The sequence below is a fragment of the Kluyvera sp. NPDC087067 genome (assembly GCF_044745165.1).
Lineage (GTDB): Bacteria > Pseudomonadota > Gammaproteobacteria > Enterobacterales > Enterobacteriaceae > Kluyvera.
Genome location: NZ_JBIUZS010000002.1, coordinates 576715 through 743540, shown reverse-complemented (window position 1 = coordinate 743540; position 166826 = coordinate 576715). Strand labels below are relative to the sequence as shown.

The following is a 166826-nucleotide window of genomic DNA, read 5'->3' as shown; positions in this document are numbered from 1 at the left end:
GACTATGACGTTGATAGGCTGGGTGTGTAAGCGTAGCGATACGTTGAGCTAACCAGTACTAATGAACCGTGAGGCTTAACCTTACAACGCCAAAGATGTTTTGGTGAGAGAGATGATTTTCAGCCTGAACCAGATTAAATCAGAACGCAGAAGCGGTCTGATAAACAGAATTTGCCTGGCGGCAGTAGCGCGGTGGTCCCACCTGACCCCATGCCGAACTCAGAAGTGAAACGCCGTAGCGCCGATGGTAGTGTGGGGTCTCCCCATGCGAGAGTAGGGAACTGCCAGGCATCAAATTAGAAGTATGGCACTCGACCTTCGAGGCAGGTCACTACTCGACAGAGAGTAGGACAAAAGCGAAAGCTTTTGAACGTTGCGAAGCAACGGCCCGAAGGGTGAATCACTTGTGATTCATAAACTGCCAGGCATCAAATTAAGTGTGCTGATATGGCTCAGTTGGTAGAGCGCACCCTTGGTAAGGGTGAGGTCCCCAGTTCGACTCTGGGTATCAGCACCAGTTTTTAGGTTAAAGTTCGGCGCTAGTAAAAGAATTTGTCTGGCGGCAACAGCGCGGTGGTCCCACCTGACCCCATGCCGAACTCAGAAGTGAAACGCCGTAGCGCCGATGGTAGTGTGGGGTCTCCCCATGCGAGAGTAGGGAACTGCCAGACATCAATTAAAACAAAAGGCCCAGTCGAAAGACTGGGCCTTTTGTTTATCTATCGTTTGATAAAAAACAAGGCCCATCCTCACGGTTGGGCCTTTTTGTATCCGCAGAACTTAACAATATGAATTTATAACGATTATGGTTAAGTGTGCTCGCCTGATTAATATTACCGCTGAGTTTAAACCGTCTCTTCGTCTATTTAGCTCATGATGAGTAGCACACATAAAATAGATCAGCATTGGCTATCTATCTATTAAGATGAGTTATTTTGGAAGTGACAAAAGAAGGGGAATGCTGAGGTGATTCGGTATCATCATCCTGCGCTTATCCAGCGTCGATAAGCTGATAAGCGCAGGTGAAGTCATGCCAGCCATTTCTGACTACGGCATTATTTAGTGAGAGCTACAATCCCAAGCGTCAGCCCCGCCAACGCTGCTGCGCCGCCAGCAATGGCACCAGCTGTCTCCCAGTTATCCTGCGTTGTTCCTTTCATACAGGTATTGGTATGAACCAGGCGCCCCTGATCGTCGTAAACAGGTACACAAGGTGAATCATGCGCACAGCCGGCCAGTAAGGTTGCCAGCAGGGTCACCAGAATGAATTTTTTCATGATGTTTGCCTCTAAAGGATCCGTTTCAATACGCCATAAATATGCCGCATTTCGGAATGGCTTATTTTATCACCTCAGATACGGCCTCTAGATAGGGGAAATAATCTCAATTTATGTGTTTCGTAAATATAATGGAGAAGAAACCGTTAAATTAATTAGATTATGTAGAAATGATGTAGAGGAAAATACTGTTCATCAGTTTCACCCGGCGAAATAGGCGGCGACATACCGCAACTTATTGAAAGGGAGCCCGTTGGTGAGTCAGTTTTTCAGACACAAAAAAGGCGCCCGAAGGCGCCTTAGTCGATAGGATCGGACGTTATTCTTTATGTTTCGTAAAACGGCGTCTGACGACGACGAAGAACACAGGGACAAAGAAGATTGCCAGCAGGGTCGCTGTCAGCATCCCACCCATGACGCCGGTACCGACCGCATTCTGCGCGCCACTACCTGCTCCACGGCTGATAACCAGCGGCATAACCCCGAGAATAAAGGCCAGAGAAGTCATCAGGATAGGGCGCAGACGCATACGTGAAGCCTCAAGCGTTGCCTCAATAATGCCTTTTCCTTCTTTATCCATCAGGTCTTTAGCGAACTCGACTATCAGGATGGCGTTCTTAGCCGACAAACCAATCGTCGTAAGCAGGCCTACCTGGAAGTAAACGTCATTATTCATCCCACGCAGTGACGCTGCCAGCAACGCACCCACAACACCCAGCGGTACAACCAGCATGACGGAGAATGGAATAGACCAGCTCTCGTAGAGCGCAGCAAGGCACAGGAAAACGACAATTAATGAGATCGCGTACAGTGCCGGAGCCTGGTTACCGGATAAACGTTCCTGATAGGACATTCCGGTCCAATCAAAACCAATCCCTGCCGGTAACTTAGTGGCTAACTGCTCCATCAATGCCATGGCTTCACCGGTACTTTTACCTGGAGCAGCCTCGCCGAGGATCTCCATAGACGGCAGCCCGTTGTAGCGTTCGAGACGCGGAGAACCATAGACCCAGTGAGAAGTTACGAAGGCTGAGAACGGCACCATCTCACCGTTAGCGCTGCGAACATACATGTTGTTGACATCGCCTGGAAGCATACGGAACTTCGCATCCGCCTGAAGGTATACCTTCTTCACACGACCATTGTCGATAAAGTCGTTAACGTAATAACCCCCGAGCGCCGCTGAGATTGTCTCATTGATATCAGACAGCGAAACGCCCAGCGCCTGTGCTTTTTCCTGATCAACATCGAGTTTGAATTGCGCGGTATCCTCGAGTCCGTTCGGACGGACACGCACCAGCTGATCCGGGTGCTGATGCACCATCCCCAGCAGCTGATTACGCGCCTGGGTGAGTGCGGTATGTCCAAGGTTGCCCTGGTCAATCAGCTCAAAGTCGAAACCGGTCGCCGTACCCAGTTCGATAATCGCCGGCATGTTGAATGGGAAAACCATGGCGTCTTTAATCTGGCTAAATGCCATCGTAGCGCGCTTGATGATTGACTCTGCGCCATTCTCTTCACCGCTACGTTTATCCCAGGGTTTCAGACTCACGAACGCCATGCCGGAGTTCTGGCCCTGACCACTGAAGCTAAAACCGTTAACAGTAAAGACGCTCTCAACGTTGGCCTTTTCGTTATTCAGATAGTAGTGGGTCACGCTATCCAGGACTTTTTGCGTGCGCTCTTGCGTTGCGCCAGCAGGCAACTGAACCATCGTCAGGAATACGCCCTGATCTTCATCCGGCAGGAATGAGGTCGGCAGACGCATAAACAGCACCGCCATACCCAGCACGATCAGCACATAGATAAGCAGATAGCGCCCAGTGCCGCGCAGAATACCGCTCACGCTATTGGTATAATGGTTAACGCTGATATCAAATTTAGTGTTGAACCAGCCGAAAAAGCCCTTCTTCTCATAGTGATCGGCGCTAGCGGGTTTGAGCAACGTCGCGCACAGTGCCGGCGTCAGGATCAATGCAACCAGAACCGATAGCGCCATTGCTGACACGATAGTGATTGAGAACTGGCGATAGATGGCGCCGGTGGAACCACCGAAGAAAGCCATTGGCACAAATACCGCCGACAGCACCATCGCAATACCGACCAGCGCGCCCTGGATTTGCGACATCGATTTTTCCGTCGCCACAATGGGTGAGAGTTTCTCCTCAACCATCACTCGCTCGACGTTTTCCACCACCACAATGGCATCATCAACCAGCAGCCCTATCGCAAGCACCATACCGAACATGGTTAAGGTGTTTATCGAGTAGCCGAAAATCGCCAGAACCGCGAAGGTGCCCAGCAGTACCACCGGAACGGCAATCGTTGGGATAAGGGTTGCGCGGATGTTCTGCAAAAATAGATACATGACGAGGAAGACGAGGATAATCGCTTCAAACAGCGTCTTAACCACTTCATGGATCGAGAGGGTTACAAATGGCGTGGTGTCATACGGATACACCACTTTCATGCCTTGCGGGAAATACGGCTGCAGTTCTGCCAGCTTGGCTTTAATCGCATTTGCCGTATCCAGCGCGTTCGCGCCAGTCGCCAGCTTAATACCGAGACCGGAAGCCGGTTTCCCGTTGATACGCGCGACAACGTTGTAGTTCTCGCCGCCCAGCTCAATGCGCGCCACGTCGCTTAAATGCACGACGGAGCCATCGGCATTCACGCGCAGCGTGACTTTGCCAAACTCTACCGGATCTTTCAGGCGCGTCTGCGCAATGATTGAGGCGTTAAGCTGCTGACCTTTTACCGCAGGCGTTCCGCCCAGTTGCCCGGCGGCAATCTGGTCGTTCTGCACCTTTAGCTGATTAATGATATCAACCGGCGTCAGGCTATATTTATTCAGTAAGTTACCATCGAGCCAGATACGCATCGCATACTGGGCCCCGAACAGCTGTACATCGCCTACGCCGTTAAGACGGCTGATAGGGTCTTTCACGTTAGAGGCGATATAGTCGGAGATATCGTCCTGAACGGTATTAGGGTTGTCGGAGATAAAGCCCGCCACCATCAGGAAGCTGCTACTCGACTTCTCGACGCTAATCCCCTGTTGCTGCACTTCCTGCGGTAGCAAGGGCGTTGCCAGCTGTAGCTTGTTTTGTACCTGAACCTGAGCGATATCGGGATCCGTTCCCGACTGGAAGGTCAGGGTAATCGTCACCGATCCCGCAGAGTCGCTGGTAGAGGACATATACATCAGGTTATCGATACCGTTCATGTTCTGTTCGATAACCTGGGTGACGGTATCTTGCACCGTTTGTGCATCAGCGCCCGGATAGGTCGCGGAGATGGCGACCGCTGGCGGTGCTATCGTTGGGTATTGGGCGATAGGCAGCTGCAAAATCGCCAGACCACCTGCAATCATCATGATGATTGCCAGCACCCACGCGAATACCGGTCGATGGATAAAAAACTTAGACATGGGATCGGTACCTTATTGCGCGGCCGGAACCGCGGTATCTTCTTCAGCTTTCACGGTTGCGCCTGGACGCACCTTTTGCAGCCCGCTGACAATAACTTTATCGCCGGATTTCAAGCCGCTGGTAATCAACCACTGATCTCCAATGGCCTGAGAGGCAACGACATTGCGCGTTTCGACCTGATTTTTATCGTTCACCAACAGGACCGTCGCATCACCTCGCGGCGTGCGGGTGACCCCCTGCTGTGGCACCAGCATCGCGTTCGGGTTTACGCCTTCATCAATACGCGCACGAACGAACATGCCCGGTAGCAGGATGTGCTGTGGGTTAGGGAAAATAGCCCGGAGCGTAATTGAACCGGTGCTTTCATCAACGGTGACATCAGAGAATTGCAGCGTGCCTTTCAACGAGTAAGCCTGACCATTTTCCATCAGCAACTGCACGCTTTTTGCTTCCCCGCCTTGTTCAAGGCTTTCTTGTTTCAGACGCATAAAATCCGTGCTGGATTGCGTGACATCGACATAGATAGGGTCCAGCTGTTGTACGGTCGCCAGAGCGTCAGACTGCCCATTTGTGACCAGTGCCCCTTCGGTCACGCTGGACTTACCGATACGACCGGTGATAGGTGAGGTCACCTTGGTATAGGCCAGATTAATTCGGGCGCTCTCAACGGCTGCTTTGGCGGCCATTACGTCGGCATCGGCCTGACGGGCGGTGGCGACAGCCTGATCATAATCTTGCTGACTGATATATTTTGTTCCCAGCAGTGGGACGTAGCGTTTCACCGTCAGATGGGCGATAGCGGCGGCGGCCTGTGCTTTTGACTCGTCACCTTTCGCGCTGTCATAAGCGGCCTGATAGGTGGCAGGATCGATTTGATAAAGCGAATCTCCAGCCTGTACGTCGCTGCCTTCAGTAAAGTGGCGTTTAAGGATGATTCCGCTCACCTGAGGACGGACTTCAGCGACGCGAAACGCGGAGGTTCGGCCCGGTAATTCTGTGGTTATGGAGAGGGGCGCATTGTTTACAACATGCACGGTGACCTGAGGCGTTGGCGCATGCGCTTGTTGATCTGCAGAATTATCGCAACCGCTGAGTAAAATGGCGGAGACAATTAGGCTGGATAAAAGTGTAACCCTGGCATGACTCGTCATTGCTATTCCTTATAGATTGATAGCCAGATTTGACTACAAATCTGTCAAAGAAAGGATGAATAAAAAACAGTCCGTTATCCTACAAATAAATACAGAATGATGTAAGGGATAGTTATTTTGTGATGTTCAACAAAGGCACGGAAACACAAAGATATCAGGCTTGGCGTATAGGGTAGGGGAATATATATTTATCTCATGAATGTTATTAGCTAAAAGCATCACCAATATTTATTTGTTCATTTTTAGACGATATCAAACTTTTTGTTAAGCATTCGAATTTGGTTGAGTGATAAGTTTATTTTAGTTGATCATCCTAATCGCCGATCCTTTTGCGGCAAGTGACATTTCCATGGCAAGAAGAACAAAAGATGATGCGCTCAAGACGCGCCAGCTGCTGCTGGACGCAGCCATTGAGCAATTTGCACTGCGCGGTGTCAGCAGCACCACATTGACCGATATTGCAGATGCCGCCGGGGTCACTCGCGGTGCGATTTATTGGCATTTTGCCAGCAAGAGTGAATTATTTAATGCGATATGGCAGGAACAGCAACCGCTGCGAGACTTAATTCTTCATAAATTGAAACAAATAGAGACGGCGAATCCGCTATTGAATTTGAGGAATAAATTTATTATCGGTTTGCAATATATTGCAGAAACGCCGAAGCAGCGCGCATTAATGCAAATACTGTATCACAAATGTGAATTTTGCAGTGATATGATGTCGGAGTCTGAAATCAGGGCGAAAATTGGCTTTAGCTATGATTATATGAGAACCGTTTTGCAGAATTGTGTGAGTAACAAGATATTACCTCACGATACAAACGTTGAGATTATTTTGATTATATTACACAGTGCATTCAGCGGTATTATCAAAAACTGGTTAATGAGCCCTCAGCAGTTCGATCTCTATCAACAGGCCCCGCTGCTGGTTGATAATTTGATGACCACGATCTGCTCTCAACCTCTGTGGATGTCACGGCCAACGCTCGCCGCAAATCTGTAGCTCCCACCTCAGGCAAGGACGCTTGAAGATCGTTCATCTACCTAATCTGGCACTGTTTTCTGGCCACCACATCTGTCATCTTGTCTATTACTTATCACGCTCATAATGAGGGTTTTATGAATGACATTTTTTGCCAGATTGGCGATTTTCAGGTAACCGCACTCAGCGACGGCAGCATGAACGCCAGTCTGACTTTACTCTCGGGTATTGATGTGACTGATGCGGGTGAGATTCAGCAACGTGCTGGGGTTGCTGAACCTGATAGCCTGCATATCTTTGGCTACCTGATTCGCGGCGGCGGACACACTATTCTGGTCGATTCTGGAACGGGCGGCTTCAATAATATTGGCGGCCAGCTGCAAACTCGTCTGCTTGAAAACGGTGTCAGGCCTGAAGCTGTGGATACGATATTGCTGACCCATGCTCATCCCGATCATATTGGTGGTTTGCTCGACGAGCAGGGGAATGCGATATACCCGAATGCTCGTCTATACCTGCATCCTCTGGAGCTTGAATACTGGCAGGATGACAACCTGATGGCACAGGCCAATGAGAGGCAGCAGCGTAATTTCGAACGTGCGTGCCGTACGTTTTCGGTTTACCGCGAGAGCCTCCATCTCCTGAATGAACATCCTATCGTGGAAGGCATTCGTGCTATCCCGTTGCCCGGACATACACCGGGGCATACCGGGTTCAGGGTTGACGCTATGCCATCGAGCCTGATCATCTGGGGAGACATTGTGCACTTCCCCTTTATCCAGACGGCACGACCGGATGTCACGATTGCCTTTGATATTGATCCCATTCAGGCAAAGGCTTCTCGAAAACTGATACTCGCGCAGTGCGCTGCGGAAGGGATGCTGGTGGCGGGAATGCATTTTGCGGGAACGGGGTTTGCACGGGTGTACCCTGCTGGTAGCGGTTACCGGATCGTCTATGCACAGGCGTAAAAAAGACAATAAAAAAGGCGCTTCCCCATGCCGAGTAGCGCCTTCTTAAACAACAAGTAACTGATTAGTATCAGTTCATGCCGTATTTTTTCAGTTTTTTACGCAGAGTTCCACGGTTGATGCCCATCATCAGGGCAGCGCGGGTCTGGTTACCACGGGTGTATTGCATCACCATGTCCAACAGGGGCTGTTCTACTTCAGCCAGTACCAGCTCATAGAGGTCACTCACATCCTGACCATTCAGTTGAGCAAAATAGTTCTTCAGTGCCTGTTTAACCGAGTCACGCAGGGGCTTTTGAGTCACCTGGTCCTGAGAGTTAACGGTAGAAACGGTCAGTACGTCAGAATTTACGCGTTGTTCGAACATAGTTCTGTCAGCTCTTTATTTCTAATTACGCAAAATTTTCGAAGTATGCCTCCAACGCCGCCAGCTGTTCGCCGGCATCTTCAATGGCGTTGAATGTGCGCCGAAACTGGTCATCTGGAGCGTGTTCCTGGAGATACCAGGATACGTGTTTACGCGCAATTCGGTACCCTTTAGCCTGACCATAAAAGTCATGCAGTTCCCGAATATGCGAACAAAGCAAGCGCTTCACCTCTGCCAGAGGCAGTGGAGGCAGCAGCTCCCCAGTGTCCAGATAGTGCTGGATTTCCCGAAAGATCCAGGGTCTTCCCTGAGCCGCACGTCCTATCATCAGGGCATCAGCCCCCGTATAGTCCAGTACAGCCCTGGCTTTAAGCGGGTCAGTAATGTCACCATTCGCGATAATCGGAATGGAAACGTTCTGCTTAACTACCCGAATGCTGTCGTACTCAGCTTCTCCGTTAAACAAGCAGGCGCGTGTGCGTCCGTGAATAGTCAGAGCTTGAATGCCACAGTCTTCAGCCAGTTTGGCAATTTCTACACAGTTACGGTGCTCTGGAGCCCAGCCAGTACGAATCTTGAGAGTAACAGGAACGTCCACTGCCTTAACAACCGCATTCAGGATAGCCTTCACCTGATCCGGATATTGCAGTAGGGCTGAGCCTGCAAGCTTGCGATTCACCTTTTTAGCCGGACAGCCCATATTGATATCAATAATTTGGGCGCCGCTTTCCACATTAATGCGGGCGGCTCCGGCCATTTCTTCAGGATCGCTACCGGCAATTTGCACGGTACGAATACCTGGTTCATCCACATGCACCATACGTAAACGAGATTTGTCACTTTCCCAAACCTGAGGGTTGGATGACATCATCTCGGAAACGGTCAAACCTGCTCCCATCTCGTAGCACAGCGTCCTGAATGGTCTGTCAGTGATGCCAGCCATAGGTGCTGCGATCAGGCGATTTCTAAGCTGGTATTGTCCAATGCGCATGAGTTAAGAAATGACCATACTGTGACTGCAAGGCGGCGTATATTACGCATTTTTCGCACGAGATGAAAGGCCAAACTTTGAGCAATCTCCTGCGGTGGATCAAAGAATTGCTGTTGAAGTGAGCAGGTTTAAATAATTCGCTTTTTAAATCATTGGATTATGAAAATGTGTCGATTTTATCTACACATATAATTTTGCGTAACTTCTCATTTTTTCTTCAGCAGAGGTCAGCAAAGCAAGATAATCTGCTGAATTAATCAGCAAATTATCGTAGCTTACTGTGACGATGCTCTCATTTCAGAACATGATCGTGAAGGCCTATTCGACGACGACCCGACCGTTAAGAGGCTGTACAGGACGATTATTATCGTGATGCATGGTATGAGTGAATTTTTGTAGCTGCGCCTCGGAAAGCGTCAGAGGATGCTTCAACACAATCCAGGTAACTCCCTCGGAGCAAGGTGGGGTCGTCAAAGAGCCGCTGAAACGCCAGAAAGTCTTATCGCCAGGAAGCAGGGCGTTGAGATCCATTTGGGTATCCAGTTTCGCATCCTGGTCAGCTTTTTCTGGCATCGTCGCCCACAGCTTATTTAATTCCGCGTTCTCTGCGCCCTTATCAAACATCACTGCCACAACGGCAGTAGCACCGCTGGCGTCTTTGTGGACCAGGTGCATCTCCATCGCATAATGCTTGCCATGAATGGTGTTTTCGCTTGGCGCGTGGAAATGGAACTGCTGGAGTGTGAACGGCTTACCGTCAAGGGTAATGGTATCCGCGGTGGCGGTTTTCAGGCCCGCCTGAACGGTATGGCCATTATTAATGAGCGTCACCGGCCCATCGCTATAATGCACTTCCAGCGGCGACAGATGCGCATTCAGCGTCGTCTCAATATTAATTGGCGATTGATTCATGCCGGTCTGGCAGATTTTATTCTCTTCACTGAGTGCACCCCAGTGTTCAGGCGCGCCTTCCCCTTCGTAGCTCCAGTGTGATGCAAAAGACGTAACGGGAATCATGCTCAATGCGAGCAGTGCAGCCTTGCCGAAAGTTGTTTTCATTTAATTCGTCCAGTGAATATAAAATAAATATTTATTAGTAACTTAACTGCGTTACAGGATTATTTTATCTCACAACGACGAGGGCGGTTTGTACATAAAACGGGGAAAATCGTGGCCTCCAGAGAGGCCACGGGGGGATTATTTCTTACGTCCAGTAATTCGGCACCACTCCTCTTTTTCAACCACAGGATCGAGGTCGAAAAGATCGGCATAGGCTTCGCATACGCTTTCGGCCTGGCTTGCCAGGATACCCGAAAGGCCCAGCAGACCGCCTGTAACCGGCAACACGCTGATTAAAGGAGCCAGCTCGCGCAGAGGGCCTGCCAGAATGTTTGCGACCACGACATCGGCTTTCATGGCCTCTGGCTGATCGTGCGGCAGATAAAGTTCCAGACGTTCAGAAACGCCGTTGCGCTGCGCGTTATCGCGGCTGGCCTGAATAGCCTGAGGATCGATATCGATCCCGATTGCTTTTGCCGCACCCAGCTTCAGCGCCGCGATCGCCAGGATCCCAGAGCCGCAGCCAAAATCGATGACCGTCTTGCCCTCTAAATCCAGTCCGTCCAGCCACTGTAAGCACAGAGACGTCGTTGGGTGGGTGCCGGTACCAAATGCCAGACCCGGGTCAAGCATCACGTTCACGGCGTTAGCATCCGGCACGTCGCGCCAGCTTGGGCAAATCCACAAACGCTCGCCGAAACGCATCGGGTGGAAGTTGTCCATCCACTCGCGTTCCCAATCTTTATCTTCGAGTTGTTCGATTTTATGCGCAAAGCCCGCGCCCAACAGTGGATGCTGCTCCAGAAGGGCAACCACCTCTTTCATGTCGGTTTCTGCGTCGAACAGGCCGATAACGTCGGTATCACCCCACAGGCGAGTCTCGCCCGGCAGCGGCTCAAAAACCGGCGTGTCATGCGTATCCTGGAAGGTGATGGAGACCGAACCGGCTTCCATCAGCGCATCGCTAAGATCTTCGGCATTCGCGCCGGTAGTATTCAGTTTTAGTTGGATCCACGGCATGGCAAACTCTTTATTTATCAGTAGAAATTACGGCTGCTTGCGGCACCGGCTGACCAAAACGGTTCCCGACCACAAACGCCAGTAAACTTAGCAGTAACGAAGGCACAATCGGATGGAAGCCCAGATACTGAATATTGAATGTGGCAAGCACGGCATACAGCACGCCACCGACGATCATCGCGCTCAGCGCTCCGGCTGCGTTCGCTCGCTCCCAGTAAAGGCCGAGCACCAGCGGCCAGAGAAATACCGCTTCCAGGCCGCCAAAAGCGAGCAGGTTTAGCCAGATAATCATCTCAGGTGGACGCCATGCAGCGAGCATCATCAGTATACCGAGCACCAGTGTAGTCCAGGTGGAGATGCGCTTAATACGGTGCTCATGACGAATTTTAGTCGGGCTCGCGCTGAGCCACAGATCTTTAATGATGGTGGCTGACGCCTGCAACAGGTGGGCGTTCACGTTCGACATAATAGCGGCCATCGGCGCGGCAAGGAATAGACCGGCTGCCCACGGCGGCAATACCTGTACCATCAGCGTGGGGATAACCAGATCCGGCACGGTCAGGTGCGGTAGCACGGCGCGGCCCAGCGCGCCCGCCAGGTGCATACCCAGCATCAGCAGCGCCACAACGATAGTGCCGATGATAATCCCACGATGCACCGCCTTGCTGTCTTTATAAGAGATGCAGCGAACGGCAGTGTGCGGCAAGCCGATGACCCCGAAGCAGACCAGAACCCAGAACGAGGTCATAAAGGTCGGCGTCAGGATATCGTCAGCGCCGTGTGGAGAGACCAATTGTGGGTTGATTTGCTCCAGCGTATTCACCGCGTTATGCAGGCCGCCTGCGGCATGAACCACGCCAACCAGCAGCACAATAGTGCCAATCAGCATCACCATACCCTGCATGGTGTCGTTCAGGACGCTGGCGCGGAAGCCACCAAAGGCGGTGTACAGCGCAATGGTAATGCCGAAGATCAGCAGGCCATTCTCATATTTAATGCCTGCCGCGGTCTCCAGCAGACGCGCGCCGCCGATAAACTGCACCGCAATCGCGCCCACGAAAGCGACTAACAGGCTGATACTGGCAATCCACACCACCGCGCGGTTCTGGTAACGCGCCTGCAGCATGTCGTTGAGGGTGATAGCGTTATAGCGGCGTGCCAGGATGGCGAACTTCTTGCCGAGCACACCGAGCGACAGCCAGATAGTCGGTACCTGAATCAGCGCCAGCAGCACCCAGCCCAGCCCGTATTTATAGGCGGCGCCCGGCCCGCCGATAAACGAACTGGCGCTGATGTAGGTGGTGGTGAGCGTCATGGCCAGCACGAAGCCTCCCATTGAGCGGCTACCGAGGAAATACTCGCTGAGGAATGAGCCAGTGCTGCGTTTACGCATGGCGTAGAGCGAAAGACCGAACACCACGAACAGGTAAAGCACCAGAACGACGATAATCTCAGTTTGCATCTTTATCCTCCAGCGGGATGTCGCGGAAGACAAAGCGGACCATCAGCCAGCACAGCACAATGAAAACCAGCGGCATCAGCATACAGGCCATCTCAAACCAGTGCGGCAGACCGGTAATACCCTGCGTGGAATCTGGTAAGTAAGCACACGCTAACCACGCAGCAAGATAGAGAAGGGTTAGCCACAGCGCCCAGCGCGCCTCTTTATGGGCCTGAACAAAACGCTTGTCCATTTTTTGTCCCTTGTGGATGAAGAAAGCGGGGATTGTACCGCAAGGAAAAGATGAGGGCAGAGAAAAAGAAAAAAGGCCGGAAAATCCGGCCTTTTGCGGCGAAAACAGGATTATTTTTCCTGTAATCCGAGTTTTTTCTCCAGATAGTGGATATTCGTTCCACCATGCTGGAAGTGCTCGTCGCTCATAATGCGCATTTGCAGGTCAACGTTGGTTTTGATGCCATCGATGATCAGTTCCTGCAACGCATTCTTCATGCGAGAAATCGCGATATCACGGGTTTCACCGTAGCAGATGAGTTTGCCGATCATTGAGTCATAGTACGGTGGTACGGTGTAGCCAGCGTAAATATGTGATTCCCAACGAACGCCAAAGCCGCCCGGTGCGTGGAAACGGGTGATCTTGCCCGGACTCGGCAGGAAGGTGTTCGGATCTTCGGCGTTAATACGGCACTCTACCGCATGACCGCGAACCTGAACTTCTTCTTGCTTGATAGACAGCGGCTGACCGGCAGCAATACGCAGCTGCTCTTTAATCAGGTCAACGCCGGTGATCATCTCGGTAACCGGGTGCTCTACCTGGATACGGGTGTTCATTTCAATGAAATAGAACTCGCCGTTTTCGAACAGGAACTCGAAAGTCCCTGCGCCACGGTAGCCGATATCCACACACGCTTTCGCGCAACGTTCGCCGATATAGCGACGCAGTTCCGGCGTGATGCCCGGTGCTGGTGCTTCTTCAACGACTTTCTGGTGACGACGCTGCATAGAGCAGTCGCGCTCAGCCAGATAGATAGCGTTACCTTGACCGTCGGCCAGTACCTGAATCTCGATATGACGAGGATTTTCCAGGTATTTTTCCATGTAGACCATATCGTTGCTGAAAGCGGCTTTCGCTTCTGCTTTGGTCATGGAAATAGACTGTGCCAGGTCTGCATCATTGCGTACAACGCGCATACCACGACCGCCGCCGCCGCCGGACGCTTTGATGATAACCGGGTAGCCGATGCGTTTGGCATGGGCGCGGTTAGCGTCCATATCGTCGCCCAGCGGGCCGTCAGAGCCTGGAACGGTTGGTACGCCAGCTTTCTTCATTGCGGTGATTGCAGACACTTTATCGCCCATCAGGCGAATGGTCTCTGCTTTCGGGCCGATAAAGATAAAGCCAGAACGTTCAACCTGCTCGGCAAAGTTGGCGTTCTCAGAGAGGAAGCCATAGCCTGGGTGAATCGCTACTGCCCCGGTGATCTCAGCCGCGCTGATGATGGCCGGAATGTTCAGGTAGCTTTTTACGGACTGAGCAGGGCCAATACAAACCGTCTCATCCGCCAGTAATACGTGTTTTAAATCGCGATCCGCAGTGGAGTGCACAGCGACGGTCTTAATGCCCAATTCTTTACAGGCACGAAGAATACGCAGCGCGATCTCGCCACGGTTAGCGATGACAATTTTATCCAGCATCTTCGCCTCGTTACTCGATGACGACCAGAGGCTCGTCAAATTCAACTGGTTGACCGCTTTCGACCAGGATTGCTTTCACAGTCCCTGATTTGTCAGCTTCAATCTGGTTCATCATTTTCATCGCTTCAACGATGCACAGGGTGTCGCCCACGTTAACTTTCTGACCAACTTCCACGAATGCTTTAGCATCCGGGCCTGGAGTGCGATAGAAAGTACCAACCATCGGGGAACGTACGATGTGACCACTGATTTCAGCTTTAGCTGGAGCTTCAGCTGCAGCTGGTGCTGCCGCAACAGGCGCTTGTGCTTGCGCTTGCATAACAGGTGCTGCGTAAGCCTGCTGCATCACTGGATAACCGGTGCCTGGGGCTGAGCGGCTGATGCGCACAGACTCTTCACCTTCAGAAATTTCCAGTTCGTTGATGCCAGACTCTTCGACCAGCTCGATCAGTTTTTTAATCTTACGAATATCCATGAGTGGGTTCCGTACTCTTTGTTTAGTGTGATTGTGACAGGCGTTTGACCGCCGTCTGTAAAGCGTATGAATAGCCGTCAGCCCCAAGTCCGCAGATAACGCCCGAGGCGATATCAGACAGATACGAGTGATGGCGGAATGGTTCGCGCGCATGTACGTTGCTTAAGTGAATCTCGATAAACGGGATACTCACTGCCAGCAACGCATCGCGAATGGCAACGCTCGTGTGCGTAAATGCGGCCGGATTAATCAGGATATAGTCAATGTTGTCTTTAGCCTGATGAATACGGTCGATAAGGACGTACTCGGCGTTAGATTGCAGACTGTCGAGCGTGACGTTAAGCGTTTCGGCTTCCGCATTCAAGCGGCTAACGATCTGGGAAAGCGTCAGCGTGCCATACTTCTCTGGCTCACGGGTGCCTAACATGTTCAGGTTCGGGCCGTTTAAAAGCAAAATGCGAAACTTGTCAGTCATTGTGCTGCTATCTCCTGCTATTCTCGGGTAAAAAACAAAATATACCTTCGATGCGCGATTGTCACCCTTTCAGAGGCCTAAAAACCCCTTCAGGAAAACCAAGGTCGCACATTATAACTATTTCGTAGCATTTGGCAGCTAAATACTGGTCTTATCAGGGAAGATTATCAACCGCATTCGTGTAAAGAGCGTCGAACGTTAAAAGAATTGCGGTAAACCGCACACATCGTGACGCTATCGCCACCATTGGCGGAACTTCTTATAACGGCACAGCAGCAGGGCGATGGCAACGCCGGCGTATATCAACGGTTGAGGCGAAATAATCTTCACTGACCACAGATAATGAATCGGCGCGAGGATCGCGACAAGATAGACGAAGTTATGCAAAAGCTGCCAGCGCCGCCCTAATTTTCGTTGCATTGCCTGCGTTGAAGTTACCGCCAGTGCGAGCAAAATCAGCCAGCAGGCCAGCCCCAGAAGCAAATAGGGACGAGTGACGATCTCCTGACCTAATAGCGATAGATTCTGAATGCCCAGCTCCAGCACGCTATAGCTTGTCAGATGGATAGACGCCCACGCAAAGCACCACAGCCCAAGCAATCGGCGGGTGCGCATCAACAACGGTTGTTTAGCGTAGCGCGCCAGTGGCGAAATTAACAAGGTTGCCAGCAGAAATTTCAGAGCCATCCTACCGGTAAAGTGCTGGATATCTTTGACCGGATCGGCGCTCAATTGCCCCTGAGACACGGCCCAGAAAAGCCAGAACAGGGGTAAAAATCCGGCAAGGTGCAGCACGACCTTAAGCCAGGTCACCTGCTTAACTGATAACCGCATTAGAAATTCTCCCGTAAATTCATGCCGCGATACAACGACGCCACCTCATCGGCATAGCCGTTAAACAGCAAGGTCGGCTGGCGCTGAACGTCCAGAATGCCGCCTGAGCCGATAAAACGTTCGGTTGCCTGTGACCAGCGCGGATGATCGACGTGCGGGTTTACGTTGGCATAAAAACCATATTCATTCGGCGCGGCGAGGTTCCACGTCGAGTCCGGGCGTTCACGGGTGAGCGTAATGCTGACGATGGATTTAATGCCCTTAAAGCCATACTTCCACGGTACGGTCAGGCGAATTGGCGCGCCATTTTGCGGCGGCAGCGCTTTGCCATAGACGCCCACGGTAAGTAACGTCAGCGGATTCATCGCCTCATCCAGACGCAATCCTTCTATATAAGGATAGGCAAGCCCGCCGCCAATAAAGCGATCCTTCTGGCCGGGCATGTGCTCCGGTGAATACAGGGTTTTAAAGGCGACGTATTTGGCATTGCTGGTGGGTTCCACGGCGGCCAGCAGTTTATGCAGCGGGAAGCCAATCCACGGCACCACCATCGACCACGCCTCGACGCAGCGCATGCGATAAATGCGTTCTTCCAGCGGGAAGCGTTTTGTCAGGTCGTCGTGATCGAGCGTCAGAGGTTTGGCGACTTCTCCCCCGATAGTTAACTTCCATGGATCCGTTGGCAAACTGCCGGCGTTGGCCGCAGGGTCGGCTTTATCGAGACCAAATTCATAGAAGTTGTTGTAGCCCGTAACTTTATTTTCCGGCGTCAAGGCGAGCTTACTCTGCCATTGCGCGGGTTTATCAAAGGTCAGCGCTGGGCCAGACGGTGCGGGTGGTCGGTCGTTACCTTTGAACCAATCGGTCAGGCTTGAGGCATGAAGCGGGAGTGAGGCGGCGGCCGTGCCAATGCCTAACATCTTCAGGACCTGGCGGCGCTTTAGCATAAACACAGACTCGGCGGTGACGTCTGATTCGGTTAATTTTTTAGGGGTCATAGTGCTCTCCGTCAGGCTTTTTTTTAAGCATGACGGAGGCAAACTATTATTGCGAATATATCACGAAAAATTGCAGATTAAGCGATTTTGACCAGCGTACGGCCCTGGATCTGATTGTTGATAATTTTGTCGGCGAAGGCGGGCGCCTGCTCAAGACTAATCTCCGTTGCGCTCTGGGCGAAGAACGATTCAGGCAGGTCGTTCACTAAACGCTGCCAGGCTTTCTCACGACGCGCCGCAGGTGTCATGACCGAGTCAACGCCCTGTAGACGAACATTACGCAGGATAAATGGCATGACGGTGGTTGGCAGGGCAAAGCCGCCAGCTAAACCACAGGCAGCCACGCAGCCACCGTAGTTCATCTGCGCCAGCACCTTGGCTAACACTTTATCGCCCACGGTATCTACGGCACCGGCCCAAATCTGTTTTTCCAGCGGGCGAGTTTCGGCAAACTCGGCGCGGTCAAGAATACGGTTTGCGCCAAGAGCACGCAGATAGTCATGCGTACTTTCACGGCCAGATACGGCGGCGACCTGATAACCTAGCTTGTGCAGCAATGCGATAGCGGTGCTGCCCACGCCACCGCTGGCGCCGGTGACCACAATTTCACCATCTTCAGGACGAACGCCGGCATCTTCCAGCGCCATCACGCACAGCATGGCGGTAAAACCAGCTGTACCGATAATCATCGCCTTACGTCCATCTAAACCCGCCGGTAGCGGCACCAGCCAGTCACCGTTCACGCGTGCACGGCTGGACAGGCCGCCCCAATGGTTTTCGCCCACGCCCCAGCCGGTTAACAGCACCTGCTGGCCTGGCGCGTAACGCGCGTCGTCGCTGGCGTACACTGTCCCGGCGAAATCGATCCCCGGAACCATTGGGAAATTGCGGATGATTTTGCCCTTGCCGGTGATAGCCAGCGCATCTTTATAGTTCAGGCTAGACCACTGTACATCGACGGTGACATTACCCTGCGGAAGCAGGCTATCATCAACGGCCTGCACTGCGGCGATGGTTTTGCCATCCTGCTGTTCTAAAATGAGTGCCTGCATAATCCTTCCTTACATGAACTGATAGTGAAAAAATCTACCGGGACTATACTCGTTTATCATCATTTGATGGCGATTTGGCGCAATAAATTGCCAGATCTGTCAGGTTTGGTAGTATGCCCCCCTGGTAAGATATGTTAGTGCTTACTTCTTGTAAGACACGGACGCTGGCTCCCGATATTTGATCGGGTACGATAAACCTACGGAGTTAACTCAGGGATGCGATTAACGACGAAGTTCTCAGCTTTTTTCACGCTTTTAACCGGGCTCACCATATTTGTAACGTTAATCGGTTCCTCACTGAGTTTTTATAACGGCATACAATACAAGATAGCGAATCGCGTACAGGCCGTTGCCACCGTGCTGGATAACCGCTTACTCAACACCCCGTTCGATAAGCTGGATAATCAGCTCGATGAGATCATGGTGTCCCTCGACATCGTGCGCATCGACTTTACGATTGACGGTAAGACGCTCTTTCACCATTCGCGCAGCAGCAGTTATCTGCCGATGGGCAGTCATTATCAGTTTCGCGAAATGGACGTCCCCTCGATTAAGCATCCTGGCATGATGATTCATCTGGTCTACCAGGATCCGATGGCAAACTACTTCCGCTCGCTAATGACCACCGCCCCGCTGACCGGGACAATTGTCTTTATGGTGCTGGTGGTGTTTATCGCCGTGCGCTGGCTACGTCGACAGCTGGCGGGGGAAGAGTTACTGGAACTGCGCGCGATTCGAATTTTAAACGGCGAGCGCGGCGCGAAGGCCAAAGGCAATATCCACGAATGGCCAACCCGTACCAGCAGTGCGCTGGATATGCTGCTTTCTGAAGTCCAGTTTGCCGGTGAACAGCGAAGCCGCCTCGATACGCTTATTCGCGCTTATGCTGCACAGGATTCCAAAACGGGGCTCAGCAATCGCCTGTTCTTTGATAACCAGCTCGCCACGTTGCTAGACGATCAGGAAAATGTCGGTTCACACGGGATTGTGATGATGATCCGCCTGCCCGATTTCGACTTCCTGCGCGACAACTGGGGACGCGCGGCGGCGGAAGAACATGTCTTTACGCTCATTAATCTGCTCTCTACCTTTATTATGCGCTACCCGGGTGCGCTGCTGGCGCGCTATCGCCGCAGTGACTTTACCGTTTTACTGCCGCACCGTACCTTAAAAGAGGCGGATAGCATCGCCGGGCAGTTGCTGAAAGCCATTGATGGATTGCCGCTGACGAAAATCCTCGACCGTGACGACATGATGCACATCGGCATCTGTGCCTGGCGCGGCGGGCAGACGACCGAGCAGGTGATGGAACATGCCGAAGCGGCCGTGCGCAACGCGGTGCTTCAGGGCAGCAACAGTTGGGCAATCTACGACGATTCGCTGCCGGAAAAAGGTCGCGGTAATGTGCGCTGGCGTACCTTAATTGAGCAAATGCTAAGCCGTGGCGGCCCGCGTATCTATCAAAAACCGGCGGTAACGCTTGAAGGCAATGTGCATCACCGTGAGCTCATGTGCCGTATTTTTGATGGTAAAGAAGAGGTCATTGCTGCGGAATATCTGCCGATGGTGCTGGAGTTTGGCCTGGGTGAAGAATATGACCGTCAGCAGATTAGCCGCTTGATTCCTTTCCTGGGATTCTGGCCGCAGGAAAATCTGGCGATTCAGGTAACGGTGGAGTCGTTAATCCGCCCTCGTTTTCAGCGCTGGCTACGTGATACTTTAATGCAGTGCGAAAAATCGCAACGTCGACGGATTATTTTTGAACTTGCAGAGGTAGATGTCTGTCAACATATCACTCGGTTGCAGCCGGTCGTGCGTTTAATCCATGCATTAGGCGTTCGGGTTGCCGTAACTCAGGCTGGTCTGGCCTTAGTCAGTACCAGTTGGATTAAGCAGCTCGAGATTGAATTGATCAAGATCGATCCCGTGCTGGTGCGAAATATTGAAAAACGAAGTCAAAACCAACTGTTGGTACAAAGTCTGGTGGAAGCGTGTAAAGGAACATCGATACAGGTTTTCGCGGCGGGTGTCCGCAGTCGGGGTGAGTGGCAGGTGCTGACCGAATGCGGAGTTTTCGGCGGTCAGGGTGATTTTTTTGCCGCCTCACAGCCGCTTGACTCAAATGTGAAAAAATATTCGCAAAGATATTCGGTTTGACCTGCTGTTTAACGTGTTTATCACGTAGAATGACGCGCGCGGTTTTTTCTGGGAGTGTGCATGTCTGCTCGCCGGTAAAACAACGCATCACGCATGTGACGACCTTTGACAGGTACAAATCCAGGAAGGAGCGGCAGTGAGTCTCCCTGCACTGAAGGAGTCAGGTTGGATTTGTAACAAAGGTAACGAACTGCACTAATTTTCACCGTTGCAGATGATTTTTGCGCCTTGTCGCTGCTACGTGTGGTTGGTAAAGTAAGCGGATTTTATTTTTCCGCCCCAGCTTTCAGGATTATCCCTTAGTATGTTGAAAAAATTTCGTGGCATGTTTTCCAATGACCTGTCCATTGACCTGGGTACCGCGAATACCCTGATTTACGTAAAAGGACAAGGCATCGTATTGAATGAGCCTTCCGTTGTCGCCATTCGTCAGGACCGTGCCGGTTCCCCGAAAAGCGTGGCTGCCGTTGGTCATGACGCAAAACAGATGCTGGGTCGTACGCCGGGCAACATCGCGGCAATTCGTCCGATGAAAGACGGCGTTATCGCTGACTTCTTCGTTACTGAAAAAATGCTCCAGCACTTCATTAAACAGGTTCACAGCAACAGCTTTATGCGCCCAAGTCCGCGCGTACTGGTGTGTGTGCCGGTTGGCGCAACTCAGGTTGAACGTCGTGCGATTCGTGAATCCGCTCAGGGTGCCGGCGCGCGTGAAGTGTTCCTGATTGAAGAGCCAATGGCGGCGGCAATCGGTGCGGGTCTGCCGGTTTCTGAAGCAACCGGTTCTATGGTTGTGGATATCGGTGGCGGTACTACCGAGGTTGCTGTTATCTCCCTGAACGGCGTGGTGTACTCCTCTTCCGTGCGTATCGGCGGCGACCGTTTCGACGAAGCCATCATTAATTATGTGCGTCGTAACTACGGTTCCCTTATCGGTGAAGCGACCGCAGAACGTATCAAACACGAAATCGGCTCTGCTTACCCGGGCGATGAAGTGCGTGAAATCGAAGTGCGTGGCCGTAACCTGGCTGAAGGCGTTCCGCGCGGCTTTACGCTGAACTCCAACGAAATCCTCGAAGCGCTGCAAGAGCCGCTGACCGGTATCGTTAGCGCGGTTATGGTTGCACTGGAACAGTGTCCACCAGAGCTGGCTTCAGATATCTCCGAGCGCGGTATGGTGCTGACCGGCGGCGGTGCGCTGCTGCGTAACCTTGACCGTCTGTTGATGGAAGAAACCGGTATTCCAGTTGTTGTTGCTGAAGATCCGCTGACCTGCGTAGCGCGTGGCGGCGGCAAGGCGCTGGAAATGATCGACATGCACGGCGGCGACTTGTTTAGCGAAGAGTAGTCAGCATGAAGTTCAGGGTAGCCAATGGGCTACCCTTAATTTCACTGACACGAGAATACGCATAGCCTATGAAGCCCATTTTTAGCCGTGGCCCGTCGCTACAGATTCGCCTTATCCTGGCGGTGCTGGTGGCGCTGGGTGTCATTATCGCCGACAGCCGTCTGGGTATGTTCAGTCAAATACGAACGTACATGGATACTGCCGTCAGTCCTTTCTACTTTGTCTCTAACGGTCCTCGTGAACTGCTGGATAGCGTTTCTCAAACGCTGGCTTCACGCGATCAGCTTGAACTTGAAAACCGCGCATTACGTCAGGAACTGTTATTAAAAAACAGCGACCTGCTGATGCTGGGTCAATACAAACAGGAAAATGCCCGTCTACGTGAGCTGTTAGGTTCACCGCTGCGCCAGGATGAACAAAAAATGGTGACGCAGGTGATCTCAACGGTTAACGATCCTTATAGCGATCAGATGGTTATCGATAAGGGTAGCGTAAACGGTGTCTATGAAGGTCAGCCGGTTATCAGTGACAAAGGCGTTGTCGGCCAGGTTGTTGCTGTGGCGAAACTGACCAGCCGGGTGCTGCTGATTTGCGATGCCACCCATGCGTTACCGATTCAGGTTTTGCGTAACGATATCCGCGTTATTGCTGCTGGCAACGGCTGTACTGACGACCTGCAACTGGAACATTTGCCGGCCAATACCGACATTCGCGTCGGTGACGTTCTGGTGACGTCGGGCTTAGGCGGACGCTTCCCGGAAGGCTATCCGGTCGGCGTGGTTTCTTCCGTTAAGCTCGACACGCAGCGCGCGTACACGGTGATTCAGGCGCGTCCTACGGCGGGTCTGCAACGCCTGCGCTATCTGTTGCTATTGTGGGGAGCAGACCGTAACGGCTCTAACCCAATGACGCCGGAAGAGGTGCACCGCGTGGCCAACGAGCGCCTGATGCAGATGATGCCTCAGGTTCTGCCATCGCCTGAAACAATGGGGCCGCAACTTCCCGCCCCGGCGACGGGTATCACCACGCCGCCTGCGGTAACCACGCCACCCCCTCCAGCAAGGGGGCAATAGTGGCAAGTTATCGTAGCCAGGGACGCTGGGTCATCTGGCTCTCGTTCCTCATTGCACTGCTGCTACAAGTCATGCCCTGGCCGGACAACCTGACGGTTTTCCGGCCAAATTGGGTTCTGCTCATTCTGCTTTACTGGTCGCTTGCCCTGCCGCATCGGGTGAATGTCGGTACAGGCTTCGTGATGGGTGCCATACTGGACTTAATCAGCGGTTCAACGCTTGGTGTTCGTGCGCTATCGTTAAGCATTGTCGCCTATCTGGTGGCGCTCAAATATCAGCTGTTCCGTAACCTGGCGCTCTGGCAACAGGCGCTGGTCGTCATGCTGCTTTCTCTTGCCACGGATATTATTGTTTTCTGGTCAGAGTTTTTAGTGATCAACGTCTCTTTCCGACCGGAAGTGTTCTGGAGTAGTGTAGTTAACGGCGTGCTCTGGCCGTGGATCTTTCTTCTGATGCGTAAAGTTCGCCAGCAATTTGCCGTTCAATAAGGTCGTTATGGTATCTCTCTATCTTGCTTCTGGTTCCCCACGTCGCCAGGAACTTCTCACACAGCTTGGTATTTCGTTTGAGAAAGTCGTTCCCGGTATTGAAGAGCTGCGCCGTCCTGATGAGTCGGCGCAACATTATGTGGCGCGCCTGGCGCGAGAGAAGGCCCAGGCGGGCGTGGCGTTAACTCGCGACGATCTCCCTGTTCTGGGAGCGGATACCATTGTTATCCTTAACGGTGAAGTGCTGGAGAAACCGCGTGATGCTGCTCATGCAGCGGTCATGCTGCGAATGCTTTCAGGGAAAACCCACCAGGTGATGACCGCCGTCGCGCTGGCGGATAGCCAGCATACGCTCGACTGTCTGGTGGTGACCGAAGTCACTTTCCGGGCGCTGTCTGATGATGACATCGCAGACTATGTGGCGAGCGGCGAACCTTTAGATAAAGCAGGTGCATACGGTATTCAAGGGCTGGGTGGCTGTTTCGTCAGGAAGATAAATGGCAGCTATCACGCCGTAGTCGGCTTACCGCTGGTGGAAACGTATGAGTTGCTGAGTAACTTTAACTCGCTACGTGATAAAAGGGATAAACATGACGGCTGAACTATTAGTGAACGTGACGCCATCGGAAACGCGAGTTGCGTATATCGATGGCGGCATTTTGCAGGAAATTCATATTGAACGAGAGGCGCGACGTGGAATAGTAGGCAATATCTACAAAGGTCGCGTCAGTCGGGTTTTACCGGGTATGCAGGCGGCCTTTGTAGATATTGGTCTCGATAAGGCAGCATTCCTCCACGCTTCCGATATCATGCCGCATACCGAATGTGTTGCCGGTGAAGAGCAAAAGCAGTTCACCGTTCGCGATATCTCCGAATTAGTTCGTCAGGGCCAGGATCTGATGGTGCAGGTGGTTAAAGATCCGCTGGGCACAAAAGGCGCGCGCCTGACGACCGACATCACCTTGCCATCCCGCTATCTGGTCTTTATGCCCGGCGCTTCGCACGTCGGTGTTTCCCAGCGCATTGAAAGCGAAGTTGAGCGCGATCGCCTGAAAAAGGTGGTGGCCGACTACTGCGATGAGCAGGGTGGATTTATTATTCGCACCGCCGCGGAAGGGGTGTGCGAAGAGGATTTAGCCTCGGATGCCGCCTACCTGAAACGGGTCTGGACGAAAGTGATGGAGCGTAAAAAACGCCCGCAGACGCGCTATCAGATGTACGGTGAACTGGCGCTGGCGCAGCGTGTGCTGCGCGACTTTGCTGATGCGCAGCTGGATAAAATTCGCGTTGATTCCCGTTTAACCTACGAAGCGTTAATGGAATTCACGGCTGAATATATGCCTGAAATGACCAGTAAGCTTGAGCACTATAGCGGTCGCCAGCCTATTTTCGATCTCTTCGATGTTGAGAATGAAATCCAGCGTGCGCTGGAGCGTAAAGTTGAACTTAAGTCAGGCGGCTATCTGGTTATCGACCAGACCGAAGCCATGACCACCGTGGACATCAATACCGGCGCTTTCGTCGGCCATCGTAATCTTGATGACACCATTTTTAACACCAACATTGAAGCCACCCAGGCGATCGCCCGTCAGCTTCGCTTGCGGAATCTCGGCGGTATTATCATCATCGACTTTATCGATATGAATAACGAAGATCACCGCCGCCGGGTGCTGCACTCTTTAGAGCAGGCGCTCAGCAAAGACCGGGTAAAAACCAGCGTCAATGGCTTCTCGCCGCTGGGCCTGGTGGAGATGACCCGTAAACGTACGCGTGAAAGCGTTGAACATGTGCTGTGTAATGAGTGTCCAACCTGTCACGGCCGGGGCACGGTAAAAACCGTTGAGACGGTGTGCTACGAAATCATGCGTGAAATCGTTCGTGTTCATCATGCCTATGATTCCGATCGCTTCCTGGTCTATGCTTCTCCTTCGGTAGCCGAAACGCTGAAGGGCGAAGAGTCCCATGCGCTTGCGGAAGTGGAAATTTTTGTCGGCAAGCAGGTTAAAGTCCAGATTGAACCGCTCTATAACCCGGAGCAGTTCGACGTGGTAATGATGTAATTACGCAGCCTGCTGCAACCCAAGGAGAGATGCGTGAGGCGATTGCCGGGGATTTTACTGCTCACTGTAGCCACACTGATTGTGATTATCGCGCTGCTGGTGAGTGGCCTGCGACTCGCCTTGCCGCATCTGGACACCTGGCGCCCGGCGTTACTGCAAAAAATCGAGGCGGCAACGGGGTTACCCATCTCCGCTTCACAGATAAATGCCAGCTGGCAGACCTTTGGCCCGACGCTGGATGTGCGCGACATTAAAGCCGGTCTGGCTGACGGCGGCAATCTGTCCATCAAACGCGCCTCTATGGCGCTGGATGTCTGGCAAAGCCTCCTGCATATGCGCTGGCAGTTCCGGGAGCTGACTTTCTGGCAACTGCAAATCCACACCAACACCCCGCTGCAAAAAAATGACGGTGGCGAAAGTCTGAAAAGCGATCGCGTGGCCGACCTCTTCCTGCGTCAGTTTGACCATTTCACCCTGCGTGATAGCCACTTAAGCTTCCTGACGCTCTCCGGCCAGCGTGCCGAGCTGGCTGTGCCACAGTTAACCTGGTTAAACGGTAAAAATCGTCACCGCGCCGAGGGCGAACTCAGTCTTTCCAGCCTGACCGGTCAGCACGGGGTAATGAAAGTGCGCATGGATATGCGCGATGAAAATGGCCTGCTGAACAAGGGGCGTCTCTGGCTGCAAGCGGACGATATTGACGTTAAGCCGTGGTTGGGACGCTGGATGCAGGACAACATTGCCCTGACCCGCGCGCGCTTTAGCCTCGAAGGTTGGGCATCGCTGGATAACGGTGAAATCTCTGCTGGTGACGTGTGGCTGAAGAAAGGCGGCGCGAGCTGGCAGGGCAATGAGCAGGAACATCGTCTGACGGTCGATAACCTGACGGCGCATCTTTCGCGTGAGAAAGAGGGATGGGAATTTCGTATTCCCGACACCCGGATCACCATCGACGATACGCCCTGGCCACGAGGCGCACTGGCGCTGGCGTGGATCCCTTCGCAGGAAGTCGGCGGGCCGAATCATAAACGTAGCGATGAGCTGCGCATACGCGCAAGCCACCTGTCGCTTGCTGGCTTAAACGGTCTGCTGCCCATTGCTGAGAACTTGTCGCCAGAGTTGGCCGATATCTGGCGCACCGCCCAGCCCAACGGCATGGTGGATACGCTAGCTATCGATATTCCCCTTCAGGAGGCGGAAAAAACGCGCTTTAACGCGACGTGGAAAGATCTGGCCTGGAAGCAGTGGAAGCTGTTGCCGGGGGCTGAACATGTCTCCGGGCGTGTCGCGGGTAGCGCCGAAAACGGTTCTTTGCAGGTGACGATGCAAAACGCCCTGATGCCGTACGAGCGCGTGTTCCGCGCGCCGCTGGAGATTGCCGACGGCACGGCGACGCTCAATTGGGTCAATAACGACAAAGGTTTTATGCTCGACGGCCGCAACATTGACGTGCAGGCGACCGGCGTGCGCGCTGCGGGCGGTTTCCGCTATCTGCAACCGAAGGATGACCAGCCGTGGCTGGGGATCCTTGCTGGCATTAGCACCAACGATGGCGGTCAGGCCTGGCGATACTTCCCTGAAAATTTAATGGGTAAAGCGCTGGTGGACTACCTGAGCGGAGCGATACAGGCCGGTAAGGCGGAGAACGCGACGCTGGTGTATGGCGGCAATCCACATCTGTTCCCGTACCCGCACAATGAGGGGCAGTTCCAGGTTTATGTTCCGCTAAAAGACGCGACTTTTGCCTTCCAGCCTGATTGGCCCGCGTTAACGCATCAGGATATCGAGCTTAACTTTATCAATGCCGGGCTGTGGATGAAGGCGGATAAAGCCACCCTCGGTGGCGTGACCGCCAGTAACCTTGATGCCGCTATTCCCGATTACGCCAAAGAGAAGCTGCTGATAAGCGCAGACATCAATGGTCCGGGGAAGGCGGTTGGCCCGTATTTTAAAGAGACACCGCTTAGCAAGTCGTTAGGCGCCACGCTTGATGAGCTCCAGCTTGATGGCGACGTGAGCGCTCGCTTACATCTGGATATTCCGCTGGACGGTGAGCTGGTCAAGGCGACCGGTGATGTAACGCTTAATAATAACAGCCTGTTTATCAAGCCGTTGGACAGTACCCTGCACAATCTTAGCGGTCGGTTTAGCTTTGACAATGGCAACCTGACCAGCGAGCCGCTGACCGCCACCTGGTTTAACCAGCCGCTTAACGTCAACTTCAACACCACGGAAGGCGCGAAAGCCTATCAGGTGGGCGTAGACATGCAGGCGGACTGGCAGCCTGCGCGCACCGGCGTCCTGCCAAAACCTTTTGCGGAGGCGCTAAAAGGCAATGTGCCGTGGAAAGGCAATGTCGCCATTGAACTGCCTTATAACGGCAATACAACTTATAAAGTTGGCATTACCGGTGATCTGAAGAATGTGAGCAGTCACTTACCTTCTCCAGCAGACAAAGCCGCCGGGCAGCCGTTGCCGCTGAAAATTAACGTTGACGGCAACCTGCGCAGCTTCACTCTGACCGGCAATGTCGGTTCAACGAATCATCTCAACAGCCGCTGGTTGCTGGGTAATAAGCTGAAGCTGGAGAACGCTATCTGGGCATCGGATAGCCGAAGTATTCCACCGTTGCCGTCAACGCCGGGCGTGGAGCTGAACCTGCCGCCGATGGATGGCGCGCAGTGGCTAGCATTGTTCCAGAAGGGGGCGGCGGATAGCGTCAGTACCGCTGCCGCTTTCCCGCAAAATATCACCCTGCGCACGCCATCGTTGACCTTTGCCGGACAGCAATGGAATAACCTGAGCCTGGTATCGCAGCCGACGGCTGGCGGCACGCGCATTGAAGCACAAGGGCGCGAAATCAACGGCAGCCTGATAATGAAAAACGCCCAGCCATGGCAGGCGGCGGTGCGTTATCTCTACTATAACCCGTCGGTAAACCCGATAGCAGCTCCGACAACGGTGGCAGCAAATAGCCAGCCGGTAAGCAATCCAATTGATTTCCACGGCTGGCCGGATCTCCAGTTGCGCTGCGCGGAATGTTGGCTGTGGGGACAAAAATATGGTCGAATTGACGGCGATTTCAGCATCAAAGGCGACTCCTTATCGCTGGAAAATGGCCTGATCGACACCGGTTTTGGTCGGCTGACTGCGGATGGCGTGTGGGTTAACTCACCAGCGGGTCAACGGACGTCGTTGAAAGGGAAAATTCACGGGAACAATATTGACGATGCAGTGAGTTTCTTTGGTGTTTCTACCCCGATTCGCGATTCTTCCGTTGATGTGGACTACGATTTACATTGGCGGGATAAACCGTGGCAGCCAGACGTTGCCTCGCTAAACGGCATTCTGAAAGCGCATGTTGGTAAAGGGGAATTTACCGACATTTCAACCGGACATGCTGGGCAGTTGCTGCGCCTGTTGAGCGTCGATGCGCTGCTGCGTAAGCTGCGCTTCGACTTTAGCGATACCTTCAGTGAAGGCTTCTATTTTGACTCCATTCGCAGCACCGCGTGGATCAAAGACGGCGTGCTGAATACTGACGACACGCTGGTAGACGGCCTGGAAGCGGATATTGCGATGAAAGGCTCGGTCAACCTGGTACGTCGTGAACTGAATATGGAAGCCATCGTAGCGCCTGAAATCTCGGCCACCGTGGGTGTCGCCACTGCTTTTGTGGTGAACCCGATTATCGGCGCGGCGGTCTTTGCGGCCACCAAGGTGCTCGGCCCGCTGTGGAATAAGGTCTCGATTCTGCGCTATCGCATCACCGGCCCGATTGATAAGCCGCAAATTAACGAAGTGCTGCGCCAGCCGCGCAGCAATGAAAAAAAGCCATGATTTGACGCAAGCCTTGAATTGCCTCAATCTCATAACACTATACACAAAATCATTCAAGTTGCCTCAAGGCGGCAAGGGAGTGACAAATTCGTCAGGAACGAATTTGACCAGCCAAAGGCTGGCCTCTGGTGAGGGACAGGGATGTCCCTCATTAATCCCCTGGAGCGTACATAAGTACGTGACTGGGGTGAATGAGCGCGGCCAACGCAGAAGCAACTTGAATGATGAAGTGTATAACACCCGGAATACAGGCCTGAATGCGCCATACGCGCGGGCATCAACGAGTAGCGAAATAATGAGTTTAAATCTGGTAAGTGAACAATTGCTGGCGGCGAATGGCCTGAATCATCAGAGCCTTTTTGCCATTCTTGGTCAACTCACGGAGCGCCGTCTTGACTATGGCGATCTCTATTTTCAGTCCAGCTATCACGAATCCTGGGTTTTAGAAGACCGCATCATTAAAGATGGTTCTTACAATATCGACCAGGGCGTCGGAGTGCGGGCGGTGAGCGGTGAAAAAACCGGTTTTGCCTACGCCGATCAGATTAGCCTGCTGGCGCTGGAGCAAAGCGCTCAGGCCGCGCGTACGATTGTGCGTGATACCGGCAATGGCAAAGTGCAGACGCTTGGCGCGGTAGAATATTCTCCGCTGTACACCACGCTCGACCCGCTGCAGAGCATGAGCCGCGAAGAGAAGCTGGATATCCTGCGTCGCGTCGATAAAGTGGCCCGCGCCGAAGACAAGCGAGTGCAGGAAGTGACCGCCAGCCTCACCGGCGTGTATGAGATGATCCTGGTTGCCGCCACGGACGGTACGCTGGCGGCGGATGTACGCCCGCTGGTACGCCTGTCGGTAAGCGTGCAGGTGGAAGACGACGGCAAACGTGAGCGCGGCGCGAGCGGCGGCGGCGGTCGTTTTGGTTACGACTATTTCCTCGCAGACCTCAACGGTGAAGTGCGTGCCGATGCCTGGGCCAAAGAGGCCGTGCGCATGGCGCTGGTTAACCTGTCGGCGGTCGCCGCTCCTGCCGGAACGCTACCGGTCGTGTTGGGGGCTGGCTGGCCGGGCGTGCTGCTGCACGAAGCCGTAGGTCATGGCCTGGAAGGCGACTTTAACCGTCGCGGTACGTCGGTGTTCAGCGGACAGATGGGCCAGTTGGTGGCTTCGGAACTGTGTACTATCGTTGATGATGGCACCATGGCCAACCGTCGTGGCTCCGTGGCGATTGACGATGAAGGTACGCCGGGCCAGCACAATACCCTTATTGAAAACGGTATCCTCAAAGGTTACATGCAGGACAAACTCAACGCGCGTCTGATGGGCGTTGCGCCAACCGGTAACGGTCGTCGTGAGTCCTACGCGCACCTGCCGATGCCGCGTATGACCAACACCTATATGCTGGCGGGTAAATCCACGCCGCAGGAAATTATCGAATCCGTGGAGTACGGCTTGTATGCGCCAAACTTTGGCGGCGGCCAGGTGGATATCACCTCCGGTAAGTTTGTCTTCTCTACCTCAGAAGCCTACCTGATTGAAAACGGTAAAGTTACCAAACCGGTGAAAGGCGCGACGTTGATTGGTTCCGGTATCGAAACCATGCAGCAAGTTTCGATGGTCGGTAATGATCTGAAGCTGGATAACGGCGTGGGCGTGTGCGGCAAAGAAGGTCAAAGCCTGCCGGTTGGCGTGGGTCAGCCAACGTTGAAAGTGGATAATTTGACGGTGGGCGGCACGGCCTGACCTGAATAGTTTTGAAAATGAATGGCGCACCTCTAAAAGGTGCGCCATTTTTTTATCGTGAATGGTCCAAAGGGATCTCAGGATCGGGCTCGTGAGTGATGCGGTTACGCAAGTCACGTCGAATAATTTCAATAGACCAGAACCAAATCAGGTGACCCACGATTTCTGATACGTGTTCGTACCATGGCAGTTCAAAGAGCGGTGGCGTCAGGCCCATCAGAGGGAACGAGATCATATGGACAAAAAGTTGAGCTAAAGCACCGGCGAGCAAGCCTTGCCAGAGTTTTATTTTAGGGAAAACTTCGGCCACTACACAATAGCCTACTGCGAACACGATTGAGAAAATAATATGTGTTACGCCAACCCAGTTAAATATATGCCCTGCAAATGTATATACTGCCGCATTAGGATCAACGATACCCATCCAATCGCGAAGAAATACATAAGGTGGGTTGAGGAAATTACGTGAGCAATCAATTTGTCCCGCTGCGCGAATTAATTGTTCTGGCGCGCATGCTCCGCTGAATAAATCGGTTGGGCTACGAGGGGGTAACGGAACTTCTGCTCCCCATTTCACAAATGCGGAGACAATCCCTGCGATGAGCCCAATGAATGCGGCGAGCCCATAGCGCCTGCGTGAAGGTGGTGTTAGTTCGAATAAATTCATACTGTGTCCTTGTTGAAAAGTGGCCTAAAAATACCTTTATTATTTCTATTTTTAATAAAAACTCAGTGTCGTCAGACAACGTTGACGATAGGCCTGGAATGACAACTCTGTCAATCCGCTAAACATGATAGGCTTCCCGAATTACCGTGGTGGTCATTCGGGAGATATTCATGCAGGATATAAGAACTGAGTTAATTAATTTTGCGAGGACGTGATTTAAATTACGACTTTCCTCGCCCTCTCATTTCCTGAAACAACGCCGCCACTTCGACAAAATATTCAGTGAGATAGTTAATACAGACCTGTACCTTCAGCGGGAGTTTGTCCTTTTCGGTATATAACGCATAAACCGGACGCGGATCGGATTGGTAACGCGGCAGCAAAATCTCCACTTCTCCCCGGTTGATCTCGTCAATCGCCCACATCAGCGGCACGTAGGCAAGCCCGGCACCGGCGGAAAGCCAACGGGTGAGCGTCATCGGATCGTTAGTCACAAAACGTCCTTGTGGAATGAGACGCGTGGAGATCCCCTCAGGCGCAATCAGTTCAAACTCGTTATCCGGGCGCACGCTGTATTCCAGCCACGAGTGATTGGCTAAGTCGGCCGGTTTTTCAGGGATCCCTGCATGCTGTAAATAACTTTTGGCCGCGCAGACGACCATCGGCATTGCGCCCAGACGGCGGGAGAAAAGGCTGGAATCCTGCAATGCACCGACGCGGATCACCACGTCCAGACCGTCGGCGATAAGATCCGGCGCGGGGATCCCGGTGACCAGATTGACCGACAGCCCCGGATATTTTTTCAACATATCGGCGGTGATCCTGGCGAGGACATTTTGTGCCATAGTTGAAGAACATCCCACGCGCAGCGTACCGATAGGGGTGTTATTAAAGGCGTAAAGTTGTTCATGCACTTCCTGTGCTTCGAACAGCATGCGGCGGCAGCCCTGGTAGTAAATTTTACCGGCTTCCGTCAGGCCAATGCTGCGGGTACTGCGGTTAAGCAGTTTTACCTGGAGCTCATCTTCCAGTTTAGAGACAGTCTGGCTGATGGATGAAACGCTCATTTGTAGCTGTCGTGCCGCGGCGGTAAAGGAGCCTTGCTCAACAACTTTGGCAAACACCGACATCCGTTTTAATCGTTCCATTGTTCACTCTGGCTTAAAAGTGATTTGCATCACACTATGTAGATAAGGCGATAACAGTTACGCTAAAATACTGTTAGTCACATAACTAAATTTCTAATCTCACCTGCACGCTAGTCTAGTAAGGTCAACATGAGCCTGTTTCCCGTGATCGTAATTTTCGGTCTCTCTTTTCCACCCATATTTTTTGAGCTGCTGTTATCGCTCGCTCTTTTTTGGTTGGTGCGTCGAGTGCTGACGCCAACGGGGATCTATGATTTTGTCTGGCATCCCGCGTTGTTCAACACCGCACTGTATTGCTGCCTGTTTTATTTGATATCACGTTTGTTCGTTTGAGGTAGATGTGAAAACACTAACAAGAAATATCTCCCGTACTGCTATTACGGTGATTCTGGTCGTTCTGGCGTTCATCGCTATTTTCCGCGCCTGGGTCTATTACACCGAATCTCCCTGGACGCGCGATGCTCGCTTTAGCGCTGATGTCGTGGCCATTGCCCCGGATGTCTCGGGCCTGATTAGCCAGGTACACGTCAAGGATAACCAACTGGTCACGAAAAATCAGGTTCTGTTTGTGATAGACCAGCCGCGTTATCAAAAAGCGCTCGCTCAGGCTGAAGCCGATGTATCGTACTACCAGGCGCTGGCAGAAGAGAAAAACCGTGAAGCCGGACGTCGTAACAAGCTGGGCATTAGCGCCATGTCCCGCGAAGAAATCGATCAGTCTAACAACGTGCTACAAACCGTTTTGCATCAGCTCGCGAAAGCTCAGGCAACGCGCGATCTCGCGCGCCTCGACCTCGAACGTACGACGATTCGTGCTCCTGCCGACGGCTGGGTCACCAACCTGAACGTCTACACCGGCGAATTTATTAATCGTGGGTCAACGGCGGTGGCGCTGGTTAAACAGCACTCTTTCTACGTGATGGCCTACCTGGAAGAGACCAAACTTGAAGGCGTACGTCCAGGCTACCGCGCGGAAGTGACGCCGCTTGGCAGCAATCATGTGATTAAAGGCACCGTCGATAGCGTTGCGGCAGGCGTGACCAATGCCAGCAGCAGCGTCGACAGTAAAGGCATGGCGACCATTGACTCTAACCTTGAGTGGGTTCGCCTGGCCCAACGTGTACCGGTACGCATTCGTCTGGATCGGGAGCCTGGCAACCTGTGGCCTGCGGGCACGACCGCCACAGTGGTTATCACCGGTGAAAAAGACCGTGACGCCAGCCAGATGAGCTTCTTCCAGAAGCTGGCGCTGCGCCTGCGTGAATTCGGTTAATCATCATGGGCATTTTCAGTATTGCCAACCAGCATATCCGCTTTGCCGTCAAACTGGCTTGCGCGGTGGTGCTGGCGCTGTTTGTCGGCTTCCATTTTCAGCTTGAAACGCCCCGCTGGGCGGTGCTGACCGCTGCAATCGTCGCTGCTGGCCCGGCATTTGCGGCGGGTGGGGAACCTTACGCTGGGGCGATCCGCTACCGCGGGATGCTGCGCATTGTCGGGACGTTTATCGGCTGTATCGCTGCGCTGGTCATCATCATCACCATGATCCGAGCGCCGCTGTTGATGCTGCTGGTTTGTAGCATTTGGGCCGGATTTTGTACCTGGGTCTCCTCGCTGGTACGGGTTGAGAACTCCTATGCGTGGGGGCTCTCCGGCTACACAGCGCTGATTATCGTCATTACCATTCAGGCTGAACCGCTCCTAACGCCGCAATTTGCCGTGGAGCGATGCAGTGAGATTGTGCTCGGGATCATCTGTGCGATCGTCGCCGATCTGCTGTTTTCACCGCGATCGATTAAAAAAGAGATCGACAACGAACTCGATACGATGCTCATCGATCAATATCGTTTAATGCAGCTGTGCGTACAACATGGCGATAGCGATGAGATGGACAAAGCCTGGCACGCGCTGGTTCGCCGTGCGACAGCGCTGGAAGGAATGCGCAGCAACCTGAAAATGGAATCTTCACGCTGGGCGCGCGCCAATCGTCGCCTGAAGGCGCTCAATACCGTGTCGTTGACCATGGTGACCCAGGCGTGTGAAACCTACATTATGCAGAATACTCGCCCGGAACTGGTGACGGACGCCTACCGCGAACTGTTCGAAGAGCCGGTCGAAACGGTGCAGGATGTGCATCGCCAGCTCAAACGTATGCGACGCGTTCTGGCGTGGACGGGCGAGCATGATACGCCCGTCACTATCTATAGCTGGGTAGGGGCCGCTACGCGCTATCTGTTGCTTAAACGCGGTGTGATTGGCAATACCAAAATCAGCGCCCGTGAAGAAGAGATTCTGCAAAGCGAAGTCGTTGTGCGTCCCGATTCCGCCGAGCGGCATCATGCGATGATTAACTTCTGGCGCACCACGCTTTCCTGCGCGCTTGGCATCTTATTCTGGCTGTGGACCGGCTGGACATCCGGTAGCGGCGCCATGGTGATGATCGCCGTGGTAACGTCACTGGCAATGCGCCTGCCGAATCCACGCATGGTGGCGATAGACTTTATCTACGGCACTATCGCGGCGCTGCCACTCGGTGCGCTCTATTTCCTGATAATCATTCCTGCTACCCAGCAAAGTATGCTGCTGCTTTGCATAAGCCTTGCGGTCATGTGCTTCTTTATCGGTATCGAAGTGCAAAAACGCCGACTGGGTTCAATGGGGGCATTGGCCAGTACCATTAACATCCTGGTACTGGATAATCCGATGACCTTTCACTTTAGCCAGTTCCTGGATAGCGCGTTAGGGCAGATAGTGGGCTGTTTCATGGCGTTTATCGTCATTCTGCTTATCCGCGATAACTCACGGCTGCGCACGGGGCGCGTACTCCTGAACCAGTTTGTGTTGGCTGCGGTATCGGCAATGACCACCAATATGGCGCGTCGTAAAGAGAATCATCTCCCTGGACTCTATCAGCAGCTCTTTTTGCTGTTGAACAAGTTCCCCGGCGATATCGCCAAGTTCCGTCTGGCGCTGACCCTGATTATTGCGCACCAACGTCTGCGCGATGCGCCAATACCGGTGAATGACGATCTCTCAGCATTCCACCGCCAGCTGCGCCGCACCGCAGACCGGGTGATCTCTGCCAGCAACGACAACAAACGTCGCTACTACTTTACCCGCTTACTGGGCGAGTTAGAGGTGTATCAGCAGAAACTGCGTACCTGGGATGCGCCCGCGCAAGTCACCGAGCCGGTTGAACGGCTGGTACTCATGCTGCACAAATACCAGAGTGCGCTCACTATTAATTAAGTTTTTATCCCTCATGTAGCCCGGCCAAGCGAAGCGCCGCCGGGTTAGCCACCCTATATCCCCGATGTAAATTTCACTTTCAGCATTCTGGAAACTGTCCCCCCACAAGCGATGGCTATACTTAAACGGAGACACTTTTCAGGAGGATGTAATGACAACGCTTGCACTGCAGGACAACGATCTTTTTCAGACCGGTTATCTGGTTAATGGTGAATGGCGCAAGCTTGATACCACCTTTGACGTCCTCAACCCGGCAACGGGCGAGCTGGTCGCCAAAGTCGCGAAAGCCGGTACAAAAGAGACTGAAGACGCGATAGCCGCAGCCGCTAAGGCCTTTCCATTGTGGCGAGCAAAGACCGCAAAGGCGCGCTCTGAACTGCTTTATCGCTGGTATCAGCTGATTATCGACAATAAAAGCTGGCTGGCGCGGCTGATGACCCTGGAGCAGGGGAAACCGCTGAAAGAGGCGGAAGGGGAAGTCGAGTACGCGGCGAGTTTTATCCAGTGGTTTGCAGAGCAAGGCAAACGGGCGAACGGTGAAATCATCCCGCCGGTTAAACCGGGTTCACGCATTCTGGCCACCCGCGAACCTATTGGCGTTGTGGCGGCGATTACCCCCTGGAATTTCCCGATGGCGATGCTGGCCCGCAAGCTTGGCCCGGCATTGGCCGCCGGCTGCACCGGGGTGATTAAACCCGCCAATAACACGCCATTATGCGCATTCGCGCTCCTCGCGCTGGCGAAAAAAGCCGGGATCCCCGATGGCGTGTTGAATGCGGTCGCCGGGAATACCGCAGAAATCAGCGATGCCATCATGGCGAGCCACGAGGTGCGCAAAATCTCCTTCACCGGTTCAACCTCGGTGGGCAAAACGCTGGTACGCAATGCCGCAGAAACCATGAAGAAAGTCTCCATGGAACTTGGCGGTAACGCGCCGTATATCGTCTTTGAGGACGCGGATATTGATGCCGCCGTGCAGGGTGCCATTGCCAATAAATTCCGTAATGCCGGGCAGGTGTGCGTCAGCGTGAACCGTTTTTACATCCACGATAGTGTTTATCAACGCTTTGTCAGCCAACTGGCGAACGCCGTGAAGGCGCTGAAAGTGGGGAACGGGCTTGATGAAGGGGTTGTTGTTGGGCCGCTTATTGAAGCATCGGCGGTAAAAAAAGTGCGTGAACACGTAGAAGATGCGATTGCAAAAGGCGCCGAAATCCTCGCCGGTGGTGAGCCGCATCATCTGGGCGGTAACTTCTGGCAACCGACGGTGCTGGGGGAGTGTCATGAGCAGATGCAACTGGCGCAGGAAGAGACGTTCGGCCCGTTAGCTGCCTGCTTCCGCTTTAGCGATGAAGAGGATGTTATTCAACGCGCGAATAATACTCCCTATGGCCTGGCCGCTTACTTTTACACGCAAAATCTGTCCCGCGTCTTCCGGGTCTCACAGGCCTTAGAAAGCGGCATGATCGGTATTAATGAGTGTGCGGTATCGACAGAGCTTGGGCCGTTTGGTGGCGTTAAAGAGTCGGGGCTGGGACGTGAAGGTTCGGTTCTGGGATTGGAAGAGTACCTTGAGGTCAAAACGTTACACATTGGGGGGTTATAGACACATGGGATTGGATGAGGGCGTGGAGATGAAAATCTATACTTTTGATTTTGACGAGATAGAGGATCAGGGCGATTTTTACCGTGAGTTTGCCCGACTCTTTGCCCTCGACGGCGAGCCGATCCGCGATCTGGATGCGCTGTGGGAAGCGGTGATTAGCCCAGAGATGCCGCTTCCTCTGGAGATTGAATTCATTCATCTCGATGATAAGCAGCGTCGACGCTATGGCGCGTTGATCTTGTTGTTTGATGAAGCGGAAGAAGAGCGGGAAGGGATGCTGCGTTTTAACATTCGGCGCGGATAAAAAAAGCCCTCGCAAAAGGGCGAGGGCAAGTCGTCGGTCAAGACGACGAGGGTTTATTTGTACAGCTCTGCGGTCGCGTGCCAGCTATCGCCGGTACGTGCTTCAATAATACGGTAGCTGCTAGCGCCTTGTTTTTCAGCTTTTGCGGCTAACTCGCTACGCATGTCCATTGGTGCACTCCCAACCTGTGACAGAGAGATGGTGCCCATGGATTGCAGATTCTGTGCCTGGTCGGCGTTAATTTGTTGTGCGGCGGCGTTTGCGCCGAAAGAGAGTACGGATGCCAGACCAAGGGATGCGATGATAATTGCGCTTTTCATACTATTTACTCCTCACCTTATTATGCAGCGGTGAGAGGACGTTCTTTCTGATTCCTGAACCGCTGTAGATATTTTATTTGCTGATAATTAAAGCGTTATTTCACGAGAGCTTATTTATACAGCTCAGCGGTTGCGTGCCAATGAGAACCGGTACGCGCTTCAATAATGCGATAAGAAGATGCCCCTTCTTCCTGTGCTTTTTTGTTCAGCATTTGGTGCATATCCATCGGGGTGGAACCTACGGAGCCGATGGAAACGGTGCCAAGGGATTCACGCGATTGGGCCTGCTCGCTATTGATAGAATCAGCGGCGAATGCGCCAAAAGAGAGAACGGAAAGGATGCTTAGGGCTGCAACGGTTGTTTTGATTTTCATGATTCTTACCTCGTCGAATTTTTTTGGAAGGTCTTTATTCTGTGACCCTCATCACGAAATTAAGTATACACTAATCACATGAAATATTAATACCCGACTAATGGTTTCGCGTGTAATTACTTGTCAGAATCCGTCATTTTTAGAACTTTTATGTATAAAAAAAGGCATAATCTGGCAAAGTTAAACGTCAATAATGCGTAAAATCAAAAAGATAGGATAATTTGATATTTTGTGCGCTTAAGGCGGGATATATTCACTGTGTATATGTATTGAGGCGGTAAATCGCACTAAATGCTAACGAAACGGCAGTGGAAGATAGGGGAGTTGGGCGGGGAGAAGCCGCTCCTCTGGACATCCAGAGGAGGCAGCAGAGAGCCTTACAGTTCCTGTTCGAACAGGATCTGGATAGCCTCAAAGAGTTCTTTAACGCTAAAGCCTCTGGCGGGAGTGGTGAAAATCGTGTCATCGCCGGCAATACTGCCGAGAATGCCTTCAGCCTTACCCAGTGAGTCCAGCAGACGTGCGATTAGCTGTGCCGCGCCGGGGCTGGTATGGATGACAACCACGGAGTCGTTGTAATCAATATCCAGCACCAGATTTTTAAGCGGGCTGGTGGTGGTCGGTACGCCAAGCTCGGCTGGCAGACAGTAAACCATCTCCATTTTGGCATTGCGCGTACGCACGGCGCCAAACTTAGTCAGCATGCGCGAGACTTTGGATTGGTTAATATTATCGAAGCCCTCTTCCTGTAAGGCCTGAACAATTTCGCCCTGAGAGCTAAATTTTTCTTCCTTCAGAAGGGCTTTAAAGGCTTTAACTAATTCTTCTTGTTTGGTTGAACTTCGCATAAGTCACCCGAGTATGGTGGTGAAATTAACATTATTATGCATATAGGTGAATTTTTATGCAAAACAATTTGCCCCAAGAGGCTAAATAAAAAACAGAAAGGCAGGATTTTAGCAAATATTAGCCCTAAGAAACATGCTTATGTCACGGGACGCAAATAAGTTAAAAGTAAATGAATTGTTATTAAATTGCTGTTGTTTTACGCAACATGCTGCGTATATTGTAATCGATAGTTGATGAAAATTTGGTTTCGTAGACAGGCCTTTTTCTGGAAGTCATGCGATGACGCCAACAATGCTGTTGGATAACCCGCATTCTGTAAGCAATTATATTGTAATTATTTACCTCGTGAATTAAGGTCGCCGCAACGGAGTAACAACAGGTCTCTCCTGCGTTGGTTATGCGGTCCACAGCAGGTCGTTACCTGAATGTCATTAACCATAATAAGGAGTTTAGGATGAAAGTCGCAGTCCTTGGTGCCGCCGGCGGAATCGGTCAGGCGCTTGCCCTACTACTAAAGACCCAACTTCCTTCAGGTTCAGAACTCTCATTGTATGATATCGCCCCCGTCACGCCTGGTGTCGCGGTCGATCTCAGTCATATTCCTACTGATGTTAAAATCAAAGGTTTCTCGGGTGAAGATGCGACGCCAGCGCTCGTTGGGGCTGATGTGGTCCTGATCTCCGCGGGTGTTGCCCGTAAACCCGGTATGGATCGCTCCGATCTGTTTAACGTTAACGCCGGGATTGTGAAAAACCTGGTACAACAAATTGCCAAAACCGCGCCAAAAGCCTGCATTGGTATTATTACCAATCCGGTCAACACCACGGTGGCCATTGCCGCTGAAGTGCTGAAAAAGGCGGGCGTGTACGATAAGAACAAACTGTTCGGCGTCACGACGCTGGATATCATCCGCTCTAACACCTTCGTGGCGGAGCTGAAAGGCAAAAACTGTGGCGATGTTGAAGTGCCGGTGATTGGCGGCCACTCTGGCGTGACCATCCTGCCTTTATTGTCACAGATCCCAGGCATTAGCTTCTCCGAACAGGAAGTGAATGACTTAACCAAACGCATCCAGAACGCGGGCACCGAAGTGGTGGAAGCGAAAGCGGGTGGCGGATCCGCAACGCTCTCGATGGGACAAGCGGCAGCGCGTTTCGGCTTGTCGCTGGTTCGTGCTCTACAGGGCGAAAAGGGCGTGGTGGAATGTGCTTATGTTGAAGGCGACGGCGAATACGCGCGTTTCTTCTCACAGCCGCTGCTGCTGGGTAAAAACGGGATTGAAGAACGCCGCGCAATCGGCAAACTGAGCGCCTACGAACAGCAGGCGCTGGAAGGGATGCTGGAGACGCTGCGAAAAGATATTCAGCTGGGTGAAGAGTTCATCAATAAATAAGACGCAAGGTCTTACTGTCACAAAGGGGCCGTATGGCCCCTTTGCTTTTAGTCCATTAGTCTGATGCCGGATATTCCTGAATCGTCACCTGCATCGTCAATTTCTTATCATCCCGCATCACGACAACCGGAATGACCGAACCTGGGCGAATCTCTGCCACCTGATCCATTGTCTCCAGCGCAGACACCGCCTGCTTACCGTTCACCGAGATAATCACGTCGTTGTTCTGGATACCGGCCTGGGCTGCCGGGCCATTCGGTGAGACATCGTTGACCACGATCCCTTGAATCGGGTCGATGCTGCTGCCCTGCGCGTGCAGAGGCGCAATTTCACGTCCGCTGATGCCGATAAAGCCACGGATTACCCGACCATCGCGAATCAGCTTGTCCATGATCTTGGTTGCCAGCTGGAATGGGATGGCGAAGCTGAGCCCTTCCGGCGTCTCACCGTCATTGCTCTTATCAAAGGAGAGGGTGTTAATGCCCATCAGCTCGCCCAGCGAGTTGACTAACGCACCACCCGAGTTACCGTGGTTAATCGATGCGTCGGTTTGCAGGAAGTTCTGCCGACCGCTTGGGTTCAGGCCAATACGACCGGTGGCGCTGATAATCCCCTGGGTGATGGTCTGTCCGAGGTTGTATGGGTTACCAATCGCCAGGACCACATCTCCAATATGGGGAACGCGTGCTGGATTAATCGGAATCACCGGCAGGCCACCGGTGGCGTTGATCTTGAGTACCGCCAGATCGGTCAGGCTATCGGAGCCCACCAATAGCGCTTCAAACACGCGGCCATCCTGCAGGGCGACAATGATTTGATCGGCATTGTTGATCACGTGCTTATTGGTAATGATGTAGCCGCGTTCATCCATAATCACCCCGGAGCCGAGCGTTTTTATCTCCAGTTGATTGTTGGTGCTGTTGTTGACGCTGCGATTATAGACGTTGACCACCGCAGGCGCGGCGCGGCGCACCGCAGGGTTATAGCTCGCCGGCGTTTCATCCGTGCTGCTAAAGTGCGGGGTGGATAATGGGTTCCACTGGCGCAAAGAGGGGACGGTGGCAATCAGTATGCCGCCGACCAATAAACCGAGTGCGACCGAACGTAAGAGCTTTACAAGCATGATACCGGCATCGTTGATAAGGAAACTGAGACGAAGCATACCACGAGTTAACCGGACATACATTCCATGCTATGTCCGGTTTTACATGGATTATCGCATAAGCAGATAGATGCTCTCAGTTCCGCGTAGAACGTTCACGGCAATCACGGCTGGCTTGGCTTCCAGCACTTTGCGCAGTTCGGCGATAGACTGCGTTGGCTGGCGGTTAATGCCGATAATGACATCATCCTTATGCAGACCAACCTGGGCGGCAGGACTGCCTTTCTCGATATCGGAAATGACCACCCCTTTAGTCCCATTTTTCGCCTGCCCATCGCTCAGTTGAGCGCCTTCCAGCGCGGGAATAATCAGTTGGGCGCTGGCGGTGGCTGAGGTGCTCTTGTCGAGCGTCACTTCCACTTCCATCGGCTTACCGTTACGCAGCAGACCCAGTTTGACCTTGGATCCCGGCTCGGTGGTGGCAATACGGGAGCGTAGTTCGGCAAAGCTGTTGAGAGGTTTACCGTTCAGGCTGGTAATGACGTCGCCGGATTTTATCCCCGCTTTCGCTGAACCTGACCCCGGCAACACTTCACTGATAAATGCGCCGCGCTGCACGTCGAGATTAAAGGCTTTCGCAATATCCGCCGTCATCTCCATACCGCGAATACCCAGCAGGCCGCGTTTGATTTCACCAAACTGAATCAGCTGCTGCGCCAGGGTTTGCGCCATATTGCTTGGTATAGCAAAGCCTATCCCTACGCTGCCACCGCCGGGAGCCAGAATGGCGGTATTGATGCCAATCAGTTCACCGTTGAGGTTAAGCAGCGCGCCGCCGGAGTTGCCGCGGTTGATGGCGGCGTCGGTCTGAATAAAGTTTTCCAGCCCTTCCAGATTCAGGCCGCTGCGCCCCAGCGCCGAAACAATCCCTGACGTTACCGTCTGCCCAAGGCCAAAGGGGTTACCGACGGCGACGGCGAAATCACCGACGCGCAGCTTGTCAGAGTCGGCAATGGCGATCTGCGTTAAATGGCTGGCTTTTTGAATTTGCAGCAGGGCGATATCGCTCTGATCGTCACTGCCGATGAGCTTGGCATCGAACTCGCGCCCATCGTTAAGCTGGATGCTAATCTTCTGCGCATCGCTGACGACGTGGTTGTTGGTCAGCACATAGCCTTTTATGGCATCGATGATCACCCCGGAACCCAGCCCTTCAAATTTCTGTGAAGGATCGTTTGTGGCATTGCCACCCTCGTCGCCAAAGAATTTCTTTAGCTCCTCTGGCACTTGCTGATTGACCGGCGCGGTTCCCTCAACTTTTACGCTCACCACCGCAGGCAGAACTTTTTCCAGCATTGGCGCAAGGCTCGGCAGGCTCCCCTGGCCGGGCACCTGCGTGGGTAATGACGCCAACGCTGGCGCAGGTACAGCAAGAGAGAGTCCGATGCTTAACGCTAACGCACTTAACAGTAATGTCGATTTGCTCATTGATGCTGGCCCTCATGACCCAGAAGATAAGGACAATGCTTCCCAAAAAGGCTGATGTTATTGAATTAAATATAGTCGGCGTGTACAGAAGACGACGGGCGCATATCATGCGCCCGTGAAAAATAACCAAAAATGCAGATTAATCGCGTTTGGCACCGCTTCTCAGCAGGCCAGAAGCGCCTTCTGAGTAGTCGCGTGGCATCTGAACCGGCGCCTGGTCATTCCCGGCTTCGGACTCCGCCAGACGGTTGCGGAACGGGTTGGCTTCAGGCGACATCCCCGGCAGCAAGTTGCTGGAGCTTTTCGCCATGTGCTGGTAAATCTGGCGGTAGTCATCGGCCATGTTATCGAGTAATTCTGCGCTGCGTGCAAAATGGCTGACCAACTCTTCGCGATACTCTTCCAGCTCAGCTTTGTTTTTTTCCAGTTCGTACTGCAAGGCCTGTTGCTGGCGTAATTTGCGATTACCAAAACGCATGGCCACGGCACCGATGATGATACCGACAACTAACCCAATTAGCGCGTATTCCCAGGTCATGAACATCTCCCATTGTTTTGTTGTTCCGTAGGGTAGTGGCGACTTCGGCAACTCCATGCCTGCACCCGATAGTGCCACTATAACCGCTAATCCCGTAGAAGTGGAATCCTGACGCATCATCGCGTAGTGTAGAACGGACTTTTTTTAGTCAATCGTGAAGTAAGACATACCGGTTTTCAAAGGAATAACAATTAGATCATGCAAAGCCTGTCCCCCACATCGCGCTATCTTCAGGCCCTCGAACAGGGCAGCCACCAACCTGATGATGTCCAGCGTGAGGCGGTAAGCCGCCTCGATGCCATTTACCAGGAACTTCAAACAAAAACAACGCCTCCCGCTTCTGGTGGAGGGCTAAAAGCGCGCTTTGGTAAACTGCTGGGTAAGAAAGAGCCCGAAACATCGACCGCCGTACGCGGACTTTATATGTGGGGAGGCGTCGGGCGCGGCAAAACCTGGCTGATGGATATGTTTTATCAAAGCCTGCCGGGTACGCGTAAACAGCGTCTGCATTTCCATCGTTTTATGCTGCGGGTGCATGAAGAGTTAGCCGCGTTACAGGGGCACAGCAACCCGCTGGAAATCGTTGCCGAACGCTTTAAAGCCGAGACGGACGTTCTGTGTTTCGACGAATTTTTTGTCTCCGATATCACTGACGCCATGCTGCTTGGCGGTTTAATGAAAGCGTTATTTGCCCGCGGTATTACGCTTGTAGCAACGTCGAATATCCCGCCGGATGAACTTTATCGCAACGGTCTGCAGCGCGCGCGTTTCATACCTGCTATCGAAGCGATTAAAGAACACTGTGACGTCATGAATGTTGATGCGGGTATCGACTACCGCTTGCGTACGCTCACTCAGGCGCATTTGTGGCTGTCGCCGCTCAATAGCGAGACGCGCCAGCAGATGGATAAACTATGGCAGGCACTGGCGGGCACATCGCAGCACAACGCCAGTACGCTGGAAATTAACCATCGTCCGCTGCCCACGCTCGGCGTTGAGAATCAAACGCTGGCGGTTTCCTTTACTACGCTCTGCGTTGATGCGCGTAGCCAGCATGACTATATCGCGCTCTCGCGCCTGTTCCATACGGTGATGCTGTTTGATGTTCCGGTGATGACGCCTTTGCTTGAGAGTGAAGCACGACGCTTTATCGCGTTGGTAGATGAATTCTATGAGCGCCACGTCAAGCTGGTGGTGAGTGCGGAAGTTGAGCTGTACAACATCTATCAAGGCGAACGGCTGAAGTTTGAGTTCCAGCGCTGCTTGTCGCGTTTGCAGGAGATGCAGAGCGAAGAGTATCTCAAGCGTCCGCATATGCCTTAATAAGTAGCCCGGGCAAGGCGTTCACGCCGCCCTCGGGGAAACACTCTGCAGCCATTCCGTCATCACTTCGCTCAACCGGGTTGCATGGGCAAACAAAACCCATCGCAAATCACATAAAGGGGTCGATCTTTGACCCCGACTTCTCTATACTCTTGCGACCCCACGTTACGAGAGAGTTTTTTTCCCAAAACTTTCTATGTGCTGGCATAGGCTATTCGAAGGGGTAGGTTTGCCGGACTTTGTCGTGTGAGCCTCAACTGACTAAACGTTTGGGTGTTCACCAACGTGTAACTAATTTATTTGGGTAAGCTTTTAATGAAAACTTTTACAGCTAAACCAGAAACCGTAAAACGCGACTGGTATGTTGTCGACGCGACCGGTAAAACTCTGGGCCGTCTGGCTTCCGAACTGGCTCTGCGCCTGCGCGGTAAGCATAAAGCGGAATACACTCCGCACGTAGATACTGGTGATTACATCATCGTTCTGAACGCTGATAAAGTTGCTGTAACCGGCAACAAGCGTACTGACAAAGTGTACTATCGTCACACTGGCTACGTCGGTGGTCTTAAAGAAGCGACCTTTGAAGAGATGATTGCTCGCCATCCTGAGCGTGTGATTGAAATCGCGGTTAAAGGCATGCTGCCAAAAGGCCCGCTGGGTCGTGCAATGTACCGTAAACTGAAAGTTTACGCGGGCAATGAGCACAACCACGCGGCACAGCAACCGCAAGTTCTTGACATCTAATCGGGATTATAGGCAATGGCTGAAAATCAATACTACGGCACTGGTCGCCGCAAAAGTTCTGCAGCTCGCGTTTTCATCAAACCGGGCAGCGGTAAAATCGTAATCAACCAACGTTCTCTGGAACAGTACTTCGGTCGTGAAACTGCCCGCATGGTAGTTCGTCAGCCGCTGGAACTGGTCGACATGGTTGAGAAACTGGATCTGTACATCACTGTTAAAGGTGGTGGTATCTCTGGTCAGGCTGGTGCGATCCGTCACGGTATCACCCGCGCTCTGATGGAGTACGACGAATCCCTGCGTGGCGAACTGCGTAAAGCTGGCTTCGTTACCCGTGATGCTCGTCAGGTTGAACGTAAGAAAGTCGGTCTGCGTAAAGCACGTCGTCGTCCACAGTTCTCCAAACGTTAATTGCTTTCTGCTTACGCAGACAACAATTTGCGAAAAAACCCGCTTCGGCGGGTTTTTTTATGCCCGCAGAATGGGGCGAAACAGTTCTTTTTCGGCTTTTCCAGAATCGCCTCACCACAAGTCATTCAAAATCTGGTAGACTATCATCCAATTTTCTGCCCAATTGCGCGCGATTGTTCATTTTTTGTTGAGTTTATGAACGAGAATGCCGTCTAACGTGCAGAGGCTTATCATCTGGCTGGCCGCCGTTGTGGCTGGTAGCAGTACAAATTCTGATTACACCTGGAGGTTTTCATGGCTGTCGCTGCCAACAAACGTTCGGTAATGACGCTGTTTTCTGGTCCTACTGACATCTATAGCCATCAGGTCCGCATTGTGCTGGCCGAGAAAGGTGTTAGTTTTGAAATCGAACTCGTGGAAAAGGACAATCCACCGCAGGATCTGATTGACCTCAACCCGAATCAAAGCGTTCCGACACTGGTCGATCGCGAGCTGACCCTTTGGGAATCTCGCATCATTATGGAATATCTGGATGAGCGTTTCCCTCATCCGCCGCTGATGCCGGTTTATCCGGTTGCACGTGGTGAAAGCCGCCTGTACATGCACCGTATCGAAAAAGACTGGTACTCACTGATGCATACGGTGATGACGGGTTCTGCCGCTCAGGCCGATGCTGCACGTAAGCAGCTGCGCGAAGAGCTGCTGGCGATTGCGCCAGTCTTCACTCAGAAGCCGTTCTTCCTGAGCGATGAGTTCAGCATCGTTGACTGCTACCTGGCTCCACTGCTGTGGCGTCTGCCGGTCATGGGTATTGAGCTGGTTGGCGCTGGCGCTAAAGAGCTGAAAGGTTATATGACCCGCGTCTTCGAGCGTGATTCATTCCTCGCGTCCTTAACGGAACCTGAGCGCGAAATGCGCCTTGGCCGGGGTTAATTCCATGGACGTTTCACAGCTTTCTCCGCGTCGTCCGTATCTGCTTCGTGCGTTTTATGAGTGGCTGCTGGATAACCAACTGACGCCACACCTGGTGGTTGACGTCATGCAGCCAGGCATAAACGTACCGATGGAGTACGCACGTGATGGCCAGATCGTGTTGAACATCGCGCCACGCGCGGTAGGCAACCTCGAACTGTCCAACGAAGAGGTGCGCTTTAATGCCCGCTTCGGCGGCGTACCGCGTCAGGTTTCGGTCCCACTGGCTGCCGTGCTGGCTATCTATGCACGTGAGAACGGTGCTGGAACCATGTTTGAAGCAGAAGCAGCCTACGATGAAGATGCTGCAGGCTTCAACGATGATGCTGTGGAAGAGAGTGGTAACGAAACGGTGATGTCTATCATTGATGGTGATAAGCCTGATAGCGATGACGATACCGATCCAGACGACACTCCGCCACCGCCACGCGGTGGTCGCCCGGCGCTACGCGTAGTGAAATAACAACAGGCCCCATGGGGCCTGTTTTGTTTTATAGGGATTAACGCGGTACGCGCGCTTTTCTTCTCAGGCCACTCGTCACCTATCTCCGTTAATTCGCTTTATGAGCTTCAAGCAGGGTTTGCGAGCGAATGAGCTCATCCGCCAGCAGCTTCTCGTCAGGCAACTGCATTTTGTACTCACTGGTAAGCACTTTATGAGGTAAACCGGTCAGGGCATAGTGAGCCTCACCTGCACCTTTTTCCGCGCATAGAATTAAGCCAACGGGTGGATTCTCGCCCGGCATTGTCCAATGCTCCTGGGCGTAATTCAGATACATGTTCATTTGCCCGGCATCGGCGTAGCTGAATTTGCCGACCTTGAGGTCAACGATGAGCAGGCAGCGTAAGCGGCGGTGGAAGAACAGCAGGTCGATGCGAAACCAGCTATCGTCAATGCGCAATCGACGCTGACGACCCACAAAGGCAAAGTCATCACCGAGTTCCAGCATAAAATCCATCAGATGGTTTATCAGCGCTTCTTCAAGGTCGGATTCGGAATACTCGTCCTTCAGATCGAGAAATTCAAGAATGAACGGGTCACGTATGGCTTGTTCCGGCGTAACCTCTGCGACGGTGGGGGCGGCCTGCTGCAACATGGCTGATTTGTCGTGGGACAATAATGTTCGTTCGTAAAATTGGCTGGTAATTTGCCTGTCAAGCTGCCGTACTGACCAGCCGTTACGTAACGTCTCTTTCTCGTAAAAGGCGCGGGCTTCAGGATTTTTAACTGACAGCAGCCGGACATAGGCTGACCAGGGAAGCGGGAAAATTTTGGCAAGTTGTGCCAGGAGAGAAGATTCCGCAGACACTGTCTGCGGAATTTCAACATGTTGAAAATAAATATAAAAATTACGGAATTGCCATAAGTTACGGGTAGAAAAACCGCGTTTATATCGCTGGTTTAAATCGACAGACAAACGTTCAATCAGTTGCGTTCCATAAGCCGCTCGCGCTTCACCGCCTTGCTCAAATTCGACAATTCGACGGCCAATCTCCCAATAGGTTGCCGTCATAATGGCGTTGATGCTGCGAACCGTTTCTGTCCGGGCGTTATCCAATAAATGAATAATACCATCATGGACTTGCTGATAATCCTCAGCATGGTGTGTCGAGGTGAGTGTGTTCATGTCTTCCCTGGCGTGATAGTTGCGAAGTGAAAATATATCGCTATCAATACGCTCGGTGTCGTATGACGTCAATCCATGTCGATTGGATTACATGAAGTTGCATTCGTATTTGCGAGGCGCTTTCCGGGAATGGCACAGGTGTGAAGCAGCAGAAAACAGGCCCCCATCCATCAGGATGAATTGTGGCAGGGGGCCAGAGAGGTTTTTACACTTCCAGGTAATTCATAATTCCGTCAGCCGCTTTACGACCTTCGGCAATCGCCGTTACCACCAGATCCGAACCGCGCACGATGTCACCACCGGCGAAGATTTTCGGGTTGCTGGTCTGGAAGGCGTTATCGCTACCTTCCGGGGCAATTACACGGCCCTGCGAATCAAGCTCGACGCTATGCTTTGCCAGCCATTCCATGCTGTGAGGACGGAAACCAAACGCCATCACCACGGCATCGGCAGGGACCACGTGTTCGGAACCGGCAACGATCTCCGCGCGACGACGGCCTTTCGCATCTGGCTGACCCATCTCGGTACGCGCCATTTTCACGCCGCAGACTTTGCCGTTCGCATTCACTTCCACACCCAGCGGTTGGACGTTGAACTGGAACTCGACGCCTTCTTCACGCGCATTTTTCACTTCGCGTTTAGAACCCGGCATGTTCTCTTCATCGCGGCGATAGGCGCAGATAACGTGCGCGGCGTTCTGACGAATGGAGGTGCGTACGCAGTCCATCGCCGTATCACCACCGCCCAGCACGACAACGCGTTTGCCTTCCATGCTGACATACGGCGCGTCTGGCGTTTCACCAAAGCCCATCAGCTGTTTGGTATTGGCAATCAGGAACGGCAGGGCGTCGAATACGCCGGAAGCATCTTCATTTTCCAGACCGCCGCGCATAGATTGATAGGTACCGACGCCGAGGAATACCGCATCGTAATCCTTCAACAGGTCATCAATCTGTACGTCACGACCCACTTCGACGTTGAGTTTGAATTCAATACCCATACCGGTGAAGATTTCACGGCGGCGGGTCATAACCTCTTTCTCCAGCTTGAAAGCCGGAATACCGAAGGTCAGCAGGCCGCCGATTTCCGGGTGGCGGTCAAAAACCACCGCCTTTACGCCATTTCGCGTCAGCACATCGGCGCACGCCAGGCCTGCCGGGCCCGCACCGATAATGGCGACTTTCTTGTCGGTCTGCTTCACACCAGTCATGTCCGGGCGCCAGCCCATCTCGAACGCTTTATCGTTGATATAGCGTTCGATGTTGCCGATGGTGACCGCGCCGAACTCGTCGTTCAGCGTACAGGATCCTTCGCACAGACGATCCTGCGGGCATACGCGGCCACAGACTTCCGGCAGGGTGTTGGTTTGGTGCGACAGTTCGGCTGCCTCAAAAATACGTCCCTCGTTGGCAAGCTTAAGCCAGTTAGGGATGTAGTTATGCACCGGACATTTCCACTCGCAATACGGGTTACCGCACGACAGGCAGCGGTCTGCCTGTGCTTTGGCCTGGCCTTCGGAAAACGGCTCGTAGATCTCGATAAACTCGATCTTACGGATCTTCAGCGGTTTCTTTGGCGGATCAACGCGCTGGAGGTCGATAAATTGATAGACATTTTGACTCATGATGACCCCTTACTGCGCCTGCACACGCAGCTCAGCTGCGCTACGACTACGATGACCCAACAGTGCTTTCACATCACTGGACTTCGGTTTAACCAGCGCGAATTTCGCCGAGAAGGCTGGCCAGTTCGCCAGGATTTCTTCACCGCGTGATGAACCGGTCAACTGTACGTGCTCGGTAATCAGACCGCGTAGATGCTCTTCGTGAATAGCCAGCGTTTCAACATCAAGCACTTCCACCAGTTCCGGGTTGACGCGTTTACGGAAATCACCGCTTTCGTCCAGGACGTAGGCGAAGCCGCCGGTCATACCGGCACCGAAGTTGACGCCCGTTTTACCCAGCACGCAGACAATCCCACCGGTCATGTATTCACAGCCGTTGTCGCCAATACCTTCAACCACGGTGATGGCGCCGGAGTTACGCACGGCGAAACGTTCGCCCGCGCGGCCTGCGGCATACAGACGACCACCGGTCGCGCCGTAGAGGCAGGTGTTACCGATAATGCTGGCTTCATGACTGCGGAAGGCAGAACCGACCGGAGGACGGATCGCCAGCAGGCCGCCTGCCATGCCTTTACCGACGTAGTCGTTGGCATCACCGGTCAGGTACAGCTCAACGCCACCGGCGTTCCACACGCCGAAGCTCTGGCCTGCGGTACCGCTGAAATGCGCCTTAATTGGGTCTGACGCCAGCCCCTGATCGCCGTGGGTCTGGGCGATATAGCCCGACAGCGATGCGCCCACGGAACGGTCGGTGTTGCGAATATCAAACCAGAAGGTTTTGCTCTGGCGCTCATCGACAAACGGTTTTGCCTGCTGCAACAGTTGAGCGTTCAGCACACCGTTGTCGAACGGCGGGTTGTTCTCGGTACAGAATAGCGCTTTGCCCGCCTTAGGCTCGGCGGTTTCCAGTAGACGAGACAGCTCCAGCTTCTGCTGCTTGGCGGTGAACCCGTCCAGCTCTTTGAGCAGGTCGGTGCGGCCAATCAGATCCACCAGGCGAGTCACGCCCAGGCTTGCCATCAGCTCGCGCACTTCACGGGCGATAAATTCAAAGTAGTTGGTCACTTTGAACGGCAGACCGTGATAGTGGTTCTTACGCAGTTTTTCGTCCTGGGTTGCAACACCGGTTGCACAGTTGTTCAGGTGGCAAATACGCAGATATTTACAGCCCAGCGCGACCATAGGCCCGGTGCCGAAGCCGAAGCTTTCCGCGCCGAGAATCGCCGCTTTAATGATGTCGACGCCGGTTTTCAGGCCGCCATCGACCTGGAGACGGATCTTGTGTCGCAGACCGTTCGCCACCAGCGCCTGCTGGGTTTCCACCAGCCCCAGCTCCCACGGACATCCTGCATATTTCACTGAGGAGAGCGGGCTTGCGCCGGTGCCACCGTCGTAACCGGCGATGGTAATAAGGTCAGCATAGGCTTTCGCCACGCCGGTTGCGATGGTGCCGACGCCCGGTTCGGAAACCAGCTTCACGGAGATCATCGCTTTCGGGTTGACCTGTTTTAGGTCGAAAATCAGCTGCGCTAAATCCTCGATAGAGTAGATATCGTGGTGCGGCGGCGGGGAGATAAGCGTCACGCCCGGTACCGAATAACGCAGTTTGGCGATGTACGGAGTGACTTTATCACCCGGCAACTGGCCGCCTTCGCCCGGTTTTGCACCCTGAGCGACTTTAATCTGAATCACGTCGGCGTTCACCAGATACGCTGGAGTCACGCCAAAGCGACCGGAAGCGACCTGCTTGATGCGCGACACTTTATTGGTGCCGTAGCGCGCAGGGTCTTCACCGCCTTCGCCGGAGTTGGAGTTACCGCCGATGCTGTTCATCGCTTCAGCCAGCGCTTCGTGCGCTTCCGGGCTCAGCGCACCGATAGACATAGCTGCCGTATCGAAACGCTTAAACAGTGAACTTGCCGGTTCAACGTCAGATACGCTCACCGCTTCGCCGTTCGGGGCAATTGCCAGCAGATCGCGCAGGGTGGCAGCCGGACGATTGTTTACAAGCGCAGCGTACTCCTGATAATCGCTGTACTCGCCGCTCTGCACCGCCTGTTGCAAGGTGCGCACCACGTCCGGGTTGTAGGCGTGATATTCACCGCCGTGAACGTATTTCAGCAGACCGCCCTGATCCAGCGGTTTACGCGCAAGCCACGCACGTTTAGACAGATTCAGCAGATCCTGCTGGAAGTCGTCGAACGATGCGCCGCCGATACGGCTGACCACGCCCTGGAAGCAGTTCTCAACCACATCGTCGTGCAGGCCAACCGCTTCAAACAGCTTGGAGCAGCGGTAGGACGCGATGGTCGAGATGCCCATTTTGGACATGATCTTGTACAGACCTTTGTTGATCCCGTTACGGTAGTTCAGCATCACCGTGCGGTAATCTTTCTCGATAGCGTGGGTATCAATCAGACGCCCCAGCGTTTCGTAGGCCAGATACGGATAGATTGCCGTGGCGCCGAAGCCCAGCAGTACCGCAAAGTGATGCGGGTCGCGGGCGCTTGCGGTTTCCACGATGATATTGGCATCGCAGCGCAGGTTTTTATCGACCAGGCGCGCCTGAACGGCGCCAACGGCCATTGGGGCCGGAACCGGCAGACGGTTTTTGGCAATGTTACGGTCAGACAGCACCAGCAGCACGGTACCGTCACGCACCATCTGTTCGGCCTGATCGCACAGTGCTTTCACCGTCTCTTCGAGACTGGTTTCAGTCACATCAAAGGTGATGTCCAGCGTATCGGCGCGGTAGTGCTCCTCTTTCATCGTGGTGAGCTGATTGAAATCGGAGTACAGCAGAATTGGTGATTTGAAGCTCAGACGGTGTGCCTGGCCTTCCGCTTCGCAGAAGACGTTCATCTCACGGCCGATGCTGGTCGCCAGCGACATTACGTGCGCTTCACGCAGCGGATCGATTGGCGGGTTGGTGACCTGCGCAAACTGCTGGCGGAAGTAGTCATAAATAATACGTGGCTGGCTTGAGAGCACGGCAAACGGGGTATCATCGCCCATTGAGCCGACCGCTTCCTGGCCGTTTTCACCGAGTACGCGCAGGACGGAGTCCAGCTCTTCGGCGCTGTAGTTAAACTGTTTCTGGTAGCTGGCGAGGGTGTCGTCGTCCAGCTCGCGGCTGCCGACCTGATCGTCAGCCAACTCTTCAAACGGCACCAGTCGACGGACGTAGTTTTCCATCCACTCTCTGTAAGGGTGGCGGCTTTTCAGATCGTCATCGGTTTCCGCGGAGTGCAGAATGCGCCCGGTACGGGTGTCGATAACCATCAGTTCGCCCGGCCCTACACGACCTTTTTCCACCACTTCATCGGGCTGGTAGTCCCAGATACCGACTTCAGAGGCGCAGGTAATCAGCTTGTCTTTGGTGATGACATAGCGGGCCGGACGCAGACCGTTACGGTCAAGATTACAGGCCGCGTAGCGACCATCGGACATAACGATGCCCGCCGGACCGTCCCACGGCTCCATGTGCATGGAGTTAAAGTCGAAGAACGAACGCAGGTCTGGATCCATATCCGGGTTATTCTGCCAGGCCGGCGGCACCAGCAGACGCATGGCGCGAATAATATCCATCCCGCCCGCCAGCAGCAGCTCAAGCATGTTATCCATTGAGCTGGAGTCAGAGCCGGTTTCGTTCACAAACGGCGCGGCGTCGTGCAAGTCAGGAATCAGCGGCGTCTGGAACTTATAGGTACGGGCGCGCGCCCACTGACGGTTGCCGGTGATGGTATTGATTTCACCGTTGTGCGCCAGGTAGCGGAACGGCTGCGCCAGCGGCCAGCGCGGCACGGTGTTGGTGGAAAAACGCTGGTGGAACAGGCAAATGGCCGATTCCAGACGTAAGTCCGCCAGATCCAGGTAGAAGCGCGGCAAATCTGCCGGCATACACAGACCTTTATAAATGTTGACCAGATTCGACAGGCTACAGACGTAGAAGTCTTTATCTTCCTGCAAACGCTTTTCAATGCGGCGACGCGCAATAAACAGGCGGCGCTCCATATCGCGTGGACGCCAGCCCGCAGGGGCGTTGACAAAGATTTGTTCAATACGTGGCAGAGAGGAGAGGGCAATTTCACCCAATACGCCTTCGTTGGTTGGCACATCGCGCCAGCCGACAATAGACAGGGTTTCACGCTGCAGTTCTTCTTCGACAATATGGCGAGAAATCGCGGCAAGCTCAGGATCTTTGTTCAGGAACAGCATCCCAACGGCATAGTTCTTCGCTAAGCGCCAGCCGCGCTCTTGCGCGACGATGCGAAAGAAACGGTCAGGTTTTTGCAGCAGCAAACCACAACCATCGCCGGTTTTACCATCGGCGAGGATTGCCCCACGGTGCTGCATGCGGGCCAGTGCGTGTATGGCGGTACGCACTACCTTGTGGCTAGGTTCGCCTTCTATGTGGGCGATCAGGCCGAAACCACAGTTATCCCTCTCAAGGGATTTATCGTACAACATATCAGTGAACCTCCCCAGGCTCTACGGGACGCCCCCTTAATCGATTGCGCGCAAGGCACAGCAAGAGCATGGCGACGGGGTATGGCATTCATTGCCTACCTCGCATTCGCCCTCTTCTATCCTTTTCGCGTAGGTCACACAAGTTTGAGGACTTGCTTAAGAGGGAATCTCAATTACTGCATAAATATGATGAGCAGACTGCTCATCCAGAAAGCTTCCAGCGGATTCCCAACTTATCGGGAATCGGTACATAGGTCAAATGGCAAACTTATTTATGCAGAAATGTGCTATGGAGTAATTAAGATAATGAATAATAAAGAAAATATGATGTTTTTATCCTCTGTGAAACGAAATGAGGAGGGATGGGGAGTGTGATCTGTCTCACTATATGAAAGCGCTGTGATAATCGTCATACGCTGATTATTTAATGAAAAGCAGCATTTAATGCTGGCATTGAGTGTGGGGATATAGGATCGCTCTGTTTTTTAACTGCAACCGGAATATGCCCAATTTGGCATCAGACATAAGGAAAAATAATCTCATCGTCGATGAATGAAATTGCAGTGATTTTGATTGATTATGCAATAAGATAAAAGGTCTACATGACGATTGATCCAGGTCATCGCCGATCGAGACTAAAAATGGCAGGCTTGGCCCCTTTCTTCAGGCCGGTCTATCAGATTATGCAGTTACAAAAATTAGTCAATATGTTTGGTGGGGATCTTTCGCGGCGCTATGGCGAAAAGGTTCATAAACTGACGCTGCATGGTGGATTTAGCTGCCCAAACCGCGATGGCACCATTGGCCGCGGAGGTTGTACGTTCTGCAACGTGGCTTCTTTTGCCGATGAAGCGCAGCAGCATAAGTCGATTGCCGACCAGCTTGCGCATCAGGCCAATCTGGTGAACCGCGCAAAACGTTATCTGGCCTATTTCCAGGCCTACACCAGTACCTTTGCCGAAGTGCAGGTATTGCGATCTATGTATCAACAGGCGGTCAGCCAGGCCAATATCGTCGGGTTGTGTGTGGGGACGCGCCCGGACTGCGTGCCGGAAGCGGTGCTTGATTTGCTAAGCGAATATCACGAGCAGGGTTATGAAGTGTGGCTGGAGCTGGGTTTGCAGACCGCGCACGATAAAACCCTGCATCGCATCAACCGTGGTCATGATTTTGCCTGCTACCAGCAAACGACGCGTCTGGCCCGTGAGCGCGGCCTGAAGGTATGCAGCCACCTTATCGTTGGTCTGCCGGGCGAAGGGCAGACAGAGTGCCTGGAGACGCTTAAACAAGTGGTTGAGACCGGGGTTGACGGCATTAAACTGCACCCGCTGCATATTGTGACCGGCAGCATTATGGCGAAGGCGTGGCAAGCGGGACGTTTGGGCGGGATCGAACTGGATGAGTACACGGTTACTGCCGGTGAAATGATTCGCCACACCCCGCCTGATGTCATTTATCATCGAATCTCGGCCAGCGCCCGCCGCCCCACGCTTCTGGCACCGCTATGGTGTGAAAATCGCTGGACCGGGATGGTTGAGCTCGACAAATACCTTAACGAAAACGGCGTTCAGGGTTCGGCATTGGGTACGCCGTGGGTGCAGCCTGCTTAATGTGGAGGCCGTGAACACCTGCAACATGTATGCCTGATTGCCGGATGGCGGCTTCGCCTTATCCGGCCTACGTCCGTCGGTAGCCCGGCCAAGCGCAGCGCCGCCGGGAGTGCACGACAACACTCACACGACTCATTTCACAGATAATCCTCGCATTTTTTGTACAACCTAACGCGCCGTGCTCAGAATTGGGTATGATTGAACGATGAAGTCGTTAAGGAACTCCTCATGAAGCAAATCCGTATGCTGGCGCAGTATTACGTCGACCTGATGATGAAGCTGGGTCTGGTACGTTTTTCCCTGCTGCTGGCGCTCGCGCTGGTGGTGTTGGCCATCGTGGTACAAATGGCAGTAACCATGGTGCTGCATGGGCAGGTTGAAAGCATTGATGTCATTCGCTCAATCTTCTTTGGCCTGCTGATCACCCCATGGGCGGTCTACTTTTTGTCGGTGGTCGTCGAGCAGCTCGAAGAATCACGCCAGCGGCTGTCCCGCCTGGTCGAAAAGTTAGAAGAGATGCGTGAGCGCGATCTCAAGCTCAACGTGCAGTTAAAAGACAATATTTCACAGCTTAATCAGGAAATTAGCGATCGTGAAAAAGCGGAAGCCGAACGCCGGGCAACGCTGGAACAGCTGAAAATTGAGGTACAGGAGCGTGAAGAGACGCAGATCCGCCTTGAACAACAATCGTCCTTCTTGCGCTCTTTCCTTGATGCTTCACCGGATTTGGTTTTCTACCGTAATGAAGATAAAGAGTTCTCTGGCTGTAACCGCGCCATGGAGTTGCTGACCGGTAAGAGTGAAAAGCAGTTGATTCACCTGCATCCAGAAGATGTTTACACCCCGGAAGCTGCGGCGAAAGTGATTGAAACCGATGAGAAAGTTTTCCGTCACAATGTCTCACTGACCTATGAACAGTGGCTCGACTACCCGGACGGGCGCAAAGCCTGCTTTGAGATCCGCAAAGTGCCGTACTACGACCGCGTGGGGAAACGCCACGGTCTGATGGGCTTTGGTCGTGACATTACCGAACGTAAGCGCTACCAGGATGCGCTCGAGCGCGCCAGCCGCGATAAGACCACCTTCATCTCCACCATTAGCCACGAGCTGCGGACACCGCTAAACGGGATTGTGGGATTAAGCCGGATTCTGCTCGATACGACCCTGACCGCTGAGCAGGAGAAATACCTGAAAACCATTCATGTCTCAGCGGTCACGCTGGGTAATATCTTCAACGATATTATCGACATGGACAAAATGGAACGCCGTAAAGTCCAGTTGGATAACCAGCCTGTCGATTTCACCGGCTTCCTGGCTGACCTGGAAAACCTCTCCGGTCTGCAAGCACAGCAAAAAGGGCTGCGCTTTGTGATGGAGCCAACGCTGCCGCTGCCGCATAAAGTCATCACCGATGGCACTCGTCTACGCCAGATCCTGTGGAATCTGATCAGCAATGCCGTGAAGTTTACCCAGCAGGGGAACGTGGTCGTTCGCGTTCGTTATGACGCAGGCGATATGCTGCACTTCGAGGTGGAAGATTCCGGTATCGGTATTCCTCAGGGCGAGCAGGACAAGATTTTCGCCATGTACTATCAGGTGAAAGACAGTCAGGGCGGCAAACCGGCGACCGGCACCGGCATTGGTCTTGCCGTCTCGAAACGCCTGGCGAAAAGCATGGGCGGGGATATCGAGGTAGCAAGCAACCCCGGCCACGGCTCGATCTTTACGCTGACGGTGCACGCTCCTGCGGTAGCGGAAGAAGTGGAAGATGCCTTTGAAGAAGATGATATGCCGCTGCCTGCGCTGCACGTTCTGCTGGTGGAGGACATCGAGCTGAATGTCATTGTTGCCCGCTCGGTGCTGGAGAAACTCGGCAATAGTGTGGATGTGGCGATGACCGGGCAAGCGGCGCTTGAGAAGTTCACGCCGGGCGAGTATGACCTGGTGCTGCTGGATATTCAGTTGCCGGACATGACCGGGCTGGATATCTCCCGTGAGCTGAAGCGTAAATATGACGCGGACGATCTGCCACCGCTGGTGGCGTTGACGGCGAACGTCCTGAAAGACAAAAAAGAGTATATGGACGCAGGCATGGACGATGTACTGAGCAAACCGCTTTCGGTACCGGCCCTGACGGCGATGATTAAGAAGTTCTGGGATACCGTTGAAGACGAAGAGGAGAGTGCCGTGACCCCTGTTGAAAGTGGTAAGACGCAGCAGCTGCTGGATATTCCTATGCTTGAGCAGTACATCGAGCTGGTTGGCCCGAAACTGATTACCGATGGTCTGGCGGTATTTGAGAAAATGATGCCGGGCTATCTGTCGGTGCTGGAATCTAACCTGACCGCGCGTGACCAGAAAGGTATCGTTGAGGAAGGCCATAAAATCAAAGGCGCGGCGGGATCCATCGGGTTACGCCACCTGCAGCAGTTGGGGCAGCAGATCCAGTCCCCGGATTTACCGGCATGGTGGGATAACGTTGGTGAATGGGTTGAAGAGATGAAATCAGAGTGGCAGACCGATGTCGCGATCCTTAAAGCCTGGGTGGCAAATGCTGCTAAAAAATGACCCCGGTCTAGCCGGGGTGCGCGAATACTGCGCCAACACCAGGGAACTGGTGGCTGCGTCAGATGATTAATATGATTTTGATTTTTTGACACAACCTGAAATACGATTGCACGTTCAATAAGATAGCAAATCTTAAATTATTTGTTACGTGAATCAGTAAAATGTGTGAACCGTAGCGTCTAAATCAGGAATATTAATCGGCGTCAGAGGGTTAGCGTGAGGAAGAAGGCTTTGTGGGGAGTCGCGGGACTTAAGCGTCTGGTTTGGCGTGTGTTACTGCTGCTGGCGCTGTTCTGGGGTGGCGGAATTGCGCTGTTCAGCATTCTGCCGGTTCCATTCTCCGCGGTGATGATGGAACGTCAAATCAGCGCCTGGCTTGGCGGAAACTTTGGCTACGTCGCCCATTCTGATTGGGTCAGTATGGATGAGATCTCGCCGTGGATGGGGCTTGCGGTGATTGCCGCAGAAGACCAGAAATTCCCGGAGCACTGGGGATTTGACGTTTCTGCGATTGAAAAAGCGCTGGCGCATAACGAACGCAATGAAAGCCGTATTCGCGGTGCGTCGACGCTATCGCAGCAGACGGCGAAAAACCTGTTTCTGTGGGATGGACGCAGTTGGGTGCGCAAAGGGCTGGAGGCGGGGTTGACGCTCGGCATCGAGACCGTATGGAGCAAGAAGCGTATTCTGACGGTGTATCTCAATATCGCTGAGTTTGGCGACGGGGTTTTTGGCGTTGAAGCGGCGTCACAGCGCTATTTCCATAAGCCTGCCAGCAAATTGACGATCTCGGAAGCCGCGCTGTTAGCGGCGGTGCTGCCGAATCCGATTCGCTTTAAGGCAAACGCGCCAACGGGCTACGTGCACAGTCGTCAGGCGTGGATTATGCGCCAGATGCGTCAGTTGGGCGGGGAAGGGTTTATGCGCGAGAATAAGCTCTATTAGCAATATCTTGTAGGCCTGATAAGGCAAAGCCGCCATCAGGCGTTGCGCCATTGCCGGATGGCGGCTTCGCCTTATCCGGCCTACACCGTTCTGGTCGCCCGGGGCGTGACTAGTCTTCGTCGAACCCAGCGTTAAATAGCGCAATCACCGCCGCCAGCGCTTCCACTTCCTGCGGGCCGGTGGCTTCCACCTCAATCTGACGACCCTTAGCAGAGTCCAGCATCAGCAGCGCAATCACACTATTGGCTTCTGCTACCGTGCCTTCATCGTTGCGCAGCAGCACTTCCGCATCAAAATCCTGCATCAACTCAAACAGCTTCATTGCCGGGCGCGCGTGCATACCCAGCTTATTGGTGATTTCAACGGTCTGCTTTACGGTCATGATTTACGTTTTTCCAGCGTCCGATGACGAGATTGCACGTTCTTGCCGCGTGAACGGAAGTAGTCAGCCAACTGTTCGGCAACGTACACTGAACGGTGCTTACCGCCGGTACAACCAATGGCGACCGTCAGGTAGCTACGGTTGTTGGTTTCCAGCATAGGTAACCATAGCTCAAGATAGCTGCGGGTCTGGTAAATAAAGTTGTGAACTTCTGTGTGCCGGTCGAGGAATGCGGCGACTGGCTTATCAAGGCCGGTCATCGGTCGCAGTTTCGGATCCCAGTGCGGGTTTGGCAGGAAGCGCACGTCAAAAACGTAGTCGGCATCGATAGGAATACCGTGCTTGAAGCCGAAGGATTCGAACACCATCGTTAGCTCGCGCTCACGTTTACCCAACAGGCGGGTACGCAGCATCTCGGCAAGCTCGTGAACGGACATTTCGGAAGTGTCGACGATAAGGTCAGCGCGGGAACGCAGCGGTTCCAGCAGATTGCTCTCCTCATCGATGGCGCTTTCCAGTGACAGATTTTTGCTGGAGAGAGGATGAAGGCGACGCGTATCGCTGTAGCGACGAATCAGGGTATTGCGGTCAGCATCGAGGAACAGCAATTGAGGGGAGAAGTTATCCGGCAGGCTTTCCATTGCCCGTTCAAAAATCTCCGGCGTCTCCGGCATGTTACGCACGTCAATGCTGACAGCCGCCGAGATTTCGCGGTCGGCAAGCGTCTTAGCCAGCTCCGGCAGCAACACCACCGGCAGGTTATCAACGCAGTAAAACCCCATATCTTCCAGCGCACGCAGGGCAACAGATTTTCCCGAGCCAGAGCGGCCGCTGACGATCATCAGTACCATGTACCGTTTCTCCTCAGTACGATGTGATGTCCATTACGCATCATCGTGAGTTTCTGTATCGGTGATGATTTGATACAGCTCTTCGTCGCTCTGCGCAGAACGCAGACGACGGCAAATGGTTTTATCCGCCAGACGTTTCGCCACCAAAGAGAGCGTATGCAGGTGGGTTTTGGTCTGATCTGCTGGCACCAGAAGCGCAAACAGTAAATCAACAGGCTGATTGTCGATGGCATCGAAGGCAATCGGTGTTTCCAGCTGCACGAAAACGCCTACCGCGCGCGTCGTATCCTCTTCCAGTTTACCGTGCGGAATCGCGATGCCGTTGCCAATGCCGGTACTGCCCATTTTTTCACGGGTCAGAATGGCTTCAAACACCACCTGCGGAGGCAGGCTTAGCTGTTTGGCCGCCAGCTCGCTGATGATTTCCAGCGCACGTTTTTTACTCTGACAGTGCACAGCACTGCGGGTACATTCCTGGTTAAGGACATTGCTCAGTTGTAGAGCTGAATCAGTATTTGTCATAATTTCACCTAAGCACCGCCCGGTATACGGAGCATATCGGGCGGCTGCTCGGACAATCAATGTTGTTTTAGTTTATCTTTATGCTTGTTTAACTGTCTCGACAGTTTGTCGATCAAGCCATCGATGGCGGCGTACATATCTTTGCCTTCCGCGCTAGCGTGAAGCTCGCCGCCGTTAACGTGCAACGTTGCATCCGAGATGTGCGTCAATTTCTCCACTTTTAACACAATGTAGACCTGATTGATCCTCTCGAAATACTGCTCGAGCTTCACGAATTTGGTATTAACAAATTCGCGCATCGCCTCGGTAATTTCGACGTTGTGTCCAGTGATGTTGAGCTGCATAGTGTCTTCCTTATCAGTAGAGTCAGACCAGCTGTTTACGCTGATTTGACGGCGGGATGGATAAAGACTCTCGGTACTTTGCAACGGTACGCCGCGCCACCATGATACCCTGATCGGAGAGTAGGGTGGTCAGTTTACTGTCGCTCAGTGGTTTTGCGGGATTTTCCGCTGCAATTAACTTCTTCACCAATGCACGAATGGCCGTGGACGAGGCTTCGCCGCCGCCCTCAGTACTGACGTGGCTGGAGAAGAAATACTTAAGCTCAAAAATGCCCCTTGGGCTATGCAAATACTTCTGCGTGGTGACACGCGAAATGGTGGACTCGTGCATTTCGACGGTCTGGGCGATATCGGCCAGCACCATCGGTTTCATGTGTTCTTCGCCAAGATCGAAAAAGGCCTGCTGCTGCTCAACAATGCAGCGGCTCACGCGCAAAAGCGTGTCATTACGGCTCTCAAGGCTTTTAATCAGCCACTTCGCATCCTGTAAATTGCTGCGGATGAACTGGCTATCGGCATCATTACGGACGTTATTGCACATGCCCGCGTAGTGCTGGTTTATCTGCAAGCGCGGAATGCTGTCGGAATTAAGCTCAACCATCCAGCGACCGTTCACTTTGCGCACCAGCACATCAGGGATCACATACTCCGGCTCACCGGTCTGGATCGACTGCCCCGGACGAGGATCGAGTGACTGAATCAGATCGACCGCTTCTTTGAGCACATCTTCTTTTAAGCGCGTAACGCGCATAAGTGAACGGAAGTCGTGGTTGGCGAGAAGATCGAGATGATCGCTGATGATTAATCGGGCTTCGGTAATACGCGGGGTATCCGGTGCGAATTGGGAGAGTTGGATCAGCAGACAGTCGCGCAGATCTTTGGCGGCAACGCCAACCGGATCGAAACGCTGGATTCGCTTTAAGACGGCTTCGACTTCATCGAGACCGATTTCATCATCGCCAATGCCTTCATGGATATCTTCTACCGTGACGGTGAGATAACCGGTGTCGTCCACCGCGTCGACAATGGAAGTGGCAATGGCTCTATCGGTATCGGTAAACGGCGTCAATTCTACCTGCCACATCAGATAATCCTGCAGTGACTGGGTGGTTTCGCCCTGGTAAACCGGCAGCTCGTCGTCCTGGTAATCGACACCGGTGCCTGATGGCGTTCCGGCGGTGTAGATTTCGTCCCAGCTGGCGTCAAGCGGCAGCTCCTCGGGCATATCTGGCTTTTCCAGCGCATCAACGCTGTCTAACGTTTCGGTATCAACGGGTTCCTGAGTGTCTACTTCCTCGTGAAGATCGGTTTGCTCAAGCAGGGGGTTACTCTCCAGCGCCTGCTGGAGTTCCTGCTGAAGTTCCAGCGTCGACAACTGCAACAGACGAATTGCCTGCTGCAACTGCGGCGTCATGGCAAGCTGTTGGCTGAGCCTTAATTGCAAACCTTGCTTCATGTTCAGAACGAATCTCTCCCACTAACGTCGTTATCCATACCCTATCAGAGTCTGAAGTCTTCCCCAAGATACACGCGTTTAACATGTTCGTCTTGTAGGATCTCCTGAGGGGTACCGTGGGCAATCAGATGCCCCTGGCTGACGATATAGGCACGTTCGCAGACGGCTAACGTTTCACGCACGTTGTGGTCAGTAATCAGTACGCCAAGGCCGCTGTCACGCAGATGTTCAATAATGCGTTTAATGTCGATAACGGAGATGGGGTCAACGCCAGCAAACGGTTCATCCAGCAGGATAAACTTCGGGTTTGCCGCGAGCGCACGGGCGATTTCCACTCGTCGACGTTCACCACCGGAAAGCGCCTGACCCAGGCTGTCACGCAGGTGTTCGATGTGGAACTCTTCCATCAGTTCTTTTGCGCGGTCTTCGCGCTGCTCTTTAGTCAGATCGTCACGGATCTGCAGCACCGCCATCAGGTTGTCATAGACGCTCAGACGACGGAAGATAGACGCTTCCTGCGGCAGATAGCCAATCCCGCGTCGGGCACGGGCATGCAGCGGCAGCAGGCTGATATCTTCGTCATCAATGATGATATTGCCCGCATCACGCGAGACGATCCCAACCACCATGTAGAAAGTGGTGGTTTTACCTGCACCGTTTGGCCCAAGCAGACCGACAATCTCACCGGAATTTACGGTCAGACTGACATCTTCCACCACGCGACGGCCTTTATAAGCCTTCGCCAGATTTTTTGCAGTTAATGTCGCCATAACGAATTAGTTACTCTTCTTCTGGGCCGGGGCCTGATCTTTGGATTTGTCCTGCAGCTGCGACGGAACCAGAACGGTAGTGACGCGTTTGCCTTTGTCGCTAAACGCTTGCATTTTCTGTTCTTTGACCAGATAGGTGATCTTGTCGCCTTTGATATTACTATCAAGCTGCTCAAGGTAGGCGTTGCCGGTCAGCACCACGAAATCATTCTGCAATTCATAATGCATTTTTGAGGCATGACCTTTCACCGGCTTGCCGTTGTCCTGCATCTGATAGAAGGTCGCTGGATTACCGTAACCGTCGATCACTTCTTTGCCTTTTTGATCCGCAGGACGGGTCACAACCACTTTATCGGCGTTGATTTTGATCGTGCCCTGGGTGACCACAACGTTGCCGGTAAAGGTAACCACGTTGCCCTGCATATCCAGCGACTGCTGATCGGATTCGATATGAATCGGCTGATCGGTATCCCCGGTGAGCGCCATGGCTGGCAGGCTGGCCGCCAGCAATGTGCCGGCGAGCGCAAGCTTAAGGCTGAGTTTGTTTTTTCTGAATTTCATAAGAGGTTCTAACCTTTTCAATCAACTCGGCGTTTTTGCTGCGTAAATTGCCGCGCATTTTCAGGCCGCTGGAATTAAATGTTGTTCCGTATAACGTCACCAGATCGTCAGAGGCAACATCCTGAGTAATCAGGTTTACCTGGGCGTTATCCGTCGTAATCTTACGCAGTTGTGCATCTTCTGTCAGCGCGTTGATTTCAACGTGCCCGTAGAGGTACAGCATGCGATCGTTGGTCAGCTTGGCTTTATCGGCTTTAATCGACCAGGTTGGTACCTTGTTTGCGTCAAAAGTGGTCAATACCGGATGGGTAAACCACGATATTGCCTGATCGGAAAAATACTCCACATGCTCGGCGATAAGCCGATAACTCAGAGCGCCTTCCGGGCTGTAAACTACCGTGTCGGTATGTTCGCTTTTATAGGTTGGGTCGCTGGTGTTGAGCGCTTGCGGACTCACTTCATCCTTATCGGCGAGATTCAGGCCGATGAGGACAAGCGCCACCAGTGCCAGCACAATAATAACCCAACGTCTGGTTTTACTCATATCGATTGCCCTTTGGCTTCTTCCAGCTTCCCTTGCGCCAGTAGCAGCAGGTCGCAGACTTCACGGACGGCACCCCGACCACCTGCAATGCGGGTGACATAATCTGCGCGTGGCAGCAGCAGCGGATGTGCATCCGCAACCGCAACGCTCAAACCGATTTCAGCCATAACCGGCCAGTCGATCAGATCGTCACCGACGTAAGCGACCTGGTTTGGCTCAAGCGCCAGCTTCGCCAGCAGTTCGCGATAGGCAATGAGCTTATCCGACTGTCCCTGGTAGAGATGGCTAATACCGAGCGTGGCGCAGCGGTCTTCTAACAGTTTAGCTTTTCGTCCGGTAATAATCGCCACCTCAATGCCTGAGGTGAGGGCGCAGCGAATGCCATAACCGTCGCGCACGTTGAAGGCTTTCAGCTCCTCGCCGTTGTTGCCCATATAAATCAGGCCGTCTGAGAGCACCCCGTCAACATCGAGGATAAGCAGGCGAATTTGTTCCGCCTTAGCAATAAATTGTGGGCTCACCGGGCCATAACAGGTGGCGACCGGGGCGACAGCATGACTCATTCTTTATATCCTTGATTACACTACGCCTGCGCGCAGTAGGTCGTGCATATGTATCACACCTAGCAAATGGTCGCCATCGGCAACCAATACGCAGGTGATATGACGTGATTGCATCAGGTTCAATGCATCGACCGCCAGCATCTCTGGACGAATGCGAATACCGCCTGGCGTCATCACGTCGGCAATGCCGAGCGTGCGGACGTCAACGCCGTTATCGAAGATTCGCCGCAGGTCACCGTCGGTGAAAATACCTTTAATCTGCATATTGTCGTCGCAGATGGCGGTCATGCCCAGATTTTTACGCGTGATCTCTAAAAGCGCATCACGCAGCGAAGCCTCGAGACTTACCTGAGGAATTTCATCTCCGGTGTGCATGATATCGTTAACCCGCAGTAACAGCTTGCGACCAAGTGCGCCGCCGGGGTGCGACAGGGCGAAATCTTCCGCCGTGAAGCCGCGGGCTTTCAGTAACGCGACGGCGAGAGCATCACCCATGACCAGCGCGGCCGTGGTACTGGTGGTCGGCGCCAGGCCAAGTGGGCAGGCTTCGCGGGGTATTTTCACGCATAAATGAATATCTGCCGCGCGACCCATACTGCTCTCCGGGCGGCTGGTCATGCAAATAAGCGGCACTCTCAGCCGCTTCAATACCGGAATCAGCGCCAGAATTTCGTTGGATTCACCGGAATTCGACAAGGCGATCACAACGTCCTGTGGCGTCACCATCCCTAAGTCACCGTGGGCAGCCTCGCCGGGATGAACAAAGAATGAAGATGTGCCCGTACTGGCGAAAGTGGCCGCCATTTTACGGCCAATATGCCCAGATTTGCCCATGCCCATGACGACCACTTTGCCGCCACAGTAAAAGATCTTCTCACACGCGTCGTTGAAATCCTGATTAATGTATTGATCGAGCTGTTCCAGCCCTTCTCGTTCAATCTCCAGAACCTCTCTTCCTGCTTGCTGGAAGTCGAAATTTGGCTGCAAATCTATTTGCGACATAGTGTTATCCCGATTCATTCGATGAAAAGCGGCGTGCCCCAGTAGAGCAGTGCCAGCCATACAACAAACCCGCTGATTAACAGCATTCCTGCGCCGCGACCAACCTGCCTGCGACGCCAGCACAGCAGCGCGAAGACCACGCTGACCAGCACCATCACGCCATAGTCGCGGGAGAACGCGAGCGGGTTAAAGGTTCCCGGTGCGATGAGCGCGGGGAGCCCCAGTACGATGGCGATATTAAAGAAATTGGAGCCGATGATATTGCCGACGGCGATATCATTCTCACCCTTACGCACACCGGCAATTGCGGTGGCAAGCTCCGGTAAGCTGGTGCCTAGCGCGATAATCGTTAAACCGATGGTCAGTTCGCTCATGGCAAAGTAGTTTGCCAGAACCGTTGCGTTATCAATCACCATCCGCGTCGCCATTGGCATGATGATTAAAGCCACGCCCAGCCATAAACAGGCGACGGGTAAAGAGCCATCGCGCGGCAGTTCAGCCAGCTGCTCTTGCGTAAATTTATCGTTGCCCTGACGTTCGGCCAATCTGGCTATTTTAATAATAAACACCAGCCAAAGGGCGGTGAGAATAAATAAAAAAATGCCGTCAAGGCGTGAAAGCTCACCATCATACAACACATACCCCGCCAGCAGGCTCACTACCAACATTAGCGGTATTTCGCGGCGCAGGATATCAGAATGCACGGTAAAAGGATGGAACAGGGCGGTCAGCCCGAGGATCAATAAGATGTTGACGATGTTGGATCCGATCGCGGTTCCGACGGCGACATCAACCTGCCCATGGAGCGAGGCTGCGGCGGCGACAATAATTTCCGGCAACGATGTGCCTATACTAACAACAGTCATCCCGATAATGAGCGGCGGGATCCCTAACGCACGGCATAAAATGGAGGCGGAGTACACCAGGCGGTCGGCGCTGTAGACCACCAGAAGTAAACCAATAATTAACAGAGCCGTGGCTAAGAGCATCTAAAGTCCTTTATTCGGGTATAATCGCCGGCCCGCACTTCTGGGCATGGCGAATTCCTAATTTTGACTTTATGCGCAGGAAAAGTAAAACAAATGCCAGATTTCGTTAACCAGAGCGGTTAGGATTCTGTAAGAATGCAGGGGCAAGCAGGAGTTTGCTCTACTTAAGGACCTGGAAAGGTAAGCCTATGAGCCAAAATCTAGCGAATTTAGTCGATATGCGCGACGTCACCTTTACGCGTGGCAATCGGGTTATCTTCGACAACATCTCGCTTTCGGTGCCGCGCGGCAAAATCACCGCGATTATGGGGCCGTCGGGGATTGGCAAGACCACGCTGTTACGCCTGATTGGCGGGCAGATCCCCCCGGATAGCGGAGAGATCCTCTTCGATGGCGAGAATGTGCCGCAGATGTCGCGATCTCGCTTATACACCGTGCGTAAGCGCATGAGTATGCTGTTTCAGTCGGGCGCATTGTTCACCGACATGAACGTCTTTGACAACGTTGCTTACCCGATTCGCGAACACACGAATTTGCCCGCTGAGCTACTAAAAAGCACGGTGATGATGAAACTGGAAGCGGTCGGCCTGCGCGGGGCGGCTAAGCTGATGCCATCTGAACTGTCCGGCGGAATGGCGCGGCGCGCGGCGTTGGCCCGTGCTATCGCGCTGGAACCGGATCTCATCATGTTTGATGAACCGTTTGTCGGTCAGGATCCGATAACCATGGGCGTGCTGGTGAAGCTGATTTCTGAACTCAACAGTGCGCTGGGTGTCACCTGTATTGTGGTTTCCCACGATGTACCGGAAGTGCTGAGCATCGCCGATTTCGCCTACATCATGGCAGACCGAAAAATCATCGCTCATGGGAGCGCAACGTCGTTGCAGGAAAACGCCGATCCTCGGGTGCGTCAGTTCCTCGACGGTATCGCCGACGGCCCGGTGCCGTTCCGTTATCCGGCGGGCGACTACCGCCGCGACCTCATTGGCACAGGGAGCTAAACGACTCATGCTGTTAAATGCACTGGCAGCGCTGGGACATCGCGGTATTAAGACCATCGCAACGTTTGGGCGCGCCGGGTTAATGTTATTCAATGCCGTTATCGGCAAGCCAGAGTTTCGCAAACACGCGCCGCTGCTGATTCGTCAGCTTTATAACGTCGGCGTACTTTCACTGGTTATCATCATTGTGTCGGGCGTGTTTATCGGCATGGTGCTGGGGCTTCAGGGCTATCTGGTGCTGACAACGTACAGCGCCGAGACCAGCCTCGGGATGCTGGTCTCGCTATCGCTGCTGCGCGAGCTGGGGCCGGTGGTTGCCGCGTTACTCTTTGCCGGACGCGCGGGTTCAGCGTTGACCGCCGAAATTGGCCTGATGCGCGCCACCGAACAGCTCTCCAGTATGGAAATGATGGCCGTCGATCCGCTGCGTCGCGTCATTTCTCCGCGCTTCTGGGCGGGCGTTATCTCTTTACCACTGCTGACGATTATTTTCGTTGCCGTGGGGATCTGGGGCGGCTCTCTGGTCGGCGTCAGCTGGAAAGGGATTGATGCCGGATTCTTCTGGTCGGCAATGCAAAATGCGGTGGACTGGCGTCTTGATCTGGTGAACTGCCTGATCAAAAGCGTTGTTTTCGCCATTACGGTGACATGGATTGCGTTATTTAACGGTTACGATGCAATCCCCACTTCTGCCGGAATTAGCCGCGCGACCACCCGTACCGTGGTGCATGCGTCGCTGGCTGTTCTTGGGCTGGACTTTGTGCTGACGGCACTGATGTTTGGGAATTGAGTGAATGCAAACGAAAAAGAGTGAAATCTGGGTCGGTATTTTTCTGCTGGTTGCCCTGCTGGCGGCGCTGTTTATCTGCCTGAAGGCGGCGGATGTGTCGTCAATTAAATCTGCACCAACTTACCGTGTTTATGCCACCTTCGATAACATCGGCGGCCTGAAAAGCCGTTCGCCGGTGCGCATTGGCGGCGTGGTGATTGGGCGTGTTGCCGATATCTCGCTGGATCCAAAAACCTATTTACCGCGCGTGGCTATCGACATTGAAGACAGCTATGACCATATTCCCGACACCAGTTCGCTGGCGATTCGCACCTCGGGTCTGCTGGGTGAGCAATACCTGGCGCTGAATGTGGGTTTTGAAGACCCGGAACTGGGAACGTCTATCCTTAAAGACGGCAGCGTCATTCAGGACACGAAATCAGCAATGGTGCTCGAAGACTTGATTGGTCAGTTCCTTTACAACAGCAAAGGCGGCGACAATCAGAATTCAGGCGATGCGAAAACGTCAACTGACGAACATACTGATACGGCAGCGCCTGCTACTGGCTCGACGAATTAATCTCAGGAGATACTCGACATGTTTAAACGTTTACTGATGGTCGCCATGTTGGTGATTGCGCCTTTAACGGCGGCTACGGCGGCAGACCAGACTAACCCTTACAAGCTGATGAATGAAGCGGCGCAAAAAACGTTCGACCGCCTGAAGAATGAACAGCCGAAGATTCGTTCTAACCCTAACTACCTGCGTGATGTCGTCGATCAGGAACTGCTGCCGTACGTGCAGGTGAAATATGCCGGTGCGCTGGTACTGGGTCGCTACTACAAAGATGCTACGCCAGCTCAGCGTGAAGCGTACTTCACCGCGTTCCGCGAATACCTGAAACAGGCATACGGTCAGGCGCTGGCGATGTACCACGGTCAGACTTACCAGATTGCGCCTGAGCAGCCTCTGGGCGATGCCACCATCGTGCCAATCCGCGTGACTATCGTTGATCCAAACGGTCGCCCGCCGGTACGTCTGGACTTCCAGTGGCGTAAAAATACCCAGTCGGGTAACTGGCAGGCTTACGACATGATTGCGGAAGGGGTGAGCATGATCACCACTAAGCAAAATGAGTGGAGCGATCTGCTGCGTACCAAGGGCATTGATGGCCTGACTGCACAGCTGAAATCTATCTCTGCACAGCCAATCACTCTGGAACAGAAAAAATAATGGCCGAACAGTTAAGCTGGACACGCGAAGGCGAACGCCTGGCGCTGCACGGTGAGCTGGATCAGGACTTTCTGGTGTCTCTCTGGGACGCCAGAAAGGACGCAACGCAGGGCGTATCGGTGATTGACCTCAGCGGCTTGAGCCGGGTGGATACGGCGGGTCTGGCACTGCTGGTGCATCTGGTCGAGCTGATTCGCGTCCAGGGGCGCACGCCGAGCCTTGAAGGCGTAAGCGAAAAAGTCGCCACGCTGAAAGGGTTATATAATCTGCCCGAAGATATGATCCCTTAAAAATTTCAGTACGTTATTGTCGCCAATATTCTTAAAGCCCCATCAATCTCAACGATGGGGCTTTTTGCTTGTTTAAGACTGCGTCACTTTCCTCTAAGATGTGGGGCTGTTTTCACTCTCAAATGAAATGCGAACCTATGGAAAATAATGAAATTCAGACCGTGCTAATGAACGCACTCTCCCTTCAGGAAGTTCTCGTTTCTGGTGATGGCAGCCACTTCCAGGTGATTGCTGTGGGTGAGATGTTTGATGGCATGAGCCGGGTTAAGAAGCAGCAGACTATCTACGGCCCGCTGATGGAGTACCTTGCGGACAACCGCATCCATGCCCTGTCGATCAAAGCGTATACCCCGCAAGAGTGGGCACGCGATCGCAAACTCAACGGTTTTTGAGCCAGGGGAAAAGTGGCATCACTTTTCCGGTGGCGAACGTGAATACTTAACAGAGATTAGATTTGATGGATAAATTTCGTGTGCAGGGGCCGACCCGCCTTCAGGGTGAGGTCACCATTAGCGGTGCAAAAAATGCAGCCCTGCCGATTCTTTTTGCCGCTTTGCTGGCAGAAGACCCGGTTGAGATCCAAAACGTACCAAAACTGAAAGACGTTGATACCTCCATGAAGCTGCTGACGCAGCTGGGTGCGAAGGTTGAACGCAATGGTTCGGTATGGATTGATGCAAGTTCGGTGAACGTATTCTGCGCGCCGTACGACCTGGTGAAAACCATGCGTGCTTCTATCTGGGCATTAGGGCCGCTGGTGGCGCGTTTTGGTCAGGGTCAGGTGTCTTTGCCTGGCGGTTGCACCATCGGCGCACGTCCGGTCGATCTGCACATTTCTGGCCTTGAGCAGTTAGGTGCGGAAATCAAACTGGAAGAAGGTTACGTCAAAGCGTCCGTGAATGGTCGTCTGAAAGGCGCACACATCGTGATGGACATGGTCAGCGTTGGCGCGACCGTCACCATCATGACCGCCGCGACGCTGGCGGAAGGGACAACCGTCATCGAAAACGCCGCGCGTGAGCCGGAGATCGTCGATACGGCGAACTTCCTCAATGCGATGGGCGCGAAGGTGAGCGGCCAGGGTACCGACCGCATTACTATCGAAGGCGTTAAGCGCCTGGGCGGCGGCGTGTATCGCGTTCTGCCTGACCGTATTGAAACCGGCACCTTCCTGGTGGCGGCGGCGATTTCCGGCGGCAAAATTGTTTGTCGTAACGCGAAACCAGACACCCTGGATGCGGTACTGGCTAAGCTTCGTGAAGCCGGCGCAGACGTTGAAATTGGTGAAGACTGGGTTAGCCTGGATATGCACGGCAAGCGCCCGAAAGCGGTCAACGTGCGTACCGCGCCACATCCTGCTTTCCCAACCGACATGCAGGCGCAGTTCACCTTGCTGAACCTGGTGGCAGAAGGTACTGGTGTTATCACCGAAACGGTATTTGAAAACCGCTTTATGCACATACCGGAACTTATCCGTATGGGCGCACATGCGGAAATTGAAAGCAATACCGCCATTTGTCACGGCGTAGAGCAGCTCTCAGGCGCTCAGGTCATGGCAACCGACCTGCGCGCATCTGCAAGCCTCGTGCTGGCAGGCTGTATCGCTCAGGGAACCACGATCGTTGACCGTATTTATCACATCGACCGTGGCTATGAGCGCATTGAAGACAAGCTAAGCGCGTTAGGCGCGAACATCGAGCGTATTAAGGGCGAGTAATCGCAACGCTTGTTACACGCCCTCTGGCCCATCTGGAGGGCGTTATTTTTCCCGGTCAGACCTGCGCATTGCTTTCGTTCTATCAATAAACTCATGGGTTATCGGATCGTGATAGCGCGATGGCCAGATTATCCACGGTTCAGTTTCCAGCACCTTCGCAATAATCACTTCCCCTTTCGGCCAGGGGCGCGACAGCACATTGGCTAACGTCGACGAACTGAGGCCGTTCTTACGTGATTCTGCGGCCATTGACGTGCCTTTTTTATGCAACCCCGCGATAATATCTGCCGGATGCCAGTCGATAAGCTTATCCATACTTCCTCCCTGAGAATACTGTTTAAATCATCATGTCGAATGAGGAATGTACTGTATCGCTCTTTTCAGGAAGTTTCTAAAAAGTTCTAGTAAGTTTCTTTAAATTCGGAATAAGTTAATTTTTGGCCCTAAGACAAGGGGGCGTTTTGGCATGTTTGGGAAGTTTCCCGCGCGGAGTCCGCGCGGGAGAAGATTAACGATCGCGTTGCACAGCGATGTGGGCGAGGGCGATAAGCGCATCACGCCATTGGTTATCAGGCAGAGGGGAGAGGGCGGCAATGGCTTTATCGGCCTCTTCTTCGGCACGCTGGCGCGTCCACTCCAGAGAACCACACGCCGCCATCGCTTCGAGAACCGGTTCGAGCAGATGACGTCCATTACCCTGTTCAATCGCGCCGCGAATCAGCAGCGCCTGCTCCAGGGTGCCGTTACGCATTGCATGCAGCAAAGGCAGGGTCGGTTTGCCTTCGTTGAGATCGTCCCCGACGTTTTTCCCCAGCGTTTCGCCATCAGCGCTATAGTCGAGTAAATCATCGATTAGCTGGAAAGCGGTTCCCAGATAGCGACCATAGTCCTGGAGCCCTTTTTCCTGCTCGGGCGTGCAATTAGCGAGCAGGCCGGAACATTGGGCCGCCGCTTCAAACAGGCGCGCGGTTTTGCTGTAAATCACACGCATATAATTTTCTTCGGTGATGTCAGGATCGTTGACGTTCATCAACTGAAGCACTTCACCTTCAGCAATCACGTTTACGGCTTCAGACATCACTTCCAGGACTTTCAGCGACCCGAGGCTGGTCATCATCTGAAATGCGCGGGTGTAAATAAAGTCGCCTACCAGTACGCTGGCAGCGTTCCCAAAAGCAGCATTCGCCGTTGCCTTGCCACGACGCATATCCGACTCATCGACGACGTCATCGTGCAGCAGGGTCGCGGTATGAATAAATTCGATAAGCGCGGCAATATTGACATGGGCATTGCCCTCATAGCCAACGGCGCGAGCGGCCAGCACGGCAATCATCGGGCGGATACGTTTTCCGCCACCGCTGACGATGTAATAGCCTAGCTGATTGATCAACTGGACATCCGAGTTGAGCTGCTCAAGAATCGTCGCATTGACACCCGCCATATCCTGCGCGGTTAACTCATTGATTTGTTGTAAATTCATCGCAAAAGCCGGGCTTAGTGTCCTGTTTACCACTTATCCATTCGGGATAATGAAGGTTTTACGTTAGCGTTGTGGCTACGATTGTACTGAAAAAACGCCTCAGATAAACGTTGTCGTGCCGGTTGTGTTTTTTTTCTGCATCTATTGATGGTAGCACTTGTCAAAGGCTCACGTTTTGCGTAATATTCGCGCCCTATTGTGAATATTTATAGCGCACTCTGAATCACATGAAGTTGTGCGCGGAAGCGGAGTTTATATGTACGCGGTTTTCCAAAGTGGTGGTAAACAACACCGAGTAAGCGAAGGTCAGACCATTCGCCTGGAAAAGCTGGACATCGCAACTGGCGAATCTATCGAATTCGCTGAAGTTCTGATGATCGCAAACGGTGAAGAAGTCAAAATCGGCGTTCCTTTCGTTGATGGCGGCGTAATCAAAGCTGAAGTTGTTGCTCATGGTCGTGGCGAGAAAGTTAAAATCGTTAAGTTTCGTCGTCGTAAACACTACCGTAAGCAGCAAGGCCATCGTCAGTGGTTCACTGATGTGAAAATCACTGGCATCAGCGCTTAAGTTAAGAGGAGCAGATTAAATGGCACATAAAAAGGCTGGTGGCTCGACTCGTAACGGTCGCGACTCAGAAGCTAAACGTCTGGGCGTAAAACGCTTCGGCGGCGAATCCGTTCTGGCTGGTAGCATCATCGTTCGTCAACGTGGTACTCAGTTCCACGCTGGCTCAAACGTAGGCTGCGGCAAAGACCACACACTGTTTGCTAAAGCAGACGGTAAAGTGAAATTCGAAGTGAAAGGCCCGAAAAACCGTCGTTTTATCAGCATTGTTGCTGAATAAGTTTTTCGCGTCCCGGTAACGGATGAAAGCCCCGCAACGTGTTGCGGGGCTTTTTACATTCGACGCCAGGAAAATGATGGGTTGTACCACCGTTTGAAGGCAGGGAATCCGGTATGAAGCAGCAGGCGGGGATTGGCATTCTTTTGGCGCTTACGACGGCAATATGCTGGGGCGCATTACCGATTGCCATGAAACAGGTTCTGGAAGTTATGGAACCGCCTACCGTCGTTTTCTATCGATTCCTGATGGCGAGCTGTGGTCTCGGCCTTATTCTGACATGGAAGCGCAAGCTGCCTTCTTTGCAGATTTTTCGCAATCCACGCTGGTTGGTATTGCTGCTCATCGCAACCGGTGGGCTGTTCGGTAATTTCGTGCTGTTTAGCTCATCGCTACAGTACGTTAGCCCAACGGCATCGCAGGTAATAGGCCAACTCTCGCCTGTCGGCATGATGATTGCCAGCGTCTTTATCCTCAAAGAGAAGATGCGCGGTACGCAGATATTTGGCGCAATCATGCTTATCTGCGGTCTGCTGATGTTTTTCAACACCAGCCTGATCGAGATTTTTACTCGTCTCACTGACTATACCTGGGGTGTCATCTTCGGGGTGGGTGCGGCGATGGTCTGGGTGAGTTACGGCGTCGCGCAAAAGGTGTTATTGCGGCGAATGGCCTCGCAGCAGATCCTCTTTTTATTGTACACTTTATGTACTATTGCATTGTTGCCGCTCGCAAAGCCTGAGGTTATCGGGCAACTAAGCGACTGGCAGCTAGCCTGTCTGATCTTCTGTGGACTGAACACACTGGTCGGTTATGGGGCGCTGGCAGAAGCCATGGCGCGCTGGCAGGCGGCGCAGGTGAGCGCGTTAGTGACGCTGACTCCCCTGTTTACACTGTTATTTTCAGATCTTTTATCAATGGCCTGGCCCGATTTCTTCGCCCGACCGATGCTTAACCTACTAGGTTATCTCGGTGCGGTTATCGTGGTTGCGGGCGCGATGTATTCCGCCATTGGTCATCGTCTTTGGGGGCGGTGGCGTAAGCGTGAAACGGTTGTTCCGTTGCCCCGCGCAGGCGAATGATTTACGGAGAGTAAAATGAAGTTTGTTGATGAAGCAACGATCCTGGCAGTCGCAGGTGATGGCGGTAATGGTTGCGTAAGCTTCCGCCGTGAAAAATATATCCCGCGTGGCGGCCCTGACGGCGGCGACGGTGGTGATGGTGGCGACGTCTGGATGGAAGCTGACGAAAACCTGAACACCCTGATCGACTATCGTTTCGAAAAATCTTTCCGTGCAGAACGTGGTCAGAACGGCGCAAGCCGTGACTGTACCGGTAAGCGCGGCAAAGACGTCACCATCAAGGTGCCGGTCGGTACGCGTGTTATTGACCAGGGCACCGGTGAAACCATGGGCGATATGACCAAACACGGTCAGCGTCTGATGGTGGCGAAAGGTGGCTGGCACGGTCTGGGCAACACCCGCTTTAAATCCTCCGTTAACCGTACTCCGCGTCAGAAGACGATGGGTACGCCGGGCGATAAGCGTGACCTGCAGCTCGAACTGATGCTGCTGGCCGATGTCGGGATGCTGGGGATGCCGAATGCCGGTAAATCCACCTTTATCCGTTCCGTCTCTGCGGCGAAACCAAAAGTGGCAGACTATCCGTTTACGACACTGGTACCGAGCCTTGGCGTGGTGCGTGTCGATAACGAGAAGAGCTTCGTGGTTGCCGATATCCCGGGTCTAATTGAAGGGGCATCCGAAGGTGCAGGCTTAGGTATCCGCTTCCTGAAGCACCTGGAACGTTGCCGTGTGCTGCTGCACATCATTGATATCGATCCAATCGATGGTTCTGACCCGGCTGAAAACGCGCGCATCATCATTGGTGAGCTTGAGAAATACAGCGAGAAGCTGGCGAGTAAACCACGCTGGTTGGTCTTCAACAAAATCGACACCATGGATAAAGCGGACGCGGAAGCGAAAGCGAAGGCCATTGCCGAGGCGATGGGTTGGGAAGATAAATACTACCTGATTTCTGCGGCAAGCCAGATTGGCGTTAAAGACCTGTGCTGGGACGTGATGAACTTCATCATTGAGAACCCAGTGGTGCAGGCTGAAGAAGCCAAACAGCCAGAGAAAGTCGAATTCATGTGGGATGACTACCACCGTCAGCAGCTTGACGAAGTCGCCGCTGAAGCGGAAGAAGACGATGAAGATGACGACTGGGATGAAGACGACGAGGAAGGCGTAGAGTTTATCTACCAACGCTAATCCTGGCGCCGGAGAGCGACGCTAGCGCGTTTCATCCGCCGTACCTATATAAACGGGCCGCAATCGCGGCCCGTTTTGTTATGTACTTTATAGGCCGGATAAGCGCAAGCGCCATCCGGCAGCACCGAACTCAATTGTTCTGATAAATATCTTTATACAGCCGGCTTTCAAAGCGAACCAACGGAATACGACGATTCCTCTGGTCGGCAGGGGAAACCGCATAACCTGAAAGATATTGCACAAATGCCATTCTTTGACCGCTAGCGGTAGTGATAAAGCCCGCCAGGTTATACACCCCTTGCAGAGAGCCGGTTTTCGCCGACACCTTACCGTCAACCCCCGCCTGATGCAGACCGGCGCGGTACTGCAACGAACCATCGTGTCCGGCGAGCGGTAACATCGAGATGAAATCCAGCTCATTGTCATGCTGGGCGATGTACTGTAACGCCTGCATCATGGTTGCTGGCGCAATCAGGTTATGGCGAGACAGGCCGGAGCCATCGGCAATAATCGTATTGCCCAAATCGACGCCCGCTTGCTGGCGCAGGATCTGCCGGACGGCATCGGATCCCGCGCGCCAGGTACCGGGTACGCCAAAGCGCGAATGACCGACCATGCGGAATACGGTATCGGCAATCATGTTGTCAGACTTTTTCAGCATGATCTTCAGCAAGTCGTGCAGCTGCGCGGATTGCTTGCTAGCGAGCACGGTTCCGGGTTCGTTTACCAGAGTCTGGCGCAGTAGGGTGCCGCTGTAGGTGATCCCCGCCTGCTTGAGTTCATCTTTGATTATTGCCCCGGCATAGCTTGCGCCATCCTGAATGGCAAACGCCAGCGGCAGAGGCTCCGCGCGTTGTGGCAGGCAGCCGGTTAGCGTAAAGCGGTTCAAATCGCCTGGCACCACGTCCAGTTCGCAATATTGTGCATCCGGTGAGCCTTTAGCGAGCGTACGCACCTGGCTGAACATCGTCACCGGGTAGTACGATGCGATACGGATAAACGCCAGATCGTTAGCTTTTTGGGCGCTATAGAGTGAAATGGAGAAGCAGTTGCGGTCGATGATTGCGGCAGCGGGCGGCGCGCTAAAGCATTGGGTCATATCGTTCCACGGCCAGCCTGGCGCTTTATCATGGCTGGCGAAAATGGAGGTATCGATAAGTACGTTACCCTCGATATTTTGCACGCCTGCCTTTTTAAGCGTCGCCACCATATTGCGAATATCCTGACGTTTTAACGTCGGATCGCCGCCAAATCGCGCAATAAGGTCGCCTTTCAGCGTGCCATTATCAATGCTGCCTTTGGTTTCAAGTGTGGTGGTAAAACGAAAATCAGGGCCCAGTTGTAGCAATGCTGCCAACGCGGTGAGCACCTTTTGGGTACTGGCTGGAAGCGCCATCTGCTGGCCGTGATAATCCACCAACGGCGCAGAGGCACCGACCTTCTGCACTAACAGTGCAAGGTTGGCCCCGTCAGGGAGTTGATTGATATATTCATCAACATTCGCGGCCTGAACGCTAAACGCTATACTGGTGGTCAATCCGATGATAAATCTGGAAAATCGCATAATCTCGCGCTAACAACCTGGAAACAAGCCGTCATACTACGGTGCAAAGCCCTGTAAAGTAAACGATGACCCGTAGTGAACTTCAGGGTAAAATGCGTATCAAATTAAAAAATACTGCTGACCTGGGCTTAGTACCCGGGTCGGTTTTCTTTTGCTTCTGGCCTGGTGTCGATAGCGATACTGGCGGGCTTAACGGCCGGAGCGGGGGAACCGCTCCCTACAGGTATGTTTAAGAGGTATAACGATGCAAGCTATTCCGATGACCCTCCGCGGGGCAGAAAAACTGCGTGAAGAACTGGATTTTCTCAAGTCCGTACGTCGCCCAGAAATCATCGCGTCTATCGCTGAAGCGCGAGAGCATGGCGATCTGAAAGAAAATGCTGAGTACCACGCTGCCCGCGAGCAGCAGGGCTTCTGCGAAGGGCGTATCAAGGATATCGAAGCGAAGCTGTCTAATGCGCAAGTTATCGATATCACTAAGATGCCGAACAACGGCCGCGTTATCTTCGGTGCTACCGTAAAAGTGTTGAATCTTGATACCGATGAAGAGCAGGTTTACCGTATCGTGGGTGATGACGAGGCGGACTTTAAGCAGAACCTGATTTCAGTGAACTCTCCTATTGCTCGCGGTCTGATTGGCAAAGAGCAGGATGATGTCGTTGTCATCCGTACGCCGGGCGGCGAAGTTGAGTTCGAAATCCTGAAAGTGGATTATCTGTAAGATTTGTTCGACACTCAAAATGTTGACTGAGTGTAAAGATAAGAAAAAGGCCGCATAGCGGCCTTTTATCAAGCTTAAGAGCGTGGCATGTTGCTAGCCCTCGTAAAGAAAATCCCTCATTTAACACAATCTTGTGTCAGAAATTAGGATACTCTTAACGTGGCAGCGAGATTTTGCGTTCTTTACCAGGGCGATAAAGTACCAGCATCTTACCGATGACCTGTACGTTACAGGCGCCGGTTTCGCGCACGATAGCGTCCACGATCAAGGTTTTGGTTTCGCGATCTTCCGAGGCGACTTTCACCTTGATAAGTTCATGGTGCTCTAACGCTTGTTCAATCTCGGCCAGTACCCCTTCGGTCAAACCATTATTGCCAAGCATAACTACTGGCTTGAGCGGATGTGCAAGACCTTTCAGGTGCTGTTTTTGTTTAGTACTCAGATTCATCGTATATTTTTGCTTACGTTGGGATTGAAAACGGGTCATTCTACCGCCATCTCCCTTATATCACCAAATGATGCGTAGAAATTTACGCCAAAGGTTACGATGAACTGCCCCTATGGGAATGTTAAATGACAGGTAAAAAGCGTTCTGCCAGCTCAAGCCGCTGGCTCCAGGAACACTTTAGCGATAAATATGTTCAACAGGCACAGAAAAAGGGGTTACGTTCCCGTGCCTGGTTTAAACTTGATGAAATACAGCAAAGTGACAAACTTTTTAAGCCGGGGATGACGGTAGTTGACCTCGGTGCTGCCCCAGGAGGCTGGTCACAGTACGTGGTCACGCAGATTGGCGGCAAAGGCCGCATTATCGCTTGCGATCTTTTACCTATGGATCCAATCGTTGGTGTGGACTTCCTTCAAGGCGATTTTCGTGATGAACTCGTGGTGAAGGCATTACTGGAGCGAGTGGGTGACAGTAAGGTACAAGTTGTCATGTCAGATATGGCACCAAACATGAGCGGAACGCCGGAGGTTGATATCCCCCGGGCCATGTATCTGGTGGAGCTGGCGCTTGAAATGGTTCGTGATGTATTAGCGCCAGGCGGAAATTTTGTAGTGAAAGTGTTCCAGGGCGAAGGTTTCGATGAGTATCTAAGGGAAATTCGCTCCCTGTTTACGAAGGTCAAAGTTCGTAAGCCGGACTCTTCTCGTGCGCGTTCGCGTGAAGTGTACATTGTAGCGACCGGGCGAAAACCATAACCGTAAGAGTTTAAACGAAAGTTTGAATGATGACGGATATAGCGTATCCTGACGCTGTTTTTAACACAGTTGTAATAAGAGGTTAATCCCTTGAGTGACATGGCGAAAAACCTAATACTCTGGCTGGTCATTGCCGTCGTGCTGATGTCAGTATTCCAGAGCTTTGGGCCCAGCGAATCGAACAGCCACAAGGTGGATTATTCTACCTTCCTGCAAGAGGTCAATAACGATCAGGTTCGCGAAGCGCGTATCAACGGACGTGAGATCAACGTTACCAAGAAAGATAGTAACCGTTACACGACTTATCTTCCGGTTAACGATCCGAAGCTGCTTGATAACCTGCTGACGAAAAACGTCAAGGTTGTGGGTGAACCACCAGAAGAGCCAAGCCTGCTGGCTTCTATCTTCATTTCCTGGTTCCCAATGCTGCTCTTGATCGGTGTCTGGATCTTCTTCATGCGTCAGATGCAGGGCGGCGGTGGCAAAGGTGCCATGTCGTTTGGTAAGAGCAAAGCGCGCATGCTCACAGAAGACCAGATCAAAACCACTTTTGCTGACGTTGCTGGTTGTGACGAAGCGAAAGATGAAGTAGCCGAACTGGTTGAATATCTGCGTGAGCCGAGCCGTTTCCAGAAACTGGGCGGTAAAATCCCGAAAGGCGTCCTGATGGTCGGCCCTCCGGGTACCGGTAAGACCCTGTTGGCAAAAGCCATCGCGGGTGAAGCCAAGGTTCCGTTCTTCACTATTTCTGGTTCTGACTTCGTGGAAATGTTTGTGGGTGTCGGCGCATCTCGTGTGCGTGACATGTTCGAACAGGCCAAGAAAGCCGCTCCGTGCATCATCTTCATCGATGAAATCGACGCCGTAGGCCGCCAGCGTGGCGCAGGCCTGGGCGGTGGTCATGATGAACGTGAGCAGACGCTGAACCAGATGCTGGTTGAGATGGATGGCTTTGAAGGTAACGAAGGTATTATCGTTATCGCGGCAACTAACCGCCCAGACGTACTTGACCCAGCGCTGCTGCGTCCAGGTCGTTTCGACCGTCAGGTTGTGGTGGGTCTGCCAGACGTTCGCGGTCGTGAACAGATTCTGAAAGTGCATATGCGTCGCGTACCGCTGTCCCCGGACATCGATGCGGCAATCATTGCGCGTGGTACTCCTGGCTTCTCCGGTGCAGACCTGGCGAACCTGGTGAACGAAGCGGCACTGTTTGCAGCTCGCGGTAACAAGCGCGTGGTATCCATGGTTGAGTTCGAAAAAGCGAAAGACAAAATCATGATGGGTGCGGAACGCCGCTCCATGGTGATGACGGAAGCGCAGAAAGAATCCACCGCCTACCACGAAGCGGGCCACGCGATTATCGGTCGCCTGGTACCAGAGCACGATCCGGTGCACAAAGTAACGATTATTCCGCGCGGCCGTGCGCTGGGTGTGACCTTCTTCCTGCCTGAAGGCGACGCGATCAGCGCCAGCCGTCAGAAACTGGAAAGTCAGATCTCTACCCTGTACGGTGGTCGTCTGGCGGAAGAAATCATCTACGGCGTAGAGCATGTTTCTACCGGTGCGTCGAACGACATTAAAGTGGCGACTAACCTGGCACGTAACATGGTGACCCAATGGGGCTTCTCCGACAAACTCGGTCCGCTGCTGTATGCAGAAGAAGAGGGTGAAGTGTTCCTGGGCCGCTCTGTCGCTAAAGCGAAGCACATGTCTGATGAAACGGCTCGTATCATCGACCAGGAAGTTAAAGCGCTTATCGAACGTAACTACAATCGTGCGCGTCAGCTTCTGAACGAAAACATGGACATCCTGCACTCGATGAAAGATGCGCTCATGAAATATGAGACTATCGATGCACCGCAGATCGACGATCTGATGGCTCGCCGCGATGTGCGTCCGCCAGCGGGTTGGGAAGAACCGGGTTCATCCAACAACTCTGGCAGCACGGGTAAACCAAGTGCTCCGCGTCCAGTTGATGAGCCACCGGCACCGGACTCTGGCACCATGTCAGAGCAGTTCGGCGACAAATAAGTTCTCCTTCGTGGATAACCGTGCTTTACCTGAAACCCTGGGGCTTGCCCTGGGGTTTTTTCTATTCAACATCAAGAAATAAAAAGGATTCTTTATGAAACTCACCGCCCAGGGCTCCATCCTGGATCTTTCCCATCCGCACGTCATGGGAATACTCAACGTTACGCCTGACTCTTTCTCCGACGGCGGCACGCATAACACGCTGGTTGAGGCGGTGAAACATGCAAATCTGATGATTAACGCCGGTGCGACAATCATTGATGTTGGCGGCGAATCCACACGTCCTGGGGCACTGGATGTGAGCGTTGATGAAGAGCTTGAGCGCGTTATCCCGGTGGTCGAAGCCATTGCCCAGCGTTTTGAAGTCTGGATTTCTGTCGATACCTCTAAACCTGAGGTCATGCGCGAATCAGCGCGAGTAGGCGCGCATATCATCAATGATATCCGTTCGCTTAGCGAACCCGGGGCGCTGGAAGCGGCGGCAGAAACGGGTCTGCCCGTGTCGTTGATGCATATGCAGGGTAATCCAAAAACCATGCAGGATTCGCCGAAATATGATGATGTCTTTGCCGATGTGAATCGCTATTTTGTCGAACAAATCGCTCGCTGCGAGAAGGCCGGGATCCCAAAAGAAAAATTGCTGCTCGACCCGGGCTTCGGTTTCGGTAAAAATCTCTCCCATAATTATGAGTTACTGGCGCGTTTGTCAGAATTCCATCATTTTGGCTTACCGCTGTTTGTCGGTATGTCGCGTAAATCGATGATTGGCCAACTGCTCAATGTGGGGCCGTCAGACCGTCTTAGCGGCAGCCTGGCGTGTGCCGTGATTGCAGCCATGCAGGGCGCGCATATTGTTCGCGTCCACGACGTCAAAGAAACTGTTGAAGCGATGCGAGTGGTAGAAGCCACCCTGTCTGCGAAAGGAAAAAAACATTATGAGTAATCGCAAATATTTTGGTACCGATGGGATCCGTGGCCGTGTAGGAGACTCACCGATTACCCCTGAGTTTGTCCTGAAGCTGGGCTGGGCGGCAGGTAAAGTCCTTGCAAGCCACGGTTCGCGTAAAATCATTATCGGTAAAGACACGCGTATTTCCGGCTATATGCTGGAGTCTGCGTTAGAGGCTGGGCTGGCTGCGGCGGGGTTATCCGCCTCATTTACCGGCCCTATGCCGACCCCTGCGGTGGCCTATCTGACCCGTACCTTCCGTGCAGAAGCCGGTATTGTGATCTCCGCATCCCACAATCCCTTCTACGATAACGGCATTAAATTCTTCTCCATCGACGGCACCAAATTGCCGGATGACGTTGAAGAAGCAATTGAAGCCGAGATGGAAAAAGAGCTGACCTGCGTCGACTCCGCTGAGCTCGGAAAAGCCAGCCGCATTGTGGATGCAGCTGGCCGCTACATCGAATTCTGTAAAGGCACTTTCCCCAACGAACTTAACCTCAACGCATTGAAGATTGTGGTGGACTGCGCCAACGGCGCGACCTATCACATCGCACCGAACGTGCTGCGTGAACTGGGGGCGAATGTTATTGCGATTGGCTGCGAGCCGAACGGCGTAAACATTAACGAAGAAGTCGGCGCGACGGACGTTCGTGCGCTACAAGCGCGCGTGCTGGCGGAGAAAGCCGATCTGGGTATTGCGCTGGACGGCGACGGCGATCGCGTGATTATGGTTGACCACGAAGGCAATAAAGTCGATGGCGACCAAATCATGTATATCATCGCCCGTGAAGCGTTGCGTCAGGGTCAGCTGCGCGGTGGCGCTGTCGGGACGCTGATGAGCAACATGGGGCTGGAAGTCGGCCTCAAACAGCTGGGCATTCCTTTCACGCGCGCCAAAGTTGGTGACCGCTACGTGCTGGAAAAAATGCAGGAGAAAGGATGGCGAATTGGGGCGGAAAACTCCGGCCACGTTATCCTGCTGGACAAAACCACCACCGGTGACGGTATCGTTGCGGGCCTGCAGGTCGTTGCGGCCATGGTGCGTAACCATATGAGTTTGCACGACCTGTGCAGCGGGATGAAAATGTTCCCTCAGGTGCTGGTCAACGTTCGCTATACCGACGGCAAATCCAATCCACTGGAGAATGATGCCGTGAAAACGGCGGCGGCAGAAGTGGAAGCCGCGCTGGGCAACCGCGGGCGTGTGCTGTTGCGTAAATCAGGCACTGAGCCGTTGATTCGCGTGATGGTTGAAGGTGAAGACGCCGAACAGGTGACGGCATTTGCCCACCGGATTGCTGATGCGGTAAAAGCGGTTTAATGCTCGCTAAGTGACTAAAAAGGCGGCGCTTGCCGCCTTTTTTTGCATGATTCACCGTTGTTTTGCTGTTTTTTTCCGCAGTTGATACAATGTGTCGAAATTGCCCTTGCGAAGGTCATTCGCTTTGGTTAGTATTCACACCCGCTTCAGTGGGAAAATAAATCTCCCGCTTTATTGGTTGAGGCACTGGTACGCGGTGACCCCGCAAGGAACAGGTTGATTATGTACGAAGCTCTTTTAGTAGTTTTCCTTATTGTAGCGATTGGCCTTGTGGTCCTCGTTATGCTGCAACAAGGTAAAGGCGCTGATATGGGAGCCTCCTTTGGAGCAGGCGCTTCCGGCACGCTGTTTGGTTCAAGTGGTTCTGGTAACTTCATGACCCGTATGACCGCCGTGTTTGCGACGCTGTTCTTCATTATCAGTCTGGTACTGGGTAACATCAACAGTAACAAGACCAATAAAGGAAGTGAGTGGGAAAACCTGACTGCACCGGCTAACACCGAGCAGACTCAGCCAGCTGCACCGGCCCAGCCGACCAGCGATATCCCGCACTAATAGCAGTATCTGTACCGAGGTGGTGGAATTGGTAGACACGCTACCTTGAGGTGGTAGTGCCCTAACGGGCTTGTGGGTTCGAGTCCCATCCTCGGTACCAATATTCCGAAAGAAAGACGCTGAAAAGCGTCTTTTTTTTCGTCTGTAGTTTGTACTTGCGGTGTGGTGTATATGGTGTTGTATATGCCGTAGGCCTGATAAGCGTAGCGCCATCAGGCACAAGCGCACATTGCCGGATGGCGGCGTAACCGCCTTATCCGGCCTACAACACCATAACCCAGAATACAAAAAAGGCCGCATACGCGGCCTTTCACTCATTTTCTTACTCGTTTATTTACTTTTGTTTTCCAGATTCTCAACCTGAGGCAGGCCGGTTGCGGCAGACGCGGTCAGCAGACCGGACTTCGCATAGCCGAACAGCTTTTCGCGGGTATCGGTGATATCCAGATTACGCATGGTCAATTGACCAATACGGTCGTCAGGTGAGAAGACGGATTCACCTTTCTCCATGGTCAGACGCTCTGCCTTATAGGTCAGGTTGTCGGACACGGTGTTCATAATCGAGTAATCATTACCACGACGCAGTTCCAGCGTGACTTCACCGGTAATCTGGCTTGCAACCCAACGTTGCAGACCATCACGTAGCATCAGCGCCTGAGAGTCGAACCAGCGACCTTGATACAGCAGACGACCCAGCTGACGGCCGTGGGCGTGATACTGTTCAATGGTATCTTCGTTGTGAATGCCGGTCAGCAGACGCTCGTAGGCGATATGCAGCAGCGCCATTCCCGGGGCTTCGTAAATACCACGGCTTTTCGCTTCGATAATACGGTTTTCAATCTGGTCGCTCATCCCCAGACCGTGGCGTCCGCCGATGCGGTTAGCTTCCAGCATTAATTCAACGTCATCGCTGAAGGTTTTACCGTTCAGCGCGACGGGATGGCCCTGCTCAAAACGGACGGTCACTTCTTCCGCAGGGATTTTCACATTTTCATCCCAGAATTTTACACCCATGATCGGATTAACGATTTTGAGGCTGGAATTCAGGAACTCGAGATCTTTAGCTTCGTGGGTTGCACCCAGCATGTTGGAATCGGTTGAGTAAGCTTTTTCAACCGACATTTTGTAGTCGAAACCACAGGCAATCATAAACTCGGACATTTCATGGCGTCCGCCCAGTTCATCAATAAAATCGGTATCCAGCCAGGGTTTGTAAATCTGCAGTTCAGCATTCGTCAGCAGACCGTAGCGATAAAAACGCTCGATGTCGTTGCCTTTATAGGTGCTGCCGTCGCCCCAGATATTAACGCCATCTTCTTTCATGGCGGCAACCAGCATGGTGCCGGTTACTGCGCGGCCCAGCGGGGTGGTGTTAAAGTAGGTCAGGCCGCCGGTGGTATTATGGAAAGCACCGCATTGAATGGCGGCGATACCTTCAGCAACCAGCTGCTTACGGCAGTCGATCAGGCGAGCGTTCTCGGCACCATATTCCATAGCACGACGAGGAATTGCATCATAATCATCTTCGTCTGGCTGTCCCAGGTTTGCAGTATATGCATAAGGGACCGCACCTTTTTGTCGCATCCACAGCAGCGCTGCGCTGGTGTCAAGACCGCCAGAGAAGGCGATACCAATACGTTGACCTGCTGGAAGATGCTTGAGAATCGTCGTCATAAAGTAAAACCCTGCTTAAGTGACTGAAGGGGGAATCGCTTTCCGCTGTCAGTGAATTTTTATGCAAAATAAATGAGTTTTAATTTAATCATCTTTTGCTTGTGACTGGAAGTGATTCATGCATTTTTATTCAAAAAATCCGCGCTATCAGTGTAGGCCATTGGGATAACCTTACCGCGATGGCAAACGCATTTCTTCTGCATAGAATGTGAGGTTGACAAGCTGTGAGCCACATCACTATACTGTAGGTCGATTTTACGTCCCGTCCTCGGTACCAAATCCCAGCATTATTTGCATTTTTTACTCAAAACGCGTAAAATTTGCCACGTTCGTTTCAGGCGCGGGGTGGAGCAGCCTGGTAGCTCGTCGGGCTCATAACCCGAAGGTCGTCGGTTCAAATCCGGCCCCCGCAACCACTTTCCCTTAGAGTTATTTTTCAAATATACTGTGAAGACTTAGGCCTTCGGAGTTGGATTTGAAAAAAATTCTTTCGGAAGGTTCTCCAGGCCGCAGTTGCGGCTATAGGGTTCAGTTATCTAAAGCCCCGATTTATCGGGGTTTTTTGTTATCTGACTACAGAATAACTGGGCTTTATGCCCTTTTTTTATGTCTTGGGGGTGGGTTTGTCCACATTAGAGCAAAAATTAACAGAGATGATTACAGCGCCGGTTGAAGCCCTGGGCTATGAACTGGTCGGCATCGAATTTATTCGTGGCCGCACTTCCACACTGCGCATCTATATTGATAGTGAAGATGGCATCAATGTTGATGATTGTGCTGATGTGAGCCACCAGGTAAGCGCTGTAATGGATGTAGAAGATCCGATTACCGTTGCTTACAACCTGGAAGTGTCCTCTCCGGGCCTCGACCGTCCTATGTTCACCGCTGAACACTATGTACGCTTCCTGGGTGAAGAGGTGACGCTGGTACTGCGTATGGCGGTTCAAAACCGTCGTAAATGGCAGGGCGTTATCAAAGCGGTGGACGGTGAAATGATCACCGTTACAGTCGATGGTAAAGATGAAGTGTTCGCGCTGAGTAATATCCAGAAGGCGAACCTGGTTCCCCACTTTTAACAGTCTGGATTGAGGTGAAAAGCCCGCGATGAACAAAGAAATTTTGGCCGTTGTTGAAGCCGTTTCCAACGAAAAATCACTGCCACGCGAGAAAATTTTTGAAGCGCTGGAAAGTGCGCTGGCTACAGCAACCAAGAAAAAATACGAGCAAGAAATTGATGTGCGTGTAGAAATTGACCGTCGTAGCGGTGATTTCGACACGTTCCGCCGTTGGGTTATTGTTGAAGAAGTGACCCAGCCAACCAAAGAAATCACCCTGGAAGCCGCGCGTTACGAAGACGAAAGTCTGAACGTGGGTGAATACGTTGAAGATCAGATTGAATCTGTCACCTTCGACCGTATCACCACCCAGACGGCAAAACAGGTTATCGTCCAGAAAGTACGTGAAGCTGAACGTGCGATGGTCGTCGACCAGTTCCGTGAGCACGAAGGTGAAATCGTCACCGGCGTGGTGAAGAAAGTAAACCGCGACAATATTTCGTTGGATCTGGGCAACAACGCTGAAGCCGTTATCCAGCGCGAAGATATGCTGCCGCGTGAAAACTTCCGTCCGGGCGACCGTATTCGTGGTGTTTTATACTCTGTACGTCCAGAAGCTCGTGGCGCACAGCTGTTCGTCACCCGTTCTAAGCCGGAAATGCTGATCGAACTGTTCCGCATTGAAGTGCCGGAAATTGGCGAAGAAGTGATTGAAATCAAAGCCGCCGCTCGCGATCCTGGCTCTCGTGCGAAAATTGCCGTTAAAACTAACGACAAACGTATCGATCCGGTAGGTGCTTGCGTTGGTATGCGTGGCGCACGTGTTCAGGCAGTTTCGACTGAACTCGGCGGCGAGCGCATTGATATCGTCCTGTGGGATGATAACCCGGCGCAGTTTGTCATCAATGCGATGGCACCGGCTGATGTTGCATCCATCGTGGTTGACGAAGACAAGCACACCATGGATATCGCCGTTGAAGCCGGTAACCTGGCTCAGGCGATTGGTCGTAATGGCCAGAACGTCCGTCTGGCCTCTCAGCTCAGTGGCTGGGAACTCAACGTAATGACCGTTGATGACCTGCAGGCTAAGCACCAGGCTGAAGCACACGCTGCTATCGATACCTTCACCAAATATCTCGATATTGATGAAGATTTCGCAACCGTGCTGGTTGAAGAAGGCTTTGCAACGCTCGAAGAACTGGCCTACGTGCCAATGAAAGAGCTGCTGGCTATCGACGGCCTGGATGAAGACACCGTTGAAGCGCTGCGCGAGCGTGCTAAAAACGCACTGACCACTCTGGCACTGGCCCAGGAAGAAAGCCTCGGTGATAACAAACCGGCTGACGATCTGCTGAATCTGGAAGGATTGGATCGCGAAATGGCCTTCAAACTGGCTGCCCGTGGTGTTTGTACGCTGGAAGAACTCGCCGAACAGGGCATTGATGATCTGGCTGATATCGAAGGGTTAACCGACGAAAAAGCCGGTGAGCTGATTATGGCTGCCCGTAATATTTGCTGGTTCGGTGACGAAGCGTAATAAACTGTAGCAGGAAGGAACAGTATGACAGATGTAACCGTAAAATCGCTGGCTGCAGAAATACAGACCTCCGTGGATCGCCTGGTACAGCAATTTGCTGATGCAGGTATCCCGAAGGCTGCTGATGACTCTGTGTCCGCACAAGAGAAGCAAACCTTACTGGCGCATTTGAACCGTGAAAACGGCTCGGCGCCGGATAAGTTGACTTTGCAGCGCAAAACGCGCAGTACTCTCAACATTCCAGGTACCGGTGGAAAAAGTAAATCGGTACAAATCGAAGTCCGCAAGACACGCACCTTTGTGAAACGCGATCCGCAAGAGGCTGAACGCCTGGCCGCGGAAGAGCAGGCGCAGCGTGAAGCGGAAGAGCAAGCCCGTCGTGAAGCAGAAGAAACTGCTAAACGCGAGGCGCAACAAAAAGCCGAACGTGAGGCCGCAGAACAAGCTAAACGTGAAGCCGCTGATAAAGCGAAACGTGAAGCTGCGGAAAAAGACAAAGTGAGCAATCAACAGACCGACGATATGACAAAAACCGCCCAGGCCGACAAAGCCCGCCGTGAAAATGAAGCCGCTGAGCTGAAGCGCAAAGCTGAAGAAGAATCGCGCCGTAAGCTGGAAGAAGAAGCCCGCCGCGTAGCGGAAGAGGCTCGCCGTATGGCGGAAGAAAACGAAAAGAATGGTGTGAACACCGCTGCTGAACCAACTGAAGATGCCAGCGATTATCACGTCACCACCTCTCAGCATGCTCGTCAGGCTGAAGACGAAAATGACCGTGAAGTTGAAGGCGGTCGTGGCCGTACCCGTACTGCGACCAAAGCTGCTCGCCCTCAGAAGAAAGGCAACAAGCACGCTGAATCTAAAGCAGACCGCGAAGAAGCGCGTGCTGCGGGTCGCGGCGGTAAAGGCGGTAAGCGTAAAGGTTCTTCCCTGCAGCAGGGCTTCCAGAAGCCAGCTCAGGCCGTTAACCGTGACGTTGTGATTGGCGAAACCATCACCGTTGGCGAATTAGCGAACAAGATGGCGGTCAAAGGCTCTCAGGTCATCAAAGCGATGATGAAGTTGGGCGCAATGGCGACCATCAACCAGGTTATCGATCAGGAAACCGCACAGCTGGTTGCTGAAGAGATGGGCCACAAAGTTATCCTGCGTCGTGAAAACGAGCTGGAAGAAGCGCTGATGAGCGACCGTGACACCGGCGCTGCGGCTGAACCGCGCGCACCGGTTGTGACCATCATGGGTCACGTTGACCACGGTAAAACCTCTCTGCTGGACTACATTCGTTCAACGAAAGTGGCCTCTGGCGAAGCGGGCGGCATTACCCAGCACATCGGTGCATACCACGTTGAAACTGACAACGGTATGATCACCTTCCTGGACACCCCGGGGCACGCCGCGTTTACCTCTATGCGTGCTCGTGGTGCGCAGGCAACGGATATCGTTGTTCTGGTTGTTGCAGCAGACGACGGCGTGATGCCGCAGACTATCGAAGCTATCCAGCACGCGAAAGCTGCGCAGGTACCGATGGTTGTTGCAGTCAACAAAATCGATAAGCCAGAAGCCGATATGGATCGCGTGAAGAACGAACTGTCTCAGTACGGCGTTATGCCGGAAGAGTGGGGCGGCGAATCACAGTTCATCCCAGTTTCTGCGAAAGCCGGTACCGGTATCGATGACCTGCTGAACGCTATCCTGCTGCAGGCTGAAGTTCTGGAGCTGAAAGCGATTCGTAAAGGTATGGCAAGCGGCGCGGTTATCGAATCCTTCCTCGACAAAGGTCGTGGCCCAGTGGCTACCGTCCTGGTACGTGAAGGTACTCTGAACAAGGGCGATATCGTACTGTGTGGCTTCGAATACGGCCGCGTTCGTGCAATGCGTAACGAACTGGGTCAGGAAGTTCTGGAAGCAGGTCCGTCTATTCCAGTTGAAATCCTGGGTCTGTCCGGCGTTCCTGCGGCGGGTGACGAAGTTACCGTTGTTCGTGACGAGAAAAAAGCGCGTGAAGTTGCACTGTATCGTCAGGGCAAATTCCGTGAAGTTAAGCTGGCTCGTCAGCAGAAATCTAAACTTGAAAACATGTTTGCTAACATGACTGAAGGCGAAGTTCACGAAGTGAACGTCGTACTGAAAGCAGACGTTCAGGGTTCTGTTGAAGCTATCGCTGACTCCTTGCTGAAACTGTCTACCGACGAAGTGAAAGTAAGAATCATCGGTTCTGGCGTAGGTGGTATCACCGAAACCGACGCAACGCTTGCTGCAGCATCCAACGCTATCCTGGTTGGCTTCAACGTCCGTGCTGATGCCTCTGCGCGTAAAGTGATTGAATCTGAAAGCCTGGATCTGCGTTACTACTCCGTCATCTATCATCTGATCGACGAAGTGAAAGCAGCAATGAGCGGCATGCTGTCTCCAGAACTGAAACAGCAGATCATTGGTCTGGCTGAAGTTCGTGATGTGTTCAAATCACCGAAATTTGGTGCAATCGCGGGCTGTATGGTTACCGAAGGTACCATCAAACGTCACAACCCAATCCGCGTTCTGCGCGACAACGTGGTTATCTATGAAGGCGAGCTGGAATCCCTGCGCCGCTTCAAAGATGACGTCAACGAAGTCCGTAACGGTATGGAATGTGGTATCGGCGTTAAGAACTACAACGATGTACGCACTGGCGATATGATCGAAGTCTTCGAAATTATCGAAATCCAACGTACCATCGATTAATGACCGATCGTAGGCCGGGTTAGCGAAGCGCCACCCGGCAATTATTTCAAAAGGGGCTGATAGCCCCTTTTTTGTCTGGAGAATTTATTATGGCGAAAGAATTTGGTCGCCCACAGCGCGTGTCTCAGGAAATGCAAAAAGAGATCGCTATCATCCTGCAGCGCGAAATTAAAGACCCACGCCTGGGTATGATGACCACCGTTTCCGGTGTTGAAATGTCTCGCGACCTGGCCTACGCCAAAGTGTTCGTGACTTTCCTGAACGACAAAGATGAAGCTGCCGTGAAAGCAGGCATCAAAGCGTTACAGGAAGCCTCTGGCTTCATCCGTTCGCTGCTGGGTAAAGCCATGCGTCTGCGTATCGTGCCTGAACTGACCTTCTTCTACGACAACTCGTTGGTTGAAGGGATGCGCATGTCAAACCTGGTCAGCAACGTGGTCAAGCATGACGATGAACGTCGTGTGAACCCGGACGACAGCAAGGAGGACTGATGAGTCGTCCTCGTCGTCGCGGCCGTGATATTCACGGCGTACTGTTGCTGGATAAGCCATTAGGCGCGTCCAGCAATGATGTGCTGCAAAAGGTTAAACGTATTTATAACGCTAACCGTGCCGGGCATACGGGTGCGCTGGATCCACTGGCAACCGGTATGCTGCCGATTTGCCTGGGTGAAGCCACCAAGTTTTCCCAGTATCTGCTCGACTCCGACAAACGCTATCGGGTGGTTGCACGTTTAGGGCAACGTACCGATACCTCGGATGCCGAAGGGCAGATAGTCGAAGAGCGTCCGGTTAACGTCAGCGAGTCTCAACTGGCCGACGCGCTTGAGAGTTTCCGTGGTGACACCCAGCAGGTGCCATCAATGTACTCTGCGCTGAAGTATCAGGGGAAAAAACTCTACGAATACGCCCGTCAGGGAATTGAAGTGCCGCGTGAAGCGCGCCCGATTACCGTCTACGAATTGCAGTTTATTCGTCATGAAGGTGATGAGGTTGAGCTGGAAATTCACTGCTCAAAAGGCACTTATATTCGTACCATCATTGACGATCTCGGCGAGAAGCTCGGCTGTGGCGCGCACGTCATTTTCCTGCGTCGTCTGGCGGTCAGCAAATACCCGGTTGAACGGATGGTGACGCTGGATCATCTGCAAGAGCTGGTTGCACAAGCCGAACAGCAGGGCATCCCGGCGGCAGAACTGCTCGATCCCTTATTGATGCCAATGGACAGTCCCGCGTCGGACTATCCGGTGGTCAATATTCCTCTCACCTCATCGGTTTACTTCAAAAATGGTAACCCGGTACGCACCACCGGCGCGCCGGTGGACGGCCTGGTTCGCGTGACTGAAGGGGAAGAAGGGAAATTTCTGGGTATGGGTGAAATTGATGATGAAGGCCGCGTGGCTCCACGCCGTCTGGTCGTCGAGTACACCGAGTCAGCCTGACTCTGTCGCTTGCGATAACAGAGCGCTGCGGGTAGAATATCGCGGCTTAACGTCTGCTTAATTGTTTAACAATTGGCGCGCGTTATATCAGGGGTCGCTGAATTAGAGATCGGCACCCTTTCTTTCTTTTAAATTTGGAGTTCAAAATGTCTCTAAGCGTTGAAGCTAAAGCAAAAATCGTTTCTGAGTTCGGTCGTGGCGAAAACGACAGTGGTTCTACCGAAGTTCAGGTTGCACTGCTGACTGCACAGATCAACCACCTGCAGGGTCACTTCTCTGAGCACAAAAAAGATCACCACAGCCGTCGTGGTCTGCTGCGTATGGTTTCTCAGCGTCGTAAACTGCTGGACTACCTGAAACGTAAAGATGTTGCACGTTACACTGCGCTGATCGAGCGTCTGGGTCTGCGTCGCTAACTCTAGCGAGTTTCAGAAAGAGGGGCCTTTATGGCCCCTTTTTTCCACCAGACGGCAGTACGTTATGAAAGCATGTACCCGCAAAATCACTGATATGGTGTTCAGGCCATCCCATCTTGTTTAGATAAAATTAAGCTGGAATTGCCAACACAGCAGTATTTTGAAAGATAACGGGTATAATGTATTGTTGTTGTACATATTCTTCGTTGCAGAGGTTCGCGCGGCTAATGAGAGGCTTCACCCAGACCGGGTTAGGATTGTCATTAGTCGCGAGGATGCAAAGAAGATCGGTTCCATTGGCAGAGACACCAAGGGGTGCTCAGCCGCATATTAAGAAAGGATAGAATTTTGCTTAATCCGATCGTTCGTAAGTTCCAGTACGGCCAACACACCGTCACGCTGGAAACCGGCATGATGGCGCGTCAGGCGACTGCAGCCGTTATGGTTAGCATGGATGACACTGCGGTATTCGTTACCGTTGTCGGCCAGAAAAAAGCGAAACCAGGCCAGGACTTCTTCCCGCTGACCGTTAACTATCAGGAGCGTACTTACGCTGCTGGCCGTATCCCAGGCAGCTTCTTCCGTCGTGAAGGCCGTCCAAGCGAAGGCGAAACCCTGATCGCGCGTCTGATTGACCGCCCGGTTCGTCCGCTGTTCCCTGAAGGCTTTGTTAACGAAGTCCAGGTTATTGCGACCGTGGTTTCCGTTAACCCACAGATCAACCCAGATATCGTGGCAATGATCGGTGCATCTGCTGCGCTGTCCCTGTCCGGTATTCCGTTCAACGGCCCAATCGGTGCTGCACGTGTTGGTTATATTAATGACCAGTACGTACTGAACCCGACTCAGGACGAGCTGAAAGAAAGCAAACTGAACCTGGTTGTTGCCGGTACCGAAGGTGCCGTGCTGATGGTTGAATCCGAAGCAGAACTGCTGAGCGAAGACCAGATGCTGGGTGCTGTCGTGTTTGGTCACGATCAGCAGCAGGTTGTTATCAAAGAAATCAACGAGCTGGTTAAAGAAGCCGGTAAACCACGTTGGGATTGGCAGCCAGAAGCCGTCAACGAAGCGCTGAATGCGCGCGTTGCTGCGCTGGCGGAAGCTCGCCTGAGCGACGCTTACCGTATCACCGACAAACAAGAGCGTTATGCTCAGGTTGACGTGATCAAATCTGAAACCATCGCTCAGCTGACCGCAGAAGACGAAACCCTGGACGCTAACGAGCTGGGCGAAATCCTGCACGCTATCGAGAAAAACGTTGTTCGTAGCCGCGTACTGGCAGGCGAGCCGCGTATCGATGGCCGTGAAAAAGACATGATCCGTGGTCTGGACGTTCGTACTGGCGTACTGCCACGTACTCACGGCTCTGCGCTATTCACCCGTGGCGAAACTCAGGCGCTGGTTACCGCGACCCTGGGCACCACCCGTGACGCACAGAACCTCGACGAGCTGATGGGCGAGCGTACTGACAACTTCCTGTTCCACTACAACTTCCCTCCGTACTGCGTAGGTGAAACTGGCATGGTGGGTTCTCCTAAGCGTCGTGAAATTGGTCACGGTCGCCTGGCGAAACGCGGCGTGCTGGCAGTGATGCCGGATCTGGATAAATTCCCGTACACCGTACGTGTTGTGTCTGAAATCACCGAATCCAACGGTTCTTCTTCCATGGCTTCCGTGTGCGGTGCTTCTCTGGCGCTGATGGACGCAGGCGTGCCAATCAAAGCGGCCGTTGCAGGTATCGCGATGGGTCTGGTGAAAGAAGGCGACAACTACGTTGTTCTGTCTGACATCCTGGGCGACGAAGATCACCTGGGTGATATGGACTTCAAAGTAGCGGGTTCCCGCGACGGTATCTCTGCGCTGCAGATGGATATCAAAATTGAAGGCATCACCAAAGAGATCATGAAGGCCGCTCTGAACCAGGCTAAAGGTGCACGTCTGCACATCCTGGGCGTGATGGAACAGGCGATTAACGCGCCACGTGGCGACATCTCTCAGTTCGCTCCACGTATCCACACGATCAAGATCAGCCCAGACAAGATCAAAGACGTTATCGGTAAAGGCGGTTCTGTTATCCGTGCGCTGACCGAAGAAACCGGCACCACCATCGAAATCGAAGATGACGGTACCGTGAAGATCGCAGCGACCGACGGCGAAAAAGCGAAATACGCGATTCGTCGTATCGAAGAGATCACCGCAGAAATCGAAGTGGGTCGTATCTACAACGGTAAAGTGACTCGTATCGTCGACTTCGGTGCATTCGTTGCTATCGGTGGCGGTAAAGAAGGTCTGGTTCACATCTCTCAGATCGCTGACAAGCGCGTTGAGAAAGTGACCGACTATCTGCAGATGAACCAGGAAGTGCCGGTTAAAGTTCTGGAAGTTGACCGCCAGGGCCGCGTACGTCTGAGCATCAAAGAAGCAACTGAACAGTCTTCTACCGCACCGGTTGCACCGGAAGCGGAACAAGGCGAGTAAGGTTTGCCTTTTGCCCTCCGCGTTTGCGGAGGGCGCATTTCGCTGGCATGATGCCTTGTTTGCATGCGGGGAACAGGACGTTCATCCATTTGTTGTCTTCGGGAGTGGGAAATGAAGCCTTTTTTGCGCTGGTGTTTCGTGGCGACAGCACTCACGCTGGCAGGATGCAACAGCTCTGCCTGGCGTAAAAGTGAAGTCCTCGCGGTACCATTGCAACCGACTTTACAGCAGGAAGTGATCCTGGCACGCATGGAACAAATTCTTGCCAGTCGGGCTTTGACCGATGACGAACGCGCACAGCTTTTATATGAGCGCGGAGTGTTGTATGATAGTCTAGGTTTGAGAGCATTAGCGCGTAACGATTTTTCGCAAGCGCTGGCTATCAGACCCGATATGCCTGAAGTATTCAATTACTTAGGCATTTATTTAACGCAGGCAGGCAATTTTGATGCTGCCTATGAAGCGTTTGATTCTGTACTTGAGCTTGATCCAACTTACAATTATGCGCACTTGAACCGCGGCATCGCACTTTATTACGGTGGCCGTGCTAAATTAGCGCAAGATGATCTGCTAGCGTTTTATCAAGACGATCCCAATGATCCTTTCCGCAGCCTGTGGCTATATCTCGCTGAGCAGAAGCTCGATGAGAAGCAGGCCAAAGATGCGTTGAAGCAACGCTTCGACAAATCGGATAAAGAGCAATGGGGATGGAACATTGTCGAGTTCTACCTGGGCAACATTGACGAAAAAACGTTAATGGAACGCCTGAAGGCGGACGCAACGGATAACACCTCGCTCGCTGAGCATCTCAGTGAAACCAACTTCTATTTAGGTAAGTACTACCTAAGTCTGGGGGACAAGGACAGCGCTACGGCACTGTTCAAACTGGCGGTTGCCAACAACGTACACAACTACGTTGAGCACCGATACGCATTGTTGGAATTAGCGCTCTTGGGCCAGGAGCAAGATGACCTGGCAGAATCGGACCAGCAATAGCTGACGTACACATCAGCCCATAATCTCTTTTGATTGTCATCACCTTAACGGGTGAGGGCGTTGTTGTTCGTTAATACACCTACTTTGAGCCGGTTCACACTTTTAATGAAAATTACCGAAAATTTTCACGATGAGTTATGTAGACTGGCCGCCATTAATTTTGAGGCACACGTACTACATGGCTGAATTCGAAACCACTTTTGCAGATCTGGGGCTTAAAGCTCCTATCCTTGAAGCCCTTAACGATCTGGGTTACGAAAAACCATCTCCGATCCAGGCTGAGTGTATCCCACACCTGCTGGGCGGCCGCGATGTTCTGGGTATGGCCCAGACCGGTAGCGGTAAAACCGCAGCGTTCTCCTTACCGCTGCTGAACAACCTTGATCCTGAGCTGAAAGCACCACAGATTCTGGTGCTGGCACCGACCCGCGAACTGGCGGTTCAGGTTGCTGAAGCAATGACTGAATTTTCTAAACATATGCGCGGCGTAAACGTGGTAGCCCTTTACGGCGGCCAGCGTTATGACGTGCAGTTACGCGCCCTGCGTCAAGGGCCACAGATTGTCGTCGGTACTCCGGGTCGTCTGTTAGACCACCTGAAGCGCGGCACCCTGGATCTCTCTAAACTGAGCGGTCTGGTGCTGGACGAAGCTGACGAAATGCTGCGTATGGGCTTTATCGAAGACGTTGAAACCATCATGGCTCAGATCCCAGAAGGTCATCAGACCGCTCTGTTCTCTGCAACCATGCCGGAAGCAATCCGTCGTATTACCCGTCGCTTTATGAAAGATCCGCAGGAAGTGCGCATTCAGTCTAGCGTTACTACTCGCCCGGACATCAGCCAGAGCTTCTGGTCTGTTTACGGCATGCGTAAGAATGAAGCACTGGTACGTTTCCTGGAAGCGGAAGACTTTGATGCGGCGATTATCTTCGTGCGTACCAAAAACGCGACTCTGGAAGTGGCTGAAGCGCTGGAACGTAGCGGCTACAGCAGCGCTGCGCTGAACGGTGACATGAACCAGTCCCTGCGTGAGCAGACTCTGGAACGTCTGAAAGACGGTCGCCTGGACATCCTGATTGCAACTGACGTTGCAGCACGTGGTCTGGACGTTGAGCGTATTAGCCTTGTTGTGAACTACGACATTCCAATGGACTCCGAGTCTTACGTTCACCGTATCGGTCGTACCGGTCGTGCGGGTCGTGCGGGTCGTGCGCTGCTGTTCGTTGAGAACCGCGAGCGTCGTCTGCTGCGCAACATCGAACGCACCATGAAGCTGTCCATTCCAGAAGTTGAACTGCCAAACGCAGATCTGCTGGGCAAACGCCGTCTGGAAAAATTCGCCGCGAAAGTACAGCAGCAGCTGGAAAGCAGCGATCTGGATCAGTACCGTGCACTGCTGGCGCAAATTAAGCCAACCGCAGAAGGCGAAGAGCTGGACGTTGAAACGCTGGCCGCTGCGCTGCTGAAAATGGCACAGGGCGAACGTTCTCTCATCGTTCCACCTGATGCGCCAATGCGTGCTAAGCGTGAGTTCCGTGAGCGTGACGATCGTTTCGAACGTCGTGGCGACCGTAATGACCGTGGTCCTCGTGACCGTGCTGAGCGTGGCGGTGAAGATCGTCCTAAGCGCGAACGTCGTGACGTTGGCGATATGGAACTGTACCGCATTGAAGTGGGCCGTGATGATGGTGTTGAAGTTCGTCATATCGTTGGCGCGATTGCTAACGAAGGCGACATCAGCAGCCGTTACATCGGTAACATCAAGCTGTTCGGTACTCACTCTACTATCGAACTGCCAAAAGGTATGCCGGGCGAAGTTCTGCAACACTTTACTCGCACTCGCATTCTGAACAAGCCAATGAACATGCAGCTGATGGGCGATGCCCAGCCGCGTTCTGACCGTGGTGGTCGTGGTGGTGAGCGTCGTGAAGGCGGCCGTGCATTCGGCGGCGAACGTCGTGAAGGCGGTCGTGGCTTTGGCGGTGAGCGCCGTGAAGGTGGCCGTGGTGATGGTCGTCGTTTCAGCGGCGAACGTCGTGACGGTGGCAACGGTAACCGTGCGCCGCGCCGTGATGATGCTGGTTCCGCACCGCGTCGTGATGACTCTACCGGTCGTCGTCGTTTCGGCGGTGACGCATAAGCCTCGCAGCTTATTAGCGTAAAGTAATAATGACAGCCCCGATCTTTATGATTGGGGCTTTTTTTTATTTCATTTGTACTCGTGTACTGGTACAGTGCGACACATTGGAATGCAGTAGCAAAATAATACACTGGAGATAAGGCTGTATGGCGACACTAACCACCACCCAAACGTCCCCATCGCTGCTTGGCGGCGTGGTGATCATTGGCGGCACAATCATTGGTGCTGGGATGTTTTCCTTACCGGTCGTCATGTCCGGGGCGTGGTTCTTCTGGTCAATGGCGGCGCTGGTGTTTACCTGGTTCTGCATGCTGCACTCAGGGCTAATGATCCTTGAGGCCAACCTGAACTACCGAATTGGTTCAAGCTTCGACACCATCACGAAAGATCTGCTGGGCAAGGGCTGGAACGTCGTTAACGGCATCTCTATTGCTTTTGTGCTCTACATCCTGACCTACGCCTACATTTCAGCGAGCGGCTCGATTCTGCACCATACCTTTGCTGAGATGTCGCTGAATGTTCCGGCACGTGCGGCGGGCTTTGGCTTTGCACTGCTGGTGGCGTTCGTGGTGTGGTTGAGCACCAAAGCGGTAAGCCGTATGACGGCCATCGTGCTGGGCGCCAAGGTCATCACCTTCTTCCTGACCTTCGGTAGCCTGATGGGCCACGTCACGCCCACCACGCTGTTTAACGTTGCGGAGACGCATGCCAGCTATACGCCTTACCTGCTGATGACGCTGCCGTTCTGTCTGGCCTCGTTTGGCTACCACGGCAACGTGCCGAGCCTGATGAAGTACTACGGCAAAGATCCTAAGACCATCGTGAAGTGCCTGGTCTACGGCACGCTGCTGGCGCTGGTGCTCTACACGGTGTGGCTGTTGGCGACGATGGGTAACATCCCACGTCCAGAATTTATCGGCATCGCGCAAAAGGGCGGTAATATCGATGTGCTGGTACAGGCGCTGAGCGGCGTGCTCAATAGCCGTAGCCTCGATCTCCTGCTGGTGGTGTTCTCAAACTTTGCGGTAGCCAGTTCGTTTCTTGGCGTGACGCTGGGGCTGTTTGACTACCTGGCGGATCTGTTCGGCTTTGATGATTCTGCGCTGGGTCGTTTTAAAACCGCGCTGCTGACCTTCCTGCCGCCGATTATCGGTGGTCTGTTATGGCCGAACGGTTTCCTGTACGCCATTGGCTATGCGGGGCTGGCGGCAACGATTTGGGCGGCAATTGTTCCGGCGCTGCTGGCACGTAAATCCCGCAAGCGTTTTGGTAGCCCGAAATTCCGCGTCTGGGGCGGTAAGCCGATGATTGCGCTGATTCTGGTGTTCGGGGTGGGTAACGCGCTGGTGCATGTGCTGTCGAGCTTTAATCTACTGCCGGTTTATCAGTAAGGCATTCTTCCCCTCACCCTAACCCTCTCCCCAAAGGCGAGAGGGAACTGCCCCGTGCAGTTTTTAACGCCAGCACCAATCGGGTTTTCTCCCTCGCCCCTTTGGGGAGAGGGCCGGGGTGAGGGGAACAAACTGCACTATCCCAACAATTCCTGCTTCACATCCATCGCTAAATCAAACGAATGCAACCGCGCCTGATGGTCAAAAATCTGCCCATTAACCATAATCTCATCCGCCTGGGTTTCCCGCAGAATCGACTCCAGCCCGTGGCGCACCTTCGCTTTATCTCCCACCAATGACATGCCGAGCGCCTGGTCAACCCCATACTTCTCCGACGGAGACCAGAACTTGCTCATATCCTGAATCGGTGGCGGCAACTGCCCAGTTTCACCCCGGCGAAGCCTGGTAAACGCCTGCTGCATGGAGGTAAAGAGGAATTCCGCATCGCGATTGCTGTCGGCGGCGATGATGTTGATGCACACCATTGCATACGGTTTTTCCAGCCGTGCTGACGGCTTGAAGTGGGTACGATACAGATGCAACGCCTGGAACAGCATGTCCGGTGCGAAATGTGAAGCAAAGGCAAAAGGTAGGCCAAGCTGTGCTGCCAGCTGTGCGCTGTACAAACTTGAGCCTAGTAACCATACCGGGATTTTCTCGCCGTATCCCGGCACCGGGCGCACCTGTGGGTCAGGATCGCGAGCATCAAACCAGTCCACCAGTTCTGCCACATCGCGGGGGAAGTTATCAATATCGCCGCCCATATGACGACGCAGCGCGCGCATTGTTGGCTGATCGCTGCCCGGCGCGCGACCAAGTCCAAGATCGATACGTCCCGGATATAACGTATTGAGCGTGCCGAACTGCTCGGCTATCACCAGCGGTGAATGGTTCGGCAGCATCACGCCGCCGGAACCGAGATGCAGCGTCGTGGTGTTCGCCGCCAGATAGCCAATCAGTACCGATGTCGCCGCGCTGGCGATGCCGGTCATATTGTGGTGTTCAGCCAGCCAATAGCGCTGATAACCCCGCTTTTCTGCCAGTTTTGCGAGGTCGAGCGAATGAGAGAAGGCTTCTCGCGCGGAGGAACCCTGGGGGATCGGTGCGAGATCCAGCACCGAATATGCAACGGTTTTGTCAGTCATAAAGGCTCACTTTGTTACCAGCTAATCTTGTCATACTGCATTAAAGAATAGTGAATGTTGTTAACAAAGTGAGCTTTATAAGACTGGTGATAAACATAAAATGCCTGATGGCGCTACGCTTTTCAGGCCTACAAACGCATTGTAGCCCGGCCAAGCGCAGCGCCGCCGGGAATGCTTATGCCTGTAATTCCAGACCGGCCAGCCGCTTCCAGTAACCGTTACAATCACTGTTCGCCGCCAGCGGCAGCGGGGCATTGCCGTTTTCATTGGCGCGGAAAGCATCAAGCATCGCAAACGTCTCCTTGCCCATCGGCGACAGACGCACCATATCGACCAGTCCGTGCATCGAGGTCAGCTCGTTGCCCAGGTTATACACATAGCCGCTCATGGTCTGAATACCGTTAAGCACAAACACCTGCTGGTTCTCCTGCGATAACACGTTGCGCCCGGTAGGGTACTTAATGCAGCAGGTTTCACACTCATCTTTCGGCTTGTCTTCTGAACGCGCGGTAAAACAGCGGGCGGAGTAGGCCAGCGGCAAATGTCCGTAGCTTAGCACCTCCACTTCGAACTTATCGCGGATACCCAATTCTTCACATTGATTCAGCAGATTCACCAGCCAATCACGAGACAGCTCAACCGGCATACACCAGCGCGTCATGCCCTGTTTTTGCAGCAGACGCAGGGTCACCGCGTTGTAGCAGTTCAGCGCATGACCGGCGACAAACGGCAGCTTACGGTCGGCACACATATTGACCACGCCAAGATCGCTGGCTTCCACCAGAAAATCACCGTTTTCAACATAGCGCTTGAGCTCGCCCAGTTCTGATGAAGCCTGCACCAGCGCCAGCGTGGAAAGCACCACCTGCTTGCCGCTCCCGGCGAGAGATTTCGCCATATCCAGCCAATCGCCCACTTTGGTGGCGCGGCGCTTGCTGCATACCGCTTCGCCCAGATAAATGGTATCGGCGTGGCTTGCGGCGGCCTGCTGGTAAAAATCTTCCAGCGTCTCTTTTGGCCAGTAGTAAAGCACCGGCCCTAATGAATATTTCATTGCTGTTCCTACTGCCATTTACGGTGATACGCGCCGAGGGTGGTCTGGGTGCCTTCGGACATTGAGCCGAGCGTTTCCATCCATGAATCCTGAGCGACGAAATTCTGTGGGTCAGCCATACAGCGGTCAATCGCCTGACGCCAGACTTTCGCCACCTGGCTAACATAAGCAGGGCTACGCTGGCGGCCTTCAATTTTGACCGACGCGATATTAGCGGCCAGCAGTTCTGGCAAAAGCTCCAGCGTGTTGAGGCTTGTCGGTTCTTCCAGCGCATGATAGCGCTCGCCGTCGACCATATAGCGGCCTTTGCACAGCGTCGGATAACCGGCGTTTTCGCCATCCTGGTAGCGGTCAATTAATACTTCGTTAAGACGCGACTCCAGACCCTGTGGCGTTTGCTGCCAGCGCACGTAGCGCGCCGGAGAGCAGGCTCCCACGGTGTTTGGCGACTCGCCGGTCAGGTAAGAGGAAAGATAGCAGCGGCCTTCCGCCATAATGCACAGGCTACCAAAGGCGAACACTTCCAGCGGCACCGGCGTGACGCGGGCCAATTGCTTAACCTGGTGAATAGACAGCACGCGCGGCAGCACGACGCGGGCGACGTCAAAATTGCGATGATAGAAATTAATCGCTTCTTCGTTGGTCGCGGATGCCTGAACGGAGACATGGCGCTCAATATGCGGATAGCGCTCTGCGGCATACTCAAGCATGGCGATGTCGGCAAGGATCAGCGCATCGGCGCCCAGCTGTGCGGCCATATCCACGGCGCGTTGCCAGCGCACGTAGCCGTCAGGGTGCGCGAAGGTATTAATGGCGATATGCAGCTTACGGTTATGCTGATGTACGAAGCTCACCGCTTCTTGCAGCTTTTTCTCGGTGAAGTTAAGACCGGCGAAATGGCGGGCGTTGGTATCATCCTTCAGCCCGATATACACCGCATCGGCACCGTTTTCGATAGCCGCCTTCAGCGCCGGAAGGTTTCCGGCAGGGCAGAGCAACTCCATAATTCTTCCTGAGTTTGCGGCCCAGCAGGGGCGCATTATTGTTAATGAATAGGGATTTTAGTTAACCTATCGCTAATCATTTTTGATTTGAGGCAGACAAAAGCGTATTGATGACGCCAATAATCCCTCTGCCTCACGACATAATTGTTGATTTACGCCGCTATGTTGTTTAACTGATATGGCAAAATAACGGAACTATTGCATTCAGGGAGTAAAGCTTGTGTTGGATAAACTGCGTTCACGTCTGGTTCATGTAGCGCCTACTTTGATGAGCGTCCCGGTGAAATTGACGCCGTTCGCGCTGAAACGCCAGGTTCTGCAGCAGATGTTAAGCTGGCAGTTCCGCCAGGCGCTCAATGATGGCGAACTGGATTTTCTTGAGGGGCGTTGGTTGAGCATTGAGGTGCGCGATATTGGCCTGAAATGGTTTACCTCGGTGGAAAACGAGCGCTTAATTGTCAGCGACGCCGCCCAGGCGGACGTCAGCTTCAGTGCGGATGCCAGCGATTTACTGATGATTGCGGCGCGCAAACAGGACCCGGACACGCTCTTCTTCCAGCGTCGTCTGGTGATTGAAGGGGACACGGAGCTGGGGCTCTATGTCAAAAACCTGATGGATGCCATTGAGCTTGAGCAGATGCCTAAAGCGCTGCGCGTGATGCTGATGCAGTTGGCTGATTTTGTCGAAGCAGGCCTTAAATCGCCATCAGAAACTAAACATACATCGGTAGGTGAGCCATGCTGATTCGAGTCGAAATTGGAATTGATGCCCCGGGCATCGACGCGCTGTTGCGTCGTACTTTCAACGGTGATGGCGAAGCCAATCTGGTACGCGAACTGCGCGAAGACGGCCTGATTACGCTAGGTCTGGTGGCGACGGATGATGAAGGCCATGTTGTTGGCTATGTCGCCTTTAGTCCGGTGAGTATTGAAGGCGAAGAGTTGCAGTGGGTGGGGCTTGCGCCACTGGCTGTCGACGCTGAATATCGCGGCCAGGGTCTGGCGCGCCAGATGGTCTATGAAGGTCTGGATTCACTGAATGAATTCGGCTATGCCGCCGTGGTTACGCTCGGCGAACCGGCAATGTACAGCCGTTTCGGTTTTGAACGCGCCGCGCAGTACGATCTGCGCTGCCGCTGGCCGGACACCGAGGAGGCGTTTATGGTGCATCCTCTGGCAGATGACGCACTAAATGGCGTCCATGGTCTGGTGGAGTATTCCGACCACTTCAATCGCCTGTAAGGCTGTGCAGTAACGTTTCAAACGAACCATCACCGGTGACGAGGCGCTCTTTCTGGCGCTTCGTCAACTGCTTGATGCGATACTCCAGGCGGAGCGCCAGCGAGTGCTCGCCCACTTCACCAGAAAATACCAGCCGCAGTTCGCCTTTGCCGCGCAGCGCTTTTGCACCTTTCCCGCTCTGATGCTGGTGGAATCGCCGTTCAACATCAGTGGTGATACCGGTGTACAATTTGTCGTCTGCGGTTCGGACGAGATACAAAAACCAACGCACGTGTGCCAACCTGTCTGTGATGATGGACGCACCATAGCATAACGGAGAGAACAGATGGAAACGCTTGCTGCCATTAGCCGCTGGCTATCAAAACAACATGTAGTGACCTGGTGCGTGACGAGTGAAGGCGAGCTGTGGTGCGCCAACGCTTTCTACGTCTATGACCCGCAGCGCGTGGCTTTTTATGTGCTTAGCGAGGAGACGACGCGCCACGGACAAATGACCGGCAAACAAGCTCCGGTGGCCGGTACGGTGAACGGCCAGCCGAAAACGGTGGCGCTGATTCGCGGCGTCCAGTTCAAAGGCGAAATTCGTTTACTCGAAGGTGAGGATGCCGCAGAAAAACGTGCGCGTTACGTTCGCCGTTTCCCGGTAGCCCGCATGCTGCAAGCCCCGGTCTGGGAGCTGCGCCTTGATGAACTCAAGTTCACTGACAACACCCTCGGTTTCGGCAAGAAATTACACTGGCTGCGCGACTAACTTCCCATTTTAGGCAGCTCAATGATAAAGCGTGTGGCGACGGTATCTGACGTCACATGGATCCTGCCACCGTGCGCCCGCACGATCGATTTAACGATAGCCAACCCGATCCCGCTGTTGTCCCCCTTGCGCTGACGTGAAGGATCGACCCGATAGAAACGATCGAACAGTCGCGGCAGATGCTCAGGGGGAATCGGTGTCCCCGGATTCTCAACGCGATAGACGATCCGATCATTATCTTCACTTGCCTGTACGGTGACCGACATCCCGCGAGGCGTATAGCGGATAGCATTCGACAGCAGGTTATTGATAACCCGACGGATCATCAGCGGATCGCCCTCAATCAGCACCGACGAGCCAACAAAATTGAGCCTGACTTCGCGCTCCTCCGCCCAGGCTTCGAAGAACTCAAACACCTTCATGGTTTCCGTTTGCAGATCCAGCGGCATACGCTCGGGCACCAGCAGGTTTTCATCGGCCTGCGCCAGAAACAGCATATCGCTGACCATTTTTGCCATCCGGTTATATTCCTCGAGACTGGAATAGAGCACATCCTCCAGCTCTTTCACCGTGCGCGGATGGCTTAGGGCGATTTCCGTTTGCGTAACCAGATTGGTGATGGGCGTGCGCATCTCATGGGCTATGTCGGCGGAGAAGTTGGCCTGGCGGCGGAAAACGTCCTCGATCCGTCCGATCATCTGATTGAACGACACCACCAGCTGTTCCAGCTCAATGGGCACGCGTTCGGGCTCCAGCCGCACGTCGAGATTTTCGGAAGTGATATTCTTGATCCTCATACTGACATTTCGCAGCGGCTGGTGGCCTTTGCGCACGGCGATCAGCACGATCCCAATAATCATCAGGCTGATGACGGCGGCGATCATCATCAGATTACGTTTAAGTTCATCAAGATAGTGCAGATGGAAGTCGATCGACAGCGCGATAAGCAGCGTGTAAGTGCGATCGCCCGCGTGGATCGTTGAGGCAATCACACGGTAAGTCGTCGTCGGTCTGGCGCTGGCTTCATGACCGGGCATCGGCGGCATGTTGCTCCCTTCCCAGCGGAACATACGCTGGGATTTGAGCTCCTGAGCAAAGTCTTGTGTCGCGAGAATTGCAGAAAGATCCGGCCCATTTGGCGAGTGGTATAACTGCGGGTTATCGGGGCTGCGCAGCAGCACGGCGATATTTCGATAACTTGCCAGCGCACTACTGATATTGTTTATCTTCAACGCTTCCGGCGTATCCGGCGCGGTCAGCAGCGTGTTAAGCGTGGCGTTGACCTGTTTTAAATCGTTAACGTCCTGCTCGGCAAAATGTTTTTCCACCGAATACAACATGATTCCGGTGAATGCCGCGAAGGCAATAATGGTGGCGAGGCTAATGAAAAAGGTCAGGCGGGTGGCCAGCGAAAACGGGCGCCGATGCAGACTAAGCTTCATCGCGCACCTCAAGCACGTAGCCGACGCCACGCACGGTTTGAATCAGCTTCGGCGAAAAATCGTTATCGATTTTGGCGCGCAGACGTTTGATGGCGACGTCGATGGCGTTGGTATCGCTATCAAAATTCATATCCCACACCTGAGAAGCGATGAGCGAACGCGGCAGCACTTCCCCTTGATGGCGCAGGAAAAATTCAAGCAGGGTAAACTCTTTGCTGGTGAGCGTAATGCGGGTATCGCCTCGCATCACCTTACGAGAGACCAAATCAAGATGGAGATCGGCTACCTGAAACTGGCTTTCGGCAATGACCGCATTGCCCCGACGCAGCAGGGTTCTGACGCGCGCCAGCAGCTCCGCGAAGGCAAACGGCTTCACCAGATAATCATCCGCCCCCAGCTCCAGACCTTTCACTCGGTGTTCAATGGTGCCCAGCGCGGTCAATAGCAGGATCGGCATCCCCTTATTGGCGGCGCGCAGCATACGCACGATATCCCAGCCGTTCACGTCCGGCAGCATGATATCCAGTACCAGAAGATCGTAATCGGCGGTCATCGCCAGGTGATAACCGTTGAGGCCGTTGTCGGCATAATCGACCACAAAGCCTGCTTCCGTCAGCCCCTTGCTCAGGTACTCGCCCGTTTTAATCTCGTCTTCCACTACCAGAATTTTCACCTGCCCTCCGTCACCGCTGTGTGATGGAGTCATTCTAATGGAGCGAGTATTGATGGCAACGGCTAAGGGCTTAAATGACAGCATTGTCATTTAAGCCCTCGCCCGGTGTAGGCCGGATAAGGCGTAGCCGCCATCCGGCAATATGCGCGGTTGTGCCTGATGGCGGCTACGCCTTATCAGGCCTCCCCATTGCGGGTGTTCACAGTACCTACATAGTTAAGGTTACTGCGCCCACGCGTTTTGCCGCTTCAACTCGTCGTTAACCCTGGCGTTGATCTCTTTGAGCACCGCGGGAATATCGCCGTCGCAGCTGGCATAAATTTTATTAAAGCCGTCAGCGGTAATCTGCCGCACGGGGATCCAGTTTGGGATCTGCGGCATATAGCGCCCCTCTTTGGCGTAGGTACTGGCAAACACTTCCCAACGCGGATCATCGTGGTAATCCTTAATATTCAGCGTCTTGTTAACCGGTAACCTAACGATCGGCATCGACGTGCTATCCACCGCCATGCCGATCTTTTGCCCTTCCGGGGAGATTAAAAACTCAAGGAACCGCTTCGCCGCGGCTTTGCGCTGGCTGGTTTTCATTAAGAATGCGGTAGTGCCTTCCGCCATTGACGTTGCGCCACCGGGGCCGGCCGGTGGGGGCACCACGGTGTAGGTATCTTTCCCCGGATCTTTATCGAACAGAGCGATATGGTACGGGCCGGAAGAGTACATACCGGTCTGGCCGGAGCGGAATGAGGTGTTGGCATCGGCGGTGGTGTGGTTGATTGCCCCCGGCTGCGCCAGCCCCTCGCAAACCATACCGCGCATAAATTCCATCGCTGTGGCTATCTCTTTACTGTCCAGCGCGGCCTTAAATTTCCCCGGCTTGGTGGCGACTAAATAGTTACCGCCTGCCTGCCAAAGATAGGACGACGAAAATGAACTCGCGTATCCCCGCGTTGTGGCGAGCGGCATGGTAAAGCCGTAAGTATCTTTTTTACCGTTGCCGTCGGGGTCGTCATGGGTAAACGCCTGCGCCACTTTTTTCAGCTCATCCCAGTTGGTCGGCGCTTTGAGGTTGAGCTTGTCGAGCCAATCCTTGCGAATAAACAGGGCATAGGTATGCGCGGAAGTCGGCACGCCATAGTATTTACCATCCGGTAGCTGCGTGGATTTCCAGGCCGCCTCATAGACATCGCCGCCGCCTTTTAGCTCGCCGGGTTTAATCTCATCGACAATACCCAACTGCACCATCTGGCCAACAATAATGGCGTCGTTGAATACCACATCCGGCAGTGCCCCACCGGTGGCGGCACGTGCCAGACGCTGGTCAAAATCGGTGACCGCATTGAAGTATTTAATCGATATTCCCGTCTCTTTCTGGAACTGGTCGGCTAGCTTCTGATAAATCACTTTTGAATCATTGCTGGCGCGGATCCAGACATCCAGCTGTTCGCTGAAGGCCTGATGTGAGATAGGGAGTAACAGGGCCAAACTCAACGCTTTTATTTTGAGATGCATATATTTTGACTCCAGTTTTGCAGTGGATTATCTATCCCTGGACAGAGGTAAAAACAGATAAAAAAGCGAGTGAGAATGATGATAGGAGCGGGTTTAAGGTGAAACAATGTTTTAATTCTGGCACCGATCGGATATTGTGCCGTTGTGTGGTCTGACTCACAGTGAATATGAGGTCATATTTTTAATAAATAACTAATATATTGAAAATATTGAGTTTGTTGTTTATTGGGTAATTATCTGGTTTGCCATTTCCGCAATAAAACTGTGAGCGATTTAATCATTTAGACCAATAGTGTGATCGCCACGAATAATTCGAAAAAAATAATCAACTTTTTAGCGTGCTAATAACGATGTTCATTATCTGAGGCGAGTTTTTTGCCATAACCATCACACTCTTTCATCTCATCCAGCGGCTTAAATGACAATTTTGTCATTAACCTGTCACCGAGCAAACAGAGTCACTTCCTTAAAATCAGCGTATTACCAGCCCCTTTTCCTGGCTGAACAGGACGTGACATGTTTAATGCAAAGCAACTGACGCTGATGATGGCGTTTATTCTGGCCGGATGCACTTCGCTGGCACCGGACTATCAGCCGCCGGAAAACGTTGTGCCGGAGCAGTTCTCACTCTCGCAGGGGACGCTAGTGCCGACGAATAGCCGCTGGCAGGAAACCGGCTGGCAAACCTTTTTCGCTGACCCACAGGCTCGGCGCATGATTGATGTGGCTATACGTAACAACCGCGATTTGCGTATGGCGGTGCTGAACGTTGAGGCAGCTAGGGCGCAATATAACGTCACCGATGCCGGGCGTTATCCGCAGCTTAATGGCACTACCGGTGCAACCTACGAAGGCGATCTGCAAGGGCAAAAATCTACCAGCAAAAGCTACGATATTGGGCTGAACCTCAGCTACGAACTCGATTTTTTCGGCAAGCTGAAAAATATGAGCGAGGCTGACAAGCAGAACTTTTTCGCAAGTCAGGCCGCCCAGCGTGCGGCGCAAATCGTGGTGGTCACGAATGTTTCGCAAGCCTATTTCAACCAGCGCCGACTCACCGCACAGCTGGCGATTGCCAAAGAGACGCTGAAAAACTACCAGCAATCCTATGCGTTTGTGGAGCAGCAGCTCGTGACCGGCAGCACCAACGTGCTGGCGCTTGAACAGGCGCGCGGCGTGATTGAAAGCACCCGGGCCGATATCGCAAAACGAGAAGGCGAATTGGCGCAGGCGAGCCACGCGCTCCAGCAGCTTTTAGGAACCTACAAGACCCCGCTTGAGGAAAGCGCAACATCGGCCACGGCGGTGAACCCGTTGGTGCTCCCGCCTAATCTGCCGTCCACCATTTTGCTTCAGCGCCCGGACATTATGGAAGCGGAGCACCAGCTACGTGCAGCGGATGCCAATATCGGCGTGGCACGCGCGGCATTCTTCCCATCAATTACGCTCACCAGCGGCATCTCCTCTGGCAGCTCGTCGCTCTCGAGCCTGTTTAACGCTGCCAGCGGAATGTGGAATTTTGTCCCGAAGGTGGATTTGCCTATCTTCAACGCCGGACGTAACGAAGCCAACCTTGCGCTGGCGAACGTCAAGCAGCGACAGGCGGTGGTGAACTATGAGCAAAAAATTCAGACCGCGTTCCAGGCCGTTGCCGACACGCTCTCTCTGAGTGACAGCATTGAGGGCCAGCTGGCGGCCCAGCAGCGCTACTTAACCTCGCTGCAAATCACCTTACAACGTGCCCGGGCGTTATATGCCAGCGGGGCGGTCAGCTATATCGAAGTGCTGGATGCGCAGCGCTCGCTGTTCACCACCCAGCAGGCCATTCTCGACTTACGGTATTCCCAGCAGGTTAACGAAATTAATTTATTCAGCGCGCTTGGCGGCGGCTGGAAAGCCTAACTTTTCTTCAGGAGTTTTTAGATATGCGTAATGTAACCCCTCTTATTGGCGGAATTTTTATGCTGTTGGCGGCGAACGTGCAGGCGGCAGAAATGCAGCATGACGGGCACGGTCAGATGATGGAGATGAACACCCAGCAGCAGGTTATTGAAGGGACCGGCGTGGTGAAACACATCGATACGGATGCGAAGAAAATCACCATCGCGCATGAAGCCATTGCGGCCATCAACTGGCCCGCGATGACCATGCGTTTTACCTACAACGCGCCAACCGCAGCCATTAACCAGCTTAAAGAAGGCGACAAGGTGAACTTCAGCTTCGTCCAGCAGGGCAATCTTTCCCTTCTTCAGGATATCCAGGCGCAGTAATGATCATGACGACAGCCAAACTAAAATATACGGCGGCGATCGTCGCAAGCCTTATCGTTGGCGGGCTGTCGACCGCTGCGGTGAGCCATTTTTTTGCGTCCGATAAGCCGACGTCATCCGCGCCCGCCGAGCGTAAAGTGCTCTACTGGTACGATCCGATGAAGCCGGATGTGCGTTTTGATAAGCCCGGGAAATCGCCGTTTATGGATATGGATCTGGTGGCGAAATACGCAGACGAGGGTGGCGAAACTTCGTCAAGCGGCGTGCGTATCGATCCGACACAGGTTCACAATCTGGGGCTACGTACCGCGAAGGTAAGCAAAGGACGCCTCGACTATACGCAAACTTTGCCAGCAAACGTCAGCTATAACGAGTACCAGTTTGTTATCGTTCAGGCGCGCGCCGAAGGGTTTATCGAAAAGGTCTTCCCGCTGACCGTCGGCGATAAAGTGCGTAAAGGCACGCCGCTGGTGGTGGTAACGATCCCGTCGTGGGTTGAAGCGCAGAGCGAATATCTGCTGTTAGCCAACTCCGGCGGCACGGCAAGCCAACTGGACGGCGTGCTGGAACGTCTGCGTCTGGCGGGAATGCCGGAAGCGGATATCCAGCGCATGCGCACCACGCGGCGCGTGCAAACGCAGTTTACCCTTACCGCGCCAATTGACGGCGTCCTCACCGCCTTTAGCCTGAAAAGCGGCATGAACATCGCTAAAGATAACGTGGTCGCGCAAATACAGGGGATGAACCCGGTATGGGTAAGCGCCGCCGTACCTGAGTCGATTGCCTATCTACTCAACGATTCTACCCAGTTCACGGTTGCCATCCCGGCGTATCCGGGCAAAACGTTTACCGTGCAGAAAACCACTATTCTGCCCAGCGTTGACCCCGCCACCCGTACCTTGCAGGTACGTCTACAGGTCAATAATCCTGACGAACGGCTAAAGCCGGGGATGAATGCCTACCTGAAGCTGAGTGCGCAAAGCGATGAGATGCTGCTGATCCCGTCGCAGGCGGTGATTGATACCGGTGATGAGCAGCGGGTGATTACGGTGGATAGCCACGGCGAGTTTGTGCCAAAGAAAATTCAGGTGCTGCATGAATCCCGACACCAGACGGGAATCGGGAGCGGGCTGTCGGAAGGCGAGTCGATAGTGGTTAACGGCCTGTTCCTGATCGACTCGGAAGCCAATATCAGCGGCGCGCTGGATCGTATGCGACATACCGCTGACGCCCATAGCGGACATTAAGGAGACGGCGATGATTGAATGGATTATCCGGCGCTCGGTCGCCAACCGTTTTCTGGTGATGATGGGCGTGCTGTTCCTTGCACTCTGGGGCAGCTGGACGATAGTGAATACCCCGGTCGATGCGCTGCCGGATCTCTCGGATGTGCAGGTGATTGTAAAAACCAGCTATCCGGGCCAGGCGCCGCAGATTGTCGAAAATCAGGTGACCTATCCGCTCACCACCACCATGCTATCGGTGCCCGGGGCGAAAACCGTACGCGGCTTCTCGCAGTTTGGCGACTCTTACGTGTACGTCATTTTTGAGGACGGCACCGACCTGTACTGGGCGCGCTCGCGCGTGCTGGAATATTTAAACCAAGTGCAGGGTAAGCTGCCGCAGGGCGTTAGTTCGGAGATTGGCCCGGATGCCACCGGCGTCGGCTGGATTTTTGAATATGCGCTGGTGGATAAAAGCGGCAAGCACGATCTTTCTGAACTGCGCTCGTTGCAGGACTGGTTCCTCAAATACGAGCTGAAAACGATCCCCAACGTGGCGGAAGTGGCCTCGGTGGGCGGCGTGGTGAAACAGTACCAGGTACAGGTCGACCCGCTCAAGCTTGCCCAGTACGGCATCAGTTTAAGCGACGTGAAACAGGCGCTGACTACCTCCAACCAGGAGGCCGGTGGCTCTTCGGTCGAGATTGCCGAAGCGGAATACATGGTACGGGCGACGGGTTATCTCAAAAGCCTCGAGGACTTTAACCACATTGTTCTCAAAGCCGGAGAAAACGGCGTGCCGGTGTACTTAAAAGATGTCGCGCGGGTGCAGATTGGCCCCGAGATGCGTCGGGGTATTGCCGAGTTTAACGGCGAGGGCGAAGTGGCGGGCGGCGTGGTACTGCTGCGTTCCGGCAAGAATGCCCGTGAGGTGATAACGGCGGTGAAAGCGAAACTCGCCTCCCTGCAAAAAAGCCTGCCGCCGGGCGTTGAAGTGGTCACCACCTACGATCGTAGCCAACTGATCGACCGGGCTATCGACAACCTGCGCTCCAAGCTGGTTGAAGAATTTATCGTGGTCGCCGTGGTCTGTGCGCTGTTCCTCTGGCACCTGCGTTCGGCGCTGGTGGCGATCGTCTCGCTGCCGCTGGGGCTGTGCATTGCCTTTATCGTCATGCATTTCCAGGGGCTGAACGCCAATATTATGTCGCTGGGCGGTATCGCTATCGCGGTGGGGGCGATGGTGGATGCGGCGATCGTGATGATCGAAAATGCTCATAAACGTCTTGAGCACTGGCAGGAAGCGCATCCGAACGCGCAGATGGATAACGCCACGCGCTGGAAAGAGATAACCGATGCCGCCGTGGAGGTGGGGCCCGCGCTGTTTATCAGCCTGCTTATCATTACGCTATCGTTCATTCCCATCTTCACCCTGGAAGGTCAGGAAGGGCGGTTGTTTGGGCCGCTGGCCTTCACCAAAACCTATGCCATGGCGGGCGCGGCAGCGCTGGCGATTGTGGTGATCCCGATCCTGATGGGCTTTTGGATCAAAGGTAAGATCCCGGCGGAGGCGAGCAACCCGTTAAACCGTTTTTTGATTGCCCTCTACCATCCGCTGCTGTTGAAAGTATTGCGCTGGCCAAAGCTGACGCTGCTGGTGGCGCTGCTGTCGATCTTCACCGTGCTGTGGCCGCTTAGCAAGGTCGGCGGCGAATTTCTGCCTAAGATCAACGAAGGCGATCTGCTGTATATGCCCTCAACGCTGCCGGGTATTTCGCCGGGGCAGGCGGCGGTATTGTTGCAGCAAACCGACAAGCTGATTAAAACGGTGCCAGAGGTAGCCTCGGTATTTGGTAAATCAGGCAAGGCGGAAACGGCAACCGATTCTGCGCCGCTGGAGATGATTGAAACCACCATCCAGTTGAAGCCGCAGGATCAATGGCGTCCGGGAATGACGATTGACAAGATCATCGATGAACTTGACGCCACCGTGCGCCTGCCGGGGTTGGCTAATCTCTGGGTGCCGCCGATTCGTAACCGTATAGATATGCTCTCGACCGGTATTAAAAGCCCGATTGGTATCAAGGTGTCGGGCACATCGCTTGCCGATATTGACGCCGCGGCGCAACAGATTGAAACGGTAGCGAAAACGGTGCCGGGTGTGGTGTCCGCGTTGGCGGAGCGGCTGACGGGGGGACGCTATATTGATGTGGATATCAATCGCGAGAAAGCCGCGCGCTACGGCATGACCGTGGGTGACGTGCAGCTGTTTGTCTCGTCGGCCATCGGCGGTGCGACGATAGGCGAAACCGTCGAAGGGGTGGCGCGTTATCCGATTAATATCCGCTACCCGCAGGGATTCCGCGACGGCCCAACGGCGCTGCGCCAGCTACCGATACTGACGCCAACAAAGCAGCAGATTACGCTAGGTGACGTGGCGCAGGTGAAGGTGGTGTCTGGCCCCACGATGCTGAAAACCGAAAACGCCCGTCCGGCAAGCTGGATCTACATCGACGCGCGCGACCGCGATATGGTGTCGGTAGTGCATGACCTGCAAACCGCTATCAGTCAGAACGTGACCCTGAAGCCCGGTACCAGCGTGGCGTTTTCCGGCCAGTTTGAATTGCTGGAACACGCGAATAAAAAGCTCAAGCTTATGGTGCCGATGACGGTGATGATTATCTTTATCCTGTTGTATCTGGCGTTCAGGAGAGTTGATGAGGCATTGTTGATTCTGATGAGTCTGCCGTTTGCGCTAGTGGGCGGGATTTGGTTTATCTACTGGCAGGATTTTCATATGTCGGTGGCAACGGGCACCGGATTTATCGCCCTGGCGGGCGTGGCGGCTGAGTTTGGCGTGGTGATGTTGATGTATTTGCGTCACGCCGTGGAAGCCGACCCGACGCTGAAAAGTGCGGAAACCTTTAGTGAAGCGCGGCTGGATGAAGCGCTGTATCACGGTGCGGTTTTACGCGTGCGGCCTAAAGCGATGACCGTCGCCGTGATTATTGCCGGTCTGTTGCCCATACTTTGGGGAACCGGTGCCGGTTCCGAGGTCATGAGCCGCATCGCCGCGCCGATGATTGGCGGCATGATCACCGCGCCGCTGCTATCGTTGTTTATTATTCCTGCGGCTTATAAATTGATAGAATTACAGCGCAATAAACGCAAAGGATAACGGCCGCTGGCTGCGTTTTGCCGCATCGCATTAGACTTTGTTGCATTCCCGGCGGCGCTGCGCTTGGCCGGGCTACAAGATCGGTGCCCGGCCAAGCGCAGCGCCGCCGGGGGAAAACGGAGCAAAATCATGCACCACGTACTCATCACCGGTGCCACCGGCCTAGTTGGTGGGCACTTACTTAACTTGCTGCTTCGAGAGTCGCAGATTGAATCTATCACCGCACCGACGCGGCATCCGCTGGAGCACGCTTTCGGTATTGTGAATCCTCATCACTCCGATCTCACGGCGGCGCTGGCGCAGGTCTCAACACCCATAGATACCGTCTTTTGCTGCCTGGGCACCACTCAGCGCGAAGCCGGTTCGAAGTCAGCGTTCACTCACGTTGACTACGATTTAGTACTGGAAACCGCACAGACTGGCTTACAGCTGGGTGCGCAGCAGATGCTGGTGGTCAGCGCGATGGGTGCGAACTCCCACTCGCCGTTCTTTTATAATCGGGTGAAAGGTGAAATGGAAGCCGCGCTGATCGCGCAGGGGTGGCCAAGGCTGACCCTTGCTCGACCGTCAATGTTACTGGGTGAACGCGGTTCGCCGCGCTTGAGCGAGCGTCTGCTGGGGCCGCTGTTTAGCCTGCTGCCGGGGAACTGGAAATCAATCAAAGCGGAAGATGTGGCGAGGGCGATGCTGGCGACGGCGAAAAAACCGGGGGCGGCTTCTTTGACGATACTGTCGTCACGACAGCTTAGAGAAATGGCCCGGCAGTGAACCTGCCGGGCAGCATGATTACTGAATGTAGGTAAACGCCGTGGTCACGCGCTTCACACCGCTTACGCGGCTGGCGATATCGGCGGCGGCTTTACCTTCCCGGTCGGTCACCAGACCCATCAGGAAGACTTCGCCGTTCTCGGTCGTCACCTTCACATTTGACGATTTCACCTGATCGCTCGTTAACAGCTGAGAGCGGACTTTGGTGGTTATCCATGTGTCGTTAGACGAGGTGCCAAGGCTGATTGGCTGGCCCTGACGCACTTCGTTGAACACCTCGGTTGCCCCATCAACGCCGACGGCTATCTGCTTCGCGCGCGTGGCAAGGCTGAGATCCGGCGCCTGACCGGTCAGCAGGACTTTGCCCTGATACGCGGTGACGTTGATACGTGCTTCTTTCTTAATCTGTTCATCTTTCGACAGCGCGCTGTTTACACGTACTTCAAGCGTACTGTCATCCACCTGAGTTCCCACGGTACGCGGGTCAGTAGCGGCTTTAGTCCCCACTGCTGCCGTACCGACAACGGCGGCTGCAATACATCCTTGAAGCAGCAATGCGGAAATAAGGACTGCGAGGGCAGAAATGACCTTCATTTATTCTCCTTAGAGCCTATCCCATTAGGCTATTTTATTCGCCATTTTGGCATCGTGCAGTGCTCAAAATCCTCACGTACTCCAGTACGCTCCGGTTTTTGCGCGCTGTCCGCTGCCAAACTGTCTTCAACAACTACGCCTACCGGGATAGGCCATTAGTCGTCCTGGTGTGGGAAAAGCGTGTTATCAATCAGATCGCACAAACAGTTCACCGTGAGCATGTGCATCTCCTGGATACGCGCGCTGCGGTGTGAAGGAATGCGAATTTCCACATCCTGTTGACCGAGCAGGCCCGCCAGTTCACCACCGTCATAGCCCGTCAGGGCGACGATGGTCATATCACGCGTCACGGCAGCTTCTACCGCTTTCACGATATCGCGACTGTTACCGCGCGTTGAGATAGCCAATAGCACGTCACCGGCGTGACCCAGTGCGCGCACCTGCTTGGCGTAGATCTCATCGTGCAGACGATCGTTGGCAATCGCCGTTAAGACCACGTTATCACTATTAAGTGCAATCGCCGGTAAACTTGGGCGCTCTGTTTCATAACGGTTAATCATGCAGGCAGCAAAATGCTGTGCGTTGGCACCGGATGAACCGTTACCACAACAGAGAATTTTGTTGCCGTTCAGCAGTGACTGTACCAGGGTCATCGCGGCTCGGGAGATAGCATCCGGGAGCGCTTCTGCGGCGGCGATTTGGGTCTGGATGCTTTCGGTGAAGCACACTTTAATTCTTTCGAGCACGATATCCCTTTACATTCTATTAGCTAAAAGCGTTCTGGAACCATTCGATCTCATTGCCCGTGAAGGCTATCACATCGAAACGGCAATCCACAGTATCAAAACTCCCATTGTGCTGGGCAAGCCACAAGCGGGCAGTCTGTAATAATTTGTGTTGTTTGCTCCGGGTCACACTGGCGGCCGCGCCGCCGTATGCCCTCGATGACCGGAAACGGACTTCAACAAAAACCGTCACCGCGCCATCGCGCATCACCAGGTCAATCTCGCCGCAACGCGCATGCACGTTGGCGGCGACAAACCGTAGACCCTGATTTTCCAGCCAGCGACGCGCGCGAAGCTCTGCGTCGTCGCCGGTCTGTTTAGAGGTTAATTGGCGGGGACGATCTGCCCCTGCTGGTATTTGAGCCATGATAACTTCCTGTTAATCACGCAGTCCGAAGTTGCACTCAGGTCGCCGGTATTACCGTTCAGCTCAAAGCCCGGCACTCCGCGCATCTGCGCGAAATGGTTGGCCAGCGCCCAGGCATCCACGCCCATGGCATACAAACGTGCCAGCGAGTAGTCATTATTGACCGCGCTCAGCGCCTGCTGCATCAGTGCCGGGTTGCTGCCAGCCAGCATCGGGATTTCGCTGTATTGCAGACCTTCCATCTCCAGACGGAAATCCGGGCCGGCGGTGCCCTGGGCGCTGCGTGAGCTGGCGTACAGAAGGGAGCCGCTCTGGCTGCCGTTACGCATCGCAATCATCGGTTTGATAAAGGCAATCTCTTCCGGCGTTGCCACAATATAGGCAGCGTCTACCTTCCCGCTACCGCTAATCTGGGCGTCCGTCGGTGCCGGTGGAATGGTCAGGCCGCCGATGGTCACGCCTTGTGGTTGTGACTGAGCAGAAATAACCGGCGTACCGGACAGCGCAATACCTGAGCCGCCGTTCACGCCGCCGCGCAGTTCAGCCAGTGAACCCAATTTCTGCTGCAATACGGTGCCGCCGCCCAGCTTCTGCCACTCATCGGCAAAAGCCTGCGTCACACGGTCGCCAAGGGCATTGCGCGGCACCATCAGCAGCGGAGACTGTTTACCCTGGTCGTGAATGTGACGAGCCGCATCGCGAGCTTCATCTTCCGGCGACAGCGCGAAGTAGCAGATGTTGACGCGGTTGGTTACGGCTTCCGGCTGGTTAAGCGCCAGCACGTTCAGTGAGGTATTGCTTTTCAGCAGCTCATCGACATTGTTTTTCAACAGCGGGCCGACCACCAGACTCACGCCATCCTGCTGCGCCTGTGCCAGGATCTGATTCAGCGGCTGCGTGGAGGTATCATAAATTTTCAGCTCGGCCGATGGATTCGCCGCGACGTTTGCCACCGCCTGAGGCTGTGCCGCCGGAGCGGCTGGTGCCGAGGTGTTTTCCGGCGACGTAGACGTCGCTGCCTGCACCGGAGCGCTGGCGGCTGGTGCCTCTACCGGAGCCTGAGTTTGTGGGCGTGTCAAATCGGTCACTTCCGCCTGTGACGGGCTCACGACGTCGGTCGATGCGGATTGTGCGACCTGTTCCGGCACGGCGCTACCGTTAACCGGCGTGGTGCCGTTCTTCGCCGCTTCAAACCCTTTTTGGATAGCGCGGCCAAACACAGACGCCTGTCCGCTCAGAGGCAGCAGCAGGGCGATTTTATTGACCGATGCGGGTTTAAAGTTCTGCACGTTCGCGAGCTGTGAAGGTAATACCTTCGCGCCCGGATTTTGCGGGTAGCGGGTCTGCCAGTCTTTGATCCCGGCTTTCATCATGTCTGGATCGTTACGGTTATCAAACCATACGCGTTGCAGATCCAGCCAGCCTTGCAGCACGTTCTCATCGGCATTAATCACCAGCGCGTTAGCCTGCGCCTGAGTCATGGATGAGAGTGCCTGCCAGGTGGCATCGCTGTTTTGCTGCTTTTGGGGCTGCTCGGTCAGCAACGGCGCCTGGGCGATTAACGCTCGCAGCAATGCCAGCGACGGTTTACCCTGCTCGGCGGTGATGGTGTCTTGCCAGAAACGCGCCTGCAATGCGCTGTCGAAGTCATCGGCTTTCAGTTTTTGCAGCAGCGCCTGCGCACCGGCAAAATCTTTCTGCGCCAGCTTAATTTCCACCGCCAGCAGCGACTGCTCCTGACGCTGGGCCGCGTTCAGTTCCTGCGGCAGCTGGTTGTACAATTCCAGCGCCTGCTGGCTCTTGCCTTCCTTCAGCAGTGCACGAATGGCGAGTAATTGCCAGTTGGTCTTGCTATCATTCGAGCTTTGCTGCATTTGTTGCAGATAAAAGCCGGAATCAGCCTGTGTCGCACTCTGAAGTAGGGCGGCACTCTGATCGGGAGCCTGAGTTCCACAGCCTGCAAAAATCAGCGCAGCCAGGATAACAGGCAGACAGCGCACAGCTTTCATACGAGAAAATGTTGAGGGTACCATACTGTATCCAGTGATATTTTTTACGCAATGCTCAATATTAAATCGGCAATACGGACTAAACAATGAAACAACACGAATCGGCGGATAATTCTCAAGGCCAACTCTTTATTGTACCTACTCCAATCGGAAATTTGGCTGATATTACCCAACGAGCGCTAGAAGTATTGCAAGCTGTTGATTTAATTGCGGCAGAAGACACTCGACATACCGGTTTACTGCTGCAACACTTCGCGATCAGCGCCCGGATGTTTGCCTTACATGACCACAATGAGCAACAAAAAGCCCAGATGCTGGTGGCAAAACTCAAGGAAGGGCAGAACATCGCGCTGGTGTCCGACGCAGGTACGCCGCTGATTAACGACCCTGGCTACCATCTGGTGCGCACCTGTCGCGAAGCGGGCATCCGCGTGGTGCCGTTGCCGGGGCCGTGCGCAGCCATTGCCGCGTTAAGCGCCGCAGGTCTGCCTTCGGACCGTTTTTGCTACGAAGGTTTTTTACCGGCTAAATCGAAAGGCCGTCGTGATGCGATGAAGGCGATTGAAGCCGAGCCGCGGACGATGATCTTCTACGAATCAACCCACCGTCTGCTCGATAGCCTGGAAGATATGGTCGCGGTATGGGGCGAATCTCGCTATGTGGTGCTGGCGCGTGAGCTGACTAAAACCTGGGAAACGATTCACGGCGCGCCGGTCGGGGAACTGCTGGCATGGGTGAAAGAGGACGAAAACCGTCGTAAAGGCGAGATGGTGCTGATCGTCGAAGGTCACAAGGCCCAGGACGACGAACTGCCTGCCGACGCGCTGCGCACGCTGGCGCTGCTGCAAGCCGAACTGCCGTTGAAAAAAGCGGCGGCGCTGGCGGCGGAAATTCACGGCGTGAAGAAGAACGCGCTGTATAAGTATGCGCTGGAGCAGCAGGGGGAATAAGTGTGAGCGCCTACCAACCACCTTTTGTCGTAACGCCTCTATTGCTCAATCTGGTGGTTGAAATTGGTGAGCTTATGGGGCATTGGGCTGCGATGGCCGGTCGGTCTTCCCCTTTGCTACGCAAAGAAAACCGTATTCGGACTATTCAGGCGTCGTTGGCAATCGAACATAACTCTTTGACTGCCGATCAGGTGACGGCGCTGATGGAAGGAAAGCGGGTTCTTGCGCCAGCGAAAGATATTCAGGAGGTCAGAAATGCTCTTCTGGCTTACGATAAAATGCCCGGATGGAAAAGCTTTCAACTCGCCGATCTGCTCGACGCGCATCGCCTTTTAATGGCTGGGTTGGTGGATGCTCCGGGACAGCTTCGTGCGGGTGATGTCGGGGTATATCGCGGTCAAAAACTTGTTCATATGGCTCCTCCTGCTTCGCAGGTTCCACGCTTGATCGGCGACTTACTGCAGTGGCTAAAAGCGACGGATATTCATCCGTTGATTGCCAGCGCTGTGTTTCACTATGAGTTTGAGTTTATTCATCCGTTCGCCGACGGTAATGGCCGAATGGGACGGTTGTGGCAGACATTAATCCTGAGTGAATGGCGAATAGAACTAGGCTGGTTACCTGTCGAAACCCTGATTCACTATCAGCAGGAACGTTATTATCAGGTGTTGGGACAGTGCGATAACCGGAGTGATTGCACGCTATTTATTGAGTTTATGTTGGAAAATATTGCTGCTGCGCTCAAGGAAGGTTTAGCGCGACCGACGTTCATGTCGGAAGAAATGTCGGAAGAAATGTCGGAAGAAAATATCTCAGGTCTCACTTCCACTGAGATATTAGTGCTGAAAAGCTTAGCGCAAAAGCCCATGCTTACGGCGAAGACTATTGCATTGGAAATTGGTGTTTCTACACGAACCGTTGAGCGGGCACTCAAAACATTACAGCAAAATGGAAAGCTAAAGCGTGTGGGTTCGACTAAACGTGGCGAATGGCGGGTGCTGTAGCCTTCACACCCACCCTCCGTTTCGTCACTTAAACAATCTGTAGCTCAACCCCGGTTTCAGCCAGCGACGCAATGTCCGCTTCGCCGATCTCGTCATATTGCCGGATGGCGGCTTTGCCATATCCGGCCTACGCCACTGGTAGCCCGGGCGAGGCGTTTACGCCGACCCCGGGAGGTTCACCAAATCAGGTCACCGGCGCTGGGTTAAACACCGCCAATTGGTTGTGCAGCCCCCACTGATCCGAGAAGGTTTTCTTGCGGCCGCTCGCCACGTCGAGAATGAACTCGAACAGCTTCAAGCCCACATCCTCAATCGTTTCTTCGCCGGTGGCAATGGTGCCCGCGTTGATATCCATCAAATCGTACCAGCGGTTGGCAAGCTCGGTACGGGTCGCCATTTTAATCACCGGCACCGCCAGCAGGCCGTACGGTGTGCCGCGACCGGTGGTGAACACCTGCACGGTGATCCCGGAGGCGACCTGCTGCGTACCGCACACAAAGTCGCTCGCCGGTGTTGCCGCGTAAATCAGGCCGCGTTTGGTCGGGCGTTGACCCGGCGATAACACTTCCACAATGGCGCTCTTGCCAGATTTTGCGATTGATCCCAGCGCTTTTTCGACCACGTTTGCCAGCCCGCCTTTTTTGTTACCCGGAGACGGGTTGGCGCTGCGGTCGGTCTGCCCTAAGTCGAGATAGTTATCGTACCAGGCCATCTCTTCGAGCAGGCGTTTGCCCACTTCTTCATTGATAGCGCGCGGCGTTAACAGATGGATAGCGTCACGCACTTCGGTCACTTCCGAGAACATCACGGTCGCGCCGCAGCGCACCAGCAGGTCGGAAGCGTAGCCAACCGCTGGGTTTGCGGTGACGCCGGAGAACGCATCGCTGCCGCCGCACTGCATACCCACCACCAGCTCGGAGGCCGGGCAGATTTCACGTTGACGCTGGTTAAGTTTTTCCAGGTGACGTTCGGCCACCTGCAGAATATCTTCCACCATTGATTTAAAACCGACGTGCTGCTCGTCTTGCAAACGCACGATGCTGGCGCTATCGACCGGGATGCTTTGCACATCTTCCGTCCCTTCCAGCAGACGTTCCGGCTGAAGCTTTTCACAGCCCAGGCCGACAACCATCACTTCGCCACCAAAGTTTGGGTTGAGGGCCAGGTTGTGGATAGTGCGAATCGGCACCACGGCCGCCGGGGCATTGATGGCCACGCCGCAACCGTATAAGTGATTAAGGCCAACCACGCCGTCAACGTTCGGGTATTTCGGTAGCAAATCGCGCTCAATAATTTTGACGACGTAATCCACCACGCCCGCCACGCAGTGCACGCTGGTGCTAATCCCCAGCAGGTTTTTGGTGCCCACGCTGCCGTCGGCATTGCGGTAACCTTCGAAGGTATAGCCTTCGAGTGGCGGTAAAGGTTCCGGTACTTTGGTAGCCAGCGGCAGGGTGTTTAGCGGTGGCGCTTTTGGCAGCGTCACCGTGGACTCATCGATCCAGCTGCCTTTGACGATGTCGCGCACCGCGTAGCCGATAACTTCGCCGTAGCGAATAATTTCACCGTTTTGAGGAATATCCACCAGGGCAACTTTATGGCCTTGAGGAATATGTTCGATTAATTCCAGCCCGTCAGGAAAACGTGTGCCTGCTTTTAATCCGTTATCGTTGACAATAATCGCAACGTTATCTGTTGCATGTACTTTTATATAAAAGGCAGTGGGTGACTCTTGTCTGATTTCAATGTTCGCCATTGTCCAGCACTCTCCAGCTACGGGGTAAAAAGAATAATGTTTAAAAGTGTTTCGCTTCTGGTTATTTAAAATAAAAACACGGTCAGATTGGAATAAAGCATGTCAGGTGTTTGATTATGAAAATGTGATATAGATCACTCATTATCGTCATGCCCCGCAGGGTAAGGGTAGCAATGGTTGAAATTGTGCATCAGCGCCCAGTGTTGTGTGCATCTGCTCAATTAAATGATTTTATAAAGTCATTAAATTGGATGATTGCACAATGCCTGGCCAAGGCTTCATGATTATACTGAATCTCGATTTCATGGTGTCTTATTTTTGTCGATAGTTTATTGCCAATAAATAGTCAGAGAAATACACCTTAATAAAAACAATACAATTAAGGTGACCTGTACCCGAGGATAATAAAATGATGCACGATACCGCAGATGCTGCTGAAATAAAAAAAGGTATGCCAACCCGATATTTAATTTTACTGATTATTTTTATTGTTACGGCTGTGAACTACGCTGACCGCGCGACGCTCTCTATTGCAGGTACGTCGGTTGCAAAAGAGCTGAATCTTGACGCGGTATCGATGGGATATATCTTCTCTGCATTTGGCTGGGCATACCTGCTCATGCAGATTCCCGGTGGCTGGCTGCTGGATAAATTTGGTTCGAAGAAAGTCTATTCATACAGTTTATTCTTCTGGTCATTGTTCACGTTTTTACAGGGCTTTGTTGGCTTCTTCCCATTGGCATGGGCTGGCGTCTCCATGTTCTTCATGCGCTTTATGCTGGGCTTCTCTGAAGCGCCGTCCTTCCCGGCCAATGCCCGAATCGTGGCAGCATGGTTTCCAACGAAAGAGCGCGGCACTGCCTCCGCTATTTTCAACTCTGCACAATATTTCTCGTTAGCGCTGTTCTCTCCACTGCTCGGCTGGCTGACCTTTGCCTGGGGTTGGGAGCATGTGTTTACCGTAATGGGCGTGATTGGTTTCGTGCTGACCGGCCTGTGGATCAAGTTCGTCCATAACCCAACCGACCATCCACGGATGACCCAGGAAGAGCTGAAGTTTATTGCGGACAACGGCGCAGTGGTTGATATGGACCATAAAAAGCCGGGTAGCGATGCCGCTAAAGGTCCGAAAATGGATTACATCAAGCAGTTGCTCAGCAGCCGTATGATGTTAGGTATCTTCTTCGGGCAGTACTTCCTGAACACCATCACCTGGTTCTTCCTTACCTGGTTCCCGATTTATCTGGTGCAGGACAAAGGCATGTCGATTCTGAAGGTGGGGATGGTCGCTTCTATTCCGGCGCTGTGCGGCTTTGCTGGTGGGGTACTGGGCGGACTGTTCTCTGATTATTTGATCCGTCGCGGTTGTACGCTGACCTTTGCGCGTAAGCTGCCTATTGTCCTCGGCATGTTACTGGCCTCAACGATTATTCTGTGCAACTACACCGATAATACGGCGCTGGTGGTGGCCCTGATGGCCCTCGCATTCTTCGGTAAAGGCTTCGGCGCGCTGGGCTGGCCGGTTATCTCCGATGTGGCGCCAAAAGAAATTGTTGGACTGTGCGGCGGGATGTTTAACGTCTTCGGCAACGTAGCCTCTATCGCCACTCCGCTGGTCATTGGCTATATCGTCAGCGAGCTGCACTCCTTTAATGGTGCACTGATTTTTGTAGGCTGTTCCGCCTTGATGATGATGGTGTGCTACCTGTTCGTGGTAGGCGACATTAAGCGTCTGGAATTGCGGAAATAAGTCACGACTCACTTAAGGTAAAGAAAATGGATAACGCGATTTTCCCTAACAAATTCAAAGCAGCACTGGCTGCAAAAGAAATCCAGATTGGTTGCTGGTCAGCGCTGTCTAGCCCAATCAGCACGGAAGTTTTAGGTCTGGCTGGGTTCGATTGGTTGGTGCTCGACGGCGAACATGCGCCGAACGATGTCACGACGCTTATCCCACAGCTGATGGCGTTAAAAGGCAGCGCTAGCGCGCCGGTGGTTCGCATCCCAACCAACGAACCGGTGATTATCAAACGTATGCTGGATATCGGTTTCTACAACTTCCTGATTCCGTTTGTGGAAACTCAGGAAGAGGCGGCGCAGGCGATCTCCTCCACCCGTTATCCGCCGGAAGGTATTCGCGGCGTCTCCGTGTCTCACCGCGGCAACATGTTTGGCACCGTGCCGGATTACTTTGCGCAGTCGAACAAGAACATCACCATCCTGGTACAAATCGAAAGCCAGCTGGGCGTGGATAACGTGGACGCCATTGCGGCTACCGAAGGCGTAGATGGGATCTTTGTTGGCCCAAGCGATTTAGCGGCAGCACTCGGCCATCTTGGCAATGCATCACACCCGGAAGTGCAAAAAGCGATTCAACATATTTTTGCCCGTGCCAAAGCGCACGGTAAACCAAGCGGCATCCTGGCACCGGTTGAAGCTGATGCGCGCCGTTACCTGGAATGGGGCGCCACCTTTGTGGCCGTAGGCAGCGATCTGGGCGTATTCCGCGCTGGAACCCAGAAGTTAGCTGACGCTTTTAAAAAATAACCCCTGGCGAATTACTGCAAAATTGAGGAAATGACGATGAAAGTTGGCTTTATTGGTCTGGGCATCATGGGTAAACCAATGAGTAAAAATCTGCTGAAAGCAGGTTACTCGCTGGTGGTTTCTGACCGTAATCCTGAAACGGTTGCTGAACTGATTGCCGCGGGCGCGGAATCGGCGACAACGGCAAAAGCGATTGCCGAGCAGTGTGATGTGATCATCACCATGCTGCCAAACTCTCCGCACGTTAAAGACGTTGCGCTGGGTGAAAACGGCATTATCGACGGGGCAAAACCGGGCACCGTGCTGATTGATATGAGCTCGATTGCTCCATTGGCAAGCCGTGAAATTAGCGATGCGCTGAAGGCGAAGGGCGTGGATATGCTCGATGCGCCGGTCAGCGGCGGCGAACCAAAAGCTATCGACGGCACGCTGTCGGTGATGGTGGGCGGTGATAAAGCGATCTTCGACAAATATTATGATCTGATGAAAGCGATGGCAGGCTCCGTGGTGCACACCGGTGAAATTGGTGCGGGCAACGTGACCAAGCTGGCAAACCAGGTGATTGTGGCGCTGAATATCGCCGCCATGTCGGAAGCGTTGACGCTGGCGACTAAAGCGGGCGTCGACCCGGATCTGGTGTATCAGGCAATTCGTGGCGGCCTGGCAGGCAGCACCGTGCTGGATGCGAAAGCGCCGATGGTCATGGACAGAAACTTCAAGCCGGGCTTCCGTATCGATCTGCACATTAAAGATCTGGCCAACGCGCTGGATACCTCCCACGGCGTCGACGCGCAGCTGCCGCTGACGGCGGCGGTGATGGAGATGATGCAGGCACTGCGTGCCGACGGTCTGGGAACCGCCGACCATAGCGCAATTGCGTGCTACTACGAGAAGCTGGCGAAAGTCGAAATTTCTCGCTAAGGACGTGGTGCCCGGTGGCGGTACGCTGACCGGGCCTACACAGTAGGCCACGCCATCCGGCGTCGTGCGCGAATAGGCTCAGATATGAAAATCGTTATCGCCCCAGACTCTTATAAAGAAAGTCTTTCTGCCTCTGAGGTAGCACAGGCAATAGAAAAAGGATTTCGGGAAATTTTTCCCCAGGCGCAGTTTGTCTCCGTGCCGGTCGCCGACGGTGGAGAAGGCACGGTTGAGGCGATGATCGCAGCCACGCAGGGGCAAGTGATGACCTCAACGGTCACCGGCCCTTTAGGCGATGCCGTTTTGGCCCAGTGGGGGCTCTCGGGCGACGGCAGTACGGCGTTTATTGAGATGGCGGCCGCCAGCGGTCTGGCGCTGGTGTCTCCTGAGTTACGCAATCCGTTAATTACCACCTCTTACGGCACCGGAGAGCTTGTGCTACAGGCGCTGGAAAGCGGGGTGAAAAAAATCATTATCGGTATCGGCGGCAGCGCCACGAATGACGGTGGGGCCGGAATGGTACAGGCACTGGGGGCAAAACTGTGTGATGCCAATGGTGCTGAAATCGGCTTTGGCGGCGGTAGCCTGATAAGCCTGAATCATATTGATATCAGCGGTCTTGATAGCCGTTTGCAAGATTGCAGCATCCGGGTGGCCTGTGATGTGACCAACCCGCTTACGGGCGCGTTTGGCGCATCCCGCATCTTTGGCCCCCAAAAAGGGGCCAGCGAGGCGATGATTGTTGAGCTGGATAATAACCTTGCCCACTTCGCCGAGGTGATTAAAAAATCGCTGCGGGTGGACGTGAAAGAGGTTCCCGGCTCCGGCGCGGCTGGCGGTATGGGCGCAGCTTTAATGGCGTTTCTTGGCGCTGAGTTACGCAGCGGCATCGAGATTGTTACCCAGGCGCTCAATCTGGAAGAACATATTCATGACTGCACGCTGGTGGTGACCGGAGAAGGTCGCCTTGATAGCCAGAGTATTCACGGTAAAGTGCCGGTTGGCGTCGCCAGCGTGGCGAAGAAATACCGTAAACCGGTGATTGGCATTGCCGGTAGTCTGACCCGCGATGTCGGGATTGTGCATCAGTACGGCATTGATTCGGTGTTCAGCGTGTTGAACCGCATTGGCTCACTAGAAGAGGCATTTCGCGAGGCGGCGGACAACATTTACCTGACCTCACGTAATGTTGCCGCGACGATTAAGGTGGGGATGCTCACTCAAGGGTGACATCGTCGCGCAAACCCTCTATACTTCGCGCCGAAGCTGACCAGACAGTCGCCGCTTTGTCGTCGTCCTCTTCGGGGGAGACGGGCGGAGGGGAGGAAAGTCCGGGCTCCATAGGGCGAGGTGCCAGGTAACGCCTGGGGGGTGTAACAGCCCACGACTAGTGCAACAGAGAGCAAACCGCCGATGGCCCACGCAAGTGGGATCAGGTAAGGGTGAAAGGGTGCGGTAAGAGCGCACCGCGCGGCTGGTAACAGTCCGTGGCACGGTAAACTCCACCCGGAGCAAGGCCAAATAGGGGTTCATAAGGTACGGCCCGTACTGAACCCGGGTAGGCTGCTTGAGCCAGTGAGCGATTGCTGGCCTAGATGAATGACTGTCCAACGACAGAACCCGGCTTATCGGTCAGTTTCACCTCTTAAAAAACCCCGCCTCGGCGGGGTTTTTGCTTTCCAGGAGCCGGGCTGCGCATGAGCGCATTATGCTAAATAGTTACCATATCCTTACAAAGAATAGAGTTATTAACTGAATCTGTTTAACTTTGTGATAAGCCTCATTTTTTTGCTTTTATAAAAGCAACATTTCATTAACCTTAACTTATGCGCTATCTCACACCTTCGTCTTAGCTAAAGCCTACGTACAAAAGTACCGAAATCATAAAATCGTTAATAAACATAATGTTATGGTGTTTATGGAACGCATCAAAACAATCCATTCCTCTCTTTTTTAGTTAAAAGAGAAATTACAGGACTGATATTCCGCTGATAGGGGAAATATCTTCTCTTTCTAGCCCGGCCTGACGCAATAACCGGCAATCTTTTTCTCCTTAACCCGCGCTATTATTTACTCACTCTGAAAAAGGCAGTGAATATAACTGCAATATTCAGTTTTTCTGGAATATCAAACCGCATTAGAACAATAAACCCTACACACCAAGAGTGAGACTTTGTTATGGAAACAATCTCAGTGGTACCCGTGCGCACGTCGACTGCCGCAGCGCGAGCGGGGATGTCGGAAAGTGAGTGGCAGACGGCAATAAAGTTCGACAGTACCGATGTGGGCTGGATCATCATGAGTATCGGGATGGCGATAGGCGCCGGGATCGTGTTCTTGCCCGTTCAGGTGGGATTGATGGGATTGTGGGTTTTCCTTCTCTCTTCAATCGTTGGCTATCCGGCGATGTATCTTTTCCAGCGCTTGTTTATTAATACCCTCGCCGAATCCCCGGAGTGTAAAGACTATCCCAGCGTTATCAGTGGCTACCTCGGTAAAAACTGGGGGATTTTATTAGGTGCGCTCTATTTCATTATGTTGGTTATCTGGATGTTCGTGTACTCCACGGCCATCACCAACGACAGCGCTTCTTATCTGCATACCTTCGGCGTCACCGACGGACTGCTATCTGAAAATCCATTCTATGGCCTGGTGCTTATCTGCGTGCTGGTTGCCATTTCATCGCGCGGCGAAAAGCTGCTGTTTAAAGTCTCAAGCTTTATGGTGCTGACCAAATTGCTGGTGGTGGCGGCATTAGGGGCGTCGATGGTGGGAATGTGGCATCTGTATAACGCCGGTACGCTACCGCCGATGGGGCTGCTGATTAAAAATGCGATTATCACGCTGCCGTTTACGCTGACTTCAATCTTGTTTATTCAGACCCTAAGTCCGATGGTTATCTCCTATCGCTCGAAGGAAAAATCACGCGAAGTTGCCCGACATAAAGCGCTGCGCGCCATGAATATCGCCTTCGGGATTCTGTTTGTGGTGGTCTTTTTCTATGCCGTCTCGTTCACGTTGGCGATGGGGCATGATGAAGCGGTGAAAGCCTATGAGCAGAACATCTCGGCGCTGGCGATTGCCGCCCAGTTCATCAACGGTAGCGCGGGTGCATGGGTTACGGTGGTCAGCGTTATTCTCAATATCTTTGCTGTGATGACCGCGTTCTTCGGGGTGTACCTGGGCTTTCGTGAGGCCACGCAGGGGATTGTGATTAACCTGCTGCGCCGCAAAATGCCGGAAGAGAAAATCAATCAAAAGCTGGTACAGCGCGGCATCATGCTGTTCGCTATCCTGCTGGCCTGGAGCGCAATTGTGCTCAATGCGCCGGTGCTGAGCTTTACCTCTATCTGTAGTCCTATTTTCGGGATGGTGGGCTGTCTGATCCCGGCCTGGCTGGTCTACAAGGTTCCCGCGCTGCATAAATATAAAGGTGCTTCTTTGGTGATCATCATCATCACCGGTTTACTGCTGTGCGTCTCTCCATTCCTGGCATTTTCCTGATTAATTGGTGGTAAAAATGGTTGAAGTCAAAATGAACCCGCTGTGGGATGCGCTGATTAAAGCGGTGAAGCAGAATGTTAAACCGGCGATGGGCTGTACTGAACCGGTATCGCTGGCGTTGGCAAGCGCTATCGCGGCCTCCCACCTCGCTGGTCGTGTGAGCCACATCGAGGCCAAAGTCTCTCCTAATCTTATGAAGAACGGGATGGGGGTGACCGTACCGGGTACGGGCATGGTTGGGCTGCCGATTGCCGCCGCAATTGGGGCGCTGGGCGGCGATCCGCAGGCGGGTCTGGAAGTGCTGAAAAGCGCGTCGGTAGAGGCGATTGCGGCAGGAAAGGTGCTGCTGGCCAGCGGCAAGGTGTCGGTGACGATTGCACAACCGTGCGATGAAGTGCTCTATGCCAGTGCCACCGTTTATACCGCAGATGAATCTGCCACCGTCACCATTGCGGGCGGCCATACGCGGGTCATCCGTATCGTAAAAAATGGCGTTACGCTGTTGGACGCCAGCCGCTGTGGCGGTGAAACAGAAGAGCAGGCGGTCTCGCTTTCAGAGGTAACGCTCAAACAGGTGGTAGAGTTTGCCGAGCAGGCTCCTTTTGACAAAATCAGCTTCATTCTGGATGCGGCGTTGCTGAACAATGCGTTATCTCACGAAGGCTTGCGCACGCAGTATGGTCTGCATATTGGCGTGACGCTACAGCGCCAGCGTGAGCGCGGGCTGCTGGCGAAAGATCTGTTGAGTGACATCATGATCCGCACCTCGGCGGCCTCCGATGCGCGTATGGGCGGAGCGTGCTTACCTGCAATGAGCAACTCGGGGTCGGGTAATCAGGGCATTGCTGCCACCATGCCGGTCGTGGTGGTGGCTGAGCATCTGGCGTGCTCGCAGGAAAAACTGGCGCGAGCGCTTATTTTGTCGCACATGACGGCTATCTATATTCATCATCAGTTGCCTATGCTGTCAGCATTGTGTGCGGCAACAACGGCCTCAATGGGCGCGGCAGCGGGCATTTGCTGGCTTATTGATGGCAGCTATCGCAGCATCTCAATGGCGATTAGCAGCATGATTGGCGATGTCAGCGGGATGATTTGTGATGGTGCCTCCAACAGTTGCGCGATGAAGGTCTCCACCAGCGTCTCGTCGGCGTGGAAAGCGGTGCTGATGGCGCTGGATGAAACTGCGGTGACGGGCAATGAGGGCATTGTCGCGAACGATGTGGAGCAGTCGATCAGTAACCTTTGCTCACTGGCCTGCCACTCTATGCAGCAAACCGACAAACAGGTGATTGAAATTATGGCCAGCAAACTGGCCTGAAATACGCCCCGGCCTTGAGCCGGGGTTTTTACGTCTGACCGTGTTTTCCTGCCCCCTCAACGTCTATTTCCCCCTTGTGCAAAACGACCATTTCGTAGAAATGCGATGCCACGCACAAAACGCTGTTTATGATATTTCTGATGGTTTTAATGTGCGCTGTCGTCAGATTGGTTGGTCTTTTCGGTTGCCAATGTATGCGAATGCAGTATTTATGTGTGGGCATTGTTTGGGGTTGTATGTTTATTTTTTGTTAAAATAAATGATATGTATATGCTGATAATTATGAATATGGCGTCGGAGTTATGTGATGTTGCGCGAATAAAAGCGTAAATAAATAAATTTTTATCGGTTTATTTTATAAATTAAAAATAATGTTAATTTTATGGGTGCGTGTAATTTAGCCGAGAAATGGTTGAATGGTGATCTTTTTTATATATTTTTGTCAGGGTTAAATTGTATTAATTATCGCCATAAAATAAATTTATATACCATTATTTCGTTGATGAAAATCATCATAATGCCACTTTGAATTGCACCTATCGATTTGATTTAAAAGTCTTTTTATCTATTTTTATTTGAGTTGTAAGAGAGTGTTAAACTGAATTGTGAGAGATAGCACATATCTTTCGTGGCTATATTTATTAGAATCCATCTCGCCAAGTGAAAATAACGGGGAGAGAAAAATGGATAATGTTCTTCTACCAAAAACACAGCAACTCGTCGTGTTTCAGGAAGTCATTAGAAGTGGCTCTTTCGGCTCCGCTGCAAGGCAGCTGGGTCTTACCCAGCCGGCGATCAGTAAGATTATTAACGATATCGAATCGAACTTTGGTATCGAACTGATGATCCGTAAAAATACCGGTGTCACGCTCACCAGTGCCGGGCAGGTGTTGCTCAACTATTCAGAATCTATCACTCGTGAAATGACCAATATGGTCAACGAGATAAACAGCCTGAGCTGCAGCAGCGTCGTTGATGTCTCATTCGGTTATCCATCGCTTATCGGTTTCACCTTCCTGCCTGAAATGATTAAAACCTTCAAAGAGGTGTTTCCGGCAGCTCAGGTCACGATGTTTGAAAATCAGCTCTCCTCGCTCTTGCCAGCGCTGCGTGATGGCCGCCTGGATTTTGCCATTGGAACGCTGAACGATGAAATGCAGCTTCAGGATTTACAGGTTGAACTGCTTTTTGAGTCTGAATTTGTTGTGGTCGCCGCAAAATCGCGAACGTGTACGTCAACGCTAACGCTGGAATCGCTCTCGAATGAGCAGTGGGTTTTACCGCAGACGGATATGGGCTACTACAAAGAATTACTCAACACCCTTCATCATCACCACATCAATACTGAAAGCATCGTCAAAACCGACTCGGTCGTCACTATTTATAACCTGGTTTTAAACGCCGGTTTTTTAACCGTTATTCCGAAAGATATGATCGCCCCTTTCGGTTCAGACCAATTTATTATGTTACCGGTTGAAGATGATTTACCGGTAGCGCGCTACGCAGCCATTTGGTCAAAGAATTACCGTATAAAAAAATCTGCCTCAGTGCTGGTTGAGCTTGCGAAAAAATACTCTTCGCGAAACGAGGCCGTTGCGGTGAATTAAAAAAAGGCTGCTGCTTAATTTAAAAGAAACCCAGAGCGACGTATTACTCTGACACTTTATTATTGTCTAAAATCAGAACGCTATTCTGATAAGAGGATAAAATGCATATTACATACGACCTGCCTGTTACTCTTGATGATATTAAAACAGCGAAAAAAAGACTTGCCGGTAAAATTTATAAAACCGGGATGCCGCGTTCGAATTATCTCAGTGAAAAATGCAAAGGCGAGATATTCCTTAAATTTGAAAATATGCAGCGCACCGGCTCGTTTAAGATCCGCGGTGCTTTCAATAAATTGAGCGCTCTATCGGATGCTGAACGCCGTAAAGGGGTGGTGGCGTGTTCGGCGGGCAACCATGCACAGGGCGTTTCCCTCTCCTGCGCCATGCTGGGCATTGACGGCAAAGTTGTGATGCCGAAAGGGGCGCCAAAGTCTAAAGTGGCGGCGACACAGGATTACTCGGCAGAGGTCATTCTGCACGGAGATAACTTCAACGATACCATCGCCAAAGTCAGTGAAATCGTCGAAATGGAAGGACGTATTTTTATCCCACCTTATGACGATGCGTTAGTCATCGCGGGGCAGGGAACCATTGGCCTGGAAATACTGGAAGATCTCTATGATGTCGATAACGTCATTGTACCAATTGGCGGCGGTGGGCTGATTGCCGGGATTGCAACGGCGATAAAATCGATTAACCCAACGATTAAAATCATCGGCGTGCAGTCGGAAAACGTACACGGAATGGCGGCCTCGTTCTACGCGGGTGCTATCACCAATCATCGCACCAGCACCACGCTGGCGGACGGTTGTGATGTGGCGCGTCCCGGAAATTTAACCTTCGAAATTGTTCGTCAGCTCGTCGACGATATTGTATTGGTCACCGAAGATGAAATTCGTGACAGTATGGTGGCACTGATCCAGCGTAATAAAATTATCACTGAAGGCGCAGGCGCACTGGCATGTGCGGCGTTATTAAGTGGCAAGCTTGATGAGTATATTAAGGGGCGGAAAACGGTCAGCATTATTTCTGGCGGAAATATTGACCTGTCACGTGTTTCTCAAATTACAGGATTTGTTGCAGCGTAAATTATTTCTCTGACTGTTGCAGGCAGCATCTATATTACACGTTTGGTGTACGGCTGCCTGACGTTTTAAAACAACGAAAACATTAATCAAAGGATACGTTATGAGTACAACAGAAAGTATTAATGTTAGTTCAGCCAAAGAGTCCTCCTGGCGCAAATCAGATACCACGTGGACGTTAGGATTATTTGGTACAGCAATCGGCGCCGGGGTTTTATTCTTCCCTATTCGTGCAGGTTATGGCGGTCTGATCCCAATACTGTTAATGCTGGTGCTGGCTTATCCTATCGCGTTTTATTGCCACCGTGCTCTGGCGCGTCTGTGCCTTTCCGGCTCGAATCCTTCCGGTAATATCACCGAAACGGTTGAAGAGCACTTCGGGAAAATGGGCGGGGTGGTCATTACGTTTCTGTATTTCTTCGCAATCTGTCCGCTGTTATGGATATACGGCGTTACCATTACCAATACTTTTATGACCTTCTGGGAAAACCAGCTACAAATGCCGGCGCTGAACCGTGGGCTGGTGGCGATGTTCCTGCTGCTGTTGATGGCGTTCGTTATCTATTTCGGTAAAGACCTGATGGTCAAGGTGATGAGCTTCCTGGTGTTCCCGTTTATCGCAAGCCTGGTGTTGATTTCCCTGTCGCTCATTCCTTACTGGAACTCAGCCGTCATCAGTCAGGTGAATCTGAGTGAAATCTCAATGGCCGGCCATGACGGTATCCTGGTAACGGTATGGCTGGGTATTTCCATCATGGTGTTCTCCTTTAACTTTTCACCGATTGTCTCCTCGTTTGTGGTCTCAAAACGTGAGGAATATGAAGGTGAGTTTGGCCGTGAATTTACCGAACAGAAATGTTCAAAAATCATCTCTCGCGCCAGTATGTTGATGGTTGCGGTGGTGATGTTCTTTGCCTTTAGCTGCCTGTTCACTCTCTCGCCACAAAATATGGCCGAAGCGAAAGCGCAAAACATTCCGGTGCTCTCTTATCTGGCGAACCACTTCTCTACCATGGCGGGTGAAAAATCGACATTTGCAACCACGCTGGAATACGGTGCTTCTATTATTGCGCTGGTCGCTATCTTTAAATCTTTCTTTGGACACTACCTGGGCACGCTGGAAGGGTTAAATGGCCTGGTGCTGAAGTTCGGCTATAAGGGCGATAAAACGAAGGTCTCTACCGGTAAGCTCAACACCATCAGCATGATTTTCATCATGGGCTCTACCTGGGTTGTGGCTTACGCCAACCCGAATATTCTGGACCTGATTGAAGCAATGGGCGCGCCGATTATTGCCTCGCTGCTGTGTCTGCTGCCGATGTACGCTATCCGCAAAGTTCCGGCGCTGGCGAAATACCGTGGCAAGCTGGATAACGTTTTTGTCACCGCGATTGGCCTGCTGACCATTCTGAATATTGTGTATAAGTTATTTTAATTATCTTACTCAGGATGAGTGGAGTGTGATATGAATGAATTTCCGGTTGTACTGGTGATTAATAGCGGTTCGTCGTCGATTAAATTTTCCGTATTGGATGTTGAAACTCATGATGTATTACTGGCGGGTATTGCGGAAGGAATAAATACCGAGCGAGCGGGGTTATCAATTAATGGTGGCGAGGCTTCTGCATTATCCCAACCGACTTATGAGGTGGCATTACAAGCCATTTCATTTGAACTGGAAAAACGCAATCTCATAGACAGCGTGGCCTTAATTGGCCACCGCATTGCGCACGGTGGCGATATATTCACCCAGTCGGTATTAATAACGGATTCAGTCATTGAGAACATCCGTAAAGTTTCGCCACTGGCGCCATTGCATAACTACGCCAACCTGAACGGGATTGAGTCTGCAAGGCACCTTTTCCCGTGCGTACCGCAGGTGGCGGTGTTTGATACCAGTTTCCATCAGACGCTGCCGCCTGAGGCGTATCTCTATGGATTACCCTGGAAATATACCGAGGAGCTGGGCGTGCGCCGCTACGGTTTCCACGGGACATCTCACCGCTACGTCTCCCGTCGGGCCTATGAATTACTGGGGCTTCCCCAGCAGGATTCTGGGTTGGTGATTGCTCACTTAGGTAACGGCGCATCCATTTGCGCGGTACATAATGGCAACAGCGTCGATACCTCCATGGGAATGACGCCGCTGGAAGGTTTGATGATGGGAACGCGCTGCGGCGACGTGGATTTTGGCGCCATGGCGTGGATTGCCAGTCAGACTCAGCAAACCATGAGCGACCTTGAGCGCGTAGTGAATAAGGAGTCGGGGTTACTGGGCATCTCCGGCCTGTCATCTGATTTACGCACGCTGGAGAAGGCCTGGCACGAAGGCCATGAACGCGCGCGGCTGGCGATTAAAACCTTTGTTCATCGCATTGCCCGTCATATTGCCGGGCATGCCGCTTCCCTGACGCGTCTGGATGGCATTATTTTTACCGGCGGTATTGGTGAAAATTCGGTTTTAATTCGCCAACTGGTTATTGAGCATTTGCAGGTGCTGGGTATTGCGTTAAATCCCCAGATGAACAAACAACCTAATTCTCACGGTGAGCGGATTATTTCTGAAAAACATTCACGGGTGCTGTGTGCTGTTATTCCGACGAATGAAGAAAAAATGATTGCGCTGGATGCAATCCGCCTGGGAAATATTAATACGGTTGCTGAATACGCCTGATTTAATCACTTTTAGAGCCTATCCCATTAGGCTATTTTATTCGCCATTTTGGCACCAGGCAGTGCTCGAAATCCTCACGTACTACGTGTACGCTCCGGGATCGAAGCGCTGTCCGGCACCAAACTGGCTTCAACAATTACGCCTACTGGGATAGGCTCTTATTATTAAGAGAAGAATTTTCATGAAGGTAGATATCGATATTAACGATAGGCTGTTTGCCGATGCATGGCGAGGATTTAACGGTAGCGATTGGCAGCATGAAATTAATGTGCGCGATTTTATCCAGCGTAATTACACGCCTTATGAAGGGGATGAATCTTTCCTTGCTGAGGCCACGCCTGCGACTACCGCGTTGTGGGAAAAAGTTCTGGCCGGTATTCGTATTGAAAACGCAACCCATGCGCCGGTGGATTTTGATACCAATATCGCCACAACGATTACCGCGCACGACGCCGGCTATATCGATAAAGCATGCGAGAAAATTGTTGGTCTGCAAACGGATAAGCCGTTAAAGCGCGCGCTGCATCCGTTTGGCGGCATCAACATGATCAAAAGTTCGTTTGAGGCTTACGGGCGTGAAATGGATGCTGATTTTGAATATCAGTTCACGGCGCTGCGTAAGACCCATAATCAGGGCGTCTTTGACGCTTACTCGCCGGATATGCTGCGCTGCCGTAAATCTGGCGTGCTGACCGGTTTGCCGGATGGCTATGGGCGTGGTCGCATTATCGGGGATTATCGTCGTGTTGCCCTCTACGGTATCGGCTATCTGGTGCGCGAACGTGAGCTGCAGTTTGCGGATTTACAGACCAACCTGGAGTGGGGGCAGAACCTTGAAGCCACGCTGCGCCTGCGTGAAGAACTCTCAGAACAGCGCCGTGCGCTGCTGCAAATGCAGGAGATGGCGGCGAAATATGGTTACGATATTTCCCGCCCTGCCGCCAATGCCCAGGAAGCGGTGCAGTGGCTCTACTTTGCCTATCTGGCGGCGGTGAAATCACAAAATGGCGGCGCGATGTCGCTGGGGCGTACCGCCACGTTCCTCGATATCTATATTGAACGTGATATGAAGGCCGGGCTGTTAAGCGAACAGCAGGCGCAGGAACTTATCGATCACTTCATTATGAAGATCCGCATGGTGCGCTTCCTGCGCACGCCTGAGTTCGACACGCTGTTCTCCGGCGATCCGATTTGGGCGACGGAAGTGATTGGCGGAATGGGGCTGGATGGCCGTACGTTGGTGAGCAAGAACTCCTTCCGTTATCTGCATACGCTCCACACCATGGGGCCAGCTCCCGAGCCTAATCTGACCATCCTGTGGTCGGAAGCGCTCCCGGTTGCTTTTAAACAATATGCCGCTCAGGTTTCAATCGTCACCTCATCGCTGCAATACGAAAATGATGATTTGATGCGCGCAGATTTCGACAGTGACGACTACGCCATAGCCTGCTGCGTCAGCCCGATGGTTATCGGTAAACAGATGCAATTCTTCGGCGCGCGCGCCAACCTTGCGAAAACGCTGCTCTATGCGATCAACGGCGGTGTTGATGAGAAGCTGAAGATTCAGGTGGGGCCAAAAACGGCGCCGCTGATGGACGAGGTGCTGAATTACGATACGGTTATGGACAGTCTGGATCACTTTATGGACTGGCTTGCCGTGCAGTACATCAGCGCTCTGAATGTTATCCACTATATGCATGATAAATACAGCTATGAAGCATCACTGATGGCCCTCCACGAGCGGGATGTTCATCGCACAATGGCCTGCGGCATGGCCGGATTATCGGTCGCTGCCGACTCCCTGTCAGCCATCAAATATGCCCGCGTGAAACCTATCCGTGATGAGAATGGATTGGCGGTAGATTTTGATATTGAAGGGGAATATCCGCAGTACGGCAACAACGATGAGCGCGTCGACAGCATTGCCTGCGATCTGGTTGAACGCTTTATGAAGAAAATCAAAGTGCTGCCAACTTACCGCCATGCAGTACCGACCCAGTCCATTCTGACTATTACCTCAAACGTGGTCTACGGCCAGAAAACGGGGAACACCCCTGATGGACGCCGTGCTGGTACGCCGTTTGCACCGGGGGCGAACCCGATGCATGGGCGTGACCGTAAAGGTGCCATTGCCTCGCTGACGTCGGTGGCGAAACTGCCGTTTACCTATGCGAAGGACGGAATTTCCTACACCTTCTCTATCGTCCCAGCGGCGCTGGGGAAAGAAGAAACGGTGCGAAAAACTAACTTGGTTGGGCTACTGGATGGCTATTTCCACCATGAGCAATCGGTAGAGGGGGGCCAGCATCTTAACGTTAACGTGATGAACCGTGACATGCTGCTGGACGCTATCGCCCACCCGGAAAATTACCCGAACCTGACGATCCGCGTGTCCGGCTACGCTGTGCGCTTTAATGCGCTGACCCATGAACAGCAGCAGGATGTTATCTCACGCACGTTCACTCAGGCAATCTGACCGTGGTAGCCCGGGCGAGCGCAAGCGACCCCGGGAATATCACCGTTCTCTACACACGGTTTCCCGGCGGCGCTGCGCTTGGGCGGGCTACTTTACGGTAGCCCTTCATTTTAAGTTGGAACGAGGTTGAGGCTATGATCAGTACTTTCGACATGTTCAAAATCGGCGTTGGGCCATCAAGTTCACATACCGTCGGGCCAATGAATGCAGGGAAAGCATTTATTGATGAGCTGAGTACGTCAGGTCTTTTGTCGCAGACAAACCGTCTGGTGGTCGATCTCTACGGCTCACTTTCACTCACCGGCAAAGGCCATGCCACCGATGTTGCCGTGATTATGGGATTAGCCGGAAACAGCCCCGATCGCGTTGATATTGATGCTATTCCCGCTTTTATTCGCGCCGTGGAACGCAGCGGACGCCTCTGCGTCGCTCAGGGCGCTGCGGTAATTCCTTTCTCTGTGGCTGATGATGTTGTTTTTCATGATGAATATCTTCCTCGCCATGAAAATGGACTGCGTTTTACCGCGTGGGACGCCGAGAACATGCTGCTGAGTAAAACCTATTACTCGATTGGCGGTGGTTTTATCGTTGAAGATGCTAAGTTTGGTCAGGAGTTCGAGGTTGAGCAGCCGGTGCCGTATCCGTTCCATTCTGCAAGCGACCTGTTGGCGCAATGTAAAGAGCACGGCTTATCGATATCGGGCTTGATGATGAAAAACGAATTGGCGCTGCGCAGCCAGGAGGAGATCGACGCTCGCTTAGCCCGGATCTGGCATGTAATGCAAACCGGGATCGAGCGCGGTATGAATACCGAAGGCACGCTTCCCGGCCCGCTGAAAGTACCGCGTCGGGCGGTGGCTTTGCGTCGGCGGCTGGTCTCCAGCGACAGCACCTCCAGCGATCCGATGAACGTTATCGACTGGATCAATATGTTTGCCCTGGCGGTCAGTGAAGAAAATGCGGCAAGCGGCCGCGTGGTGACCGCGCCGACGAACGGAGCCTGCGGGATCGTCCCAGCCGTGCTGGCCTATTATGATAAATTCCGCCGCACGGTAAACGGCAATTCAGTAGCGCGTTTTTTACTGACGGCGGGCGCGATTGGCGGTTTATATAAGCAAAATGCGTCTATTTCCGGGGCGGAAGTGGGATGTCAGGGGGAGGTTGGAGTGGCGGCCTCCATGGCGGCGGCGGGCCTTGCAGAACTGCTCGGCGGTAGCCCGCAGCAGGTGTGTATGGCCGCGGAAATCGCGATGGAGCACAACCTCGGATTAACCTGCGATCCGGTCGGTGGACAGGTACAAATTCCCTGCATCGAGCGCAACGCGATCAACGCCGTGAAAGCCGTTAACGCGGCGAGAATGGCGATGCAGAGAACCAGCGAAGCCCGGGTGTCACTCGATAAAGTGATTGAGACAATGTATGAAACCGGCAAGGATATGAACGATAAATACCGTGAAACATCACGCGGCGGGCTGGCGATCAAGGTGTTGTGCAGTTAAACCCTTCTGGCGGCACCACCATGAAGAAGGGTGCCGCGATAGGGGCGTTAAGCCGCTTGCTCTTCAGCCTGTTGGCTTTTCTGGGCGGCAACCACAATGGCCTCCAGCTCGCCCAGCATCTCTTCAAATCCAAACTCGGTCGGCGTCGTTTTAGCCTGCGGCGCCGATTTCACAACCTGCTGCTTTTTATGGTTTCTTTTACTCATTTGCGTTCATCTTCCTGATAATGACTATATCGGTAAATCTATCAGCAAAGCGCGCAACGGGGTATCAGCCACCAGTGTGATATTGGCTTCATCACGAATAAATGCGCCATCACCGCAGGTTAAGGCCTGTTTCTGGGCATCATCATGCGCCAGCGCATGCACCGTACCGTGAATGGACTGCAAATAAGCGCGCGGCCCGTGCAGCGGCAGGCTGACCTGCTCACCTTTATCCAGATTGATATGGTGCAGCCAGACCTGCTGACGCAGTTGCAGGCTGCCCTCGCTGCCGTCCGGGGAGGCCAATAATTGATGCGCGGAATCAAGCAGTTTTAACTTCTGCACACGTGAGTTTTCGCGCTCCGGGCAGGCGTCCAGCCAGATTTGAATCCGGGTTAACGATTTGTCTTTGCTGAGATTATGCTCGCTGTAGCTCACGCCGGGCTGGGTGGCGATAAGCAACGCCTCACCGGCTTTCGCTTTGACATGATGCCCATCGTTGTCACGATATTCGGCTTCACCTTCTAAAATGAGATTCAGGATATCCACTTTGGGGTAAGTTCTTGGCTGGAAGGCCGCGCCGGGCGCGAGAACTTCTTGATTCAACACGCGCAGAGAAGCGTAACCCAACAGTTTCGGATCAAAGTAGTGCCCAAATGAGAAGGTATAGCGAGCCTGTAACCAGCCGTAATCGGCCTGCCCGCACTGTTTAGCTGTTCTCGTGGTAATCATCTTCTTGACCCTCCTTTACACTAAATCAATGGTAAAGGTATGGACGCTGCATTGTTAGCCAGATATTCTGCCCGGTATGTTCAAATTTCCTGAATGATAACGCCATGGCTAAAGAAAGAGCACTGACGCTTGAAGCACTACGAGTAATGGACGCCATCGATAGACGCGGCAGCTTTGCCGCCGCTGCCGATGAGCTGGGACGTGTGCCTTCTGCATTAAGTTACACCATGCAAAAGCTCGAAGAAGAGCTGGACGTGGTGTTATTTGACCGTTCAGGTCATCGAACAAAATTCACCAACGTAGGACGTATGCTGCTGGAGCGCGGACGCGTTCTGCTGGAAGCGGCGGACAAGCTGACGACCGATGCCGAAGCGCTGGCGCGCGGTTGGGAAACTCATCTCACGATTGTGGCTGAAGCGCTTATCCCGACGCCGACGTTGTTCCCGCTGGTTGAGAAGCTGGCCACCAAATCTAACACCCAGCTGTCGATTATTACCGAAGTGCTGGCGGGCGCCTGGGAGCGGCTGGAACAAGGGCGCGCGGATATCGTGATTGCGCCGGATATGCATTTTCGCTCATCGACCGAGATTAATTCCCGCAAGCTGTATTCGGTGATGAATGTGTACGTGGCCGCCCCGGATCACCCTATTCACCAGGAGGCAGAGCCGCTTTCTGAGGTCACGCGAGTAAAATATCGGGGGGTGGCAATTGCCGATACCGCGCGTGAACGCCCGGTGTTGACGGTGCAACTTCTGGATAAACAGCCGCGCTTAACGGTGACGTCGATGGAAGAAAAACGTCAGGCGCTGCTGGCGGGATTGGGTGTCGCGACCATGCCGTATCCGCTGGTGGAGGACGATATTGCGCAGGGGCGCTTGCGTGTCGTCAGCCCAGAATATACCAGCGAAATTGACATTATCATGGCGTGGCGTCGTGACAGTATGGGTGAGGCAAAATCCTGGTGCCTGCGTGAGATCCAGAAATTATTGATGGTCAAATAGTCAGTAGGCCTGATAAGCAAAGCGCCATCAGGCACAATGGTGCAGGGATGCCGGATGGCGGCATAACGGCCTACAGCAATCGGTAGCCAATAACCCGGAGTGGGCGCTCGCGCACCTCATCCGGGTGACTGTTATCAGGAAAGACGTTTAGGATCTGGCCCGAAACGGTTATCCCCCGGCGTGCCATTCTGACAGTTGAAAATAATAATGATTATCCAACCCACCACCGGTATCAGCAGCAGTAACAGCCACCATGCGGTGCGATCGGTGTCGTGCAGGCGGCGGAACTGGACTGCCCACCAGGGTAGAAAAATCAGAATGCCGTAAATGGTGGTCAGGATCCCCTCTCCACCAGCTCGCTCCCAGCCAAGCATTTTGTCCACCACGCTTAGCACGGCCGTCAAAATGACGTTCACCAGGATGAACATCCAATACTCTTTGCGGCGGGCGCGACCGCCAAACCCAATGTAATTACGTAGAACCTTGAGATACCAATCCATTTTTTTGCCTCAGTTGATCATTAATCACTTGTTTTTAAAGCGATCGATCTAAGGATAGTCGTGAATGAATTGGTGGTAAATATTGATGCGGTGAATAAATTGGGCGTCGCGTTAACGATGCCCAATGTCCTTAACGGAAACGTTCGTCGCGTCCGTGAGGTTCATCGAGATCCTGCCACGGCCCAATTGAGATAATGCCCGTCGGGTTGATGGTTTTATGGCTGCGGAAATAGTGGTTGCGGATATGGTCAAAGTTGACGGTTTCGGCAATGCCCGGCATCTGGTAAATATCGCGCAGGAAGCCGTGCAGATTCATATAATCGCTGATGCGGTGTTTATCGCATTTAAAGTGGGTAACGTAGACCGGATCAAAGCGAATCAGCGTGGTCCATAAACGAATATCCGCTTCGGTTAACTGATTACCGGTGAGATAGCGATGCTGACCGAGGATCTTTTCCAGCCTGTCCAGCGAGCTGAAAACCTTTTCTACCGCTTCGTCATAGGCCGCCTGGCTGGTGGCAAAACCGGCCTTGTAGACGCCATTATTAACGGTGTCGTAGATCCAGGTATTCAGTTCATCAATCTGCTCGCGCAGGGCAGGCGGATAGTAATCACCGGCTTTCGCGCCCAGCGCGTCAAACGCGGTATTGAACATACGGATAATTTCCGCAGATTCATTGCTGACGATGGTCTGATTCTTTTTATCCCACAGTACCGGGACGGTCACGCGACCGGAATAATTTGCATCGGCGTGCTGATAAAGCTGATAAAGAAATTGATGTTGATAGAGCGAGTCCCCGGTTGCGGCCGGGAAATCAGCATCAAACGTCCAGCCGTTTTCCAGCATTAATGGGTTAACAACGGAAACGGAGATAAAAGGTTCCAGCCCTTTCAGGGTGCGCAGGATCAGGGTGCGGTGGGCCCACGGACAGGCCAGAGAAACATACAGGTGATAGCGATCTTTTTCTGCGGCAAAGCCGCCGTTGCCGGTTGGGCCAGGTTCACCGTCGGCGGTGAGCCAGTTGCGAAAAGCGGAGACTGAACGCTGGAAACGTCCACCGGTGGATTTGGTGTCATACCAGACGTCTTGCCAGACGCCGTCAACTAATTGTCCCATCTCATGCTCCTTCAGATAGCAAAAGCGAGGAGATATCTCCTCGCTTTTTAATGAATCAGTATAGTGTACTTACCACTTTTTGTTCAGAACGCGGTCGATGCTGAATGCGCCAGGACCGGTGATACCCAGCAGCAGGTAGCCGCCAGCGATGGTCAGGTTTTTCATGAACATCAGTGAGTTCACGCCTTCGGCAAAGTTGCTGTGGAACAGGAACGCGGTCAGCAGAGTAAAGCCTGCGGTGAACAGCGCCGTGGTACGCGTCAGGAAACCGAACAGAATCGCCAGACCGCCGCCGAACTCAAGCAGGATGGTCAGTGGCAGCAGGAACCCTGGGACGCCCATGGCTTCCATATATTGCTGTGTACCCGCATACCCGGTGATTTTGCCCCAGCCCGCTGTAATAAACAGAATTGGCATCAGAATACGAGCAACCAGGAAACCAACATCTTCTAATTTTTTCATCTTTCTCTCCAGAGAATCTTGCGGGTCGTTAAACCATATTATTGAGCGTTTACACGTCGATAGCGTGTATCTGCTGTCGATGGAGAGAAATATAACCGTGGTGTATGACAATTGTTAGCAAGGAAAACTGTTGAACTTCTTCAAAGAATCTGAGCAACGATGTATGGCAGCAAGATTTTCTCCGCGGCGCTACGCAGGTTCTGGCTTCACGGGTGGTGCGCTTTTGGTTTTTTCGGATACTTAAGGCAGGAATCAATGAAAGCAGGAACAAAGGAATGAGCCAGGGCTTATTGCGAAAGGGTATTGCGATGAAAACTGTTGCTCGGTGCACGGGGGGGGGGGTTGCGTTGAGCAGCTCAACGAATTGAGCTGCTAACGAACGTAAGAGCATTTAACGCAGTAAGTTTTTTGCCATCCGCCAGGTGCTCCAGGCGCCAAAACCACGTCGCGCCCAGCGAACCAAAAAGCGCGGATGGCGGACTGAAACAACTGCCATCGCGCTTGTGGCAACCACTGCCCACGAACGCAGGCTAACGAGCTTATTCCACCTGCGATCGTAGACTTGTGTCACATCCAGCCAGTCGCGACGACTGGCGCTCAGGTCGAGACGTTGCTGCTGTATCTGTCGCAGCAGAAACGCCTTACGGGTATCACGATCGCCTAATGGGGTCATTTCTCGTCGTCCTCCAGCAGAGCACGATCGTTTGCCAGTTCGTTGCGCGTATGCAGTAACAACGTTGAACGGCGCGCACGGCGGATAGTCAATATTCCACCAATTAACGCCAGCAGCAGCAGCGTACCGGTTGTCGCAATCATGACGGGCAGACGATACTGAGGATCGACGGCCCAGATAATCAACACCAGCAGGCTCATCAGGCCGAAAGCGGTAAATAGCAGGGTAAGCCCTGCCATTAACAGCAGCTGGATGAGGTTAGATTTCTCCTCTTCCAGCTCCACGACGGCCAAACGCAGCCGTGTTTCCACCGTCTGAACGACCAGTGTGACAATGCGCTGACCAATGCCCAGGATGTTTTTTCCTGGGCCTTGTGCATGGTGAGAATCGCTCATACTTAACGGCGAGACAGCAGAACGCCCAACACCAGGCCGACTGCTGCGCCAATACCGACACCGGTCCATGGGTTTTCACGCACATAGCCATCGGCTTTAGCCGCCGCTTCACGGGTTTGTTTTGCCAGAGCTTCGCTGGTTTCACCCAGACGGACGCGGCTTTCCTTGAGGGCGCTTTCCGCTTTGCTGCGCAACTTGCTCAGCTCTTCTTTGGACTTATCGGTGGAAGTATTCAGGACTTCTTCCAGCGTATCGGACAGAGCTTTCAGTTCTGCGCGTAACTGTTCTGATGTTGCATCTCGAGCCATCGTATCTCTCCTGTAAGGGTTTCCACTCAATACGCGCGGGATTCCAGCGCGTTAAGTTCGTCTTGGGCTTCTTTGAGCTTGCGCTCACGTTTAGCCACTTTGTCCGCATCACCGGTCTGTTTTGCTTCTTTTAAATCCTGCTGGCGCTCGCGGATCTCATCTTTCTGATCGGCAATTTTTTCCTGATGATCGGCACGCAGTTTGCTATCCGTGCAGTTAGCTTTTACTTCACTCAACGCTTTTTTCAGCCCGTCAATCCGGTGCTGATTGTTATGCTTTTCGGCATAACCAATTTCACGCTGAATATCCTGCTCTTTTTCCTGACACAGGGAAGTCGCCGCCGCGCTGGCGCTGAGCGAAGCAAGAGTAAGAACAAAGATGATGCGGTATTTCATGTTTAGGCCTTCCATTGTGCGTAGTACATTCGGCTGTACTTTCCTCAGTGCGTGGATGACAACATAAGGCCACCACAACACTAAGCATAGTAAGTAAAATACAAAATCACCAAAGTTAGTGAAATTATTCAGATTCCTGGAAGTTTGCTAACCAAATCGATGCGAGGTATCACGAAGAAGGGATAGCCAACTTGCAGGGTTATTATCTTCATCCCCAAGCGCGATGACGTAGACGTGCGGCAGGGAGTTATCCAGTACGCGCTTCGCGGCTGCGCTTTGCTCGCTGGATTCAAAAGTGATAAGCAGAGCATCATCCTTTGGCGTGATGCTCTTAAAGCGAATGCCATTCGCATCCAGATGGTGCGAGATGGCAAAGCCATCTGGCATATTAGCCTGGTTCATTGGGCGGATGGCGAGCGTGGACTCTTCGTGCTGCAATGCCGCCCAAAGCCAGAGCATGATGCAGAGCATCAACATGATGCTCAGACTGAGTGCAAACCGGCGAAACTGAATGTGGTTTGACCCCATAATTACCCTCGATTACCGTACTTTTTCTTCCACACCACGACCAGCGAGCCAATCAGGCCAAATACCAGCAGTACCACAGGCAGCAGCATCAGGCACGACATCAGCGCATCTTCATATTTCTGGAAGACCGGCGTTTTGCCCAGCAGGTAGCCCAGGGTGGTCAGAATCAATACCCACAGCAGCCCGCTCATCCAGTTAAAGAACTGGAAACGCGCGTTGTTCAGCCCTGAGAGGCCGGCAATGGTGGGGAGCAGGGTACGAACAAAGGCAATAAAACGCCCGACGAGCAACGCGGAGAGCCCGTGCTTGTGGAATAAATGGTGCGCACGTTGGTGATAGTGGGCGGGCAAGTGCGAAAGCCAGTTCTGCACGAGCCGGGTATTGCCTAGCCATTTACCCTGAATGTAACTCACCCAGCAGCCGAGACTTGCGGCCACGGTCAACAGGATGACCGTTTGTGGAAAGCCCATCGCCCCTTTGGCAATCAGTACGCCGACCAGCACCAGCAGGCTATCGCCCGGCAGGAAGGCGGCAGGCAACAGACCATTCTCAAGGAACAGAATCATAAATAAGACAAAATAGAGCATACCGATCATGGACGGATTAGCGAGGGTTTCGAAATCCTGGCTCCACAAGGCATTTAAGAGTTGGGTTAGTAGTTCCATTCACGATTCCTGGTACATCGATTAACGTAATGCCTGAACGCGCTGCGATATCTTCTCTGTCTTTATTTTAATAGCATCGCGGTAAATACGCGCTGAACAGTCCTTGTTTTGGCGAAATAATTGCAAAACGACAAAAAGCATTCGATTGTAACAAAAGGCCCAGAATGTCGTCATAGAAATTGCAATTTGTTGCAGATTGATTTTGCGGGTTAGGGCGGGGAGAGGCTAGGGGATTTACAAAGGCTTACCCATACTGAACGTCGGGTAAGCCTGAAGGGGATAACAGCGCGCTTATTTACCGGCGGCTGAGGCGGTATCGAGATGCACCACCGGGTTCTCCGCAAACAGATAGCGGTCAGCGTTAAACTCGAAATCATCACTGGTTTCGTTGAACAGCATCAGCTTGGTGTTTTCCAGGTGCTGCCACATGGCGAGCTTCGCCGCATGGGGATCTTTGCGAATAAGCGCCTTCAGAATTTGGTCGTGGTCATCGCACCAGTTATCGACGGTTCGCGCGTCAATGTGGTCGTGAAGCTTTTTCCAGTACGGGTTATGTACTCGCTGGGTCCACATTTTCTCGACAATTGCGGCAAGCGCCGTATTTTGTGTGGCAAGGGCCACCTGCACGTGGAACTGAAGGTCCCATTCGGAGTCACGGAAGCACTTCTCTTTACGCGCGTTCTCCTGGATCTCCATCAGCTTCATAATGTCTTGCTTGGTGACCTGAGTCGCGGCAAATTCGGCGATATTGCTTTCAATGAGCTGGCGAGCTTGTAGCAGCTCAAACGGGCCGTAGTTAGCAAACTCCATATTTTCATCGGGAGCTTGATGGTGCTTAGCCTGATTCGAAATGACGTGGATACCCGAGCCTTTTCGCACCTCAACATACCCTTCCACTTCGAGCATAATAATGGCTTCGCGCACCACCGTTCGGCTGACGCCTTTCTCATCGGCAATAAAACGCTCGGCAGGTAGCTTATCACCCACCAGATAAACGCCTTGCTCAATGCGTTCTTTCAGCTCAGCGGCAAGTTGCTGATATAAACGGCGTACGTCGGTGATTTCCATATGCTCTCCAGGCAGGGTACGGCAGACTAAATTTGTTATACCACTTTTACGAGCGGCTAACCATATTCAGGCATGAAAAAAGCCGCCTGAATCACGGCGGCTTGTCGGATAAAAATTATCGATATTGATTAGTTCTGGGTTGCCTGCTGTGTCGGATGAGGAGTATCCGATTCGTCGTTATCAACCTGTTTGTTTTGCAACACGGTCCAGATAACCAGGGCACCTAACAGATCGAAGATTGCCAGCACTGCAAACAGTGGGCTGAAGCCGATGGTATCTGCCAGTGCACCCACCACCAGGGCGAACATGGTACTCGCCATCCATGCAGCCATCCCGGTCAGACCGTTTGCCGTTGCCACTTCGTTACGACCAAATACGTCAGAAGAGAGCGTAATCAGCGCGCCGGACAGCGACTGGTGAGCAAAGCCACCCAGGCACAGCAGAGCGATAGCAATATATGGGCTGGTGAACAGACCGATTAAGCCTGGGCCAATCATCAGCAGTGCACCCATGGTAACAACCATTTTACGGGAAACGATCAGGTTAACACCGAACCAGCGCTGGAACAGCGGCGGCAGGTAACCTCCGATAACGCAGCCGAGGTCAGCAAACAGCATTGGCATCCACGCAAACATCGCGATTTCTTTCAGGTCAAAACCGTACACTTTGAACATGAACAACGGGATCCAGGCGTTGAAGGTCCCCCAGGCAGGTTCAGCCAGGAAACGCGGCAGGGCGATACCCCAGAAGCGACGAGTCTGGATAATCTGCCATGGCGACATTTTCTTGCCGTTGTTGGTCTGGTGAGCCGCTTCCTGACCGCCGATGATGTAATCACGTTCTTCGTCGGTTAATTTTTTCTGGTCGCGAGGGTGTTTATAGAACACCAGCCAGCACATCGCCCAGATGAAGCTCAGTGCGCCGGAGATGATGAACGCCATCTGCCAGCTGTGCATCACGATAGCCCATACCACCAACGGAGGTGCAATCATGCCGCCGATAGAAGAACCAACGTTGAAGTAACCTACTGCAATAGAACGTTCTTTAGCTGGGAACCACTCGGAACTGGCTTTCAGACCCGCAGGGATCATAGCCGCTTCAGCAGCACCTACTGCGCCACGAGCGATAGCCAGACCACCCCAGCTGCCGGCCAGCGCGGTTGCGCCGCAGAAGATAGCCCAGGCAACGGCGAAGAAGGCGTAACCAATTTTGGTACCCAGAACGTCCAGAACATAGCCCGCGACGGGCTGCATAACGGTATAAGCTGCGGAATAAGCAGCGATGATGTACGAATATTGCTGTGTGGAAATGTGCAGCTCTGCCATCAGAGTTGGCGCAGCTGCTGCCACGGTATTACGCGTCAGGTAACCCAGCACGGTGCCCATTGTCACCAGTGCGATCATGTACCAACGTAATCCTTTAATTTTACGCATGTAAACCTCATCGTGTAGTTATCTCTGCGAGTTCCGCAGCCATCATCGTTACAACATCAATGATGTCTCACCAAGGGGCTTACCAGGGAAAGGGTTCCCGGTACGGCCCGAACTTGCCATTAGTACGTGTGCTGAATTCGGTATCCGTACCGCTCAATCAGGTGTCTAAATCGACCACCGCTAATGCATTCCGTCGTTCTATGTGTTTCGACGGGAGGCAAGATAACTTGTCATACAACTTTAAAAGGTGAATGCCGTCACAAAAGAGGTATTTACCCTAGTGTTTAAGGGGTAGATAAGGCAGGCCAGTCGTGGCGCGGGTTGCAGCGCATTTTTGCCAACTTTCATGTCAATTTTTGTCAGTGTTTATTGATCTAACTCACGAAAAAATCTTCGGTCCGACGAAATTGGTGTGATAACTTTGACGTCATTACAGATAAACATCTGACCCACTCGTTGAGAGGAAGACGATAATGACCCCGTTTATGACTGAAGATTTCCTGTTAGACACCGAATTTGCGCGCCGTTTGTACCACGACTACGCAAAAGACCAGCCGATTTTCGATTATCACTGCCATTTGCCACCGCAGCAGGTCGCTGAAGATTACCGTTTTAAGAACCTGTATGACATCTGGCTGAAAGGTGACCACTACAAGTGGCGCGCAATGCGCACCAACGGTGTGGCTGAACGCCTGTGCACCGGTGATGCGTCTGACCGCGAGAAGTTTGACGCATGGGCCGCCACCGTCCCGCACACCATTGGTAACCCGTTATACCACTGGACTCATCTTGAACTGCGTCGTCCATTTGGCATCACCGGCAAACTGCTGTCCCCGGCGACTGCGGACGAAATCTGGAATGAGTGCAACGAGCTGCTGGCGCAGGACAAATTCTCCGCGCGCGGCATCATGAAGCAGATGAACGTGAAAATGGTCGGCACCACCGATGACCCAATCGACTCCCTGGAGCATCACGCATCGGTCGCTAAAGACACGACCTTCGACGTGAAAGTGCTGCCAAGCTGGCGCCCGGATAAAGCTTTCAACATTGAGCTGGCGACCTTTAACGACTACATGGCGAAACTGGGTGAAGTGTCTGACACCGACATCCGTCGCTTTGCTGACCTGCAAACCGCGCTGACCAAACGTCTGGATCACTTTGCCGCCCACGGTTGTAAAGTTTCTGACCACGCGCTGGATGTGGTGCTGTTTGCTGAGTCTAACGAAGCTGAGCTGGATAGCATTCTGGCCCGCCGTCTGGCTGGCGAAACGCTGAGCGAGCATGAAGTTGCTCAGTTCAAAACCGCCGTTCTGGTCTTCCTGGGTGCAGAATACGCACGTCGCGAATGGGTACAGCAGTACCACATTGGCGCACTGCGTAATAACAACCTGCGTCAGTTCAAACTGCTGGGCGCGGACGTCGGCTTCGACTCCATCAACGACCGCCCAATGGCTGAAGAACTGTCTAAGCTGCTGAGCAAACAGAACGAACAGAATCTGCTGCCAAAAACCATCCTTTACTGCCTGAACCCACGCGATAACGAAGTGCTGGGCACCATGATCGGTAACTTCCAGGGTGAAGGTATGCCGGGCAAGATGCAGTTTGGTTCCGGCTGGTGGTTCAACGATCAGAAAGACGGTATGGAACGTCAGATGACGCAGCTTGCGCAGCTGGGCCTGCTGAGCCGCTTTGTCGGTATGCTGACCGACAGCCGTAGCTTCCTGTCTTACACCCGTCATGAATACTTCCGTCGTATTCTGTGCCAGATGATTGGCCGCTGGGTTGCCGCGGGTGAAGCGCCTGCCGATATCCAACTGCTGGGTGAGATGGTGAAAAATATCTGCTTTAACAATGCGCGTGACTACTTCGCCATTGAATTGAACTAAGGTCTGGGTGAAGGTATGCAATACATCAAGATCCATGCGCTGGATAACGTCGCGGTAGCGCTCGCTGACCTTGCTGAAGGAACCGACGTCACCGTGGATGGGCAGGTAGTGACCCTGCGCCAACCGGTCTCGCGTGGCCATAAATTTGCTTTACGCGATATTGCGAAGGGCGAAAACGTCATTAAATATGGTTTGCCAATCGGTCATACGCTGGTCGATGTTGCGGCGGGCGAGCATATCCATGCTCACAATACCCGTACCAATCTGAGCGATCTGGACACGTATAGCTACCAACCTGATTTCCAGGCTCAAGTGGCTCAACCCGCCGATCGTGAGGTGCAGATTTATCGCCGTCCGAACGGTGAGGTTGGGGTACGTAACGAGCTGTGGATCTTACCGACCGTCGGTTGCGTCAATGCGATGGCGCGTCAGATGCAAACGCGGTTCTTAAAAGAGAGCAACGATGCTGAAGGTATCGACGGCGTGCATCTCTTCAGCCATACCTACGGTTGCTCACAGTTGGGCGATGACCATATCAACACCCGCACTATGCTGCAAAACATGGTGCGCCACCCGAATGCGGGTGCGGTGCTGGTGGTCGGACTCGGCTGCGAAAACAACCAGATTGACGCTTTCCGCGAGACGTTAGGGGAGTTCGATCCTGACCGCGTTCACTTTATGGTCTGCCAACACCAGGAAGACGAAGTGGAAGCGGGGCTCGAGCACCTCCGCCAGCTTTACAGCGTGATGCGTCACGACAAGCGCGAGCCGGGTAAACTGAGCGAGCTGAAGTTTGGTCTGGAATGCGGCGGCTCTGATGGCCTGTCCGGTATTACCGCCAACCCGATGCTGGGTCGTTTCTCCGACTACGTGATTGCCAACGGCGGCACCACCGTGCTGACCGAAGTACCGGAAATGTTCGGCGCCGAGCAATTGCTGATGGATCACTGCCGCGATGAAGAAACCTTCGGCAAACTGGTGACGATGGTCAATGACTTCAAGCAGTACTTCATTGCCCATAATCAGCCAATTTACGAGAATCCATCGCCGGGTAACAAAGCCGGTGGTATCACTACGCTGGAAGATAAGTCACTCGGCTGCACGCAGAAGGCCGGATCAAGCAAAGTGGTGGATGTCCTGCGCTATGGCGAACGCCTGAAAACACACGGTCTGAATCTGCTGAGCGCGCCGGGCAACGATGCGGTAGCGACCAGTGCCCTGGCGGGCGCAGGTTGCCATATGGTGCTGTTCAGCACCGGGCGCGGTACTCCTTACGGTGGTTTTGTGCCAACGGTGAAAATTGCTACCAACAGCGAGCTGGCGGCGAAGAAAAAGCACTGGATCGACTTCGACGCGGGTCAACTGATTCATGGAAAAGCAATGCCGCAGTTGCTTAATGAATTTGTCGACACGATTGTTGATTTCGCCAACGGCAAGCAGACTTGTAACGAACGCAACGATTTCCGCGAACTGGCGCTCTTTAAGAGCGGCGTCACGTTGTAATAAAAAAGCGATCTGATACGATAAAACGGCGTTTCAAATACTGAAGCGCCGTTTTTTTATGGCTTCGTTTTCCAGGGACTCTTCATGACTGCGTATTGGCTCGCCCAGGGCGTAGGTATCATTGCTTTTCTGATTGGTATCACTACCTTTATAAACCGCGACGAACGGCGCTTTAAGTTCCAGCTGGCTATCTATAGCGGCGTCATTGGCCTGCATTTTTTCCTGATGGGGGCGATCCCCGCAGGCGCCAGCGCCGAGCTTAACGTTATTCGAACGATTATCTCGGTCTACACCCGCCGCCTGTGGGTGATGTTCTTATTTATCGCGCTGACGTTGATTATCGGTGTCGGAAAACTCCAGCACGCCATGGAGATCCTGCCGGTCATTGGTACGGTGGCCAGCACCTGGGCGCTATTTCGCTGCAAAGGACTCACGGTGCGTTGCGTGATGTGGTGCTCCACCGCCTGTTGGGTGATTCACAATTTCTGGCTGGGTTCGATTGGCGGCACGCTGATTGAAGGTAGCTTCCTCGTCATGAACGGCCTGAACATTATTCGCTTCTGGCGCATGCAGCGTAAAGGCATTGACCCATTTAAGGTTGAGAAGAAAGTGCAAAGCGAAAGCTGACGGAAGCCCGGCGTCGGAGTAAATGCCTCGTCCGGGCTGTAGGCCGGATAAGGCAAAGCCGCCATCCGGCAATGTGCGCGCTAATGCCTGATAGCGCGCACCTCGATTAACTGCGCAGCGCGCTTTTAGCCAGGCGCGCATCCTCCGCCTGACAAACGGCAGCGGTAAACATCACGTCGGTTGATGAGTTAATGGCGGTCTCACAGGAGTCCTGCAACACGCCAATAATAAAGCCGACGGCCACGACCTGCATGGCAATCTCATTAGGAATACCAAACATATTGCAGGCTAATGGAATAAGCAGCAACGAACCTCCCGCCACCCCAGAAGCCCCGCAGGCACACAGCGAAGCCACGATGCTTAACAGCAGTGCGGTTGGCAGATCGATAGCAATACCCAGCGTATGCACCGCCGCTAAGGTGAGAACCGTGATGGTAATCGCGGCCCCCGCCATATTGACCGTCGCCCCCAGCGGAATGGAAACCGAATAGGTATCGCGATCCAGATTCAGCTTCTCGCAAAGTGACATGTTGACCGGAATATTGGCCGCTGAGCTGCGGGTAAAGAAGGCGGTGACGCCGCTTTCGCGCAGGCACATCAGCACCAGCGGATATGGGTTGCGACGAATCTGCAGGTACACCAGCAGCGGGTTAATCACCAGCGCGACGACGGCCATGCAGCCAATCAATACCAGCAGAATTTGCGCATAGCCCCACAGCGCCGAGAAACCGGTGGTGGCAAGCGTAGAAGAGACCAGGCCGAAAATACCGACGGGAGCAAAGCGGATCACCACTTTGACAATAAAGGTGACGGCGTTGGACAAATCGTTGACCAGATTTTTAGTGGTCTCGTTGCTATGACGCAAGGCAAAGCCTAAGCCGACCGCCCAAACCAGGATCCCAATGTAATTGGCGTTGATCAAGGCGTGAATAGGGTTAGCAACAATACTCATTAATAACCCATGCATCACTTCCACAATACCGGTTGGCGGTGTGATATCCGTCGCACCGGTAGTGAGTTGCAGCGTGGAAGGGAAGATAAAGCTCACCACAACGGCGGTCAGCGCGGCGGCAAAGGTGCCGAAAAGATAGAGCCATAAAATGGGGCGAATATTGGTTTTCTGGCCCTGCTGGTGGTTGGCAATTGAGGCCATCACCAGCGTTAATACCAGTACTGGAGCAACGGCCTTCAGTGCGCCAACGAATAGCGTACCGAGCAGGCCGGTGGCGATGGCAGCGGGCTTAGAAACCAGCGCCAGCAAAATACCGAGAATTAATCCAACCAGGATCTGTTTGACCAGACTGCCCTTGGTTAGCATGCGCATAAAGCCGGATGATGCGGGTTGTTGTGTCATCATTGCATTCCTTAAGATGATGAGTTGTGTCTTTCCAGCGACGTATTATTTGTTACGTTTATGTCTGGATGTAAAAAAATGTTTGCTCGATCGAGTATAAGGAAAGTCTTCGGTTGGGGAAGTACAAAATGCTGGAATTTACGCCATGCGTCATATTTTTTAACCAAATATTTACATGCGATGGCGTGGATTGAAGTATGCAGGTAGATACTGTGGGCATTGACAACACGTAGGCCTGATAAGCTACGCGCCATCAGGCATAACCGAGCACATTGCCGGATGGCGGCTTTGCCTTATCCGGCCTACGAGTTACATATTCTGCTTTTTCATATCGTTACGATGGTTGACCCACGCGTTAAGTAACAGTGTGAAGGCCAGGATCCCGCCGACAACCCCCAACGATACCGAAATCGGGATATGGTAGAACTCGACGATCAGCATCTTGATACCGATAAACACCAGAATCACCGACAGCCCATACTTCAGCATTGAGAAGCGCTCCGCCACGCCTGCCAGCAGGAAGTACATCGCGCGCAGACCGAGAATGGCGAACAGGTTAGACGTCAGGACAATAAACGGATCGGTGGTTACCGCAAAAATCGCCGGGATACTGTCGACCGCAAAAATCACGTCGCTCAACTCAACCAGAATCAGCACCAGCAGCAGCGGCGTGGCAAACAGCATGCCGTTTTTGCGGGTAAAGAAGTGCTCGTTCTCTATTTTGTCGGTCATGCGTAAATGACTGCGTAACCAGCGTACCAGCGGTTTATCGCCGATGCCGCCTTCATCCTCTTTCGCCAGCGCCATTTTGATCCCGGTAAACAGCAGGAAGGCGCCAAAGACGTACAGCAGCCATTCGAACTGGGAGATAAGCCAGCTACCGGCGAAAATCATGATGGTACGCAGCACAATCGCACCTAACACGCCGTAAACCAGTACGCGACGCTGCAAGGCCGGTGGAATAGAGAAGTAGCTAAACAGCATCAGCCAGACAAAGACGTTATCAACGGCCAGTGATTTTTCAATCAGATAGCCGGTAAGGAACGCCAGAGCCTGCGGGTCAGCGACCGCGCGTCCCTGGGTTTGCGCCAGATACCACCAGAAAGCCGCGTTAAACAATAAAGAGAGGGTGACCCACACCAGCGACCAGGTCGCCGCCTGCTTCATGGTCATGGTATGAGCGCCGCGACGCCCCTGTATCAGCAGATCAATGGCGAGCATAATCACCACGATGACCGCAAATCCGCCCCACAACAACGGGGTGCCGACTGTATTCATAATCAATTCCTTACGCATAAAAAAACGGCTACCGTCAGAAGACGATAGCCGTTGCTTTTTATGCATAGACCTCGCCTTCCGGCAAGGTCTCACTTACAACAAGAAAGGAATACGCTTTCGTATTCCTTTTTCGTTGCCCGGCGACCGGATACGGTTTTTCACGTATCGTATTGACGATCCACCGACAAGGAAGTTACTCCCCTTTGCACGTAACAAAATATGACAGGCCATTGATTTCGTCAATGACCCGCAACATCTCTTTTACGTTGTTTTACGCAGCAGACGTATCCGCCGGGAAAACGACGCCGGTCTGGCGACGAATTTCGGTCTGAACTTTGGCGGTAATCCGGCTGACCTCTAAACCAGGGTGCTCGACTTCGTTGTTTTCGACCAGGCGCGCAAATTCCTCGGCTTCATAGAGCATAGTATTAATATGCTGAGGCTGGCTGAGATCCTGCGCTTTGCTACCGCGCGGCACGAAACAGAGTTTCTGGCACTCGGAAATTTTTTCAATCACCAGCGCCCCCGCTTCCCCCTGAATCTCGCTTGGCAGGGTGGAGTCGCTGACTTTGGAATGTTGCAGCGTCACGCTGAAATCACCGTAATCCATCATCACCACGCCGTGGGCGTCAACGCCGCTGTCCAGCAGGCTGGCAGAAGCCTGAATCCGTTCGGGTTCGCCCCACAGCGCCACCGCAGAAGCCAGGCAGTAAAAACCGATATCCATAATCGAGCCGTTAGAGAAGGCCGGGTTAAAGGTATTTGGGTTCTCGCCATCGAGATAACGCTGATAACGTGATGAGTACTGGCAGTAGTTGATAAACGCTTTACGGATCTGACCTATCTTCGGCAGCGATTGTTGTAGCAGTTGGAAGTTAGGCAAGCTGGCGGTTTTGAACGCTTCAAACAGCACCACCTGATTCTCACGGGCAGTGGCAATGGCCTGCTCAACTTCGCGCAGATTGGACGCCAGCGGCTTTTCACAAATCACGTGCTTTTTATGGCGTAAGAACAGCTCTGTCTGGGGAAAGTGTAGCGAGTTTGGGCTAGCGATATAAACCGCGTCAATATCATCGCTTTGCGCCATTGCCTCAAGCGAGGTGAATAAATGTTCGACCGGATAATCGTTAGCGAAGCTTTGTGCCTGCTCGAGGCTACGGGAATAAACGGCGGTTAATTTATACTTGCCGGTCTCATGAGCGGCGTCGACAAACTGGCGGGTGATCCAGTTTGTGCCGATAACAGCGAAACGTATCATAAGTGCCTTCAGGCTCCATAAAGGGATTCTTTGGTCAATGTATCACGCCTTTATGACATTGCCAGCGCCCGACCACGCACTCTGACATTTTAACGACTGGACGGACAACCGTGTTCACTGGTTGGGCTGATAATGACGCTGGAACCGAGATATTTTGGCTGACGATGGATCACTTTTGCATCAATTACCGCGCTGACGCGCGCCAGTTTCTCTCTGAACCGAACATACTTCCCGCGACTCTCGCTCAGGTCTGGCGCATTAAAGCCGATAGCGTCAATCCCGTACTGTTGTGCAAGCCAGATAGCCCGCTGGTTATGAAATTTCTGAGAGATCACCGTGATATGGCTTTCGCCGAAGATTTTTTGCGCCCTGACGACAGAATCAAGGGTGGAGAACCCTGCATAATCACAAAAAATCGCATGTGCCGGTACGCCTTTGGCAATTAAGGCTCGCTGCATAGCGGACGGCTCATCGTAATGCTTGTTACCGTTATCGCCGCTCACCAGCAACCATCTCACCTTGCCCGCGTGATAAAGCGCGGCGGCCGAGTTGATTCGACGATTAAAATAGTTATTTCCCGGCTTTGCGCCTAATACCAGCCCGACATTGCGCGACGGAATAGTGCTGGCGTCATTCCACGTCAGCCCTTCACTTGCCTTATCAATATGGTGGTTGGCGATAAAGACAGTGGCGAGGGGGGCGACAAGAATGATGCCAATAAGCATTAGTATGCGCCGTACAGAGAAAAGACGTCGGAAGAACCGAAGGAATATCCGTATCATGGTCGTTATCCTTAACGAAACGGGAGCTGCCGATTCTAAACTTAAGCGGCAAAAAATATAGTCACAAACGCGGAATTCAGACTTTAGCCTGAGACAGGGACAAATGTGTCAGCCACAAACGGGTATCAAACTCCAGCTGGTGGTACTGCGGTTCCATATGGCAGCACAATTGATAAAACGCTTTGTCGTGCTCTTTCTCTTTTAAATGCGCCAGTTCGTGCACCACGATCATTTTCAGGAATGCTTCCGGTGCGTTGCGAAACACGGTGGCGACGCGAATTTCTGCTTTGGCTTTCAGCTTGCCACCCTGCACGCGCGACACCGCAGTATGCAACCCCAGCGCGTTTTTCAGCACGTGGATCTTGTTGTCGTACATCACTTTATTGATGGGCGGCGCGTTACGCAGGAACTGGCTTTTGAGATCCTGGGTGTATTGCCACAGGGCTTTATCGGTGGCGAAATCGTGAGTGCCCGGATAGCGTTTTTCCAGCACGGTTCCCAGACGCTGTTCGGCGATGAGCGTTTTTACCTGTGAAAGTAAATGTTCGGGATAACCTTGTAGATAAGTTAGTTGGTTCATCTTTGCCCATGCCAATCATAAAAAGTGTATACTCACGCACCCTTTTCAGGGATAACGCCGAAATTTTACCATTCAGGAGGGCCGATGAGCCACATAGACAACGGTTTCCGTTCGCTGACACTAAAACGTTTCCCGGAGACGGACGACGTTAACCCACTGCTGGCGTGGGAAGCGGCGGATGAATATCTGCTGCAACAGCTGGACGACACCGAAATTAGCGGCCCGGTGCTGCTCCTGAATGATACCTTCGGTGCGTTAGGCTGTGCGCTGGCGGAGCATACACCATACAGCATCGGTGATTCTTATTTAAGCGAGCTGGCGACGCGTGAAAACCTGCGCCACAACGATATCGCTGAGTCTAGCGTTAAGTTTCTCGACAGTACCGCCGAATACCCGCAGGCGCCGGGTGTGGTGCTGATTAAGATCCCAAAAACCATGGCCCTGCTGGAGCAGCAGCTGCGCGCTTTGCGTGAGGTTGTTACCCCGCAAACGCGTATTATCGCGGGCGCGAAAGCGCGAGATATCCACACTTCAACGCTTGAGCTGTTTGAAAAGGTGCTCGGCCCAACGACCACTACGCTCGCGTGGAAAAAAGCCCGTCTGATTAACTGTACCTTCAGCAAACCTGCTCTGGCCGATGCATCGCTGACGCTGAGCTGGAAGCTGGAAGGCACCGACTGGACTATCCACAATCACGCTAACGTCTTTTCCCGTACCGGGCTGGATATTGGTGCGCGCTTCTTTATGGAACACCTGCCGGAGAACCTGGAAGGCGAGATTGTCGATCTCGGCTGCGGCAACGGCGTTATCGGGATGACGTTGCTTGAGAAAAACCCGCAAGCCAGCGTCGTATTTGTGGATGAATCGCCAATGGCCGTCGCATCCAGCCGTCTGAACGTGGAAAGTAACCTGCCTGAAGCGCTGGATCGCTGCGAGTTTATGATCAATAACGCGCTCTCCGGCGTCGAGCCGTTCCGCTTTAACGCGGTGCTGTGCAACCCGCCGTTCCACCAGAAACACGCGCTGACCGATAACATCGCCTGGGAGATGTTCCACCACGCCCGCCGCTGCCTGAAAATCAACGGTGAGCTGTATATCGTGGCCAACCGTCACCTGGACTACTTCCACAAGCTGAAGAAGATTTTCGGCAACTGTGAAACCATCGCCACCAATAACAAATTTGTGGTGCTGAAAGCGGTGAAATTAGGCCGCCGTCGCTAATCAGGCCCGCCGGATGGCGGCTTCGCCTTATCCGGCCTACTCCACCCCGTAGGCCGATAAGCGCAGCGCCATCGGGCACACCCTGCCGGATGGCGGCAAATTGCCTTATCCGGCCTACTCCACCCTGTAGGCCCGATAAGCGCAGCGCCATCGGGCACACCCTTGCCGGATGGCGGCAAAATTGCCTTATCCGGCCTACAATTTGGCTTCGTTAAATACTCAGTGCAAGCGTTGTCCCCTGCGCAATTGCCCGGCGAGCATCGAGCTCACCCGCCACATCACTGCCACCAATCAGATGCACCAGTTTTCCCAAAGCCTGTAGCGGCTCAGCCAGCACGCGGTTAGGTTCCTGACCGGCGCAGATAATCACGTTATCAACCGCCAGCAACCGCTGCTCACCGCCGATCTCAACGTGCAATCCATCATCGTCAATTTTCTGATAGCTCACCCCCGGGATCATCTTCACACCGCGCGATAGCAGGGTGGTGCGATGGATCCAGCCGGTGGTTTTACCAAGCCCTTCGCCCGGTTTGCTGGCTTTACGTTGCAGCATCACTATTTGCCGTGGGCTACGCGCCAGATGCGGCCCTTCCGGGCGCAGACCGCCCGATTGCTGCAAACTGGTATCGATGCCCCATTCGACGCAGAATTCGGCAATATTCTGACTGGTCGGCGAGCCCGGCTGGCTCAGATACATCGCCGTATCAAAGCCGATGCCGCCGCAGCCGATAATCGCCACGCGCTCGCCGACCGGCGCTTTATCACGCAATACATCCAGATAGGTCAGTACTTTTGGATGATCAATGCCTTCAATCGGCGGCGTGCGTGGGGTGATGCCGGTAGCGAGGATCGTTTCATCAAACTGGAGAAGATCTTCTGCACTAACGCGATGATTCAATTTCAATGTCACGCCGGTTACGTCGATCATCCGACGGTAATAGCGCAGCGTTTCATAAAATTCTTCCTTGCCGGGGATCTGTTTGGCGATATTAAACTGCCCGCCAATCTCAGCGTTCGCATCAAACAAGGTCACCTGATGGCCGCGTGAAGCGGCGTTGACGGCAAAAGCCAGCCCTGCAGGGCCAGCGCCGACGACCGCCAGATTTTTGATCTGCGTGGCAGGCCTAATGGGCATTTTGGTTTCGTGGCAGGCGCGTGGGTTTACCAGGCACGAGGTAACTTTACCGACGAAGATCTGATCCAGGCAGGCTTGGTTACAGCCGATACAGGTGTTGATCTCATCGGCCCGACCAGACTGGGCTTTCGATAGCAGTTCGGCATCGGCGAGAAACGGTCGCGCCATTGACACCATATCAGCATCCCCACGCGCCAGAATATCATCGGCAACCTGCGGATCGTTAATGCGGTTGGTGGTGATAAGCGGGATCGTTACGTGACCTTTAAGTTTGCGGGTTACCCAGCTAAACGCGCCGCGCGGTACCGGTGTGGCGATGGTTGGGATCCGCGCTTCATGCCAGCCGATCCCGGTGTTGATGATGGTCGCTCCTGCCGCCTCAATGGCTTTTGCCAACTGGACGGTCTCGTCAAAGGTGCCGCCGTTGTCCACCAGATCGAGCATCGACAGACGATAGATGATAATAAAATCTTTGCCGACACGTTGACGCACCGCGCGCACGACTTCAACGGCAAAGCGCATGCGGTTGGCGTAGTCACCGCCCCATTGGTCATCGCGCTGGTTGGTGCGGGCCGCGAGGAATTCGTTAATCAGATACCCTTCGGAGCCCATCACCTCTACGCCATCATATCCAGCTTCTCGCGCCAGTTGGGCGCAGTGTGCGAAATTATCGATAAGCGTCAGGATTTCTTCATGCGTCAGGGCATGCGGCGTAAAGCGGTTAATCGGGGCCTGTAGCGCTGAGGGGGCCACCAGATTCGGCTGATAGCTGTAGCGACCGGTATGCAGGATTTGCAGGGCGATTTTTCCGCCTTCCTGATGTACTGCATCAGTGATGATGCGGTGGTGCGGTAACTGGCTGACATCATTAAGCATTGCGCCACCCGCCATGCCGACGCCGGTGGCGTCAGGGGCAATCCCTCCGCTAACAATCAGCGCCACGCCGTGACGTGCCCGTTCGGCATAGAACGCCGCCAGACGCTCCGCGCCGTCGGGGTACTCCTCCAGACCGGTATGCATAGATCCCATCAGCACACGGTTTTTTAACTGGGTAAAACCCAGATCCAGCGGGGTGAACAGCGACGGATAGCTCATAAGTTGTCCAGTATGTGAAATTATTGTTATGTGGTCGGATGAGTTACTAATTTAGCCGTCGGCGAAGAAAAGGGAAAAGGCGAATGCGATGATTGTGATGGGATTCAAAAAACACTCATGTGCTTGTGTAGTTACTATGGGCATTGACAACATGTATGCCTGATAAGCTACGCGCCATCAGGCATAACCGTTCACATTGCCGGATGGCGGCTACGCCTTATCCGGCCTACAAATAGCGAAGTAGCCCGGCCGAACGCAGTGACGCCGGGAACCACGGCGTCGGTGTTACAAATAGTGGAGTAGCCCGGCCGAGCGAAGCGACGCCGGGAATTTGGCGTCGCTGCAACCGCATCTCTTTCAGGCTCCTGATGAGGGGCAAACTTACTGCTCGGTGGCGACCTGCTGTTGACCGACGCGCAGGGCGGCAAGCGCATGACGCGCGGCTTTCAGCACCTGTTCGCACTGTTCCATCGTTAGGGTTAACGGCGGTTCAATACGAATCGTCTTCGCGTTGTTGAGCGTGCCGGCGACCAGCACGTGCTGGCGGAACATCTCGCTCGCAAAGCGATAACCGATTTCATTATCGACAAACTCAATGGCCATCAGCATCCCTTGACCGCGCGCTTCCCGCACCAGGTCCGGGTATTCGCGAACCATACTGCGGAAACCGTCCAGCAGGATGTCCCCTTTCTGCTCCGCCTGCGCCGGGAGATTTTCGGTCAGCAGAACGTTGATGGTCGCCAGCGCGGCAGCGCAGGCCAACGGGTTACCGCCGAAAGTGGTGGTGTGCAGGAACGGATTATCGAACAGCACCGAGAACACCTCTTCGGTGGCGATGGTGGCGCCGATAGGCATCACCCCGCCGCCAAGGGCTTTCGCCAGGCACAGGATATCCGGCTGCACGTTTTCATGCTCGCAGGCGAACATCTTACCGGTGCGCCCCATCCCGGTTTGTACTTCATCAAAGATCAGCAGCGCGCCGAACTCATCGCACAGTTTGCGCACGGCGGGCAGATAGCCTGGCGGAGGCAGAATCACACCACCTTCACCCTGAATCGGCTCAAGGATCACCGCAGCCACATCATCCCCGGTTTTCTGGCATTCGCTGAGCATGGTTCGCAGAGCGTCAATATTGCCGAACGGGACGTGACGGAATCCCGGCAGCAGCGGCATAAACGGTTTACGGAAAGTGGATTTCGCGGTGGCAGATAA

Annotated in this window: 153 protein-coding genes, 3 tRNA genes, 3 rRNA genes and 1 other RNA gene (1 of these 160 running past the window's edge); 86 read left to right on the top strand and 74 right to left on the bottom strand. The window is 53.2% G+C overall.

Translation table 11 applies throughout. The features are described 5' to 3' along the window. From ACIPDS_RS08835 to rrf (ACIPDS_RS08820), 4 genes are all read left to right on the top strand, one after another. Positions 1 to 83 (top strand): 23S ribosomal RNA (locus ACIPDS_RS08835); the annotation flags it as partial. Positions 84 to 174: 91 nt separating this feature from the next. Further along, a 5S ribosomal RNA gene (gene rrf / locus ACIPDS_RS08830) occupies positions 175 to 290 on the top strand. Positions 291 to 441: 151 nt separating this feature from the next. Then, positions 442 to 517, top strand: a tRNA-Thr gene (locus tag ACIPDS_RS08825). Between the two features lie 38 nt (positions 518 to 555). Continuing rightward, positions 556 to 671: ribosomal RNA gene (gene rrf / locus ACIPDS_RS08820) — 5S ribosomal RNA — on the top strand. 384 nt (positions 672 to 1055) lie between these two features. Here rrf (ACIPDS_RS08820) and ACIPDS_RS08815 read toward each other — a convergent pair. The 3 genes from ACIPDS_RS08815 to ACIPDS_RS08805 all read right to left on the bottom strand — a co-directional run bounded on the left by ACIPDS_RS08815 (position 1056) and on the right by ACIPDS_RS08805 (position 5859). Then, on the bottom strand, positions 1056 to 1277 hold the full coding sequence (locus ACIPDS_RS08815; RefSeq protein ID WP_035891258.1) for a lipoprotein: 222 nt from the start codon (positions 1275 to 1277) through the stop codon (positions 1056 to 1058). A 319-nt stretch (positions 1278 to 1596) separates the two neighbouring features. After that, positions 1597 to 4707: an efflux RND transporter permease subunit gene (locus ACIPDS_RS08810; protein WP_400734676.1), complete on the bottom strand. Its 3111-nt coding sequence runs from the start codon at positions 4705 to 4707 to the stop codon at positions 1597 to 1599. 12 nt (positions 4708 to 4719) lie between these two features. Beyond that, positions 4720 to 5859 carry an efflux RND transporter periplasmic adaptor subunit gene (locus tag ACIPDS_RS08805; protein WP_400734674.1) on the bottom strand — a complete coding sequence of 380 codons (1140 nt, stop codon included), beginning with the start codon at positions 5857 to 5859 and terminating at the stop codon, positions 4720 to 4722. A gap of 349 nt (positions 5860 to 6208) precedes the next feature. Between ACIPDS_RS08805 and envR the strand changes: the two genes are divergently transcribed. Beyond that, the gene (envR, locus tag ACIPDS_RS08800) at positions 6209 to 6862 is read left to right on the top strand and encodes an acrEF/envCD operon transcriptional regulator (protein ID WP_400734672.1); all 654 of its coding nucleotides are present in this window, start codon (positions 6209 to 6211) and stop codon (positions 6860 to 6862) included. A gap of 116 nt (positions 6863 to 6978) precedes the next feature. Then, a complete protein-coding gene (locus ACIPDS_RS08795) occupies positions 6979 to 7812 on the top strand; it encodes an MBL fold metallo-hydrolase (protein ID WP_400734670.1) in 834 nt (277 codons plus the stop codon). A 70-nt stretch (positions 7813 to 7882) separates the two neighbouring features. Here the strand turns inward: ACIPDS_RS08795 and fis are convergent, their stop codons facing one another. The 12 genes from fis to ACIPDS_RS08735 all read right to left on the bottom strand — a co-directional run bounded on the left by fis (position 7883) and on the right by ACIPDS_RS08735 (position 18237). Then, on the bottom strand, positions 7883 to 8179 hold the full coding sequence (gene fis / locus ACIPDS_RS08790) for a DNA-binding transcriptional regulator Fis (RefSeq protein ID WP_003855228.1): 297 nt from the start codon (positions 8177 to 8179) through the stop codon (positions 7883 to 7885). 25 nt (positions 8180 to 8204) lie between these two features. Beyond that, complete coding sequence (dusB, locus tag ACIPDS_RS08785) at positions 8205 to 9170, bottom strand: tRNA dihydrouridine synthase DusB (protein WP_166516725.1); 966 nt, start codon at positions 9168 to 9170, stop codon at positions 8205 to 8207. Positions 9171 to 9488: 318 nt separating this feature from the next. Beyond that, on the bottom strand, positions 9489 to 10229 hold the full coding sequence (locus tag ACIPDS_RS08780) for a carbonic anhydrase (RefSeq protein WP_400734667.1): 741 nt from the start codon (positions 10227 to 10229) through the stop codon (positions 9489 to 9491). 138 nt (positions 10230 to 10367) lie between these two features. Further along, positions 10368 to 11249, bottom strand: coding sequence for a 50S ribosomal protein L11 methyltransferase (prmA, locus tag ACIPDS_RS08775; RefSeq protein WP_166516727.1), 882 nt, complete (start codon positions 11247 to 11249; stop codon positions 10368 to 10370). 10 nt (positions 11250 to 11259) lie between these two features. Continuing rightward, a complete protein-coding gene (panF, locus tag ACIPDS_RS08770; RefSeq protein WP_400734664.1) occupies positions 11260 to 12711 on the bottom strand; it encodes a sodium/pantothenate symporter in 1452 nt (483 codons plus the stop codon). Continuing rightward, positions 12701 to 12943, bottom strand: coding sequence for a YhdT family protein (locus tag ACIPDS_RS08765; protein ID WP_166516729.1), 243 nt, complete (start codon positions 12941 to 12943; stop codon positions 12701 to 12703). Before ACIPDS_RS08765 ends, panF begins: the two co-directional genes overlap by 11 nt. A gap of 110 nt (positions 12944 to 13053) precedes the next feature. Further along, positions 13054 to 14403, bottom strand: coding sequence for an acetyl-CoA carboxylase biotin carboxylase subunit (accC, locus tag ACIPDS_RS08760; protein WP_166516730.1), 1350 nt, complete (start codon positions 14401 to 14403; stop codon positions 13054 to 13056). A gap of 10 nt (positions 14404 to 14413) precedes the next feature. Next, the gene (accB, locus tag ACIPDS_RS08755) at positions 14414 to 14878 is read right to left on the bottom strand and encodes an acetyl-CoA carboxylase biotin carboxyl carrier protein (protein ID WP_166516731.1); all 465 of its coding nucleotides are present in this window, start codon (positions 14876 to 14878) and stop codon (positions 14414 to 14416) included. A 22-nt stretch (positions 14879 to 14900) separates the two neighbouring features. Then, entirely contained in the window at positions 14901 to 15353 is a 453-nt protein-coding gene (gene aroQ, locus ACIPDS_RS08750) for a type II 3-dehydroquinate dehydratase (RefSeq protein ID WP_061281558.1), read from the bottom strand. 234 nt (positions 15354 to 15587) lie between these two features. Then, on the bottom strand, positions 15588 to 16187 hold the full coding sequence (gene msrQ, locus ACIPDS_RS08745; protein WP_400734660.1) for a protein-methionine-sulfoxide reductase heme-binding subunit MsrQ: 600 nt from the start codon (positions 16185 to 16187) through the stop codon (positions 15588 to 15590). Then, positions 16187 to 17185, bottom strand: coding sequence for a protein-methionine-sulfoxide reductase catalytic subunit MsrP (gene msrP / locus ACIPDS_RS08740; protein ID WP_400734658.1), 999 nt, complete (start codon positions 17183 to 17185; stop codon positions 16187 to 16189). The genes msrQ and msrP overlap by 1 nt, the downstream gene beginning before the upstream one ends. 77 nt (positions 17186 to 17262) lie before the next feature. Further along, positions 17263 to 18237, bottom strand: a complete 975-nt coding sequence (locus ACIPDS_RS08735) for an MDR family oxidoreductase (RefSeq protein WP_400734656.1) — start codon at positions 18235 to 18237, stop codon at positions 17263 to 17265. Between the two features lie 216 nt (positions 18238 to 18453). Between ACIPDS_RS08735 and csrD the strand changes: the two genes are divergently transcribed. The 8 genes from csrD to tldD all read left to right on the top strand — a co-directional run bounded on the left by csrD (position 18454) and on the right by tldD (position 30944). Next, positions 18454 to 20394 (top strand): RNase E specificity factor CsrD, encoded by a 1941-nt coding sequence (csrD, locus tag ACIPDS_RS08730; protein WP_400734654.1) that lies wholly within the window; start codon positions 18454 to 18456, stop codon positions 20392 to 20394. 304 nt (positions 20395 to 20698) lie between these two features. After that, complete coding sequence (gene mreB, locus ACIPDS_RS08725) at positions 20699 to 21742, top strand: rod shape-determining protein MreB (protein WP_000913396.1); 1044 nt, start codon at positions 20699 to 20701, stop codon at positions 21740 to 21742. Between the two features lie 68 nt (positions 21743 to 21810). Then, positions 21811 to 22815 carry a rod shape-determining protein MreC gene (mreC, locus tag ACIPDS_RS08720; RefSeq protein WP_166516736.1) on the top strand — a complete coding sequence of 335 codons (1005 nt, stop codon included), beginning with the start codon at positions 21811 to 21813 and terminating at the stop codon, positions 22813 to 22815. Next, positions 22815 to 23303: a rod shape-determining protein MreD gene (mreD, locus tag ACIPDS_RS08715; RefSeq protein WP_166516737.1), complete on the top strand. Its 489-nt coding sequence runs from the start codon at positions 22815 to 22817 to the stop codon at positions 23301 to 23303. The genes mreC and mreD overlap by 1 nt, the downstream gene beginning before the upstream one ends. A 7-nt stretch (positions 23304 to 23310) precedes the next feature. Then, on the top strand, positions 23311 to 23904 hold the full coding sequence (locus ACIPDS_RS08710; protein ID WP_400734638.1) for a Maf family protein: 594 nt from the start codon (positions 23311 to 23313) through the stop codon (positions 23902 to 23904). Further along, on the top strand, positions 23894 to 25363 hold the full coding sequence (gene rng, locus ACIPDS_RS08705) for a ribonuclease G (protein WP_166516739.1): 1470 nt from the start codon (positions 23894 to 23896) through the stop codon (positions 25361 to 25363). The genes ACIPDS_RS08710 and rng overlap by 11 nt, the downstream gene beginning before the upstream one ends. A 33-nt stretch (positions 25364 to 25396) precedes the next feature. Next, entirely contained in the window at positions 25397 to 29203 is a 3807-nt protein-coding gene (yhdP, locus tag ACIPDS_RS08700; protein ID WP_400734635.1) for an AsmA2 domain-containing protein YhdP, read from the top strand. 295 nt (positions 29204 to 29498) lie between these two features. Beyond that, positions 29499 to 30944 (top strand): metalloprotease TldD, encoded by a 1446-nt coding sequence (gene tldD, locus ACIPDS_RS08695; protein WP_400734633.1) that lies wholly within the window; start codon positions 29499 to 29501, stop codon positions 30942 to 30944. Between the two features lie 52 nt (positions 30945 to 30996). Here the strand turns inward: tldD and ACIPDS_RS08690 are convergent, their stop codons facing one another. Then, positions 30997 to 31611, bottom strand: coding sequence for a YagU family protein (locus ACIPDS_RS08690; RefSeq protein ID WP_400734631.1), 615 nt, complete (start codon positions 31609 to 31611; stop codon positions 30997 to 30999). A gap of 221 nt (positions 31612 to 31832) precedes the next feature. After that, positions 31833 to 32759, bottom strand: a complete 927-nt coding sequence (gene aaeR / locus ACIPDS_RS08685) for an HTH-type transcriptional activator AaeR (RefSeq protein ID WP_400734630.1) — start codon at positions 32757 to 32759, stop codon at positions 31833 to 31835. 129 nt (positions 32760 to 32888) lie between these two features. Between aaeR and aaeX the strand changes: the two genes are divergently transcribed. The 5 genes from aaeX (at position 32889) to ACIPDS_RS08660 (ending at position 37915) form a co-directional block, all read left to right on the top strand. Further along, positions 32889 to 33092, top strand: a complete 204-nt coding sequence (aaeX, locus tag ACIPDS_RS08680; RefSeq protein ID WP_400734627.1) for a p-hydroxybenzoic acid efflux pump operon protein AaeX — start codon at positions 32889 to 32891, stop codon at positions 33090 to 33092. Positions 33093 to 33099: 7 nt separating this feature from the next. Then, positions 33100 to 34032, top strand: a complete 933-nt coding sequence (gene aaeA / locus ACIPDS_RS08675) for a p-hydroxybenzoic acid efflux pump subunit AaeA (RefSeq protein WP_400734625.1) — start codon at positions 33100 to 33102, stop codon at positions 34030 to 34032. Between the two features lie 5 nt (positions 34033 to 34037). Further along, positions 34038 to 36005, top strand: a complete 1968-nt coding sequence (gene aaeB, locus ACIPDS_RS08670; protein WP_400734623.1) for a p-hydroxybenzoic acid efflux pump subunit AaeB — start codon at positions 34038 to 34040, stop codon at positions 36003 to 36005. A gap of 151 nt (positions 36006 to 36156) precedes the next feature. Then, a complete protein-coding gene (locus ACIPDS_RS08665; RefSeq protein WP_400734621.1) occupies positions 36157 to 37611 on the top strand; it encodes an NAD-dependent succinate-semialdehyde dehydrogenase in 1455 nt (484 codons plus the stop codon). A 28-nt stretch (positions 37612 to 37639) separates the two neighbouring features. Then, on the top strand, positions 37640 to 37915 hold the full coding sequence (locus ACIPDS_RS08660) for a hypothetical protein (protein WP_166516748.1): 276 nt from the start codon (positions 37640 to 37642) through the stop codon (positions 37913 to 37915). A gap of 53 nt (positions 37916 to 37968) precedes the next feature. On the opposite strand, the gene yhcN-B is transcribed toward ACIPDS_RS08660, so the two are convergent. The 3 genes from yhcN-B to argR all read right to left on the bottom strand — a co-directional run bounded on the left by yhcN-B (position 37969) and on the right by argR (position 39457). Then, on the bottom strand, positions 37969 to 38235 hold the full coding sequence (gene yhcN-B / locus ACIPDS_RS08655) for a DUF1471 family stress response protein YhcN-B (RefSeq protein ID WP_400734619.1): 267 nt from the start codon (positions 38233 to 38235) through the stop codon (positions 37969 to 37971). 110 nt (positions 38236 to 38345) lie between these two features. Then, a complete protein-coding gene (gene yhcN, locus ACIPDS_RS08650) occupies positions 38346 to 38609 on the bottom strand; it encodes a peroxide/acid stress response protein YhcN (protein ID WP_166516749.1) in 264 nt (87 codons plus the stop codon). Between the two features lie 377 nt (positions 38610 to 38986). Next, positions 38987 to 39457, bottom strand: coding sequence for a transcriptional regulator ArgR (argR, locus tag ACIPDS_RS08645; RefSeq protein ID WP_166516750.1), 471 nt, complete (start codon positions 39455 to 39457; stop codon positions 38987 to 38989). A gap of 455 nt (positions 39458 to 39912) precedes the next feature. Between argR and mdh the strand changes: the two genes are divergently transcribed. Next, positions 39913 to 40851 (top strand): malate dehydrogenase, encoded by a 939-nt coding sequence (gene mdh, locus ACIPDS_RS08640; protein WP_166516751.1) that lies wholly within the window; start codon positions 39913 to 39915, stop codon positions 40849 to 40851. A 55-nt stretch (positions 40852 to 40906) separates the two neighbouring features. Here mdh and degS read toward each other — a convergent pair whose 3' ends face one another. The 3 genes from degS to zapG form a co-directional block, all read right to left on the bottom strand. Continuing rightward, entirely contained in the window at positions 40907 to 41974 is a 1068-nt protein-coding gene (gene degS, locus ACIPDS_RS08635) for an outer membrane-stress sensor serine endopeptidase DegS (protein WP_400734729.1), read from the bottom strand. 90 nt (positions 41975 to 42064) lie between these two features. Further along, positions 42065 to 43441: a serine endoprotease DegQ gene (gene degQ / locus ACIPDS_RS08630; protein WP_400734616.1), complete on the bottom strand. Its 1377-nt coding sequence runs from the start codon at positions 43439 to 43441 to the stop codon at positions 42065 to 42067. 139 nt (positions 43442 to 43580) lie between these two features. Then, positions 43581 to 43979 carry a Z-ring associated protein ZapG gene (gene zapG, locus ACIPDS_RS08625; RefSeq protein ID WP_166516753.1) on the bottom strand — a complete coding sequence of 133 codons (399 nt, stop codon included), beginning with the start codon at positions 43977 to 43979 and terminating at the stop codon, positions 43581 to 43583. Between the two features lie 198 nt (positions 43980 to 44177). Here zapG and zapE point away from each other — a divergent pair, with 198 nt between their 5' ends. From zapE to sspB, 5 genes are all read left to right on the top strand, one after another. Beyond that, a complete protein-coding gene (gene zapE, locus ACIPDS_RS08620; RefSeq protein WP_400734613.1) occupies positions 44178 to 45302 on the top strand; it encodes a cell division protein ZapE in 1125 nt (374 codons plus the stop codon). A 315-nt stretch (positions 45303 to 45617) separates the two neighbouring features. Further along, entirely contained in the window at positions 45618 to 46046 is a 429-nt protein-coding gene (gene rplM, locus ACIPDS_RS08615) for a 50S ribosomal protein L13 (protein WP_052284015.1), read from the top strand. Between the two features lie 15 nt (positions 46047 to 46061). Continuing rightward, a complete protein-coding gene (rpsI, locus tag ACIPDS_RS08610) occupies positions 46062 to 46454 on the top strand; it encodes a 30S ribosomal protein S9 (RefSeq protein WP_003025138.1) in 393 nt (130 codons plus the stop codon). 294 nt (positions 46455 to 46748) lie between these two features. Beyond that, on the top strand, positions 46749 to 47387 hold the full coding sequence (gene sspA, locus ACIPDS_RS08605; protein WP_166516755.1) for a stringent starvation protein SspA: 639 nt from the start codon (positions 46749 to 46751) through the stop codon (positions 47385 to 47387). Positions 47388 to 47391: 4 nt separating this feature from the next. Beyond that, entirely contained in the window at positions 47392 to 47889 is a 498-nt protein-coding gene (gene sspB / locus ACIPDS_RS08600; protein WP_166516756.1) for a ClpXP protease specificity-enhancing factor, read from the top strand. Positions 47890 to 47977: 88 nt separating this feature from the next. Here the strand turns inward: sspB and ACIPDS_RS08595 are convergent, their stop codons facing one another. The 3 genes from ACIPDS_RS08595 to gltB form a co-directional block, all read right to left on the bottom strand. Beyond that, positions 47978 to 49054, bottom strand: coding sequence for a YhcG family protein (locus ACIPDS_RS08595; protein WP_400734609.1), 1077 nt, complete (start codon positions 49052 to 49054; stop codon positions 47978 to 47980). Between the two features lie 205 nt (positions 49055 to 49259). After that, complete coding sequence (gltD, locus tag ACIPDS_RS08590; protein ID WP_166516762.1) at positions 49260 to 50678, bottom strand: glutamate synthase subunit GltD; 1419 nt, start codon at positions 50676 to 50678, stop codon at positions 49260 to 49262. A gap of 9 nt (positions 50679 to 50687) precedes the next feature. Further along, positions 50688 to 55148: a glutamate synthase large subunit gene (gene gltB, locus ACIPDS_RS08585; protein WP_400734606.1), complete on the bottom strand. Its 4461-nt coding sequence runs from the start codon at positions 55146 to 55148 to the stop codon at positions 50688 to 50690. Between the two features lie 683 nt (positions 55149 to 55831). Here gltB and ACIPDS_RS08580 point away from each other — a divergent pair. The 3 genes from ACIPDS_RS08580 to mtgA all read left to right on the top strand — a co-directional run bounded on the left by ACIPDS_RS08580 (position 55832) and on the right by mtgA (position 60271). Continuing rightward, a complete protein-coding gene (locus ACIPDS_RS08580) occupies positions 55832 to 56758 on the top strand; it encodes a TIGR01212 family radical SAM protein (RefSeq protein ID WP_400734604.1) in 927 nt (308 codons plus the stop codon). A gap of 228 nt (positions 56759 to 56986) precedes the next feature. Beyond that, positions 56987 to 59326 (top strand): aerobic respiration two-component sensor histidine kinase ArcB, encoded by a 2340-nt coding sequence (arcB, locus tag ACIPDS_RS08575; protein ID WP_400734602.1) that lies wholly within the window; start codon positions 56987 to 56989, stop codon positions 59324 to 59326. Positions 59327 to 59557: 231 nt separating this feature from the next. After that, complete coding sequence (mtgA, locus tag ACIPDS_RS08570) at positions 59558 to 60271, top strand: monofunctional biosynthetic peptidoglycan transglycosylase (RefSeq protein WP_400734600.1); 714 nt, start codon at positions 59558 to 59560, stop codon at positions 60269 to 60271. A gap of 109 nt (positions 60272 to 60380) precedes the next feature. Here the strand turns inward: mtgA and npr are convergent, their stop codons facing one another. From npr to ACIPDS_RS08515, 11 genes are read right to left on the bottom strand one after another with little or no spacing between them, the layout of a single operon-like run. Beyond that, on the bottom strand, positions 60381 to 60653 hold the full coding sequence (gene npr, locus ACIPDS_RS08565) for a PTS phosphocarrier protein NPr (protein WP_062774149.1): 273 nt from the start codon (positions 60651 to 60653) through the stop codon (positions 60381 to 60383). After that, positions 60650 to 61504: an RNase adapter RapZ gene (rapZ, locus tag ACIPDS_RS08560; protein WP_166516767.1), complete on the bottom strand. Its 855-nt coding sequence runs from the start codon at positions 61502 to 61504 to the stop codon at positions 60650 to 60652. The genes npr and rapZ overlap by 4 nt, the downstream gene beginning before the upstream one ends. A gap of 33 nt (positions 61505 to 61537) precedes the next feature. Next, positions 61538 to 62026: a PTS IIA-like nitrogen regulatory protein PtsN gene (gene ptsN, locus ACIPDS_RS08555; protein ID WP_062774152.1), complete on the bottom strand. Its 489-nt coding sequence runs from the start codon at positions 62024 to 62026 to the stop codon at positions 61538 to 61540. Between the two features lie 56 nt (positions 62027 to 62082). Continuing rightward, the gene (hpf, locus tag ACIPDS_RS08550) at positions 62083 to 62370 is read right to left on the bottom strand and encodes a ribosome hibernation promoting factor (protein ID WP_052283605.1); all 288 of its coding nucleotides are present in this window, start codon (positions 62368 to 62370) and stop codon (positions 62083 to 62085) included. Between the two features lie 22 nt (positions 62371 to 62392). After that, positions 62393 to 63826 carry an RNA polymerase factor sigma-54 gene (gene rpoN / locus ACIPDS_RS08545; RefSeq protein WP_166516768.1) on the bottom strand — a complete coding sequence of 478 codons (1434 nt, stop codon included), beginning with the start codon at positions 63824 to 63826 and terminating at the stop codon, positions 62393 to 62395. Positions 63827 to 63870: 44 nt separating this feature from the next. Continuing rightward, positions 63871 to 64596, bottom strand: a complete 726-nt coding sequence (gene lptB, locus ACIPDS_RS08540) for an LPS export ABC transporter ATP-binding protein (RefSeq protein WP_400734596.1) — start codon at positions 64594 to 64596, stop codon at positions 63871 to 63873. Positions 64597 to 64602: 6 nt separating this feature from the next. Further along, entirely contained in the window at positions 64603 to 65157 is a 555-nt protein-coding gene (lptA, locus tag ACIPDS_RS08535; protein WP_166516770.1) for a lipopolysaccharide ABC transporter substrate-binding protein LptA, read from the bottom strand. After that, positions 65126 to 65701: an LPS export ABC transporter periplasmic protein LptC gene (gene lptC, locus ACIPDS_RS08530; RefSeq protein ID WP_166516771.1), complete on the bottom strand. Its 576-nt coding sequence runs from the start codon at positions 65699 to 65701 to the stop codon at positions 65126 to 65128. The genes lptA and lptC overlap by 32 nt, the downstream gene beginning before the upstream one ends. Next, complete coding sequence (gene kdsC, locus ACIPDS_RS08525) at positions 65698 to 66264, bottom strand: 3-deoxy-manno-octulosonate-8-phosphatase KdsC (protein ID WP_400734593.1); 567 nt, start codon at positions 66262 to 66264, stop codon at positions 65698 to 65700. Before kdsC ends, lptC begins: the two co-directional genes overlap by 4 nt. 15 nt (positions 66265 to 66279) lie before the next feature. Further along, complete coding sequence (kdsD, locus tag ACIPDS_RS08520; protein ID WP_166516773.1) at positions 66280 to 67266, bottom strand: arabinose-5-phosphate isomerase KdsD; 987 nt, start codon at positions 67264 to 67266, stop codon at positions 66280 to 66282. Between the two features lie 14 nt (positions 67267 to 67280). Further along, positions 67281 to 68255, bottom strand: a complete 975-nt coding sequence (locus ACIPDS_RS08515; RefSeq protein WP_166516774.1) for a calcium/sodium antiporter — start codon at positions 68253 to 68255, stop codon at positions 67281 to 67283. Positions 68256 to 68443: 188 nt separating this feature from the next. On the opposite strand from ACIPDS_RS08515, the gene mlaF reads away from it, so the two are divergent. The 7 genes from mlaF (at position 68444) to murA (ending at position 73266) form a co-directional block, all read left to right on the top strand. Then, the gene (gene mlaF / locus ACIPDS_RS08510; RefSeq protein WP_166516775.1) at positions 68444 to 69256 is read left to right on the top strand and encodes a phospholipid ABC transporter ATP-binding protein MlaF; all 813 of its coding nucleotides are present in this window, start codon (positions 68444 to 68446) and stop codon (positions 69254 to 69256) included. Between the two features lie 7 nt (positions 69257 to 69263). After that, positions 69264 to 70046 (top strand): lipid asymmetry maintenance ABC transporter permease subunit MlaE, encoded by a 783-nt coding sequence (gene mlaE / locus ACIPDS_RS08505; protein ID WP_166516776.1) that lies wholly within the window; start codon positions 69264 to 69266, stop codon positions 70044 to 70046. A gap of 4 nt (positions 70047 to 70050) precedes the next feature. Further along, positions 70051 to 70605, top strand: a complete 555-nt coding sequence (gene mlaD / locus ACIPDS_RS08500) for an outer membrane lipid asymmetry maintenance protein MlaD (RefSeq protein ID WP_166516777.1) — start codon at positions 70051 to 70053, stop codon at positions 70603 to 70605. 18 nt (positions 70606 to 70623) lie between these two features. Beyond that, positions 70624 to 71259: a phospholipid-binding protein MlaC gene (gene mlaC / locus ACIPDS_RS08495; RefSeq protein ID WP_166516778.1), complete on the top strand. Its 636-nt coding sequence runs from the start codon at positions 70624 to 70626 to the stop codon at positions 71257 to 71259. Continuing rightward, on the top strand, positions 71259 to 71549 hold the full coding sequence (gene mlaB / locus ACIPDS_RS08490; RefSeq protein WP_166516779.1) for a lipid asymmetry maintenance protein MlaB: 291 nt from the start codon (positions 71259 to 71261) through the stop codon (positions 71547 to 71549). Before mlaC ends, mlaB begins: the two co-directional genes overlap by 1 nt. 137 nt (positions 71550 to 71686) lie before the next feature. Continuing rightward, a complete protein-coding gene (ibaG, locus tag ACIPDS_RS08485; RefSeq protein ID WP_035891140.1) occupies positions 71687 to 71941 on the top strand; it encodes a BolA family iron metabolism protein IbaG in 255 nt (84 codons plus the stop codon). 65 nt (positions 71942 to 72006) lie between these two features. Next, positions 72007 to 73266 (top strand): UDP-N-acetylglucosamine 1-carboxyvinyltransferase, encoded by a 1260-nt coding sequence (gene murA, locus ACIPDS_RS08480; protein WP_166516780.1) that lies wholly within the window; start codon positions 72007 to 72009, stop codon positions 73264 to 73266. 42 nt (positions 73267 to 73308) lie between these two features. Here murA and sfsB read toward each other — a convergent pair whose 3' ends face one another. Both sfsB and ispB read right to left on the bottom strand, forming a co-directional pair. Further along, positions 73309 to 73581 (bottom strand): DNA-binding transcriptional regulator SfsB, encoded by a 273-nt coding sequence (gene sfsB / locus ACIPDS_RS08475; protein ID WP_166516781.1) that lies wholly within the window; start codon positions 73579 to 73581, stop codon positions 73309 to 73311. A 193-nt stretch (positions 73582 to 73774) separates the two neighbouring features. After that, the gene (gene ispB / locus ACIPDS_RS08470) at positions 73775 to 74746 is read right to left on the bottom strand and encodes an octaprenyl diphosphate synthase (protein ID WP_400734587.1); all 972 of its coding nucleotides are present in this window, start codon (positions 74744 to 74746) and stop codon (positions 73775 to 73777) included. 256 nt (positions 74747 to 75002) lie between these two features. Here ispB and rplU point away from each other — a divergent pair, with 256 nt between their 5' ends. From rplU to cgtA, 4 genes are all read left to right on the top strand, one after another. Further along, the gene (gene rplU / locus ACIPDS_RS08465; RefSeq protein WP_062774179.1) at positions 75003 to 75314 is read left to right on the top strand and encodes a 50S ribosomal protein L21; all 312 of its coding nucleotides are present in this window, start codon (positions 75003 to 75005) and stop codon (positions 75312 to 75314) included. Between the two features lie 19 nt (positions 75315 to 75333). Then, complete coding sequence (gene rpmA / locus ACIPDS_RS08460; RefSeq protein ID WP_052283637.1) at positions 75334 to 75591, top strand: 50S ribosomal protein L27; 258 nt, start codon at positions 75334 to 75336, stop codon at positions 75589 to 75591. 113 nt (positions 75592 to 75704) lie between these two features. Then, positions 75705 to 76670: a DMT family transporter gene (locus tag ACIPDS_RS08455; RefSeq protein ID WP_400734584.1), complete on the top strand. Its 966-nt coding sequence runs from the start codon at positions 75705 to 75707 to the stop codon at positions 76668 to 76670. Between the two features lie 15 nt (positions 76671 to 76685). Then, on the top strand, positions 76686 to 77861 hold the full coding sequence (gene cgtA / locus ACIPDS_RS08450; protein WP_400734583.1) for an Obg family GTPase CgtA: 1176 nt from the start codon (positions 76686 to 76688) through the stop codon (positions 77859 to 77861). A 130-nt stretch (positions 77862 to 77991) separates the two neighbouring features. On the opposite strand, the gene dacB is transcribed toward cgtA, so the two are convergent. Continuing rightward, positions 77992 to 79425, bottom strand: coding sequence for a serine-type D-Ala-D-Ala carboxypeptidase (gene dacB / locus ACIPDS_RS08445; protein WP_400734581.1), 1434 nt, complete (start codon positions 79423 to 79425; stop codon positions 77992 to 77994). 244 nt (positions 79426 to 79669) lie between these two features. On the opposite strand from dacB, the gene greA reads away from it, so the two are divergent. Beyond that, positions 79670 to 80146, top strand: a complete 477-nt coding sequence (gene greA, locus ACIPDS_RS08440; RefSeq protein WP_166516786.1) for a transcription elongation factor GreA — start codon at positions 79670 to 79672, stop codon at positions 80144 to 80146. Positions 80147 to 80300: 154 nt separating this feature from the next. Here the strand turns inward: greA and yhbY are convergent, their stop codons facing one another. Next, positions 80301 to 80594: a ribosome assembly RNA-binding protein YhbY gene (gene yhbY, locus ACIPDS_RS08435; RefSeq protein WP_035891263.1), complete on the bottom strand. Its 294-nt coding sequence runs from the start codon at positions 80592 to 80594 to the stop codon at positions 80301 to 80303. 125 nt (positions 80595 to 80719) lie between these two features. On the opposite strand from yhbY, the gene rlmE reads away from it, so the two are divergent. The 6 genes from rlmE (at position 80720) to ACIPDS_RS08405 (ending at position 86308) form a co-directional block, all read left to right on the top strand. Beyond that, the gene (rlmE, locus tag ACIPDS_RS08430) at positions 80720 to 81349 is read left to right on the top strand and encodes a 23S rRNA (uridine(2552)-2'-O)-methyltransferase RlmE (RefSeq protein WP_062774188.1); all 630 of its coding nucleotides are present in this window, start codon (positions 80720 to 80722) and stop codon (positions 81347 to 81349) included. Between the two features lie 99 nt (positions 81350 to 81448). Further along, positions 81449 to 83380 (top strand): ATP-dependent zinc metalloprotease FtsH, encoded by a 1932-nt coding sequence (gene ftsH, locus ACIPDS_RS08425; RefSeq protein WP_166516787.1) that lies wholly within the window; start codon positions 81449 to 81451, stop codon positions 83378 to 83380. A gap of 94 nt (positions 83381 to 83474) precedes the next feature. Continuing rightward, complete coding sequence (gene folP, locus ACIPDS_RS08420; protein WP_400734578.1) at positions 83475 to 84323, top strand: dihydropteroate synthase; 849 nt, start codon at positions 83475 to 83477, stop codon at positions 84321 to 84323. Next, the gene (gene glmM, locus ACIPDS_RS08415; protein WP_166516789.1) at positions 84316 to 85653 is read left to right on the top strand and encodes a phosphoglucosamine mutase; all 1338 of its coding nucleotides are present in this window, start codon (positions 84316 to 84318) and stop codon (positions 85651 to 85653) included. The genes folP and glmM overlap by 8 nt, the downstream gene beginning before the upstream one ends. A 222-nt stretch (positions 85654 to 85875) precedes the next feature. Continuing rightward, positions 85876 to 86208, top strand: a complete 333-nt coding sequence (gene secG / locus ACIPDS_RS08410) for a preprotein translocase subunit SecG (protein WP_062774195.1) — start codon at positions 85876 to 85878, stop codon at positions 86206 to 86208. Positions 86209 to 86221: 13 nt separating this feature from the next. Next, positions 86222 to 86308 (top strand) — tRNA-Leu (locus ACIPDS_RS08405). Positions 86309 to 86538: 230 nt separating this feature from the next. Here ACIPDS_RS08405 and argG read toward each other — a convergent pair. Next, positions 86539 to 87882 carry an argininosuccinate synthase gene (argG, locus tag ACIPDS_RS08400; RefSeq protein ID WP_166516790.1) on the bottom strand — a complete coding sequence of 448 codons (1344 nt, stop codon included), beginning with the start codon at positions 87880 to 87882 and terminating at the stop codon, positions 86539 to 86541. Positions 87883 to 88221: 339 nt separating this feature from the next. On the opposite strand from argG, the gene ACIPDS_RS08395 reads away from it, so the two are divergent. From ACIPDS_RS08395 to mtr, 12 genes are all read left to right on the top strand, one after another. Beyond that, a tRNA-Met gene (locus ACIPDS_RS08395) sits at positions 88222 to 88298 on the top strand. Between the two features lie 207 nt (positions 88299 to 88505). After that, a complete protein-coding gene (rimP, locus tag ACIPDS_RS08390) occupies positions 88506 to 88958 on the top strand; it encodes a ribosome maturation factor RimP (protein ID WP_166516791.1) in 453 nt (150 codons plus the stop codon). Positions 88959 to 88986: 28 nt separating this feature from the next. After that, on the top strand, positions 88987 to 90474 hold the full coding sequence (nusA, locus tag ACIPDS_RS08385) for a transcription termination factor NusA (RefSeq protein WP_400734574.1): 1488 nt from the start codon (positions 88987 to 88989) through the stop codon (positions 90472 to 90474). A gap of 24 nt (positions 90475 to 90498) precedes the next feature. Then, complete coding sequence (infB, locus tag ACIPDS_RS08380) at positions 90499 to 93192, top strand: translation initiation factor IF-2 (protein WP_166516793.1); 2694 nt, start codon at positions 90499 to 90501, stop codon at positions 93190 to 93192. An 89-nt stretch (positions 93193 to 93281) separates the two neighbouring features. Next, complete coding sequence (rbfA, locus tag ACIPDS_RS08375; protein WP_062774200.1) at positions 93282 to 93683, top strand: 30S ribosome-binding factor RbfA; 402 nt, start codon at positions 93282 to 93284, stop codon at positions 93681 to 93683. Then, the gene (truB, locus tag ACIPDS_RS08370; RefSeq protein ID WP_400734571.1) at positions 93683 to 94633 is read left to right on the top strand and encodes a tRNA pseudouridine(55) synthase TruB; all 951 of its coding nucleotides are present in this window, start codon (positions 93683 to 93685) and stop codon (positions 94631 to 94633) included. Before rbfA ends, truB begins: the two co-directional genes overlap by 1 nt. A 146-nt stretch (positions 94634 to 94779) precedes the next feature. Further along, positions 94780 to 95049, top strand: a complete 270-nt coding sequence (gene rpsO, locus ACIPDS_RS08365; RefSeq protein ID WP_062774204.1) for a 30S ribosomal protein S15 — start codon at positions 94780 to 94782, stop codon at positions 95047 to 95049. 348 nt (positions 95050 to 95397) lie between these two features. Next, a complete protein-coding gene (gene pnp, locus ACIPDS_RS08360) occupies positions 95398 to 97527 on the top strand; it encodes a polyribonucleotide nucleotidyltransferase (RefSeq protein ID WP_400734569.1) in 2130 nt (709 codons plus the stop codon). Between the two features lie 111 nt (positions 97528 to 97638). Beyond that, positions 97639 to 98523, top strand: a complete 885-nt coding sequence (gene nlpI, locus ACIPDS_RS08355) for a lipoprotein NlpI (protein WP_166516796.1) — start codon at positions 97639 to 97641, stop codon at positions 98521 to 98523. A 105-nt stretch (positions 98524 to 98628) separates the two neighbouring features. Continuing rightward, a complete protein-coding gene (gene yrbN, locus ACIPDS_RS08350) occupies positions 98629 to 98709 on the top strand; it encodes a protein YrbN (protein WP_085954934.1) in 81 nt (26 codons plus the stop codon). After that, entirely contained in the window at positions 98702 to 100663 is a 1962-nt protein-coding gene (locus ACIPDS_RS08345; RefSeq protein ID WP_400734566.1) for a DEAD/DEAH family ATP-dependent RNA helicase, read from the top strand. Before yrbN ends, ACIPDS_RS08345 begins: the two co-directional genes overlap by 8 nt. A 146-nt stretch (positions 100664 to 100809) precedes the next feature. Continuing rightward, on the top strand, positions 100810 to 102054 hold the full coding sequence (gene mtr / locus ACIPDS_RS08340; RefSeq protein ID WP_400734564.1) for a tryptophan permease: 1245 nt from the start codon (positions 100810 to 100812) through the stop codon (positions 102052 to 102054). A 137-nt stretch (positions 102055 to 102191) separates the two neighbouring features. On the opposite strand, the gene ACIPDS_RS08335 is transcribed toward mtr, so the two are convergent. From ACIPDS_RS08335 to ACIPDS_RS08325, 3 genes are all read right to left on the bottom strand, one after another. After that, entirely contained in the window at positions 102192 to 103199 is a 1008-nt protein-coding gene (locus ACIPDS_RS08335) for a luciferase-like monooxygenase (protein ID WP_400734562.1), read from the bottom strand. A gap of 175 nt (positions 103200 to 103374) precedes the next feature. Beyond that, the gene (locus ACIPDS_RS08330; RefSeq protein WP_400734560.1) at positions 103375 to 104271 is read right to left on the bottom strand and encodes a U32 family peptidase; all 897 of its coding nucleotides are present in this window, start codon (positions 104269 to 104271) and stop codon (positions 103375 to 103377) included. Continuing rightward, positions 104262 to 105257, bottom strand: a complete 996-nt coding sequence (locus tag ACIPDS_RS08325) for a peptidase U32 family protein (RefSeq protein ID WP_166516801.1) — start codon at positions 105255 to 105257, stop codon at positions 104262 to 104264. The genes ACIPDS_RS08330 and ACIPDS_RS08325 overlap by 10 nt, the downstream gene beginning before the upstream one ends. Before the next feature lie 220 nt (positions 105258 to 105477). Here ACIPDS_RS08325 and ACIPDS_RS08320 point away from each other — a divergent pair, with 220 nt between their 5' ends. Together ACIPDS_RS08320 and ACIPDS_RS08315 are read left to right on the top strand one after the other, a co-directional pair. Beyond that, the gene (locus ACIPDS_RS08320) at positions 105478 to 106002 is read left to right on the top strand and encodes an SCP2 domain-containing protein (RefSeq protein WP_166516802.1); all 525 of its coding nucleotides are present in this window, start codon (positions 105478 to 105480) and stop codon (positions 106000 to 106002) included. Beyond that, a complete protein-coding gene (locus ACIPDS_RS08315) occupies positions 105996 to 106499 on the top strand; it encodes a GNAT family N-acetyltransferase (RefSeq protein ID WP_166516803.1) in 504 nt (167 codons plus the stop codon). Before ACIPDS_RS08320 ends, ACIPDS_RS08315 begins: the two co-directional genes overlap by 7 nt. On the opposite strand, the gene ACIPDS_RS08310 is transcribed toward ACIPDS_RS08315, so the two are convergent. Continuing rightward, the gene (locus tag ACIPDS_RS08310) at positions 106486 to 106770 is read right to left on the bottom strand and encodes a GIY-YIG nuclease family protein (RefSeq protein WP_166516804.1); all 285 of its coding nucleotides are present in this window, start codon (positions 106768 to 106770) and stop codon (positions 106486 to 106488) included. The two genes, ACIPDS_RS08315 and ACIPDS_RS08310, sit on opposite strands and share 14 nt — an antisense overlap. A 54-nt stretch (positions 106771 to 106824) precedes the next feature. Between ACIPDS_RS08310 and ACIPDS_RS08305 the strand changes: the two genes are divergently transcribed. Further along, complete coding sequence (locus ACIPDS_RS08305; protein ID WP_400734556.1) at positions 106825 to 107250, top strand: YhbP family protein; 426 nt, start codon at positions 106825 to 106827, stop codon at positions 107248 to 107250. Here ACIPDS_RS08305 and ACIPDS_RS08300 read toward each other — a convergent pair. From ACIPDS_RS08300 to ACIPDS_RS08290, 3 genes are all read right to left on the bottom strand, one after another. Further along, positions 107247 to 108692 carry a Cu(+)/Ag(+) sensor histidine kinase gene (locus tag ACIPDS_RS08300; RefSeq protein WP_400734554.1) on the bottom strand — a complete coding sequence of 482 codons (1446 nt, stop codon included), beginning with the start codon at positions 108690 to 108692 and terminating at the stop codon, positions 107247 to 107249. The two genes, ACIPDS_RS08305 and ACIPDS_RS08300, sit on opposite strands and share 4 nt — an antisense overlap. Then, complete coding sequence (locus ACIPDS_RS08295; RefSeq protein WP_166516807.1) at positions 108682 to 109365, bottom strand: copper/silver response regulator transcription factor; 684 nt, start codon at positions 109363 to 109365, stop codon at positions 108682 to 108684. The genes ACIPDS_RS08300 and ACIPDS_RS08295 overlap by 11 nt, the downstream gene beginning before the upstream one ends. A gap of 222 nt (positions 109366 to 109587) precedes the next feature. Next, on the bottom strand, positions 109588 to 110889 hold the full coding sequence (locus tag ACIPDS_RS08290; protein WP_400734726.1) for an ABC transporter substrate-binding protein: 1302 nt from the start codon (positions 110887 to 110889) through the stop codon (positions 109588 to 109590). A 501-nt stretch (positions 110890 to 111390) separates the two neighbouring features. Here ACIPDS_RS08290 and ACIPDS_RS08285 point away from each other — a divergent pair. The 5 genes from ACIPDS_RS08285 to ACIPDS_RS08265 all read left to right on the top strand — a co-directional run bounded on the left by ACIPDS_RS08285 (position 111391) and on the right by ACIPDS_RS08265 (position 118313). After that, on the top strand, positions 111391 to 112776 hold the full coding sequence (locus tag ACIPDS_RS08285) for a Cu(I)/Ag(I) efflux RND transporter outer membrane protein (RefSeq protein WP_400734551.1): 1386 nt from the start codon (positions 111391 to 111393) through the stop codon (positions 112774 to 112776). A gap of 23 nt (positions 112777 to 112799) precedes the next feature. Then, on the top strand, positions 112800 to 113144 hold the full coding sequence (locus ACIPDS_RS08280) for a copper-binding protein (protein ID WP_400734549.1): 345 nt from the start codon (positions 112800 to 112802) through the stop codon (positions 113142 to 113144). A 5-nt stretch (positions 113145 to 113149) separates the two neighbouring features. Further along, entirely contained in the window at positions 113150 to 114391 is a 1242-nt protein-coding gene (locus ACIPDS_RS08275) for an efflux RND transporter periplasmic adaptor subunit (RefSeq protein WP_400734547.1), read from the top strand. A 10-nt stretch (positions 114392 to 114401) separates the two neighbouring features. Next, a complete protein-coding gene (locus ACIPDS_RS08270; RefSeq protein ID WP_400734545.1) occupies positions 114402 to 117545 on the top strand; it encodes a CusA/CzcA family heavy metal efflux RND transporter in 3144 nt (1047 codons plus the stop codon). A 129-nt stretch (positions 117546 to 117674) separates the two neighbouring features. Next, the gene (locus ACIPDS_RS08265) at positions 117675 to 118313 is read left to right on the top strand and encodes an NAD(P)H-binding protein (protein ID WP_400734543.1); all 639 of its coding nucleotides are present in this window, start codon (positions 117675 to 117677) and stop codon (positions 118311 to 118313) included. A gap of 18 nt (positions 118314 to 118331) precedes the next feature. Here the strand turns inward: ACIPDS_RS08265 and dolP are convergent, their stop codons facing one another. The 4 genes from dolP to ACIPDS_RS08245 all read right to left on the bottom strand — a co-directional run bounded on the left by dolP (position 118332) and on the right by ACIPDS_RS08245 (position 122092). Continuing rightward, the gene (dolP, locus tag ACIPDS_RS08260; RefSeq protein WP_400734541.1) at positions 118332 to 118907 is read right to left on the bottom strand and encodes a division/outer membrane stress-associated lipid-binding lipoprotein; all 576 of its coding nucleotides are present in this window, start codon (positions 118905 to 118907) and stop codon (positions 118332 to 118334) included. A gap of 155 nt (positions 118908 to 119062) precedes the next feature. Further along, positions 119063 to 119653: a DnaA initiator-associating protein DiaA gene (diaA, locus tag ACIPDS_RS08255; RefSeq protein WP_166516815.1), complete on the bottom strand. Its 591-nt coding sequence runs from the start codon at positions 119651 to 119653 to the stop codon at positions 119063 to 119065. Between the two features lie 19 nt (positions 119654 to 119672). Further along, positions 119673 to 120059: a YraN family protein gene (locus ACIPDS_RS08250; protein WP_400734539.1), complete on the bottom strand. Its 387-nt coding sequence runs from the start codon at positions 120057 to 120059 to the stop codon at positions 119673 to 119675. Then, positions 120017 to 122092, bottom strand: a complete 2076-nt coding sequence (locus tag ACIPDS_RS08245; protein WP_400734537.1) for a penicillin-binding protein activator — start codon at positions 122090 to 122092, stop codon at positions 120017 to 120019. Before ACIPDS_RS08245 ends, ACIPDS_RS08250 begins: the two co-directional genes overlap by 43 nt. Before the next feature lie 62 nt (positions 122093 to 122154). Here ACIPDS_RS08245 and rsmI point away from each other — a divergent pair, with 62 nt between their 5' ends. Next, positions 122155 to 123018, top strand: coding sequence for a 16S rRNA (cytidine(1402)-2'-O)-methyltransferase (gene rsmI / locus ACIPDS_RS08240; protein WP_400734535.1), 864 nt, complete (start codon positions 122155 to 122157; stop codon positions 123016 to 123018). Positions 123019 to 123020: 2 nt separating this feature from the next. Next, positions 123021 to 124022, top strand: coding sequence for a Fic family protein (locus tag ACIPDS_RS08235; protein ID WP_400734533.1), 1002 nt, complete (start codon positions 123021 to 123023; stop codon positions 124020 to 124022). A 184-nt stretch (positions 124023 to 124206) separates the two neighbouring features. On the opposite strand, the gene garD is transcribed toward ACIPDS_RS08235, so the two are convergent. Next, the gene (garD, locus tag ACIPDS_RS08230) at positions 124207 to 125778 is read right to left on the bottom strand and encodes a galactarate dehydratase (RefSeq protein ID WP_400734531.1); all 1572 of its coding nucleotides are present in this window, start codon (positions 125776 to 125778) and stop codon (positions 124207 to 124209) included. 409 nt (positions 125779 to 126187) lie between these two features. Here garD and ACIPDS_RS08225 point away from each other — a divergent pair, with 409 nt between their 5' ends. From ACIPDS_RS08225 to tdcG, 13 genes are all read left to right on the top strand, one after another. Then, the gene (locus tag ACIPDS_RS08225) at positions 126188 to 127528 is read left to right on the top strand and encodes an MFS transporter (RefSeq protein WP_400734529.1); all 1341 of its coding nucleotides are present in this window, start codon (positions 126188 to 126190) and stop codon (positions 127526 to 127528) included. 26 nt (positions 127529 to 127554) lie between these two features. Continuing rightward, positions 127555 to 128325: a 2-dehydro-3-deoxyglucarate aldolase gene (gene garL, locus ACIPDS_RS08220; RefSeq protein WP_400734527.1), complete on the top strand. Its 771-nt coding sequence runs from the start codon at positions 127555 to 127557 to the stop codon at positions 128323 to 128325. A gap of 30 nt (positions 128326 to 128355) precedes the next feature. Further along, positions 128356 to 129246, top strand: a complete 891-nt coding sequence (gene garR / locus ACIPDS_RS08215) for a 2-hydroxy-3-oxopropionate reductase (protein ID WP_400734526.1) — start codon at positions 128356 to 128358, stop codon at positions 129244 to 129246. Positions 129247 to 129330: 84 nt separating this feature from the next. Then, positions 129331 to 130476, top strand: coding sequence for a glycerate 2-kinase (gene garK, locus ACIPDS_RS08210; protein WP_400734524.1), 1146 nt, complete (start codon positions 129331 to 129333; stop codon positions 130474 to 130476). Between the two features lie 32 nt (positions 130477 to 130508). Further along, an RNA gene (rnpB, locus tag ACIPDS_RS08205) (RNase P RNA component class A) lies at positions 130509 to 130890 on the top strand. Positions 130891 to 131424: 534 nt separating this feature from the next. Then, positions 131425 to 132750, top strand: coding sequence for an amino acid permease (locus ACIPDS_RS08200; protein ID WP_166516836.1), 1326 nt, complete (start codon positions 131425 to 131427; stop codon positions 132748 to 132750). Between the two features lie 16 nt (positions 132751 to 132766). Continuing rightward, positions 132767 to 134071, top strand: a complete 1305-nt coding sequence (locus ACIPDS_RS08195; protein ID WP_166516837.1) for a serine dehydratase subunit alpha family protein — start codon at positions 132767 to 132769, stop codon at positions 134069 to 134071. Between the two features lie 683 nt (positions 134072 to 134754). After that, positions 134755 to 135678: a transcriptional regulator TdcA gene (gene tdcA, locus ACIPDS_RS08190; RefSeq protein WP_400734521.1), complete on the top strand. Its 924-nt coding sequence runs from the start codon at positions 134755 to 134757 to the stop codon at positions 135676 to 135678. A gap of 101 nt (positions 135679 to 135779) precedes the next feature. Continuing rightward, positions 135780 to 136769 carry a bifunctional threonine ammonia-lyase/L-serine ammonia-lyase TdcB gene (gene tdcB, locus ACIPDS_RS08185; RefSeq protein ID WP_400734519.1) on the top strand — a complete coding sequence of 330 codons (990 nt, stop codon included), beginning with the start codon at positions 135780 to 135782 and terminating at the stop codon, positions 136767 to 136769. A 100-nt stretch (positions 136770 to 136869) separates the two neighbouring features. After that, a complete protein-coding gene (tdcC, locus tag ACIPDS_RS08180) occupies positions 136870 to 138201 on the top strand; it encodes a threonine/serine transporter TdcC (protein WP_400734517.1) in 1332 nt (443 codons plus the stop codon). 30 nt (positions 138202 to 138231) lie between these two features. Then, a complete protein-coding gene (gene tdcD / locus ACIPDS_RS08175) occupies positions 138232 to 139440 on the top strand; it encodes a propionate kinase (protein ID WP_400734515.1) in 1209 nt (402 codons plus the stop codon). A gap of 181 nt (positions 139441 to 139621) precedes the next feature. Continuing rightward, positions 139622 to 141916, top strand: coding sequence for a formate C-acetyltransferase (gene pflB / locus ACIPDS_RS08170; RefSeq protein ID WP_400734513.1), 2295 nt, complete (start codon positions 139622 to 139624; stop codon positions 141914 to 141916). 134 nt (positions 141917 to 142050) lie between these two features. Next, positions 142051 to 143415 (top strand): L-serine ammonia-lyase, encoded by a 1365-nt coding sequence (gene tdcG / locus ACIPDS_RS08165; RefSeq protein WP_400734511.1) that lies wholly within the window; start codon positions 142051 to 142053, stop codon positions 143413 to 143415. Between the two features lie 47 nt (positions 143416 to 143462). Here the strand turns inward: tdcG and ACIPDS_RS08160 are convergent, their stop codons facing one another. Both ACIPDS_RS08160 and ACIPDS_RS08155 read right to left on the bottom strand, forming a co-directional pair. After that, positions 143463 to 143621, bottom strand: a complete 159-nt coding sequence (locus tag ACIPDS_RS08160) for a hypothetical protein (RefSeq protein WP_166516844.1) — start codon at positions 143619 to 143621, stop codon at positions 143463 to 143465. Positions 143622 to 143645: 24 nt separating this feature from the next. Continuing rightward, positions 143646 to 144350, bottom strand: a complete 705-nt coding sequence (locus ACIPDS_RS08155) for a pirin family protein (RefSeq protein WP_400734509.1) — start codon at positions 144348 to 144350, stop codon at positions 143646 to 143648. A 104-nt stretch (positions 144351 to 144454) separates the two neighbouring features. Between ACIPDS_RS08155 and ACIPDS_RS08150 the strand changes: the two genes are divergently transcribed. Continuing rightward, complete coding sequence (locus ACIPDS_RS08150; RefSeq protein WP_166516846.1) at positions 144455 to 145351, top strand: LysR family transcriptional regulator; 897 nt, start codon at positions 144455 to 144457, stop codon at positions 145349 to 145351. Between the two features lie 134 nt (positions 145352 to 145485). On the opposite strand, the gene ACIPDS_RS08145 is transcribed toward ACIPDS_RS08150, so the two are convergent. The 11 genes from ACIPDS_RS08145 to ACIPDS_RS08095 form a co-directional block, all read right to left on the bottom strand. Continuing rightward, positions 145486 to 145851, bottom strand: a complete 366-nt coding sequence (locus ACIPDS_RS08145; RefSeq protein ID WP_166516847.1) for a DUF805 domain-containing protein — start codon at positions 145849 to 145851, stop codon at positions 145486 to 145488. A 130-nt stretch (positions 145852 to 145981) separates the two neighbouring features. Continuing rightward, positions 145982 to 146968: a glutathione S-transferase family protein gene (locus ACIPDS_RS08140; protein WP_400734506.1), complete on the bottom strand. Its 987-nt coding sequence runs from the start codon at positions 146966 to 146968 to the stop codon at positions 145982 to 145984. 69 nt (positions 146969 to 147037) lie between these two features. Beyond that, complete coding sequence (locus ACIPDS_RS08135) at positions 147038 to 147430, bottom strand: DoxX family protein (protein ID WP_166516849.1); 393 nt, start codon at positions 147428 to 147430, stop codon at positions 147038 to 147040. Positions 147431 to 147821: 391 nt separating this feature from the next. Beyond that, the gene (locus ACIPDS_RS08130; RefSeq protein WP_166516850.1) at positions 147822 to 148103 is read right to left on the bottom strand and encodes a YqjK-like family protein; all 282 of its coding nucleotides are present in this window, start codon (positions 148101 to 148103) and stop codon (positions 147822 to 147824) included. Continuing rightward, positions 148100 to 148498, bottom strand: a complete 399-nt coding sequence (locus ACIPDS_RS08125) for a phage holin family protein (RefSeq protein WP_400734503.1) — start codon at positions 148496 to 148498, stop codon at positions 148100 to 148102. The genes ACIPDS_RS08130 and ACIPDS_RS08125 overlap by 4 nt, the downstream gene beginning before the upstream one ends. A gap of 2 nt (positions 148499 to 148500) precedes the next feature. Next, a complete protein-coding gene (locus ACIPDS_RS08120) occupies positions 148501 to 148806 on the bottom strand; it encodes a YqjD family protein (protein WP_166516851.1) in 306 nt (101 codons plus the stop codon). Between the two features lie 26 nt (positions 148807 to 148832). After that, entirely contained in the window at positions 148833 to 149201 is a 369-nt protein-coding gene (locus ACIPDS_RS08115; protein ID WP_400734500.1) for a DUF1090 domain-containing protein, read from the bottom strand. Positions 149202 to 149348: 147 nt separating this feature from the next. Further along, positions 149349 to 149729, bottom strand: a complete 381-nt coding sequence (gene mzrA / locus ACIPDS_RS08110; protein WP_166516853.1) for an EnvZ/OmpR regulon moderator MzrA — start codon at positions 149727 to 149729, stop codon at positions 149349 to 149351. Between the two features lie 2 nt (positions 149730 to 149731). After that, positions 149732 to 150394 carry a DedA family general envelope maintenance protein YqjA gene (gene yqjA / locus ACIPDS_RS08105; protein ID WP_166516854.1) on the bottom strand — a complete coding sequence of 221 codons (663 nt, stop codon included), beginning with the start codon at positions 150392 to 150394 and terminating at the stop codon, positions 149732 to 149734. Between the two features lie 291 nt (positions 150395 to 150685). Next, a complete protein-coding gene (exuR, locus tag ACIPDS_RS08100; protein WP_400734497.1) occupies positions 150686 to 151462 on the bottom strand; it encodes a transcriptional regulator ExuR in 777 nt (258 codons plus the stop codon). A 128-nt stretch (positions 151463 to 151590) separates the two neighbouring features. Continuing rightward, entirely contained in the window at positions 151591 to 152895 is a 1305-nt protein-coding gene (locus ACIPDS_RS08095; RefSeq protein WP_400734495.1) for an MFS transporter, read from the bottom strand. Between the two features lie 473 nt (positions 152896 to 153368). Between ACIPDS_RS08095 and uxaC the strand changes: the two genes are divergently transcribed. From uxaC to ACIPDS_RS08080, 3 genes are all read left to right on the top strand, one after another. Then, positions 153369 to 154781 carry a glucuronate isomerase gene (gene uxaC, locus ACIPDS_RS08090; RefSeq protein WP_166516857.1) on the top strand — a complete coding sequence of 471 codons (1413 nt, stop codon included), beginning with the start codon at positions 153369 to 153371 and terminating at the stop codon, positions 154779 to 154781. A 15-nt stretch (positions 154782 to 154796) separates the two neighbouring features. After that, positions 154797 to 156284, top strand: a complete 1488-nt coding sequence (locus tag ACIPDS_RS08085) for an altronate dehydratase family protein (protein ID WP_166516858.1) — start codon at positions 154797 to 154799, stop codon at positions 156282 to 156284. 84 nt (positions 156285 to 156368) lie between these two features. Then, positions 156369 to 156911, top strand: coding sequence for a YgjV family protein (locus ACIPDS_RS08080; RefSeq protein ID WP_400734492.1), 543 nt, complete (start codon positions 156369 to 156371; stop codon positions 156909 to 156911). A gap of 106 nt (positions 156912 to 157017) precedes the next feature. Here the strand turns inward: ACIPDS_RS08080 and sstT are convergent, their stop codons facing one another. From sstT to ACIPDS_RS08055, 5 genes are all read right to left on the bottom strand, one after another. After that, a complete protein-coding gene (gene sstT / locus ACIPDS_RS08075; RefSeq protein ID WP_400734490.1) occupies positions 157018 to 158268 on the bottom strand; it encodes a serine/threonine transporter SstT in 1251 nt (416 codons plus the stop codon). A 306-nt stretch (positions 158269 to 158574) separates the two neighbouring features. Beyond that, the gene (locus ACIPDS_RS08070) at positions 158575 to 159543 is read right to left on the bottom strand and encodes a TerC family protein (protein WP_400734488.1); all 969 of its coding nucleotides are present in this window, start codon (positions 159541 to 159543) and stop codon (positions 158575 to 158577) included. A 271-nt stretch (positions 159544 to 159814) separates the two neighbouring features. Then, on the bottom strand, positions 159815 to 160801 hold the full coding sequence (locus ACIPDS_RS08065; RefSeq protein WP_400734486.1) for a Gfo/Idh/MocA family protein: 987 nt from the start codon (positions 160799 to 160801) through the stop codon (positions 159815 to 159817). Between the two features lie 89 nt (positions 160802 to 160890). Next, entirely contained in the window at positions 160891 to 161583 is a 693-nt protein-coding gene (locus tag ACIPDS_RS08060; protein WP_400734484.1) for a vancomycin high temperature exclusion protein, read from the bottom strand. Between the two features lie 76 nt (positions 161584 to 161659). After that, positions 161660 to 162163, bottom strand: a complete 504-nt coding sequence (locus ACIPDS_RS08055; RefSeq protein ID WP_400734482.1) for a YgjP-like metallopeptidase domain-containing protein — start codon at positions 162161 to 162163, stop codon at positions 161660 to 161662. 84 nt (positions 162164 to 162247) lie between these two features. Between ACIPDS_RS08055 and rlmG the strand changes: the two genes are divergently transcribed. After that, entirely contained in the window at positions 162248 to 163384 is a 1137-nt protein-coding gene (gene rlmG, locus ACIPDS_RS08050) for a 23S rRNA (guanine(1835)-N(2))-methyltransferase RlmG (protein WP_400734480.1), read from the top strand. A 211-nt stretch (positions 163385 to 163595) separates the two neighbouring features. Here the strand turns inward: rlmG and ACIPDS_RS08045 are convergent, their stop codons facing one another. Further along, on the bottom strand, positions 163596 to 165614 hold the full coding sequence (locus ACIPDS_RS08045; RefSeq protein WP_400734478.1) for an FAD-dependent oxidoreductase: 2019 nt from the start codon (positions 165612 to 165614) through the stop codon (positions 163596 to 163598). Positions 165615 to 165995: 381 nt separating this feature from the next. Next, positions 165996 to 166826, bottom strand: the 3' portion of a protein-coding gene (gene ygjG / locus ACIPDS_RS08040) for a putrescine aminotransferase (protein WP_400734476.1). 561 nt of this gene lie beyond the right edge of the window; the window shows 831 of its 1392 coding nt (coding positions 562-1392); its start codon lies off the right edge, out of view; it ends in the stop codon at positions 165996 to 165998.

What these genes read in the sequence shown, in the direction of transcription:
- sspA (WP_166516755.1), top strand. Translation starts at nt 46,749, where the DNA reads ATGGCTGTCGCTGCCAACAAACGTTCGGTAATGACGCTGTTTTCTGGT.
- panF (WP_400734664.1), bottom strand. Translation starts at nt 12,711, where the DNA reads ATGCAAACTGAGATTATCGTCGTTCTGGTGCTTTACCTGTTCGTGGTG.
- ACIPDS_RS08120 (WP_166516851.1), bottom strand. Translation starts at nt 148,806, where the DNA reads ATGGCTCGAGATGCAACATCAGAACAGTTACGCGCAGAACTGAAAGCT.
- ACIPDS_RS08455 (WP_400734584.1), top strand. Translation starts at nt 75,705, where the DNA reads ATGAAGCAGCAGGCGGGGATTGGCATTCTTTTGGCGCTTACGACGGCA.
- ACIPDS_RS08325 (WP_166516801.1), bottom strand. Translation starts at nt 105,257, where the DNA reads ATGGAGTTGCTCTGCCCTGCCGGAAACCTTCCGGCGCTGAAGGCGGCT.
- ACIPDS_RS08155 (WP_400734509.1), bottom strand. Translation starts at nt 144,350, where the DNA reads ATGATTACCACGAGAACAGCTAAACAGTGCGGGCAGGCCGATTACGGC.
- greA (WP_166516786.1), top strand. Translation starts at nt 79,670, where the DNA reads ATGCAAGCTATTCCGATGACCCTCCGCGGGGCAGAAAAACTGCGTGAA.
- ACIPDS_RS08710 (WP_400734638.1), top strand. Translation starts at nt 23,311, where the DNA reads ATGGTATCTCTCTATCTTGCTTCTGGTTCCCCACGTCGCCAGGAACTT.
- sstT (WP_400734490.1), bottom strand. Translation starts at nt 158,268, where the DNA reads ATGATGACACAACAACCCGCATCATCCGGCTTTATGCGCATGCTAACC.
- dacB (WP_400734581.1), bottom strand. Translation starts at nt 79,425, where the DNA reads ATGCGATTTTCCAGATTTATCATCGGATTGACCACCAGTATAGCGTTT.
- ACIPDS_RS08195 (WP_166516837.1), top strand. Translation starts at nt 132,767, where the DNA reads ATGGTTGAAGTCAAAATGAACCCGCTGTGGGATGCGCTGATTAAAGCG.
- fis (WP_003855228.1), bottom strand. Translation starts at nt 8,179, where the DNA reads ATGTTCGAACAACGCGTAAATTCTGACGTACTGACCGTTTCTACCGTT.
- ACIPDS_RS08055 (WP_400734482.1), bottom strand. Translation starts at nt 162,163, where the DNA reads ATGAACCAACTAACTTATCTACAAGGTTATCCCGAACATTTACTTTCA.
- ACIPDS_RS08130 (WP_166516850.1), bottom strand. Translation starts at nt 148,103, where the DNA reads ATGACCCCATTAGGCGATCGTGATACCCGTAAGGCGTTTCTGCTGCGA.
- ACIPDS_RS08765 (WP_166516729.1), bottom strand. Translation starts at nt 12,943, where the DNA reads ATGGACAAGCGTTTTGTTCAGGCCCATAAAGAGGCGCGCTGGGCGCTG.
- aaeX (WP_400734627.1), top strand. Translation starts at nt 32,889, where the DNA reads ATGAGCCTGTTTCCCGTGATCGTAATTTTCGGTCTCTCTTTTCCACCC.
- gltB (WP_400734606.1), bottom strand. Translation starts at nt 55,148, where the DNA reads ATGTTGTACGATAAATCCCTTGAGAGGGATAACTGTGGTTTCGGCCTG.
- mdh (WP_166516751.1), top strand. Translation starts at nt 39,913, where the DNA reads ATGAAAGTCGCAGTCCTTGGTGCCGCCGGCGGAATCGGTCAGGCGCTT.
- lptB (WP_400734596.1), bottom strand. Translation starts at nt 64,596, where the DNA reads ATGGCGACATTAACTGCAAAAAATCTGGCGAAGGCTTATAAAGGCCGT.
- dolP (WP_400734541.1), bottom strand. Translation starts at nt 118,907, where the DNA reads ATGAAGGTCATTTCTGCCCTCGCAGTCCTTATTTCCGCATTGCTGCTT.
- rbfA (WP_062774200.1), top strand. Translation starts at nt 93,282, where the DNA reads ATGGCGAAAGAATTTGGTCGCCCACAGCGCGTGTCTCAGGAAATGCAA.
- garL (WP_400734527.1), top strand. Translation starts at nt 127,555, where the DNA reads ATGGATAACGCGATTTTCCCTAACAAATTCAAAGCAGCACTGGCTGCA.
- ACIPDS_RS08070 (WP_400734488.1), bottom strand. Translation starts at nt 159,543, where the DNA reads ATGAATACAGTCGGCACCCCGTTGTTGTGGGGCGGATTTGCGGTCATC.
- dusB (WP_166516725.1), bottom strand. Translation starts at nt 9,170, where the DNA reads ATGCGCATTGGACAATACCAGCTTAGAAATCGCCTGATCGCAGCACCT.
- tdcA (WP_400734521.1), top strand. Translation starts at nt 134,755, where the DNA reads ATGGATAATGTTCTTCTACCAAAAACACAGCAACTCGTCGTGTTTCAG.
- ACIPDS_RS08780 (WP_400734667.1), bottom strand. Translation starts at nt 10,229, where the DNA reads ATGAAAACAACTTTCGGCAAGGCTGCACTGCTCGCATTGAGCATGATT.
- ACIPDS_RS08245 (WP_400734537.1), bottom strand. Translation starts at nt 122,092, where the DNA reads ATGGTACCCTCAACATTTTCTCGTATGAAAGCTGTGCGCTGTCTGCCT.
- msrP (WP_400734658.1), bottom strand. Translation starts at nt 17,185, where the DNA reads ATGACCCCTAAAAAATTAACCGAATCAGACGTCACCGCCGAGTCTGTG.
- rsmI (WP_400734535.1), top strand. Translation starts at nt 122,155, where the DNA reads ATGAAACAACACGAATCGGCGGATAATTCTCAAGGCCAACTCTTTATT.
- ACIPDS_RS08300 (WP_400734554.1), bottom strand. Translation starts at nt 108,692, where the DNA reads ATGAAGCTTAGTCTGCATCGGCGCCCGTTTTCGCTGGCCACCCGCCTG.
- gltD (WP_166516762.1), bottom strand. Translation starts at nt 50,678, where the DNA reads ATGAGTCAAAATGTCTATCAATTTATCGACCTCCAGCGCGTTGATCCG.
- tdcC (WP_400734517.1), top strand. Translation starts at nt 136,870, where the DNA reads ATGAGTACAACAGAAAGTATTAATGTTAGTTCAGCCAAAGAGTCCTCC.
- ACIPDS_RS08250 (WP_400734539.1), bottom strand. Translation starts at nt 120,059, where the DNA reads ATGGCTCAAATACCAGCAGGGGCAGATCGTCCCCGCCAATTAACCTCT.
- yrbN (WP_085954934.1), top strand. Translation starts at nt 98,629, where the DNA reads ATGAAAATTACCGAAAATTTTCACGATGAGTTATGTAGACTGGCCGCC.
- ACIPDS_RS08810 (WP_400734676.1), bottom strand. Translation starts at nt 4,707, where the DNA reads ATGTCTAAGTTTTTTATCCATCGACCGGTATTCGCGTGGGTGCTGGCA.
- ACIPDS_RS08135 (WP_166516849.1), bottom strand. Translation starts at nt 147,430, where the DNA reads ATGAAAAAATTAGAAGATGTTGGTTTCCTGGTTGCTCGTATTCTGATG.
- rplU (WP_062774179.1), top strand. Translation starts at nt 75,003, where the DNA reads ATGTACGCGGTTTTCCAAAGTGGTGGTAAACAACACCGAGTAAGCGAA.
- mzrA (WP_166516853.1), bottom strand. Translation starts at nt 149,729, where the DNA reads ATGGGGTCAAACCACATTCAGTTTCGCCGGTTTGCACTCAGTCTGAGC.
- zapE (WP_400734613.1), top strand. Translation starts at nt 44,178, where the DNA reads ATGCAAAGCCTGTCCCCCACATCGCGCTATCTTCAGGCCCTCGAACAG.
- ACIPDS_RS08065 (WP_400734486.1), bottom strand. Translation starts at nt 160,801, where the DNA reads ATGATACGTTTCGCTGTTATCGGCACAAACTGGATCACCCGCCAGTTT.
- ACIPDS_RS08345 (WP_400734566.1), top strand. Translation starts at nt 98,702, where the DNA reads ATGGCTGAATTCGAAACCACTTTTGCAGATCTGGGGCTTAAAGCTCCT.
- mtr (WP_400734564.1), top strand. Translation starts at nt 100,810, where the DNA reads ATGGCGACACTAACCACCACCCAAACGTCCCCATCGCTGCTTGGCGGC.
- garK (WP_400734524.1), top strand. Translation starts at nt 129,331, where the DNA reads ATGAAAATCGTTATCGCCCCAGACTCTTATAAAGAAAGTCTTTCTGCC.
- rlmG (WP_400734480.1), top strand. Translation starts at nt 162,248, where the DNA reads ATGAGCCACATAGACAACGGTTTCCGTTCGCTGACACTAAAACGTTTC.
- ACIPDS_RS08265 (WP_400734543.1), top strand. Translation starts at nt 117,675, where the DNA reads ATGCACCACGTACTCATCACCGGTGCCACCGGCCTAGTTGGTGGGCAC.
- ACIPDS_RS08145 (WP_166516847.1), bottom strand. Translation starts at nt 145,851, where the DNA reads ATGGATTGGTATCTCAAGGTTCTACGTAATTACATTGGGTTTGGCGGT.
- ACIPDS_RS08115 (WP_400734500.1), bottom strand. Translation starts at nt 149,201, where the DNA reads ATGAAATACCGCATCATCTTTGTTCTTACTCTTGCTTCGCTCAGCGCC.
- ACIPDS_RS08595 (WP_400734609.1), bottom strand. Translation starts at nt 49,054, where the DNA reads ATGAACACACTCACCTCGACACACCATGCTGAGGATTATCAGCAAGTC.
- tdcB (WP_400734519.1), top strand. Translation starts at nt 135,780, where the DNA reads ATGCATATTACATACGACCTGCCTGTTACTCTTGATGATATTAAAACA.
- nlpI (WP_166516796.1), top strand. Translation starts at nt 97,639, where the DNA reads ATGAAGCCTTTTTTGCGCTGGTGTTTCGTGGCGACAGCACTCACGCTG.
- rpoN (WP_166516768.1), bottom strand. Translation starts at nt 63,826, where the DNA reads ATGAAGCAAGGTTTGCAATTAAGGCTCAGCCAACAGCTTGCCATGACG.
- ACIPDS_RS08690 (WP_400734631.1), bottom strand. Translation starts at nt 31,611, where the DNA reads ATGAATTTATTCGAACTAACACCACCTTCACGCAGGCGCTATGGGCTC.
- uxaC (WP_166516857.1), top strand. Translation starts at nt 153,369, where the DNA reads ATGACCCCGTTTATGACTGAAGATTTCCTGTTAGACACCGAATTTGCG.
- yhcN (WP_166516749.1), bottom strand. Translation starts at nt 38,609, where the DNA reads ATGAAAATCAAAACAACCGTTGCAGCCCTAAGCATCCTTTCCGTTCTC.
- mreB (WP_000913396.1), top strand. Translation starts at nt 20,699, where the DNA reads ATGTTGAAAAAATTTCGTGGCATGTTTTCCAATGACCTGTCCATTGAC.
- accB (WP_166516731.1), bottom strand. Translation starts at nt 14,878, where the DNA reads ATGGATATTCGTAAGATTAAAAAACTGATCGAGCTGGTCGAAGAGTCT.
- rapZ (WP_166516767.1), bottom strand. Translation starts at nt 61,504, where the DNA reads ATGGTACTGATGATCGTCAGCGGCCGCTCTGGCTCGGGAAAATCTGTT.
- ACIPDS_RS08045 (WP_400734478.1), bottom strand. Translation starts at nt 165,614, where the DNA reads ATGAGCTATCCGTCGCTGTTCACCCCGCTGGATCTGGGTTTTACCCAG.
- pflB (WP_400734513.1), top strand. Translation starts at nt 139,622, where the DNA reads ATGAAGGTAGATATCGATATTAACGATAGGCTGTTTGCCGATGCATGG.
- nusA (WP_400734574.1), top strand. Translation starts at nt 88,987, where the DNA reads ATGAACAAAGAAATTTTGGCCGTTGTTGAAGCCGTTTCCAACGAAAAA.
- degS (WP_400734729.1), bottom strand. Translation starts at nt 41,974, where the DNA reads ATGCTTGTAAAGCTCTTACGTTCGGTCGCACTCGGTTTATTGGTCGGC.
- ACIPDS_RS08150 (WP_166516846.1), top strand. Translation starts at nt 144,455, where the DNA reads ATGGCTAAAGAAAGAGCACTGACGCTTGAAGCACTACGAGTAATGGAC.
- ACIPDS_RS08080 (WP_400734492.1), top strand. Translation starts at nt 156,369, where the DNA reads ATGACTGCGTATTGGCTCGCCCAGGGCGTAGGTATCATTGCTTTTCTG.
- mlaB (WP_166516779.1), top strand. Translation starts at nt 71,259, where the DNA reads ATGGCCGAACAGTTAAGCTGGACACGCGAAGGCGAACGCCTGGCGCTG.
- npr (WP_062774149.1), bottom strand. Translation starts at nt 60,653, where the DNA reads ATGACCGTAAAGCAGACCGTTGAAATCACCAATAAGCTGGGTATGCAC.
- folP (WP_400734578.1), top strand. Translation starts at nt 83,475, where the DNA reads ATGAAACTCACCGCCCAGGGCTCCATCCTGGATCTTTCCCATCCGCAC.
- ftsH (WP_166516787.1), top strand. Translation starts at nt 81,449, where the DNA reads ATGGCGAAAAACCTAATACTCTGGCTGGTCATTGCCGTCGTGCTGATG.
- hpf (WP_052283605.1), bottom strand. Translation starts at nt 62,370, where the DNA reads ATGCAGCTCAACATCACTGGACACAACGTCGAAATTACCGAGGCGATG.
- ptsN (WP_062774152.1), bottom strand. Translation starts at nt 62,026, where the DNA reads ATGACAAATACTGATTCAGCTCTACAACTGAGCAATGTCCTTAACCAG.
- tldD (WP_400734633.1), top strand. Translation starts at nt 29,499, where the DNA reads ATGAGTTTAAATCTGGTAAGTGAACAATTGCTGGCGGCGAATGGCCTG.
- ACIPDS_RS08305 (WP_400734556.1), top strand. Translation starts at nt 106,825, where the DNA reads ATGGAAACGCTTGCTGCCATTAGCCGCTGGCTATCAAAACAACATGTA.
- ACIPDS_RS08270 (WP_400734545.1), top strand. Translation starts at nt 114,402, where the DNA reads ATGATTGAATGGATTATCCGGCGCTCGGTCGCCAACCGTTTTCTGGTG.
- infB (WP_166516793.1), top strand. Translation starts at nt 90,499, where the DNA reads ATGACAGATGTAACCGTAAAATCGCTGGCTGCAGAAATACAGACCTCC.
- murA (WP_166516780.1), top strand. Translation starts at nt 72,007, where the DNA reads ATGGATAAATTTCGTGTGCAGGGGCCGACCCGCCTTCAGGGTGAGGTC.
- argR (WP_166516750.1), bottom strand. Translation starts at nt 39,457, where the DNA reads ATGCGAAGTTCAACCAAACAAGAAGAATTAGTTAAAGCCTTTAAAGCC.
- yhbY (WP_035891263.1), bottom strand. Translation starts at nt 80,594, where the DNA reads ATGAATCTGAGTACTAAACAAAAACAGCACCTGAAAGGTCTTGCACAT.
- mreC (WP_166516736.1), top strand. Translation starts at nt 21,811, where the DNA reads ATGAAGCCCATTTTTAGCCGTGGCCCGTCGCTACAGATTCGCCTTATC.
- ACIPDS_RS08275 (WP_400734547.1), top strand. Translation starts at nt 113,150, where the DNA reads ATGACGACAGCCAAACTAAAATATACGGCGGCGATCGTCGCAAGCCTT.
- ibaG (WP_035891140.1), top strand. Translation starts at nt 71,687, where the DNA reads ATGGAAAATAATGAAATTCAGACCGTGCTAATGAACGCACTCTCCCTT.
- mlaE (WP_166516776.1), top strand. Translation starts at nt 69,264, where the DNA reads ATGCTGTTAAATGCACTGGCAGCGCTGGGACATCGCGGTATTAAGACC.
- aaeR (WP_400734630.1), bottom strand. Translation starts at nt 32,759, where the DNA reads ATGGAACGATTAAAACGGATGTCGGTGTTTGCCAAAGTTGTTGAGCAA.
- ACIPDS_RS08095 (WP_400734495.1), bottom strand. Translation starts at nt 152,895, where the DNA reads ATGCGTAAAATTAAAGGATTACGTTGGTACATGATCGCACTGGTGACA.
- ACIPDS_RS08160 (WP_166516844.1), bottom strand. Translation starts at nt 143,621, where the DNA reads ATGAGTAAAAGAAACCATAAAAAGCAGCAGGTTGTGAAATCGGCGCCG.
- garR (WP_400734526.1), top strand. Translation starts at nt 128,356, where the DNA reads ATGACGATGAAAGTTGGCTTTATTGGTCTGGGCATCATGGGTAAACCA.
- mlaC (WP_166516778.1), top strand. Translation starts at nt 70,624, where the DNA reads ATGTTTAAACGTTTACTGATGGTCGCCATGTTGGTGATTGCGCCTTTA.
- envR (WP_400734672.1), top strand. Translation starts at nt 6,209, where the DNA reads ATGGCAAGAAGAACAAAAGATGATGCGCTCAAGACGCGCCAGCTGCTG.
- ACIPDS_RS08125 (WP_400734503.1), bottom strand. Translation starts at nt 148,498, where the DNA reads ATGAGCGATTCTCACCATGCACAAGGCCCAGGAAAAAACATCCTGGGC.
- degQ (WP_400734616.1), bottom strand. Translation starts at nt 43,441, where the DNA reads ATGAGCAAATCGACATTACTGTTAAGTGCGTTAGCGTTAAGCATCGGA.
- rpmA (WP_052283637.1), top strand. Translation starts at nt 75,334, where the DNA reads ATGGCACATAAAAAGGCTGGTGGCTCGACTCGTAACGGTCGCGACTCA.
- msrQ (WP_400734660.1), bottom strand. Translation starts at nt 16,187, where the DNA reads ATGCGGTTATCAGTTAAGCAGGTGACCTGGCTTAAGGTCGTGCTGCAC.
- ACIPDS_RS08060 (WP_400734484.1), bottom strand. Translation starts at nt 161,583, where the DNA reads ATGATACGGATATTCCTTCGGTTCTTCCGACGTCTTTTCTCTGTACGG.
- rlmE (WP_062774188.1), top strand. Translation starts at nt 80,720, where the DNA reads ATGACAGGTAAAAAGCGTTCTGCCAGCTCAAGCCGCTGGCTCCAGGAA.
- yhcN-B (WP_400734619.1), bottom strand. Translation starts at nt 38,235, where the DNA reads ATGAAAAGCGCAATTATCATCGCATCCCTTGGTCTGGCATCCGTACTC.
- ACIPDS_RS08665 (WP_400734621.1), top strand. Translation starts at nt 36,157, where the DNA reads ATGACAACGCTTGCACTGCAGGACAACGATCTTTTTCAGACCGGTTAT.
- tdcD (WP_400734515.1), top strand. Translation starts at nt 138,232, where the DNA reads ATGAATGAATTTCCGGTTGTACTGGTGATTAATAGCGGTTCGTCGTCG.
- ACIPDS_RS08330 (WP_400734560.1), bottom strand. Translation starts at nt 104,271, where the DNA reads ATGGCAGTAGGAACAGCAATGAAATATTCATTAGGGCCGGTGCTTTAC.
- rpsO (WP_062774204.1), top strand. Translation starts at nt 94,780, where the DNA reads ATGTCTCTAAGCGTTGAAGCTAAAGCAAAAATCGTTTCTGAGTTCGGT.
- rng (WP_166516739.1), top strand. Translation starts at nt 23,894, where the DNA reads ATGACGGCTGAACTATTAGTGAACGTGACGCCATCGGAAACGCGAGTT.
- ACIPDS_RS08515 (WP_166516774.1), bottom strand. Translation starts at nt 68,255, where the DNA reads ATGCTCTTAGCCACGGCTCTGTTAATTATTGGTTTACTTCTGGTGGTC.
- ACIPDS_RS08225 (WP_400734529.1), top strand. Translation starts at nt 126,188, where the DNA reads ATGATGCACGATACCGCAGATGCTGCTGAAATAAAAAAAGGTATGCCA.
- ACIPDS_RS08660 (WP_166516748.1), top strand. Translation starts at nt 37,640, where the DNA reads ATGAAAATCTATACTTTTGATTTTGACGAGATAGAGGATCAGGGCGAT.
- glmM (WP_166516789.1), top strand. Translation starts at nt 84,316, where the DNA reads ATGAGTAATCGCAAATATTTTGGTACCGATGGGATCCGTGGCCGTGTA.
- ACIPDS_RS08805 (WP_400734674.1), bottom strand. Translation starts at nt 5,859, where the DNA reads ATGACGAGTCATGCCAGGGTTACACTTTTATCCAGCCTAATTGTCTCC.
- ACIPDS_RS08335 (WP_400734562.1), bottom strand. Translation starts at nt 103,199, where the DNA reads ATGACTGACAAAACCGTTGCATATTCGGTGCTGGATCTCGCACCGATC.
- yqjA (WP_166516854.1), bottom strand. Translation starts at nt 150,394, where the DNA reads ATGGAACTACTAACCCAACTCTTAAATGCCTTGTGGAGCCAGGATTTC.
- ACIPDS_RS08315 (WP_166516803.1), top strand. Translation starts at nt 105,996, where the DNA reads ATGCTGATTCGAGTCGAAATTGGAATTGATGCCCCGGGCATCGACGCG.
- prmA (WP_166516727.1), bottom strand. Translation starts at nt 11,249, where the DNA reads ATGCCGTGGATCCAACTAAAACTGAATACTACCGGCGCGAATGCCGAA.
- ACIPDS_RS08140 (WP_400734506.1), bottom strand. Translation starts at nt 146,968, where the DNA reads ATGGGACAATTAGTTGACGGCGTCTGGCAAGACGTCTGGTATGACACC.
- kdsC (WP_400734593.1), bottom strand. Translation starts at nt 66,264, where the DNA reads ATGAGTCATGCTGTCGCCCCGGTCGCCACCTGTTATGGCCCGGTGAGC.
- lptA (WP_166516770.1), bottom strand. Translation starts at nt 65,157, where the DNA reads ATGAAATTCAGAAAAAACAAACTCAGCCTTAAGCTTGCGCTCGCCGGC.
- ACIPDS_RS08200 (WP_166516836.1), top strand. Translation starts at nt 131,425, where the DNA reads ATGGAAACAATCTCAGTGGTACCCGTGCGCACGTCGACTGCCGCAGCG.
- sspB (WP_166516756.1), top strand. Translation starts at nt 47,392, where the DNA reads ATGGACGTTTCACAGCTTTCTCCGCGTCGTCCGTATCTGCTTCGTGCG.
- aroQ (WP_061281558.1), bottom strand. Translation starts at nt 15,353, where the DNA reads ATGACTGACAAGTTTCGCATTTTGCTTTTAAACGGCCCGAACCTGAAC.
- ACIPDS_RS08735 (WP_400734656.1), bottom strand. Translation starts at nt 18,237, where the DNA reads ATGCAGGCACTCATTTTAGAACAGCAGGATGGCAAAACCATCGCCGCA.
- mlaD (WP_166516777.1), top strand. Translation starts at nt 70,051, where the DNA reads ATGCAAACGAAAAAGAGTGAAATCTGGGTCGGTATTTTTCTGCTGGTT.
- ACIPDS_RS08580 (WP_400734604.1), top strand. Translation starts at nt 55,832, where the DNA reads ATGCAGTTACAAAAATTAGTCAATATGTTTGGTGGGGATCTTTCGCGG.
- arcB (WP_400734602.1), top strand. Translation starts at nt 56,987, where the DNA reads ATGAAGCAAATCCGTATGCTGGCGCAGTATTACGTCGACCTGATGATG.
- zapG (WP_166516753.1), bottom strand. Translation starts at nt 43,979, where the DNA reads ATGACCTGGGAATACGCGCTAATTGGGTTAGTTGTCGGTATCATCATC.
- exuR (WP_400734497.1), bottom strand. Translation starts at nt 151,462, where the DNA reads ATGGAAATCACCGACGTACGCCGTTTATATCAGCAACTTGCCGCTGAG.
- cgtA (WP_400734583.1), top strand. Translation starts at nt 76,686, where the DNA reads ATGAAGTTTGTTGATGAAGCAACGATCCTGGCAGTCGCAGGTGATGGC.
- ACIPDS_RS08280 (WP_400734549.1), top strand. Translation starts at nt 112,800, where the DNA reads ATGCGTAATGTAACCCCTCTTATTGGCGGAATTTTTATGCTGTTGGCG.
- ACIPDS_RS08285 (WP_400734551.1), top strand. Translation starts at nt 111,391, where the DNA reads ATGTTTAATGCAAAGCAACTGACGCTGATGATGGCGTTTATTCTGGCC.
- csrD (WP_400734654.1), top strand. Translation starts at nt 18,454, where the DNA reads ATGCGATTAACGACGAAGTTCTCAGCTTTTTTCACGCTTTTAACCGGG.
- mlaF (WP_166516775.1), top strand. Translation starts at nt 68,444, where the DNA reads ATGAGCCAAAATCTAGCGAATTTAGTCGATATGCGCGACGTCACCTTT.
- ACIPDS_RS08085 (WP_166516858.1), top strand. Translation starts at nt 154,797, where the DNA reads ATGCAATACATCAAGATCCATGCGCTGGATAACGTCGCGGTAGCGCTC.
- tdcG (WP_400734511.1), top strand. Translation starts at nt 142,051, where the DNA reads ATGATCAGTACTTTCGACATGTTCAAAATCGGCGTTGGGCCATCAAGT.
- ACIPDS_RS08795 (WP_400734670.1), top strand. Translation starts at nt 6,979, where the DNA reads ATGAATGACATTTTTTGCCAGATTGGCGATTTTCAGGTAACCGCACTC.
- sfsB (WP_166516781.1), bottom strand. Translation starts at nt 73,581, where the DNA reads ATGGATAAGCTTATCGACTGGCATCCGGCAGATATTATCGCGGGGTTG.
- lptC (WP_166516771.1), bottom strand. Translation starts at nt 65,701, where the DNA reads ATGAGTAAAACCAGACGTTGGGTTATTATTGTGCTGGCACTGGTGGCG.
- truB (WP_400734571.1), top strand. Translation starts at nt 93,683, where the DNA reads ATGAGTCGTCCTCGTCGTCGCGGCCGTGATATTCACGGCGTACTGTTG.
- rplM (WP_052284015.1), top strand. Translation starts at nt 45,618, where the DNA reads ATGAAAACTTTTACAGCTAAACCAGAAACCGTAAAACGCGACTGGTAT.
- aaeB (WP_400734623.1), top strand. Translation starts at nt 34,038, where the DNA reads ATGGGCATTTTCAGTATTGCCAACCAGCATATCCGCTTTGCCGTCAAA.
- secG (WP_062774195.1), top strand. Translation starts at nt 85,876, where the DNA reads ATGTACGAAGCTCTTTTAGTAGTTTTCCTTATTGTAGCGATTGGCCTT.
- accC (WP_166516730.1), bottom strand. Translation starts at nt 14,403, where the DNA reads ATGCTGGATAAAATTGTCATCGCTAACCGTGGCGAGATCGCGCTGCGT.
- garD (WP_400734531.1), bottom strand. Translation starts at nt 125,778, where the DNA reads ATGGCGAACATTGAAATCAGACAAGAGTCACCCACTGCCTTTTATATA.
- rpsI (WP_003025138.1), top strand. Translation starts at nt 46,062, where the DNA reads ATGGCTGAAAATCAATACTACGGCACTGGTCGCCGCAAAAGTTCTGCA.
- kdsD (WP_166516773.1), bottom strand. Translation starts at nt 67,266, where the DNA reads ATGTCGCAAATAGATTTGCAGCCAAATTTCGACTTCCAGCAAGCAGGA.
- ispB (WP_400734587.1), bottom strand. Translation starts at nt 74,746, where the DNA reads ATGAATTTACAACAAATCAATGAGTTAACCGCGCAGGATATGGCGGGT.
- ACIPDS_RS08815 (WP_035891258.1), bottom strand. Translation starts at nt 1,277, where the DNA reads ATGAAAAAATTCATTCTGGTGACCCTGCTGGCAACCTTACTGGCCGGC.
- argG (WP_166516790.1), bottom strand. Translation starts at nt 87,882, where the DNA reads ATGACGACGATTCTCAAGCATCTTCCAGCAGGTCAACGTATTGGTATC.